The sequence below is a fragment of the Marinobacterium sp. xm-a-127 genome (assembly GCF_013283425.1).
Classification (GTDB): Bacteria; Pseudomonadota; Gammaproteobacteria; order Pseudomonadales; family Balneatricaceae; genus Marinobacterium_E.
In genome coordinates this window covers 230519-439417 of record NZ_WBYH01000002.1, presented here as the reverse complement: position 1 = coordinate 439417, position 208899 = coordinate 230519, and the positions used below count along the sequence as shown (strand labels likewise).

Genomic DNA, 208899 nt, shown 5'->3' with positions numbered 1-208899 from the left:
GGGGTTGAGGCGCTGCAAGCGTCGCGAAGCGATGACGAGCAACGCTCGGCACCTATTGTAGGTCATTGAGAGCTTCGTAAAGGATCTCTGCCAAATCCATCGCGGCCTTTGCAAGACCGCTCCAACGGTTTTAAAAAAGATCTCTGCCAACGTCAACAGCGGATGACAGGCTGAAGCCAGTCACCGTAGCTTCGTAGTGAATTAAGCACACCAGTGACAGGCTGAAGGCCAGTCACCGTAGCTTCGTAGTGAGTTAAGCACACCAGTGACAGGCTGAAGGCCAGTCACCGTAGCTTCGTAGTGAGTTAAGCACACCAGTGACAGGCTGAAGGCCAGTCACCGCAGCTTCGTAGCGAGTTAAGCACACCAGTGACTGGCTTTAGCCTGTCACCTGCTCTCTAATTACGCGCCCAACCTTCACGGCCTTCGCAAGACCGCTCCAACAGCTAACTACTACCCTTCAATCTGCGAACAGTGATCCCTCTGCTCTACTTCCGGTGTGAATATCACATAATCAGCTATCGCTTCATCCTGATAGCTGTCTGGTATGATTTCAAAGGGGTCTCTGCTGTCACCAACGGATAGCATCATGATCGATAAGCTATTCAGCTCATTATGAAAGGGGACGCCGGCATCTTTTCTGACATGCATGTTGCCTGCAATGTATAGATCGACTTTATCGGTGCTGTTCTCTTTAAGTACTCTGCCCATCTGTCGATCACGGGCTATTTGAACTCTTAACATGTTGCCCAGTTGTGATTTGGGTAGCTTACCGCAGTGGCCTTCATAGAGTATGTCGAGCATAAAGTTTTTGTAGAGTTCGTTAGGATGATCTATTGATTCGTCCATGTAGGCTTGCATCTGTTGTTGTCGAGTTAGGTCTGTGCCGAGTACTCTATTTGCTTTCGTTAAAGCAAAGTTCACGGGTGATTTATACCACTCCCAAGGCCAGCCCTTTTGCCAGTTGAGTTGTTCTGGATTCGACGGCTCCCCTAATGCGCTGTCTAGTGCAGTCTGTTGATCTGTATTAGCCATTTCAAAGGCAACATTACCGAGTATCTTCTTTTGGGATAGTAGCTCTAGTATCTCTGTTTGAAGTTCGTGATGAATATCCGTTTCATGATTTTCACCCAGCAATATCCAATCTATCTCACTCATATGATCCAGTAATTGCTGTTGGGTTATAAAGCGCTGGTTAGTGTTGTCCCATATTTTTCCAACAATGGGATTATTACTTTTTATATCAGTTTGCCACTCAGCTGCTGATACGGCTGATATGCCAAACAGAATTGAAATAGAAACAGCTTTTAACAGGTTCATCTTGTCCGTGTCTTTTTGTTGATACTCGTTTTCACTCTACGCATTTGATCCTATCTTGGTGCTTTTCAGATGCAAGCGCGTGTCTATGGTGGCATACTCGTAAACAACTGTTTTTGTAAATGCTAACCCGTCTGGGAACACTATTTGTGGAAAATCTGATCGATGAAGGGGTCGAAACCCTTCCTTTAAAGACCTTTACAGAGAAAGCCTACTTAGATTACTCAATGTACGTCATTCTTGACCGTGCATTGCCTCATCTAGGCGATGGTATGAAGCCAGTACAACGCCGTATTGTTTATGCAATGTCTGAGCTTGGACTAAAGGCGAGCGCCAAATTTAAAAAGTCAGCACGTACGGTAGGTGACGTTTTAGGTAAGTTTCATCCGCACGGTGATTCGGCCTGTTATGAGGCTATGGTGCTTATGGCACAGCCTTTCAGTTATCGCTATCCGCTTGTAGATGGTCAAGGCAACTGGGGTTCTGCTGACGACCCTAAATCTTTCGCAGCAATGCGATACACTGAAGCGCGACTCTCTAAATATGCCGAGGTGTTGTTAAAAGAGTTAGGTCAAGGAACGGTTGAATGGGTACCTAACTTTGATGGCACGATGGATGAGCCTGAGGTTCTGCCAGCGCGTCTACCTAACGTACTCTTGAATGGTTCTACGGGTATCGCCGTTGGTATGGCGACTGATATTCTTCCCCATAACCTTCGCGAAGTCGCTCGGGCTTGTACTTATCTGCTCGACAATCCTGATGCCAGTGTTGCGCGTCTTTGTCAGAAAGTAAAAGGCCCTGATTTCCCAACCGCTGCTGAGATCATTACACCGACGGCTGATCTTAAAAAGATCTATGAGACCGGTCGTGGTTCTGTAAAAGCACGTGCTATTTATGAAATTGAGGATGGTGACGTTGTCATTACGGCTCTTCCATATCAGGTATCTGGTGCTAAGGTGCTTGAACAGATTGCAGCTCAAATGCAGCAGAAAAAATTGCCAATGGTTAGCGATTTGCGTGATGAGTCAGACCATGAGAATCCGACTCGGTTCGTGATTGTGCCACGCTCAAATCGTATCGATATTGAGCAGTTGATGGCTCACCTGTTTGCAACCACCGATCTAGAGCGAAGCTACCGAGTTAACTTCAACATGATCGGCATTGACGGCCGTCCACAGGTTAAAGATCTTCGTCAGATCTTAACGGAGTGGCTTACTTGGCGTACCCAGGTTGTTCGACGCCGTCTCGAATTCCGTTTGCAGAAAGTATTAGATCGACTGCATATCCTCGATGGTTTGATCATTGCTTATCTTAATATCGATGAAGTGATCGCAATCATCCGCAACGAGGATGAGCCTAAAACGGTTATGATGGAGCGCTTCGGTCTAACGGATGTCCAAGCTAACGCCATCCTCGATCTCAAACTTCGTCATTTGGCGAAACTGGAAGAGTTTCAGATCCGTGCAGAGCAGTCTGAGTTAGATGAAGAGCGTAAAAAACTTGAATCTATTCTTGGTTCTGATGAGTTGATGCGTAATCTCATTAAAGAGGAGATTGAACAGGCTGCTGAAGAGTTTGGCGATGATCGCCGCTCTCCTCTGGTTGAGCGTGAAGAGTCTCAAGCGTTCAGTGATAAAGATCTGCTTACCTCTGATCCTGTTACCGTCGTCCTCTCTAAACAGGGGTGGATCCGTGCTGCTAAAGGGCATGACATTGATCCGGCTACTCTGAATTACAAAGCGAGTGATGGTTATAAACTCTCGATTGCTGGACGCATGAACCAGCCGACGATCCTGCTAGACAGTATGGGGCGCAGTTATACATTAGAGACTCATAACCTGCCTTCAGCTCGGGGGCAAGGCGAGCCTGTTACCGGTAGCATTAGTCTGCAAAAGGGTGCTTCGATAGAGGCACTAACCGCGGGTAAAGAGAGTGATAAGGTTCTTCTCTCTTCAGATGCTGGTTATGGCTTTGTCACGTCGATAGGTGATATGACCAGTAAGACGAAAAACGGTAAAGCGGTACTGACGCTACCCAAAGGGGCCAATATCGTAGCGCCTGCTTCCATTTCTGATAGCGAAAATGGTTTGATCGCTGCCGTAACTTCTGAAGGGCGTCTACTGGTGTTCCCAGTCTCTGAGCTGCCTGTATTGGGACGAGGTAAAGGTAATAAGATCATTAACATCCCGTCGGCAAGGGCTCAAGCTCGTGAAGAGTTGATGGTTGCTGTGGCTGTTCTTAATGAAGATCAGGAACTTCTGGTTCATGCGGGTAAGCAGTACCTTAAAATGACCAAAGCCGATCTAGAACACTACCGTGGAGAGCGCGGTCGTCGAGGCAATAAACTGCCAAGGGGCTATCAGCGAGTGAGCCATCTATCGGTAGAGTAATGACTACCTAAATATCAAAAGGGAGCCGCTGGCTCCCTTTTTTGTTGAATCAATAATGTGCGGTTTATGAAGATTACTGTGCTGCCTGCTGTGCCAGTTTTGCCAGAAGATAACGCCCCTGTTTTTCTAACAGATCTTGATAGCTTTTACTCAACGATAGGATCAGCACCTTGTCCTCATCTTCGCGTTTGATCTCAGCGGTTGATAGAACACCGCTTTTTAGATCGGGTGCCTCTGAGAGTGCTGTATGGCTAATCAATCGATCTGTTTTGGTTGAGCGAGTTAAGAAGCGGGCTTCGTCGGCCATTCTATCCTGACGACCCTGTTGACCTCTTACAATTGCGGTGTGGACGTTCAGTATCGGCTCCTGCTGATCTGAACGACTTCTATTGTACGAACGGGCAAGTTGGGCAAATAGCATGGCTGCACAAGCCGCATTAACGCCATGCTCGTCATCCTCGCTGGCATTATCAAACTGAATCAGTATGTCTTCGCCAAGTGCGGAGACCTCGCCTTCGTAAATATTGGCAACGGAGTTCGCCAGTGTTCGGTAAGTGCGTTTGATCTGTAACTGCTCTTCATTGGAGATCAGCGCCGAGTGGGGGCTGGTAAAGTCGATAAGGACAACGTAGGCCGCTTCACTGGCTGGTGTTAGCAGATCAAGCTCCTGTTCAATGGTGTATAGATCGAGCTGTTCTTCATTGATGATAGGCAGTTTGCGCGCCAGTTTTTTTGGAGGCTCTTGGCGCTCTGGCGTTGTATCAAACATCAACGTTTCAAAGCTGGGCTCTTCACGCTCTTGTTCGGGCTCTTTTGATAGAGGCTTGAAGGGCGGTACGCTCGGTTCACGTCTCTCTGGTTTTAGAAGTTCAACCAGATCGATCTCATCCTTCTTGGTCTCATCGACCTGCATTTTGACGATTGGCGGTTCAATGTCGGTAGGTTCATTGGCCTCTACCACTGTCGTATTTTCGCTAGGTTCCCAAGGCTTACCTGACGAGCTGTTTTCAAACATCGGATCATCGTACGCGGATCCGAAATTGCCTATATCATCGATATCTACTTTAGTGTCCGCTTCAGACTCGATAGTCGATTTAATCTCTGTTTCCGCCTCGGGTTGAGGGTGGATATCTTGGGAGTTGATCTCAGTATCCTGGTCTTGATCGTTTAGCTGTGGCTCTTGTTCAAGTAGCTCTTCTGCCTCAACACCGTCTTCATAAACCTCTTCATCACTGTCGTCGATTGTTTCCTGAGCTTCCGCTGAGTCTGTGATTTGATCGTCAAAATGTTGCTCAATCTGTTCGATATAAGCCACTTCCTCTTCAAGAAGTTTGCTCTGACGGCGATAGATAAACAGTGATAACAGAAAAGCGATAATAGCGCCGCTGCTGATCAGTCCCGTTTGATAATTGAGTTGTTGCTGAACGGGGGTCGGGTCGATCCACACCTCTAATCGAGCAATGGTTTCGTTATTAGGTGCGATGGATTTAGCTGTGTGGACCCCCTCTTGCTTGCCAGCTGCAGCAAGTCGCATGGTCTGGCTATCAGTGATTTGAATGCCTGCTACGAAAGGGTCGTCTGCAATCTGGTTGGTGACAAAGTTAAGGCTGACCAAATCCTTAGAGAGAATCAGAGGTGCAACCAGAATAGAGGCGCTGTTACTCCAGATTTTGGCCTGCTTGAGTGCTTCGTTTTCTGCGGCATTTTTTGCCAACAGATAGGAGCCAACCAGAGTCGAAGAGAAGAACAAAACCAGAGCGATGGCTGCAGCAAAGGCTGGGCGCTGGTACCAACGTAGGTAACCTTTATATTGTTCGCCGTCTTGTTCAAGCATGCCTTTGTTTCCAGTACACAAAATAAGAGTTTCATAATACCAGTCTGTCTTCGACCGATCGACCAGTTGGTTCCTAAAATTTGTAACTATTTCATAAGCATTAAAAACGATTTTTGCTGGCGTAATTTCTTGTTATTAGTGGGTTCTTTATCGCTCTCACGCTATACTATCCCCCTTAAAAAATTGATCGGTAAAGACCTGATGAATGTAGCGGATTACATGCAGACGCTTGGTGCGAATGCGCGCGAAGCTTCACGTGTCGTGGCACGTGCGAATACAGAACAGAAAAACAGCGCATTGCTTACAATGGCACAACTTATTGATGCCGATCGCGATGCGATCACTCAAGCTAATCAGAAAGACCTCGACGCTGGCAAAGCTCGTGGGCTTGATGATGCGATGCTGGATCGTCTTGCGCTGACTCCAGAGCGTATCGACGGCATGATCGAAGGTCTTCGTCAGGTGGCGGCACTACCAGACCCGGTCGGTGATGTTTCTGATATGCGTTTTCTGCCATCCGGAATTCAGCTAGGTAAAATGCGTGTTCCTTTAGGCGTGATAGGTATCATCTATGAGTCACGCCCGAATGTTACTATGGAGGCTGCCAGTCTTTGTCTGAAGTCGGGTAACGCTACGATTCTTCGCGGAGGCTCTGAGGCGATTCACTCTAATCAGGCGATTGCTCAATCGATTATGGCGGGCCTCAAACAGGCTGGTTTGCCTGAAACGGCTGTCCAAGTGGTGGAAACGACCGATCGTGAAGCCGTTGGTCAGTTGATTACGATGCCAGAGTATGTGGATGTGATCGTTCCTCGTGGCGGCAAGGGGTTGATCGAGCGTATCTCGAACGATGCACGCGTGCCTGTTATTAAACACCTTGACGGTATTTGTCATGTCTATATTGATGCAGAGGCTGACCTAGCTAAGGCTGTCAACATTGCGATTAATGCCAAGACCCATCGCTACGGTACCTGTAACACCATGGAGACACTGCTGGTTCATGAATCGGTTGCTGATGAGGTTCTTAAAGAGCTAGCTGTAGCCTACGCTGAGGCGGGTGTAGAACTTCGTGGATGTGACAAGACATGTGCCATTATTCAAGCCAATGCAGCGACTGAAGAGGATTGGGCGACGGAGTACTTGGCGCCAATACTATCTATCAAAATTGTTGAGGGTATTGATCGTGCAATTGAGCACATCAATCACTACGGCTCTCACCATACCGACGCGATCATTACTGAAAACTACACACTATCGCGTCAATTTTTGCGTGAGGTCGATTCCAGCTCTGTCATGATCAACGCCTCTACTCGCTTTGCCGATGGCTTTGAATACGGCCTGGGTGCTGAAATTGGTATATCTACGGACAAAATTCACGCTCGTGGGCCGGTCGGTCTAGAGGGGCTGACCTCTCAGAAATACATTGTTTACGGAGAAGGGCAGGTTCGTAAGTAATGCAAAAGCCTCCTTTGGTTCTTTTTGGTGGTACTTTTGATCCTATTCACTATGGGCATCTCAGAACTGCGCTAGAACTTCAGGAGGTGCTCAACGTGCCTCAGATTAATCTGGTCCCCACCGGTGATCCAGTCCATAAAGCATCAACCGGCGGCTCAGCCGTGCAGCGGTTTGAGATGGTTCGGCTAGCAGTAGAATCGGAGCCTGCACTGGTTGCTGATGATTGTGAATTGATTAGTGATGAGCCTTGCTACACCATCAACACGTTGATGAAAAAACGTGCCGAAGTGGGTGAGGATTTGCCAATTATATTGGTGATGGGGATGGACTCTCTGCTGGGCATTAAGAGTTGGTCCCATTGGCAGCAGCTAACGGATTTCGGCCACTTGTTGATCGTTGCTAGACCCGGATATGAGCCTGAGTTTGATTCAGAGCTTCAGTGCTTTATTGATCAGCATAAGGTTGAGGATCTGGAAGCGTTAAGCCTTCGTCCTTCAGGTCATCTGGTGATGCATCAGTTGACTCCGATGAATGTCTCAGCGACCCAAGTAAGAAAGATTATTAAGCGGGGCTCAAACCCTAGATTTTTAATTCCAGACGGCGTTTGGAATTTTATTAAAAATGAGCGTCTCTATGACGCCAATGAAAGGTAATTTAATTTACATGCAAGATGATCAATTGATCGCCCTAGTGCAAGATGCGCTTGAGGGAATGAAAGCAAAGGATATCAACCTAATCGATGTGCGTGGCCGCTCCACTGTTACTGACTACATGATGGTTGCAAGTGGTACCTCTAAGCGTCAAGTAGCAGCCGCTGCTCAAGAGGTGATCGACAAGGTGAAAGAGCAGGGTCTTTTGCCTATGGGTATTGAAGGTCAAACTGTCGGTGACTGGGTATTGGTCGATCTTGGGAGCATCATTGTGCACGTGATGATGCCAGATGCTCGTGATTTCTATGACATTGAACGCCTCTGGTCAGTAGGCGAAGCCTAAGCCTTATGCGTATACGGTTGCTTGCAGTCGGCACTAAGATGCCAAAATGGGTCACGGACGGTTACCAAGAGTACTGCAAGCGTCTTCCCTCTGATTTTCAGCTAGAACTGGTTGAATTACAGCCTGGTCATCGTGGCAAAGGGGCTGATATCCAACGGGCTATGCGCTCTGAAGGTGACGCCATGTTGGCGGCCATTCCTAAAGGTGATCGAGTGATCGCTCTCTGTGTTGATGGCAAGAACTGGTCGACCGAGAAGCTTGCTGAACAGGCTGAAAATTGGCGGATGGAAGGAAATAATATAACGCTTTTGGTGGGTGGTCCCGATGGTCTTGATCCTAGGTGTATCGCGGCTGCCGATCAGAAGTGGTCTCTATCGGCGCTGACTTTACCGCACCCATTGGTTCGCATTATTCTTGCTGAGCAGATATATCGAGCCTGGACCTTACTTCAAGGTCACCCTTACCATAAGTGAGTTAGATGGATCAGAGACGATTTAACGACTACCAAAAAGAGAATCGGTTCTTTGTTAACCGAGCAGTCGTCGCGTTTCTTTTCGTTTTAGTGCTGATGGCCATCCTGGTCAGTCGCATCTACTTCTTGCAGGTCGTTGAGCACGATCGATTCTCTCTGTTATCAGAAAATAATCGCATTAAACTTCAGCCAGTCGCCCCAAGACGAGGCCTAATTTACGATCGTAATGGCGAACTGTTGGCTGAAAACCGCCCTAGCTTCAGTTTGACGCTCCTTAAAGAGGAGGTTGATGATGTGGACTCGCTGTTGGAGGATGTCGCCTCACTGGTTGAGCTCTCTACAGCTGAAATAGAGGGGTTTAAAAAGCGTCTTAAGCACCGTCGTCGTCCTCACTCCACCGTCCCTCTCAAATCTCGCTTAACCGAAGAGGAGATCGCTAAGCTCTCAGTGAACTTCTATCGTCTACCGGGGCTACAGATCGAAGCTGATCTTGTTCGTTACTATCCTCACCCAGATTCATTGGTGCATGCCATTGGCTATGTCGGGCGTGTTAATGAGCGTGAACTCAAAACCTTAGACCCTAATAACTATGCTGCAACACACTATATTGGCAAGCTTGGGGTTGAGAAATATTACGAGCCACTACTGCATGGTCAAGTCGGCTTGCAACGTGTTGAAACCAATGTGCGCGGCCGAGTCATGCGTGTCTTGGAGCAAGAGGACCCAACTCCAGGTTTAGATATCCAGTTAAGCCTTGATCTAAAGCTGCAGCAGTTTACAGCGAAACTGTTGGAGGGTAAGCGAGCCGCGGTTGTAGCGATTGAACCCCAAACGGGTGAAATCTTGTCGTTGGTGAGCAACCCTTCCTACGACCCCAATGAGTTTGTAACGGGTATTTCGTTCGACAACTATAATGCGCTTCGCGATGATAAAGACCAGCCTCTTTATAATCGGGCTATCCGTGGAGCTTACCCACCGGGATCAACGCTAAAGCCCTTCACGGCGCTTGCGTCGGTCGACTCTAAATCGGTGCCGATTGATCACAAAGTGTGGGATCCCGGTTTCTATCAACTCTCTGAAAATGGTCGGAAGTGGCGAGACTGGAAGAAATCAGGTCATGGTCGAGTCGATCTGAATCACGCATTGGCTGAGTCTTGTGATGTCTGGTTTTATGATACCGCGTCTAAAACACCGATTGATGTTTACAGTGACTATTTAGGGCGTTTCGGTTTTGGACAGGTCACCAGTCTGGATCTGCCTGAGGCGGGCCGAGCACTTCTTCCTTCAAATGAGTGGAAGAAGCGTCGCGAGAAACAGCCTTGGTACCCTGGTGATTCACTCAACCTAAGTATTGGGCAGGGGTATATGATAGCTACGCCACTTCAGCTAGCGACAGCCACAGCCGTGTTAGCCAATCGCGGTAAGTGGGTACGTCCGCAAATGATCAAGAGCTTCATCGCTGAAAATGATCTAACGGCGGAACAGGCAGAGATTATCCAACAGCTACAACAGAAGCCGACACTACCCGATGTTGAACTCAATCACCCCGAGTACTTTGAAAAGGTTATTGAGGGTATGGTGAATGTGGTGAATGCTCCCTACGGTACGGCTCGCAAAGCCGGTGCAGGAACGCCTTATACCATGGCGGGCAAAACAGGTACGGCCCAGGTGGTCGGCATTGCTCAGGATGCCGAATATGACTCAGAAGCTCTACTAGAACGTCAGCGGGACCACGCACTCTTTGTTGCCTTTGCACCGGCTGATGATCCTAAAATTGCTGTGGCGGTAGTCGTCGAAAACGGCGAGGGTGGTTCTAGGGCTGCTGCACCGGTCGCGCGTGAAGTGATTGATGCTTGGTTACTGGGCGATTACACCAGTGAGTTGGGGGATGATTAATGTCTAAAGATTTCCACCGCTCCGTCTCGCCAGACCAATCTGGACTTCGCAAGCAGCGCTCGTTGTGGAGTTATACACACCTGGATTTACCCTTGCTTCTATTATTGCTGGCGCTCTGTGTAGCAGGGCTGGTCATTCTTTACAGTGCATCAGGGCAAGATTGGGCCTATGTTGAGCGTCAGGCCATCCGCATGGCTGCAGGTTTTGCTGCGTTGATTTTTCTCGCGCAAGTCCCCCCTAGGGTGATTATGAGGGTAGGACCCTGGCTCTATCTGCTAGGTGTGGCGTTGTTGGTTGGCGTTATTTTGTTTGGGGTTGGTGCTAAAGGTGCTCAGCGTTGGTTGGCTCTGCCCGGTTTTCGTTTTCAGCCATCAGAGTTAATGAAACTGGTTCTACCTATTGTGGTCGCGGGTTACATCGCTCGCTACACTCTGCCGCCCAACTTTAAAGCGATCATTGTGAGTGTGATCTTAATTGCGATCCCATTTGCACTGATTATGAAGCAACCGGATCTTGGTACTTCGTTGCTGATTGGCGCCTCAGGTGTATTTATTTTGCTCTTTTCGGGAATCTACTGGCGCTGGATCTTTCTGAGTGCAGGGATTGTAGCGGCTTCACTGCCTGGGCTCTGGATGATCATGAAGGATTATCAGAAACAGAGGGTGCTGACCTTTTTAGATCCAGAGAGCGATCCTCTTGGCTCAGGCTGGAACATCATACAGTCGAAGACGGCTATCGGTTCGGGTGGCCTCTCAGGTAAAGGCTTCTTGAGTGGTACTCAGTCTCAACTGGACTTTCTTCCTGAATCTCATACCGACTTTATTATTGCAGTAATCGGTGAAGAGCTGGGAATGAAAGGGGTGTTGGTACTACTCGCACTTTACCTTTTAATTGTAGGTCGTGGCTTAATGATTGCTGTTAAGGCACCTGACAGTTTTTCCCGTATGCTAGCAGCAAGTATCACGCTAACATTCTTTGTCTATGTTTTTGTGAATATTGGCATGGTCAGTGGGATTCTGCCGGTCGTAGGGGTCCCTTTGCCAATGGTGAGCTATGGTGGAACTTCTATCGTGACGTTGATGATAGGTTTCGGAATTCTGATGTCGATTCATACCCATAAATCGATGTTGCGACGCTAGAATAATAAGATGACTGCTTGGAGATAAGCATGCTTAAACGTGTTAAAACGATGGTGTTAGCGAGTTGTTTAGCGGTATCAACAGCTTCTTTTGCCGGTTATGAGGCTCATCCACGAGCTCAGATATTGATTGATGATCTGAAGGCTGACGGTTTCGAAGAGAGCTACATTCGTGATGTGTTAGGTCGAGCAAAGTATCAACAGAGCATTATTGATGCGATCAGCCGTCCAGCAGAACGTCGCCTAAATTGGGGTGAGTACCGAGCAATTTTTATTGAGCAGCGTCGCATCAACCAAGCCATTCAGTTCTGGAAAGAGCACAAAGAGACGCTGTTAAAGGCTGAAGAAATTTACGGCGTTCCGCCTGAGATTATTTTAGCGATCATGGGTGTGGAGACACGCTTTGGGCGTATCACAGGCAACTATCGAGTATTGGATGCGCTGGCGACCTTGGGTTTTGACTACCCTAAACGTGCCGACTTCTTCCTAGGGCAGTTGGGTGATTACTTTCGCCTAGCGCGCCAAGAGGGTGTTGAGCCTGGTGTTTTGAAAGGCTCCTATGCTGGCGCTATGGGGTATGGTCAATTCATCCCTTCTAGCTTCTTAGCTTATGCCGTCGATTTTGACGGCGATCAGCAGCGCGATATTTGGGGTAACCCTGTTGATGCGATTGGCAGTGTGGCTAACTACTTTGCTCGTCATGGCTGGCGTGCGGGTGAGCCCATTGTCAGTGACGTCCTTTTGAATGGCAGTGTTGATTCAGAGTGGTTTAACAAGAGTCTTAAACCAGAGCTTACACTGGGTGAGTGGCGGCAACGTGGAGTGATTGCAAAGGGTGAGCTAGCAGACGATCAACTTGCAACACTGATGCGTATGAGCAGCGATCAAGGTGATCAATATCTTCTTGGACTGCATAACTTCTATGTCATCACTCGCTACAATCACAGTCGTCTCTATGCCAACGCGGTACGTGAATTGAGCGAAGCTATTCGTCTTGAGATCAACAAGGGTTAACGGGTGACAAGGTTCACGCTGAAAGCAATCGTAGCTCTATTCGCCCTGGCTCTGGTGGGTTGTAGTTCTACGCCTACCTACGATCGTGAAACGGCAGGCGGTCGATATAAAGTTCGAAAAGATTTTGCTCCTGATAATCCACCGGATGTATCCAATGTAGCCGATGCTGTTCCTGTCGACATACCCTACAGTCGTGGGGGTAATCGTTCGACCTACGAGGTCTGGGGTAAAAGCTATAATGTGCTCCCTTCGCATATTGGTTATCGAGCAGAGGGTGTCGCCTCTTGGTACGGCCTGAAGTTTCATGGTCACAAAACCTCTAACGGTGAGATCTACGATATCTATAAGATGTCTGCTGCACATAAGAGTCTGCCCATTCCTAGCTTTGCAAAAGTGACTAATCTGGATAACGGTAAGTCGGTTGTTGTTCGCGTTAACGATCGCGGCCCCTTCCATGAAAATCGTTTGATCGATCTGAGTTACTCAGCTGCGGCGCGTTTGGACATTTTGAAGCAGGGTACCGGTCGAGTTAGGGTCGAAGCCATTGATGCTCGTAATCTTGCTGATACCACTGAAACAGTAGAAGAAACGCCTCAATCTGTTGCGTCTCTTAAACAGCCAAAACCTGACGAGACCGGTGCGTTCCTTCAAGTAGGATCCTATGGAAAAGAGAGCTCGGCTCTGTCGGTTCAACGTCGACTTTCAGCGATGGATGGCGTCCAAGCCGTCATTAAGAGAGTTCGCCAGGGTGATGCAGAGTTTCATCGTGTGCTCGTTGGGCCGCTGACTGACACACTGTCAATTGACTCAATGGTGCAAAGTTTGGAGTCGATGGGCTATTCATCACCATTGCTGATAAAATCCCCCTAAACTGTTTTAACCTATTTAAAAGTTGTAAAGATGCTCTCAAAAATGCGTTCTCTAATTTTTCTGTTTGTTGCGATTGCGACGGTTCAAATTCAGGCAGCCGTTCTGCCTCCACCACCTCAATTAGCGGCAACAGCTTACGTCTTAATGGATGCCTCGACGGGTGACATCATTGCTGAGTCAGGTGCAGATGGTCAGTTTGCACCAGCTAGTTTGACTAAGATGATGACCAGCTACATTGTTGAGCACGAAGTGTCTGAGGGTAACATCAGCTTTAACGACCTGGTTCCAATTAGTGTCAAAGCTTGGAAAACGGAAGGGTCACGGATGTTTGTTCGCGAAGGGACTCAAGTTCGTTTAGAGGATCTGCTTCGTGGTGTCATCATTCAGTCAGGGAACGATGCGTCGGTTGCTTTGGCTGAGTATGTGGCCGGGAGTGAAGAGGCTTTTGCTGATTTGATGAACCAGCATGCTGAGCGTTTGGGGCTAACCAATACTCACTTTAAAAATGCGACCGGTTTGCCTGCTGAGGGTCACTACTCTTCACCACGCGATCTAGCGCTGATTGGTCGTGCGTTGATTCAGGATTTTCCTGAACAGTACGCCATCTACAAAGAGAAGTACTTTACCTACAACGATATCAAACAACCTAACCGTAATCGCCTGTTGTGGCGCGATCCAACGGTTGATGGCATCAAGACGGGCCATACGGAAGAGGCGGGTTACTGTCTAGTATCCTCTGCTGTGCGTGATGATATGCGTCTGATCTCTGTGGTTCTAGGAACGACGTCTGATCAAGCTCGTGCCCAAGAGAGTCAAAAGCTGTTGGCTTACGGCTTTCGTTTCTTCAGAAACTATCCTCTTTACAAAGCGGGGCAAGAGCTCAACAAGCCTAAAGTGTGGAAGGGTATGACTGATTCAGTCTCTCTCGGCTTGGGTGGTGATCTGTCGTTAACCATTCCTCGCGGCAGCGAGAATCAGTTAGCTGCTACCTTAGATCTTCCAGAGGTTATTGAAGCACCTTTGGCAGCGGGTGAAGTGGTAGGTCATCTTCTAGTGACCCTTGAGGGTGAAGAGGTTGCTCGTGAGCCGTTGCTTGCGCTTCAGTCGGTTGAAGAGGCTGGTTTCGTGAAAGCGATCTGGCACAGCATTGTTCTATTTTTCCAAGGGTTGTTCGGTTAGTCACTGATTGAGCCACCTTTCGTTCACTTTAGAGGTACCTATGAACGAACCTACACCTCCTAAAATTGAGTTTCCTTGTCCTGACTACAAAATCATGGTGGTTGGTGACAGTGCGCCGGACTATAGAGATTTCGTAGTTAATACCATGAAGCTTTACGACCCGGATTTGGATGAGTCTAAAGTTGAGATCAATGCCAGTAGTAAAGGACGCTTTACCTCAGTTCGTGTATTGATCACTGCAACCAGTGAAGAGCAGTTGGCGCAGATTCATACCGATCTGAAGGCGTCTGGTCGCGTCAAAATGGTGCTTTAGTGGTATCTAATCTACCTCTTATCGTTCGCTATTTAGGGCGTCAGCCCTATCTAGAAGCCTTTGATAGGATGCAGGCTTTCACTAATGAGCGGACGGCTGATACCGCGGATGAGCTTTGGGTGTTAGAGCATGAACCTGTCTTTACACAGGGGCAAGCTGGTAAAGCAGAGCACTTGTTGGGCACCGGGGATATTCCCGTCGTTCAAGTTGATCGAGGTGGTCAGGTTACCTACCACGGGCCGGGTCAGCTGGTGATCTATCTACTGCTTGATTTAAAACGTAATAAGTTGGGTGTTAGAGATCTGGTCACACTGATGGAGGATTCGGTTGTCTCCCTATTGGCTGACTATCGAGTCACAGCCGCTGCAAAACCAGAGGCGCCGGGTGTTTATGTCGAAGGAGACAAGATCTGTTCACTGGGGCTGCGCGTACGCAAGAGTCGTAGCTTTCATGGTTTAGCGCTCAATATCGATATGGATCTTGAGCCTTTCTTACGAATTAATCCCTGTGGCTATGCAGGGCTTCAGATGACACAGTTATCAAGGTTTGACCCTTCTGCGACTAAAGTAGAAAAGATTGGGGCTGAACTAGTACAATATCTGGCAAACGCAATTGGCTACACTGAGTGGCACACTATTCATGGATGGGATAGCGAATGAGTGAAGAGACAATCAAACCTAAGGGGGTAGCGGAGCAGGGAGTTAAGCTGCGCGGCGCTGAAAAGTTAGCGCGTATTCCCGTTAAGGTAATACCGACTGAAAAAGAGGATATGCCGCGTAAGCCTGATTGGCTTCGTGTCCGCATGGGCTCTAATGCCGAAGTTAAGCGCATCAAAGATACTCTGCGTAAGCATAAACTTGCGTCGGTCTGTGAAGAGGCGAGCTGTCCAAACCTAGGTGAGTGTTTTACTCATGGTACAGCGACCTTCATGATCATGGGCGATATCTGTACACGCCGTTGTCCATTCTGTGACGTTGCCCATGGCCGCCCTAATGCATTATCGCCAGACGAGCCTATTGAATTAGCAACAGCGATTGCGGATATGCGTCTTCGTTACGTGGTCATTACCTCTGTAGACCGAGACGACCTGCGTGACGGTGGCGCACAGCATTTTGCTGACTGTATTCGCGAAACCCGTGAACGTCTGCCCTCTATTGAAATAGAGACCCTGGTGCCTGACTTCCGTGGCCGCATGGATATCGCATTGGACATCCTTAAAGATACCCCACCCGATGTCTTTAACCACAACCTAGAAACAGTGCCTCGTCTCTACAAACAGGTTCGTCCAGGGGCTGATTATGCTTGGTCATTGGAACTACTAAAACGCTATAAGGCATTGCGTCCAGAAGTGCGAACTAAATCAGGTTTGATGGTCGGTGTCGGTGAGACAAACGAAGAGATTGTCGAGGTGATGAAGGATCTTCGCGCACATGACGTCAACATGATTACGATTGGGCAGTACCTACAACCAAGTCGTGATCACCTACCCGTTGATCGATTTGTGACGCCTGATGAGTTCGCAGAGTTTGAGGCGTTGGCAAAAGAGATGGGCTTCAGTCATGTTGCCAGTGGGCCTTTGGTCCGCTCATCCTACCACGCTGACCTACAAGCTAAAGGTGAAAAGGTAGGCTAAGTAACGCTACTGAGTGTTGGCGATAAGTGTCTTTGCTTGAGCCAGCATCACCTCTTTAATACTTTCATAGATGGTATTCTCCAGCATCTCTTCACGCGCCCAAAGATAGATATTTCTCGGTTGAGACAGCTCTCTTTTGAACTCTATCCGCTTAAACTCTTCAGAATCTTTAAATACTTGCATCGGCACGTTGGGCAATACCGCTAGATGCTTCCCTTTACGAAGAGTCTCCAATAGAAGATACCCCTCATTACGAAAGACAATCTGAGTACGTATTTTTGCCAGGCCAGACTCTTTAAGCAGTTCCATCACCTCACGTTCAAAAGGTGATCCGTGGCCAAGGCTTAACCAATTCGCTGAGGCTAAATCCTCAATCGTTAAATTCGATTTATCGGCTAAAGGGTGGTTTTTACTGCAGTAGATGGCGATCTCATCATTAAAGAGGAGCTGTCGGTCACAGCCAGGTATCATTTTGTCAGACGCAGAGGGTGCAATCGCAATATCCAGTTGATTATCGATGAGGTGATCAATGACCGCTGTTGGGCGAGAGACCTCGATTGTCAATGAAGCCTTAGGGTGACGCTCTAACAGTGAGTTCATGGCGTCTGGCATAATCGTTGCCGACAGCAGTGGACCAATGCCAATGCGAATCTCTTTGTCCAAACCAATTCTGTAACGCGATGCATGAAAACGCGCCGCCTCCATGCTTCGGTTGATCGTTCGACCCTCACGAGCCAAAGCGACTCCAACAGGAGTTCCTTTAACACCGTATCGACTTCGGCTGAACAGCTGTGTTCCGGCCTGCATCTCCAGTGTTGCCATGGTGCGAGTCAGGGTTGGCTGAGTAAGTGCTAAATGTTTAGCAGCTTCCGTCAAAGAGCCCTTCTCAAGGACCACCGATAGATAATAGAGGTGTTTTGGATCCATACGTTTTTTTTAATTTGGCTATTTAAAAATGCATTTTACACATTTATAGGCAATCTACTAGACTGGCTAAGTTCTAAAAATAATAACCCTTGGAGTTAAATGATGTTCAAGAACGCACTTCGTAAAACTGTCTTCGCGACTACCCTTGGCCTAGCAGCGTTTAATGCGCAGGCTGCTGATTGTCAGCATTCCGGTTCTTTCTAGTGCACTGATCGGTTTTGACAAATCAAAACTGAATATTTTCGAAATTGCACTGCGCATCAGCTGTGTCGTGTTGATGTTTGTTCCTGACGGTTACTGGGATCTAGTCGGTCTAGGTGGAGCGGTTCTTATCCTGCTTGCTCACCGTCGTATTCTTGGATTTAACAGCCTTATTAAGGAAGGTGGGGCACTATGACCAATATTATTTACATTGTTGCTGATGATCTGGGTTATGCAGATCTAGGCTGTTACGGTGGTCGTGAAGCACAGTTTGGCATGATCTCTCCAAACATCGATCGCTTGGCAGAAGAGGGGATGATCTTTACCGACGGTTATGCGAACTCTCCAGTCTGTTCTCCGACACGTTTTGCCTTGATGACGATGGCCTATCAGTATCGCTTACGCGGTGCATTGGAAGAGCCAATCAACAGTCGATCAAAGGGTGACCCTCGTTTAGGCTTACCACCAGAAATCCCAACCTTGCCTTCACAGCTAAAAAAGGCGGGTTACAACACGGGTCTTATAGGTAAATGGCACCTTGGCTATCCACCTCATTTCAGTCCACTTAGATCGGGTTATGATGAGTTCTACGGCATTATGGCGGGCGGTGTGGATTACTTTAGCCATGTCAGTGGCAAAGGTGATCATGATCTCTACATTGATGAAGAGGAGCACCATGAGCCAGGTTATTTGACGGATCTATTGTCAGAGCGTGCGGTTCAGTTTGTAAACCGTAAAGCAGATGATGCGAAAAACGGCAAACCCTTTTTCCTAAGTCTTCACTACACGGCACCACACTGGCCTTGGGAGACGCGTGACGACGAAGAGGTCTCTAAAAACATCACCAATCTGTTCCATCTTGATGGCGGTAACATTCATACTTATCAACGTATGATTCACCACATGGATGAGGGGATCGGAAACATCATGGCTGCGCTTGAAGAGCAGGGCCTAACAGAGGATACCCTGATCGTCTTTACCAGCGACAACGGTGGTGAGCGTTTCTCAGATAACTGGCCTTTGGTCGGCGGTAAAATGGACCTAACAGAGGGCGGTATTCGTGTCCCTTGGGTGGTTCGTTGGCCTAAGGGCATTAAGGCTGGCCAGAAAACGGCTCAGCACTGTATGACAATGGATTGGTCTTACACTCTGATGAAGATCGGTGGTGGCGAAGCGGACCCAAGCTACGCAACGGACGGGGTAGATTTGACCCCTGTTCTAACGGGGCAAGTTGAGAACTTTGAACGTCCTCTCTTCTGGCGTATGAATCACCGGGATCAACGTGCCTACCGTATGGGCGATTGGAAATACCTGAAAGTTGATGAGCATGAGTATCTATTCAATGTCGTCAATGATGCACGCGAACGTGCGAACCAAGCTAAGAACTATCCAGATAAACTGGCTGAGATGCGTCAAGTTTGGCTGGATTGGAACGATACCATTCCAAGCATCCCTGACGATGCTTCTGTTAGTTTAGGTTATGGTCGAGCAGATATGCCGCAGCGATAAGCTGCGGTTTTTAATTTAGGACAGTGTGATGGAACTCACTCTACTCAGTAGCCTGGATCCTTATGCGATTGTGGCTGGATTCTTTTTCTCGATGCTGATCTTTTTATCGGGTGTTGGTGCGGGAGTGTTGGTGGTTCCCTCCTTGATTGTTCTGTTTAACCTGGATCCAACATTGGCGGTTGCCAGTGGCTCATTCTTTGCCTTTTTAGCGAAGGTGCTGATGACGGTCGGTCATGCGAAGCAGGGTGGGGTTAACTGGACGGTTGGTCGAAAGTTTCTCTACCTATGCTTGCCGGTCACCATCCTCAGTGCCTTGAGCCTAACGCTCGTTTCGGATCCAGAGATGCGAGTGACTGTGGATCGTGTACTGATGCTACTCGTGCTTCTTGCTGGTGTGCTCTCACTCGCTTCTATGTTTACTAAACGGATAAAAGAGGTTTTAAGCCGACTCAGTCTCTCTTGGCTCAGTGGTATCACTGGTTTTTTGATGGGTCTGACAGGTGTGGGTGGTGGAGTCCTAGTAGTCCCAGCACTCTCTTCATCTGGCGGGCTCTCTGTGAAGTCTGCCGTAGCGACGTCGATTCCTGTGGGACTGATTTTATCACTGGCTGTCTCAATCACCTTCGGCAGCCGCGGTGTTATGGATTATGCACTGGTGGCCTCTTTAATGGTCGGCTGTGTGATCTCCTTACCCTTGGCGTCTAAGCTCTTTTCACGCTTTAGTGAAGAGTCAATTAAACATATTACGGGACTCTTTATTGGGCTGGCACTGGTCGGTTTGGTTGAAGCATTGTTAGAATCTTTGAATATGCTGTAAAAGTGACAAAAGTCCGCCAGAGAGTATTTAACCTCTGGCGTGATCCTTATCTAAGGAGTAAGACTGGCGTCGGTGTTCGTCTTAGAAGTGAGGTAGTGGTACTGCCAACCAGCATCTGGCGGATACGCGAGTGTCCGTAAGCGCCCATTACCAGCAGCTCTGAACCTGTCTTAGACTCATGCTCCAGAATAACCTCTTCTGCTTCACCTGCCGCTAATGTGGCATTCACATTAAAGCCAGCCTCCACTAGAACCTTTTCAGCGATCTCCAACTCCTGTTTAAAGTCGAATGTCGCTGGCCCTACCATTAATAGCTCACAATCAGCTTCTTTCAACAGTGGGCTTTTGGCAACCATATCCAGAGCTTTGCGAGCGGTTTTACTGCCGTCGTAAGCGATCATAAAACGCTTGGGTTCAACCAATGCTGTATCTGTAATCAGAATAGGGCGATGCAGTGCGCGAATGATCGGTTCGATATGAACCCCCATTGCATCACCATGCGCGCCTTTGCCTAACACGAGCAGACGAGTATCTGACTGCTCCTCTTCAAGGGTCTGCTGCAGATCGCCATGACGTTGTGAGGTTGAGGGTTTGAATGCGCGGTCTTGGTTGGCTCTGTCTAGAGCGGCATTCAACATGACACGCCCCTGTTCACGGGCAATGCGCCCACGCTGCTCATCAAGAGAGGCGAGCTCCTCTAGTAGAGACTCACGGGCACCGAGCCCGATGGTGCCACTGAGTTGACTCTTCTCTTCCGTTGGGAATTCACGTTTATCTAGAACGTGCAGAAGCTTAAGAGGTGCTTGAAGAACTCTGCTCGCCCAAGCGGCCGTGTCACACACGGCTTCTGAGCGTTCACCGATGCCATCAATGCAGGCTACAACGTGAGTCATAAATACTCCTTAGTGTCCCATCAGCTCATCGATCTGATCAGGTTTGTCGTGAACGGCGAATTTATCCACAATGGTTGCGCTCGCCTCGTTCAAACCAACGGTATCAACCGCAATGCCTTCACGACGGAATTTAAGAATCACCTTATCCAGTGCGCCGACGGCCGTTAAATCCCAGAAGTGTGCACGTGATAGATCAATGGTGACACGATCCGTGTCCTCTTTGAAATCAAACGCAGCGGTGAACTTATCACTTGAACTGAAGAATACCTGGCCGACAACACGATAGACACGATGATTTTCGCCCTCGCCATCCTCTTTGCCAATGTAGAGGAATTGACCAATTTTGTTGGCAAAGAATAGGGCCGCTAACAGCACACCCGCAAAGACGCCAAAGGCTAGGTTGTGAGTCGCCACAACGACAGCGACCGTCGTCAACATAACGATGTTGGTCGACATTGGATGTTTGCGTAGGTTAAAGATCGACTCCCAAGAGAAGGTACCAATCGAGACCATGATCATCACGGCCACCAGTGCTGCCATTGGAATCTGCGAGACCCACTCATCCAGGAAAACAACGAGTATCAGCAGTACAACACCTGCGATTAGGGTTGATAGGCGGGTTCTGCCGCCTGATTTCACGTTGATTACTGACTGGCCGATCATCGCACATCCTGCCATGCCACCAAACAGGCCTGCACCGATGTTGGCAAGGCCTTGGCCTTTACACTCACGGTTTTTATCACTTGACGTGTCAGTAAGATCATCAACGATGGTGGCGGTCATAAGAGACTCAAGAAGACCTACGACTGCAAGTGGCAGTGAGTAGGGGAGGATGATCCACAGTGTTTCTAGCGTCAGAGGTACATCGGGCCATAGGAAAATAGGGAGTGTGTCAGGCAGTTCACCCATATCGCCTACCGTACGAATATCCAGTCCAAGTGCCATTGAAACCGCGGTCAAAACAAGGATGCAGACCAGTGGTGATGGAATTTTAGTGGTTAGGTAGGGGAAGGTGTAGATAATCACCAAGCCTGCTGCTGTCATGGCATAGACGTGCCAAGTTACATCAATCAGCTCAGGTAACTGCGCCATAAAAATCAAGATCGCCAGAGCGTTTACAAACCCAGTCACTACCGAGCGGGATACAAAGCGCATCAACGAGCCTAGGCGAAGATAACCGGCACCAATCTGAATGACACCCGTTAATAGGGTTGCTGCCAGAAGGTACTCAAGACCGTGCTCTTTCACTAAGGTGACCATCAGCAGGGCCATGGCGCCCGTGGCTGCCGAGATCATGCCAGGGCGTCCACCGGCAAACGCGGTGATGACAGCGATACAGAAAGAGGCGTATAGGCCGACTTTAGGGTCAACGCCTGCAATGATCGAGAAGGCGATCGCTTCTGGAATCAAAGCCAAAGCAACAACCAAACCAGAGAGGATGTCGCCACGTACGTTAGAGAACCAGTTGTAGTGTAGTGATGGGCTCATTGGGACCTTCAGGGTATTAAAAAACGAAAGTCCACAATTTTATCAGCTTTCAAGCTCTTTGTGGGTGACTGGTTTTGAGTTATTGATCGGATTTGCTGGGGATGTAGTTCTGAAAAAAACTGATGTGAGTATTAAAGCCCCGAGAGAGTGCGAGCGCTCTTTTGTGGTTCATTGGCAGCTCACCGGCTAGAATAGCGCTGAATTCCTTCGTATCAAGACCGCATAACTCAGCAGCTTGCTCTGCAGTCATTCCGGTTGGTTTTAAGTAGAGCTCCTCAATAAGAGTTCCTAGCTGTGCGTTTGAATCGAGAATTAACATGGTAATGGATTAGTGAACATGAACGAGAGTCTAGTATACACCCTGATCTTAATTGGTGTGATAGCCATTGCACTGCTTGCCTGGTTTATTACCAAACAGTTGCGTGAACAGCGAGAGATAACGCGTCAGTTAGCCGAGCAAGAGGAGAAGTTGGCGGTAGAGGCAGCAGCCAATCGACGTTATCTAACAGAGAGCATTCGTATCATCTCTAATGCCATACTGCACGATGACAAGATCACTTTGACGGAAGGGTGCATGCGTCTAAAAGTGATGATTGATAATTATGACGCATCGCTGCATCAAGATCCTGACTACCAAGTGATTGAAGAGGTCTACGGTAAAACTTCCCATATTCCAATTCTTCAAGATTGGAAAGCGCTGGATAAACAGTCACAGCGAAAATTTCAGATGGAGATGCTGAAAGTGGAGGCTGAATGCCAAGAGCGAATCCACGCGGCGGCTCAACGTCTGATCGATCATGAGATGCATCGGGTGCACTGATGTCCATCCTGCCAGTATTTATCTTTACCCTGCTGGCTACTCTACTGTTAGTCGCGGCACTGACCTTTGGCAGAACACCCAGTTATCGTCCAACAAGAGTATCGGTGATCAATCTACTTGAGCGTGTGCTCTCTGGAGAAGCCAAAGTGACCGAGTGGGATCTCTTTCTAGGCTTGCCAATACAGTCAGATCCACTACTTGAAGAGGCTAGGATTGATTGCCTCAAGATACATGAAGGGCTTGATGGCGAACAAAAAGCGAGTGAAGGTCTCGCCAACTATCTATATGATCGAAAAGGTCGAGAACGCATTGCAGAGGTTCTCGAACGGTTAAAAAAAGCGATAAAAAAAGAGCCCACAATACGAGAGTTTTAGGAGCCAAGCGTGCTGAACTACCCCAAAACTAAACTGCCTTCTGTCGGTGAAACCATCTTCACAACAATGTCTGCGTTAGCGGCTGAAAAGCAGGCAATCAACCTGTCACAGGGCTTTCCAGATTACCTGGGCCCACAGAAATTACTTGACGGTGTTGGTCGTGCGATTACATCAGGCAACAATCAATACGCCCCTTTGGCCGGTGTTCCCAAACTGCTGGAACAGATTAAACTCAAAGTTAAAAACTATTATGGTCGTGATTTGGATGTAACCAATGAAGTGACGGTAACGCCAGGTGCAACAGAGGCGATCTACTCAGCTATTACCTCTGTGATTCAGCCCGGTGATGAGGTGATCGTCTTTGATCCCGCCTATGATAGCTATCAGCCTGCCATTGAGATTAATGGTGGAGTACCGGTTCACATTAAGCTACTGCCGCCCGCTTTTTCGGTGCAGTGGGATGAGGTAAGAGAAGCCATTACCTCTAAAACCCGTATGATCATCATTAATACGCCGCATAACCCTACAGGGTCTATTTGGCAGCGATCCGATTTGGATGCGCTGGCTGATATTGTCAGAGGCACCGACATTTTGATCATCAGCGATGAGGTTTACGAGCATCTGGTCTATGACCGCCAAGTGCACCACAGTGTCAATACACACTCTGAGCTGATTGAGCGTTCGTTCATTGTCTCCTCGTTCGGTAAAACCTATCACGTCACAGGCTGGCGCACTGGGTATTGTGTTGCGCCTGCACCATTAACCAAAGAGCTGCGCAAAGTTCACCAGTACGTCACATTCACAAGCCACACCCCGATTCAACATGCGATAGCGGACTTTATGGTTGAAGAGCCAGACTACCCACGAACACTGCCGGGTTTCTTTACTCAAAAACGCGATCGATTGGCTAATGGGCTGCAAAACAGCCGTTTCAAACTGCTCAACTCGAGTGGTACCTATTTTCAGTTGGTTGATTACACAGCGATCAGCGATGAGCCTGATGATCAATTCGTACTGCGTTTGATTGATGAGGTGGGTGTCGCAGCGATTCCTCTTTCGCCGTTCTACTCAAACGGTGAGCAGACAGGTTGTATCCGTCTCTGCTTCGCCAAAGCGGATGACACCCTTGATAAAGCGATTGAACGCCTATGTCGAATTTAACGCTGAGCTATCTTCAGATCGATCTTGCTTGGGAGGACTCTCAGGCCAACCGCAAGGCTATCGAAAAGCAAGTGTTGGCTTTGGATAGCTGCGATATTGTCGTTCTGCCTGAGATGTTTTTAACAGGTTTTACCATGTCACCTGAAACCTGTGCAGAGCCGATTGATGGCAAGAACTTACAATGGTTGATTGGACTCGCGTCTCAAAGCGGGAAAGCTCTGGCAGGCAGTCTCTCCGTCTCTGTGGCAGGGGAGTATCGAAATCGCTTCCTCTTTATCACCCCTGAGGGGCGTGTCGCTAAATACGACAAACGCCATCTGTTCACTATGGGTGATGAACCAAATCACTACACGGCCGGTGAAGAGCGCGTCATTATTCACTACAAAGGGTGGCGAGTTATGCCGTTGGTCTGTTATGACCTTCGATTCCCAGTATGGTCAAGAAATTGTGATGAGTATGATCTGCTTCTCTATGTGGCTAACTGGCCGGCTGCTAGAAGAGTCGCGTGGCGCTCTCTGCTTCAGGCGCGAGCCGTGGAAAACCTAGCCTATGTAGTTGGGGTCAATCGAGTTGGTACCGACGGAAATGGACTAGAATATGCTGGCGACAGTCGGGTGATCTCGTTTGATGGTGAGCTATTAAAGGAGAGTGAGCCTTTTCAAGCCACGATCGAATCTGTTTCGCTGAATAAAGACGACCTTATGGATTATAGATCTCGTTTCCCGGCGGCGGCCGATCGTGATGCGTTTACGTTGAGCGGTGTTAAGCGCCGAATCGTTGAGCTTTAACGAAGTTTAAGCGGTCGCATGCAACGATATTCAGGTAACCCCTCTTTGGTGGGTACAATTGCACTGAGGCGGAGCGCACTCTCAAGATGACCCTCTAACTCCTTAGGGAGTGGGTCTTCAAATGGGTCAAATGTCTGAAAGTAATCGATTAAAGGATTTCTAAAGAAATAGAGTGCGGATTCAGCGGTAATTTTGTCGCACAGTGCTTTTGCTTTTCGCGTGCTTCGGGAATCATCAAACGCACCCTTAAGGCGTGCCTCAACGATTAAAATAATATCGGTCTCAGGAGAAGATGAGAGGTAAGCACGCATGCCAATCTGCTCGTCTCGGGTATTAAGAAGATCCGCTATGTTTGGGATTAACTGCTTATCTAGATCAAGGTTGAGTCTGTAAAATCCCATATCAATCAGTGTGACCGGTCTTTCGGCAAGTTGGTAGAAGGCTCTAGCAGAATCATCGGCTTTGAGAGCGCCGCTGGCCAATAACACGGCTGAGATAATGAGGGCTTTTAGAGAGTAGGTGTTCAATTCATATTCCTGATCAAAATTTAGCCTATTTTATTCATTGAACAGGAATAAAAAAAGAGGCCCTAAGGCCTCTTTAGAATATTTATCAGCTCACTCTGTCAATTAGAGTTCACCCTCAACCGTTGTAAGTCCATGAATGGTCCAATCTTGGTAGCCACCACGGTAGTAGTAGATCAGTTCTGCTGGGTAGCCTTCACGAATCATAGCACGAATACCGCTTGGGCTTTGTGGACAGGTGCTTGAGTTACAGAAAGCGTAGATCTTAGTGGTAACGTCTGCACAGCTCCAACCCTCACCCTCTTTCTCACAACCGAATTGATCCATGTTCATGGCAACTTCAGTGTATGGAATGTTGATAGATCCGGGGATGGTACCTAGTTGAAGAACGTGATCTTTCATACGCATATCAACGATCATGTTGTTCTCTTTACCAATCGCTTCGATCACATCGATCTCACCAACGGGCGTTACACCTTCTGCAGGAACCATGGGTTGTAGGTAACCTTTAATCAACGCAGGTGGAGTTTTAACTCGAGTGATCTCCATTGGGCCGTCTTCAAGTTCAACGGTATAAGCGTTCATTTTGTCCCATAGCTGGATGTGTTCGTCGCTGGCGATTGCAGTTAATGTGGTACCTGCAAATACCGCAGCGGTTGCGATGCTTAAAAGCTTTTTCATCATCTTTCCTCAGTGTTAATAGCGACCCTTACTATTTATAACCATAAATAAGAGCCTTATTACCATTATCCTCTTCTGCTTTGAAAAAGTCTTATTAATTTTGAACCTCTGCTATTATTCTTTGATCGAACACATACACCTGCAGGGCTTAGCATGAAAAAACTGACACCACTCTCTTTAGCCGTACTTTTGATGACAGTCTCAAGCTCTTCAATGGCAGAGATGTCCGTTGACCACAGTAAAATGACTCAACAGGATCATGAGATGATGATGAAACATCTCGGCATGGCTGAAGAGGAGGCCATGCCTGTCGTCAATGACCAGAGAGAACTCGTGTTGTTCCCTGAAGCTGAATACCATCTTACTTTGCAGAATATGCGAGACCACCTGAGAGGGGTTAACCTAGCCCTAATGAATCTGGCCTCTGGAGACTATGTTCAGGCTGCAGAAGCGATTGAGCAGCATCTTGGTTTTGGCAACAGTCACGGCGCCAATGGTCTGCATTCAGCTCGAGAGTATATGCCTCCTGGTATGCAGATGTTGGGTCACGGGATGCACACGAAAGCTAACGCGTTAGCGACGACGCTCAGGGATGCAGAGATTACCGAAGAGAGTCAGGAGATTTTTTTGAAAATGGCCGATCTTACATCGCAGTGTGTTGCCTGCCACGATGCGTATCGGTTGGGCGCCGAGTAGAACCTATAGCTAGTTTGCAGCGTTTGAGCTAACAGGTGATAGCACACCACCCACATCAACCGCCCCTATTGCAACGTTTACTATGGCGTTAGTGCCAACATCAGCAAGTATCTGCTCTTCTTTGAGAGGATTCTTGCCGCAACTCTCCAACATGTTGGATGCATTTTTGCGATCGACATAGTCCAAGGCTGCGTTGGCCCCGATGATGATGGGTGCCAATCCAACGGTCGCTACTGTCAAAATGGGCGTTGCTATATTACGTCCCCATTTCAACTTCTCATGCTCAGTGACCGTAGACATAGATGATTCACACTGGGCAGTGACTACATCACCATTGATACGAAGCTTATGAGCTGTGTCGTAACTCACGCTTGAGCATCCGCTTACCAGCAGTGTTGAGCAGATTAAAGAGGTTGCGATGATTCTCATTAGAGTTTGCTTTTGTACCATTAATGAACATTGTGACACTTATCTATATAGAGATAGGTTTTCCTGAAAAGTTCCCTAAGTTATTAATTTATTTTAAAAGTGACTCAATATTTACACCCTTTCGTATTCTGCTTTAATACACTCAATGTACCTAATTAATCTTAGGAGTTTGTTTATGCGTCTATCTATCTGCCCTCTAGCATTTACAGTCTGGTTATCGATGCTCGCTTCCGTCGCTTATGCTCAACGAGTCCCTGATCTTGAGCGTGAACAACGGATGGTGGATGAGATTGTTGATGTCATCTTTGATGGCGACCCTATAGAACTCAGTGACGGTGATCGGGAGTTTCTGGCCATCTTTATGGAGGCTGACGAGCCAAAAGGGACAGTAATCATCGCTCATGGGCGTGGTTATCACGCCGACTGGGAGAGTGTTGTAAACCCTTTACGAGTGGGATTGGTTGAAGCGGGCTGGAATACGCTCAGTATTCAACTTCCGGTGCTGGAAAAGAGCGCTAAATATTTTGACTACGTCGATATCTTTGATGCAGCTGCTCCTCGTTTCCAGGCTGCGACTGAGTTTGCGGGAGAGCAGGGTGGTAAAGTTGTTCTGCTTGCTCACAGTTGTGGTTCACACATGGCGCAACGCTGGATTAAGAACCAACCTGAATCCAGTTTAGCCTCCTTTGATGCCTATGTCGGAATCGGCATGGGAGCCACCGACTATAAACAGCCGATGGTCGAACCTTTTCAGCTCGATAAAATGCCAATGCCAGTCTTAGACCTTTATGGTAGTGAGGATTTCCCGGCTGTTATCAGAAAAGCGCCTGAACGTCTGGCTATGCTGGAAAAAGCAGGTAATCCAAAGTCAGCACAGTTGGTTGTTGAAGGGGCAGAGCACTACTTCAAGACTCATAAATCGGAACTGGTCGAGACTGTTTCAGAGTGGCTTGGGAAACTTTAATCCTTAGGATTTAAATCTTCCATCAGTTTTCTGCGCATTGCAGTTGCCTCTTTAAGAAGTTGTAACTGGCGTTGGCACTCGCGGCATTTGTGGCACATCATCAAGTGAGTCACTAACCAACTTCTGTTACCAAAAGCTAAGTCGGTATCCAGAGCTTGGGACATTAATTCGGTCGCGTGTTTACACGATGTAATACTGTTCATGCTCGCGCTCCTTGATCTTGAAACCAGCTCTTCTCAAGGCAGCTTCTTAGCTTCAATCTCGCTCTGTGAAGCAGTGTCCAACAGTTTGCTTCACTGATCGACAGTGACTCGCAAATCACACCAGTCTCTAGACCTAACAGTTCTCGCATTGAGAAAATTCGAGCGCTGTTGGCCGGTAACTGATAGACGCAAATATCAAATATCTGCCAAAAGTGATCATTCTCCAGACCTGCTTCTGGATTAGCCCATTTGTTGGGCTCTTTGTTGGGTGCCCAGTGCTGTTTGTTGTCAAAAAGTTCAGAGTTTGGGTCTGGCATATCGACGTATTCAAAAGGCACTATTCGTTTTTTATCCCGATAGGCGTCCAGCAATTTATATCGCAGGATGCTAAATACCCAAGTTTCAAACTTGGAACTTCCTTTAAATTGCTCTTTTTTATGCCATGCCGCCGTTAACGTCTCTTGAACAACGTCCTCTGCATCATCAGCGCCATTCAGATGCATGTTTGCGAAGGCGAGTAGCTTTGGACGAATCGCTGACAGTTTTGATTCTACCGAGTCGCTCTGTTCAACCTCTTTCTCTATTACGTCATTCATGATCACTAATAACCTTGTGCCCTTATCAACAGTGTAGGCGTTTTTTTAGCCAATAATCGATACTTATGTAACGTCCACTCCCGGTAAACATTAAAACCAGAAGCATAATGAAGTAGGTGGCAGCAAATTCTATGCCATTGTTTAAGATCACAAATCGCCCATTCTCAGTGAGCCAATCATAATGACCATAGGTTTCAAGTAACTCCCTACCTTTAATCAGTTGTTCACTCGCTGCAATGACACGCTCATTGGCTAACCAACTAGAGGCGTCCGAAATAGCTAGCCAACCATTTGGCCAATGGACAGTCCATGCAGCGACTAGCATTGTGACCATCAAAGGGATAGTGAACAGACGAGTAGCGAAGCCTAAGATGAGCGCAACTCCTCCAAAAAACTCCGCTCCCCCGGCTAAGGCGGCCATCAAAGTGGGCATGGGTAATCCAAGCCCCCACTCGCTGTTTGCAAACCAAGCAACGGTCTGATCAAAATGGTTGAGTTTATTCCATCCAGCCTGCAACAGAATGGGTGCAAGATAGGCTCGTAGAAGTAGGGGAGCTAGCCAATCGCCGTGCTGAATGAAGTTAATGGTTTTATTATGATATTTAACGAGACAACTAACGTTCATATGATGAATCCTTCGTTTGATGCAGTGCGCCAGCGACCGAACCTGATTGATACCATTGAATGGTTTGATCAACACCGAATTGTTTAAATGATTCTGTACAGTCAGTGCCTAACTGGAGTGCTAAATTTTCTAATTGCTGCTCTAGAGTTTGTTCTGACTCAATCAGCGATTGAAACAGTAGTGCTGAACTAGCGGTTAATAGATCGAAGCAGATCTGCTCATTCCAACTTCGATAGATGAGAAGATGAGTCGTCTCTCTATAGGGTTCAAAACCAGGCCGCATTAAATGCACTGGGTATTGATAAACCGCGAGCTGAGAGACTGGTGATACAGTAATAATTGAATCGAGCTGGGGCGTTGTGCCTTTTTTTATCTGAGTGATCTCTCCATCGAGCTTCAATTCAAGCCACTCGTAATGCATCAACTCAATCAGATGTGTTGGAAAGTCACTACTCTCTTTGTCGATGAAGGAGAGGAACTCAGTCGAAATGTCTGTGAATAGTGGTGAGTGGCTGTGATGATGAGTCAAAAATTGCTGGATTGAGCTCTGCCACAGCTGTTCACTCAAAAGGCTCTTAGTCACCGGGAAAGCGGTGCTGATGAAAGCATGGATATTATTTAAAAAGAGCTCTTGATAGATCGTCATTCTGATCGAATCATACCGATGCTTTTGATCTGGGTTTCTGATCGCTTGTCCAAACTCAACGACTGAATCGCGGTACTGGCTAGGCGGCTGCATAGTCATGTGACACCTCTCGTTGAAGAGTGCGAATGATCTCGGTCTCTTTAAGCAGGTCGACCATAGGTGGGATGTTGAAATCTCGCTCTAACAGAGTTGAGTGAGCACCATGTTGCCGGTAGGTCTGCTTTAACAACGCCCATACAGGATCCGCTACAGGGGCGCCATGAGTGTCGATTAAAAGATCTGGCTGCTCGACGTAGTGTCCTGCAACATGAATGTATTCGATCCTATCAGTCGGAAGTGTCTCGATGAACCGGTAAGGGTCATATCCGTGGTTAATACTGTTCACATAAAGATTATTCACATCCAGCAGTAAACGACAGTCTGATTCAGCAAGAATCGCTTTTAGGAACTCCAACTCCGTCATGTCGATCAGCGACGGTGAATAGTATGAGACATTCTCTATGGCGATTGGGCGATTCAGAATATCGCTGGTCTGCCTAATACGCTGAGATATCCACTTAACGCCCTCTTCGGTAAACGGAACAGGCATAAGATCATAGAGATGTCCTTGGTCAGAGCAAGCGCTGAGGTGTTCACTGAAATGTTCGATGTTATGCAGGTCTAAAAAAGCTTTTACCTGTTTGAGAAATGCGGTATCCAGTGAGTTTATTCCACCCAGCGATAGAGAGAGTCCGTGTGCTCTGAATGCGTAAGCTTCTGTAAACGCTCTGAACTCTCTTCGTAAGGAAGGACTAACGTGAAGCCAGTTCTCTGGAGCGACTTCAAAGTAGTTAATTGGATACTCTGTCTGTGGGTTTAGCTCGGTGATATGTTCTCTGCGAAAGCCTAACCCAACCTCTGCACTCGCACTGTTTGAATCGTGTTGTAACATGGTCAATTACTCCGTCAGTCACTTAAAAGGGACCTTTGCTGTGGTGCATTAGGCCCCATAGCTATTAGCCTGTAGAGCCACATTTCCCTTCGCCGCACTTGGCTTCAGTGGACTTTTTATCAGAACCACACTTGCCCTCACCACACTTTGCTTCCTGTTTCATTTTGTGTTCACACTCTTTACTCATGTCGTCACAAAGTGCTTTTTTCGCTTTGTTTTCCCCACATTTTCCCTCGCCACATTTAGCCTCGGCGTGAGAGCTTGCAACCTGCATATAACCTTGTGGCAGCGTTTGGCTTGAGAATGGATTGGTTTGAGCGGCGTTAACGGACATCGCTGTAGTGAGCAACAGAGCCGAAGAGGTCAGACCTAGAAGTTGTGAATGTTTCATAATGATCTCCAAAAATAGGTATTGAACGTTTTGTTCAGTACTTAGTCGTGAGACTTTGGAGATCCTTACACATTTTTTTAGTTGCGGTAGAGAGTCTTAATTAGATGGTAGCCAAAACGGGTTTTGATAGGACCATGAACCTTTAGAATAGGGCGTTTAAAGACCACATCATCGAAGGCTTTGACCATATCGCCACGATGAAACTCACCGAGGCTGCCACCTTTCTTACCTGATGGGCAGATAGAGTGTTTTTTAGCGAGTTGATCGAACTTCTTACCCTTTTTAAGCTCAGCTAAAATCGCCAAAGCTTCCTCTTTGGTCTTTACCAAAATGTGTACTGCAGATGCGGTGGCCATAGTCTCTCTCGAATGGTTATGTTGTGAATTCTATCAGATCTACTCTAGCGCTTCTGCTAAGGTGGCGGTAAAACTTAACTGGTTCGGTAGAGGTGTTAGGTCAGATCGAGAGACGGTTTTTAACGGTTGGAACTGCAGATCCGCCAACACGATTTCACAGCCATCCTGAATTCGACGTTCAATGAAACCTTCCAACGCCGACAGTCCGCCGGCATCCAGTATCGATACACCATCTAGGTATAAGATGATTTTTTGTTTTCCTTGGCTTAGGTGCTCTAGTTGGTCAAAGACTCGGTCAGCGGCGGCAAAGAAAAGCGGTCCGTTGATTTTGTAGACGGCGGTTCTTTCAGAGAGCGGCTTAGGGACATGTTTACGCACGCCACTGATATCTTTTACTTGAGTCATCTGTGCTATGTCTCGCATGAAGAGCAGTGCCGCTAGCACGACGCCCGCGCAAATGGCGATCACCATGTCAAAGATGACGGTCAGCGAGAAGCAGCTAAACAGAACCAAAACATCACCCAAATTGGCCTGTCGTACTAACTTAATCGCTTTTGGCGCTTCACTCATGTTCCAAGCAACCAGAAGGAGCATTGCGGCCATGGTTGCCATAGGAATCTTCGCTAACCAAGGAGCGAGCAATAGGATAGCTGCCAGTACGACCAGCGAGTGTATGATGGCGGCAATTGGGGAGACCGCACCAACTCGATAGTTAGTAGCCGATCGAGCCAGTGCAGCGGTTGCTGTGATACCACCAAACCAAGGCGTTACCAGGTTGCCGATCCCTTGACCCAGTAGCTCACCGTTGGAGTGATGTCGTTTTTGACTCATGCTATCCAGTACAACCGCGCAGAGCAGTGACTCAATGGCGCCTAACATCGCGATTGAGAACGCGGCAGGCAGTAGTTCAATGACCAGCGATAAGTTCCAATCAAGAGGGATGCCGTCAGGGCCTGGTTGCTGCCAAGGCCATCTGAGGCTGGGTAAAACAGGAGGTATGCCTGCTCCAGAGGTGCCATCAGGTAATAGATAGTGAAAGCGGGTGCCAATGGTCTCTATCTCGTTAAAGCCCCATAGAAAAGCCGCTAAGGTTCCGACAATGGCCGCTGGAAGATAGGTTGGGATAGGCGTCTTAAGTTTTGGCCACATGATCAATGAGGCCAGTGTCACCAATCCGACAACGAGCTCCCCGGTGTGAATGGCAGGAAGGTGGGCAAACAGGGTGACAAGCTTGGCAAAGAAGAACTCAGGCATCTCAGTAATATGAAGGCCTAAGAAATCATTGAGTTGCAGCACTGCGATAACGACGGCGATGCCACTGGTGAAGCCGAGAGTCACCGGTTCGGGTATGTACTCAATTAATCGACCCAACCTTGCGAAAGCAAGCGTGAGCATAATGAAACCGGCCAGAAGCGTTGCCAGTAGAAGTCCATTCAAGCCGTAACTTTGAGCAACTGGATAGAGTATGACTACGAATGCAGCCGTTGGGCCTGAAACGCTGTATCTAGAACCACCGGTTAAAGGGATCAAGATACCGGCAATGATCGCTGTATAGAGACCGAACTGTGGAGGTACACCGCTGGCAATGGCGAGTGCCATAGAGAGCGGGATTGCGATGATCCCGACGGTTAAACCGGCGAGTAGATCTTTAATGAAATGATCAAAACGGTACCCCTCTTTAAAGACTTCACGCAGTGCAGTGAAAGGGAGTACTGAATTCAAACGTGATCGATGTGGCATGTCAGTGAGGACCGTATAGATCGTGTAAGATCCTCACAATTTATAAGGTTTTGAGTGAACTAGCTATCGTCTTTTAGTCGTTGCTGCTGTCAACACAGGTGTCACAGTGCTCTTTGAAAATACCAACTTTTACCAGCACCGAGTGGAACCAACAGCCGGCACACCATCCTGCAGCAGCTTCAAGCCACATGAAGGTTAGACAGAGAGGAATGGTCACTAGAGGTGTCCAGCGAGGCATCCAGTTTTGAGTGGTTGTCAGCAGTTCACTTCCTGTGAGGCTGTTTACAAATTCGGCAACCGGTACCGGGTTGAAGAACAGAAGGCAGGCGGCAACCAGTGCGGTACCAATCTTCCAAGCAAACTTCTTAGGCTGGTATGGGCGGTAGACCGGTTTGTGGTGACGGTTCATAGCACCGGCAATCCAAAACAGGGGGCAGAGCCAGGCTGTGCGTTTGCTTTGGCTTAGCACCATCTCCCAAAGGACATAGAGTAATAGATAAGTTTGTGGGGTCCAGTCGTAGACCTGTCGAACGACTTCGGCGGAGTAGATGATCTGCCCAGCCATATTGGTCTCCCAAGTATCCTCGAGTGTACTGGGATCAACGATGAATGCTGACCCATTGATCGTGTTGTAGAAGATAACAAGAATAGAAACCGGAACTAGGAATAGAAAAGCGGCACGAGTTCTAACAACATTGTCGTTGACCATGTCGTAACTCATTGGGTGAAACAGTGGGTTTCTCATCAGTGATCCTCTATTGTTTTTATATTAACTGTTTCTAATGATAGGCTAGAGACAAGCGTTAATAATAGATGCTGCTTAGGTTAAGTTTTTCTTAACTAGTTTGGTTATAGATCTCTTGGTTATTTATTAACTTTGCTAATATAAGCGGCTCTCCAGCAGGATTATTGGATGGCTAAGTTTCAAATCATCGTCGGTACCGTTTATGGTTCTACTATTGAATTGGCTGATGAGTGTCAGGATTTTCTGACCGCTCATGGGCATCAGTGTGAATGGTTAGATACACCCGAGCTCTCTGATCTTGATCCGTCAGCTTACCTGCTGATTATGACGGCATCGACGGGCATGGGAGACATTCCAGACGGTTTGATGCCCCTCTACTGTGACCTTTTAGATGAAGAGCCCGATTTAACGCATCAGCGCTTTGCATTGGTAGGGTTAGGGGATTCAAGTTATGACTATTTCAATGGGGCGGCCAAACGACTGTTTGAAGTGTTTACGAATCTGAAAGCTCAATCGCTGGTCGAGCCGCTCTATGTTGATGCCAATGAAGATCCTGAGCCGGCAGAACCTGTTATGCGTTGGCTAGCGAGCTGGATCGATCCGTCGGAAGGTTAGATTGATTCTCGGTTGCTTAACGCGAAGACGTTTTGGCACTGAGTGCTCCCAACACTCTTGAACGCCTGTGTTCATGATCAGCAGAGAACCGTGGCTGAGCTCAAAGTCGACGTTCTCTTTTCTACTCTTTAAATCTCGAAATCGAAAGGTGCGAGTGCTTCCAAGTGATAGTGACGCAATGACAGGCTGTTCGCCCAGTTCTGGCTCGTTATCACTGTGCCACCCCATACTGTCGTGCCCATCTCGATAGAGGTTACAAAGCACGGCATTAAATGAGTGGTTGGCCGTTGACTCGATTTTGTCTTTAATGGATTCGATAATGTTCGGAAAGCCGCTACCCTCCATCGTCAGATTAGAGTAACGATAACGAACCCCTTTTGATGCTACAAAACACTGGAGTCTTGGAATAGAGTGGCTTTTTCCATAGAGGGTAATACTCTCTTGGCACCACTCTAAAGTGTTTGTGAGCTCCGTGAGCAGTTCATCTGCTTCACAAGCAGTCAGAAAATCCTCGATCAGTTCAACGTTTAAACGACTCTTCATTACAGTTGTTCGAGATAGCTCAACAATTGCGCTGCGATGATCGATGTCAGATCTAATGAGTTCGTCTCATGAACAATGCTGTTGCAGGTGTGAATATCGGCAATATCTTTCAATAGTGCATGTGCATCCTTAGCAAAAATGCCGTGTACCCCGATGATCAATGGTTTGCCCATCTCTGCTGACTCCAGATGTTCGATGGTGGCCAGCATGGTTCTGCCACTGGAGATAATGTCATCGACTAATACAGGACGATATCCTTTGTATTGAGCCAGTTCAGGCTCCGTAATAGAGACATCGTAATCACCAGATCGCTCTTTCAACAGGATCTGATAAGGGCGATTGGATGCGTTGGCGATGGCGGCAACCCATTGTTCACTCTCTTCATCTGGGCCGATCAACAATAAGTTATCGGTTTGAGTTTTTAGGAACTCGGTAATCACCGTTTGTGCCGTGCAGACCATACCGTTGAGTGTGTATACCGCGTCCAATGTTGGATAGCGGTGTAGGTGTGGATCGACCGTAATGAGTGCATCAAAGGCGAGGGATAGATGCTTAGCAAAGTGCTTAGAGGTGATCGACTCGCCAGTATGAAAACGTTTGTCTTGGCGCATATACGGAAGATAGGGTGTGATTAGGCAGATATGGCGAGCGCCTAGTTCTCGCGCGTTTTCGGCAAAACTCAGTAGTGGAAAAAGTTTCTCATTGGGTTGGTAGAGGTCACAGAAAATAACCACGTTAGATTGTGCTACGTCGGTATCCACCCTAAGAAACGTCTCCCCATCAGGGAAGTGACGGATTTCAAATTGACCTGGTGAGAGACCGGTCGCTTCAGCAAGTTTATCCGGAATAGGGTGGCTTGGAGATAGATTAAATAGAATGGAGTTTTTCATAAGTCACCTATTCACCAAAGGTTAAAATTTGCAGGTGTGATTGCAGATAGTCAACCGCATAGTTGAGCTCGCCGATGTGTTCTGCATGAATCGTAAGCATGGGTTGTCCGCGTTTAATCTGATCGCCAACTTTAACATGTAGATCAACCCCCGCCGCTGCATCAGCTGGCGCTCCGGCCAACTTGGCGACTTTGGCTAGGATACGATTATCAACGGTCGCTAAAGAGCAGTCTTTTTCAGCCAGCATCTCATAACGATAGTGGGCTATCGGCGGTTCTTTCATAGTGCCTTGTGCTTCACAGATAGCAACAAACTTGTCCCAAGCTTTCCCCGTAGTCACCAACTCCCTAGCCAGCTTTTCACCTTCGCCCGGTGTTACTTTGCCGCTTAGATCGAGCATTGCTCCGGCTAGGTAGACCGCTCGATTTAACAGATCTTGAGGCGCCTGCTCATCACACTTTAACACTCTGACAATGTCGCGTGCTTCAAGCGCCGGGCCAATTCCCTCACCGACCGGTTGAGTTCCGTCTGTTTTAACAATGGCTAAAGTGACACCTAAGTTATCAGCCACCCGTTTAAAACTGTTTGCTAGCTTATCGGCGGCTTCATCATCTCTAACCTTAGCGGTAGGGCCTACTGGAATGTCGATCAAAACGTGGGTCGCGCCTGCGGCTACTTTTTTTGATAAAACAGAGGCGATCAGCTGCCCTTCACTATCGATATCGAGTGCGCGTTCTACTTGAATGAGAAGATCGTCAGCAGGACTCAGTCTTACTGACCCTCCCCAAGCAAGGCAGCCACCCTCGGAGTGTACGACCTCTCGCATCTGATCTAACGTAAGGCTGACATCTGTGAGCGTCTCCATGGTGTCAGCCGTACCGGCCGGCGAGGTGATTGCCCGTGAAGAGGTCTTAGGAATAGTTAATCCTGCAGCGGTTAATATTGAGACCACAATGGGTGTGGTGCGGTTACCGGGTAAGCCGCCGACACAGTGTTTATCCAGGACCTGTTCCAACCCCCAGTCGATGGTGCTTCCGGCATTAATCATCGCGCGAGTCAGTGAGGTGATCTCTTCATCATCTAGCTTGTCATCACCACAGGCCGTAATAAAGGCGGCTAGGTAAACATCAGCATAACGTTCATCAACGATGTCATTGATAATTTCGCTAAACTGCTCTTCATTCAATTTATGGCCATAGACCTTTGCTCGAACATGCGACAGAGAGTGCACAGGCCTTGGGTGAGACAGCCATATGGACTCATGTCCTATCAGTTTAAGTTTTTCCCAAGCAGATTCAGATAAGCCAATTTCGCCCTCGTCGATCAGGTCTCCTGTTACGATGTTAAGGGTGGCGATCATGTGATTTTGCTCAGTAGAGACCAGAACGCGCGTTAAGCTATTAAATCCTTCAGATTTGCAGACAGAGCTATCAGAACGAAGATAGATGTTGGGTTCGTGGTGTGTATCAATCCCTAAACGGCGTGCCCTTAAAGGGTTCATTTTCTCTGGAAACATAAGTCACTCTTATACTAAGACTCAATTCAGTCTACTTAAAAACTGAATACTTTCCACAAGAGTTCAAACAGTAATGATGTTTCTACTGTTATGGATCAAATGGCGCTGTTAAAATGATAAATCAATCTTGAGAGTGTATTAATGAGCGAATTACCTGAACAGCCTCTATTTGTCTCCCCATCCCTTGCATCTAAGTATGGTGTGGATGGTGCTCTGCTGTTGGGTCTAATTGAACAGTATCGTCTGATGGTAAGGGCGGATGAATTAACTCTCTCATTTTCGTCGTTGCAGGCGCGCTGTCCTTTCTGGAATGATGCACAGTTGCTTGAGCATCTCTACACACTGGCATCCGAATCTCTATTTGGTCTACAAGTGTCGGGTGACCAACTGCTGATTAGTTTTGAAAAGGGTGCTTCGCACTCCGTTGCCATGCCTGCAACGAAACAAGCCCCGATAGCCAGCCAACCGACAGCTGCTCGACCTCAAACTCATCGTTTGCCAAACTCTAGACAGAATGTGCCGCCAAGCTTCGGTGGAGGTTGGCGTCGATCAACTAATGAGTTGGACGAAATTTTTGAAGCGGCTGAACAGAAACGCAAACTTCAAATTCGTATGGATGTCTCTTGGAGGCCTGATCAGAGTTTCTATCAATTGCTTCAGCAGCACGGCATCGAAGCTCAATTTGCGGAGTCGCATCTTGACGAATTCACACTCTACTATCTGGATAAACTTGATCACCAGAGCGTTTGGAACCAGAAATTCCTAGCCTGGGTAAAACGCGCCGTTCGCGATCAAGAGAGTCGTTCGGCTAAAGCTGAACGTTTTAACGAATCTTCACAGGCCGGTGGGCAGCATGAAAAAAGTCGACGAGATACTCGGGAAAACCGAAAACGGGTTACCGCAGCCGTCATGGACCTCAAAAACCTCGACTGGTAATCGTGCACTCAGCACGCCGGAATATGAGGCGCCACAACGCGAGCTGATCAGCCAAGAGACCAAAGCGATGGTCAACATGGTGTTTGCTCGTTTTATGGCGATCTATGGCCATAAATTCAAAAGTGCTTTTGAAACCGAGCAGGAGATTATGATTGCCAAACGTGAGTGGGCAATGAGCATCTCTGGCTATGGTGAAAATGAACTGGTAGCGGCTATTAATCGTTGTAAAGAGACGTTGGCTTGGATGCCATCCATCTCAGAGTTCCTCAACATGCTAAAAGAGGTTGGAGCAGACTTTGGCCTTCCCAGTAGTTATGAGGCTTACCAAGAGGCTTGTCGATACGCGGGCGATCATCTTCATGATTGGTCTCACCCTGCTGTATATGAGGCTGCCAAGCAGACCGGTTGGTATGAGATTCGAGGGGAATCAGAAGCCAATATCTACCCGCGTTTTCGATACTATTACGATATGATCTCAAAGCGTGTGCGTGCTGGTGAGACGATTGATCAACCGGTGCCTGTTGCGATTGAAGACAAAAGCGAAGTGACGCATGCAACCACCATGCTCGAGTTTGCTAAAACTCATCAGATCGATGAGGCTGAAGCCTGCAAACTGCTCTATTACTTGACCCTGCCTGAGGGCTCCAATGTGCGCTCGCGACAGTACCAGCAGAGTCTAGCAACAGCTCAAGATCGTGGTTGGACGCTGCCCACTACTCAATAGCCAGATCCAAAAGAACTATTTTCTCCCAAGAAAGCGTTTAAGGTGCTTCGATACTTTCGAGGCATTTTGATCGCTGATTAGTTGGTCAAACAGCTTACTCCACCCCAGAATCGATACCGAAAAGAGAAAGCCTAGTTTCACATCATCAAACACAATGGCAACCAGGGTCATCGTGATCATTGTGGCAATGACCGAGACGATAAACACCTCTAACTGGCGAGGTCTAAAAAACTTCCAATAGATGAAGAAAGCGACCCCTGCGATAATGATGAAAAAGTGCATCGGTTACTCCTTAATCTCTGGCTCGAGTTGCTCTTTGAGCTGCTTGATCAGGTTCGCAGGCAGATCCTTTACTGTCAAAGTTTCACTGTTTGGATCGAAAGAGATCGATTTTCCAAGCGATTCATTGCTGAAGCTGATCGATACCTCACGCGTTCTACCCGTATAGCGAACGTATTTTTTCAGACTGGCGCGATCGGGAATGAACTGCTCTTTAAGTTCTGGGGCTTCAGAAGCGATGTATTGATCAAACCCAACCTCTTGGTCGCTTTCAACCGAGGCGGTTAGGTCACGATAACTAACGGACTCACCCGCTTTGGATTGCTCTATACAGAACTCGGCAACCTCTTTCTGATAACGTTTACCAGCCTCTTCCGGCATATTGGCGCTGTAGTCACGAACCACCTCCATGAAGCGCTCTGTGTCAGCTTGGGTATCCACCGTATCGAAGAAGCCAATAAACTCTCCCAAAGCTCGAGTGGCAGAGCGGTCACCAAAACCGAAGCCTAAGGTTAGGTAGCGACTGGCGCTAGGGTCAAACAGGCGCTTTAGATCGATGCAGCAACAGAGCCCCATTTTTGAAAACTCAATCTGTTCTGATTCAATCAGCTCATTGCTCTCATCAAAACACCAACCATCGGTCTGTTTTAATTGCGCTATCCAGAGTTCGTGTAGGTCAGTTTCATCTTGCTCGATGAACGCCCAGTAACCATCAGTCTCTAAATCCTCAGTCTCAAACATCACCGCTAACAACTCGATCACTTTGGAGCTGAATTGAGTTAGGTCTAGACCCTTCTCTTGCCAGTTCAGCAGTAGTCCTTTGAAGCTCGTTGCTTCATCCGCAAAGCGGCCATATCGCTTGGTGGCCCTGCGGGTGAAGACCTGATCGATTTCGTTTAGCAGTTTTCGGGCATTCAGTTCTGACCCTATAGGTTGCTCTTTCAGGTGAAATGACTGATCGCCAGTCTGACGAGTTAATCGGTGAGCGATAGCGCGAACACTGTTCATTGCAAGAGCCTATTGTGGTTGGCGAAAGTGTGGGCCGAACATTAGATCGGTTGCCTGTTTCAGTGCATCGGACACCGAGGATGAGCGAAGCGCTTGAACCATCAATACTCGATGAACAGGCAGGTACATTAGGTCTGCCAGGATGCGACTGAAGGCGTTCTGCCCAGCATCACACTGGGCTAACGCTTCTAAAAACAGAGTTAGAAGTGTTGGCTCGAGCAGCGCGTTTTCACAACGGGTAGCGATCGCAGCGAGCAACTCAGCACTCTGTGCTGCTCTGCTATTAAGAACAGCTTCAATCGCCTGATGCGTATGACTTTCTGTTTTAGCACTTGAGAGCGCACGGACAAGAAGCGAGATGAGCACTGGGTCTCTGTTTTCGTTTAATGCCTCTGTTAGCTGCTGCAACAGCATTTTGGATAGATCGCTGCTAGGCTTTGCGTGCTCAAGCAACCCAAGAACCTGTGCGTGTAAGCCTTCTGGAAGCTGATTGAGTGCGTTCACAAGAGTGGCTTCATTACCGGACTGTTCAAGTCTTACAACAAAATCAGCCAAGCCCTGAAGTGACAAGTTCTCCCAGCCTGTATCAAGGTTGGGTTGGCTGATAAACTGCTGCACAGGCTCATAATAGGCAGATGCTGCTTGCTGGTTATCTAGAGCCGCTTTCGCATGAAACAGTGCCATCTTTTCATCGATTGGTTTAAACGCGAAAGGATTCTCCTTTAGGCTGTCTTCTGTCGGAACACCGTCGATACTGGATTGAACGTTTTGCAGGAGGCGATTGACGATATCATCACGAACAGCGCTGAGCAGAAACCCTTGCTCATCGAGCGGTAACTTTAAAAACCAGACGGCATTCTCATCTGCAGACTCAGGATTCCAAAGTAGGAGAGCTATCCAGGCGTGCTGCAGATAGGGAGTAGGGTAAGGGGTGGCTTGAGTCTCGATGCGTTCAAACTCGTCAGCACTGAATGCCCTGATGCGACGGCCGAGATCGTAGATACGCATCGCGGTTCCGGCCTGTTTGAATAGTGCGGTTAAGGTTACCTGTTGATCGCTCATCGCTGACTCCATTTTCTGAGCGCGCGATTTTACCATGTCGGCGAGCGAATCACAGGTTGCCGAGAAGAATCCTCTCTTCTGCCTGCTCAATTTCACGTGGAGAACCGTTCAGAATCAATGTATCGCCTTCATTAAGTAGAAGAGTACCCGATGGATTGTCGATCTGCTCACCCTGTTGAATCAGTGAGCTGATCTCTAATTCTAGGTCGAGGGCGTCCAAGGTTTTGCCACAAGCATAAGCGTTTTCAGAGAGAGTAACCGCGTGCTTTTGAATCACTCGGCTTGGGTCTAAATCCGCTTTTAGGGATTGTCCGCCATGCACGAAACCATGCAATATCCGATAGCGTTGTGATCTAACGGTACGAATCCGCTCTTTGATGATATCGGCGGGTACATCCAGCAGTGTGAGGACGTGAGAGACCAACATTAGGCTACCCTCAAGCGCCTCCGGCACCACCTCTGCTGCGCCGTATATCTGAAACTGCTCTAAGTGATAATCATCCTGGGTTCGAACGAGTACTGGGATGTCACCGAATTCACGTTTAATTTGTTTTAATGTCTCAAGGCTAGACTTGGGGTTAGGCAGCGTCAGAATAATAAGACGGGCCTTCGCAGCGCCCAAGCCTCGCATGATATCGACCCGTTTGGCATCGCCGTAATAGGCGGGCTCACCGGCTGAAGAGGCCTCTTTAATACGAACCGGATCAGGATCAATGGCTACGTATTGAATCCCCATCTGTTTCAGAAAACGAGCCACAATCTGCCCAACACGACCGTAGCCACAAATGATGACATGGTCGGCTAGATCGTGATGTTGGCTGGCGGCAGTGGCATGCTGATGTTCTGGAACAGACTCAGCGCTGTTTGCGGTTGGGAAAAAGCGTTCTGCAATCCAATCGGCTTTATCTAACAGGATAGGTGTAATGACCATCGAAATGATAATGGTGGAGACTAAAACAGCGTTTAGGTCACTGTCGATCACATGATAGGTCAAAGCAACCGCGAGTAGGGCAAAGCCAAATTCACCGCCCTGAGCCAGGCTGATGCCTGCTTTTAAGGAGGTGTTTGCGTTATTGCCGAACAGACGACCTAGCAGCAAAATAACGACGGTTTTTGCCGTGACCAACATCAGAGTCGTTAAAATAACCCAGTGGATATTTTCAACCAGTGCAGACAGATCAAGCTGCATACCCACAGTGACGAAGAAGAGTCCTAGCAACACATCTCTGAATGGGCGAATGTCATTCTCAAGTTGATGCTTAAAATGACTCTCGCCCAACATCATGCCCGCTAAGAAGCCACCTAAAGCCATTGATAGGCCGGCTGCGTGAGTAATCCAAGCCGCTGTCATAGCGGTGACTAGTGCAACTAGAACAAAAAGCTCATCCGAGCGCTCACGTGCAACCTCATTAAACAGTGCGGGAAGAATTTTGTGCCCAAGAATGAGAAGGAGTAGGAGTAATCCAGCGCCTTGCAGTAGAGGCCAGATTATGGATTCGCTACTTTCAGCGGTGCTGGTTCCAAGCGCAGGGACTAAGATCAGAAAGACGACAGCGGCAATGTCTTGAAATAGTAGAATCCCAAAGGATAGTTGCCCATGCGGTTGGCCTAGCTGCTGGAGTCGGATGAGCTCCTTGGTCACGATGGCCGTTGAAGATAAAGCTAATGCACCGGCGAGAACAATGGATGGTGCCAACTCCATCCCCATGAGTAGTGATAAGCCGATGAAAATAGCGGAAGTGGTAATTACTTGGGCTGAACCTAAGCCGAGAACGGTCTTGCGCATGGCAATCATTTTCGGCAACGAGAACTCTAGACCCAGCATGAAAAGGAGGAATACAACGCCTAGCTCTGAAAGCAGCGCCATCTGATCGGGGTGCGCAACTTGAAGTGCAAACGGGCCAATCAGGGCGCCCATAGCTAGGTAGGCGAGAATGGCGGGTAGTTTCAAGCGTCTAAACAGGGTGGTGGCTACAACGGCACCAATAAAAATAAGCAGTATCTGTTCAAATAGACCGTAGCTTTCAGCCATTACTATCCCCGCTGAGTGCTCTATCGAGTTGTTGAATCTGAGCGATTAAGTGCGTGTTCTCTTTACGACTCTTCAGTGCCTCTTCGGCATAAGGGTGAATAGCACTGGAGTCGGGAAGAGGAATGTTTGTTTTTAAAAGGGCTTCAAGCCTAGGGATCAAAATCCACTGCAACCACTGAGTAAACTTAAGCGTGTCGATGCAAAAGGGTTGTTGACTGTTTAACGCTTCCTGGGTTGGTGGCGATGCTTCCCAGAGTGATAAACGCACCATCTCATCTCTGATCGCTTCGATCGATCGTGTAACGGCTTGAGCTTTACTCATCGTTGTGTTCGCACTTTGTGATCGCGGCTTTAATGCCGTTGAGTCGTTTAAAGCTGATCTCTTGCGCAGTGCTTAGGAAGTCCAGCATAAAGTCTGACTCTTTCTGCTCTTCGCGGATAGCCGCATAGAGTGTGCACCACAAACCCTCTTCACCTAATGACTTGGCATTGATGAACTGCTTTTCAAGGTACTCGTGCAGTGCCCAGTTTGGCAGTGCAGCCACGCCTCGACCACTAGCAACCAGCTGCACCATCATAACGGTTAACTCCGCCGTGCGAATTTCTTGAGGTTCGATACCTGCAGGATCTAAAAATCGTGTGAACAGATCCAAACGGTTTTGATCGACGGGGTAGGTGATCAAAGTCTCTTCCGATAGATCCGACGGCTCAATCTGCTTTTTAGCGTTGAGTCGGTGTTGGCGGCTTAGCGCTAGCATCGATTCGTAGCTGAACAGTGGAACGTAGTGAATGCCGTTTCTTGGCTCTGGGTCTGAAGTGATAACAAGGTCGATATCACCACGAGCCAGCGCTGGCAGTGGCTGGAATGTAAAGCCGGTTGAGAGATCCATCTCAACTTCAGGCCAATTTTTGCGGAATGAGTCGATGGTTGGCATGAGCCAATCAAAACAGCTATGACACTCAATACAGATATTCAAACGACCGACTTCACCACCCGCTAAGCGAGCAATATCGCGCTCTGCTGTTCGGATCATCGGTAGAATGTCATCCGCCAACGATAGGATGCGTTGACCCGCAGAGGTAAAACGAATCGGTTTGGTTTTGCGGATGAACAGCGAGCAGTTTAGGCGCTCTTCGAGATCTTTGATTTGGTGTGAGAGGGCCGATTGGGTTAAGTGAACCCGCTCTGCAGCTTCGACAAGGCTACCGGCATCTCTTAATGCCACAAGAGTTTTAAGATGTCGAAGATCGATCATGGCTGACTCCGGCTAATTGCATTGAGGCCAGTATAGACCATAACAAGTAAGCAGCCCATGGACTGCTTACTCAAGGGTTAAATGCCTACTAGAAGGAACTCCAGAAGTGCTTTTTGGGCGTGTAGGCGGTTTTCTGCTTCTTGGAATGCAACGCAACGCGGGTCGTCCATCATTTCGTCGCTGACCTCTTCACCACGGTGAGCAGGGAGACAGTGCATGAATAGAGCATCCGGTTTAGCGAGATCCATCAATGCGGTATTTACTTGGAATCCATCAAAACGCTTCAGGCGAAGGGCCTCTTCTTCCTCCTGTCCCATTGATGCCCAAACATCGGTGACAACCAGGTCGCTATCTTTAACGGCCTCTTTAGGATCATGAGTAATTGTGACGCGACCCGGGTTTGCGGCAAGTAGCTCTGCATCTGGCTCAAAACCTTTAGGGCAAGCGACGTTTAAATGGAAGTCAAACTGGCGAGCTGCATTGATGTAGCTGCTGCACATGTTATTGCCATCGCCAACCCATGCCACGGTCTTATCTTTAATGGATCCGCGGATCTCTTGATAGGTCTGCATGTCGGCAAGTAGCTGACAGGGGTGGAACTCATCGGTTAGCGCGTTGATAACCGGAACCTTTGAGTTGGCTGCAAAGGTTTCAACTAACTCGTGGCTAAAGGTACGAATCATCACCACATCAACCATGCTAGAGATGACTCGAGCGCTGTCTTCAATCGGCTCGCCGCGTCCTAGTTGGGTGTCGCGAGGGGATAGGAACATCGCATGACCACCAAACTGTGCCATCCCTGCTTCGAAGGAGACACGCGTTCGCGTAGACGACTTTTCAAAGATCATCGCCATAACGCGATTCTTGAGTGGCTCGTAGATCTCTCCCGCATTGCGCATGCGTTTAAGTTCAATCGCACGATTGATCAGTTTGTTAAGCTCTTCAGGAGTTAGGTCTAGAAGAGTTAAAAAGTGTCTTGTTCCCATAAAAATTAAAACGTCAGCCACAAATATGACTGACGATACCCTAAATAAAGTTAGTTTTGATTACTTTGCAAGTAGCTGATGAACTAGCTCAGATACAGTCTCTATCAGTTGCTCTGCTTCGGACTCAGAGATGATTAGAGGTGGTAGCAATCGAATAACCTTACCTCCTCCATTCACATTGAGCAATAGCTGATTGTCAGAGGCAAGTTTAGCTAAGCCAGTAATGTCAGTCTTGAACTGACAACCGATCATCAACCCTTTGCCTCGTACCTCAACAAATTCCTCAAGGTCGGCAAAGCGAGCGGCCAAACCATCACGAATTTGTTGGCCGCGAGCCATCGCGTTGGCCATCAACTCTTCATCTTGGATGGTGTTGTAAACCGCAAGGGCCGCCGCACATACCAATGGGTTACCACCATAAGTTGAACCGTGGTTACCAGGGCCGAATACATGGTTGCCATGATGTGCAACCAAGCAGGCACCAATAGGTACTCCGTTACCAAGACCTTTTGCTGTGGTCAATACGTCTGGCTTTACACCTTCATGTTGGAACGCAAAATACTTGCCAGTACGGCCATTGCCTGTTTGAACCTCATCCAGCATGAGCAGCCATTCATTCTCATCACAAATGTCACGCAAGGCTTTTAGGTAGCCGTCGGTAGGGACATGTACGCCACCTTCACCCTGAACAGGCTCTACAAGAATCGCCACAATGCTGCGGTTGTTTGATGCGACCTTCTTAATCGCTTCAATATCATCGTATGGGACGCGCACGAATCCACTCAGTAGCGGTTCGAACCCTGCTTGAATGGTGCGATTTCCCGTGGCTGACAGCGTCGCCATGGTGCGGCCGTGAAAACTCTGTTCCATCACAATAATTGACGGGTTAGTGATGCCGCGGTCGTTACCGTATTTACGTGCAATCTTGATTGCCGCCTCATTCGATTCCGCACCGGAGTTGCAGAAGTAGACAGCCTCCATATTGGTCTCGGTACATAACTTTTCGCCCAGCTGCTGTTGCAGTGAGATCTCGTACAGGTTGGAGGTGTGAATCAGTTTAGCGGCTTGTTCGCTGAGCGCTTGAGTGACGGCAGGGTGAGCGTGACCAAGACCAGTGACGGCTATGCCAGAGAGTGCATCCAGATAGCGTCGCCCCTCAGTGTCGAACAACCAAACGCCTTCACCGTGAGTGAAAGCAACAGGTAACCGAGCGTAGGTGGGCATTACAGGGGTCATGGTCATTGAAAGTGTTCTCCGTAAAACGCAAAAAGACAGCCGTGGCTGTCGCTGGAGAGTAATATTATTTTGTGCTTACAAAATAAGCAATCTTAGAGAGGATATAACCGAGTTTTTTACTCAGATTTACTGTATAGTGCGCCCATTCGTTCAATGAGATTTAAGAGGTGAGTTAATGAGCACTTTAGAGACAATTAAAGAACAGATCGAAAGCAATGCCATTCTTCTTTACATGAAAGGCACACCTCGCTTTCCTCAGTGTGGTTTTTCATCACGTGCATCTGAAGCGTTGATGTCATGTAACGAACGTTTTGCTTTCGTAAACATTCTTGAGAATCCAGATATTCGTGCAGAGCTACCCAAGTACGCTAACTGGCCGACCTTCCCTCAGTTGTGGGTTAATGGTGAGCTAGTCGGCGGGTGTGACATTATCTGTGATATGGCAGCGAGCGGTGAACTACAGACATTGGTCTCTGAAGCGGCTAAATCTGAAGAGGGTGACAGCGCTGAGGGTTAATCCCCGCTGACGCTTGTTAGTCCTGCTCGCTCTCTTCTCTGAGGGCGAGCATCATGTCCCATCCCCCCATCTCTTTCCACTGATTCACAATCATGCAAAACAGTTCGGCCGTTTTCTCTGTGTCGTAGAGAGCAGAGTGCGCCTGTTTGTTGTCGAAGCTAATTCCAGCGAGATCGCAGGCCTTTGCCAACACCGTATGGCCATAAGCCAGACCTGCTAGTGTGGCGGTATCAAAGGTGGAGAATGGGTGAAAGGGATTACGCTTGATGTCACAGCGATCGGCTGCATTGCAGACAAAGCTGTGATCGAAGTGAGCGTTGTGGCCAACCAGAATGGCTCGTTTGCAGTCATGTGCTTTAACCGCTTTGCGGATAGGCTTGAAGATCTTCTCCATCGCCATGAGTTCAGGCTCTGCTTCACGATCCGGTGACCAAGGATCGATGCCGGTAAAATCCAATGCCGATTGTTCTAGATTTGCCCCTTCGAAAGGCTCCACCTGTGCTTCAATCGACTGATCTACGATCAGGTAACCCTCTTCATCCATGGTCAGTGTGACCGCTGCAATCTCTAAGAGAGCATCGGTTTGAGCATTGAATCCAGCTGTTTCAACATCAACAACAACGGGAAGATAACCACGGAAACGGTCTGCCATTGGGTGACGCTGTTTCGAATTTGGCACAGTAGATCCTTACTCTTCGATGGGGTTTTGTGGAGTTTAACAAATCCAATGGATAAGGGCAGAGTTAAAACTCAGATCTACTGATATTTATTTAAATGTTCGCTATAATTCCCGCCCATAAATTTCAGTGCTGTCTGATTCATGAGTTCAGTGCGCCGTATTAACCTCTGCCCTGATCGGGCGAGCATGGAGTTGGAGTCGTCAATGTCCGACATTAAAAAAGTCGTTTTAGCTTATTCTGGTGGTTTGGATACCTCTGTAATCGTTCGTTGGTTACAAGATGAATACAATGCCGAAGTTGTAACCTTTACTGCTGATATTGGTCAGGGTGAAGAGGTTGAGCCAGCGCGAGCTAAAGCCGAAGCGTTGGGCGTCAAGGAGATCTACATCGAAGATCTTCGTGAAGAGTTTGTTCGTGATTACGTATTCCCAATGTTCCGCGCGAACACCATTTACGAAGGCGAATACCTACTGGGTACGTCGATCGCTCGTCCACTCATCGCTAAGCGTCTGGTTGAGATCGCCAACGAGACAGGTGCCGATGCGATTTCACACGGTGCGACCGGTAAAGGTAATGATCAGGTACGTTTCGAATTGGGTGCCTACGCACTGAAACCGGGCGTGCACGTTATTGCACCTTGGCGTGAGTGGGATCTTAACTCGCGCGAGAAGTTAATGGCTTACTGTGAAACTCACAACATCCCAGTCGATTTCTCTAACAAAAAGAAAAAGTCACCTTACTCTATGGATGCGAACCTGCTTCACATCTCATACGAAGGCGGCATTCTTGAAGATCCTTGGGCAGAAGCTGAAGCCGATATGTGGCGTTGGTCTGTTTCTCCAGAGGAGGCTCCAGATCAGCCAACTTACCTTGAATTGACCTACCGTCAGGGTGACATTGTTGCGATCAACGGTGAAGAGATGTCTCCAGCTACCGTATTGACTTACCTTAACAAGGTGGGCGGCGAAAACGGTATCGGCCGTCTTGATATCGTAGAGAACCGCTTTGTAGGTATGAAGTCACGTGGTTGTTACGAAACACCGGGCGGAACCATCATGCTTCCTGCACACCGTGCGATTGAATCGATTACACTGGATCGTGAAACGGCTCACCTAAAAGATGAGCTGATGCCACGTTACGCTAAGACAATCTACAACGGTTTCTGGTGGTCAGAAGAGCGCAAGATGCTTCAAACGATGATCGACGAGAGCCAGAAGTACGTGAACGGTGAAGTCCGTGTCAAACTGTACAAAGGTAACGTGACGGTTGTTGGTCGTCGCTCTGAAGAGAGTCTGTTTGACGAGAGCATTGCAACCTTTGAAGATGATGCAGGTTCCTACGATCAGAAAGACGCTGCAGGCTTCATTAAGTTGAATGCCCTTCGTATGCGTATCGCAGCTAGCAAAGGTCGTAAGTTCGACTGATCGTCAACTAGCCTAGGTTGCTAAATCGAAGCCCGAATCATCGATTGATGACTCGGGTTTTTTGTTTTTTTAGTGATCTCAGTAGCTCTGTTATGAGTTCAATCAATTGCATCAGGTAGATGTGATCGATAAAATTGTTTCTAGATAGTTATTGAACCTAAAGGGTTGTTACTACAACCCTTTTTTATTGGATTTTCAGCGGATGAAAACACACAAAATTCTTCAAGCTCCGATCCCAATGCGCTGGGTCGGTCCGATGAAACTGTCAGGTCATCTGATTGAAGAGAAGTTGAGTGTTCCTCTAGCCACTTACGAAACCCCTCTATGGCCATCCGTTGGCCGTGGTGCACGTATCTCTACACTCTGTGAAGAGGGGATTAAAGTCAGTGTGATTGATGAGCGTATGACTCGCTCGATTTTGCTTGAAGCGGAAGATGCTTATGCAGCGCACCAAGCGATCCAGTCTCTAAAAGCACGAATGGATGACCTCAATGAGGTAGTGGCTAAATCGAGCCGTTTCGCCAAGTTAATTGATATCAATTCACAGGTGGTTGGTAACCTTATTTACCTGCGCCTTGAGTTTACGACAGGTGATGCCTCTGGTCACAATATGGTGACTAACGCCGCTGATCATCTGATTCCTTGGATTTTGACAGAGTATCCACACCTTCAGTACAGCTCCATATCGGGTAACTACTGCTCCGATAAAAAGGCAACCGCTGTTAATGGTATTCTTGGTCGTGGAAAGTATGTGGTTTGTGAAATCCTGATTCCACGAGATATTGTTGAGCGCCGCCTTCACTCTACGCCGGAAAAAATTGTTGATCTGAACATCAAGAAAAACCTGATCGGCACAATGATCGCTGGTGGTTTGCGCAGTGCTAATGCGCACTACGCCAATATGCTGCTCGCCTTTTACTTGGCAACAGGGCAGGATGCGGCCAACATCATTGAAGGCTCACAAGGTGTGGTTCACGCAGAGGTTCGCAACGGCGATCTTTACTTCAGCTGTACGCTACCAAACTTAATCGTCGGCAGTGTCGGTAACGGCAAAGGAATCGACTTTGTAGAAGAGAATCTAGAACGCCTTGGCTGTCGAGATGATCGTGAGCCGGGTGCTAATGCTCGTCGATTAGCTGCAATCTGTGGTGCGACGGTTCTGTGTGGTGAGCTGTCTCTGATTGCTGCGCAGACTAACCCAGGTGAGCTGATGCAGTCGCACCTTCAGATGGAACGCAAATGAGTCAGTTGACCAACGATCGGAAGATTGAGCACATCAATGCGATTCTGCAGGATGCCGAGACCGATCGTGATGCGCGCTACTTCGATCGTATCAAGTTAACGCACAGGGCGTTGCCAGAGCTCGATTTCGAAAAGATCGATCCGTCCATTAAATTGTTGGGTAAATCGCTAAGCTTCCCCATGCTCATTTCATCGATGACCGGTGGCGATCATGAGTTGATCCGGACCATTAACCGTAATCTGGCTGAAGCAGCCGAGCGTTGTGGCGTGGCGATGGCGGTGGGTTCGCAGCGAGTGATGTTCAGTGACCATTCGGCTAGGAGTAGTTTTGATCTTCGAACGGTTGCTCCCAATGCGCTATTGATCGGCAATGTTGGTGCTGTGCAGCTCAATTATGGTTTTTCACTGGAGCAGTGTCAGGCTGCGGTCGACCTACTGAAAGCCGATGCTCTCTATCTTCACTTGAACCCTTTGCAGGAAGCCATTCAGCCTGAGGGTGACCGTAATTTCGAGAATCTAGCGGATCAGATCCAGCAGATTGTCGAGGGTTTGTCCGTTCCAGTCTGGTTAAAAGAGGTGGGTTCTGGCCTGTCGGCCGCCGATGTGGAGCTTGGTTACCGAGCAGGCGTTCGTTATTTCGATGTGGCAGGCAGCGGCGGAACCTCTTGGAGTCGAATCGAACATCATCGTCGTGATCAGGATGACCTTGGGTTACTATTCCAAGATTGGGGATTACCGACACCAGTGGCGTTAGATCAATGTCAGTCTTGGCAAGATAAGAGCACGTTAATTGCCAGTGGTGGTCTACGTAATGGGATTGATCTAGCTAAGTCTGTTATACTCGGCGCCTCGTTGGGGGGATTTGCAGCGCCTCTACTGCAACCCGCAATGCAATCGGCTGATGCGGTTGTCGACGTAGTTGAACGTATCAAACGTGAATATGTAACGGCACTGTTTCTTTTAGGTGTGCCTAGTACGACAGCGCTTAAGGGTCAGCGAGCGCTTATCATCGAACAGTTTTAAGGATTTGATCAAAGTATGTCCGTAGGTATCGACGAAATCAGCTTCTATACATCGAGCTACTACCTCGATTTGCGCACGCTGGCTGAACGTCAAGGCACTGATCCGAACAAGTATTACGATGGTATCGGTCAAGAGAAGATGGCGATGGCGGCGCATGATGAGGATATCGTTACGCTTGCGGCGAACGCTGCGCTTCCTATTGTTGAACGCATTGGAACCGATGCAATCTCAACGATTCTGTTTGCCACTGAGACCGGTATTGATCAATCCAAAGCGGCGGGTGTCTATGTACATCGTTTGTTGGGGTTGAACAGTCGCTGTCGTGTGGTTGAGCTTAAACACGCTTGTTACAGTGCAACAGCGGCCGTTCAAATGGCCTGTGCACTGGTTGCTCGTAACCCAAGTAAACAGGTGCTTGTGATCGCGTCTGATGTGGCCCGTTACGACCTGGACTCTCCAGGTGAAGCCACCCAAGGTTGTGGTGCGGTTGCAATGTTGATCAAAGCAAACCCGAGAGTTCTAGAGATTGAACCAGAATCGGGCACTCACACTGAAGATGTGATGGATTTTTGGCGTCCCAACTACCGTACAACGGCGCTGGTCGATGGCAAATACTCGACCAAAATTTACCTCACATCTTTGAAACGTAGCTGGGAAAACTTCTGTGAAGAGAGTTCCGTTCGCTACGGTGATATCGACTATTTCTGCTACCACTTACCCTTTGGCAAGATGGCACAGAAAGCTCACTCACAGTTGGCCCGTGTCAATAAAACGGGTCAATCTCCGGAAGAGCTTGCTGCTCAGATTGAACCAACACTTATCTACAACCGTTTGATTGGTAACTGTTACACAGCGTCAATGTATATCGGGCTCTGTTCCCTCCTTGAGCAACTTAACGAAGATTTAACCGATAAACGTATCGGACTGTTCAGTTATGGTTCGGGTTCGGTCAGTGAGTTCTTCACCGCTAAGGTGGTGGCGGGCTACCAATCGGCTTTGAATACAGGCCGCCACGCTGAGCTGCTAAACGATCGAACTGAATTGAGCTACGAAGAGTATCTCACCCTTTATCGATACCCTGATCCACGTGATGGTGGGCAGCATGTGATTGCACCCGATACACAGGGCCGCTTCCGCTTGGCGGCGATTAGCGATCATAAACGTGAGTACGTAGAACGTTAGTCATGTCGGTTGCAAGTGCTCCCGGAAAAATTATTTTAAGTGGTGAGCACTCCGTTGTGTACGGTGCTCCAGCTCTAGCATTCTCGGTTAAACAGCGTTTGACCGTTAACTTTACTCCCGATCTTCTGCCTCGACTTAGCTGGTTTACTCCAGACAGAGCACATGAGATGGCTCTGGAAAAGTTTTCTACTCTTCGTCATAAATTGGATGCGGCGTTTGATGGCTACCTTCGAGGTGAGCGCTCCATCAGCGAGATCTTCTCTCGACCGGCAGAATTGATTTTCTACACCGTTGATGTGGCCCGTATCCTAGGTAACCTTGAACGCATTCCCCGCGGTAAATTTGATATTCAATCGGACATTCCGGTGGGTGCCGGTATGGGCTCGTCTGCCGCTCTGCTCGCTGCACTTTTGAAGCTGTTCTCCAAACATGAAGATCTACCCACTTTGATTGAGCAAGTTCGACACTGCGAACGCTTACAGCATGGTCGCGGCAGTTTGATTGATGCGGCTACAGTAACCATGGGTGGTTTGGTCAAGGTGGAGCAGGATCAAGCGAATCGATTGGGTCTGTTGCCTGATATGTTTAATAACGACTGGTACTGGATATTTACTGGAACTCCTGCAACAAGTACCGGAGTCTGTGTCGAGCGTGTTCGCAGCCAGTTTGAGCAGTCGGATATATGGAGTGAGTTTGCTGCTGTGACGCATCGTATCGAGACGGCTCAAACCGATCTCGATCAGCTCTCCTTAGCAATCCAAGATAATCACCGCCTTTTAAACCGTATTGGGGTGGTGCCCGCTCGAGTCGCCGCATTAGTTGAGCAGATAGAGAGGTTAGGTGGGGTGGCTAAAATCGCAGGTGCTGGTGCGGTATCCGGTGATGCCGGTGGGCTTGTGTTGGCGTATATGCCTAATCAAACACCGGATGCTTTGAAGTTACCGGCTTTGATGCGCTGGGGACGAGTTGAATCGGATGGTCAGGGTGTCAGTCTCGGAGAGGATGTATGATCTGTTTTTCGGCGCCTGGTAATTTGATGTTAATGGGCGAGCATGCCATCTTGCATGGTCAACCTGCCATTGCATTGGCCGTTGGTAATAGGCTGTCAGTCACCTTGATCCCGCGAGTGGATGAGGTCGTCACTATTGAGTCGGAACTGGGTCGTTATCAGAGCGCTTTGAGTGAGTTGTCAGATGATTCAACGTTCAGCTTTATGGTCGCTGCAATTCAGCTGTGTCAATCCAAGCTAACACAGGGTTTTGATTTAACAGTCTCCAGTGAGTTTTCAGATCAAGTTGGCCTGGGTTCCTCGGCCGCTGTCACCGCTTCAACCATTGCCTGCCTGTTAAACTTCTGTGGTAAGCCGGTTACCAATGATCAGGTTTTTAAGTTGGCTCTTGAGGCCGTTCACAGTGTTCAAGGCGGTCGTGGTTCGGGCACCGATTTAGCCGCTTCAATTTGGGGCGGTATGATCGCCTACGAAATGAACGGTGCCAAGGTGCGTCCACTGAAAGGCACCCCTGATATTGATCTCTTCTACGTCGGGTACAAGATGAAAACGCCTGAGGTGATTGCGTTGGTTAATCAGCGAGCTGACGCCGATCCCGCTATTTACGCCTCAATCTATCAATTAATGGGGCAGGTGACTCGCGCAGCAGAACAAGCGATAGAGTCACAAGAGTGGAACCGGCTAGGGCAATTGATGGATCAATACTCAGGGCTAATGGATGCGCTAGGCGTGTGTGATGCTAATTTAGCAGACCTGCAATTTAGAATGCGTCAGCAGTCTGGTGTTCTGGGTGCTAAGATTTCAGGATCTGGTTTGGGTGACTCTGTTATCTCGTTAGGTTTGACCAATCCTTCAGAGATCCCTTATCAACATCTGCCCGTCTCGATACACAGTGTAGGTCTCAAACAGGAGTGAATGTGATGACTAAGCAAGAAGTACTGACTAAAGTGCTGCCCGAGTTGGGGGCTGTTTCTGCTTCATCGGAACACTTTGCTCCCAGTAACATCGCTCTGTGTAAGTACTGGGGTAAGCGTGATGCTGAGCTAAATTTGCCGATCAACCCCTCCCTCTCTGTCTCACTGAATGATTTGGGCTCTAGAACTCGAGTAACGCCGATTGATCAGCCGATTGATGAGGTATGGTTAAACGGCCAACAGATGCACCAGGATTCACAGTTTGCACGTCGTGTCAGTCGGTTCATCGATCTTTTTCGTGGTAACAAGTCACTCGCGTTCAGAGTGGAGACTCGAAATAACATTCCTACCGCGGCAGGCCTCGCTTCCTCTGCCTCTGGTTTTGCGGCTCTGACGTTGGCGATGAACGATGCACTATCACTTCATCTATCCAATGAAGCGCTATCCATGATTGCGCGTATGGGGAGCGGCAGTGCCTGTCGATCCATCTTTAATGGATTTGTAGAGTGGCACATGGGGCACCGTGAAGATGGCTTGGACAGTCATGCACACCCGATTGATGCGACCTGGGATGATCTTCGAATCGGTCTGGTCAAAGTAGATATCGGCGAAAAGTCCGTTGATAGCCGATCTGGGATGCAGCGCACCAAGGAGACCTCCCACCTTTATAACAGTTGGCCCGCTCAAGCGAATGCCGATCTGTCGAAGCTGCATCAGGCGATATCAGATAAGGACTTTACCCTGTTGGGTTCTACGGCAGAGCATAACGCTATGTCTATGCATGCCACGTTTGCTTCCAGCTGGCCACCGCTTGTCTATTGGCAACCTGAGTCTTTACAGGCGATGCATAAGGTGTGGCACCTTCGTGAGCAGGGGTTGGAGGTCTATTTCACCATGGATGCGGGGCCTAACTTGAAGCTGCTTTTCCAGAAAGAGTCCTTAAGTGATCTATTGGCTCACTTCCCTGAACTAGAGGTAGTCACCCCTTTCGGTGTCTAACGCGGTTATGCCAATCACTGGCTTCCCTCTTACTCGAACTCAGCGAGATGGTTCGCAGGGCATTGAATACACCTTTTGGTTGACTGGGGTGGAGGGGGCTCATGCGGTTACCGTCACACATGCAGAAGCGGTCTGTTTTGTTTTCGCTATTGATCAAGCTGCCATTGAGTCCTGTCTGAAAGATATATCGGGTTGGACGCTGCGTCATTTACAACTGAAATCCCTCTCTTTAAAACCGGTCATGGGTCTCTACTGCCAAAGCCTAAAAGTTTACTGGGAAGTGTTAAAACGACTCGATGCGGAACAAATTGCTCTCATGGAAGAGGATATCAGGCCGGTTGATCGCTACTTGATGGAACGGTTTATTCGCACTGGGGCCGTTCAGGTCGAAACTGTTAAAGGGGTTGAGTTACGCCCCTATGATTTTACACCTGATTTAAAACTACTCTCGTTAGATATTGAAACCACGTTAAATGCCAATCAATTGCTCTCTATAGGTTTGCAGCAGGGCGATCAGAGTCTTGTGCTATTTAATGGTGAGGCACCCGAACTAGCCTGGTGTGAGGGCTGCTCGGATGAGCGAACTCTGCTTCAACGCTTTGTCGAGATAGTGGCAGATTGGGATCCTGATTTGATCGTCGGCTGGAATTTGATTGGCTTTGATCTGCGCGTGCTAGCACGGCGAGCTAAGGCTAATCGAGTTGGACTCAAACTTGGACGTGATAGCAGTGAGATGCACGTCGATGTTGGTCAAAATGGTCGTTGGTTCAGTCGCATTGCTGGTCGTGTTGCTATCGACGGCATCGAGACTTTAAAAGGGGCTACTTGGCAATTTGATAGCTTCAGCCTAGAGAGTGTCGCTCAGGCACTGCTGGGGCGTGGTAAAGCGATTGATAATCCTTACGATCGTGGTGAGAAGATACAGCAACTCTTTAGAGAGGATAAACAAGCATTAGCGAACTATAACATTGAAGATTGTCGATTGGTGTTAGAGATCTTCAAAAAAGCGGAGTTGCTTGAGTATCTGATCGAACGCTCTCGTCTTACTGGTTTGGCGTTGGACAAAGTGGGTGGTTCCCAAGCGGCATTCGATAATCTCTATCTACCTAAGTTGCATCGCGCAGGCTATGTAGCACCTCCTTATGCTTCAGGTCGCAGTGACCTCTCTGTGCCTGGTGGGTTTGTCATGGAGTCTAAACCCGGTCTCTATCGTGATGTTTTAGTGTTCGATTTTAAGAGCCTCTATCCCAGTATCATTCGTACCTTCTCAGTGGATCCTTTAGCACTCGCTCTGGCGGGTGAGGCCTCAAAGGCGTCATTAGTACCCGGTTTCTTTGGTGCGCAGTTCAATGCCGATGTGGCGATTCTCCCTGCGATCATTGAAGAGCTCTGGTTAGCCCGAGATCGAGCCAAGGCGCAAGGTAACTCTGCGTTATCACAGGCGATCAAGATACAGATGAATGCCTGCTACGGGGTGTTAGGGTCCAATGTGTGTCGCTTCTATGATCAGAACCTATCGGGAGCGATTACGTTGAGAGGCCATGAACTCCTGCAAAAAACCGCGCAATGGTTTGAGTCTGAACAGGGCCATCAGGTGATTTATGGCGATACCGATTCAGTCTTTGTCTGGTTGGGCGATGACTGCCAACAGAGTGATGTCGCACAGTACGGTGCTGAATTAGCAGATCAAGCCAACCACTGGCTGCAAGAGCACCTTAGACAGCAATACGGTGTAGAGAGTGCACTTGAGCTGCAATATGAGACTCATTTCAAACGCTTTTTGATGCCAACCATGCGTCACTCTGAGAAGGGCACTAAGAAACGCTATGCGGGTCTTAAGAGATCGGGTGGTGAGGATCAATTGGTCTTTAAAGGGTTGGAGACGGTTCGGTCCGATTGGACACCCTTGGCCAAAAAATTCCAGACAGAGTTGTTGTCCAGAATATTCAATGACGAGTCTTGGCGTGATCTGGTCGTCGAAACCACAGAGCAACTACTCAGCGGTAATGCAGATCATCAATTGACCTATCGTCGTCGACTAAGACGACCTCTAGATGCCTATCAGGCCAGTAATCCACCGCATGTGAAAGCGGCTAAAAAAATGCAGTCATACCTAGAGAGGCAGGGTTTAAACGTGCGTTTAGGGCGAGGCGACCCTATTGAGTACGTCATGACAGTGAACGGTCCAGAACCAACCATCTGTCGTAAATCAATCATTGACTATCAACACTATGTCTCTAAACAGTTAGAGCCGGTCGCTGACACAGTATTACCCTTTCTTGGTGCCAGCTTTAATGATCTGATAGATAAACAGAGAGCGCTTTTCTAGAGAGGTTTTGTGTGAATAAGGTTCCGAGTACACAGCGTAAAATGGCCCGTTTTTCTGCGCATATGACCTGGATTCTTATTCTGGTGATGCTTACCTATGGCTTTAACGCCTATCTTGAACAGCGCGATCATCCCAATGCACAACTATCTTTGGCAAACGGCACCGATCAGGTTCGCCTGATTGCCGATCGAAAAGGGCAGTATCGAGCACCCGGTACGATCAATGGATACCCTGTCTCTTTTGTGGTTGATACCGGTGCGACCTATGTGTCACTTTCAGATGCTCTGGCCGATGAGCTCTCGTTACCCCGTGAGGGCAAAAGCTTTGCGATAACCGCCAATGGTCGAGTGCCCGTCGATTTAACGCAGTTGGAGGAGGTTAGCTTGGGTGGGCTCTCCATGGCTAACGTACCCGCAATGATTGTACCTGAGCTGGACAGTCAGATTGTTCTGTTAGGGATGAGTTTTCTAAAACACCTCGACTTTGTTCAAAGCGAGGGAAAGCTGGAGCTTCGTGTTCCTTAAGAGGTAATGCTCTTTTGGCTGATTTCGGTTCTTATCTGACGTCGGCTCACGAAGCAAGAATACCGCTTCTTTGGGGGATCACTACGCAGTATTCATCGGGCTTAACCCATGCTGCGATCCGGTCAATGGGCTGCTCATACAGTTATAACGATTACCTGTATGAAACAGCAAAAGCACAAATTCATGATGCTGAATTGATTCAACGCATCGGCGAGTTCGAATCGGGTTGTTACAGCGTGGCGCGTGAGCAGCTAACCACGATACCAGTTGATCGCTCTGCGCTGAATAAGCTTTGGGATGTTGATTGGTTAGGCTCGAAAACTTTTCTCCAAACGCCCGGTACGTTCTATCAATCGCCCGAGGCCTATCTCCATAATCAAGAGGCCTATGGATTCATCCGGGATGAAAGAAATCATCAGCCTGATAAGCAAGAACCCATTGAACGCGGTACTAACCCGTATTGCTCAGAGGTCTGGAACGGTGCTTGAGGTTCAGGGCATTAACACAGACGCCGTCACTCGAGCAGGGCAAAGTTCCTATGTGCCGAGACACAGTTATACCAAGATCAAGGCTTCAGTGTCAGTAATATAATGAATAACGTCATTGGCATGGCAGAGAATGTCGTGGCAGCGGTGGGTGCTAGCACTCAAGCCATAGAGGCCGCTCAGCTTATGACAGCCAATAAAGCCGTAAAGGTCTTCATACCGATGATTATTGCTTTGATTCAGGCTGTGATTGTCATTGCGACACCCATCGTGTTGGTGTTTACGTCTTATCGTTTTAAGGCATTTTTTACGATGGCAGGCATGTGGTTCACGTTGGAGTTCATGCACGCGATTTTAGGGCTGGGTAATCTATTCCAGCACCGTCTGGCCTTATTGACGTCCACCGATGCAAGTGAGGCCTCTGCATTGGAAACGGTCATCAGTGTCATGCTCTCCTATGGCATCATTCTGATTCTTCCCATTATTTGGTTAATGATTATGACAGGCGTTGGATTAGCATTGGCGAAAGGGTTTCAGTCAGTAGGGGGGTCACCCAGATCAGGTATGTCGGGTAACCCTGTTAGTCCGACTTCAGGCACTCTTGGCAGTTCATCAACGCGTGTACCTGGTTCAATGGGTGGTAGTTCAGGAGAGGTTGGTAAAAATGGATGATGAATAATGATCTACAAATCTCGCTAATGAGATCTTCATACTCTTTTACCAAAAGTTAGGATTTTGAGAGTCGTTCCCTAATGGGTCTTTTTGGTCCTGAGAGTGATAGGTGGGATTGGAAGTTACCTGAATCGCTCTGGCACTGAATATTAGTCCGAACAGTCCCGCGAGGAGGGACACTAATCCAATCACGAGCATACCAGTACGCAGGAATATCCATCTATAGACCGTGAATGTTTTAGCACGCCTATGAAGTGTCAGTAGTTTTGAACGCATCAATACAATGAGTAACGGTGTAGCGATGACTATGAATTCATCGAATATGTTCCAGTCTATCGTGCTTGTGTTTGCAAAAAGCGCGTTATGTAAAAAACTCCCTGTCAAAATGGTCAGCCAGATTGATGTGATAGATGTAATCCACTTTTGCTTAGTCATATGATCTCCTTGCTTTGAGTTTAGTACAAAAAAAGATGGCCGCTCGAGAGCAGCCTAATTGATTTACTAAACACCAAGGGTGGAGGGCTCCTTAGTGAGCAAGATACTCTCACTACTCTTTGAACTTACAAGTCAAAAGCTCGATAAAAAACTGTTTTTTGAGTTTGAGGACGGCCGTCGTGACGATGGCGTGCATCGACAAATCTTTAATCATTACTGCGAGATTGCAGCGGGTAAGTTTGAGCTGGAGCTCGGATCTATTGCAGGTATTCCCCTTTACGATGGGGAAGATGAGAGTCACCCAGCAGTTGAGAAGCTGTCAACTCAGATAGTTGAAGCTGATGGCGTGATCTTTTTTAGCCCCGAGTATAATTTTTCGATACCCGGTGGGCTCAAGAACGCCATTGATTGGCTGTCGCGCTGCAAACCTCAGCCCTTTGCAGGCAAGCCGGCCACAATCATTGGTGCGAGCCCCGGTAACCAAGGCACGGCCCGGATGCAGTATCACCTGCGTCAGGTGGGCGTCTACTTGGACCTTCACTTTATGAATAAACCTGAGGTAATGATTGCTGGTGTGAATCAGAAAGTGCAGGCTGGGAAAATCGTAGATCAACCCACTATCGAGTTTTTGCAGCGTCACGCGAGCGTATTCAAATCCTTTGTCGAGCGCCATGCGTACTCACGTCAAGACGTCTAGGAGTGGATGATGGCTGAGAAACAGAAAAACGTGTTGGGAGAGGCGTTGGAGCAGTGCGGTTGCGACCCAATGACCGGTTACTTTCGTGACGGCTGCTGCAATACCGATGCCTATGATCGTGGTTCACACACCGTTTGTGCGATTCTTACCGACGAGTTTCTGCAGTTCTCATTGAGTCGCGGTAATGACCTGATTACCCCTCGGCCGGAGTATGACTTCCCGGGTCTAAAGGCTGGCGACTCATGGTGCCTGTGTGCCTCGCGATGGCTTGAGGCGGAGGCTTTCCACTGTGCGCCGCCGGTAAAGCTTAGCTCCACAAATATCGCTGCGTTGGAACGAGTCGATCTAGAGATGCTCAAGCGATATTCGCATGAGCAGCTGCACTAGCCAGAGCATGGCGCTTTTTAAGGTGAGACGGTCACTTCCACAGAGATGTCGTCTCCCTCTCCAAAGCCCTCCTTGGTGCGAACGGGTGCCTTGAGTGGGAGGATAAACGAGCCCGACTTCTTATCGGGAAAAATAGAGGTTTTCCAGCAGCTGGAGCCTATCTGTACCTGAACCGGAATGCTGCCAAAGCCCCGTCTTAACGGAAAAAAGAAGCGAATCTGCTCGGCGGTCTCGATGGGCAGGGTGACGAAGAACCAAGAGGCTTTCTCCGACTCCCAGCGCCAGACTTCGCCAGTGAATCCAAAGCTATGTGCCTCGTGCGATGAGCTCGTTTGCATCTCAGTCCGCCCTTGTCTTTGCAACCTAGTTAAACGAGTAGGTAAGGGCCGCTGCAGTTGGGTTGTATAAGCCCGTCATCTGCGGTGCCAAGTTTGCCAGCGTCTGTTGGCGGTTTCCTGGGGCAGGGTGGGTACTTAGAAACTCGGGCGGAGCACCTTTGCTATTAGCGCCCATCTTCTGCCAGAGGGTGGCAGCAGCGTTCGGGTTGTAACCGGCGCGCGCAGCCAACTCCATGCCAAGACGATCGGCTTCAAGCTCGCCGGTCCGACTGTTGGGCAGCTTAATCGCGACTGCAGCGGCCAAAGGCGCACCTGTAAGCGCAAGATCGCGGTATTCACTGTTCTCGGTTGCAACACTCAGTGCCAACATCCCAAGTTGAGTCGCCATCGCCACAGACATACGCTCCGCCGTGTGATTGGCCAAGGCATGGGAGACCTCATGCCCAATCACCTGAGCCAGTTCATCATCGGTTGGATTTAGCTTCTCAATTAAGCCGGTGTAAATGGCCATGCGACCGCCTGCCATACACCAGGCGTTTACAGTCTCTGGGTCATCAATAACGCTGATGCTCCAATCCCAGTTACGGGTGTTGGGAAAGCGCTCGATCGCTTGATAGACAATACGCCCCGCGATCGTCTGTACGCGCTTAACCACCTCTGCATCAGTGTCTACTTTGCCTTCATCTTTGAGCGGGGCCAACATCTGGGTATAAGCCGCTTTGGAGGCGTTGATAGCCTGCGAGGGTGAGACCAGCATCAGCTGGCTGCGACCGGTGGGGCTGGTACCGCACGCGCTGAGCATCGCAGCTAGCGTGAGTGTTAAGCCAAGCTTGGAAAATTTTGTCATTGAAGGGCTCTCGGGCGAACTTAATTCTAGCGAATGTTATACCACCAGTAACACCTCTGTCTGCGCCGGATCCTGCTCAAAGCGCATACTGACCTGTTGCTGCTGTTCGCTACTCATACGATTGAATAGAAAGTCGCGCGTATTGCCGGGGTGGCCCTCGAGGTAGAGCTGGCTGGTGAGCAGCTCAAACCCTTGGTCAATCACTTTCACGTGGATATGCGGGGTGCGGCCCGGGTAGGGCACAGGCTTGATGGTTCTGAACGTAAAGCGCCCTTCAGCATCGGTACGGGCGCGGCCAAACCCTTGAAAGCCAGCGTCGCGTGGTTCGGCGCGGCGATCCGCCGTATGCAGGTAGCGACCCGTCGCGTCACATTGCCAGATCTCTACGATCGCATTGGCGATGGCATCCCCATCGCTATCTACGAGTTTACCGTTCAGCTGAATTACTTCACCGCCGGCGGCTTTTACCGCACCCTCGATCTTTACCAGATCGTTGTCGACATCATCGAAGCGCATCGAAGAGGTGGGGTAGAAAGGTCCCTCCATTGCCGAAGGGGTTGGAGCAAGCGCATTGGCCACGGGAGCCAACGGGAGCAGTGCTGCGGCAGTTAGTAGGGAGCGGCGTTTAACATTGATTTTCGACATCTTAAAACCTCCTGTCGCTGAGTCCTATTGGTACGTAGGATTGGGCAGATGAAGTTTAGTTTAGCCCGCTATCGCAACGTTACCTATATTGATACTGAGAGTTTTTGATACTGGGCGTTACGGAGCGGTTGAGATGAAGAAGGGACTGTTGGTAGGTTTTTATGTACAGATTATTGCAATACCCCTGCTGGCCTCCTGGTACTTCGTAGGTCATCCACGCATTTTCTGGCAAGAGCTGGGTTCAGTAATGGCTATCCTTGCGTTCGCGATGATTCTCTCTGAATTTGTTCTGTCTGGCCCGGTTAAATCTTTCTCGCGCAAGGTTGGCATGGATGCAACGATGAGGTTTCATCGTATCATTGGCTGGTGTGCGCTGATCGCTGCTCTGCTTCATCCCTTTCTTTACGAATCAACCCCAACAACAGGCCCTTGGCCGTGGGACAGCACGCGTCAATTTGCAGTGGCCACTGACTTTGCCGCGATCTCAACAGGTGTGATCGCTTTTATATTGCTACCTGTGCTTGTTGTGTTGGCAGTCTGGCGCTCGTTGCTGGACTATCGCTATGAAACCTGGAGACGGCTGCATGGTTTGATTGCAGCGACCTTGGTTGGACTGCTGCTACACCATACCTTGACTGCGGGGCGCTATGCTGCGCACGAAACTGTAGCGCTGCTATGGCAAGTCATGGCGCTGACTGCGCTTCTGACGCTAGTGTACCGCTATCTGATTTCGCCCATTCAACAACTGGGCAAACCCTGGAAGGTGAGTCGGGTGGAAAGGTTGTCAGAGAAACAGTGGCGCTTGAGTTTGCTGCCGGATGGGCATCCGAGGATGGATTACAAAGCCGGGCAGTTCGCCTGGCTGAAGCTCGGTCATTCAAGTTTCTCAATCAGCGAGAACCCCTTCTCTATCGCGTCGGCACCCGCAGAGGGGCCTGAGATCTGTTTTGTTATCAAAGAGCTCGGTGAAACCAAGGTGGGTACGCGTGCTTACCTGGATGGCCCTTATGGTAGTTTGATCGTCGATGGCCGCTCGGAACCCGGTGTTGCTCTGATTGCAGGTGGTGTGGGTGTGGCACCGATGCTTGGAATACTTCAGCAACTCAAACAAACCGATGATCCGCGTTCGTATCGCCTGATATACGCTAACCGGACTGAGGATCAGATTGTCTGTCGTGACGAGCTGGCTGATGACACCCCAATACTTTTGCTGTCAGAGCCAACTGAGGGTTGGCAGGGTGAGGTCGGTTTTATCGATCAGAAGCGTATCGATCAGAGCTTTTCGATCGCTGAGTTCTACACTTGGCTCTTCGTTATTTGCGGGCCTGGACCGATGATGGATCAGGTGTATCAGGCACTCAGAGAGAGGGGTGTCTCTGAGGATCGTATTATGCTGGAGCGGTTTAACTACGACTGACACTCATATTGTTTTTTCTGTCAAGAGTGGCTCTTCTACCCATTTTTCGCGCCTGTGTGTCATATTTTTAATGAGCCATTCTTGAACATTTAACTCATCCAAAATGTTGATTTTAATAAAGTTATTCGTCTATTTCGCCATCTGTGACAATAGTGTCACGTCTATCGTTGACGCTATTTGCCATACCTGACATAATTGTCATAAGTGTGTCAATTTGTAATTTGACATAGTTTTGACCAATTTAGGGTAACGATGGCACGATGATCCTTGACCAAAGGCAGGTCCTGATCAAAGAAGATTTCGAGTCCGCATCGACTGTGTACGATGTGGCCGAAATGCGTGAGCTGCTCGCACGAGCAGGGGCCAGCTATACCCTATTGGATGGCTCCTCTCTCAGTCCGATTCCGTTTGTAGAGGGGCGACAAAACGGACCCAATCTAGAACTGCTTTTACCCGATGGCACCATTGTCATAATCCGTGAATTCTTCGCTGACATGGGCACGCCTTATAGCACTCAGACAATGCTGGCCAGTTTCGGACCCGAGACTGCGGTCTACTTCCCCGATTACGTTCCCGGCCTGATGCAATCCTCTTACGGTGGTTTGTCAGGTGCGATCCCAATGTTTGGAACTGCCGCACCAGCGGCTGCTGCGGGTGGTATCAGTCCTGCGATGATGGCGATGGGTGCTGCGGCGCCCGCTGCTGCCCTCCTTGCCCCTACGCCGCAGGGTGGCGATATCAATGTAATGACCAGTGTTGGTGGCGTCGGTGGAACGGTTGTAACGACACCACAACCGTCTATCAAATCAGTCTCCGTTAAATTGGCAGAAGATAAACTCTCTGATGGTGAGGTTATTGGGCCAAATTCAGATATTTCTGCAACGACTGTCACAGTAACTTCCTTGAATCTTGAAGAAGGCGACGAGATCAGGCTACGTCTCTTCCGTGTCGGAGATGACGAGGCTGTCTACACTGCTATTCAGCCTGTCGATTCAGACGGCAACGTTACCTTCGAAATTGATCAAAGTGTTTTGCAAGCATTGGATGACGACCACTATAAGTTCGTAGCTTATTTGGCAGACGATGAAAGTATTAGTAAGAAGGTGACATTTAGCGTTGATTCAACACCGCCTGAGTTCAACGCGCCGGATGAGTTCAGCTTTGCAGAGGGTATTGTTGAATACTTGACCCATGAGTTAGCCGATACCGGCGACACGATCGGTATAGCAGTGGCGCAGGATCTCAGTGACGTTGAGTACTCTCTTAAGGAAAGTGTCGATGCGTCGTTATTCACCATTGAATCTGACGGGAAGCTGAAGTTTAAATCGCAGCCATTTTTTGATAACCCGCTTGATGAGGGCGGAGATAACATATATAAAATTACGGTTGAAGCGACTGACTCTGCAGGCAATCAAAGTTCTAAAGATATAAAGATTAATATTACTCGAACGCCTGAGGAACCTCCGGCTGGAAGTCCAACTATTGACACTATTTCGGGTTTGGAAAATGGCTTTGTCAACATTGCGAGCTATGCAGTTAATGGTTTCCCTACCTTAACAGGAACGACGCCCCGGCTTGAGGATAATCAACGTCTTGAGATTATCGTCGCTGACGAAAGAGATAGCGAGAACTCCGCGACTTTTGTCGTCGAAGAGACTCTATCCGATGACGGAGGCTACGTATGGAGTCTCGACCTAGATGACCTTGCTTCGCAGCCTAAGACTGGCGAATTAACGTTATCGGATAAAAATAGTTACACCGCGGTAGCCAGAATTATATCAGTTGCTGATGGTCAAGAGTTTTCTGTCAGTGAGTCTTCCCAGAGAACTTTTAGTGTCGATACAACTAATCCTACCGTGAAGCTGTGGTTGGATACTGAAGAGGTACTGACACAAAAATTATTAGACACATTAGAGGAGTCTGGTGACCCGCTTACGGTCAATATCAAGTTTTCTGAGAGACTTGATGGGTGGCCAGATACCCCTGACTTTAACTATATAGCCTCCTTGCTTGATTTCGAGGGACTGACCCTAGTTGATAACGAAAATTTTTCGGTATCTCAGGACGGCCTGAAATTCAACGTTGGTTTTACGCTAGATCCAGATCGTCAGTTGCCTGGGAAAGCCACAGTGTCTAAAGACGCTGACGGTAACGAAACTGTTCTGGTAGATCCGGCAGGTAACAGACTGTTAATCAGCCTATTTCAGCCCGAGATCGACACGCTTGCACCATCAAAATTATCACTGGATTTGATCGAGGACACTGGAGAGTACGACGACGATAGCTTAACCAACGAATCTCTGCGTGTATCCGGTCTCGAGAGGGATGCTACCCTCAACTATACGCACACGACCAGCGAAGGGATCGAAGTAGTTGATACAGTCACAGGTGGTTGGAATCAAGGCGCCGATGGCACCTATTATCACGATTTAAAATTGCCAGACGATGAATATTTAGTCGACTCAATTAGCGTGTGGCAAACAGATACAAATGAAAACATTGGAAACAAGACAACGCTGGAAACGGCTTTTACCCTAGACACACTGGGTCCGCAAATCAGTGGTTTAACGGTAGGTAATAATACCCAACTTGCCGTTGATGGGGAGTTGGTTGGTGAACCCGTTAATGAGGAGCCGCGTGGTCTTCAAATAACAGTTAACCTGGGAACCCAACCCTACACTGATATTTGGTTGTACGAAGATCTACTCAACGTCGACGAAAACTATTCCCGTATTCTGTTGAGTAATGTTAATCCAGCATCCTCTACCGCGATACTTACATCAGCGTTCCAAGAGAAAAATGGCGATGGGACTCCATTAGGCCCAGTGGTTTTGACTTTTGAGCTCGAAGTCGGTGCAAAAATACTAGACCCTGCTAAACCGGTTTCTCTTGAACTAGACAACGAAAATATCCCAGCTATTTTCTTGGACTTTAGTGATGCTGCTTGGCTAACGGATACGGCAGGCAATACACCTGAAGGGTTTCCTATTTTGGGAGATGTCGTGCCTGTAGACTTTCTACCTGGTAATAATCTTCGCCCATCAATTACTGGCTTCAGCCACACCGAAGCAGTGAACACAGATACACAATTCACTGTAACAACCTTTGGGTCCGCGGGTAAAACCGTAAAGCTAACCATCGAATCGATAGAAACTTCAACACCGTACGCCCCTGAAGATCCTTACGCCACGGTTGGAACAAACGGCGAGGCGAACTTTAATTTATCAGATTTTAAGCTGCCATCTTCCGGTGAGTTCAAGTTTACGGCCGAACTCTTCAATTCTAAGGAAGATGCTACTGCTCTCGATACTCTGGCAACTGCCGAAGGCAAATCGATCATCATTGATGAGCTCCCACCTTCGGCGCCGGATTTTACTGCGCAAGCCGGCACTGACATCAGCGAAGGTGGAATAGCGCAGCTAAAAGAGGAGACGGTTTACTCTGATGCTCTTTACAGCCTTAAGACATCCCCAGCGGATGAGACTGTTAGGTTTCAAATTGATCCGAGCAACACTGGCAAGGATCTTTTTGAAGTTTTTGAACAGAAAGGAGCCAGCTACATCAGGCTGAAAGCAGACTTCGATTACGAAACACTTTTTAGTGGGAACGTAGATCCGAGTCAGCAGGTAACCGTGGGTGTCATAGCAACAGATGCTGCCGGTAACTCCTCAAACTCTACTCAGCTTACATTTGATCTAATCAACCTGGATGAAACCCCTCCTGTCTTCGAGTTGGATGACACCATTGATGCTGTAAATGTTGATTTCGCTACTGAGCTTGCGGTTGGTGATTCTGTTTATCGTGTAGCTGTGTCAGACGTATTCGAAACGACAGATCGATCCGTTCTTGCCGGAGTTACCTTTGCCCTCAAAGGCGAGGGGAAGGACGAGTTCTCGGTTATTTTGAACGAGAGTGGCGAGGCGGAGATATCGGTAAATCTGGCTCTCTCGAAGAATAGCTATAACTTGAGTCTGATCGCTATAGGTGCCGACGGTGCCGAATCCGACGGGCTCCCTATCAATCTCTCTTATAACCCGCCTGATGGGGTGCCACCTAATTTCAAAGGGGTATTTGCACAGGGTGAAACGGATCTTCGTGGTGATGACTACAAAGCTGAGGAACGTCTCCTGCTTGGCGAGGTGGACGAAAACTTGCATGGAGGCAATCTGCCATTTTGGACGATATTCACAGACGATGAATTTGCGAATCTCGAGGTGATAAATGGTACGCCAGAGGGCGAGAGTTATTTTACTCTGGAACAACTTGCGAGCGACAAACAGGGCTGGAGGCTCTCACTAAATGGTAACTATCCGCTGGACTATGAAACGCTCCACGGGGTGCTCAACTTTTCGATTAAAGCGACTGATGTCGAGGGTAACTCAAGTCAAAAAATCTTCTCGTTAAATGTTAAGGATGATGGGCAAAATCCGGTCTTCCAAAACCAAAACCAAACAATTACTACAACGGAAGTGTTCGCTGACACCGAGCTTAACACTGCGGTTGAGCTAGCGACTCAATCGAGCGGGGGGGTGATTGAGTACTCCTTGTTAGCGACTGCCGACTCAAGTTTCTTCGATTTCGATTCTGGTACAGGCAAACTTACAGCAACAACAGATTTGATTTATGAAAGTGGCATAACTTCTTATGATCTTACCTTGCTTGCCGACTATCAGGGTGAGACTTCCACCGCTGATATCACAGTTAACGTTAATGACTCCTCTAATGGCCCTGATATCATTAGATTTTCATGGGATAACGACTATTCACCAAATGATCCGGTAAACCCAACGGATAAAATTAATTTTAAGGTTACCTTCAGTGCGCCGGTTAGCGCTCCGAACCTGCAAACGGGGTACCTAGTGCTACAGTTTGTTGATGAAACTGGAAAAACCTATCTCCAAACAGTCCCGTTTGATGGAGTAGCCCAGCCTACAGACGATGGAACATCTTTGGTATTCAGCGTATACCCGCCTTATGCAGTTTCTAAAGGTGAAGTTTTCTTAAGAGAGATTCAGCCTAACGGCCAGCTGCTCGCTGATTTGATACCGAAGCCAATTAAATTGGAATATGGCACGGACGAGGAGAGTGACGACTGGGTTTTCGATACTGAAATGCCCCAGATCGAAAGCGTTGTGATTTCTAAAGGTGCTAAAACTCTCACGCTTCAGTTGACGCATGAGGTGGAGTTCCCGCAGGGCGCTGTGGAGAGTTATGTACTGAAAAAACAAGGCGACGATACTACGATCGCTAACTACAAAAGTTTTACGGGAACTGAACTGGTTTTTGAGTTCAATGAAGGTGCAGTTCCGGAAACAAGCGAAGAGGTTCAGCTACTTGATCTAACCTTTTTGATAAATGCGAATCGGGCAGATAACCTGTACGTTACAGTTGATCAGAGCGTTAGAACAGGCTCGATATCTATTACCGCTGGCGAATTCATCACCGACTCCCTAATTGTCAAAGCCTACACCTTGGACGGCGAACTCCTCGGCAAGACCGACTTCAACCCACTCAACGGCGCAATCGACTATGTCGACCTGATGCCAGCTAGCTACAGCGGCCCTGCAATCATCAATATTCTGGACGGCTCAGCAGAACTTGATTACCTCGATGAGTTCAGCGGTGAGCTAATAGACTACGGCCAGACCACGGCGGGATTTGGTCTACGCGCACTTATCAATTACGAAGATTCAGTAGCGCTTGAACCGATCAGCGTGACGCCACTGACAGAGCTGGCGCTGCGTTTAGCAGAGGCAAATAGCGCTCTGGATCTAGACGCTGCTTACGATCAGGCGATGGCACAGCTGTATGGGCTGTTTAGCCTCACTGACACCCGCGGCCAAATCACAGTTACAACAGCGGATGGATTTGATACAGCTGACGGAATCTCTGCTGCAGAGAACCAAGGCCTGGTATTGGCGGCCCTTTCTACGCTGGATAACCTCACAGGTGGAATCAATTCAACGCTTGATCTGCTAGACCCGGCGAGCGGTTTAGATCAATACGAGCTCGACCCGTTAATTGCCGACGCTATTCAAGCCGTCGCCGCAAGCGAAAATCCATACGTGCAACAGATTGTCCCAGAGCTGACTCAGGTACTGGAGCAGTTCTATGACTATCACCCGATGGTGATTGCACCGCTCACCGCCCTCGAAGGGATTGAACCGAATGCCGATCTACTGGACCTCTCAGCTTATCTCGCGGACGAGTCCGATTTCGAGATGGTGATCGATGGCGAAATCCAGGAACTGAGCACAACTGACGATGCGGTCGCAGTGGCTCAGCCTGCAACACCAGATTCAATTTTGAATAACACACAGGTCGTTACACCCGCTGGTGTCGACCACATTGACGCTGAAACGGATGTAAATATCTATGGTTAACTCAAATTATATGGCATCAATCCATGCCAAACGCTTCATTAGACTGCTTACGTTAGTCGCTCTGTTACTGGTTATAGGGCTGAATGTCGCTTTGGCGAATGAGGGGTTAAAACTCAATATATTTCCGTCCATCGGTAAGCCGGTCTATGGCGTCGCCGAGTTTGGTTCATCTGTTACTGACCCAGTTAGCGTCACTGTGGCATCAGAAGCGGAGTACCAAAAAGCTGGCTACACCCGACCTGCGTTTTTCAATACCGCGAACGTGCGCAAGCTAGGCGTCAATCGCTACCTTGTTACCACGTCAACCCCAGTCGATAGTGCTAATTTCACGTTGATACTGGATGTGCAATTCAAAGAGTTTCGTCGCGTCTATCCTGTAGAGTTGTCGCTTCAGTCAGGGCAGGTGGCTGCAAACTTCGCGCCGGCTAAAGAGTACGATCAGCCCGCTAAAACCGCGGTAAGAGCCGTATCAAAACCGATCGTGGCAGCTGTAGCACCTGCTGCGCAGTCATCTTCAGTGACGACTCCAGCGGCACAGCCGGCGCCGCTCGTTCAGCCGATGCAACCAGCGGCGATCTACTCCACGCCCGCTCCACAACCACAGATTTTTTACCCGCCGATGCAGTCGAGCAGCCAACCAGTCTCCAATGGCACTGAGCAGTTCCCGTTCTATATTGTCGTTATCGCACTGGCGGTGCTACTTCTGTTAGCGATGTTTGTTGTCGTGCTGTTTATGCACAAGAACTCAGACTCGCGTCATTATCCGGTGCAGCACGACCAGCATTCTATGATGAGCGACCTGCTAAAGGCGTTGCCGTCACTGATGGGCCAAAACCAGCACCCCCAGCAGGCACAGGCTCAAGCGGCGGCAGTGCATATGCCGCAACCTTGGCACCCTCTAGAGGCAAGCCCGCAACAACCCAGCCCACAACAGCCGCATTGGGATGACCCAGAGCCAGCTCCAGTGCGCCCAGCACCTCAGCGCCCAGCAATACCTGCGAGGGCAGAACAGGCGCAGGCTAGTCCAACTAAAGAGCCCCAGGCCCCAGCAGTACAGCGCGCGCCTGCACCCCGTCCAGCCAGATCAACAGCACCGCCAGCGCCGCCGCAGCCAGCTAATCCGGCTAAACCCGCAGGCCCTGTGAATCCAGCTACGCCGCGAGCTCAGGCGCCGACGACTCAGCCTGCCCCAGCGCCGGCACGACCCCCGGCACAGCCAAGCGCGCCGGTTCAGCAACAACCAGAAAAAGCAGCCAAGCCTGCAGTTGCCGGCGCCGACAAGAGCGAGAAGCTGCAGTTAGCCATTGTCTACATGAATATGGGTGATGAAGTGATGGCTCGTATGCTGCTCGAAGAGATCGGCCGTGATGGTTCGGAGGCAGAAAAAGCCGAAGCAAAAGCCATTCTGGCAAAAATGAATAACCCCAGTGATCGACCGATCATTGCGGACAAGAACGATAAGATCGAGTGAGGCCTGAGCAGTGATTACTAAAGAACTAACCATGGCCCTGCTGGCGAACAGTGGCGCAACTTATGATGTCGGAGCTCTGGATAAGGCCTTTGAGGACCTCCAGGAGCTGACAAACTTTACGCCCTTCGAGACATTGCAGTTTGTAGTGAAGCGCCTAGGTCTTAACGACCTGAACGTGGCACATACCTCGACGTCTCAACTACAAGATAGCAATCTCCCTGGGATTATCTTCCATGACGGACAGTGGAAGATTATTGAGAAGAGCGACACGCTCTATCGCATTACAGATCAGGTTACCCTTGATGAAGTTGAGCTTGAACCCGAGCAGTTGCCGGTTACGGTCGTCACGTGGCTAGAGCGCAGACAGACCAGTTATGAGAGCGCGCCTGAACAGAAGGTTATAACGACTAAAGGCCTAATCTTTGAGAACTTCAAAGAGCATCCAGTTTGGCTGGTTAACATTGCTATAGCGACCGTTATCGTCAATCTGTTTGCTGTAGTTTCGTCGCTTTTTGCGATGCAGGTGTATGACCGTGTCGTGCCGACCTTGGCGATGGAGACACTGACCTCGTTGGTGGCTGGCGTATCGATCATCTACATGGTCGACTGGCTACTCAAAATCACCCGCTCCAAGATTGTCGATCACAACTCGTCGTTTATCGATAAGAAAATCTCAGCGGATATCTACAAGCGCCTACTCAATGTCCAGCTTGATAAATTGCCGAATCAGGTCGGTACACTGACGGCCCAGATCAATGGCCTTGAGTCGGTACGTCAGTTCTTCTCCTCGACGATTGTCTTCTCGCTGGTTGATATGCCGTTTGCACTGATGTTCCTCGGTGTTATCTACCTTATCGGTGGACAGATCGCCTTTGTTTACGGCGCATTTTTGGTGGTCAGCATCATCATGGCACTGATTGCACAGAAGCGCTGCAAGGACCTAGCGGCAAACCTAGTGATGCGCTCGAACGAGAAGCTAGGTGTCTTGGTCGATAGTATTCGCGGGCGCGAAACAATTCGGAGCGTTGGCTCCTACCAGATGTTTGAGCATGAGTGGAATGAGATCAACGACTCAATCTCCGAGTACAGCCTCAAGCAGAAGCGTATCTCCACCAACGCGACCACTACATCCCAAACGATGGGGCAGCTCTCCTACGTAATTGCGATCGTTATCGGCGTTTACTTGATCGGTCAGGGTGAGATGACTATGGGTGGCATGATCGCCTGTTCCATTTTAGGCGGCCGAGTGCTGGGCCCAGTAGGCCAGGCGGTAGGTCATCTGGTGCAGTATGAGAGCGTGGCGCAGTCGATGAAGATGATCGACGCATTCTGGGCTATCCCAGAACAGCGTAATCAGGGCGTCGACTATGTCTATCCGGATGTTCGCCCAGCTCGCATCTCCGTGCAAAATCTGGAGTTTCAGTACTCGGAAGAGGGGCAGAAGATCCTAAATGTAGAGCGTTTGGAGGTGAAGCAGGGCGAGCGAATCGCGCTCCTTGGGAGTATCGGCTCAGGTAAATCTACTCTTCTAAAAGTGCTGGCCGGTCTTTACAAACCCAGTGCCGGACGCATTCGTTTGGGTGATGCCGACCTTTGGGAACTCGACCCAGAGTACATCGCTAAGAATCTGGCGTACCTGCCGCAAACCCCAGAACTATTCAAAGGTACTTTGAAGAGCAATCTCACTCTGGGTCGTCCAATCGGCGACACCAAAATTCTCAGTGTGGTCAACCTTCTAGGTCTTAACGCTATCGCTGATCAGAGCGAGAAAGGCCTAGACCTTGAGATTGCCGAGGGCGGTGTTGGTCTCTCCGGCGGGCAGAAACAACTGGTGGCTATTGCACGGATGTTTGTAGGCAACTCCAGCGTCTGGGTGCTTGATGAGCCTACTGCGTCACTCGATCCAAATACTCAAGCGGCGGTCGTTGAGGCGATCAAAGTTCGGATGCGTCCGACCGATATTCTGCTCTTCGCTACACACAATCCTAAATTGGCGATGGATCTGGCCACCCGAGTTATTGTGATGAATAACGGTCAGATCGCGAATGACGCGCCCGCATCTGCGGTACAACTGCGCCCAAAGAGCGCTAGGGCGGTAAGCAATGGCTAAGACTAAAGAGATTTACAGCGGAACAGCCGTTGTATGGATTGTTTTCGCTGCTTTCACAGGCTTTATCGCCTGGTCCTACTATTTCGAGTTGGACCAGTTTGTTCGGGCACAGGCAAAAGTGTTTTCTCAGAGCCGTGTGCAGGTGATTCAGTCTGTGGATGGCGGTGTTCTTGATGCGCTGTATGTAAAAGAGGGTGACTTCGTTGAAACGGGGCAGATTCTCGCAAAGATTAACTCCAAACGTTTTGAAGCCTCAAGTAACGAGATCCAAGCCCGTGTGTACGCTTTGCGAGCCAAAATCGCACGCTTAACTGCCGAGATATCTGATGAAGAACCGCAGTTTGAGCCGGAGCTCGTTAAAGGAGCTGCTGAAATCGTTGATATCGAACGCACACTCTACGAGAGCCGCAAAGCGAGTCTTCGCAATGATGTCAGCGCATTGCGCGACAACCTGCGCCTAGCTAAACGCGAAAAAGGGATTGTTGATCAGCTTAAGGCCACCGGTGATGTGGATCAGATGGAGGTGCTTACCGCGGAAAAAGCGGTCATCGACGCTGAAGCAAAACTGCGCAGCCGCATAAATGAATACCGTGAGAAAGCCAGTACCGAACTAGCTGAAGCGCGCGATGAACTCTCGCAGTCGAGCCAAGTGCTGAACCAGCGCACCGATATGGTAGAGAGCTCAGATGTAGTGGCTCAGATTCCAGGTTATGTGAAGAACATCAACGTCACGACCATGGGTGCAGTCCTCAAAGCGGGCGAAGAGTTGATGGAGATTATCCCTAAAGATGATCAGCTACTTCTCGAGGCGAAAGTAGCGCCCAAAGACATTGCTGACTTGTCATTGAACCAAATGGCAACTTTGCGTCTTGACCCTTTTGACTCAAGCATTTACGGGACAATTGAAGCAAACGTCAAGTTCATTTCGGGCGACACAGTTGTCGAAGATGGGAGCCGCCCAGGGCAGGAGCAAACCTTCTATATCGTCCACCTGATGATGCCTGCAAACCCCGTATTTACATCGATTGGAAAAGAGGTCGAGCTGATCCCGGGTATGACCGGTCAGGTTGACATTAAGACCGGTAACCGGTCAGTCCTGACATACCTGCTCAAGCCCGTTGTCAAGACATTGAATCAGTCATTTGGTGAAAAATAGGAGTTTGACAGATGCGACAAACAAGAATATTTTTGCCACATATGACAAATATTACATTAGGAGTAGTGTGCCATGGCTGCCAGTGAAGCGTTCAAGCTGTTGATTGAAAACCTACAGCGTTCATCCCGTTTGGATGCAAACGTTCTAATCAACGGTGAGGTAGGAACGGGTCGCCGACAGTGTGCGCTCTCTATTCATAAGGCGAGTCGCAGGGCTGATGGCCGGTTTGTAACGGTCAACTGCACTGCACTGAACGATAGCCGTTTTGGTATCGAATTGTTCGGCATGCAGAACTCCGCTTTTGAGATGGTGCGCAAAGGTGCCGTATTCTTGGCAGAAGAGGGCACACTCTATCTGCACGAGGTGGCAGAGCTAACACTGGATATGCAGGCACAGTTGGTACGCTATCTGGAGAGCGGTGTATTTACGCCGGTTGGCTCGAATGATGTGATCGCATCCAACGTGCGTCTTGTCTGTTCAACGTCCGCTAACCTAACCGCACTTGTTGAAGCGGGTCGTTTCAGAAACGATCTGTATCACATGCTCGCCCAGATGGTGATTAATACGCCGACACTGAACGAGCGTATTGCGGATATCGATCTGCTCTCGGCAAATATCCTGCGTGAAATTGCGCCGGGTCAGCCCTACCAGTTGGATCGTTCGGCCTACAACCGCCTGCTTTCGCACAGCTTCACCGGTAACCTGATTGAGCTGCGCAACATCCTGCTGCGAGCTATTTCGCAGTCCACGAGTTATGTCATCAATGAGAGTGTGATGCAGTTCGCGATTACCGGCGGCTCAGTGTTCAGCCAGAGCCAAGACTTGCAGGATCGCACGTTCAGCATTGAATCGACTATGGCGGATAACGCCGATGATCCAATGGCTCTTGAACGACCGACTGAGGCACATACCCTGACCACTCAAGATGCAAGTTCTGCTCCGGTAGTAGAGCCGGCTGAGCTTAACGATGCTCGTCGTAAAGGGCGTTGGTCGGGTGCGCCAGAGGCTCAGGTTGATACCGATACCGTGGATTCAAAGCTGCAGGAGTTTTCTGCAACCAATCAGTCTCTTGACGACCTGAGCACAGCTGATCAGGGCAGTTCGCCTGCACCTCAGGCACGCCCACAACCTCAGCCTGCGGTTGGTTCGCCAGTCTCATCAACAGCGCCATCAGCTCAAAGCGCACAGCGAGAAAACCTTTCGCTAAAGGAGCGCGAACTCCTGTTTATCGAGGAGCTGCTAGTGAAGCATGGCGGTGATAAGCAGGCGGTTGCAAACGAGCTCGGATGCACGGTTCGCACGCTGTATCGCAAGATAGAAAAAATCAAAGCTAAGTCTAGATAAGTAATTTAAACATCTGATTTAAAAGAATTTAATGATTTTGCTTGTATAGCAGGGTCAGGGCGCTAGGAGCGCAAGGAGAGTACAATGGCGACAGTAGATATTTCAAGCTTCACAGGAACTGTTTGGGACAATACCACAGAGAGTGGCGAACTCCTTATTACAGCGGTATTTGGCGCAGGAACTGTTATTGATAAAAGCTTGCTGTCGAGCACTGCTGCCTCCCCTTATCTTTATCTAAACAATGCGCAGGAAGCTCAGTTGGACATAGTCAGGACAAACGCTGCTGCGCCCAATGAGCTGGTCTTTTCTTACACGGTATTCGAAGATCACCGCTCTATTGATCCTCTTGTGGTTCAGGGGTTTTATCTGGATGGAGCTACTCTGCAAGACTCCGATGGAGAACGACTCTCAACACTCATCAATACTGCGAATAACCAGATCCTAGTCGGCGGCAGCCGGGCGAAAGTTACTAACCCACAGATTACAGACGACGACCTTCAGTCTCCAACCGTTGATAACGTCCACGTTGTCAGTGGTAACTACCGAGAAAATCAGACCGTTTTGTTCACGGTCGAATTTGACGAATCGGTTTTTGTCACAATTGGTAACGCTGGTAGTTTGCCGCAGCTAACCTTTGTCAGTGACGGAGAACCACTCAACGACGTTTACGCGATCTACAACAATATAGGCTCTGGTACTCGCAGGCTCCAATTTGAATTACAGGTGACAGCTGACGTTAACGTAGCTGATCTGCAACTCGGAAGCTTGCTAACAAATGGTGCGGTTATCGAGGATACCTCGGGCAATATGGCTATCCTTGGGTTGCCTGATTTGCCGGCGGCCACGAATGTATCCCTTGGACCTCAAGGTAGTTCAATTGACGCTCCCGAGGTGCTAGCCGACATCACGATTGAAAGCATTCGGTATTTAGGTAGCACAGCGAGCCAGTTTTTAGCTGGCGATATTGTTGACCTAACAGTTCGAACTACCGGCAAAGTAGATATTGATGAAAGTCAGGGAACGCCGTCGCTTGTTCTCAGAAATGGCGGTTTCGCGACATACCTGAGCGGCTCGGGGAGCGATACGCTGACGTTTCGTTATGTAGTTCAGCCGAGTGATCGCGACACAGCTGAGCTAACGGTTTTAGGTGTTGCAGAGAACGATGCGGTATTTACCGGTGTTGCTGGTCAAAGCGTCGATTTACGTTTGGACTCAACAAATAATCTTCCCGCGTTTGAGACAGTGCAGATTAATGCTCGGGCTCCATACATCACTGCGATCTACTCAAACGATGGCCAGTATTCGGTTGGCGATCATATCGAATTTCAAGTGCATTTTTCCGAGGCCATAGAGAATCATGGTTCGGGACAGCCAAGCTTAGGCTTAAGCAATGGGTCAATCGCTGAGTTTACCAGGGCTGTAAATGGCAAAGTATTCTATTTCACCTACACAGCTCAGGAGGGCGATACTGATTCTGCCGATCTTGATGTGCTCTCTTTCAACCCTGAAGGTGCTGAATTTAGATCATTCACGGATAGCAGTGATCGGGTTTCACTTGGCTTAGGAAACATTGCATCCATTGCGTCTGAGTATGACATCCAAGTTGACGTGACCCGTCCTGTTGGCGAGATTAGATTTGATAGTAATCAGGTCACTGCCGGGGAAACGGTTGGTGTTACTGTAACGTTCGATGAACCAGTTACGAACCCGCGCGCTGCAATTGCCGTGGAGTTTGGAACCCTTAGTAATCTTGTCAATGCTGCTGAGTTAGACGGAACTCGCAGTACAACGTGGAAGGGTGTTTTCACACCGACTTTGGATTTAGAGATCACTGACGCTCGGTTGACTCTAGATAATAGTCGTGTGTCCGATGCTGCCGGCAATGCGGGTGCGGGTCTAAGTACATCGAATGCTCTCTCAATTGACACGCTAGGCCCAATTGCCAGCTTCCAACAGGAAATTTTGTCGGCTACTCGACGGTTGATCTCGATCGACTTTGCTGAAGAGGTCGCAGGTTTTGATGAGTCAGATATCGTTTTTGACTCAGCCAGCAAAAGCAGGATAGTCACGAGCGGCTTCACAACGGTGGAGCCAGGAAGGGTCTACACGATTGAGGTAGAGTCAACAGTCGCCGAGCCTGTCGGTGATTTGGCGTTCTCCATCGCTAAGAATCGCATCTCTGATAACGTTGGAAACCTCAACACAGAGAGTGAGGACATCGTTTTTTCAAAACCCTGGGATGTTATACCGCCTGCAATCAGTTCGATAACTCCTGTAACTGACGTAGATCCAACTTATGGACTTGAGTTTAAGGCGGGCGAAACCCTTTATATTGATGTTGAATTCACTGAAACAGTGAACCTCGATAACAGCGCAGGCGAACCGTTTCTTGCGTTGAGTAACGGGCAAACTGCTGAATACTACAGCGGCAGTGAAACTGATTCGGGCACACTCAGATTCAAATACACAGTAGAGCTTGGTGAAAGGGTAGACGCTTTAAACGTTACTGCTTTTGTCCGAAACAATTCCCTTGTAACCGACGATTCGGGTAACGAAGCGAAAACAACAATTCTTCCCGGTGCGAATCTAGCGGATTGGGGGGCCGTAGAGCTCGACAGTACAGCGCCGACTATCGTCACGATATCAGCGGGAGAAGATAAACTCTATCTAAAAGATCAATCAGTTGAGCTAACAGTACAGTTCAGTGAAGACGTTTTCATTGATGGGACCTACGGGTCACCGATTCTGGCACTCAGCAACGGTGCAGTAGCTGAGTACGTCTCAGGTGATGGTATATCAACAGGCAGTGGCACAAGTTTTCTGAATTTCCGATATACCGTCGCATCAAACGATTTTGACTCGCAGGATCTTGACGTACATGCACTGATTGCGAATGGTTCTATTCTGACAGACAGCGCAGGAAACGAGATTAATCCTAAGATCCTCAGTGAGAATAGCCGTCTTAGCTATCGGTCGGACGTGGTCATAGATGCGGCAGTCCCGTACTTCAGCACTACCTCAGTCACCGCAGGCCATTACAAGGCAGGTGACGTAATTGATATCGTTCTGGGATGGAACAAACCCGTTGAGATGCATATCTCGAGCGGCGATGATCCGGAGCTGAAACTTTCTAATGGCGAAATAGCTGTATTTAATCCTCAGGCTTCAAGCGCCAATCGTTTAGCTTTCACCTATGTTGTTAAGTCGACGGATGCAGAGTCTGGTGGGCTGACGTTTGAGTTACGGGCTGACAACGTGGCTTTCAAGGGTGTCGTTGCCGGCGAAACAGCCGATCTGACTTTGCCAAACGGTGGTGCACTCGAAGATAAGGATGGCAACTCGGTGCAGATTGATCTGACACCACCGACTGTCGAAAGCCTAACTGTGCTTGATAACGATGGAAGCTCGGACCTCAGCGCTGGAGAGACGGCTACTGTTTCGATCACCTTTGATAAAGCAGTGAAAGAGGTACGCCCGGAATTCTTTGCGATTGACGCGGGTGCGCTAAGTCACTTCGAAACTGCCGATAGTGTCACTTGGACAGCGATATACACCCCAAATAGGGGCAGTCAGTCGGGAGAACGAGAAATTGCTTTCGATAGTACGAAAGTCTCTGACCTTGCAGGTAATTTTGGTCAGGATGAGCCGACCGTAACAAACTTCACCGTCGATACATTGCGCCCAACCGTTGAGATAACCTCAGATGTTACGGGTGTTGCAGGCGGAGAAATTAACTTTGTAATCAGGTTCTCCGAACCTGTTAGCGATTTCGATCAGAGTAAAGTCAGTCTGAACGCGGGTGCAGGGACAATCGATAAATTTTACCCGACTGAATTTGATGAGAGCGGATTGCCAATTGAGTTCAACGTTCTTGTCGTACCGACTGCAGACAGTAACGATGCTATAAGCATCAGGGTGATGGAGAACGTAGCCAAAGATAGTGCCGGAAACTACAACCGCGCGTCGGACGTTTTTGTTCAACGGGTGGATACAACTATTCCCGTCATAGAATCGATTTACGTCGATGGCGGTGCCTACAAGCTAGGGGACACTGTAACCTTTAGTGTGCGTTTTTCTGAAGAGGCTTTTCTGAGAGGAGACGGTGAAAACTTATTCTTGCACACAAACAATGTTGGTACCGCAAAATATACATCGGGAGCGGGTACTGACACTTGGAACTTCGAGTATATCGTTAGTGAAGATACAGTCCCCGGTCAGTTAACGCTGAACAACCTAGTTGATGAGACGAAAAGTATCATCGACATTGCTGGAAACGCCGCGAATCCGATCATCAGTGATGACATCAGAGACGCGCTCCCTCGGGTTATTATCGACACAACCGGTCCTAAGGTAGATACCTTTAGCGTAGTTGAGTCAACTTATAACGCCTCTGAGGCGAACCCCGATCAGATCGGTAAGTACAACACCGACGATGCAGTCTGGATCAAGATGCGAGCAGATGAATGGCTCACGGTTGATACGAGCGCCGGTCGTCCGACGCTAGAACTCTCGAATGGAGGTGAGGCGGTCTACGTTTCAGGTAGTCACTCTAATACCTTGCTCTTCCGGTACGACGTGCGCGAAAGTGATAGCTCTAGCGATGCACTTAGCGTTAACTCTGTTCGAATGAACGGAGCTGCCATCATTGACCATGCCGGTAATTTGCTCAATGGCTCGCAGCTATTAACCCACGAGGTACTAACAGGCTCTGGTAGTGCGGTAAAAGTCGATACCGATGCTCCGATTGTTGAGACGGTCAGCATCGTTGAGACGACTGCAACGAATGACACCGGTGCGCAGTTAGACGCAGCCAACGATGGTTACTACAAAGCCGGAACGACAATCGCTTTTGAAGTAGCTTTCGACACAGAGGTATTCGTAGATCTAGCCGGTGCGGTGGCTGGTGGTCCTGTTTTGGCCCTGAGCAATGGTCAACTTGCCTACTACATTGAAGGAGATGGAACAGACACCCTTCGATTTGAATACACCGTCGCTGAGGGGGATATCAACAGCGATGATCTAGAGGTTCTCGGTCTGGCAGAGCAGGGCGCTGCGCTGACTGATGATGCTGGTAACCCCGCACTTGTTGAGATGGTCAGCGATAAGCGTAACTACACCACGGCGGTGGTGGATACTCAAGCGCCGGAACTTATTGCTGCCACCGACAGCTTCACTGCCAATGATGACGGTGTGGATGTGGTTAAGACGCTAGAGACCGTCAGCTTCACCTTTGAATTCTCAGAGGTGATTGATTGGATTCTTGCGACAGACCAGAGTATTGATCCATCAGACACTGCTGCAATTGCACAGCTGGTGGCTGATAACGAAGCTGAGATTTTGGATCTCTTCTCGATCGAACTTATACCAGCCAACAATGCCGTCGCGCCTCGTGCATATGAAGATGGCAATGGTGAATTGGTTGCGATGCCCGCGCCAACACCGGCAGGTGCGGGCTGGAATGCTGGTTTAGTTGCAGATAACTTCCGCTTTGAGCTCAATGAACAGGGTGAAATGGATCTGACGCGTTTCAGTGTAGACGTGCAGATTCCCGATCTGACCTATGCCGATCTGAAGGTAAGCATCGCTAGTGATGCCTTAGGCGATTTTGCTCAGAACCTCTCTGAGTCAGATCTCAGTCACACTCAGCGTGTCGATACTCAGTCATTCGAGCTTAATCCATCGATCGTGCTCGGTTTCGTCGTTAACTCCGACGCTCAGATTGATCTGCTAGACAAAGCGGGTAATTCGCTTCTCGAAGAAGGGGTTGTAATTAATATCGACCCGGCAACGGGTAAAGCAAGCATCGTAGTCTCGCCAAGCGAAACCTACCCTGCGGGCTATCGTGGACCTGTGATTCTTGAAGTTCGCGACGAGAATTCTGATCCTGATTACATCGACGAGTACACAGGTGAAGCGAAAGACCTGGATACCGTTATTCGTGCGATGTTCAATGTCACAGGGCCGGGTGCGGTCGACGTGACCGTATCGCCGCTGACCGAGTTGGCCGTTGCAAAATTCTTGGAGGGTAATGACGGTTCATATGTCGGCCTTGATGAAGCCACAGTGAACCAATACAACGAAGGTATCGGCTCGATATTTGGTCTAGGAGACATCACTGCGACTACACCAGTGGTAACTAACGCGGCTGATGTAGAGGTGGCAACAGGTCTTGACCTACCACAACCGGGCGAGGCCGATGTGTCGGCCGAGGCCATTAAGTATGGCCAGGTTCTCGCGATGCTCTCGGCGCGGGACTATCAGAACGAGACAGCCCCAGAAGATCCCGAAGATCAGGGCCCGACTGACTCAGTAGCACGCACAATATGGGAACTCTCTAACGCTATTGTTCTATTGGACGGTCAATCAGAGTTTGCCATTACGCAGGCGGGTGCTGATCTTCTGGTTCAAGCCCTCGAGGCGTCATCAAGCATCGAGTCACTTGATTCCGTTGGCGTAAACCGCGATCTGATGGATCTTGCCTACATGGACGCCGCTGCAGCCTCAGGCTTTGGTCTGAACTTAGCGGAAGCCGAGACAGCAACGCTGCCGATTAAAGGTGCTCAACTTGGTGACACTGTCTTTGTGCGCTGGGGTAACATCGTTGGCGGTGATCATGACGGTGAGGCCAATATCTTTAAGGTGGTAATCGATGTCTCTCATATCGCTGAAGATGGCTCGATCTCGGTGCCTGTGCCGATGGAGATCATTAAGCTACAAGGCGATGCCGACAGTATCCCTGTAAGCTTCGCAATAGCCGCAAGCGAAACACAGGTATGGCAAGAGGCGGACTTCAGTGCCCCAATTCTAGTAGCAGTCGACATTGTGCCGCCAGTTGCTGCGGTAAGCGCACCAACGTTCGACGCTCCCCTGCTTGTGAACGGCTCGATTGAGGGTATTCGCCCAGGCGACAAGCTCAATGTGCTGCTGAACAACTCAGCGGACGATAGCTTTAAATACTCTTTGGATACCAGCTTCTTAGAGATTATAGATGGCGTTGTCTCAATTAAAGAGGGCAAAGTACCCCCATCTGGCTTCTCTGTCGATGTGAGCGCAATCACATACAACTCAGCTGATGGAACGCTATCCTTTGCGTGGTCACTTGATCTTACCCAAGCAATAGCGGTTTCTCATTCGATTGATAGTGAAGGCAATAAGCTGCCTACCTTTGTGGTTGATGACCCTCGTGCTGTCTTCGAAGTACAAGCCAGCACTGCTGACCTGGTAGGTAACCCCGCAGAGAGCTCGTCGCGCAATGAGTTTATTATTGGCAGTGTCGATAATATTCTGCCTGCAACTGCCGCTACTGAGCGCGCTGTCATGAATGAGCTTCTTGACAGGCTCTCAGGTCGCTATGGCGATACCGCTGTGGATACCCGCGATAAAATTATCACGCTAGCTGAAGCGGTTAAGAATCTCTCTGCGCTGCAGGCAGGTACAGCGGTTACTATGGTTCAGGAAAAGCAGATATTAACTGTCCAAATACCTCCAGTTACCGGTACCTTTGAGTCCATGACTGTTGCCATCAACATTGGCGGCGATGAGCTGACGCTCGATCTCACCGAATATTTCGACCATGAACAACAGAGTCCAACGGGTCAAATTTCAGTAGCTGATATTGTAGACGCAATCAAGGATCAGCCGGGCTATGCCGATAAGAACTACACTGTTGCGCTGAGTGCCGACGGCAATAGCGTTGAGATTAGCTACAAAGCTTTTGGGCCTCAGCCAGAATCGAGCGCAGTTGCAACGCTAACCCAGACACTTCCTGCTGCTCAGATCGATTCAACCATCGATGTGGCCGGCGATATCGCTAATTTTGCGGTTCAAAGCATTGCGGTGGATGGTGTCGCTGATGAAAATGGCTTTGCCGTTTCCCCAGGACAAGTCCGTCTGGAGTTCGGTGATGTTGTACTTACGGTAGATGTGTCCGAGGTCGACCTCATCACTGATCTGCTTGCGCAATTGCAGGCAGCGGACGCCTACGCCGATCTACCATTTGCCCTCACTTTGGCTGAATCAGGCGATAGTCTGGTTGCAACTTGGGAGCGAGTCGGTGAGGTGACAGACACACTCAGTTTGAACCGCGATTATGTGCAGGTAACAACCTCTGATTTGGCAACTTTTACGAGTTCGCCAGAGGGAGTCTCAGGTATCACCACAGCGCAGCTTGAGGCGCTGGATATCCAAAATGTCGACGACACTCAAATGGGCGCGATCAACCGCGTACTCGCTGATCAGTTGGCTAATACGCTGGGTCAGGCAACGATTGTATTCACAGAGTCTGCTTTGGTGGCTGGGGAGTCTTCTGTCGTGACGATCAGCTTCCCAGAGCGCGTGGGGCAGTTGCCAGACGACATACTGGAACTGGTAGGCGGTAACTTCACTGCTGCCGAGGGTGCGCCAATCTGGAGCAGCACCGACGGCATTAACTGGACAGCAACCTTCACGGCAAGCAGTACCATCGTCAGCACCTCGCTGAGATACGAGAAGGTACTTGATAGCGAAGGCGCTGAAGTGCTCGATAGTGAGGGTCATCCAAAACTACAGGTGGTCACAGACACTAGAAACACCCCTCCATATGCCAAACTGGGTGCAAACGACCTAATGACGGTTGCTGTAGTCGAAGCGCTGGTGAACAAAGTCACCACCGCATCGGCGTTGATCCACGCATACTCGTCGGCTGCTGATGCGGCAGAACCGGGTCTAGAGGCTTTTGCTGATATCGGTTTGGCTGAAGTGCGTGCCGATAATCTCAGCGCGGTACTGGATTCCTTGGCGCGCGTGCGCGATGGATTTGAAGTTGCGGGTGACCTCTTTACCCAGATCGAAACCCTGGTGGATAGCTACAACGCGATATTCGATACGGTCTATGCCGAAACCGAACAACCGACCCCTGTCGATCTGATTGAAGATCTGAACAACATTGGTGTCAGCAACCTCAGCAGTAATGCTGGGCGTGCTGAAGACCAGACCACGCTGTTGCAGGGTGCCCTGCGTGAGGTGGCAGCTGCGAAAGCTGACGTCACCAACGAAGATAGTTCGGTGACAACGGCTGCAGAGCAACAGGCTGATATGATCAACTCCGTAGCGAAGCTCGAGAGCTTTGTGAGCAGCGTTGAGAAAGTCCTCGCCCGTGCTAACGGTGAAACTGTGGATATTGACGGCACAGCTACTCCTTTGGCTGTTAGCGATACAGATCTTACCGCGCTGGGCTTTGGTGACCTGTTACAGGATGAGTCCGCCAATAGTCGCCTGAGCGCCTTGCAGAAAGTCCTGCTGGACCAGTCTGAGGGCGAGGACAGCGATGCCATCGTTAACTACGCGGATCTCAAAGCGGTACTTAACACTGCTTCGGATGCCTTCGATGCGATCGTGGGCCTCACGGCCACTGCGCAAGATGACAGCTACGTTGATGCTGATGCGCGTGCAGCGGCAGTCACTGCAGCCCTGGCTGAGGTGGATGCCGACAGCTTCCAGAACATGGGTATCGACGGTGTGACCGATGTGAATATCGGGGCGATGACCGGCGATGATATGGCGGCGGCCGTCAAAGACGCGCTAGCTAATACTCCTAATGACATTGTTAGCCTTGAAACGGTTCAGACACTTGTAGACAGCTACACCGCTATTTTAGCGACAGCGCAGTCCGGTATACCAAGCTTTGATGAGGCTGATCTCGTCAACATTGGCATTGAACTGACATCGACCACCGGTGCTGATTCCGCTCAGGTTGCGATTTTGCAAGACTTTCTAGCTACACTTTCGCTCAGCGATGTTGCGCGTCTTGATGAACTACAGGCTGAGGTTGACCTTGTCGACCGCGTTCTGACACGTGCTGCCGGTGACACTGACATTCAGTTGACCGACGCTGAGTACGTAGATTTGGATATTCAAGGTGCTACCGCAGATAACCTGCCAGCCCTTCAGAAGGTGCTCAGCGATCTTGGGTCGGTGGATTCCGTTTCAACCCTGGCGAATCTGCAGAGCAAACTGAACACCACTGTTCAAGCTTTCGCCGACATCACGGAGATTGCCGGGCAGAGCAGTGCGGACACCTCTGCGCTCACTGCAACAACCTTTGCCAACATGGGTATCGATGCGCTAGACGACACGCGCCTGGCAGTGACCTTGTCAGCACTGAAGAACACTAGCAATGCAACAACCCTTGCTAACGTGCAGGCCGCTGTTGATGCGATTAATAGCCTATTGGATATCGCAGACAGCGATACAGGTGCAGTTTCAGCGCAAATGCTGACCGCCATCGGTTTGACGCCGGTTGCCGATCAAACCGCGCAAACAGTGCAGCTTACCCTAGTGGGTGATCTTCTCGCGGCGGCGGATGAGTCGGACTTTGCAAGCGTTGCTGATATTAACGAACTGTTGTCACTTACCACGGCACTGTTCGCAAATGTTGATGGTGATGCAGGTATTGCCCAGAGTGATCTTGAAGATCTGGGTGTTAGCGGTATCACTGCAAACAACCTCTCCACGCTGCAGGCTGTACTTAAGCAGCAGACGGACCTGAGTGCTGTCGCTGATCTGTCATCACTGCAGAGCTTGATGGAGACTGCCATTAGCACTCACGCACAGCTGATTGCTGTAGCTGGCGATGTAAATGCTGATACCAGTGCGATGGATGCGCAGACCTTTGTAGATGCGGGTCTGGATGTAACTGCAGGCCGCGAGGATGCAGTGCTCTCAGCCCTGAAATCAACCAATGAGACGCTGACCACGGGCGAGTCAATCCAAGCTGTTTTCAATAGCATGAAGACCATTCTGGATGTTGCAGCAACCGACACTGGCGGAATCGCTGCAACTGATCTGACCAAAATTGGTGTGACCCTGCGTGCTGATACTGCGCAGGCCGATCTGCAAGCCGACCTCGTCAGCGAGATTATTGCGGGTCTGGATGAAACTGATGTGTCCACTGTGGCACAGATCGCTGCACTCACCGCAGTAACGGATCGTTTGATCGGCACGGTCAATGACGAGACGGATGTCACATTGTCAGAAACCGATACAGCGTTGCTTGGCTTGAGCATCGATGCATCCAACTTGAGACTGTTCAACGAAGCCCTAGGCGCGGAAACGGATTTAAGCAATGTTGAAGATCTGTCTGAGATTGCGGCAATTGCGTCATCTGTATTGACGGCTCAGACAACCGCGTTAGCGAAGATTTCAGCCTACATTGATGACAATGGCAACGCACAGCCGACCGTCGATGATCTACGCGAGGCGGGTCTTGAACTTAGCGATGGATCCCGCATCACAGAACAGCTTATGCCCGCTCTGTTGCAGCAACTAAATACCGCGTCAGGTTCTTACACTAGCTTCGCCGATATCCAAGGTCTGATCACCGATGGCTCTGCTCAGCTATTAGCCCTAGCTGCCATCGCTGAATACGCACAAGCCGATGGTGTCGATGTCGCTGCACCGTCGCTAACGCAGTATCAAGCGGCAGGTATCACTGACTTTGGCACAACGCCTGTAACACTCGAAGAGCGTCATGTTGCCGTAGCGAACGAAATTCTGGCGCACAGCTCAATTGGTACGGACAGCGGTGAAGATCTGGCAACGCTCACTGAGTCAGCGGTTCAGAGCCTTGTAGATCTGGTGGCTGAGCCACTGCCGACGGTCGCTAGCATCGACTCTATTAGCACAGATACGTCTGATGCTGATAATGCGGGTGGTTCTGCGACTGACTTCATCACTTCGCATACCGGCGCTCAAACGATCTCTGCAACGCTGAGTGCTGAACTCAAGGCTTGGCAGTTGGCCGAGTACCGTATTGATGACGGTGCCTGGACTCAGATCGCTGATACCTTTATTACCGGCACCGCTATCTCATTCGGTTCGACTGCCTTCAGCGCAGATGCGACCTATACACTCGAAATCCGTGTGAAAGATCTGTCTGGCGAGGCTAGCGCAGCAGCCACACAGGATATAGTGGTTGATACCACAAATCCGACTGCTCCTGCCGTCGTCATACCAGTGGTGATTAGCGATGATGCTGCAAGTGTCGTAGAAGCCACCGCTCCTGAAGGTGTCATTACCGTTCAAGGCGGGCAGGGTGAAACGCTCGAAGTAACCCTAACAAGTGATGCATCTAGCAGCACTTCGGTTACGAAGACACTGTCAGCCAATGATGGCAGCGCGCAGAAGTTGGTATTGACGGCTGGGGATGTAAACAACCTTGGCACAGGCACGATAACAGTATCGGTGACGTCCACCGACCTGGCCGGCAACCAAACTACCAGCTCTGATATTGCAAGCTTTAGCTTGGATGCCGATCGTCCTAACCAGCCGACCCTATCTAGAGACGGCAATGTGCTCACGATCGTTGGTGAAGACTACGCAACCGTGGTGCTGATGGACGGTTCAACCGACATTACCGATAGTTTTGACATCATTGAAAGTCCTGCAGGTACCTACACCGCGACGGCGATTACCGATGCATTCGATGGTACCGAAAACCTCTCCATTACTGCTGCACTTACGGATGCGGCGGGTAACCTAGGTTACGCATCCACCGCTCTGGCGGGTACCGGAATTCTGGATACCACAGCACCTGATGCCCCAGTTCTGACCGCAGTAGTGAATTCAGGTGATGCCTCATATGATGAGGGCTTTACAGTCACTGAGAATGCCGATGTCGTTGTGAAGGTTGATGGTACAGCACTGACCGATACCGAGCTTGCTACATACTTTACGAAGTTGACAGCAAACAACACTGATACTTACACCGCGGTAAATGCGAAGTTTGCAGGTACTGAGACTATCTCGGTGACAGCCGGATTCACTGATAGCTTCAACAATACTACCGATGTGACGGTTGCATTGCAGGAGGTGAAACCTGTAACACCAACTCAGACGATAACCTTTGATAGTCTTGATTATACCGTCACAGAGAGCGTTTCCGGTGAGATCGCGCTTTCAGATGTCCGCACGAGTACAGATCCTGCAATTGTATTTTATGACTTTGAGGATTTCGGGGATGGAACTTATACCATCAGCGATTCGACCGGGGTAATTGCTACATTTGAGGGAGCATGGAGCGGAAATGATCGTAATACCAATATTCACAATGATATAAACCGATACGTATGGGACGCTGGCTACCGCGCAAGTCAGAATAGTTATAACTCGATTACTAATCTGTACGTTGCAGACCGAGACGGCGCAGACATGTCCACCACAGGTTTCAAAATTGAACTAGGTGGCGTAATTAGCACCGATTTCTCCGAGAGTGATTTCATTGTAAACCAGACTTCTGGTTTGACCGTGAAGGCGACTCTGAGCGCCGAACTAGCTGCCGGCCACAAGCTTATGTACTTCAATGGTGCAGGTGAGTGGGTCGACATAAGCTCTAGCGTGTCAGGTACGTCTGTCTCTTACCTCGACCCAACGCTCACCCAGTCAGCGGCGATCACACTGAAGATCCGTAATGCCCTGGGTGAAGAGACGGTACCAACCGGGAAACCTGTTGTGATTGATACAGTCGTTCCAGATGCGCCAAGTCTTGCGGTTAATGGAGCTGTTTCTGGTGCATTGACTGAAACTGAGATCACGTCGTTGAATGCAACTGAGGGTCTCTATAACGTCTCTGCGGAAGAGGGCACAGAGATCACTCTAACCTTCACTAATGGTTCCAACGAAGTTGAGAAAACGCTGACAGCAACTGGCGGAGGTCAATTTGTACAGTTGTCCTCTGCAGATTTGACGCAGCTAACCGACGGTAGGATCACCGTATCTGTAGTAGCGACAGATGATGCAGGCAACGTAAGTACTGCAGCAACTTCCAGCTTTGTGTTGGATACCACACCTCCTGCTACCACCGATGCGGCGCTGACAAGCGATTCAGGTACTGCGAATGACAGCCTTACAAATAGTGCGGCTATCACTGCGCCTACCAATGCTGAGACGCAGGCGGTAGTTGAATACCGTGTGCTTGATGCTGACAACTCCGATGCTGTCGTGACGGATTGGTCGACTAGCTACATAGCGCCGACAACTGATGGTAACTACAAAGTAGAAGTACGTCAGACCGACGAAGCGGGCAACATTTCTACAGTTCAGACAATCACGTTTGAATATGATTCAACGATCCCAATGCCTGATGCGCTTATCACCACCGACAGCGGTAGCAGCGCGACAGATGGCATAACCGATACGGCGGGCATTACAGCACCCACAAATACAGGTTCGGATACACTGCAGTACCGCATTTTGAATGCAGCTGATGACAGTGTTGTCTCTGACTGGGCTGGTACCTACACTGCGCCAACCACAAATGGCAGCTATAAGGTTGAGGTGAAGCACACTGACGCTGCGGGTAATACCGCGACGCAAATGATTAATCTGACGCTAGATACTGCAGTTGACCTGTCGGTGAGCGTAGCTCCAGGAACCTACGGCGTGGGTGACTCGGTGGCAATTACTCTTACATCCGCGAGCGGCGAAACTGGAATTACGTTCTCAGCAGCCAAGTTCAATGGTGTAACGCTAGAAGGTGTTACGGACAACGGTAATGGTACCTATTCAGCTACCTACATCGTCTCGGCAGGCGATACCGAAGTGGCAGCTGGTGGCGATGTTACGGTGGACTTCCAATTCACTGATGTGGCTGGGAACTCAGATAGCCTAACTAGTGTGACGCTATCCAATAACGTTGCAATTACGCCGGCTGCGCTCGCGCTGGAGGCCTTTGAAGAGTTTGTTACACCTCCCGTACCGTCGACATTTGATATGGGTAGTTTGGGCAATCTTATCTTGCCAGTGACCGTTGATGGTGGGCGAGTCTATTACTTGCTCGACCGAAACGGGGATAACGCTGTTGGAAGATCTAATGATGGTTTGACCTTGGCTGAAGCACAGAACATTTTCAAAGAAGACGTCAATGGAAATGTTAACCCTGACCCAAGCTCAGGTCCGAATGTGACCTACCGCTATGCGACGATTAATGGTGCTCGTTTTGCGCTAGCAATTAGGGGAGGTACTGGTACCGATATTTCAGTTGATACGACTGACTTGAACACGTCGGTTTCTGGAAATGAGGATAATCCAGCTTTTGACGGCGGTCTGTACGCAATTGTCGACGCTTTCAACGGTTTGCCAAACGCATGGACTAGTGCTGGCTTAACCGATTATGTAGTGTCGGAACGATACTCAGGAGAGCAGTATTATCAATCATCTCCGTCCGTACCAAATGCTGGCAAGGACATTATCGATAGCGCCGGTGTTTGGGGAGTACAATCCCTCAACATTATTATTGAGGCGTTAAATCCTACGGCTATGTCGACGGTTCGGTTACCCGCGTTCACTGGATATCTCGCTCTTGGCATAGACACCTACAACGACGGATCTTCTGATCTGCCTTTGACGCAAGAGCTTGTTTCTCTTGCGAATGAGATTGTCAGTGGGATAACCGGAACGCTTAGTGCATCGGCTATTCAGGCAGCGCTCGATGCGGCACACGCCAAATTGACAGCGATGCAGGTAGTTTTGGATTACATCGACGATCAGGGCAGTGCTGCACCGGATGCCGATGATTACAACGCCATAGGCTTGGGCCGTACTGTCGCTGTCTCTGAAGTTGCTGCGCTAAACGCCGCGGCAGTGTCAGCCGGCGTTAATGCCGCAGATACGCCGGCGGAATTAGCCGCTCTTCTGCCAGTTCCATCGGTTACGATCGATGCGATTTCGGATGACACCTCAGCATATCCGCCTATGGCAGATTTAGCTGTTGCAGTTAGTACTGACCCCAATCGACAGCAAGGGGACGTATTAATTGATATTAGCTCGGTACAGGTTGGTGACTACTTAACATTGGAGTTAAATGGAGCCACTTACACCTCTGATTTTGCGGTACCGGCTCCGGGTGATTCGATCTATACTCTGCAATATCAGATTTTGCAGACCTTCAGAGGAGGAAATCCCGAGCCCGCAGCGTTAACTACGTGGAAAGCTGCAGTAGGGATAGATGAATTCTACAGTTCCGGTAGTGAGATATTGGTTCGCCCAACTGCGACAGATATTGACGTTTCTGCTCTTAATGTCAAAGCCGGAATACCGTCCACTCCAGACTTCATCACCAGCGACGACGACGGTCTAACCATCACCGCGACACTTGATGCCGCGCTGGCAACGGGCCAGCGTCTTGAGTTCTCAACTAACGGTACAGACTGGACTGATATCAGCGATTCAGTAACAGGTACTGCAGTTAGCTACGATGCCTCAAGTTTAACGTCTACAGCGACAGTACAGATGCGGGTTGTGAATTCAGCCGGAACGGCGGGAACTGTGGATTCGCAGTTAATTACCATCGACACGGCTGTAGCTACACCAAACGCAACTTTGGCTGTTGACAGTACCAACGGTGTCTCCGGCAATGATTCAGATGCAGTAACTAACTCTGGCGCTATTACTGCACCAGCAAATGCAGAATCAGGCGCTATTGTTGAATATCGAGTGCAGAAGGATGCGGGGGCGTTCAGTTCGTGGAGTGAAACCTACACCGCTCCGGCAACCGACGGTTCGGCCGATGGAGCTTATGTTGTTGAGGTTCGACAGACTGATGTTGCCGGGAATGTCTCTGCCAGTCAGAGCCTTACTTTCACGCTGGATACCACAGCACCCACGACGGCTGTCACTGCGATAACTATCAGTGATGACTCGGGGGTACAAGGCGATTTCATCACCAATGATGTAGATGGCCTCACAATCAGTGCGACACTCTCGGCAGCCTTGGCTACTGGTGAAATTCTAGAGTACTGGAATGGTGCTGCATGGAGCCAGGTCGCCGCAACTGCTATCAGTTCTACTGCTGTGAGCTTTAGCGATGCGAATCTCAACAGTGATACCACTGTGAAGTTCCGGGTGTCTGACGCGGCGGGTAACACTGGAGCCGAATTCACTCAGGCAATAACTTTTGATACGACGGCTCCTGTAACTGCTCCGTTGAGCATTACAGATGTCGATTTGTACTCCACTGGTGGTACCGTTCGAGTCAATTTGGATACGAGCAGCACGAGTGCCGGTGACTACGTGCAACTTGATAGTGCCGACGGTGCTCAGACCATTACGGCCAGCGTTGCAATGAGTGGCGTGAACGTTGTCGGGACAATGAAGGAGTATCTAACCTACGACGATGCATCGCCAGATGTGACTACTTATACGCTAAACTCATCGCATAACTTGAAGCTAATTGAAGCTCATCTCGTGCACGATGCATTTTATGCTGTGGATACAGATGGTGATGGCATCATCACTGCGGCAGATCAGATGACCGATACAGCCTTTGCCGCGGCAGGATACAGAGAACCTATATCGGGTCTATATCTTGATGAGTATTTTGGTTCTAACGATCTAATAAACCTCATAAATGCAAACGAGTTTTTGCAGAATACAGCCATCACTTATCACTGCGCGCGCTACTACGATAATGCGGCTCGTGGTACCTTGGATAATCCACAGGCCTATTTCATACAGTGGGACGGCTCATCGTGGAGCGAGGTGTTGCTACCCGCAAGCACGCCGGCTGTTGTGATTACTCAACCTAGTCAAACGATCAACGATTACGCGTCCGATGTGTCAGTTAGTGGTGCGCCGTCATTGGTCGGTGGTAACACCTATGAGTATGACGTCTCTTATCCAATGTTCGATAGCAGCACCTCGTTCAGCTTATTGCAGGGTGGTGTAGATAGTGGAATCACTATCACCGTGATCGGAACTCCGGGCTCATCCGGCGCGAAGATCAGCTTTACCGTGCCAGTAGATCAAACTGAGCCGCTTACCCTGACGAACAACCTTGTGACGTTGGATCGCGAGAGCTCGGTGGATGAGATCTCCGTTAGTGCCTTAACAACAATAGAATTGACAGCCAATGACATCACAAATGGGTATGTTGATATCGACCTGACTTCGTCTGATCTCGCAGGACAGAGTGGGGCGGTTACTCTGCTTGCAAGCATCGCTGACGTGGCGGGTAACAAGGGTTCGGCTGCACACCAATCTTTCAATTTGGTACCTGAACCGCTTGAACTAGATGTTACGTTGATCTCGGACACGCCGATAATGGTGAGTGCCTCAGTTAGCGTGGTCAGTAACGGCATTGATACAGTTGACTTGTCGGACGGTGATATCCTGAGGGTGAGTTATACAGATGCAGGTGGCACATCGGGAGTCGTAACCTTCCCGCTTAGTGGCGCCACTGGAAACAATAGCATGGTTGGAAAGTTGGCAGATGCCATAAATGGCTTCACTGATTTTTCACCCGCCATTTCCAGTAGCAGGTATATAACGCTGAGTAACGGTCTAGGAGCGGTGACGATCGACAGCGCTGAAGTGATTACATTCGATGATAATCATATATCGTCCCAAACAATTGAGTCAGCAATTGTATCGATTGCCAATGCTCCTGACGGTTTCTACAACAAGCAGATTGAATACTCTCTTGACGGAGGCTCTAGTTGGACCTCTTCGAGTATTTCGAACTCGGGCTACCTCTCCGACAACAGGCCGTGGCAGATGATAACCTTTGCCTCTGCGTTGACTGACGGTGCCAGCCTGAAGATTCGAGTCAGAAACGATGCGACCAGTGAGTACAGCACGACTATTGTTGTTGACACAACGAATCCTAACCTTGTCATGGCTGCTCAATCTGTGAGTAATGCTAGTGATGATGTTGTTGTCCAGTCAGATGAGAAAGGCTTTGTCTATCTAATCAACGACAATAACGACGATGCAATCTCGACCTTTGCTGATATAGTCGCGTTGGCAGATGACAAAGTTAACCGGGTCGCCATTACGTCGACTAACACAGATACCAATCTGTCTACCGAAGGCCTGGCGGCTGGTACATATTACGCTTATGCAATGGATGAAGCGGGTAATCTTTCAGCCACTAGCAGTAACGCTGTAACTGTGACTGACGCATCTCCTACGGACACGGCAGATGCAGTATTCAAGGAAATAATAACCGGTACGAATACTGTATATAACGGAACTAACGCCGCCGTTGATGACAGTGGTGTTAACGCGGACGCTACCCCTGATATCGTCATTAAGCTTGTCGATATAGCCGAAGGCGATTCGCTTGAGTTAGTCGTCGACGGTGTGGTTGTGTCGACCCACGCAGTAACCGGAAGCGACATTACCAGTGGTGAAGTCACGTTTGCCGGTGTCGATGTGGCTGGCAACGATGCATCGTCAGATCGATCTGTCTCGCTTGGGCTTAAGGTGACGCACATCACAGAAACCCAACAGGTTGATACCTGGGAGTTCAACTGGTAATTCAGTTATCCGTGAATCCAACAGCCGCCCCTCGGGGCGGTTTTTTATGCCCTAAAGTAGTTCCCCGCATATCTACCCCATGTCATACATAGTCGAGTGTGACAAAAAATACCTGACATGTTTGACATCAGTGACAAATTGTCAGTATAATGACAAACCTGGTTGGATTGGTGTCACTAGTTGTCACTATTAGCCAGAGGCGAATGAAGTTAAACGAAGAGCAAATCTAGGGGTAGAGATGACTTTTCTTTCAGGTTTCAGCGTGCCATCAGCGCGCTACAATTCCGGATCCGTTGTGCCTATCAGCGCAACGTTCAGTGACAGTGTCACAGTGTCAAACGGCGCTGTGCCTTTTCTTTCGTTGTCTAACGGCGCGATTGCGACATACGCCGGTCAAACCGACGACGCCACACTGACATTCAACTACTTTGTATCGGATACTGACAACGCTACCCTGTCTCTGTCAGTCACCGGTTTTGCTTTAAATGGCGCATCAGTTCTCGCCGCTGATGGTTCTGTCGCTGCTACCACTGTCACTTCAGGTGTTAACAGCCAGATCGTTTCTACTGCCAATGCTGGTGCTGCTGTCACTATTGAAACCTCATTGCAGGATATTGCTGACGATCTCGTGTCACCTCGCGTCGCTTCTGTAGATCTTGTCAGCGGCAACTACCGGCCTGGCGATAAAGTCACCCTAACGGTTGTGTTTGATGAAGCGGTGGGCGTAACGCCCGGCGCCAAGCTGCCAACCCTGACGCTGATGAGCAACGGCGAAGTACTTGATGATGTCATCGCCTCCTACGAGTCAGGTTCAGGCACGAAGAAGCTCAACTTTACCTTTACGGTCACTGACACCATGGATGTCGCTGACCTGCAGCTCGGTGAGCTGCTCTCGAACGGTTCATTCCTCGCCGATGCTTCTGGCAATGCGGCGATTTTGTCACTGCCTGAACTGCCCAGCGCAACCTCTGTGTCACTGGGCGATCAGACCGTCTACGTTGAAGAGGTGGTTGACCTCGCCGATGTGAAGATTGAGTCGATCCGTTACCTCGATAATGACACCGAAGCCTTTAAAGTGGGCGAAGTGCTCAGCTTTAGCGTGCGCATGACCGGTGTAGTCAATGTGGATACCACTGAAGGTGTGCCCACGCTGGTGCTGAGTAACGGTGGGTTTGCCCGTTACACCGGCGGTTCTGACAGCAACACTTTGACCTTTAGCTACATTGTCGGTGCCAGCGATCGCAACACCGATGACCTACGTGTTCTTGGTCTGGCTGAGAACGATGCAGTCTTCAACGGCAGCCTGGGCCAGGACGTGGATGTGCGTATCACCTCTGCGAACAACCTGAGCACCTTCAACGATGTGGCGATTAACGCCCAAAGTCCGTTTATTACCCGTATCGACAGTGCCAGCCAGGTGGTGAGCCTGGGCGAGAGCGTTGAGTTTATTGTCAACTTCTCTGAAGCAGTCGATCTGGAAGGCGATGCGCCTTCACTGTCACTGAACAACGGTGCCACGGCTGAGTATGTCAGCGGTGCGCCGTCTAAACAGTTGTTGTTCCGTTACACCGCCCAAGAGGGTGATGCGAATGCTCAAGACCTTGATGTTCTGAGCTTTGATGCACCTAACAGCACCCTGATCTCCCTGTCAGGCACCGGCGAAGCGTCAGTGTCACTGTCACAGATCACCACAGTGGCTGCCAAGTACGATATTAGTTTTGATGGTGAGCGCCCAGAAGGTGTGATCACCTTTGATAGCGACGCCTTGATTGCCGGTGAAACCTCCGGTGTCACTGTTACCTTCGCAGAATCTGTCACCAACCCCCGTGACGCGATCAGTGTCAGCAACGGTACGCTGTCACCGCTGGTACCGGTGGAAGGTACTGCCATTCCACGCACGGTGTGGAAGGGTGTGTTTACCCCGATCCTGAAGATCGAAGCCGATGAGACGACGCTGGTGCTGGATAACAGCCTGGTGGCTGACAATGCTGGCAATACCGGTACGGGGCTGAGTGTCTCTAACCCAATCTCCATTGATACTTTGGGTCCTGTCGCAGAGCTCAGCTCTAGCGTGCTCTACAACGGTCACCGCCTGATCACCATCGATTTTGGTGAGCAGGTCACTGACTTTGATGTGAACGACATCGTTGTGACCAACGGCATCAAAGTGACCAGTGGTTTTACCGAAGTCACACCGGGGCAGGTCTACACCCTTGAGGTGGCGCCCACCGCGGCAGCACAGGATAACCCAACAGGTGATGTGACTGTCACACTGCGCAAAGGCACGATGACCGACAGCCTGGGTAACCTTAACGCAGAGCAGTCGATTGCGCGTCCTTGGGATATCCGTGCGCCTGAAATTACCCGTATCAATGCCGAGAGCGGTTCCTACACCGCCGGCGATACCATCGCGATTGCTGTTACCTACGATGAGATCGTCAATGTTGATGCCGTGAACGGCACACCGTTCCTTGCCCTGAACAACGGCCAGGTGGCTGAGTATGTGCGCGGTAGCGAGAGCAACACGCTGGTGTTTGAGTACACCGTGGTACAGAACGATCAGGTCGATGCGCTCAATGTGCAGGCACTGGTGAAAGACGGTGCCAACATTACTGACAATGCGGGTAACGACGCTAAGACTTACATCACTCCCGGTGCCAACCTCTCCAACCATGCAGTGGTTGAAATTGATGGCGTTGCGCCAACGATTGTCACCATCTCTGCGGCAGAGGACGCGCTGTACCTAGCAGGTGACAGCGTTGAACTGACAGTTCAGTTCAGCGAGAACGTCTACATCGACTTCACCAACGGTTCACCGATTCTGGCACTGAGTAACGGTGCGGTCGCTGAGTATGTCGATGGTGACGGTTCAAGCTTCCTGAACTTCCGCTACACCGTTCAGCCAAATGACTTCGATACCACCGATCTAGATGTACATGCACTGATCACTAACGGCTCGGTGTTTAAGGACATCTCCGGCAACGAAGCCAATATGGCGATCCTGAGCGACAACAGCCGTCTGGCGTACCGCTCGGATGTGGTGGTGGATGCTGCGACACCGTACATCAACACCATCTCTGCCAACGCCGGTCACTACAACGAAGGCGAGATCATTGATATCGCCCTGGGTTGGAACAAACCGGTTGAGATGAACGATGCGCTGGGTACCCCAGAGCTGAAACTGAGCAATGGCGAAATCGCCACCTACAACGCCGCAGCCTCTACACCAACACGCCTAGTCTTCAGCTATGCCGTTAAAGCGACTGATTTTGAGTCGGACGCACTGGCGATTGCTGAACTGCGCACCAATTACGCGACTTTCAACGGCGTTGTTGCTGGTGAATCTGCTGACCTGACCCTGCCAAACGGCGGTGCGATCGCGCAGGCTGAAGGCGGCATCTTTATCGATCTGACGCTACCAGAAGTAGAGTCTATCAGCGTTCTCGACGAGAACGGTTCTGCAGATCTGAGCGCGGGTGAAGCGGCAACGCTTACCATCGAATTTAATGGGGCGATCAAAGAGCTGCGCCCAGAGTTCTTCAACATCGAGAACGGCGCGCTGAGTAACCTCAGCAGTGAAGATGGCGTGACCTGGACAGGCACGTTCACTCCGCTGAAAGACACGCAAGCCGGTGAGCAGACTCTGAGTCTGGATCTCACCAAAGTTTCTGATTTGGCAGGCAACTTTGGCCTCGGTCAGTCACAAGATGCTAACTACACCTTGGATAGCGCTTACCCAACCGTGACCATCCGCTCGGATGCGGACGGCATCGTTAATGGCGATGTGCGCATGGTGGTGAACTTCTCTGAGTCGGTGCAGGACTTTGACCTGAGCAAGCTCAGCGTCGAAGGCGGTAGCATTGATCAGTTAAGCCTGGAGACACCGGATAACTCGGGTCGTCCTGAAGGCGAATATAGCTTTGTTGTAACCCCAGACCGTAATAGCACCCAGCCGATTAAAGTGCGCGTGATGGATGGCGTTGTCACTGATGAGGCCGGCAACCCCAACAAAGCGTCGGATGTTCTGCTCCAGCCAGTCGATACGGTAAAAGCGAAGATCGAAGGTATCCACGCTGAGGCCGGAGCCTATGCGGTGGGTGATACCGTTCAGTTGACGGTTAAATTCAGTGAATCGCTCGACTTCGAATCGGCGCCAGAACATGCCCCTTCACTCTTTTTAAACAACGGTAAACAGGCTGTTTACCTGAGCGGTGCGGGCACAGACACCTGGACCTTCAACTACGAATTTAGTGAGCCTGCGGCCTCTGCAAACCCTCTGCAGGTGCTGGCGTTCCTCGAAAATGATGCAAAACTCGTCGATGTTGCCCACAACCGTGCCAACGTCAGCCTGAACAGCACAAACCGCCTGCAGGAGACTGTCATCGTTGATGGTATCGAACCTCAGGCTGTTAGTTTTAGCGCAGTAGCGGGTAGTTACGGAATCGAAAATGTCGTTTGGATTCAGATGGAGACCAGCGAATGGGTCAACGTTGATACTGCGTCTGGCCGCCCAACCCTCGAATTGGCCAACGGTGGCGTAGCCACCTACGTGTCAGGTTCCGCATCCAATACGCTACTGTTCCGCTACGAAGTCGAAATGACCGATCACTCAGTTGATGCCCTCGAAGTTAGCGGCATCAACATGAACGGCGGTTTGATCTCTGATGCAGCGGGCAACGCCGTTGCTGCTTTTGGATCAGACCTACTGATCAATGCAGATGCGTCACCGGTTGCGGTAGACACCAACGCACCGACCTTGCAGCTGGTTAATCTGGTTGAAGATGCTGGCTCAGAAAACGATGTCCTCAACGATGGCTACTACGGCATCGATACGGTCGTTGCGTTTGATATCCAGTTTGATGAAGCGCTGCTAGTCGATACCAGCGCCGGTGAACCAGTACTTTCGCTGAGTAACGGTCAAACGGCAGCGTATATCGCTGAGCGCTCTGATCTTGCTAACGGCATCATGCGTTTTGAGTACCGTGTTGCTGAGGAGCACATCAATAAAGATTACCTGCGCGTACTGGGCATGGCCGAGCAGGGTGCTCAGATCACTGATCTGGCGGGTAATGACGCTGTGGTTGATATCGATCCGAGCGCGCTGAACTACTCAACGCTGTCGATCGATACCAAACGATTCAATCTAGAACTCACTGACGATCAGCCAGAGATTGCAGCGATTCCGGGTGAGCCGATCACCGTTACGCTAACCTTTGATGAGCCTCCATCAGCCTTTGATGAATCGGTTTTATTCATCAAACCGGCTGATGGCTCCGAAGTTTTGGATGAACAGAACCTCATTCAGCCTGCACCCTTCGATCTTTTTGATACTCACTCCATCGTTGTAGAGGGCAGCCTGACTCAGGTTGATGAGCGCACCTACACCATTCAACTCTCTACCAACAACAACTTCCGCGGTGAGCTCGAGATCAGTGTCGCTGCTGAGGCTGTCGCTGACCGCTCAGGTAACCCGCTGACTCAAGCGGCTGTGCTGGTTCAGCCGGTTGATACGATCACCACGGCCTTCCAAATTACGCCAGTGGCGGGTCCTTTTATTGGCTCGGATGCGAGTGTGCATCTATTTACTGATACCGGTATTGAACTGACCGACGGTCAGGACTACCGCGTTGATTATGAGACCGACGCCGCTGACGGTCAGGTGTTGATCACACTGTTGAACGGTTACCGCGGCCCTATGCTGGTCGAGGTGCGTGACAACTCTTCTGTTTCAACCGACTACATCAACGAGTTTACCAAGCAGTCGACTAGCCTAGATACTTCGCTGCGCGCCATGCTCAGTGTTGATGAAGCAGCACCTGAATCCAAGCCCATCACTGTGATTGTCTCGCCTCTGACAGAGCTGGCCGTGCGTAAAGCCGGGTATGTTGAGGGTGAAATACCCAGCTTGTTGTCTGCAGAACAGCTCGACTACAACGTCAAGATCGCTGCGTTGTTTGGCCTTGAAGGCATTGATATTACCCGCACTCGCGTCACGACAACGCTGGATAAGCAGTTCGACGAGAACGACGGTCTCTCTGCTGGCGAAGCCTACGGTGAAGCACTGGCAGCACTCGCCGTAAAAGATACCGATACCGGCTCTGCTCGCGCAACCATCGAGATGTTAGTGGACGGTATTGTTGAAAACACCGACAACCAAACACTGGAATTCACACCGCTGGCAGCACTGGAGATCGACCAGGCGGCCAATGCCGTTGACCTGATGCAGGATGTGGAAGCCTCAGGTCAGGAGTTTACTGCAGACGATCTAGAGAAAGCGCAAGCGCTGCGTGCTGTTTTACGCACCGCAGCTGATGTTGAGCCGTTCGTAACCATCGAACAGCTTGAGCTGATCGGCGTTCAGGGTGTCAGCGAAAACACCCTTAGCTTGGCACACCGCCTGCTGACTCAGACCGCCGATGACGGTTCGGATGTGGACAGCATCGCCAAAATCGATGCACTGCTCTCTAGTGCTCTGGCTGCACTGGATACGATCACCATCGCCGCTGAACAGAACACCGCTGCAGACGATGTGACGCACGCGCACTATGTAGCGCTGGGTTTCCCAGACTTTTCACCGGTATTTGAGCAGGCATTTGCCAAAGTATTGGATCAAACCGGTATCGGTGCCGCTCAGGTGGGTGATATTACGCTGTTTGAAGCGATGCTTGGCAGCTATCAAAACCTGATTAGCTTTGTGGTTGATCCACAGTCAGTGGATCTAGAGCCAACTCTTGCCGATTACGAGCGCCTTGGCATCACCGGTATCGACAATGACGATATGGTGACCGTACTTAATGGCGGCCTGAGCACCAACACCGAGCTCTCTTATGCGGTGATGGATATCAACGAGCTGCAGTTCTTGGTAGACGACTTTAACGGCTCGATGGATGCAATCCGCCTCTACAGCGAAGATCCAATCGCCAATGCTGATCAGATCCCAACGCTTGAGACATACCAGAAACTGCGTCTTGCCAACATGGACGAGGCGCTCGTTGATAGCATCAACTCCGTGCTGGCTGATAGCGATATCGTGATTACAGCGGACGGTGTGCGTAACGAAACGCAGACCATTATCAACGCGTATAACAGCCTTCTAAGCTTCAATGCTCAGGACGCTGATGCAGTTGCTCCTGCGACTGAAGATTATGCCGTTCTGGGCGTAAAACAGCTCACCGATGATCGTGCAGTTAACTTTGCAACATCGCTGCTCATCAATAAAACCGTCGATCAGATCGACTCAACGGCAGAGCTTGAAGCGATTGCCGATGCGATCAACGCACTGCTCTACACCGTCGATCTTGAAGATGCCTCAACAGCGGCGACTGATGAAAATGCGATTACCGTCGAGCAGTTGAGCTTACTAAATCAAACCGTCACTCAGGCACAGCTTGCCTCTGTACGCGCCTTTATGGCAACCAAGGCCGATACTGATGTGGCCGAACTCACTGAGCTGACTCATCTAGTTGATGCTGTTGTTACCGCAGCAGATCGCATTAAATCCTTCTCTGAAGATCCAGTCGCAGCGTCGGATGTAATCAACGGTGGTCTGGGTGAACCGACTGAGCTTGATTACGAAGTCGTACTCGCAGGCACCGGTACTACCATCTCAGCGCTAGGCGCAATGAACGAGATCCTGGCTGACAGTGATGTGGTCGTTGGTGAGACTGATCTTCAGACTGAGCTGAACTCACTCGTCTCTATTTACAACGTGCTGTACGGCATGGCGGATGGCGGTGAAGTTAACGAAGTTGATGCGCTATCACTGACCGATTATGACACTCTGGGTATCAACGATCTTGATACGACGGACAGTAACGACCTAACGACAAGCTTCCTGAACTCTCTAATGGATGTTCAGAGCAGCGAAGGTATTGATACAGCCGCTGAGCTGCAAGCCCTTAGCAACGCCGTAATCGCTTTGCGCGAGACCGTTGTAAACGGAACTAATACAGAAACTGGCATCACCGTTGATCAGTTGATCCTACTTGGCTTAACTGATGCAACAGAGGCGAACCTGACGGCACTGCAGACCGTAATCGCACGTGATGCGGTTGAGAGCTACAACAACTTTGCAACATTGGCTGATCTTCAATCCGTAGCAACCAACGTCTTTACTGCGCTGAACACGCTAAGCGCGCACACTGCATTGGATGCTGACGCTGCGAATAACCCTACCGAAGCGGTATACGCACAGGCAGGTGTTGCAGGTGTGACTGAAGATAACCTACTGGCAGTTAACGCACAGGTTCGTCTAGCGGCGACATCAGAAGATAAAGACTCGCTTGAAGAGCTAACCGCACTGGTTGAAGCTGCAGATGCTGCAATCGAGTACATCCGTACCACCGTTGCCCCAGAGATCCGTGCTGTTATCGAACTGGCAGATGGTGAGACAGGTCTCACCCTAGACGAGCAACTTGCTGCTTACAGCGCAGCAGGCGTCACTGATGTCACGGAGGATAACCTGCTTGCAGTCAATGCACAGGTGCGCCTGGTGGTTGACATTGCTGGCAAAGACAGTGTCAGTGAGCTGCAAAACCTTGTCACACTGGCTGACGAAGCGCTTGTCTACCTGACAACCGTTGCCGTTGAAACCGATTATGAAAACATTACACAAGAGGCTCAGCTAGCAGCATACAGTGCTGCCGGTGTTCTGGGTGTGACAGCAGACAACCTTCTCGCTGTAAACGCTCAGATGCGTGTTACAGAGAACCAAGCGACAGTGGCTGAAGTTCAAGCGACTGTTACAACTGCAGATGCCGCACTCGCGAAGATCGAAGCGCACGCCGAAGGTGATGATGCACTTGCAATCACCGATTACGAAGCGGTAGGCGTTCTGACGGTTACCGACGAAAATCTATTGGCAGTCAATGCACAGGTTGTCCGTGCTGAAGATCTAGCAGCAGACTCGGTTGAAGAGATCGGCGGTCTAGTTGATGCGGCGAACAATGCATTGGCGTTCATCCTGAGCGACATCGCACCGCTGACGTCTACAGAAACACTAGATGCTACAGCACAAATCGAAGCCTACAACGCTGCGGGCATCACCGGTGTTACAGAAGATAACCTGCTGGCCGTAAATGCTCAGATCCGCAAGCAGCTTGCTGCGGATAGCAACGCAACAGACAATCTCGATACCGTAGCGGATATCCAGGCTAAGGTGACTGCCGCGAATGATACGATCGCATACCTAGACAGCACAGTTGCGCTTGAAGAGGACTACCTAAACCTTACTCAGGCACAGCAGGTCACTGCTTACCATGAAGCGGGTGTTCTAAGCGTCACAGCTGACAATGTTCTAGCGGTCAACGCGCAGATGCGTCTAGAGACGACAGCCGAGAACAAAGACGCTGTTGCAGAGATCGAAACCATCGTTGGCCTAGCGAACGATGCAATTACATACCTTAGCACTACAGTTGCGCCTGAACTGAACGTAGAGATAATCACGCTTTCAGATCAGTTGGCAGCATATGGCGCAGCAGGCATCACAGGCGTATCTGAAGATAACCTTCTTGCCGTTAACGCACAGAATCGTCTAGTAACAGATGGTACGCTGAAAGATAACGTCGATGAGCTACAAGCGCTTGTGACTAATGCAAACGATGCGATCACTTACCTAGCAACTGTTGCAGATGAAACTGCAGCACCAGAGACTATCGCTGAGGGTGAAACAGGTATCACACTGGCAGACCAGCTAGCCGCATACAGTGCAGCGGGTATCCAAGGTATCACTGTAGAGAATCTACTCGCGGTTAACGCACAGTTCCGTGTGGCAACCGATAAAGCGACTGTGAACCAGATTCAAACGATCGTAACGCAGGCGAATACTGAACTTTCACAGATCGAAGAGTTCGCAGCAGATACAGAAACGGTACTAGCTGAGACTGACTACTCGGATGTGGGTGTGACCGGAGTATCTGAAGATAACTTGCTTGCTGTAAACGCGCAGGTACTTCTTGCTGTAGATGGTGATGCAGATTCTGTCTCTGAAATCCAAGATATCGTGACCGATGCAAATGATGCATTGGCTTACATCTTGAGCGACATCGCACCGCTGACGTCTACAGAAACACTAGATGCTACAGCACAAATCGAAGCCTACAACGCTGCGGGCATCACCGGTGTTACAGAAGATAACCTGCTGGCCGTAAATGCTCAGATCCGCAAGCAGCTTGCTGCGGATAGCAACGCAACAGACAATCTCGATACCGTAGCGGATATCCAGGCTAAGGTGACTGCCGCGAATGATACGATCGCATACCTAGACAGCACAGTTGCGCTTGAAGAGGACTACCTAAACCTTACTCAGGCACAGCAGGTCACTGCTTACCATGAAGCGGGTGTTCTAAGCGTCACAGCTGACAATGTTCTAGCGGTCAACGCGCAGATGCGTCTAGAGACGACAGCCGAGAACAAAGACGCTGTTGCAGAGATCGAAACCATCGTTGGCCTAGCGAACGATGCAATTACATACCTTAGCACTACAGTTGCGCCTGAACTGAACGTAGAGATAATCACGCTTTCAGATCAGTTGGCAGCATATGGCGCAGCAGGCATCACAGGCGTATCTGAAGATAACCTTCTTGCCGTTAACGCACAGAATCGTCTAGTAACAGATGGTACGCTGAAAGATAACGTCGATGAGCTACAAGCGCTTGTGACTGATGCAAACGATGCGATCACTTACCTAGCAACTGTTGCAGATGAAACTGCAGCACCAGAGACTATCGCTGAGGGTGAAACAGGTATCACACTGGCAGACCAGCTAGCCGCATACAGTGCAGCGGGTATCCAAGGTATCACTGTAGAGAATCTACTCGCGGTTAACGCACAGTTCCGTGTGGCAACCGATAAAGCGACTGTGAACCAGATTCAAACGATCGTAACGCAGGCGAATACTGAACTTTCACAGATCGAAGAGTTCGCAGCAGATACAGAAACGGTACTAGCTGAGACTGACTACTCGGATGTGGGTGTGACCGGAGTATCTGAAGATAACTTGCTTGCTGTAAACGCGCAGGTACTTCTTGCTGTAGATGGTGATGCAGATTCTGTCTCTGAAATCCAAGATATCGTGACCGATGCAAATGATGCATTGGCTTACATCTTGAGCGACATCGCACCGCTTACGTCTACAGAAACACTAGATGCTACAGCACAAATCGAAGCCTACAACGCTGCGGGCATCACCGGTGTTACAGAAGATAACCTGTTGGCAGTTAACGCTCAGATCCGTAAGCAGCTGACAGCAGATGTTGAACTAGACGCACCAACGGAAAACTTAAACTCAGTTCTTGAGCTTCAGGCTAAAGTCACTTCAGCAAACGATGCCATCGCTTACCTTGAATCTGATGTCCAAGTTGAAACCTACGCCCTTGATGATCTCTCAGGTGGTGAAGCCGCTCTTACAACGACAGAGCAGCTAGCAGCCTATGCAGATGCTGGTGTGCTTAACGTGACAGTCGATAATCTATTGGCCGTTAACGCGCAGATGCGTCTTGAGACCACCACAGGTAATAAAGACTCTGTCGCTGACATTCAAACCATCGTTGGTCTGGCTAATGATGCCATAGCGCTGATTGAAACCTTCAACAACTCAGACGGCGCAACCGATCTGGGTAATGGCAACACTGCACTGAGCACCGACGATTACGCGGCGGCAGGTATTCTAAACGTGACTGCAGATAACCTAGTGGCAGTGAATGCGGTGATCCTAGGTTCTGCGACAGGCGAAACCACTACGGTTGGTGATATCCAGACGATCGTGAATAACGGTATTCAAGCCCAGCTTGATGCCATGGCGAAGATCTCCGATTACGCCGATGCCTATGTTGTAGGCACTGAAACGACAGCGGGCGATGCGTCAACCAAAGCGGTTCAGACTATCGATCCGGGTGTATTGGCAGCGGCTGATGGCTATACGCTTCACCTAGGTACTGTAACGCTTGAGACAGGTGCTTTTGCCTCTGCGCCAACCGTTGCAGAGATGATCACAGCTTTCCAAGCAGATTCAGCCTACACACTCGCGCCGTTCACTATTGCTGATAACGGCAGTGGTCTGCTTGAGATCACCTTCAAAAACTTCGGTGTTCATAGCAACATGGGTGAACTGCACACAGCACGCCCAACACTGGAAGATTTTGTCACAGCGGGTGTAACGGGTCTTACTGAGAAACAGCTGTACGCAGCCGTTGACTTAGTAGAACAGAAAGCACCTGATCAGGTTGATCAGCTAGCTGAAATTCAGACGGTTGCGACGAACGCAGCGACCGTTCAGGCCAACAACTTGAATGTGGTGCTGAACTACGCCATCGATAGCGCAAACACTAAACCAACTGTAATGACCTACAAACTTGCAGGTCTGACTGCAGTAACCGAACTGACGCTTCCAGCCATCAACAAGTTGATTGCACTGGAAGACAGCAACACTGTTTACGACTTCGATACAGCGGCAGCTATCGTTAACGCAGGTGTACAGGCGTACACGGATGCACTGCTGAAGATTGCGAACCACGCAAACGAGCTAGCGGATGCTCCAGTACCAACACTGGACGATTACGAAACAGCTGGTATCACAGGCCTAATCGCCGATGATATCGATATGATCAACGCGCTGATCATTCAGCGTGAAGCGGACGATGATGGCATCGCGACCACCTCATCAGGCATCCAGAGTGTTGTAAACGCAGGTCTTGCTGCTGTATTCAAACTTCGCGATGCAGCGGAAGGTAATACAGCGGTTGATAACCTCACGGAAGATGACTACACAGCAGTAGGTATAGACGCTGCTGACATTCCAGATGTAGCTGCACTGAACAGCTCACTTGATAGTCAGCCAGTAAATGGCGTGATTGCACGTAACTTCTCGACGCTATCAAGTGTCGTTGCAGCGGTTAAAAAGCTCGTCGAGATTGCTGATGGTACCGATGGTAACGCAACGGATGTGATGACTGCGGATGACCTAATCGCCATGGGTCTAACAGGCCTGGAAGCGACAACCGGTGAGTCGGCTAAACAGAGCGCCGCGATCGCGATCTTCAACGATCTGGTGGATACCAAAGCAAACGCGGATGTTGGTACCGTTGCCGAGACGCAGGCGCTTTACAACGCAGTACAGGCAGCCCTTCGCACCGCGATGGGTGAAACACCTAAGATCACCAAGGAACAGCTGAAACTACTCGGTTTTGATGTTGATAACGCCGATAGCAACGTGCTTACGGATGTTACCGACGACAACCTAACAGCGATTCAGCAGGTACTTGTTAATCTTGCGATCGATACAGACTTCAGTGCGCTGACAGATCTCGCTTCACTAAAAACGCTAGTTAACGATGCAATCGCAGCAATGAATGCGATTTCAACAGCGGCGGGCAGCAATGATGCCTCAGCGATTGTTGATGTCACCACCCTGAATGATATGGGTGTGACTGATGTGACGGACTACGCTGCGATCAACAGCGTACTTGAACTGGCGAGCACCACAACAGCGAAAGTATCGAACTACGGTCAGATTAAAGCGATCGTCGATAGCTACAATCTAATTCTGAAAATGGCCAATGATGGCACCGTTGAAGCTGAAGCTCAGGATTACGACAACATTGGTATCACCGGTGTAACTTCAGCGGATGAAGTCGCTCTTGTTAACAGCTACATCATCGCTAAGAACGACAGCACTCGTGTTAATACGGTGACCGATCTTCAGAACCAGGCAACCGCACTAACAACGATGTTAACACTGGCTGAAGAGAGCGATGTCGTTGGTATCGATAATGCAACAGCGACAGCGCTAACACTTACCGACCTAGAATATCTGGGCTTTACCACCGCACCTGCAACACCAGCGGTATCGGGCACAGAGATTAGTGCAGTTAACCTAGACTCAATCCGTCTAGCAATTGCCAACACCGCAGATGATCACTCAGATATCCTAGATTTCACCGCTCTTGAAACGCTGATCAACGATACAGCGACTTCGGCGAACGTGATTAAGGCATACGCCGCAGCAAATGATGGTGCTAACGCACCAACTGCTGCTGATTTCGCCGCTATTGGTGTGGCTGGAGTAACCGATGCGAACGTAGCTGCGATCAACTCGTCACTCTCCACCAGCGGTGTGCTCGATAGCATCGCAAGCAGCGTCGCAACCGACACACAAGACATCGTCGATGCCTGGGCTAAAGTCGAAACGCTCGCCGATGGAGGCGTAGATAGTGTTGATGTCGCGCAACAGACAGTAGACATAATTCCTGAAACAAATACCCCATCAGGTACGGCAACATCGATTACTCAAAATGGCTTTACCATATCGACAGAAAGTGTGTTCGGCAGTACCTGGGCACTTAATGAGGCATTTGATAATGACCTCGGGTCAGGTTATGCAAATGCCGATGGCGATCCTACTAATGTCCTTATTATTGATGCGGATAAGGCGTATCAACTCTCTGGATATACGCTTAAATCTACAAATGCCGGATACCCTAAATCTTGGACACTTGAAGGTTCAAACGATAGTTTGACGTGGACTATTCTAGATACGCAGACTGACTCGCAAGAAACTCAGAACACGAGCCACACATATCTTTTTCCAAGTGCAACAACAGATGCATACCAGCAGTACAGGTTCAACGTGACCGCTACAGGAAACGGTAACGAACTAGAGTTATTAAACTTCGAACTGTTGATAGATGAGGTCAGTTACACGGTTTACAACAGTGATGATGACTTAGACGGTTTTGTTGGTATTGACGATGATATTCAGTTAGCGACGGCAAGCGACTTTGCAGCGTTAGGCATAACTGGGTTGTCTAATGCGGCGGCCTCATTTTTGAGTCATCTGATTGACGAGCGTAACCTCACGGATGTCGGTGATATTGCGGCATTACAGTCGTTGGCTGATGCCGTTGAAGCGCTCTTGGCGACCAACACTGTCGATGATGGTTCATCCACTGCGGCCGGGGGTGATGTCACGCGGGCGCAACTTAATCTGCTTGGCTTGAGCCTTGTTGATGATACGAACTATGCCGGTGTCATCACGTATTTAAAGGGCAATGGTGATCTTAACTACGCAACCGTTGATCATTTTGCGAAGGTCAAAGCTGACATTGTTGCCAACCTAGACAACCTCTCGGAGATTGAGAAGGCCGCGGAACTCAATACCGCGACCACCAGTTACCCGACGTTAGCCCAATGGGACACGATTAACGGCCTGGATGCCTCGACCGCTGATGATGTGACGTCGTCTAATCTTGCTGCAATCAACTCGCTGCTCAATACGACGGAGGTGACGGGAGCAACGGTCAGTAACACGGCGACATTGCGCACGCTGATTACGTTGTACAAGAGTGTTCTGACGGCGGCGACCTCAGGCGGCGCGGCGGCAGCGTTAACGCAGTCGGAGTATGAGTCGATTGGTGTGACAGGTTTTAGCACGACCACAGCGCGTGCTGCAGCCGAGGTAACTGTACTCAACGAGGTGATCTCGAGCTTTACGGATAACACTCGGGTTGATCGTATTAATGAGGTGGTGGGTATCCGCAAAGCGGTGACGGCTCTGATCGATACCGTTGAAGGCAAAACGCCCGCGATTACCAAAGCTCAGCTGGGCTTATTGGGCTTTGATCTCGACAACGCCGATGCTGACGTGGCAACACCCTCGGTAACTGACGATAACCTTAGCGCAATTCAGAAGGTCCTGAAAGATACAGGTATTGGCACCGATTACGATACCGTCGATACGCTTGCCAAAGTCCAGGCGCTGGTTGACGGTGCTGTGAACGCCCTAGAAGCAGTTAAAGCAGAAGCGGACGCGAATGATTCAGATTCAGTGACCGTCGCTCAACTTGAAGCGATGGGTGTTGAGGGTGCTGATGATTCTGGAACAGCCAGTGATAACATTGCGCTGATCAATAGCATCCTAGATAGCGCTGTTGCATCAAGCGAAGTCAACACACTGGAAAAGGTTCAGAAGCTTGTTGATATCGCAGCCAAAGTTGTTGCGCTGGCTGGGGATGCCTCTGCAGCCAAACTAACACAGGCAGAAATTGCGCTGATTGGTATCAATGATATGGACACCGATGCTGAAGTTGCGCTTCTGAACGATCTAATCGTGGCGGATACTACTGCTCAGGCAACCGTAGCTGAAATTCAAACATTCGCAGATGTGGCATCTAAAGTGTTGGTGAACGCCGCGCTTGAAACAACAGCAACCTTTGATGACACCAATGCGCTGACAGCTACTGAGCTTGAAACTCTCGGTTTCACTAACGATACAAATTCACCGCGCACGCTGACCGCTAATGGTGCAGCGAGCGACTCTGTAAATGCAGAGAACCTAGGCTTAATCCGCCTAGCGATTGCCAATACAGCGAACGATTATTCAGGCGTAAACCGCCTCACCAAACTGACCACACTTGTTACAGACGTTGCCACCGCAGCCAACAAACTTGTGAACTTTGCTGAATCTGTTCCTACCCCTACAGATGCTGCACTGATCCCAACCGTTGCTGACTTCGAAGCGATTTTTGTAACAGGTGTGGACAGCACTAATTTGGCATCTGTACTGGATGTCTTAGCGCAGTCTAGCGTCACAGTATCTAGCGACATTCAGGCTAAGGTTCAGGCGGTTGTTAATAGCTACAACCTTATTCTGACAGCTGCTGATGCGACCGATAACGACACATCAACAATTGCTGAAACGGATTACACCAACCTGGATGTAACGCTCAGCGATGATGCCGTGATCAAAACAGCTCAGATCAGTATTCTGGGGGACATTATCGATATTCAATCGAATGACGATGTCGATACAGTCACTGAGCTACAAACTATCGCGGATAACATCAAAGCGGTGCTGGATACAGCGGTACTTGCCGATGGAACAGATCCGGCTACCAACGGTGTTACCTTTGAACAGCTGAACGGCCTAGGAATCAGTGGCGCTACTGCCGATAACATCGCAGCGATCCGTATCGCGCTGATGAACAAAGGCAGCGATACCAACCTGAGCTCTATTGATAGTTATGACGAACTGAAGTCGTTGGTAAACAACGTGATCAACGCACTCGAAATCTTAGCGAACTACGCTGCTGATGAAGTGGCCGCAGAGCAGATTCCAGATGTAGATACATACAACTACGCGACCTTCCTAGAAGTCACCGGCGATAACTTTGAGGCGGTACAGCGTGAGCTGATTGCGGCTGAGCGTGATGATGCCGATACCACCGCCAAGTTGCAGGCGGTTGTGGATGCGGGCTTGGCGGTTCAGAAAGCTGCGCTTGAGAAGATCGTGGCCTACAGCACTCCGGTTGCCAGTGGCACGGTCGTGGATGCAGGCGATAGCACAATCAACGCAAATGGTAGCCTCAACGATGCCACCCCGCGCCACCTGAGCATGGATCTGACGGGGCTATTGGCCACCGACAGCTTCACCCTGCGTGTTGGCAGTGACACCTTGGTCACTGAAGCTCTAGCAACGGCTGATGCAGCGACCTTGGTTGCGGCCCTAGAGAGCGTAACGGGTTATGATGATCTAGCCTTTAGTGTGCGTGCTGATGGCGAGGTGCTGCACATTGAGTGGAAAGACTGGGGTGCCTATGGCGCTGCAGCCACATTGCGTGCCGCACAACCGAGCCTAGATGACTATCTCCTATCGGGTGCCCAGTTCCGCACTAGTAACGGCATTGATGCCGACAACCTCTATGCGGTGAACAAGGTCGTTGAAGGAAGCACCTTCACGGCAGTGACTACGAGTAACGTTGCCACGGTCGTGGGTGAACTTGAGACTGAGCTGGAAACAGCAGGGCAGGGCTTGGATGCCCAAACCGCGGCATTGGCAATCATCGAAGCCTACGCCGATGGCGGTTCAACCGCACCCACAGTGGAAGATTACACGCTGGCGCAGGTGACGGGCGTTACTGAAGACAATCTGGTGGCGGTTAATACCCAGCTTAAAGCGCTGAATACCAATATCACGACTACGCATACCGTCAGTGACATTGAAGTCGCGGTTGCCTCGGCCAATACCAAATTGGCAGCCTTTGAAGCGAATACACCAGCCGATCCGCAGGTAGGCTTTACGGTGGCGGAATACGCCGCGGTCGGCCTTGCCACAGGCATCAGCGATGATGTGGCCAACGGCATCGATAACCTGAAAGCCGTCAATGCCCAGGTGGCCTTGGCCGCTGAGGGTGATGCCAACCGGGTGCTCGACCTAAACTACTTACTGGCTAAAGCCGATGCCGCCATTGCCGCTATCGAGGCCTACAACAACGGCACCTTGGGTCGCGAGCTCACCGTCGATGACTACGCCGCCGCAGGTATCACCGGCGTCACACCAACAACACTCTATGCCGTCAACAACGAAGTGAAGTTCGATAGTGCGCTCGTCCTTAACAGCGTCAGCGAAATACAGGCGGTTGTGGATCCCGGTCTGGTAGCGGCTTCGGATGCCCTAACGTACACACTAGCCATTGCTGCCGACGCACAAAGCTTTAGTGAGCTTTCCAGCACGACATCGTCCTTCGTGCCCCAGATCGATAATAACAGCGATCAAGACGCTGCAGGTATCGTTGAGACTTTTTTCAATTGGCACGAACCTAATAATTATGACGCTTATAAGGCCTTTGATAGCAGCACAGGTACAGGCGACAGCAATGGTGCTCACAGTGAAGGCGCTTTGAATGGGTCCAACTCAGCCATTTTGGGTTGGAAGGATCCCGCAACAACACCCACAAATCTTGGCGCATTCCAATCCGTAACGGTTATCGCACGTGCTGGCCTGGGTGGTCGCGTGCCGGGTGAATTCGCTGTTGAGGGATACAATCCCGATACCTCGAACTGGGAACCGATTGGGAGCTTCACCAACACAACCCAAGGCGGTTTTTCCGTTACGAGAGAACAGCTCTTAAACAAACCCTATGACGCCTACGACTTTCCAGAGGAAAAGCTTTACTCAGGGTTCCGCTTGGTTATCGATACAACGGCCAACCAAGAAAATTCTGGGTCTGATGGTTACATTAATATTAACCAGCTTACGTTTAATACCAAGACCCCGATTGATAATAGCTACGTTACTGCCTCTTTAGAGGACCTAAATACCGCCGGCTTACTAGGCGTATCAACTGATAACTATGCAGCGGTCGTAGAGCAAATTGCACGTACCCAGCCAACTGATGCAGCTGGCTTACAGGCGGCAGTGGGTTTGGCTGACGCTGCGATACAGTTACTAACCGATTATGAAGACGGTGACACAGCCTTAACGGTGGATGACTTTGTGGCTGCCGGCCTTGAAGGAGTTGACACCTATAACCTTGAGTTTGTTGTTGCGCGTTTGGAAGCCCAGACCGATGCGGCGTTGAAAGACACCTGCAGTGAGTTGCAATCCATTGTGACCAGCGGTGTAAGTGATTACCGCGGTGAGCTTGATACGCGGATTAATACTTTCGCCAATGATCCGATCACTGTTTTCACTGCCGAAAGCGGTGGTGATGACAACGCGCTATTTGATAATACTGTCCTTGCCGCCTCAACCGATTTGATCAGTGGCGTATCAGCTACGACCGGTCTGGTTGACGGCATAACAAATCAAGACAGCGGCGAAGTGCTGAGCAGCGAGATCACGCTAGGCGCCGAAGCCAGCGGCAATACACGTTTGCGCTTTGAGAGTTTAAAAGCGGCATTCAACAGCGATGTAGTGGCGACCCTGCCTGAAGAGTTCGTGGTGAAGGGACGCCTCGACTACACCGCCGACGCCTCTATTTGGTATGACCTGGCAACGTTCACACGATCTACAGTCGATCTCATGCCGGCAGGTGCCACCACCAATACGGTAGATGGCGTGACGTCTTCTTCTTCTAATGATGCGGGTTTCTACTATCGTGCCTACGATGCGCTAGACGATGTCGTCGCTACGGCTAGTAACAATCAAAACTCTTGGGCTGTTACCCAAGATGGTGTCGAGTGGTGGCAAGTTGATTTGCCCAGCGAAAAACTGGTTACTGAGTTCTCCATTACCGGCGTAGCAATGCCCGCGCGTGGTCCGGGTGCTTTTGTACTCCAAGGTTTTGATGGTGCAAATTGGGTCGATCTTGATGTGGGTGGGCAGAATTTAGCGACACCCACCAATATGTCGGAGCTGATTGATCAAAGCGGCAGCTTTGAGCTGCAAAGCGGTAGCAGTCAGTACATCGATGTACCTGACATCACCATGGATGGTGATTTCACCATGCAATTCTGGGTTAATCTGGAAGGAACAACACCTGATGAATGGTCCCGAATTTTTGACTTTGGCTTAGGTGAGAATAACACCAATGTTTTGCTTGCATTTGATGGCAGCAATGGTCTGAGATTTACCACAAATATTAGTGGTGGTACGCAGGCACGTGTTTACACTCAAGCAGGTGTTTTACCTAACACCGGGTGGCATCAAGTTACAGTCAGTTTGGAAGACGATAAAACACCCCACATTTATATCGACGGTACCGAGATCGCGACCGTTAATCAAAGCACTGGTGCAGGTCTGACGGCGGGACAGCTGCACACCTTCTCTAACACCACACTGACAAGCAATTTCATTGGCAAATCGAATTGGCCAAATGGTTACCCCACCATGAAAGTGGGTGAGGTACGTATTTGGGATAAGGCGCTCACGCAAAGCGAGATCGATGCAAGCTTGCTGTCGCCGTTGAATGGTGATGAGGCGGGTCTTGAATATTACCTAAAGGCCTATGACGGCACGCTTGAAAACCATGCCACAAACTCCAGCATGGGGTCTGCTACACCCATTAATGGATCTCAATATTTAAGTGAGTACTCGGATACCCAGACGTTAACGGGTACTGAATCGCTGATTGCGCAAAATGGTGCAGTGGATTTTAACAACGGCGCCATAGACTTAGGTGATATTACCTTGGGTGGCGCTGTAACGTTGCAGGCTTGGGTAAACCTAGATGGCAACACGCAATCAGCTATGTCGCGGATTTTTGATTTAGGGAACGGTGCGGCCAACTCCAATCTCATTTTAGGCTTTAACACAAACAATAAGCTTTACATGAGTGCCTTTGATGGCTCGACTTCGTCAACGAGCACAAGTCCCTCAAGTATCCCTAATAGCGGCTGGCAACACATAACTTTCAGCATCTCGGATGCTGGTGCAGCTACGGTCTATTTAAACGGTGAGGTGTTCCATACCTTTGCTACCCAAGTACCTGACCAAACGACTCGTACCAGTAACTTTATTGGCGACTCAAACTGGTCCCAAGACCCTGCGTTTGACGGCTACATTGGCGAGGCAGCTGTTTGGAACCGTGAGCTTACACAGCAAGAAGTTCAGGCCAGTATGTTGGCGGCACCCACACTGACTGATAGTGATTTGGTCGCCTATCTGCCGCTCTATGAGGGTGAAATCTACAATGCTGTTGCGGGTAGTGACGTCGTAACCGCTAACTCCGGAGCACAATTTACATCTGCCACACGTGACTGGGATCCGCGCGAGACCAAGACCTTTGTGGTTGATGAGCCCGGATTGTACTCGAGCTACCGCATTTCCATCCCCAACGATCAGTCACACGACACCCATGTGGGCTTTGATGAAATATCGATGACGGCCTACGACGTGACGTTCAACGCGGCGCCTGCATCCGTTTTTTCAGCCAATAACACGCTCGCCAAAGACCTTGCCTATGACGCGCTGACTGTCAGTGCCTCTGCCGCGGCGTCGGGTGACGCTGCCATGGCTGAACTTAATCTCATTGTCGATCGGGTGACGGCGTCGGAAGGCTTTAGTGTGAGTGACCTCACGGCGCTCAATATCCAGAATGTGGACGCAGATCTGTTACTGGGTTATCAGCAGCGCTTACTTACCACATTCTCAACTGACTACGTCGCCGGTGGTGAACTTCAAGCCATCGTCGACGAGGTGAACACCGCTAGCCAGACAATCATCACGGCTATTGCAACCAATCAGACCGCGTCATTGACGCTCACTGATTTACAGCAGGCGGGTATTCAGGGCGTTGCCGATGCGGCCACGGCGGCTGCGGTAGTGCAAAAGCTTGCGCAACTCACAAGTGTTACGCAGACAGCGCAAATGCAGCACGCGGCTGACGAGATTGCAGTGGTGTTCGATAAGGTTAAGGCCTTTGTCGATGCAGGTATTAGCCAGCCGACCAATGCCGAGCTGGAACTTCTGGGTCTATCAACCTACGAGGCGACTGATTACGCGTCATTAATCAGCACGTTAGACGATCTGAGCGCTGGCGCTATTACCTCCATGGCGGATCTTGAAACGCAACTGCTGGTTGCGGAGCAACTCAAAGCCACGGCCTTGGCAAGGCTCCACGTGGTCTCTGATGCGGCACTCAATACGGGTGATTTCGTCCCCGATCTCGATGCGGCGGGTAATGAGGCCTATGTATTCGGAGCGAGTGTGCGGACAACCTACGACTCAAGAGGTGCGGTTAACGCGTTTGATGATAATACAAGCACACTTTACCACTCGGATACAAACGGTTGGTCTGCAGATCAGTGGGTGGCGTTTGTTGATCCAACAGGTTTGCTTGCGGGTATTCCCACTGCTATTGAATGGGTTGGCAGATCGAGTTTTGGAGCGCGTATCCCCAATAACTTCCTCTTTGAAGGCACAAATGACGGCGGAGCGACCTGGGAAATCATCGAGCGCTTCGATAACGACACCCTGACGTCTGGTGAGCTGTCATTTGCGGTTGCTATTCAAAACCGAGGTCAGAGTTACAGTGGTTTCCGGCTCTATTCAGAAGATTTAATGAGTAGTGCGAGCGAGACGAACAGTCTCAATTTGACCGAACTCCGCTTCATCGTAAAGCAGACCGCGACAGTTGAAGCGTATGCGCTTGCCGGCATTAACGGCGTGACTGAGGCTAATCTGGATTACGTGAGTGCTTACCTGCGCACTGCGGGTGCGGCCGATACTGTCACGCCAACACTGACCACTTTGCAGACACGCGTATCAGACGCTGAGGCGCGGGTTGCCAAACTCGAGGCCTGGCAAGGTGGAGACGCAAGCGCCGCATGGACCCGCGCCGACCTCGTCGCTTTTGGCTTTGAGGATTGGATTGCCGAAGATGATATTAATCTCAATGGCTTGTTAGCGATATTGGGTGATAGCGACACCGGATCGAGCTATGCTGAAGTCGTGTCCGTGTTGGGCACTGCAGCTGCAGCGTTTCATGCACAGATTGCGCGATTTGAAGCGCACTTGTCGGCAGGTGGTGTCGATACTGCGGCCACAGAAGTAGATTTCGTTCCTGACTACGACCTCAGTAATGAGGCGAAGGCAGGACTGGTCTTCGATGCGACGGGTCCACTTTATGGAAACAATGGTTCTGACTACACGAAATATGCAACTACCTGGGGCGCAAACAATGTCTTTGATAAACAGTATTCAACGTCTGCTACCACTACCGGAGTAGGCTGGCATAGCGGTGCTGGAAAACCCGAATTCATCGGTTGGCGAAGCGAGGATTTATCGAGCGCGCAGGTACTCACCCGTGTTGTATTTGATGCAAGAGCAACTTATGGCGCGAGAGTTCCCAACCAGTTTGATCTACTGGGTTGGACGGGCAGTGACTGGGAGCTGATTAGAGAAAATCTCACAAATACAGCAAGCGACAGTGGCAGTGGTGTGAGCATTGATATTGATTATGACGTAAACAATCCTGCAAAAGCGTATACAGGGTTCGCCATCCGTATTGATAGTTCTAACGATGCCGATGGCTGGATTAACCTAGACGAACTTTTGTTCTACACCAAGCCGGCAACATTTGACGTTAACGAGACGCAACTTGCCGCACTGGGCTTTGAGGGACTGTCGTCTGCTCAAGCCGCTATTTTTAGTGATCTCGTAGAAAAAGCGAGTGGTGCAGCCCTGACCACTACCATGGAGCGCTACGCTTACCTGCAAACTGTTCACACGAACCTTGCGCAGCTTGAGGCTTATTTTGATCAAGCCTCACTGTTTGCCGCAGGTGATGACAGTCAGAAACTGACGCTGTCCGAATATCAAGCATTTGCGGTTCTGCTGGCTGACCTAGACATAGATTTTGAAGCGCCGATCGACGCATCGGTAGCGGCAGCTATCGATGTGGCACTGCGTGATACAGGTAATCTAGTTGACGTAAGCCATGCCTTGCGGGTTATGGAAGTGGCCGTCGGGAGATACTTCGACGCCGCAGCGAAGGCTTCTGATTATCTTGATCGCAACGCATACAGTGTCGGCGTTGAGGGCAGCGAAGCTAACTTCCTTGACGCGCCGTTAACAGCTGACGGGCAGGGCGCTGTAGCTACTGCTTCTTACAACTCTACGACATACGTCTACACAGCATTCGATGGCGAAAAGGCGATAGATGACACCGCTGATGCACGTGGCTGGTTCTCCGAGGATAATGCTGGTTTCGCTGTACTGAGTTTGGGCGGTGATTCACGTGGTTGGGATCAGTCTAAGCCGGCAGAGATTCTAAAAGAGGTAAGAATTTGGCCAAACTCATCTAACGCTAACTGGCGCAATGGTGCGCCGGAAGAATTTAACGTGTGGGGCTACAATCCAGAGAGTGATGAGTGGGAGTTAGTCGCCTATTTGCAAGGTCCAAACACTTTGCAGTGGCCAATGAGTTTCAATATTGAATCTAGTACGCCATATAACGGTTTCAGACTGGAAATGCTCGATCATATTGGTGATCTGTCCGAATACGATCAGGTAGATTTTGGCGTATCGGAGGTGGAGTACATAACTCAGAGCGTTGCCACCACGTTAACGCTTTCGGACTACAGGGACCTCGGTTTCGGCAACATAACAGATACAGCCGTACAAGCGATGAACGTTCGTTTGGCATCAGAGATAAAACCAGCGGTAATCAGTCACGCGACGTTGAAGCCGATAGTTGATGATGTGTTGGCACACGAAGCGGCGCTCCAATCAATGATTCGGCACGAAAGTGCCGTAACAGACCCAAGCGTTTACGCGGACGCGGGTCTTGTTGGTGTGAACGCGAACAATATCGACCGAATTAATACGCTACTCCTGAATGACCCACGCGGAGCAGCGCTGCGCTTATCAGAGATTCAAGAGCTCATTGATCATCAGAACCATCAGTTTGAAGCGCTGTTTGATTTTGTTAACGCGATCTCAGCCGACACTGACAACTATCAAAAAGCGCTAGCGGACGGCACATTTGTTGAAAATAATATGACGGCCTCTAGCCCGTTAGTAGACGGGTTTGTGTTTGCTAAATCTTGGTGGGGTCCGGGTTGGGATGCCCATTATGAAATCTTTGATGGTACTGAAAGCGGCGCCGGAAATGGATATGCCAGTGATTACAATGTTGCCGACGTGTATGCGGGGGAGCCGGAGGGCATAATTGGCATCTACGATATCTATCAGTTGATCGGTCCTCGCGTGTTAGACAGCGTGAGCATTAATTTACGTACTACCGGGGAAATAACGACAGGCTTCTGGATACAAGGCTATAACGCCACATGGCAGCGATGGGAGAACATTCATTACAGTGACGCTCATAGTACGAATGCGGGAACGCAAACTATTGATGTAGATAGTGATAAGGCTTACAGCGGATTCCGTCTCTATCTACAAGCGCCCGACGATGGTATCACCGTTATCAATGAGTTGTGGTTCAACACCAAGGGCGCGGACCTTTTCGACGAGGCGGGAATTCAGGGCATAAATGCTTACAACGCGGCCTTTATCTCGGCGGCGCTGGTCACCGCGCAGGCGAGCGACGCTACCTTGTTTAGTTCCAATACGGCGTTGCAGCAGGCCGTGGATGCGGCGCGAGAGGATTTCCTAATTAGTGAAATCAATCGCGTTGTTAACAACAACAACGAAACCCTAACTGCTGATTTCTACTTGGAGCTTGGCTTTAACGACATTGGCGAGGTTAGCCGCTCTTATCTTGACCAGCAGTGGCGAGACGCGGCGACCAGCAGCGATTTAACGGATATCGCTGCCATGACCGCCTTCGTATCACAGCAGGTACTCCAGCCCAGTGCATTGATGAACCTGTTGTCTGAAAAAGCCGAATTCGGTGCTGATCGATCGCTCGCTATGGCTCTTACTACTGTTGGAAATCTAAGGGAGTATGTGCCAAGGCTCAGTGGTGATGTTAGTGGTGTTATTGAAAACAACCCATATCAGGCGGCGTCCTATCCCGCATGGCGTCTCTTTGATGATAGCGGCGCTACATACTTTGCAGACGATGGGAGTTTAACTTCCAGCAATCCACTTCTATTAGGGTATCAGGGTGACGTCACGAGATGGACGCGTATTCAATCTTTCAGCTACGAATACCGTGAGGAGTCAGGATCAACTGACCGCACGCCGAGAGACTTTACGCTACAAGGTCTTGATCCGCTTACGGGATCATGGGTAGATATCCAAACCTACTTCAATACATCTACTAGTAGCGACAAAACATTTTCAGTTGATTCCGATGTTGCGCGTCAAGCATTTGTTGGGTACCGCCTCAACATAACGAGTGCAAACAGCAGTCACAGTAGCTCAAAAGTAAATTTAGACGAGCTTCAATTCAACGTATATGACGTTGTGGTCGACAGTAGTTTGTTCACCGCGCTGGAGTTGCCTATGGTTACGGCGGAGACCAGTGGTGATATTTTGTTGGCGCTGCTCGAACACCCAACACTTGATCTAACAGATCGCACAGCTGTTTTAGCTGAGGCTCGCGCCCAAGCGATTAGCCTGGGTATCGAGCAATATGCTCTGAAAGCTGGCGCCAATGTGGAGGCACCTACCGCTGCTGAATTGGTAGAGGCCGGGTTCACTGATGTTAATGGCGCAAATCTGTTTGCTGTACTGGAAGCTCTTGCATCGAGCCAGGCCGATGGACTGTCGGTAACTGACGCGGTGGCTGCTGGCGTTCAGGCACAGATCAATGCGTTTACCGACCTCACTGAAAACTTCGACGGCACGAGCCAAATTTTCCAAGGTGAGGGTGCCCTGTTCGTGCCCACTAACGGTACCGGTGGTAATTTTAGCGTAACGAGCCAGTGGGACAACTCAACCCACAAGGTTGCCAATGCATTCGACCGAAACACATCGACGTACTGGGCCAATAATCACGCCTTATCACAAGCTAATCCAGAGCAAGTCTCTTGGGTAAGCAATGACCCCAACTATCGGGGCATTGTTCGACAGATAGAACTCGATGTTCGTGATGCTTTCCCAAGTCGTTTACCTGCTGCTTTCGACCTTGAAGGCTGGAATGCGACTAGTGGGCAGTGGGAGTTTATTCAGTCCTTTACGGATAACACGCTCAGCAGCATTGAGCGCTTCGCAGTGGCCAGTAATAAGGCTTACTCAGGTTTTAGGTTGTCTATATCGGCTTCCCAAAAGACCGACAATAGCGACAACTCTAATATCAATCTAGACGAGATACGGTTTGTGGTTGAGCCCATTTCGAGCGCAACCGACTTTGATTACGACTCGACCGCTCCGACCTTGCTGACCTATCAGCAGGCTGGTATTGAGGGTGTGACGATCAGCAATATCGATCGCATCAACGCAGGCGTTAAAGCGGCAATAGATGCTGGTATTACACTTGATTATGATGCGGTAGCGGAGATCGTCTTTACAGAGAGCTGGATACTGTCGGTTGCTGACAATAATCCATCCGTTGCAAGTGATCCCACATTGTTTGCAGCATTGGAATCTGCTGTTGAGGATCTCTATGCTTTGGACGGGTTCGCAACTAAGGTTGAATACGATTCCCAAAAGGCAACTGGCGTTGAGTTGACTGCCGATGAATTATCTTTGCTCGCAGGACAAGCTCTAAACGAGTCTCAAGCACAAGATGCACTAGCGGAGCTTATTGCCTCAGATCATCAAGTGAAGTCTCAACAAACCCTACGACAAATGTTGCAGCACGAAGCGTATGTAACAGATTTAATCGTAAGAGATCAGTACGAGAACGAGCTCGGTGAGCCTGTCCTAGGAGACACAATTGAAGCAATTATTGCTCTGGATGAAGGTTTGGAAGAAGGCGATATTGTAGAGCTAATCATCGATGGTGTTGTGGTCGAGACAAGGTCGCTCAAGGAAGAAGAGATTACGGCCCATCAGACGAAAGTAAGCGTGCAAATTTCTGATCTGTACAACGCACAAAATTTGGACGAGCAACTAGATTTGGTAGTGAGGACAGTGCAGACCGAGACGAATACCAGTGATGACTCAGGTATTTGGCAATATAACTGGCAGTAAATGACCGTTCGGCTCATCTCTGCCATCTGCATTGTAGAAGAGAAGTCGTTTGCCCAGGGACTTTAAGGTCCGATAATTAGTTGAGACTATTCTGTCAATTTGTTATTGACACTTATGACATAAATTGTTTTCATGCACGATGGATGTATGTCTAATTTGTCACGGTTGTGACATTTAGGCCCAATTAATTGTCGAAGCTAAGCTTCGCAAGGGGAAACAAAATGGCTACGGTAATCTCTCAATTCAATGCAAGTCGTCTCTCAACCGGGGTCGGCGAGACGGTCTATATCACGGCTGGGTTTAGTGACACTGTCACGCTCAACGCGTCAGGAGGCAGCGCACCATTCCTGGCGCTGTCAAACGGTGCGAATGCCCAACTGGATGTCGCACGCTCTGCGTTGGCGGGAGATGATGCCCTGGTGTTTGCGTACACCGTGGCGCCGAATGACTTTTCGATTACCGGATTGACCGTCAATGGTCTCTTCTTGGATGGTGCGTCGTTGACAGACAGCGTTGGAGAAGCCGTTGTCACGAAGGTGACATCGGGTGTCAATGAGTCAATTTATGTGTCAGGCAATAACGAAGTAGCCATCGTTAGCCAGACCATCACCTCTGATGATCTTGTTTCCCCCCGCGTAGCCTCTGTAGATGTTGTCAGTGGTAACTACCTGCCTGGCGATAAAGTCACTCTAACCGTTGTGTTTGATGAAGCGGTGGGTGTGACACCGGGTGCCAAGCTGCCAACCCTGACGTTGATGAGCAACGGCGAAGTGCTGGATGATGTCATCGCCTCGTACGAGTCTGGTTCAGGCACGAAGAAGCTCAACTTTACCTTTACGGTCACTGACACCATGGATGTCGCTGACCTGCAGCTCGGTGAGCTGCTCGCGAACGGTTCATTCCTCGCCGATGCCTCTGGCAATGCGGCGATTTTGACACTGCCTGAACTGCCCAGCGCAACCTCTGTGTCATTGGGCGATCAGACCGTCTACGTAGAAGAGGTGGTTAACCTCGCCGATGTGAAGATCGAGTCGATCCGTTACCTCGATAATGACACCGAAGCCTTTAAAGTGGGCGAAGTGCTCAGCTTTAGCGTGCGGATGACCGGTGTGGTTAATGTTGATACTTCTGAAGGTGTACCCACACTGGTGCTGAGTAACGGTGGTTTCGCCCGTTACACCGGCGGTTCTGACAGCAACACACTAACCTTTAGCTACATCGTCGGTGCCAGCGATCGCAACACCGATGACCTACGTGTTCTTGGTCTGGCTGAGAACGATGCCGTCTTCAACGGCAGCCTGGGCCAGGACGTGGATGTACGTATCACCTCTGCGAACAACCTCAGCACCTTCAACGATGTGGCGATTAACGCCCAAAGTCCGTTTATTACCCGTATCGACAGTGCTAGCCAGGTGGTGAGCCTGGGCGAGAGCGTTGAGTTTATTGTCAACTTCTCTGAAGCGGTTGATCTGGAAGGCGATGCGCCTTCATTGTCACTGAGCAACGGTGCCACCGCAGAGTATGTCAGCGGTGCGCCGTCTAAACAGCTGCTGTTCCGTTACACCGCCCAAGAGGGTGATGCCAATGCTCAAGACCTCGACGTTCTGAGCTTTGATGCACCTAACAGCACACTGATTTCACTGTCAGGCACCGGCGAAGCGTCAGTGTCACTGTCACAGATCACCACAGTGGCGGCTAAATACGATATTACCTTTGACGGTGAGCGCCCAGAAGGTGTGATCACCTTTGATAGCGACGCCTTGATTGCCGGTGAGACCTCGGGTGTCACAGTGACCTTCGCTGAGTCTGTCACCAACCCTCGTGATGCCATCATTGTCAGCAACGGTACGCTGTCACCGCTGGTACCGGTGGAAGGCACAGTCATTCCGCGTACGGTGTGGAAGGGTGTGTTTACCCCAACGCTGAAGATCCAAGCCGATGACACCACCTTGGTGCTGGATAACAGCCTAGTGACTGACAATGCTGGCAATACCGGTACGGGTCTGAGTGTCTCTAACCCAATCTCCATCGATACCCTGGGTCCTGTCGCAGAGCTTAGCTCTAGCGTGCTCTACAACGGTAACCGTCTGATCACCATCGATTTTGGTGAGCAGGTCACTGACTTCGATGTGAACGACATTGTCGTGACTAACGGCATTAAAGTGACCAGTGGCTTTACTGAAGTTCAAGCCGGTCAGGTCTACACCCTGGAAGTCGCTCCCACCGCGGCAGCACAGGATAACCCTACCGGCGATGTGACTGTCACGCTGCGCAAAGGCACGATGACCGATAGCCTGGGTAACCTCAATGCAGAGCAGTCGATTGCGCGCCCTTGGGATATCCGTGCACCTGAAATCACAAAAATTAATGCTGCCAGCGGTTCATACACTGCCGGCGATACCATCGCGATTGCCGTCACATATGACGAAGTGGTGAACGTTGATGCCGTCAACGGCACACCCTTCCTTGCCCTAAACAACGGCCAGGTGGCTGAGTACGTTCGCGGAAGTGAGTCCAACACACTGGTGTTTGAGTACACCGTGGTACAGAACGATCAGGTCGATGCGCTGAATGTGCAGGCACTGGTTAAAGACGGTGCCAACATTACCGACAATGCGGGTAACGACGCAAAAACATACATCACGCCGGGTGCCAACCTCTCGAACCATGCAGTGGTTGAAATTGATGGCGTTGCGCCAACGATTGTCACCATCTCTGCGGTTGAAGATGCACTTTACTTGGCGGGTGATAGCGTAGAACTGACCGTTCAGTTCAGCGAAAACGTCTACATCGACTTTACCAACGGTTCACCGATCCTTGCACTGAGCAACGGTGCGGTTGCTGAGTATGTGGATGGCGATGGTTCAAGCTTCCTGAACTTCCGCTACACCGTTCAGCCAAATGACTTTGATACAACCGATCTGGATGTACATGCTCTGATCACTAACGGATCGGTGTTCAGGGACATCTCCGGCAACGAAGCCAATATGGCGATCCTGAGTGATAACAGCCGATTGGCGTACCGCTCGGATGTGGTGGTTGATGCAGCGACACCTTACATCAAAACCATCTCTGCCAATGCCGGTCACTACAACGAAGGCGAGATCATCGATATCGCCCTGGGTTGGAACAAGCCGGTTGAGATGAACGATGCGCTGGGTACCCCAGAGCTGAAACTAAGCAATGGCGAAATCGCCACCTACAACGCCGCAGCCTCTACACCAACACGCCTAGTCTTCAGCTATGCCGTTCAAGCGACTGATTTTGAGTCGGACGCACTGGCGATTGCTGAACTGCGCACCAACTACGCCACCTTCAACGGCGTTGTTGCTGGTGAATCTGCGGATCTGACCCTGCCAAATGGCGGTGCGATTGCGCAGGCTGAGGGTGGGATCTTTATCGATCTGACGCTACCAGAAGTAGAGTCTATCAGCGTTCTCGACGAGAACGGTTCCGCAGATCTGAGTGCAGGCGAAGCTGCAACGCTGACAATTACGTTCAACGGTGCAGTGAAAGAGCTGCGCCCAGAGTTCTTCAATGTAGAAAACGGTTCAATCGGCGAGTTTGAAACAACTGACAACGTCACTTGGACTGCCGTATTCACGCCACTCAAAGATACTCAAGCCGGTGAACAATCTCTCAGCTTGAATCTCAATCTGGTCTCAGACCTAGCCGGTAACTTCGGCGAAGGCGATTCGCCAGCGGCTAGCTACACCTTGGATAGCGCTTACCCAACCGTGACCATCCGCTCGGATGCGGACGGCATCGTTAATGGCGATGTGCGCATGGTGGTGAACTTCTCTGAATCGGTACAGGATTTTGACCTGACTAAACTGTCAGTCGAAGGCGGTACCATTGATCAGTTAAGCCTGGAGACCCCCGATAACTCGGGTCGTCCTGAAGGCGAATACAGCTTTGTTGTGACCCCCGATCGCAATAGCACGCAGCCGATTAAAGTGCGCGTGATGGATGGCGTTGTCACTGATGAGGCCGGCAACCCCAACAAAGCGTCGGATGTTCTGCTACAGCCAGTCGATACGGTAAAAGCCAAGATCGAAGGTATCCATGCAGAGGCCGGTGCCTATGCGGTGGGTGATACCGTTCAGTTGACCGTGAAGTTTACTGAAGAAGTGGCACTCGAGGACCGTCCGGACGATCCGGATAGCCCGCGTCTGCCGACCCTTTTCCTCAATAATGGTGAGCTCGCGACGTATGTCTCAGGTTCAGGTTCTGATGAGTGGGTGTTCGAATACACCTACAGCGCAGACCACGCGGAAGGTCACCCACTGCAGGTGATCACCTTCCTTGAGAATGACAAACTGGTGGTGGATGAGGCCGGTAATCGCGCTAACACCATCTTAGGTTCGAATAACCGTCTGCAGGAATCGGTAGTCGTAGATGGTACCGAGCCCGTGGTACTGGGCTTTAGCTCAGTCGAAGCGACCTACAACAGCACCGAAGCGTCTGAAAATGGCATGTACAACATCGGTGATGTGATCTGGATTAAATTGACCGCTTCAGAGTGGCTCAATGTGGATACCACCGAAGGGCGTCCAACGTTACTGCTCGAAAACGGCGGCACCGCGACCTACGTATCGGGTACCGGTTCGAACACACTGCTGTTCCGCTACGACGTGCAGGATGATGATCTGTCGACAGACTCATTGACGGTTGCGTCGGTCAGCTTCAATGACGGGCTAATTACTGATGCTGCGGGCAACGCACTGGTCGCCGATAGCTTCAACAATGCGATTGTTGCAGGCCATGTGAAACCTCAGGTTGAAGTGGATACCGATGCACCGATTGTTGAGACGGTTAGCATTGTTGAGACAGTAGCTATTAACGATACTGGCGCCACTGTTGACGCAACCAACGACGGTTACTACAGCGCCGGCACCACCATCGCCTTCGAAGTGAAATTTGATGATGTGATCAATGTCGATACCTCTGAAGCGATCGATGGCAGTCCAGTACTGGCACTGAGCAACGGTCAGCTCGCCACCTATGTGGAGGGCGATGGCACCGATACGCTGCGCTTTGAGTACACCGTATCCGCAGACGATATCAATACCACCGATCTTGAAGTCCTGGGTCTTGCCGAGCAGGGCGCCGTACTCACCGATGATGCAGGTAACCCTGCACTCGTTGAGATGGTCACTGACCGTCGCAACTACACTACGGCGGTGGTGGATACCCATGGCCCAGAGTCTCTAGGTACGAGTGATAGCTTTACCGAAAACGCGGATGGTGAGGACATTGTTCGCACCCTCGAGACGCTCAGCTACACCTTCGAATTTAACGAGATGATGGATCTGCTGCTGGCCACTGTTGCGGGCGTTGATCCAAGCATTGATCCAGCGGATACCGCCACCATTGAGCAGATCGTGGCGGACAATCAGGCGGAGATCCTGAGCTACTTCAGTGTCACCCTCGAAGAGGTTGATCCTGCTATTCACGTGCGTGTGGATGGCGATGGCGATCTGCTGTCAGACGTAAATGACGGTCTAGTGGCGACTAACTTCCGCTTCGAGAGCAACGAAGATGGCACGCTGGATCTGACCAAGTTTACTGTCGATGTGACAACCCCAGACCGTACTTATGCCGATCTGCACGTGGGGCTGAACACCGAGAAGTTCGTTGACTTCGCGCAGAACGAGCCGATGGATGCGACCATTGTGGCGACTCAGCGCGTGGATACTCAGTCATTCGATCTGACTGCGATTCCTGTGGCGGGTCTATTCATAACCGATACTTCAACCGTACGAGTATTGGATGCCAATGGCGAAGAACTCGTCGCTCAGGTCATCCTGAATCCAGAAACCGGACAAGCCTCGGTTCGGGTGTCACCGAATGAAGCCTACCCAGGTGGCTACCGTGGTCCAGTGTTAGTGGAAGTTATTGATAGCGATCCTGACGCAGACTACATAGACGAATTCACTGGTCAGGGCGTCTCGCTGGCGAAAGAGGGTGAAACCGTTGCTATGCGCGCGATGTTCAACATCGTTGAGCCAGGCGAAGTGACTGTAACCGTATCACCGGTTACTGAGCTAGCTGTGAAAAAACTGCAAGAGACCATGGCCTCCGAGAGTGTTAGCACTTTTGATGTGGCCAAGGTAAATGAATATAACAGTGGTATCGGCCGAATCTTTGGCATAGACGATATCGTTAAAACTGCGGCGACCGTGGTTAACTCAGCGACTGTTGAAGCTCAGACCGGTGTTGATGTCACGGACTTTAATGCTACTGACGGTATTGATGCGTCTGAGAAGTACGGCCAGGTGCTGGCGATGCTGTCTGCGCGTGACAGCGCCACAGGTTCACTCACCAACACGATCACTGACCTTGCGGCTGACATTAAAGTTGCCAGCCTGGGCAAGAGCACCGCGATTGCAATTACACAGTCCGGCGCTGACAAACTGGCGGATACGCTCAAGTCGATTGAGACTGCAGCGGTTACTGCAGATCCTGAAGTTGTTGATCAGAGCGTAGAGCTTAATGATTCAGGCGTTAACACGGGCCTTATCGATGTCTCCTACATCGAGTCCGCAGCGGGTAACAGCTACGGTATTAACCTCGATGAAGCGAAAGAGACGCGCGTGCCGGTTAAAGGCGCAGCTGAAGGTGATACCGTGTTTGTTCAGTGGGGTGTTAACACCGCGACTGGCGAACCGAATCTAATCGAATACGTTGTCACAGCTGACGACGTCGCAGAAGATGGAGCAGTTACTGTTCCTGTCAGTATCGATGCTATTGCGCTGCAGATGGACTCGAAAGAGGTACCCATCCGCACGGCAGTGATCAAACCGGATGCGGTTGATATCGAGGGTAACCCGGTTACAGCGCCGAGTGAATCTGACTTCACGGCACCGGTATTGTTACAGGTCGATATCATTCCACCTGAAACGACGGTTGAGGCTCCAACTGCCGAGACTCCATTTGAGGTGTCCGGTGCCATTGAGGGTCTTAACGCGGGTGATGACTTCTTCATCCTGATCAACAACAGTGCTGACGAGCGCTTCAAGTACAAGGTCGAAAGCACATTCTTGGGCGATGAAGATGCCGAGCTCCCAGCGGGCTTGAGCCTTGAGAACATCGTCTACGACGAGATCGGCGATACTTGGGCGTTTGACTGGTCGTTTGACCTGACTCAGGCGATCTCCGTCGCTGAATTGGCTGCTGCTGAAGCGGACCCAGATTACACGCCGGTACCTACTTTCTCTGAAGAGAGCGAGACAGCGGTCTTCCAGGTCGATGCAGCAACTTCAGACTTGGTGGGTAACGCCGCCGAAGATAATTCACGCAACGAGTTCATCATCGGTACCGCGAGCGATCTAGTTGATAGCGACACCGAAGTCACCTTTATGGATCAGGTGCTCGATCGCCTGACTGAGCGCTATGAAGATGAGGCAGTCGATACGCGCTCTGAAATTCAGACCATTGCGAATGCCGTTAACAATCTGGAGGCGATTGCCGCTTTTGATGCGGCGGCTCTTTCAGGCAGTTTAGTAGCCGAACGCCAGAGTTTAGTGCTATCCGCAGACGGTTCCGTTGCTCCTGGTCAGTTTGCGCTGAACCTTGGCGGTGACGCCGTTGACGTTGATCTGTCAGGTGTCGCGAACCCAAGCGTATTGGACATTGTCGATGCGATCCGTGCTGAGTCCGGTTACGCCGATAAGAACTACACCGTCGCGCTGAGCGCTGATGGTAATAGCGTTGAAATTAGCTACAAAGCCTTTGGCCCACAGCCAGAGTCGAGTGCTATTTCAACACTGACTGAGACACTTTCTGCCGCTCCGATCGATTCAACCATCGATGTGGCCGGTGATATCGCTAATTTTGCGGTTCAAAGCATTGCGGTGGACGGTGCCGCTGTCGAAAACGGCTTTGCCGTTTCCCCAGGACAAATCCGTCTATCGTTTGGTGGTGTCAACCTTGATCTGACCGCTGCTGAAGGCGATCTGATTACTGATCTACTGGCCGATGCGCAAGCCGCTCCGGCGTATGCAGACCTGCCATTTACCCTAGCGGTTAATGATGCCGGTGATAGTTTGGTAGCCACCTGGAAGCAGGTCGGTACGATCAGCGACACCCTGTCCCTGAACCGTGACTATGAACAGACCACTGAGACCTCAGTGGACGCGACCAGCAGCACCGATGGTGATGCGGGTATCAGCACGGCAGAGTTGCAGTCACTCGATATCCAGAATGTCGATGACTCTAAACTGCGCGCGATTAACAAAGCACTGGCTGAGAACCTGGCGCAGATTAAATCTGAGCCGAGCATCACCTTTGCTGACCAGACACTGGCTGCCGGTGATGACACTACCGTTACGCTGAGCTTCCCAACTCGTGTGGGACAGGTGCCCGATGATGTCCTGGCCCTGGTGGGTGGTGACCTGAGCACGGAAGGGGTAGAGGGTGCACCGATCTGGAGTACTGTTGACGGTATTAACTGGACAGCCACCTTTACTGCCAGCAGTGCGATCAACAACACTTCACTGCGCTACGAGCCGGTGCTCGATGAGGACGGCGTGCAGGTGCTGGATGCCAATGGCGATCCTAAACTGGCGGTGATTCCAACCGTCGATGCCGATGGAAACCCAACCGGTGAGTATGAATCGATCGGTCTCAACGATCTGCGTCAGGTATCACTGGTGGAAGCACTGGTGAACCGTGTGACCGATGCGTCGGATACGGTGAAAGCCTTTGCCAGCGAGCAGGGTGATACCCCTGCGGCATTGCCGTCGGTGCAGGACTTCGCTGATATGTCAGTAGAAGGCGTGGCCGATGACAACCTCAGCGCGGTACAAGATGCCCTGAGCACCGTACGTGATCGCTTTGAGGGCGAGGGTGACCTCTTTACCCAGATCGAAACCGTTGTGGATAGCTACAACGCGGTATTCGATACCGTGTATGCCGAAACAGAACAACCGACCCCTGTCGATCTGATTGAAGATCTAAACAACATTGGTGTTAGTAACCTGAGCAGCGATGCTGCGCGTGCTGAAGACCAGACCACGCTGTTGCAGGGCGCCCTGCGTGAAGTTGCCGCAGCTAAAACAGATATTACTGACGGTGCGACTGCAGCCGAACAACAAGCAGACATGATCAACTCGGTAGCGAAGCTCGAGAGCTTTGTGACTAGCGTTGAGAACGTCCTTGCCCGTGCCAACGGTGAAACCGTGGATGTCGACGGCACAGCTACGCCTGTGGCTGTTAGCGATGCAGACCTGACTGCGCTGGGCTTTGGAGACCTGTTACAGGATGAGTCCGCCAATAGTCGACTGAGCGCCTTGCAGAAAGTCCTGCTGGATCAGTCTGAAGGCGAGGGCAGCGACGCCATCGTTAACTACGCGGATCTGAAAGCGGTTCTTAACACTGCTTCGGATGCCTTCGATGCGATCGTGGGTCTCACTGCAACTGCTCAAGATACAACCCATGCAGATGCCGATGCGCGTGCAGCGGCAGTTACTGCAGCCTTGGCTGAGGTCGATGCCGACAGCTTCCAGAACATGGGTATCGATGGTGTGACCGATGTAAATATCGGGTCGATGACCGGCGATGAGATGGCAGCGGCCGTTAAAGACGCGCTGTCCAATACCCCGAATGACATTGTCAGCCTTGAAGCGATTCAAGCGGTGGTGGATAGCTACAGCGATATTTTGGCAACCGCACAGGATGATGCGGGCACCATTGAGGTGGTCGATCTGACTAACATTGGTGTCACGCTTGAAGCGGGTACCGAAGAGGCCGTGGCGGAACTAGCCAGCGGCATCATTGCGACCTTCGGTACGGCGGATGTGTCAAGCGTCAGCGACGTACAGGCGAAGATCGATGCGATCAACTCGGTGTTTGCGAATACCCTGCGTACGTCTGATACAGACACTGAGAACACTACAGTTGTGTCAAAAGACGAGCTACATACACTTGGCTTTGATGGCGCAACCGATGATAACCTGGATGCGATCCAGCGCGTGCTGAGCGATCAGAGCGATGAGTCTGACGTGAAGTCGTACGCGGATCTGAAACAGTTGATCGACAATGCTGTAAATGCGCATGCCGATATTCTTGCAGCGGCAACAACTGATGATCTGACCGATATCGACACCACCGACTACACCAACATGGGTATCGACGGTGTTAGCGGCGACCTATCTGATGGTGATGACACCAACGACGGTAACCTCGCAGCAATCAACGATGCGTTGATCAATACCGATAACAGCCTCACTACTGCCGAAAGCGTGCAAGAGGTAGTAGACAGCTACAACACCATCCTTGAGACCGCGACCAACGACAGCGGCACCATTGACGTGGCCGATCTGACTAATATCGGTGTCGAGCTAGAAGCTGGCACTGAAGCGGCTGTGGCAGAACTCACCTCTGGCGTGATTGCGAGTCTGGGTTACTCAGAAGTTGATACTGTGGCAGAGACGCAGGACATCGTGGATGCGATCGATGCGGTGTTTGCTAACACGCTGCGCACTTCAGACGATGATGCGACACACACTACGGTTGTCTCTAAAGAGCAGCTGCATACGCTGGGCTTTGTTGGTGCGACCGATGACAACCTGGATGCCATCCAGCGCGTATTGAGCGATCAGACCGATGAGTCTGATGTGAAAGACTACGCAGCCCTAAAACAGCTGATCGATGATGCGATCGCTGCGCATAGCGATATCTTGAACGCGGCATCCACCGATGATCTGACCGGTATCGACACCACTGATTACACCAACATGGGTATCGATGGCGTTGATTCGGATAACCTCAGCTCGATCAACGATGCGCTGATCAATACAACGAATACACTGAACACTGCCGCCTCAACCCAAGAGGTGGTGGATAGCTACAACCACATTCTGGATCTGCGTGCCGGTGATGCTAACGGTGGAAACTCCGCGATCACGCTGGATGCGACTGACTTTACTGATCTGGGTGTGACGCTGAAAGCGGATAACGCGAATCAGGCTGAACAGCTGGCTTACCTGCAAGAGATCGTCGCAAGTGATCTGGGCAGCGGTGATGTCACGACGGTTTCGGGTCTGCAGGCGCTGGCTAACGCCACCTCTGATCTGATCGATCTGATCCAGGGCAACAGCCCCGATAGCGATGGCACTGAGGGTCTGACTATTGAGCAGTGGGCACTCTTGGGTGTGACGGCGGCTGATGCAGAAGAGGTGGCGATGCTGAATGCTCGCTTGGCTCTGACCGCGGATGATCTGTCTGATGTCACGAACCTGGCGACTGATCTTGCGGCACGCGCGGACGAGTCACGCAACGCGCTGGCCAAGATCGAAGCCTATGCCAACGCTGATGGTGCGTCGGACTTCGACCAAGACACCGTGCTGGCAACGTCCGATGTCGATGATGTGCCAACCGTACAGGATTACAGCTTTATCGGTGTAGTCGACTACGATGCGGGCAACAGTACGCGCGTTGCCATCGATGCGACCAATATCGCGACCATCAATGAACTCTTTGCCGCAGCTCTTGTGGGTGCCGATGATGGCGATGAGCCTGCGTCGACCCGCACTGAAGTACAGGCGGTCATCGATGGCGCAGCGGATCGCTTAGGCGCGTTTGCGAAGATCCTCGCCTACGCTGAAGCCAATGTGCTGACGCCGGCAGATAGCTCGCTGATCCCAACCGCAGCCGACTTCGCGCTCTGTGGCGCCACCGGTGTGGCCGACGACAACAACATTCCAGCGCTGCTGACTAAGTTGGCAGCGATGGGTTCTAGCAGCAACGGTCTAGCGGTGGATACCACCCCAGAACTGCAGGCCTTCGTGAAACAGGTGGCGATCGAGAAGATCAAAGCCTGGACCGATAGCGATGGCGGCAACGGTGCTGATCCGATCCTGCAGGATTACCTCAACGCTGATCTGGTGAGCTACGACGATAGCGCGATCACTGAAGCGATGGTGCCTGCACTGAACGAACTCTTTGCCGGTAGCCTAACCGCTGCAGGCGATGCCGATGACCAAGCTGAACAGCAGCAGGTTATCGATGGTGCAGCGGCCATGCTCGCCGCGATGGCGAAGATCGCCAACTACGCTGAAGCAGATGGCGCGATCGACCTTGATGGCGATGCCGATACCGGCGATGCCAACGGTTACGATCACCTCACCGTCGCTGACTTTGAAGCGGCGGGTATCAGCGGTGTAGCTGACGGAACTGACCTCTCTGTAGGGACAGGTACGTCTGCATCAGCCAATGGTTACAACAACCTCGAGGCTGTACTGAATAAACTGGCTGACAGCGGTATTAAGTACCTCAATGCTGACACACTTGAAGAGGTGCAGGCATTGGTCGCGAATGTTGCGGCTGAGAAGATCGCTTACTACGCCGATCAAGATGGTCAGTGGCCAGCGGTTAGCGAGAGCTACACGCTCTACACCGATGCACGCGCAACGGGTGGCGGTGATGCGTTCTTCTTTACCGGTATGGGCGAAGCGCCCACATTGGATCTGAAGCCGGGTACTTACAGCTTCGATCTGTCACAGGCTTCGATGGCCGGTACCGATCTGGCCTTCAGCATCAACGCTGATGGCTCTGGCGGTCTGCCAGCCGGTGTTACCTTGGTTACCACGGGCACCGCTGGTCAAGCGGGTGCCTCTGCCGTACTGACCGTGCCACAGGGCTATGAAGGTACGCTGCACTACATTGATGCTAACTCAATGGTCACTGGCGGTAGCGCCGTTGCTGAGAAGCTCTACTTTGCTCCTGAGGTGCAGGACTACACCAACGCAGGCCTTGTCGATCCAAACGACAATGCGATCACAGCGCAGCACCTGCCGTTCGTGAACGCGATCTTTGCCAAAGATACCGTTGGTCACACTGACGATGCAGCTAACAACCTATTCGATGCCGATGACGCCACCAGCCAACAGGCGGCGATCGACGCTTACGGCGCCAATATGCTGTCGCTGATGAAGTTCGTCGACTACATGCTGACCGAAAATGGCGTGGTTAAAGCGGACTTCAGCCTAGCTGACTTCACCAATGCAGGGCTATTGCGTGTCGATGGCAGCAGCATGAGCGGCGTACTGGATCGTCTGCCGGGTTATGAAACCTCAGATACCTTGGACCGCGATGCACTGAACTCGGTCGATAAGATCCAGGCGTTTATCTCACGTGCGATCATCGCTGAATACAACGATGATCCTGCCAACAATCAGGCGCCAGTGGGTGCAGACTATGTGGCAGCGGGTATCAACGGTGCTGATGACGATAACGCAGCGGCGATGAACTACCAGGTAGCGACCAATGGTAGCTACGCTGACACCATCGTTGATATCGAAGCGCTGGTGACCCCAGCCAATGACGCGATCAACAAACTGGCAACTTTCGATCTCGATCATATTGATCCGATCAGCAACGACAGCCAGATCGTTATCGGTCGCAGCCATGATGGCAGCAACTTTGTCGCACAGACCCTGACACTGGCGGACTTCGGTGATTACGCCGATCCAAGCAGCGATGCGCTGGCGTCAATCAAAATTACTGCGCTGCCTGCAGCGGGAACGCTTGAGCTTGATGGTACAGTAGTATCTCAAAATGACAGCATCAGTGTGGCTGACATTAACGATGGCAAACTGACTTACACACCAGCGAGTACCAATGCGGCGACCTCACTCGACTTTGCAGTCATTGATGCTGATGGCAACGAGAGCGCTGACGACTACACCTTGTCGATCGACCGCGAGGACTTTAGCCCTGCGGTGGGTATTGCCAACTCAGGTCTGGTACAGGCGGATACCGGCGTCTACAGCGGTGGTCTGTACGTTAACGATGCGCTAACTGGCTTTGAAAGTATGAGCAGCCTGCGTGTGGTGATCACCGCCACAGGTGGCGATGTGAAGATCGGTAACCTGAGTGGGGCTACTCAAATTCAAATTGGCTTCGATTACGCGACAACCGGCGGCGATGAGATCTGTATTGAAGGTACACAGGCACAGATCAATGCGGCACTGAAAACCTTGCAGACCAAGATCACCAGCGGTAACGAGAAGGTCGATATCTCGATTGATGTTCAGCCGGGTGGCATGGTTTACAACCCTGAGAATGACCATTTCTATGAGTACGTCGCGAGCTCAGGTATCACCTGGGATAACGCTAAAGCGGCGGCTGAAGGTCGAACATTCGAGGGTATGACAGGGTATCTGGCCACTCCAACTAGTGCGAATGAAAATGCGTTTATCGCGTCAAAAGTGAGTGCGCAAGCCTGGATTGGCGCCAGTGACGTGGCTAGTGAGGGCGTTTGGAAGTGGATGACCGGTCCTGAGGCTGGGACTCAATTTTGGCAAGGCGCCTCAGGCGGTTCAGCAGTCAATGGCGAGTACGCGAACTGGGCGAGTGGTGAACCGAACGATTCAGGTGGCGAGGACCATGCACACTACCTGAGCAGTGGGATGTGGAACGATTTCCGCTTTAACAATAGCTCAATTCAGGGCTACATGGTTGAATACGGCGGTATGCCAAACGACGTCCCGACCGTTAAAGCAGGTGTTAAAACACTGACCGTTTATGCCACCGAAGCACTCGGCAACGTCTCTATGACCGTTTCAGACTTCGAGCAAGCGGGCGTAACCGGCGTGACGACTGACAATCTAGCCTCTATCAACCAGGTGTTGAGTGGTAAGTCAGCAGCAGACGTAGATACCAACCCAGAGCTGCAGTCTGTGGTGAATGGTGTCATCTCCGCGATCGCGAAGATCGAAGATTTCAATAACGGCGCTAATGGTGTCACAACACTTGATGTGGCTGACTATGAAGCTGCGGGTATCGTGGGCGTTGCAGCCGGCAACAAAGATGCGTTTAACAGCGCTATCCAGGCTCTGAACACGGGTGGCGCGAACACGACCGCTGAAATTCAGGCTGCCGTGGCACAGGTGCGTATTGAAACCTATGCCGATGCGACTGACGCCACTGGCCTGGAAGTACCTACAGTTGCGGATTACCACGCGCTGGGCATCTATGCCGTAGATGCATCTAACCTTGCGTGGGTGAATAGCTTCGCCCTTGATGCAGCATCGGACCTTGCAGACAACACCGCTGAGATCGAGCTACTGGTACAAGAAGCGCTTGAGATGAAACCGTACTTCGATGCGGTCGCTAAGATCAGTGCTTACGCTGACTCTGACGGTAATGGCACGGTACCGACACTTGAAGATTACGTGGCGGCACAAGTTAAGGGTGTCAACGAGTACAACCTCGGCATGGCGAACGCACTCTTTGCTGATAGCGCAGTGGGTACTGGCGACACAACGCTGGCAGGCACTCAGTCTGAGCAGCAGTCGGTGATTAACGCCGCATCCACAGAGCTCTCGTCTTACGCGAAGATTGTCTCTTACGCAGCCAATAATGCTGGCGAAATTCCAACGGCGACTGACTACAGCAATATTGGCCTGGCAGCATTCCCGTCCGAGTATGTGGCTAAACTCAATGCGCTACTTCTCACTCAGCCAATTGGCCGTGCCGAAGTAGATGAGCTGTCTGAGATCGAGGCCTTGGCGTCTCGCATCAAGATTACCGAATACGCTAACGCCAATGGTTTTGCCATTGATGGTACAACCGACCTGGCTGGCGACTTCGTACCTTCTATTACCGATTACGAAAATCTGGGGATTACTCAGATATTCAACGGTACTCAGATGGTCGATATCGATGCCAATAACCTCGAGCAGGTCAACGACGTGATGCGTATGCGCTACGTTGGTGACGGCGCTCGTGTCGATGTGATCGACAACGCTACCGATGCTGCGAGCAACGAAACCAACCTGGCGTACGCAAATACTGTTGATACTGCAGCAGAGATTGAGGATGCCATCCGTCTAGCGATGGGTGAGACGGTCGATTCTGGCAACAGCAGTTTCGGCTTGCGTGCGGCGGCACTCGATAAGATCGCTGCATTCGCAGAAACGGTCAGCAACCTTGCTGATCAAGCGGCTTACGATGCCTATGTGGCTGACAGCGGTAATGCTGCCAGCATTCCATCAGCCGATGACTACAACAATGCCGGTGTACTAGGTATTACCAACAGTACCGCCGAAATCAATGAATCGCTCGCAGCAGCAATTAACACCAAACTCTTTACTGGTGGTGCCAACGGCACGGTGAACACGGTCGTTGAATTGCAGCCGTTTGTCGATTCTGCTAATGAGATCGTCAACAAAATTGGCGCTTGGGCTGAGCCTGACTTGTCTGGAATTATGGGCACGGTTCAGAACTTTATCTCTCTAATACCTGAATTTGAAAACGCAGGCTTTGATACTGTCTCGGGTAATGATATCAATGGTTGGACAACCTATATCGGAGAGGTGAACCTTGGTGTAACTGTTTTGGCAGGTTTTGTGTCACCTGTGGAGTCGAATGTTGGGGCAGATACAACTGCGATAGGTAAAAATGGCACTAACTACCTGACTGATTTGCCTTATGACTGGAACCAAGACGGTCCTGCGACGGTAAGCGTTGTAGATGATCCGGATGCCTCGGGTCGCGGTAATGTCTTGTCAGTAGATACTGGTGTACAGTCCTTGGGTACCAGCTTGGTTAGAAGCGGCTATGTAGGCTCGACACAATACACGACGGGCACGAACGGAAATTATCCTTACGGAATTATTCACGGCCCAGCGATCTACAGTAATGAAGCAATTGAGCTTACTGCAGGTGCGACAATATCGGTAGATTGGAAGGCGACTGCTGCAGGTGATGCCGCGGACGTTTTGGGTTATTTGGTGAACGTTAACGATGGTTCAACTATCAAGCTGCTTGATTACACCAGCCCGAACGATACGACTGAAACATCTTGGCAAACCAAAACTGTTACTGTTCCTGCTGATGCAACTGGTAGCTACAAGTTTGTGTTTGTTGGTGGTTCTTTCGACTACTCTGGAGGCCAAGGCGTAGGCGCAGAATTCCTTATTGATAACATTGATGTTCGTTACATCACCTCACCCTACGAATTTAATGGCCTGGTAAATTCAAACGGTGCAGATGATTGGCAGGCAGCACAGGCGCTATTCGATAAGCTGGCTTACAGTGATAACTCGGATGCACTTGTATATTCATCATCAGTAGATCCAAGCCAGGATAACCCGCTGCAGGTGGGTTGGTATGACATGGGTGATATGGGTGTTGAGCCATCAGTACTCGATCACTTCATAATTCATGCAGCGAACACTACGGGTGATTACAGCAAACTGCCTGCTGATTTCGATATTATGGGTTGGGATAACAACGCTGGTGAATGGGAAGTTATTAAGACCTTCAGCAGTGATCTGACCTCAGCGACGCAAACAACCGTAGGTAGCCTGTCTGCTGCCGAAATACAGCAGATTGTATTGCCCGCACTTAAAGCAAACACGATCTACGACCTGAATGTGGGCGGCGTTACGCTATCGATCACATCAGATACTGATCCGACCGTTGCTGAAATAGCTGCGGCGTTCAATAGCGCGGCGACTTCTGCCTCAGCGGCCTTTACGGTAACTGAGTCAGCGTCTGGAACAGGCTTAGATATCACATGGACAGCAGCAGGTGTCGTTACAGATACCGCACGCTTCATGATGTCTGCTGATAACTACGAAGCTTCAAATGGATCATCACTGACATTTGATGTTTCAGATGTCGACGCCAAGGCTTATACGGGCTTTAAGATCAATGTTCGAGAGGCCTTCGGTGGTGCTGGCATTGAGATGACCGAGCTAGAGTTGAAGGCTGCGGCGATAGACTATGCGGATCTTCCGTCTGGTTCTGAACCCACTTATCAGGACTATAACGCCATCGGCTTCACCGAGGTGGATGCTAATAATGTTGCCGATATCAACGCACTGGTCTTTGCCAAAGAGAGCGCGGCCGATGTGTCTACCTTGCCGCAGATCAAGCCGGTCATTGATACCTACTTGGATGCCATGGGCCGCATTGAGGCTTTCGCGAATGGCGATGGTGCAGCCGACACAGATGGCGATTTCACTGCTGATACAGGTGAAACAGGCGTACCGACCGTAGCGGATTATCAGGCTATTGGTATGCGCTTCGTTGTGAACAGCGATGGCCTCAATGTGCCAATCTCAAACGACAATATAGCAGCCATCAATGAGGTCATCGCTGGTGCGAGCTACGGCGACGATTCTGGCGATACCGCCATCACAACAGCTGCCGAACTGCGTGCCGTATTGAATTCAGGTGCTATTGCTGCTCGCTTAGCTGCGATTGCAAAAATCTCTGAGTTGGCGACGGTTATCCCTAACAGTGTTACCCTCGCAGACGACACGACTACACCAACTGTGGGCAATACTGATACGGTAAATCTGACGCTCACGGGTCCTTATGGGGCAGCCCAAGTTCTGACGGCAACGATGACCTCTGAGAGTGGCTGGGGTGGCATAGCTGCCGAGCTATCGGCAGACCTTGGTGCCAACTCAGGTTTTGTCATCACTGCTGCAGCAACCGGAGGTCTTACGATTACCCGGGCTGACGGCGCAACCTTCAGTGTTGCTGTCAACGACGGTACAGGCGATTGGTCGCTCAGTGACGGTAATTCGAACACGTTGAGTCTGTCCTCAGGCACGGCTGCGGGTATTGTTACGGTCAACGGCGATGGGTCGGCTCCGTCAGTAGCGGACTTCACTGCTGCTGGTGTCACAACTGTAAGCATTGCGAATATTGCTGAAGTTGTTGAATACATAGTTGCTGGTAGTGCTGATAGTGAGTTTGATACATCGAAGGAGATCAGCTCAGTTGTCACTGCACTTGATGCATTAAAACTCATTACTGATTACGCCGAAGCAGACGGCACAGGTACCGCACCAGATGCGAATGACTTCGCCTCTATAGGTGTTTCCAGCTATGACTCTGCCGGTACGGCTAAAACTATTGATGCTAGCAACATTGACGCGATCAGAGAGTTACTCAAAGAGACGTCAGTGGGTACGCAGGGATCGGATACTTATACTCTGACTGACGCAGCCAGCATTCAGTCAATGCTTAATTCTGCATCGATTGTCGCGAGGCTGGATGCCATCGCTAAGATCGCGGCCTATGCCGAGGATAGTATTACTAACGCAATCCCAGATGTGGCGGATTATGCAGCCTTGGGTATTACTTTGGATAGCAATGCGCTTAATTCTGCTAATGCTAGCATTGAAGTAGCGACCGCTGCGACGGCAGATACCTTGGCTGAAATCAGTGCGTTGATGCCGGCAGTCCCCTACATCGGAATGATCGGGAGTTTTGTTGACCCTAGCGAGACCGTAACGTTGAACGTTGGCGACAGCATTGAGTTCGTTGTCATGACTACAACACCGCTTGATCACACTGCAGGTGGTGTTGTGCAAGCAACACTAGACAACGGTGCGACTGTTTTGATGCGTCCCGAATACGACCAAGAATTCGGTAGGACAGCTCTATTTGGCGTTTACACAGTAGCGGTAGGTGATGGCACATCTACTGATCTTGATATTACTGGGTTTAGTGCTGTTAACGGACAATCACTCCCTGTCTCAAGTAATGGCACGCCGTTGGAGCTCGCTATTCCAGCAGGGGTTGCATCTCTTGCAAGCCGATTTGATATCGTTGTAACTGACTACGAGCCACCAAGAATTGAATCGCTCAGTTTCGCTTCAGATACAGGTCTGTTTAATGACGACCTTGTGACTGCAACGGCGTATCAAAGCGACACAACGAACGGCGCGCTCACGGGTAGCTTCAGCCCTGTATTGGACGCTGCGAATAAATTCGTAGCCATAAGTACAGTTTTCGACGGGCAGACGGTTTACGATGCTGACTCGAGTTTTAAGAACTCTCTAAGCGCGTTGGATAATGGAGATGATCAGCTTTTCTCGGATCCGCTGTTAGGGCAGTGGTTGTCCGACAGTAGCAGTTTTCAGATTGTTGTAGACAACGAGAATGCAACTATTGCTGACGGGACATATAGTCTGACATTCAGTGTTGGATCGGGTACGTCTCAAACTCTGTCCTACACTTCTTCTAGTGGCACTGTTGGCGACTTATTGGATGGTCTATTCGTAACCAATAATACGTTGAATACAGTCGGGTTTGAGACTACTCGTGGAAGTAGTGGCTTTAATGTTCAGCGCTTCTCTGGTGAAGACTTTACCGTGAGCCTGTCTCAAGACTTGCTTAATTTGGGGGTTTTGAAACAACGTGAGTTTGTTCAAAACACTGGTGAAGTTGACACACTGATTACTGGTTCAGTCTCGGTAACTAATGGAGCAACGGACTACAATGCGTCATTTACCACAGAGGTCAAACAAGGGGCATTGGCGACTGTGACCCAACATGGCGACGGCAGCAACCCGGAAATTCAAACAGTCAACTTCCAGGTTGACATTGGGGGGGATGGACGACGCCAGTTTACGGGGGACCTTCGTTTTGGTTCCACTATTGTGGAGCTGGCATGGGGATTCAATTCTACAAGCACAGATAGCGATATTGTCTCCGCGTTGCAAGGTTCACTGGATACAGCTTTTGGTGCTAACAATCCAGATCGACCTACGTTGACACTTGGGTCAATAGGGGCTGCTGATTCGAACGGTCATGCTTTGGTTGATATGACATTTACTTGGAATCATAACAGTAATGCAAACGTCGGCTATCAGCTGCTAGTTGACGATGGTAGATCAGAAGTGGTCGTTGAACAGAGCTTTGATTTCACCCTTGATCAAACTGCTGCTAATTCACCAGTTCTTAGTGGTGCGAGTTCAAATGCTTTGACAGCCAGCGAAGGCACAAGTATCGATATTACCGGCGTTGAAACCGGCGAATATCTGTACTTCATTGAGGCGAATGCATATGCAGGGCTCACTGATGTTTCAACAAACTCAGACCAACACATGCAAGACATATTTGCGCTTTCTTCAGAGAAGTGGACGCGTGTTCTAGTGGGTGAAAACGTCACGACAACTGATACGGTAAGCTTTACAGTGGATGGATTAATGGACGGTAGTTATAAGCTAGTTGCGATGGATCTGGCGGGTAATTTCAGTGCTGTATCGTCAGATACATTAACTGTCACTGGAAGCTCCGCTGTGAATACTGACCTTGATGTTGCTATGAACGCCATTACTGACACTAGTGATGGTGACGGCTCAACCGTCGAGCTATTGCTCGATATCAACGAAGCTGTCGCTGGTGATACTGTCGAGATATGGATCGATGGTGTTAAGGTTGACGAGCATGAATTGACAGCAGCAGAAGTGACCGTTGGATCAGCAAGCGTTGCTATTGATGTCGATGCTAACGGCGCTGATACAGGTACATTGAATGATGTTAATGTACAGATTGCAGTTCGACACGGTAGTTTTGATACACAAACTGAAACAGAGGACTCGACTGTTAATTACACTTGGAGTTGATGAGAAAAGACGGAGCTCTCGGATTAAAAGCCCACCTGAAAAGGTGGGCTTTTTTATTTATATCAATGACTTGATGGTAGTAATGGCGTTTTGATTACCGCGTGACAATCTGTCAAAATAATCTGTGACATATTTGACACAAATGACAAAAAGGAGTATTTTTTGTCACAATCGTGTCAATTTATATTGACTCAGTTAAACCCGCTTCGGCGGCCTAAACCGAGTGTTGGATATGTTTTTTAGAACTGTTTTGTCAGGTGTAACAGCGTCGCTGCTTTTGGTTGGTGCAACCCATGTCTCGGCGCAGACAATGGATGAGTTGCTCGCCGAACTGCGTTCATGCTCGCCGGAGCTGATTTCGAGAGATGCAGCGGTGAGTGTTGCTGCCGGTAATGTCGAGGCGGAAAAAGCTAAACGTCTGCCCAGTTTCTCGCTCTCCGCTAACGGCAAATACTTGGCTGACAGCTCCAATGACAACAGTTTGGATGCGTCAGCGCGCTACACGCTGATGTCTTTTGGTAAGTTTGAAGCGAACGAGGCTTTTGCCGAGCGTAAGTTGCAGGTTGAGCAGCTAAATAGCTATGAGACGGGTCTGCAGAAACTTGCAGAGCTGCTGCAACGCAAGTCCAGTTTCAACCGACTCTCGAACGATATATCTACGCTACAAACCATCGTCGGTATGCAGCAAGAGGTGTTAGATAGGGTAGAGCGTCGCTCCAACGTGGCACTCTCATCTGAGAGCGATAAGAATGCGGTGTTCTCCAAGGTTTGGCAGAACAAAAACCGAATCAATGAGAATCGTCTGCAGCAGCAGTTGGTAAAAACTGAACTGGATCTGCTGGCCTGCACCGAGAATCTGCAGCTGCTAACGCTGGATGTACTGCCCATGGAAGACGGGCTGGCAGACCCGTTGACGCAAGAGTTTGTAAACAGCTCTATCGCCGCGCTGGACGCTCGTTTAGAGAGCAAAGTAGCTGAGCTGGAAGCCAATAAACTGTCGCTACGACCCGACGTGGATCTCGTTGGGTCAGTACCTGTTGATGATACTGCCAAGGACAATTCCAGCCTCGGTATTGAGATGAATGTCTCATACGGCAACATGGGGCGGGTAGAAGCCGCACGTGCTGTGGCGTTGGAAGCGGAAGTGGAGGCGTTGCGCTTTGAACGTGAGGTGAGTAACGCACGTCGTATCCGCAACCTTGTAAGCCTAGAGCAGCGTATTATGGCGTTGCGTGACGAGGTCATCCCGAATCAGCAACTCGCGATTGATACCGTCGGCATGAAACTCGCCTCAAAAGAGCGTCTTTTCAAAGCGGGGCGTGTCTCCCTGTTTGAGTTGCTATCGGCCTATGATGAGCTGCTAAGCGCCCAGCTCGATCTCAATAAATTCCAAGCAGAGCTGCAGCAGGCGCAGATTGATCGTGCCAGCTCGCTGGACTTCATCTACCGCTAGGGTCTGATATGAAGCGCCTCTCTGCTCGCCTCAACCTTCTGCTAGCACTGCTGTTTTCAGCAGTGCCAAGTGCTGTGTGGGCACTGGAGCAGGGCTTTGCCGTAGAGGCGAACTCAGAGGTGCGTCTGAGTGTGAATGGCGAAACGCTGAGCGTTGAGCAACTCTCTGATATGTTCTCGATTGAGCGCGTCGGTGACTTTGATAAATATCTTGCCCTGGAGGGAGCCTTTAATGGCTCTGAAGTGCTCGAACTCCAGGCCTTTGCAGTTGACGCCGCCGGTAACCGATCTGCAGAGCCGTCTCGATTAGAGTTAGCCTCGCTAGACACCACAGCTCCGGAAGCGCCTGAAATCGCACAGATCGCAAACAACTTCTCTGAACGATACACCAACGGTTTTGAACTGCCGGCTGGTTCAGTACCGATTCTCAGTGTTAATGGACTTCTGGTTGAGCAGCAGCACCATAGCGATTGGTTTGAGATTACTCAGGGTGCTGAAGTAGAGCAGTATGTCGCGCGTCCGGGGCTGTTTGATGGCACCGAAGTGGTTGAAGTTGCAGCCTATCAAGTAGACACAATGGGCAATGAGAGCCCAGTCTCTGAGACGCTGACGTTGCTACCCATCGATACGCTATCGCCGGGTGCCCCCAGAATTTTGACGCTTGATCAACTGCTGGCTGAATCGGCGCCGGCTTTTGAATCGGAGCCGCTAGAGATCGTGGTTAGTGCCGATTTGCCGGTGCAGAAGCCGGTTGTTTCCGCTCAATCTGTTATTGCTGAGTCCGTGACAGAAGATGCTGTTGATCTTGCCCCACAGCTTAAGTCAGAAAAACAGTCTGTAATCGCGAAGATGCCACAGCCTGAAGCTGACACAGCTGAGGATCTGCAAGTGGTTGAATCGGCACCTGCTGGCGCGCCAACCAAGCAACTTGACGAACTCGAAGATATCGACGCGCTGGTCGCTCGAATTCTTGATGAGGCGCCAAAAGTTCAGAGCGAAGCCGCTCCAGCAGAGCCTATCGAACTGAATACTCAGGTGCACAAAGCACAGTTGACGGTGACTGCTGTAAGCGCAGTGAAACAGGCTGTTGACCTACCTGTTGAAGCCTTTCAGGCACAAGAGGGGAGGGGAGAGTCTGCAAGTGAAAATCTAGAGCTTATCGACGCCTCCACGACGATTCTGCCCGAGGCTAGGCTTGCAGCACCTGCAGAAACGCAGAACGAGCTCTCGATAACAACCCATACTCCACCAAGCGGTATCAGCCTTATTCAATCCGAGGTGCCCGGCGAAATGTTAGCCGCGACTAACGGCATCGATCCGTTTGAGGTATTGAACGTTCCATATACACCGCCTGAGGTTGATTTAAAGCCCAAACTACCGCCACTTAAACCTGCGCCGATAACTCGGGTGTTCGATCTTCGCACAGCTGACGATACCCAGCGCTTAATCGACTGGATGCGGCTTGAATCAGATGAAATCAGTTGCCCGATATTAGAGACGGCCGACGGTGGAACGCTTGACGAGATTCTTAGTTGCCTCGATCGTTTGGGTTACCCGCAAGCGCAGACGGTTGAGTTACCAGACGGAATACGGATCGATACCGGACAGAAGATGCGCATTGAATCGGTCGGCATCCATCAAGTGCTGGATGCCGAGATTGCGTTGAGTCCTGATTTTCTTGCTGACCTTAACGGTAAACCCCTCAGTAAAGCCGAGCATGTTAAGGCGATAGATCGCCTTGACTATCTCGGTTTTGTGCGTGACGGATCATTTGATTATTACGCGCGCATTCCGGGTGTCTACGATGCGGAAGTCGTCGGTGAGGCGGGGGAGAGCGACCTCAGCGTTGGGGCAAGTTTAACAACAGGCGGTAAGCTTTTTGGGGCGCTCGACGGGCGCCATTTTTTCGATTACCAAGGCTTACGCTACCTCGACTACCGAGTTGGCAGTAATATCGACGGGCAGTATGAGATTGATCTGGCCGTCCCTGTCTATTACAACCTGAACAACCAGCTTGATTTGGAGTTTAGTACCCGCCCACAAGAGTTCCGCTTTTTCGATTCACGAGCGACAGAGCTCAGTTCGCGATGGCGTGATTTTTCAGGTGGAGATGGCCTACATCTGACTGAGATAAAAGTTAGTGGCGAGGTCCATCAGACAGAGGTTAAATCGCAAGCAGCATCGGCAGGGCAATCTCTGGCCGACCAGATGCTGCTCAGCGCAAAAGCACTTTTTGAAGCGCGGCCCGGTTGGACTGAGGGTGACGGACTAACACTGTCTATCGGGCTCGCCCAGAATTTGGATCGCGGTTCCGGATACGGGCGTACGGATATCGACTACGACACCGGATCTATCCCGCTTGCTGATACTGGCCTAGCACTGAAGGCGCGAGTAGGGGCTTCGGCGATTAGCGGTGATATGGCTTCAGTGCCTCTGAGTCAGCGTCTCTATTTAGGGGGCGCTGATTCTGTACGTGGGGTGACCGCCTCATATCTGGGCGGGGAGACAAATCTAGCGTCGAGCGGCGGCTCTACGCGGGTTGTTTCGCAAGTTGAGCTCTCCAAACCGGTTACCCTCTTCGACCAGCAAGTTGACTTAGGCGTGCATCTGGACGCGGGCAGTGTAAGTGGTGGAAATCTATCGCGTGACCGTTCAGCAATCTCTGCAGGCTTATTCGGGCGGGTTAATATCAGTGAGGATACTTCGGTCTATGCTCATCTCAGTCGAGCGAACGTTGATCAGAACGAGCGCTCAGCTTTTGGGCTCGCAATTGTTAAAAAGTTCTAACCTCGCGGCTGTACAATTTCACTTCGGTCAAAATACTTTAGTGGTTCTTGAACGCTCTCTCGCTCATCCTTTGTCCCCCTGAAAACCTGAACTACCTCTACATACTCCAGTCGGTTATAGCTTACTCGCATGGCGAGTTTAGCGTAGGCATCGAAGGGGTTTAGCGCGGGCACATCATACTGAAATTTGCGTGCCTCTTTGCTCGGGGAGAGGGTGAATACATCAATCGAGAAGGACTTCGAGCGTGCCAGTTTTCTGCGCTGCTCGTTACTCTCTGGGAAGAGTTGTCGCTCTATCTCGTGCTGCGATTCCGCGCGTAGATGACCGGTGGCGACTAACGCGCTCACAAAGCCATTTAGCTCCCAGCGCCAATTCTGATCATCAAGTGAACGGGGACACTTATCCAACAGAGATCGAAGGATTTCAGACGATTCAACCCTAAGGTGTTGTCGGATCAATTTGACGATAGCAATCGGTGAAATCATGTAGCCCCCAGACGCACTACCTCCAGATTAGTACAGATTTTTAAAAAGCGCGTTGTGGTAATTACACGTTGATATTTTTCATGGGGTTGGGTCACACTATGGCCCTATCAATGAAGGATTGAGCCCACATGACCCAAGCTATAAAGATACTCGCTGTTGATGACGATGAACTCATCCTAAACTATATCAAGAGTACACTCTCTCCAAACTATCAAGTGATTACGACGCCTAGCGCTCACCAAGCGTTTGAGATGATCATCCGCTTCCGGCCAGATCTGCTCATTACGGACATTGTTATGGATGAGTTAGATGGACTTGCTCTTTCGTCCTTAGTTCGAGTGGCGCGGGGCAGCTCAGATATCCCTATCATTGTCTTGTCAGCGCATGACAATGACGAGATTCGTGCTGAGCTTGCTGAGAACGAGATCAATCTCTTCCTGCAGAAGCCTTGCCGTGCATCTGAGCTGCTTGAGTCTGTGAAAGCGCTTATAGAGGGATGAGCCTTTGAGTGCCGCTAAGTCTCCGCCAAGATCACAGATTACAAGCTACTTATACAAACATCCCTATCTCTTTGTACTGTTAATCGTCGCTGCCTCTATTGCTCTGTCTGTAGCACTCACCCTGCTGGTAGGTGTCGATATCGGCACAAAAACAATACTGTTGCCCGCGATCATTTCGTCGCTAGTAGGCGGGGTTTCTGTTGGATACTCGAGGAAATATATTGAGAAAACTGCACTTTTGTCGTCTCAAGTTGAACTTCTTGACCGGGTAGCGGACTCCCTTAATTTCGCGGTCGATATCATCAAGAATCCAAATGATTCAGCGGAGGTTCTCGGAGATCAGGTTCATCGTTTCCTCGGCGAGCCGGCAGAGTCGCAACTGACCTTTGCGGATTTGGTTGATCGTATTCACCCGAATGACATAGAGGCTTTTACTGTCCGGAATGAAGAGTTTTTCAACTCTGAGCTTCAGGAAGACGGAGTGTTAACGGACGAGTTGGAGTGTCGTATTCGTCGTGTCGACGGTGAGTACAGATGTACACGTATCAACCGTGTGTTGACTGTTCGGGTTGACACACGATTTTGTTACGTTCAGTACTCCGACATTGAGGAACTGAGGCAACGGGCAGCCGAACTTGAAAAGCTGGCCCACGATCGAGCAGATAACCTTGTAACCGTTAGCCACGAGATTCGAACACCGCTCAACGCAATTCTAGGGCTAACGGATCTGATGTTGGCTACACGGCTCACCAAAACACAACAAGAGTACCTCTCGAAGATATCGGGTGCGGCCGACACGCTGGAGTCATTAGTGCGCAACCTGCTGGACTTGCGTCGTTTAGAGAGTGGGCAGTTGCATGTAGAGCCGGAACCCGAGCTAGTTGAAAACTTGCTGGACAACTTTGTGGCGCTGCATCAACCGGTTGCTGAGAACAGCGGACTGCGATTTATGGTCGACTTTTCTCCCATGCTTCCGCGAAAAATCGAGATAGATGCCCAGCTTTTAGGCCAGATCGTCAATAACCTGCTGCGCAATGCGGTAAAGTTTACCGACGAGGGCTTGGTAATGCTCTCTGCCGGCTTCAAAAAGAGCTCAGCCTCTCAAGGAGACCTGGTTATCGAGGTAAGTGATACGGGTGTAGGTATAAAACCCTCGCGTCACGAATCTATTTTCGAGCAGTTTGAACGCGGCGGTGCTGGTAATACAACTGAGGGGGCTGGGCTTGGTTTGGCACTTGTAAAGAGACTCTGTAAGTTGATGGACGGGGAGGTAAGGCTGCAATCTGAATTGGGAGTAGGATCTAAATTCAGTATCAGCATCCCAGTTAAAGTCAGCTATGCCGAACCGATCGTGGATAAAGCTTATCTAAAGTCGATCAAGCGTGTGACGGTGTTATTGGTTGAGCGACGTGGGCTCGCCGCAGATCACATAAAAGCGGTGCTCAAACCTTGGGTTGCAGACGTGCAGGTTGTAGTTGACCTTGATGAAGCGACGGGTGCCCTGGCAAAGCAAGCATTTGATGTGGTTCTCTTTGGACATGTTCTCGGATTGGACCAGTTGGAGCAGTTTATCAACGATCTACAAAGGCAGTTTGGGAATAGGCTGCGTCTGGTTGCGATTTCCAAGCTCGAAGGCTTGAATCCCCGCTTATTCAGTCTAGTAACGGGTGTTGTTGTAGCCCCGTTCAGTCTAAAACAGTTCGCCTGTATTTTGGGCGATACGAGACAGGCTGGCCCACTTGTAGCAGAATGTCATGCCAATCTGGCTGCTGAGGTCAGTTCACTTATTTTGCTGAGAGATCTACGCATCCTTGTGGCTGAGGATAACGAGATCAATCAGCAAGTGATTAGCGAACATTTGCGTCAGCGCGGTGCAGAGGTCACTTTAGTTGGCGATGGTAAGCAAGCAATTGACGCGCTGACTCGCAGCGATTACGACCTTATATTGATGGATATCGAAATGCCTGTGCTCGATGGCTTTGAGGCGACTGAGCGCATCAAAGCAGAGCCGGGTTGGAAAAACATCCCCATTATCCCCGTATCTGCTGGAGTAACTGCCTCGCAGAAAGAGCGGGCCACCAGCGTTGGTATGCAAGGCTTTGTGGGTAAGCCCTACAAAATCGATGAGCTTCTGAGGGCTATTGAAACTGTGATGGTGGACAAAGATTTTGCACCGGTGCAGGCAGATTTGGGCTTTGAAGATGATTCAAACCTCTCTTCTCCTGAATCTAAGGTGTTCGAATTCGCTGAATTCGATTTCGAAGAGGCGCGAGATTACTGGCCGACGTCCGAATCACTAATCTCTAACTTACAACTCTTTATCGAGAAGTACCCTGTTGCTAATGATTTGTTTGATGGCGTGAGTGATGAAGAGTCTGGCAAGCTCGCACACACGTTGAAGGGTGCCGCCGGCTTTCTTGGTATGGCGCGCTACTCAAACCGGCTGAATGAACTGAGCTTGGCCTTCAAAAACGGATCTGCCACTGCTGACATGGTTTCGGATGTTAGGGCACAGCATAAGCGAGTTCTTTCAGAGGTTGAGTCGTTTTTGTCCATGCTTGAGTAGGCATTCGTGACTTTTGCTGTATGTGGTTAGCGACGTTGGCACAAAAGTACGCGAGATCCTCGCTTTTGGCATAAACTGTGCTAAGTTTGTCATATGTCCCTGAAATAGGGCGGCTTAACATGAAATATTGGGGGTTTTCATGTCAACTCAGTCATCACTCGATTACGTAGCAGTTCTTTCTAAAGTTGCTCAGACACCTGACCGAGTCCTCTTGTTGGGCGATCTCGGATCAGGACAAGCCGTAGCAGCCTTTACCCTACACCGCGGCAGCGCTCGCAAAGATCAAGCCTTTGAAGTCATCCGCTGTACTGGACTCACTGAAGAACAGTTTGCTGCAGAGCTCTGCGGTGTTGCCGATCGCTCTGGCGACATTGTTCGTTTGGGTGCTCTGGCAAAATCTGACGGTGGTACCCTTTGTTTGATCGGCGTGGACGATCTTTCCCAGCAGTCTCAAGCTGTGTTGGTACGCGCGCTGGAAGAGTCGACTTATTACCCTGTCGGGGGGGCGCAGCCTGAATTTTTTGACACGCGTATTGTTACCGCACCAACACACAACTTGCGTGCCAAGATCGAGAGTGGGCAGTTTCGCATGGATCTGTACCACCTCCTTAACGAGCAGATTATTCACATTCCAAGTCTTAATGACCGTCGCTCTGAGATGGCTACACTAGTTAGCCATCTGCTCTCAGAACTCGGTGCTGCTGGTCGTATGCTGAGCAGTGATGCGATCGAGCTTCTCAAAGCGCACAAATTTACTGGAGGTTTCCGTGAACTGCGCAACATCCTGAAGCGCGCAACTAGCTGGTTTGATGATGCAGAAATTGATGCAAACATGCTGAGTTACGTCATGTTTGATGGCAAGGATGAGAGCGCTGCGCGCACTGTCTCATCCAATGACTTCCGTCGTGAGCGTGTCGTTAAAAGCATCGAACCGACTGCCAACGCTGAACCGATCTCGGCCAGGCCTGTACCACCGCCTGCTACTGGATCACTGAGCTTGAAAGAGCAGGAGCGTCAGTACTGGGAGGGCTTGATGCACCAGGTGCAGGGCAATAAGCAGAAAGCTGCTGACATCGCCGGCATTAGTCTTCGGACGCTCTACCGTCGATTGGAGTCTGCGGGGCTTTAATTCATAGGGGTTAGACCCCGTTTTTCGCTAAACCAATTTCTTAGAAGCCGAATTAAGCGGATATTGAAGGTAATAAGGCTCTATAAATAGTTTTAAAGGTAATTAGGGGGATTACAAGTACCTTAGCCGCACACACTAAGCTAGCAAGAACGATAATAAAACTGCAAATAAAAATTGGAAGAAAGACTTTCCCGAGACCTCATAACAAGATTACCAACGCGGTGCCCGCTATAACGACATTAATGCCCGCAATGTGCCGACTCCAGTAGATCACACCTTCCGTCCGCTTTAGGGAAATCTCTCCGGTTGCGAAAGAGCTGCTATGTGCGCCTTGCAGCTCTCAGAAAAATGGCAGCTAATGTCCGGAATTTGCGCAGTCGTTCCCAAATTTATCGAGATCACTTGTTCACGCGGTTCCAGGGGTTAAAGCACGTTCTTCAATTCCGAGCAGCTAAATGCCAATCCCGATACTTGAAGTCATTTGTTTCGCTTCGTTCGTTAGCTGGGCTAACGTCCGCTTCTGAGGATTTTTTCAGTAGCCTTTGGGTCGCTGTTTACACTTTGCAACTATTCGTTGTTTTAGGATAGGGTCTGGAATGTGCCGGTTTCAGCCTTTTATTTAATGAAAAAATTTACTACTGAATCAGTGTCTAGTCTTACCAAAGAAAGCATAGCGAGCAGCTAATTCGCTAGGTTAATTACTTCTGCTTGGTTTCTGAGTCATTCTGATAGTAGCTATCTTCATAGTACCTCCCCTTGATGGCTAGTACCTTTTCTAACCAGCGGTTGTAGTGTTTCCATATGAAGAAACCAGGTGTCATTACCACCATGATAGCGACCATTAAGCCTGCGCCTTTATGAGATTCTGGGAACTGTTCTGTAATCAGACTGAATAGTGATAGTCGCTCAGCGACTAGGTACCAACAGCCCAAGCCAATCAGGCCAACGGCTATTCCAATGTGGTGAAGTTTTTTACTGTCGAGCATGTTTTTCAGAACCCCAAAGATAAGCTGTGCTGAGAATAGAGGTTTCAAGGGCGATTTTAAATGTTAATCGCGAAATACTCCCTGAATTAGGTTCACTCAAGCGGTCAGAATTGTTAACTTATGCTTCAATTCATTATCCAGGAAATCGCCAGTCGATGTTCAATCCCTTTTCTCTTTTTGTTGGCTGGCGCTACACCCGAGCAAACCGCTCGAACTACTTCATATCCTTTATCAGTTTAGTTTCTACGCTCGGACTGATGCTCGGTGTGGCCGCATTGATTCTAGTACTGAGTGTCATGAACGGCTTTGATCGTGAGTTGAAAGAGCGGATACTTGGTATGGTTCCACAGGCTACTATCAATGGTTACAACGCTCCGTTAGATAAATGGCAACCACTACGTGAAACGCTTTTGACTGCGTCTGACGTCGAGGGGGTGGCACCCTTTGTTCAGGCACAAGGGATGCTGACCGCCTCCGGTCGTGTCCAGCCTGTATTGGTATCGGGTATTGATCCAAAACTGGAAGAGAGTGTTTCGATAGCCGCCGGTCAGATGACTCTTGGTGACCTGAACTCACTTGAAGCTGGGAAATATCAGATTGTTTTGGGGGAGCTTCTTGCTAAGTTTTTAGGCGTATCGGTCGGTGATAAGGTCAATCTGGTTTTGCCTGAAGCGTCAGTGAGTGTGGCCGGTGTTATTCCGCGTTTAAAACGCTTTACTGTGTCCGGTATTTTCTCAGTCGGTGCTGAGTTAGATGCCAATTTTGCTTTTGTTCACCTTCAGGATGCAGCCCGCTTGAAACGAATTAAGGGTGACGCCGTTGAAGGGCTTAGGATTAAATTCAATGACCTGTTCAGTGCGCCTACACGAGTCTATGAACTTGCCCGAGAGTTGAACCATCCAGTCTACACCTCTGACTGGACTCGAACTCATGGCAATCTATTTCAAGCGATTCAGCTAGAGAAACGAATGATCGGACTGCTTCTGTTTCTGATCGTCTTTGTTGCCGGCTTTAACATCGTCTCGACGCTGGTTATGGTCGTTACCGATAAGCGCTCCGACATCGCAATATTGCGCACTCTGGGCGCGAAGCCAGGGATGATATTGAGGATCTTTATGATTCAAGGATCCCTTATAGGGTTGCTAGGGACTCTGCTTGGAGCCATTTTAGGCATTATTTTAGCGCTGACTGTCTCTGATCTGGTGGCTTGGATAGAGTCGGTGTTAGGTATTCAATTCCTCTCTTCGGAGGTCTACTTCATCAGCTATCTACCCTCTGAGCTTCAATTAGGGGATGTCTCGCTGGTGATTGGTGTGACTCTTGCGATGAGCTTCCTAGCCACGCTCTATCCTGCTTGGCGCGCGGCTAAGGTTGAACCTGCGGAGGCGCTTCGATATGAGTAATGTCTTGGTTGCAAACCAGCTATGCCGCTCTTTTGATGAAGCGGAGCGTCAATTGATCATCATTAATGATCTGAACCTGTCTGTAGCTGCCGGTGAGCGTCTGGCCATCATCGGCTCCTCGGGTAGTGGTAAGAGTACGTTGCTCAACCTATTGGCGGGGCTGGATACACCAACCGCTGGTGAGGTGGTTATCGCAGGTGAATCGATTGGTCGGCTTTCCGAGCATCGCCGCGCTGAACTGCGTAACTCGCAACTCGGTTTTGTGTTTCAGTTTCACCACCTGCTGCCGGAGTTTTCTGCGTTAGAGAACATTGCCATACCTCAACTGTTGGCGGGGGTATCTGTTGATGCCGCTCAGAAGCGTGCAGCTTATCTTCTTGATCAGGTAGGTCTCTCATCACGTGCTCAACATAAACCCGCCAAGTTGAGTGGGGGAGAGCGCCAACGCGTCGCGATTGCCCGTGCTTTGGCAAACACACCCGCCTGTGTTTTGATGGATGAACCTACCGGTAATCTTGATCCTCATACCGCCGAAGATGTTGAGCAGCATCTACTGAGACTCAATCAGGAGCAGGGCGTGGCACAGATTGTCGTCACTCATGATCATGCGTTGGCAAAACGGATGGATCGTGTGCTTGAATTGAAAGAGGGGCGTTTAGTCGAGACTAGTGTTTGCTAGCACGAGCCTTTAGTAAACGTTTCTGCCAACGGCGTCGCACTTGCCAAATCCACAAGCGGTTGATGGCTATATAACTGATCCCAGACAATAGCAATCCACAGATAAGAGAGCCCGTCAGCAGGGGCCACCAGATCGTTGCGAGCTCTGAGTGGATGGTGTGTAACTCCCAACTGATGTTGACCGGCGGCGTTCCTAAAATCCAAGCCCCAATTTTATAGGTCGTATAAAAAATAGGTGGCATGGTGATAGGGTTGGTTAACCAAACTAGCCCGATCGAAATGGGTAGGTTTGAGCCAATCCAGAGTGCCAAGAAAGCGGCGACAAGCATCTGACCAGGAATGGGAAGAAAAGCACAGAAAATACCCACCAAGAACGCTTTAGCGGCGGACTTTCGAGTCAAATGGAATAGGTCTGGGTTGTGCAGATGTTCACCAAGCCATTTAAGATGCTTATGACTTTTTAAAGCATCCTGTTTCGGCATGTAACGCTTTAACAGCTTACGTGGCATCCCTGAACAACCTATGAAATTATTTGGAAGTCAGATTATGCCCTTCGATTATTAATAAACCAACCTGCTATTACTGAAACTTCTGCTAGATTGAATAAATAATTTGGCTTGGATCAAGGATGATCAGTTTTCTCTTAGCAGTGCTCGGGCACGCCTATCTACCCTCTATCAGTTGGGGATCCTATTTTCTTATTATCTTAACCCTGGGAACGGTTGGCCTGTGGTGGGGCTCTCCTACACTTAGATCTCATCTGCTGTTTGCTCTAATAGGTTTTGTGGTGGCCCAGTGGCACGCAGTCGATGGGCTCTCTAAAACCTTACCAAAAAGCGTTGAGCCAGAAGAGTTTGAGATTGAAGGGACAGTCATCAACTTACAGCCTCAGGCTTCAGGGGGCTTTCAATCGCTGCTTTTGGATATAGAGAGTGCACCTGTTCAATTGATGAAAATCGAGCGTGTGCGGCTTGGGCTATACGACTCTGAGGTGAGAATAGCGGCTGGCGATCACATCAAAGTGCTGGCTAAAGTGGGTCCGCTGAATGCCTACCAAAATGAGTTCAGTCCGGATCGACTCAAAAAAGAGTTTGCACAGGGGATTGGTGGGTCAGGGTATATCAAACAGCTGATACAATATGAGCAGAACAGTTCCATTCGGCAAGGGGTACATGATTGGCTAAATCATAATATGAGTCAGTCAACATCCGCTCTGATGTCCGCCCTTGTTTTGGGATACAGGGGGGATCTGGATGACAGTCAGTGGGAGCTTCTTAGGGTCAGTGGTACCGTCCATTTGGCGGTTGTTAGCGGATTACATCTAGGGGTGATGTGTCTAACAGGCCTTCTATTGGGTAGGTTGGTTGTGGTGTCGATCCAGTACTTGGGTGTTAGTCCTACCTCGATAATACAAACCCTCCCCGTTTTATGTGCTATCAGTTTAGCCTCTTTTTATCTCTGGTTTGGTGGCTTTGGTGTGCCGCTTCAGAGAGCTTGGATCATGGCGATCTGCTTGTTGCTGCCACAGTTGTTTGCACGGCGAATAGACTCCATGAAACGGCTCAAAATTGCACTTTTTTTGGTTCTGGTTTATGAGCCTCTATCGATTTTAGAGATTGGCTTTTGGCTCTCGTTCAGTCTGGTAGGGTTGTTGATTCAGTTCGCCAATTGGCGCAATGGCCACTCCATGCTGAGGCAGATCTTCTCAGTACAGCTTTTTTTAACTCTATCAATGTTGCCAATTCTGCTCTTTGGCTTAGGACAGTTTAACTTGGGCGGTGCACTGTCCAACCTTTGGGCGATCCCTTATGTCTCACTCTTTGTTGCACTGTTACCCCTAACGCTAGCGCTGGTTGGAATCTTTGAGCCGATCTTGGCGTTCTATGAAATTTGGGCTTCAGGGTTTTGGCATGGACTCTCTTTCCATTCGCTAGTTGGTTTGCATGCTCAGTGGCAAACTCCCGCGATATTTGGACTCTTCGTAAGTTTGCTTGCTCTGATTTTGCTGTTTCTACCTGGACGTCTCAAAGTGTTGAGTCTACTGCTTCTGCTGCCGTTACTCACTCCCAAACAGAATCGGCCCGATGCGAGTGAGTATGTCGTTCGTCTGCTGGATGTCGGTCAGGGGCTATCGATCTTGATTGAAACTCGAGAGGGAGTGACGGTCTATGATTTAGCGGCTAAAAGTCGAAGCGGTTGGATCGCAGCTCAAGCTACTCTGTTTCCAACTCTCAGGGCTCTAGGCTACAGAGAGTTAGATCTGATTGTTAGCCATTCAGACGTTGATCACAGTGGAGGCTTAGAGAGAACGTTAGAGCAGTTTTCAGTGAACCGATTCTATTCAGGCCAGCCCTTTTTAATGGGAGGCACTGCCTGTGCATCACAAAACTGGAAAAAGGGGGAGGTTAGTTTTCAGCTCTATGCCCTAAAGAACCAGCAATCCGATAATGATCAAAGTTGTGTTCTGTACATCGAAAATGGTCGTTGCTCAATATTGATTGCAGGAGATATGTCCAGCCGTGCAGAAATCGAGTTGCTCAATCAGCAGCGATTATCCCCTGTGACTTGGTTGGTCTTATCCCACCACGGTAGCCATAGCTCTTCCTCAGGTGTCTGGTTGGATCAACTTTTGCCGGAGGCTGCGATCGCATCGCGAGGCAAACACAATCGTTTTGGGCATCCTAATGAGTCAGTAAAACAGCGATTGGCCGATCGAGGCATCACCCTTTTGGATACAGCGGAGCAGGGTGAAATAGTATTAACAGCGACCCAAGATCAGTGTCTAAGTGACTCTTTTGCAAACTTATATCCCCGTTATTGGCGAACTCATTAATGCTGCGATACTATGGGATTTTTATAGGCCGTCTAGGCTGGTCAATCTGTCTTTTTGAGGTTTTTCGTTGTTAGAGTTAATTTCCGCTGGTGGTTGGTTGATGCTACCGATTTTAGCCTGTTCAATTCTTGCACTTGCTATCACGGTTGAGCGTTTGATGGCCTTAAGGGCTGATAGGATTTTACCACCGGGTCTGCTAGCCGATGTCTGGGGGCTCTATAAAGGTGGGCAGCTAACTAATGATCGTCTCAAAGAGATCAGAGAGGCGAGTGCATTAGGATCACTGATTGTCGCTGGATTGAGTAACGCAGGCTCCGGTCGCGATGTGATGAAAGAGTCCATTACCGATGCGGCCAGTGACGCCATTCATCAGATGGAGAGATTTTTAAACAGTCTAGGAACTGTTGCGGTCATTACCCCTCTGTTGGGTCTGTTAGGGACTGTGATCGGCATGATTAAAGTCTTCTCCCAGATCATGATTTCCGGCACGGGTAACGCTAACCTTTTGGCCGGAGGTATCTCCGAGGCCCTGATCACAACAGCAGCCGGTTTGACAGTTGCCATCCCTGCGTTGGTAGCGCACCGCTTCTTGCAACGTCGTGTATCGACGCTGGTGTTGGCAATGGAGCAGGAGTCGGTCAAGTTGGTCGATATTATCCATGGTGATCGCAAAGTGGATCTTAAATAGGGCGCTCTGTGAATTTTCCAAGACCTCAATCGGAAGAGATATCCATCAACCTAACCCCATTGATTGATGTGGTCTTCCTGCTGCTGATCTTTTTTATGGTGTCGACCACCTTTACTAAAGAGACCCAGCTTAAAGTGGACCTCCCTCAAGCAACGACAGACCAGATGGCTCAGGTCGATATGCTTGAGATCATCATCAAGGCCGATGGTAGCTTCGCAATCAACGATAAAGCATTGGTCAATGCGCAGCCTAAAACTCTTAGGGCGGCAGTGATAAAAGAGAGTGGTGGTGATCTTACAACCCCTCTAAAGATTTCCGCCGATGCATCGACTCCTCACCAAGCGGTCATTACCGCCATGGATGTAGCAGCAAACTTAGGGTTTTCTCAATTGAGTCTTACGACCAGAGAGATCGACTAAGTTGATTGAGAATGCTTGGTATCAGAAAGCAGGCTGGCTAGTTCTACTGCGTCCCTTATCACTGCTCTATCGTTTCATCTCTAAACGCCGCCGTGTGCGTCTGACCGAGCAGGCGGTCACAATGGATGTGCCGGTTGTCGTGGTCGGTAATATCAGTGTCGGTGGTACCGGTAAAACTCCCCTCTTAATCTATTTGGTAACCCTAGCAAAATCCTTGGGGTTCAACCCCGGTGTGGTCAGTCGTGGATACGGTGGTCAGGCAACAAGTTATCCTATGCAAGTGTCTGACCAGACCTCGCCAGAGTTGGTGGGGGATGAGCCGCAGATGATCTTCGAGAAGACAGGCGTGCCTGTCGTCGTTGATCCGAATCGAGTCTCTGCATGCCAGCATCTTCTTGACCAACACTCGGTCGATATCATCTTCAGTGATGATGGTCTGCAGCATTATCTAATGGGACGCCAGTTCGAAATTGCGGTGATCGACTCTGTGCGAGGGTTAGGTAACCAACAGTTGATGCCGGAAGGGCCTTTAAGAGAAGAGCTGTCGCGCTTAAATGAAGTTGATCTGGTTGTGTTGAATGGTGAAGGCCCTTTTAGCTATCCAGGTGCGCTTACCTATCGTCTAAGCCCTACTGCGTTTAGACATCTAGCATCGGGTGAACAAAAATCGCTTCAGATCGATCAATTTGGTAGCAAAACAGTCTATGCATTAGCGGGTATCGGTAACCCTTCACGGTTTTTTGATACCCTAATGGGGCTGGGCTTAGAGCTTAAAACCATCCCTTTAAGGGATCACGCACCGATTACTCAAGAGCTGCTCGATCAATACCGCTCATTGCCATTGGTGATGACCGATAAAGATGCAGTAAAATGTCACTCTATCGCCCCAGATAATTGTTGGGCGCTTTCAGTAGAGGCGGAATTTGCACCCAAAGAGGCGGAGCACTTGGCCCAATTACTGAAACGTGTTGTTAACCCTAACGGAGAATAAAATGGATCCTAAACTTCTCGATATCCTTGTTTGCCCTGTCAGCAAAGCCCCTTTGGAGTGGGATAAGGAGAGTGATGAGTTAGTCTGTCGCACCAGTGGTTTAGCTTATCCTATCCGTGATGGCATTCCGGTGATGCTTGAGAGCGAAGCTCGCACTCTAAGCAGCGAAGAGCGTCTTCCGGAGTAGCCTTAATGAGTTTCACTGTCGTTATTCCGGCGCGCTATGCATCTACCCGTTTTCCAGGTAAGCCTTTGGTTGAGCTGGCCGGTAAAACGATGGTGCAACACGTCTATGAACGGTCACTGGAGAGTGGTGCTAGCCGTGTCATCGTCGCAACCGATGACCCAAGAATTGAGTCGGTAGCCAAAGGCTTTGGTGCTGAGGTCTGTATGACCTCGGCGGATCACCCTTCAGGCACCGATAGACTTCAAGAGGTCGTTAATAAAATTGGTTTGGCGGATCATGAAATTGTCGTCAATGTTCAGGGTGATGAGCCTCTAATTCCAGCAAAGTTGATCGATCAAGTTGCGGATAACCTTGCGGCACATCAAGATGCAGGCATCTCAACATTAGCAGAACCTATCGAGACGAAAACCGACCTTTTGAATCCTAATGTGGTCAAAGTTGTGACGGACATTCGCGGCATGGCGCTCTATTTTTCGCGAGCTCCGATCGCTTGGCCGCGAGATAGGATGGCCAATGATGAGCTACCTGAAACTCTGCCTTCTCTATTTGCTTGGCGCCGTCATATTGGTATCTACGCCTACCGTGTAGGATTTCTTAATGCTTATGTTCAATGGTCACCTGCACCCATTGAAAAGACAGAATCCCTTGAGCAATTGCGTGCTCTATTCAATGGTGTTTCGATTCATGTAGCCAACGCCGTCGAGGCTCCACCAGCGGGCGTTGATACTCCTGAGGACCTTGAAAGACTTAAACGGATAATGGAAGGCCAGTAGGTTATTTGACTTAGTAAGGGTGGTGTTTGCAATGATTAGAGTGTTGTTTGTCTGTTTAGGTAATATTTGCCGCTCCCCATCAGCTGACGCTATTTTTCGTAAAAATTTGGATGATCACCCTTGGTTAGCCAATCGAGTTGAAGTCGATTCAGCGGGAACCGCTGCATGGCATGTGGGCAACCCGCCAGACCCACGCTCTGTCAAAGTGGGGGCTGAGCGTGGATACGATTTAACGCCTTTGCGTGCAAGGCAAGCGACACCTGCTGACTTTGAACGCTTTGACTACATCCTGGCAATGGATGAGACCAATCTGGATAACTTGCAGGCCATTGCGCCGAATCACTACTCTGGCCACCTGAGCCTGTTTCTCGATTTTGCAGGGAAGAGTGGGGCAGAAGTACCAGACCCCTATTATGGTGAGGGTGACTCAGGTTTTCATGAGGTGGTTGATCTGATTGAAGCGGCATCCGATGGCTTAATCAAGCAGTTAGAGGTGAGACTCGCCTAATGCTCACCATACACTCCTGGCATGATTTAACGGCGTTCAACACTTTGGCGATGCCGGCTAAAGCTCAATTTTTTGCTGAGTTATCTGACTTAAATGACCTTCCTGAACTTCTAGATTTTATTGCTCAGCAGGATCTTCCCACTCTGTGGATAGGCGGTGGCAGTAACCTGGTGTTGGCAGATAAAGTGCCGGGTTGCGTTGTTCATATTGCAACGAAAGGCATTGAGATACTATCAGACTCAGAAGAGTCGGTTTTAATTAAAGTGGCCGCTGGAGAGAGCTGGCATAGCCTAGTGACTCACTGTCTGGAAAATGAGTGGTATGGTCTAGAGAATCTTGCACTGATTCCTGGTTCGGTCGGTGCATCTCCTGTGCAAAACATCGGAGCCTATGGTGTTGAAGTAGCGGATCTGATCGATCAGGTAGAGGTGTTTGATACGCTATCCAACACCTTTGACGTCATGCAGAAAGCGGATTGTCAGTTCGCCTACCGTGACTCGCTGTTCAAGCGAAACCCTGGCCGTTTCATTATCACTTCAGTGCGATTCAATCTCTCAAAACAATTTGAAGCTAAATGTTCCTATGCGGCACTTCAGGGTTGGTTAGATGCCCAAGGGATTAAAGAGCTGAGCGCTCAAGCGATTTTTGACGCAGTGGTCGCTGTGCGCCAATCTAAACTGCCGAATCCTGAAGTGCTCCCTAATGCGGGTAGTTTCTTTAAGAATCCTGTTGTCTCAAACGACTGCTTTGAGGGTTTACGGCAAATCTATCCAGAGATTCCCAACTACCCAGATGCTTCTGGAGTAAAGCTTGCTGCGGGTTGGTTAATCGATCAGTGCGGTTGGAAAGGTCTCTATCGTGAACGAGTGGGTGTTCATAAAGATCAGGCACTCGTGATCGTGAATCATGCGGGTGGGTCGCGTCAGGATATTGATGAGCTAGCCGATGATATTAAACAGAGCGTGTTTAATCGGTTCTCGGTTCGCCTAGAGCAAGAGCCGATCGCCTATCCCTAGCCTGAGCAGAAATTAAAACCAAAAAAAAGCAGCCCATTGGCTGCTTTTCTATTGGAAGTGCGCTGTTATTCAGCCGCTTCTGCTTGACGACGCTTCAATCGAGGATCGTTTGCAGCGCGACGGCGGCGACGAGGTTTTGCTTCCTCTTCGCTCGCTTCTGCTTCAGCAGGTGCTTCTTCAACAGTCTCTTCAGTAGCAGTAGGTTCTTCAGTTGCTTCTGCTGCAGGCTCTTCATTGGCTGAAGGTTCTTCATTAGCTGAAGGCTCTTCATCAGCTGAAGGTTCTTCATTCGCTGAAGGCTCTTCATTCGCTGAGGGCTCTACAGCAGGAGTCAGATCCAACTCAACCTGTGTCTCAGTGACTGTTTCAGCCGTAGCTTCAACTTCAGTTACTGTGTTTTCAGTTGACTCTTCTACAACGACTTCCGGCTCTTGTTCAACAACCGGTGTATTTTCTGCAGACTCTTCAGCAGTAGCTTCGGTAGTCACTTCAGTAGCTTGGCTCTCTGTTTCAGTAGCCGCGGCTTGCTCTGCTGTTGCTTCTGACACTTCGTTAGCTGCTGGCGCTTCAGTAGTGGTCGCTGTTTCAGATGCTTTTGGAGCTTCAGTTGAGGCTTCCGCAGCAACTTCTTCTGAAACGGCTTCTAGCGGTGCATTGAGCAACTCCTCTGGGATAGGGTTGCTACGCTCAGCACTGCGCTCTTCATTGGCGCGACGACGACGGCCACGGTTTTTACTGCGTGGTGGCAGTTCCGTTTCGCTGTTGTTGCTAGAGTTGAACTCTTCATTGCCGTTTTCTGAACGACGATCACGACCACCGCGACGGCGACGGCGTGAACGGCCAGAGCGCTGATCGTCATTCGATGAACTTTTTTCGTTATCACCGATGGTCGGCAGGTTGTTCTCCGTCTCAACCGTAATGACTTCGTCCGAATCACGACGCTCACGACGATCGTTACGGCGATTGTTACCACGGCGACGATCGTTCCGATTGTTGTTGCGTCGACGATTGTTGCGGTTGCCATCGCGGTCAGAACCTTTATTGTCATCACGGCGAGTGCTCTTTTTATCGTCCTCCTTGGCAGAGTCGGATAGACCAAACAGACCTTTAATCGCTGCAATGATACGCTCGCCCAATGACTTGTTAGCGACAGGCTTGCGACTAGTCTGCTGACGTTTCTGTTGGCGAGCTGGCTCCGCTTTTGGTTCAGAGCTTTGGCTCTTAGGTGCTGGTGGCGCAGATGAGTTAAGAACCCCCTGCACAGCCGCTTGCTCACGCGGAACGACCGGTAGTGGTTTGTCGGTAGGATCTTCGACTGGCTGTTCTGGTTGCAGCGTGTAGCTCGCATCATTCACCGTAGTGATGGTGTGATCATCGCGCAAACGAACCACTTCGTAGTGTGGTGTTTCCATATTTGGATTAGGGACCACAACGATTCGCACATTTTGACGCAATTCAACAGCGTGCACTTGATGACGCTTCTCGTTAAGTAGGAAGGTCGCTACGCTGACTGGAAGAATCGCGCGAATTTGAGAGGTGCGATCTTTAGACGCTTCCTCTTCAAGAATACGCAGAATAGAGAGTGCCAGTGACTCAATATCACGAATATAGCCTTGACCATTACAGCGAGGGCAGACGTGACCACGACTCTCTGCCAGCGATGGGCGCAGGCGTTGACGTGACATCTCTAGAAGACCAAAGCGTGAGATGCGACCCATCTGAACACGTGCGCGGTCTAGCTTGAGTGCATCGTTAAGGCGTTTTTCAACTTCGCGCTGGTTTTTGATTGGCGTCATATCGATGAAGTCTATAACCACTAGACCACCCATGTCGCGAAGACGGAGCTGGCGAGCAATCTCATCAGCCGCTTCAAGGTTGGTGTTCAGAGCAGTCTCTTCAATATCGCCGCCCTTTGTCGCGCGAGCGGAGTTGATATCGATTGAAACCAGAGCTTCTGTCGGGTCGATAACAATCGAACCGCCAGAAGGGAGTTTTACTTCACGCTCAAATGCTGATTCGATCTGTGTCTCGATCTGGAATCGGTTGAACAGTGGTACAGACTCTTTGTAAAGCTTGATACGATTTTCGTAAGTTGGCATTACCTGACGAACGAACAGCTGTGCTTGTTCAAACACTTTCGGCTCGTCGATCAGCACTTCGCCTATGTCATCGCGTAGATAGTCGCGAATGGCACGAATAACGACGTTGCTCTCTTGATAGATCAAGAATGGAGCTGGGCGATCATCAACTTCAGTAATCGCAGTCCAAACCGTAGCAAGGTAGTTAAGATCCCACTGCAGCTCTTCAGTCGAACGACCAATGCCGGCGGTGCGAACGATGACGCCCATGCCTTTAGGAATGTCCAGGCCGTTCATAGCCGCTTTAAGTTCAGAGCGTTCATCACCTTCAATGCGGCGCGAAATACCACCTGCACGAGGGTTGTTAGGCATTAGAACCATGTAACGACCGGCAAGGCTAATAAAGGTTGTCAGAGCGGCACCTTTATTGCCGCGCTCCTCTTTATCCACCTGGACGATGACTTCGGTACCCTCTTTGACAAGATCTTTGATGCTTGGACGCTGGCCGCGTTCAGGCGATGAAACAAAGTACTCTTTAGCGATCTCTTTTAGGGGTAGGAAACCGTGACGTTCGGCACCGTAATCGACAAATGCAGCTTCAAGGCTGGCTTCTACACGGCTGATACGGCCTTTGTAGATGTTTGCCTTCTTCTGCACGCGGGAGTTGGATTCAATATCCAAATCGAACATGCGCTGTCCATCGACAAGCGCAACACGCAACTCTTCTTGTTGAGTCGCGTTGATTAACATGCGTTTCATTTTGACGTTCTCTTAACGCAACGCATCTTTGACGGGCAACAAACCTGTGTCCTGGCTTTATAGAAGCAATAGCTAATCTCCAGTACGCTCTGCACCGGATAATTAGGTTATCTTCAGCGATGGAGGAAACATCAACCAATATCGTTATCGATTCTAGCTGTGGCTGCTGCTCTGCCCAATTTACTCAACGTGGAGTGGGAGGCTGCAGGTTCCTGGTTGATGTGCGTCTCCATCCTTCAGCCGAGGGCTGTTGTTCAGCACTCGTGAAAAATACGTCGCTATTTATAAATTTCTTCAGCCATTACATGGCTATTCAAGCTGGGTAACTACCGCCACATTGTGAGTGAATCACTGTTCGCTCTAGTGGGGTGTGAATAAAAATGAAGCCTTCTTCATCCAGCAGCGGTAGAATATAGCAACTTACTGGTTTTTCAGCAATTTATTTTACCCACACATCATGCCTTCAAATCCCCCTAAGTCCGGCTTTTTGAATAAAGTTCAGTTTGTTGATATCGATGCCGATCAAGCGGGTCAACGTATCGACAACTTCTTGCGAACCTTTCTTAAAGGGGCGCCAAAAACGCTGATCTACAGGCTGTTGCGCAAGGGTGAGATTCGAGTTAACAAAAAACGCACCAAACCTGATTATAAGCTTCAAGCGATGGATCAAATACGCATCGCTCCGATTCGCCTTCCAGAAAAAGGGGAGAGTGCCCCTGTCAGTGATCAGTTACTCGAATTGCTAGAACGTTCAGTGGTCTATGAGACTGACTCTCTGCTGATCATCAATAAACCCTCGGGCATAGCGGTGCATGGTGGTAGCGGCGTCTCTTTAGGGCTGATTGAGGCGGTTAGAAAATTGCGCCCAGATGCGCGTTTTTTAGAGCTGATTCACCGAATCGATCGTGACACCTCGGGTTGCATCATGATTGCTAAAAAACGCTCGATGTTGCGTTACATGCACGATGCGTTTAGGGAGCGTCGCGTGCATAAGATCTATCAGGCACTGGTTGTGGGTCGTTGGGATGCTAAGCACAAACAGATCAATGCACCCCTGCTGCGAGATGAGCACCGATCAGGTGAACGAACCGTTCGTGTCTCCCTTGAGGGTAAACCATCGGTTACAAATTTTTCAGTGCTGCGTCGATTTGGTGATGTTGCAACGCTGGTGGAAGCTCGACCTAAAACCGGTCGTACTCACCAGATTAGAGTGCACACCCAATATACGGGTCATCCGATTGTGGGTGATGTTAAGTACACGTCAGATGAGAACAACGCTGAATTTAAAAAGCTGGGTTTTAAACGATTGATGCTTCATGCCGCCGGCCTCAGGTTCACTCTGCCTGATGGCGAAGAATTAGAAGTGCGTGCTCCATTAGATGATAGTTTGTTAAGATTGTTGGACAATTTATAGTTCGTTGCAGTTGAACGATAAGGTAAAGATGAGCGAGTTGGATCTTAAAGTAGTTGAGTTAGCAGAAGAATTGTTGGCCGAAGGTCAATTGCCGACGGATGTTGTAATTTCTGAACGACTGGGTCTCTCCAGGGACGAGGCTAATGCGGCATTAAGTCATTGGGCGCAGAGCTTGAGTTATGCTCGTCTGCCAGAGGTGCGTGCCAGTGCAAAGTTACACAACTCGGTACCTGACTCACTGAACAAAGGCATTGAGCAGATTTGGGATCTTGCGCTGCAAGAGGCGATGGCCGAGCTGCGAGTCGAGTTGCAGAGTGAACGAGCGGGTGATGAAGAGGATCGCAAGGCGACCCGCGACATGGTTCGTGATGCGGAGGCGCTTTATCGTGATTTGGAAGTAAAGTACCGCGCACAAACTCAGCAGATGGATAAGAGTGAACAGGCTCTTCGAGCGATTGAAGCTGAAATGGGTGTGCTTAAAGCGAACATTGCCAGTGAGATCAATCAGCGTAAAAAGGCTGAACAGGTTCGTACTAACCTAGAGACCGAATTGAGCCAACTTCGTAAAATGCACGAAGATGCCAAAAAAACCTTTGATGCACGTATCAAAGCGGAGCAGCAGCAAGCGTTGGAGAACGTTACCCGTGCTGAGGTTGAAGCTCGTCACTATCGTAATGCGCTTGAAAAGCTTCGTGATGAGGGCACTCGAACAGAGTCAGAGCTGACGCGTTCAGTTCATGAAAACCAGGCTCAGATAGCGAAGAAAGATGCACGTCTTGAGATGCAAGAGAAGACCATCAGCGATCTGGAGCGTGATCTGAACGAACTAAAAGAGAACATGACATCGGCCAGTCGTGATATCTCGAATATCAACTCTAAGCTGCTGCGTGAAACTAACGCCAACCGCCGTTTGGAAGCACAGATCAAAGAGCGCGATGATCAGGTTCGTGTACTTAATCAGAAGTTGACGGTCGCAGCAACGGAAGCTGCAAAGCGCGAAAGCGTGCTTCGTCAGCAGCTCAAAGAGAAAGATGAATCGCTGACGCGCGCTACCGCTCGAGTGAACTCACTGGAGAAGCGTATTACTCAGCAGGAAGATCAGATTCGCCGACTCAATGCTCGCCTTTAGTCGTGTATAAGGATATAGCCTTTTGCTTTAGCTTATTCTCTAGTGTTATATTTGGCTTATTAATAGATATCAACGCCGACTAAGGGCGATTGGCTAATAATTGGCTAATAATTGGCTATAAATTGGAGCAATAGATGAAACTTCAGCAGCTGCGTTACATTTGGGAAGTCTCTAAACACGACCTCAATGTCTCTGCTACGGCACAAAGCCTATACACATCGCAACCAGGTATCTCTAAGCAGATCCGTCTACTAGAAGATGAACTGGGTGTTGAAGTGTTCGCTCGTAGTGGTAAGCACCTGACGCGCGTTACACCTGCTGGTAAAGCGATTCTTGAGATCTCAGGAGAGATTCTCCAGAAAGTGGACTCTATTCGCCAGATTGCTCAAGAGTTCAGCGATGAGCGTAAAGGCAGCCTATCGGTAGCCACCACTCACACACAGGCACGTTACGCTCTGCCTCCTGTGATTAATGAATTCATCAAAATGTATCCTGAAGTTGCGCTTCATATGCACCAGGGTACACCTACTCAAATTTCTGAGATGGCCGCCGATGGTACTGTCGATTTCGCGATTGCGACGGAAGCGATGGGCAGCTACTCAGATCTAATTATGATGCCTTGCTACAGCTGGAACCGTTCAGTGGTCGTACCTAAAGATCACCCGCTTGCGCAAGGTGGCGAGTTAACTCTAGAGAAGTTAGCTTCTTATCCAATTGTTACCTATACCTTTGGTTTCACCGGTCGTGGCAAGTTGGATGAAGCGTTTAAAGAGCAGGGTCTCGATCCTAAAGTGGTTTTCACTGCGGTGGATTCGGACGTTATCAAAACCTACGTTCGCCTAGGGTTAGGTGTAGGGATCATCGCCAGCATGGCGGTTGATCAGCAGCTAGATCAGGATCTGGTTGCTATCGATGCATCCCATCTGTTTGAACCCTCTATTACTCGAATCGGTTTCCGTCGCGGTACCTTCCTACGCGGTTACATGTTCGACTTCATTCAGAAGTTTGCTCCACACATTACTCACGACGTTCTTGAAAAAGTTCAAGCCTGTAGCGGTCGTGCTGAAGTGGATGAGTTGTTCCAAGATATTCAGATCCCTTCGATGTAGGGCCAAAGGTCTAATGACCGTCTAATATCGTCGTCTTTCGTTTGAAAGGCGGCGACTAAATCGCTAGAGTAGCCCCTTAATTTTTAAAGGAGAGCCTAGCGTGGAACTAGCATGTCTTGATCTTGAAGGGGTCCTAATCCCTGAAATCTGGATCGCATTTGCCGAAGAGACTGGTATCGAGGAGTTAAAGGCAACGACTCGTGATATCCCTGATTACGATGTGTTGATGAAGCAGCGTCTCCGTATTCTTGATGAGCACGGTTTAACCCTTCCTCAGATCCAAGAGACCATTGCTAAACTGAGCCCACTTCCAGGCGCTAAAGAGTTCACGGATTGGTTGCGTGAGCGTTTCCAGTTGGTGATTCTTTCCGATACCTTCTATGAATTTGCGGCACCGTTGATGGCTCAATTGGGTTACCCAACGCTGCTTTGTCACCGACTTGAGACAGACGAAAACGGTCGTATTACCGACTACACACTTCGTCAGCGCGACCCTAAGCGTCAATCAGTGCGTGCTTTCCAACTGCTTAATTACCGTGTTATCGCTGCAGGTGACTCTTACAACGACACGACTATGTTGGCTCAAGCTGAGCAGGGCATTCTTTTCCATGCTCCGCAGAACGTCATCGAAGAGTTCCCGCAATTCCCAGCGGTACACACCTACGAAGACCTTAAGAAAGAGTTTCTAGCGGCAAGTAACCGCAATCTTTCACTATAAACCTGTCCTATTAGGGGTGGCATTAGCTGCCCCTACTTATCCTGAGTAGTGCTTACCATGAGTCGACTATCAGACAGTCAATGTCATTCAGACACTCTAGCCCATGCAGGTTATCAGCACGCTTATCGCATCTATCGTCCCCCAGAATCTGAGGGTGGTCGCCGACTGCTGTTAATTCACGGCGCTGGTGTGGCGGGTCGATATACTTGGGAAGCGATGCAGCACTTTCTAGAAGGCTGGGGTGAAATCCTTGTGCCTGATTTACGAGGTGCTGGGGATACTGTCAGTAATGATGGAGTAGAGCACCCCTTCAGTGTCAATGATCTGGTGTCGGATATGACTCACCTGGTGGATCATTTAGGCTGGCATGAGTTCGATCTGGCAGGCTACTCCCTTGGGGGCTTGGTATCACTGTTGTTAAAACAGAACCTTAGACAACGGGTGCGCAAACAGTTCCTGCTTGAGAGTGCGTTGCTTGATCGTCATGATTGGGCAGAGACTGTCTCCATTCGTCAATCCTTCTCTGTCGCCGCTAAGAGCCTACGTGATTCAGAGAGTGATGAAGGGATTCGGACCTTTCTAGATACCATTTCGCCCAATCGTAAGGTGAGCGAAGCGGTTGAAAGAATGACGTTGCAGCGTTTGGGGGAGCGCCGACTGGGTTTTGCTAACGCTCTAGACGCCGTTACCAATGCGGCCCTGTTCATCGATCGGGAGAGGCTGCTAGCAGCTCAAGGGGATGTCAGCAGTTTTATCGGTGGGTTGAGTGTCGAGCCGATGCATCAACTGCATCAGCACCTGTCAGACAGTATGCGTAATTGGCACTACCATTTTGTGGCAGGGACAGATCACTCCCTACCTTATCAAAAGCCTCGTCAGATCGCCCGTATCATGAATGATGAGTTAAAGCGCTATTTAAAAGGCTACTGAATTGCTAAAAATCCATTGATTAGCATCTGAACAGCGATCGAGATCAATATCATACCCATCAGACGTTCTATCGCTTTCAAGCCACGTTTGCCGAGTATTCTATAGAGTGATTGTCCTGCGATTAAAATAATAGCGGTCGCCACCCAGCTGATCAGAAGGGCGATTAACCAGTCTATACTGCGACTCGGTTCGCTCTCTGCTAAAAGTACCAGAGTGGCCAGTATTGAAGGGCCTGCGATCATTGGCGTAGCCAAGGGGACCACTAGCGGTTCGCTATCATCCTCATCATCGCCCATAACGCCACCACGGGATGGGAAGATCATTCGGATTGCAATAATCAGTAGTACTAAACCGCCAGAGATAGAGACCGCCTCTTTAGAGAGCGATAACAGTTTTAACAGTGCCGAGCCGCTGTATAAGAAGATCAGCATTAGGATTAAGGCGATCACTAACTCCCTGAGTAGTACCTTGATACGTCTGGCGGGGTCGACCTTTTTAAGAATGGATAACACCACAGGGATATTGCCCAACGGATCCATGATTAAGAAGAGCATCAATGCTGCAGCGTAGGTATCCATATTTCACTCCTGCTTATATCCGACTGATCAGTCGAGATAACAAAATTGTCGACAATGTTAGCCTTTTGGTTGATTGTCAGCCTATATAAAGCGGGTTATTCTACATTGCACAATCAGATTGTCGACAATATTTATGACCATTGAACCGCTTTACGCTTCAGAATCACAACAGAGTAGCACGCTTGCAGACCGAGTGTGTCATGAAATTATTACTGCGATTGTGAAGGGTGAAATTCCAGCGGGCGCTAAAATTTCTGAACCAGAACTGGCTAAAACCTACGGTATTTCGCGAGGCCCACTTCGTGAAGCGATACGTCGTTTAGAGGGGCTGCGTCTGGTTGAGCGAAAGCCTCATATTGGCGCGCGTGTTGTTCAGTTAAGTGTCAAAGAGCTGTTGGAAATCTATCGCGTTCGTGAAGCGCTAGAGGGTATGGCGTGCCGTTTAGCCGCGACCGTTATGCCGCAAGAGGAGATCAACCAGCTTCGTGCTCTGCTAGATCAGCATCAGTCAGGTATCGAAGAGCAAGAGGGACAGGCCTACTTTCAGAAAGAGGGCGATCTCGATTTTCACTACCGAATTGTGATGGCGTCTGGTAACTCAAAACTTCAAGAGTTATTAGCGGCCGATCTATACCACTTGGTGCGAATGTATCGTTTCCAATTCAGTCTTTCCAGTTCTCGTCCCACCATGGCTTTACGTGAGCACCATCAAATATTGGATGCCATTGAAGCGCGTGATGAAGAGCTGGCCGAACTTTTAATGCGTCGTCACATCAGTGCATCAAGACGCAATATCGAATCTAAATTAAATCAACCCTAAGGAGAGATAGAGATGACTCAGTCGATGTCCCCAGGCGCTAAGTTCCGTAAGGCACTAGCCGATAACAAGCCACTTCAAGTTGTGGGTACTTTCAACGCATACAACGCAATGATGGCAACACGTGTTGGTCACCAAGCGATCTATCTCTCTGGTGGTGGTATTGCAAACGCCTCTTACGGCCTACCTGATCTAGGTATGACCTCATTGAACGATGTGATGGAAGATGTACGTCGTGTAACAGCAGCCTGTGATACGCCTCTGATGGTTGATATCGATACAGGTTGGGGTGGTGCATTCAACATCGCACGTACGGTTAAAGAGATGATTCGTGGTGGCGCAGCGGCGTGTCACCTTGAAGACCAGGTTGCTCAGAAGCGTTGTGGTCACCGTCCAAACAAAGAGATCGTCTCTCTAGAAGAGATGGTTGATCGTGTTAAAGCGGCCGTTGATGCTAAAACAGACGATGACTTCTTTATCATTGCCCGTACCGATGCATTCCAGATGGAAGGTCTTAACGCAGCCGTTGAACGTGCACAAGCCTGTTTAGAAGCGGGTGCTGACGGTATCTTCGCTGAAGCGGTTCATACGCTTGAAGACTATAAAGCCTTCTCTCAGGGTATTAACGGTGGACACCTACTTGCGAACATCACTGAATTTGGTGCGACACCTCTATTCAATAAAGAGGAGTTGGCAGAGAACGGTTGTACGATGGTTCTTTACCCACTGTCTGGTTTCCGTGCAGCAAACAAAGCCTCTTTGAACGTTTACGAAGCGCTACTGCGTGATGGCGATCAGAAAGCCGTTGTGGATACGATGCAGACTCGCATGGATCTTTACGATTTCTTGAACTACCACGACTTTGAACAGAAGCTAGATGCTCTGTTCCAAGAAGGTAAAAACAAGTAACTAATCCCTAACTCTCGGATCTGTTGTTCTGTCGCAGGTCCATGTCATTCAAGGAGAAAGAGATGGCTGAAGCAAAAAAATTAAGTGGTGCAGGTCTGCGTGGTCAATCTGCGGGTGAAACGGCACTCTGTACGGTTGGTAAATCGGGCGCTGGTCTTACTTACCGCGGCTACGATATTAAAGAGTTGGCTGACAATGCGCAGTTTGAGGAGGTTGCCTACCTTCTTCTATACGGCAAACTGCCTAACCAAGCGGAACTGGATGCTTATAAAGCACGTCTGAAAGGCATGCGCGCACTTCCAGCAGCGCTTAAAACGGTTCTAGAGAACATCCCTAAAAATGCTCATCCAATGGATGTGATGCGTACCGGTGTCTCTATGTTGGGTAACCTTGAGACAGAGATGGACTTTAGCGAACAGCACGATCACATCGATCGCATGCTGGCGGTATTCCCTGGCATCATCAACTACTGGTACAACTTTGCTCACAAAGGCATCCGAGTTGAGACAGAGACAGACGCAGACTCTATTGCAGAGCAGTTCCTATGGACGCTTCACAATAAAAAACCAGAGCCGCTGCACGTCGATGTTATGCACGCCTCTTTGATCCTTTACGCAGAGCATGAGTTCAATGCCTCAACCTTTACGGCTCGTGTCTGTGCGTCAACGCTGTCTGACATTCACAGCTGTGTGACCGGTGCCATCGGTTCACTGCGTGGTCCTTTGCATGGCGGCGCTAACGAAGCGGCGATGGCGATGATCGAAAACTGGAAATCTGCTGACGAAGCAGAGGAAGCGATCATGGGTATGTTGGCTCGTAAAGATAAGATCATGGGCTTTGGTCACGCGATCTACCGCGAGTCAGATCCACGTAACGCGATCATCAAAGAGTGGTCTGAAAAACTCTCTAAACAGGTAGGTGATACGCACCTTTACGCTGTCTCTGAGCGTGTTGAAGCGGTCATGTGGCGTGAGAAGAAACTCTTCTGTAACGCGGACTTCTTCCACGCATCGGCTTACCACTTCATGGGTATCCCTACTGAACTGTTCACGCCGATCTTTGTCTGTTCGCGCGTAGCGGGTTGGACTGCTCACGTCATCGAACAGCGTGCAAACAACCGTATTATCCGTCCTTCTGCAGACTACACTGGCCCTGAGTCGGCTGAGTGGGTTGCGATTGAAGACCGTGCCTAATTAAGAGTAGGAACTTGAAATGATGAATACTCAATACCGTAAATCTTTAACTGGCACGACGCTCGACTACTTCGATACTCGTGCAGCGGTTGAAGCAATTGAAGCTGGCGCTTATGCGAAGCTTCCCTACACATCGCGTGTATTGGCAGAACAGTTGGTTCGCCGTTGTGAGCCGGACGCTCTAACTGATTCGCTAAAACAGCTAATCGAGCGTAAGCGTGACCTCGATTTCCCTTGGTACCCAGCGCGTGTTGTCTGTCATGACATTCTTGGTCAAACAGCACTGGTTGACCTAGCAGGTCTGCGTGATGCGATTGCGGATCAGGGTGGTGACCCATCTAAGGTTAACCCTGTCGTGCCAACTCAGCTGATTGTTGACCACTCGTTGGCAGTAGAGGCACCAGGCTTTGATCCAGAAGCGTTCGATAAGAACCGTGCGATTGAAGATCGTCGTAACGAAGACCGTTTCCACTTTATCGACTGGACCAAGACTGCGTTTGAAAACGTTGATGTAATTCCAGCCGGTAACGGCATCATGCACCAGATCAACCTTGAGAAGATGTCTCCGGTTATTCAGGCGCGTGATGGGGTTGCCTACCCTGATACCTGTGTCGGTACTGACTCGCACACGCCTCACGTTGATGCACTGGGTGTTATCGCGATCGGTGTCGGTGGTCTTGAAGCTGAAACTGTTATGCTGGGTCACCCATCAATGATGCGTCTTCCAGACATCGTGGGTGTGAAGCTAACGGGTAAACGTAATCCAGGAATCACTGCGACTGATATCGTATTGGCTCTGACTGAGTTCCTACGTCAGGAGCGTGTCGTTGGTGCATACCTTGAGTTCTTCGGCGAAGGCGCTGATTCACTATCGATTGGTGACCGTGCGACTATCTCGAACATGACTCCAGAGTTTGGTGCAACGGCTGCGATGTTCTACATCGATGGCCAGACGATCGACTACCTAAAACTGACCGGTCGTGAACCAGAGCAGGTTGCACTGGTTGAGCAGTACGCTAAAGAGACTGGCCTATGGGCGACCGATCTTGTTACGGCTGAATACGAGCGAGTTCTTGAGTTTGATCTATCGACTGTTGTGCGCAATATGGCTGGTCCATCAAACCCACACCGTCGTCTACCAACTTCGGATCTAACCAATCGCGGTATCGCTGACGAAGCGAAATTGGCTGTTGCGAAAGCGGAAGAGGCTGATGGCCTGCTACCAGATGGCGCAGTGATCATCGCAGCGATCACTTCATGTACCAATACATCAAACCCCCGCAACGTTGTTGCTGCAGGTCTTGTTGCTAAACGTGCTAACGAGCTTGGCCTTGTGCGCAAGCCTTGGGTTAAATCGTCATTTGCTCCAGGTTCAAAAGTTGCAAAACTTTACCTAGAAGAGGCGGGTCTTCTTCCAGAACTTGAGAAGATGGGCTTCGGTATCGTGGCATACGCTTGTACAACCTGTAACGGTATGTCGGGTGCGCTTGATCCTGTGATTCAGCAAGAGATTATTGATCGTGACCTCTACGCGACAGCTGTACTATCGGGTAACCGTAACTTCGACGGCCGTATCCACCCATACGCTAAGCAGGCATTCCTAGCATCACCACCACTTGTCGTTGCTTACGCGATTGCCGGTACGATGCGTTTTGATATCGAAAACGATGTATTGGGTACGGATACCAACGGTAACCCAGTAACGCTTAAAGATATCTGGCCATCAGATGAAGAGATCGATGCGATTGTCGCTAAGGCCGTTAAGCCAGAGCAGTTCCAGCAGATCTACATCCCTATGTTTGACCTAGGTGAAGCTGAGAAAGCGCCAAGCCCACTTTACGACTGGCGTGAAATGTCGACCTACATTCGTCGCCCTCCATACTGGGAAGGTGCGTTGGCAGGTGAGCGTACGCTAAAAGGTATGCTTCCATTGGCAGTGTTAGGTGACAACATCACAACTGACCACCTATCGCCATCGAATGCGATTCTTGCGTCGTCTGCAGCGGGTGAATACCTTGCTAAGATGGGTCTTCCAGAAGAGGACTTCAACTCATACGCAACTCACCGTGGTGACCACCTAACAGCACAGCGCGCAACCTTCGCTAACCCGAAACTGTTGAATGAGATGTGTCGTGATGAGAACGGCGAGATCATTCAGGGTTCTCTAGCTCGTCTAGAACCTCAGGGTGAACAGATGCGCATGTGGGAAGTGATTGAGACTTACATGGAGCGCAAGCAGAACCTAATCATCGTTGCTGGCGCTGACTACGGTCAGGGCTCATCACGTGACTGGGCGGCTAAAGGTGTTCGCCTAGCGGGTGTTGAAGCGATCGTTGCTGAAGGTTTCGAGCGTATTCACCGTACTAACCTAGTCGGTATGGGCGTACTACCTCTTCAATTCAAAGAGGGCGAAACACGTCATACTTACGGTATTGATGGTACTGAGTCGTACGATGTGGAAGGTGAGATCGCGCCACGTGCAGATCTAACGCTGATCATCAATCGTCGTAACGGTGAACAGGTTCGCGTACCAGTGACCTGTCGTCTTGATACGGCTGCAGAAGTTCGTGTCTATAAAGCTGGTGGTGTGTTGCAACGCTTTGCTCAAGATTTTCTTGAGGGCAATGCATAAGCAATTGGCTAACTACAAGGGGTCGCATCGCGGCCCTTTTTTAAATTAAGGGAGATGTTTGAAATGGCATTTGTTCCTCAAATTCAGGTTCGCGCTACCTACATGCGTGGCGGTACATCTAAGGGTGTTTTCTTCAATCTGAAGGATTTACCAGATGCGTGTCAGGTTCCAGGTGAAGCGCGCGATAAGTTGTTAATGCGTGTCATTGGTAGCCCAGATCCATACGGTGCTCAAATTGATGGTATGGGTGGTGCGACTTCATCGACATCGAAGACGGTTATCGTCTCAAAAAGCACCATGCCAGATCATGATGTTGACTACCTTTTTGGTCAGGTCGCGATCGATCGTCCATTTATGGATTGGTCAGGTAACTGCGGTAACCTATCGGCGGCTATTGGCCCTTTTGCTATTCATGAAGGGCTAATCGACCCAGCTAAGATTCCTGAAAACGGCATCTGCGAAGTCAAAATTTGGCAGGCCAACATCAAGAAGACCATCATCGGTAAAGTCCAGATCACTAATGGTCAGGTACAAGAGACAGGTGACTTCGAGCTTGATGGTGTCACTTTCCCCGCAGCTGAGATTGAAGTGTCGTTCATGGATCCAGCCGATGGCGAAGGTTCTATGTTCCCAACAGGTAATCTTGTCGATGATCTTGAAGTTCCTGGTGTGGGTACTTTTAAAGCGACAATGATCAACTCAGGTATCCCAACCATCTTCCTCAATGCAGAAGAGATTGGTTACCAAGGTACTGAGCTTCGTGAAGCGATCAATAATGATCCTGAAGCGCTAGCGCGTTTTGAAACCATGCGTGCCCACGGTGCGCTAAAGATGGGTCTAATCACGGATCTTAAAGAGGCTGAGACGCGTCAACATACCCCTAAAATTGCTTTTGTCTCACCACCAAAGAACTACACAGCGTCTAGTGGTAAAGAGATCACAACGGATGATGTAGATGTTCTAGTTCGTGCACTGTCTATGGGTAAACTTCATCACGCGATGATGGGTACAGCGGCAGTTGCTATCGCAACGGCAGCAGCAGTACCGGGTACGCTGGTTAACCTCGCTGCCGGTGGCGGAGAGCGCGATGCCGTTCGCTTTGGTCACCCATCGGGTACCTTGCGTGTCGGTGCAAAAGCGGAAGAGGTGAATGGTGAGTGGACTGCTAAAGCCGCCATCATGAGCCGAAGTGCGCGTCTTCTAATGACGGGTTCTGTGCATGTTCCAGGGGATACCTTTTAGTCTCTGGAAAATGCTGAAAGTGCCGATGTCAGGCTGAAGGCCTGGCACGGTAACTGCGTAGTGGGTTAGTACCCAGGTGACAGGCCTTCAGCCTGTCATCCGCCCTTTCTTCATTCACCACTAAACAAGTGAATTTCACTCCGCAAAACCGCATTGAATTGATCCTTTCCATAGGTTTAACGTATTGTTTGTAACGAATAATGTTAATAATCAAATCACGGGATCTTTCGATCATGCCACTTCAACTTAGCGACACCTCTCTTCTTATCTCTAAAGCATTTATTAATGGTCAGTGGGTAGACTCACATTCCGGCGATACATTTGCCGTGATCAATCCCGCTACTGGAGAGTTACTTGCTGAAGTCCCCGATATGGATGAGGTTGATACTCAACGAGCGATCGACGCGGCCGATGCTGCTTGGGCCGATTGGAAAACCCTTCCATGCAAACAGAAAGCTAATCTTATTCGTCGTTGGTTTGATTTGGTCATGGAGAATCAGGAAGATCTAGCGCGTTTGATGACAGCAGAACAGGGTAAGCCTCTTGCAGAAGCGCGTGGTGAGGTCGCTTACGGCGCGAGCTACATCGAGTGGTTCGCTGAAGAGGCCAAGCGTGTTTATGGTGATACCATTCCTGCAGCTACGGGTGATAAGCGTTTAGTTGTTATCAAGCAGCCAGTCGGTGTAGTGGGTGCAATCACTCCTTGGAACTTCCCGAATGCCATGATTGCGCGCAAGATTGCACCAGCGCTAGCAGCGGGATGTCCAGTGGTTGCTAAACCGGCAGAAGATACACCGCTTTCATCTCTCGCACTGGCAGAACTTGCAGCACGAGCAGGTATCCCTACGGGTCTTATCAACATTGTGACAAGCTCGAGAGCTAAAGCGGCTGCCGTAGGCAGTGCGCTTACGAGTTCAGATAAAGTTCGTAAAATTTCCTTCACTGGTTCGACGCAGGTCGGCAAGATTCTAATGAAACAAGCCGCCGACAGCGTCAAAAAAGTCAGTATGGAGCTGGGAGGAAATGCCCCCTTCGTCGTTTTTGATGATGCTGATTTGGATGCGGCTATCGATGGTGTGATTGCATCTAAGTATCGAAACACTGGCCAAACTTGTGTCTGCGCCAACCGTATCATTGTCCAAAGCGGTATCTATGAGTCTTTCCTTCAAAAGCTCGCTGAGCGTGTTTCAGCCTTTAAAGTGGGTAACGGTCTTGAAGTGGACGACGCTGTTCAAGGTCCTCTGATCAACCAAGCTGCGGTCGACAAGGTTGAACGACACATCAAAGACGCGGTAGAGAAGGGGGCTCGGATTGTATTAGGTGGAAAGCCCCATGCACTGGGTGGCACCTTCTTTGAGCCGACCATACTGGCTGACATCACAACCGATATGTGTGTGACTTACGAAGAGACCTTTGGTCCTGTGGCACCTATCTACAAGTTTGAAACAGAAGAGGAGGCCATCGCACTGGCAAATGACACAGAATTCGGCTTGGCAGCCTATTTCTACAGTCGCGATATTGGCCGTGTCTGGCGTGTTGCTGAAGCACTGGATGTTGGGATTGTGGGCATCAATGAAGGGATTATCTCTTCAGAAATGGCACCCTTTGGTGGGGTTAAACAGAGTGGCCAAGGTCGAGAAGGGTCTAAGTACGGTCTGGATGACTACCTAGAGATTAAATACCTCTGTATGGGTGGCATATAATTATGCCCACTAAAAGCCCTCTTGTCAGAGGGCTTTTTCTTTTACAGTTTCCAGCTAGGATCTTTCTGATCGATCAAACGGATCAACGCCGGCCACTCAGGGTGTCTAACTTTTGCATTGGCTTGAGCTTCGCCGCCTTCGAACTGATGACGAGTTTTTCGAATGATCTCTTCATCAATTGGGTTCAGGTTGCCTGCTGCCATAGCAGCCAATTGCACCTCTGCATTTCTAATGAAAGCAAAGTGTCTTACAAAGGCCCAGGTACAAGTTGGGCCTGCTGTGAGAAGACCGTGGTTCTTGAGAACAAGCGTGTGGTTGGTTTCACCCATTGCCGCCGCTAGTCGCGGCCCCTCAGAGCCATCCAGAACGATCCCTTCAAAGTCATGATAGCCAGTGCGTTCGAAGAACTGACAACCCTCTTGCGTAACAGGAATTAATGGTGAATCCAGCGCGCACAGTGACTGCGAAACTGGCTCGTGTGTATGTAATATACAGTGCAGATCAGGGCGGGCTTTATGAATCGTTGAGTGAATGGTGTAGCCTGCTTTGTTGACGTTCCACTCACTTTCAGAAAGGGCGTTACCATCAATATCGATCTTAATCAGGTCTGATGCGCGCATTTCATCATAACGAACCCCGAACGGGTTGATTAAAAACTCATCAGTTCCAGGAATACGCAGGCTGATATGGTTGTAGACAATGAATGTCCAGCCAAAGTGATCAACCATTCTGTAGGTCGCTGCGAGTTGAAGGCGGGCTTGCCATTCAGTGTCACTCATTCCTTCAGGTGCATCGGGTAGATCTACCTGAAATCTTGGATCGTTACTCATGTTCTGTCCTTTTATTTATTCGGTGTCGAGCGTTTCAATATTTTTAATCAATTTGTGAAGGGTCCCAACAAATTGAACTAATTCACTCTCATCAATCTCTTTTACGACTCTCTCATGACGATCAAGCACCACGTCCAAGAAGCGTTGATGTAGTGCCCAACCCTTTTCACTAAGTGACCAGCGTTTTTGCTTGCCTTTGGGTGTGGCTGTTTCACCAATGAGCAGATTTTGTGAGTCCAGTTTAGCCATGGCTCGACTGGCCGCTGCCTTATCTATGCTGATCAGGGAGCAGACTTCAGCTGCCTTTTGGTTTGGCTGATAAGCCAGAGATGCGAGAACCCGCATCTCAACTGAGCCCAAACCAAATTGCGATAGGTACTGGCTTGATGAGTAGCTTGTCAGCCTATTGGCGATCACAGAGATAAGGTGTTGAAGGTATCGATCATAGTCGAGAACTTCATGCCCCTCTCTGTGTCGAATAATGTCCAATTTATCTGACATTAACTTTCAAACGCAGCCTGAGGTTTTTCGCCCATGACTGTTGTGCGATGCAGTTCACGACGGAACCCATCGTAATCATTAAACGCGCGGTGAAGACAGATGCGGTTGTCCCAAATGGCGACAGTATCCTCTTCCCAGCGTAAACGACAACAGAAGAACTCTTGCGTTGCGTGCTCGTGTAGGAATTTAAGCAGAGGTTCTGACTCGCGGCGCTCCATTCCCTCGATATTGACTGAGTAGACACCATCAACATAGAGTGACACTTGACCAGATTCTGGATGCTTGCGAACCATCGGATGGAAGTTTCCGCGCATCATCGCGTCGATATCAATTTCTAACTCGATATCGGTCATTGAAGTCATATTCTTTGTCTGTTCAACCACTTTTTTCATCGAGCCTATAACGCGGTCAGCAGCCATATGAACCTTTAGCGGCGCTAGCATCTTTTTCATGCCAGCAGACAGGCTCTCATACGCCATCACTGAGTTGTACCAGATGGTATCACCACCATAGGGTGGAATTTCGATGCCGTGAAGTACACTGATTGATGGTGGTCTTTCTAGAAAGGCTGAATCGGTATGGTGACCACCGCCAAAGATGATTTTAGATTTGGTATCAGCCTCTTTGATAACAGGTTGTACATCTGGGAAGCCAGGAAGACCTGTGGTGTAAGCATCGGTACCTAACTCGCCAAAGCGCTTTGTAAACTCCAACTGATCAGCAGGGGAGAGGTTCTGCTTACGCAAGAAGATCATCTTGTGGTGCCAGAGTGCCTCTTTGAGCTCCTCAAAGGCTTCGTCATCAAGATCTTTTAACTGAACATCCAGTACCTCAGCACCCATTGATGAAGCCAGTGGTAGTGTTTTGATCTGTTTACCTTGATATGGATGGTTTTTGTAAGGCTGATCGTCATGAATTAGATCGGTATCCATTGAACTCATTGCTTCTCTCCGATGGTGTTATTTATTGTGAAATGAACAATAGATCCAAAAAGTTGATATGTCAACTTTTTGGTTTTTACAGAATGAGGGCAGATAAAAGTGATCTCTTTTTTTGTGCATTGCGAAAGCTAAATTTAATTCCCCGCAGGATCCGCTATAATCCGCATCTGATTTCAAGATAGAGGCTTTGAATAATGTCGACTCAGGCACTTATTTCGCAGTTACAAACCATTGTTGGTAAGAAGTACGCAATAACCGAATCTGATCGTGTGGCGCCTTACGCTACCGGTTTTCGTCTGGGTGGTGGTAGTGCATTAGCTGTCGTTCGTCCTGGAACCTTGGTTGAGGTTTGGCACTGTCTGCAAGCCTGTGTCAAAGCGGATGTGATCGTCATTATGCAGGCCGCGAATACCGGTTTGACCGGTGGCTCTACCCCTAATGGTGACGATTACGATCGTCCTATCGTGATCATCAGTACCATGCGCATCGACTCTATTCACCTGATTGATCAGGGCAAACAGATTGTGGGTCTTGCGGGTTCTACGCTTTTTGGTCTGGAAGATCGCCTGCGTCCATACGGTCGTGAGCCTCACTCTGTCATCGGTTCCTCATGTATTGGTGCGTCTATTGTCGGTGGTATCTGTAACAACTCTGGCGGTGCGTTAGTTCAGCGTGGTCCTGCTTACACAGAGATGTCTATCTTTGCTCAGATCAATGCCGACGGTGAGTTGGAGTTGGTGAACAATCTAGGAATCAACTTGGGTGATACACCTGAGGAGATGCTCGAAAATCTTCAGTACGAGCGTTATCGCGCTGATGATGTCCAGTACCCAGATCTGCTGGGTTCCGATAACGAGTACAACGATCGTATTCGTGATATTGATGCTGAGACACCCTCTCGCTACAACAATGATGGTCGTCGTCTGCACGAAGCGTCTGGTTGTGCCGGTAAATTGGCCGTCTTTGCTGTGCGTATGGATACCTTCGAGATTCCAAAGAAACAGCAGGTGTTCTACGTTGGTACTAATGACCCTGCGGTTATGGAGCAGATGCGTCGCGATATCTTGTCGACCTTTAAGAATCTGCCTATCGCCGGTGAGTACATTCACCGTACCTGTTATGACGTCTCTAAGAAGTACGGTAAAGATTCGTTCATCGTGATCGACAAACTCGGTGCTTCCTACATGCCTAAGATGTTCGCGATTAAACGCACGGTTGATCGTTGGACCAATAAGCTAGGCTTTTTACCGAAAAACTTCTCGGACAAGATGCTGCAGTGGATGAGCTACCTATGGCCAAATCATCTGCCGGCTAGCATGGAAGAGTATCGTGATCGCTTTGAACACCACTGGATTCTCGAAACAGGCAATGAGTGTGTCGATGAGATGCGCGCTTACCTCAATGAGTTCTTTAAAACGAATGAGGGTGAGTATTTCGAGTGTACTGAGCGCGAAGCAGAGCAGGCGATTCTGCACCGTTTTGTCGCGGGTGGTGCGATTGGACGTAACAAGATCATGGAAGGCGACAAACTAGGTGCGGTTATGACCATCGATGTGGCCTTCCCGCGTAATGAGCGCGACTGGTTTGAAACGCTGCCACAAGAGCTAGCGGATCAAATTGCCGTTAAGGTCTACTATGGTCACTTCTTCTGTCACGTCATGCACCAGAACTACATCATGAAGCCCGGTGTTGATGCCAAAGCGGTTAAGAACCAGATTTTGGATACCTTTGATGCGCGTGGTGCTGAATACCCAGCGGAACATAACGTTGGTCATGAATACGCTGCGAAAGAGGCGCTTAAAGAGTTCTACCGCAGTCTGGATCCAACCAATGGATTCAACGCAGGTATTGGTCAAACCAGTAAGTTGAAGTACTGGGGTGAGTCATCCTGTGGTTGTGGCAGCGATCATCACTGATCCGTTGAATTGAAAAAGGGAAGCCTAATGGCTTCCCTTTTTTGTATCCGATCGATGCTTATCGAGTTTTTAGAATCTCAGCAAGCTGATCATTCATCTCAATCAGTGAGCTTTCGGTCGTCTCCCAGTTGATACAGGCATCCGTCACCGAGACACCGTATTTCAATTCATTGAGATCTGAAGGGATCGACTGGTTGCCCTCATTAATGTGCGACTCGATCATAAGACCGATGATTGAGCGGTTACCCTGAACAATCTGATGCATTGCATCCTTAGCCACTAGCGGCTGGCGGTTGTGATCTTTGTTTGAGTTAGCGTGGCTACAGTCGATCATAATGTTCTGTGGCAGCTTCGCTTTCTCTAGTGCTTGTTCTGTTAGGTTGACGCTGACGGTGTCGTAGTTGGCACGTCCCGCACCACCACGAAGTACGACATGACTGTATTGGTTACCACGAGTACGGACAATGGATACCTGACCCTCTGAGTTGATTCCCAAAAAGCTGTGAGGGTGGCTGACCGATTGCATCGCATTAATAGCAACATCTAAGCTACCGTCAGTACCATTTTTGAAGCCAACGGCGCCGGATAGACCTGAGGACATTTCACGGTGAGTTTGTGATTCAGTGGTACGCGCCCCAATGGCTGACCAAGTAATAAGATCCTGCATGTATTGTGGTGAGATTGGATCCAATGCTTCAGTCGCCAGAGGAAGGCCCATCTCGGCCAGATCAAGCAGCAACTTACGACCAATACGAAGTCCCTCTTCAATCTCAAAGCTGTCGTTCATATGAGGGTCGTTGATCAACCCTTTCCAACCGACGGTGGTACGTGGTTTTTCAAAGTAGACTCGCATTACTAGGTAGAGTGAATCTTTCACCTGCTCTTGCAGCTTCAATAGGCGACGACCATATTCGATCGCAGCTTCTGGATCGTGAATAGAGCAAGGGCCTACCACGATGAACAGGCGCTTATCTTCGCGCTTAAGAATCTGTTTGATGGTGTTGCGGCCGGCCATCACGCTCGCGGCAGCTTTATCAGACAGAGGTAACTCTTTTTTAAGCTGATTGGGTGTGACCAGTGGGTCATTTGATTCGACGTTTAAATCGTCAATACGAGTATCGGTCATGGGTTAAATCCGAATAATCCTTTGAAAGAAGAGCGTTTGTAACACAGTCAATGGTCTGGTTTAAGGGCTCTGTCAGTATAAAATACGAATTTTAGTGATCTATGACCGACAAAACGGAATAATAGCTCTAACTGTGTAATTTAAATCTTCGTTATTGCGATAGATAAGTTTTAATGCGAGGACTTTGTGCGTTCTATCAAATTCACACTCAGCCTGTTAATGGCGTTCATATTGTCACTGTCAGGCGCCAATGCGTCTCTGTTTGGTGGTAACAGTGATGAGCCGTTAGAGGTTGAACAGGCGTTTAAATTCAGTGCTCAGCAACTGGATGCTAACCGCTTTCTATTGGTATGGGATATTGAGCCTCGTTACTACCTCTACCAAGATCGAATCGAGTTAACCCTTCCAGAAGGGGTTAGCCAAGTTAGCCGATCCGATTCCGCGACTGATACTAAAGAGGATCCTGTCTTTGGTGTTGTAGAGGTCTTTCATGATCGCGCTGAGGTGACCGTTGAGCTGGCGCGTCAAACCGCTGCATCGGCTGAGGGTCAATTTGATGTCAGCTACCAAGGTTGCTGGGAAGGGGGAATCTGTTATCCACCGGTGACTGGTGTGGTTGCCTACACTGGTCTATCGGAGGCTTTACAGGCTACAAAAACAGCTTCAGCTGACGCAACTACGACAGAGATTGTCAGTGAGCAGGATCAGTTCTTACAAACCCTATCAGGTAGCTCCTCTTGGACTTTGATTGGCGTCTTCTTTTTAGCGGGTTTGGCTCTGTCGTTGACGCCCTGTGTATTTCCGATGATTCCCATTCTGTCGGGCATTATTGCCGGTCATGGTCACAACACTAATGCTAAGCATGGATTAGCCCTGTCGATCATCTATGTGCTGGCTATGGCGGTGACCTACACAATCGCTGGGGTGCTGGCAGGAGTGTTTGGAGCGAATCTGCAAGCGGCACTTCAGGCTCCTGCAGTAATTGCTCTCTTCAGTCTTCTGTTTGTGCTGTTGGCAGGCTCTATGTTTGGCTTTTACGAGCTGCAGATGCCGTCCTCTGTTCAAACCTGGTTGAGTCGCAATTCTGATAAACAGAAAGGTGGCAGTTATGTTGGTGTGGCTGTTATGGGCTTCCTCTCTGCACTGATTGTGGGTCCCTGTATGGCTGCTCCGTTGGCGGGCGCTTTGATCTATATTGGTCAAACGGGTGATCCTGTTATTGGCGGGTTAGCACTATTCTCACTGTCGATTGGTATGGGTATTCCTCTGATATTGATCGGCACCTCTGCAGCCAAGTACATGCCACGTGCGGGTCTTTGGATGGAGAGTGTCAAAGCCGGTTTTGGTGTCGTTCTTCTTTTGATGGCGGTTTGGATGTTAGATCGCATCGTGCCGGTTGAGGTGACGATGGGATTGGTCGCGCTGATCCTAATCATCACCTCTGTCTTTATGGGTGTCTTTGAAAGTCACGCCTCGGAAGTTCATGGTGTTAAGAAGATCGCCAAAGGGGTAGGGGTTATCCTGCTCGTTTACGGTGCCTCTTTAACCCTAGGGCTTCTGTCCGGTGGTAAGAGTTTGATCTACCCATTGAAAGGCCTCGTATCGACAAGTGAAGCCACGACTGCAGCGAAGATTGAGTTTGTAACCGTGACCAATCCAACCGATTTAGACGCTCAATTGAGCCTGGCTAAATCGAGAGGACAGGCTGTTTTACTGGATTACTACGCGGATTGGTGTGTCTCCTGTAAGGAGCTCGATTACGTCACTTTCGCTGACTCAGCCGTTCAGAACAGGATGGCGCAAATGTTGCTGGTAAAAGTAGATGTGACGGCTAATGATGAAGCGTCGAAGCAGCTTACAAAGCGCTATGAAGTACTTGGTCCGCCAACGCTTATCTTTTATGATGGACTTGGTCAGTATCGAAAAGAGTTAACTCTGGTGGGTGTACCCTCGCCAGAACAGTTTTTACAAATGAGCAATCAACTTTAAGCAATAACTGAGCTTAGGCAAGACAATTGTCCTGCTCTTTGGAGTGATGAAAATGAAAAAAAGTACTCTGTTTGCAGCCCTTCTGTTGACCCCTGTCGTAGCACTTGCTGCCGACGCGGATAACGGCAAGGAGCTTTATGATGAAACCTATTTTGAGCGAGAGATTAACGGCGAAATGCGTGATGATGTGACCTGCGCAACCTGTCACGAACCTGCCTTTTACACTCGTTCAGACCGTATGGCTTCCAGCTATAAAAATCTTGAACAGGCCTGGGTTCAGGGCTGTAACGACAAGATGAATGTCGGCTGGTTCCCGGAAGAGGTTGCCGATGTTACGGCTTACCTCAACAAGACCTACTACAAGTTCCCACAAGAGTAGTCATTAATTTTAGTTGCTAAAGAGCCAGCAAATAGCTGGCTCTTCTGTTTCTAGCTATCTATCGAATGAACTCTCTACTGATCTCTTTAAACTTAGGATGATCGGCACGCTTTAACCACTCAAACATCACCATCTCTTTTGAAACCAGGGTCACTTGGTTTTGTTGAATTCGCTTAAGAGCCAGCACTTTATCCTCGGCCTTTCGTGAACTGACAGCGTCTTCGACCACAAAAACCTGAAATCCCATTTCACTAAGTTCTAAGACTGTTTGAAGAACACAGACATGTGTCTCCATGCCTGCAATGATGATCTGTTTGCGCTCCCACTGATTCAACGCGGTTTTTATCTGTGGTTCACTTACGCATGAAAAGCTCTGTTTTTCGAACCGCTCAGCCTTACCTTCAAGAAGCGATAGTAGCGACTCTTCAGTGGCTCCAAGACCTTGTGGATACTGTTCAGAGTAGGCGATGGGTATCTCAAGAAGTTGCGCCACCTCAACCAGTGCGACGGTATTAGCGAGGGTCTGTTCTGGTGATTGCACAGCCGGTAGCAACCTCCCCTGAACATCAATTACGAATAGCGTGCAGTTATCTCTGTCGATCAGTGCCATACTGGTTAACCTTTATAGAGTTCGGGCCAATATTGTTCGACGACAGGCGAGTCTTCAGCGTAGGTGTGGCAGCTGTTGAGTTGCGCGGAAACCGGTGATTCAGCCGTGCTTTTTGCTAATCGATGGCGCTCTTGAAAGGTGACTTGTATGGCCGTTGTCGCTACTGGACCTAATAGCTCAACCAGGTGTGTACAGCCTTGAATGCCGCCAAACAGATCTCTCACCTTTTTGGTAAAGCCGGGTCTAATCGACTCTCCCTCTAACTGTTTATATACCGGTGCGATACCTGGACACATTGTGTAGGGGGTGGCATCCATCGTGGTTTCAACGGCGTGTATGTTCAGATCAAGATCAACAGTCAGGCGGATCGCCATATCGTGCAGTGGGTCGCCCGCTTTTAAGATAAATTCACTTAATGGCATCTCATCAGCTTTGGTATCGACGAGATGGCCTTCAATATCCCAAAGCCCATCTTCACGCTGATAGCCAGTGCAGGTGACCTGTCGTGTATGGCGATGCGTCCTCGCAGCCGGTGTGGGTAGTGGCATGATAGGCTCCTAAACAATGCGTCGATTGAGATTAGCATCGGCCATGATGCGTGTACTGATCTCTTCAATCGAGAAGTTGGTGGTATTGATCGATTGCATATTGTTCTGGCGGAAATAGCGCTCAGCCGTGCGAGTCTCAAGATCGCATTGGTCGAGTGACGAGTATCGGCTGTTTGGGCGTCTCTCATTACGAATCGCGGCAAGCTGGAACGGATCGATGGTCAATCCATACAGCTTTTCACGGTGCTGCTTAAGAATATCGGGTAGATCTTCACCGCCCATATCCTCTTCGGTCAGTGGGTAGTTGGCGGCGCGAATACCGTACTGCAGTGCCATGTAGAGGCAGGTGGGTGTTTTACCGCAACGGGAGACACCTACTAGGATAATGTCAGCCTCTTTGTACTGCTGAGTTCTGGCGCCGTCATCGTTATCCAACGCAAAGTTAACCGAATCGATACGGGCCTTGTAGCGATCAATTTGGTTAATCGCGTGTGATTTACCAACCGTGTAGGTCGATGCGGTATCGAGCTCGGATTCAAGCGGTTTTAAAAAGGTCGAGAAGATGTCGATGTTGTAGGACTCAGCATCAGCGATCATTGCGCGGTACTCTGCATTAACAAAGGTATCGAACACAATTGGACGATGTCCGTCTTGTTTGCCTGTTTCGTTAATGCGTTGAATAACGGCTTCGACCTTTTCGGGTGTATCGATGTAGGGAAGGGTGATCTCTTCAAACTCTACCGACTCAAATTGGCTAAGCAGACTGTTACCAAGAACTTCAGCTGTGATGCCGGTTCCGTCCGATATAAAGAAAGCGGTGCGCTTCATTTTGGATACTCAATTCGACTAAATTCAATGCCCTATACTAGAGTTTTTGTAGCGAAATTACATTTTTAAAAGGGGGTTTTATTTCTCTTTTCTTCCTCTAGTATGGCGTGTATTGGGTAGTAAATACTCAGTTTAACGACCAAAGTTTAGGAGATAGTGCTTTGACAGAATACGTGATTCGTCTTGATCAGGCGCGCATGACCGATGTGGAAAAAGTAGGTGGTAAGAATGCCTCTCTTGGTGAAATGATCAGTCAATTGAGTGAAGCCGGTGTGCGTGTACCGGGTGGCTTTGCCACGACTGCCGAAGCGTATCGAGAGTTCCTAGCCTATGGTGGTTTGGCGGATCGTATTAATGCACGTCTTGATGAGCTGGATGCAGATGATACGCGTGCATTGGCGGAAACTGGCGGTCAGATTCGTCAGTGGATTATGGATGCGGATTTTCAACCTGAATTGGATGCTGCGATCGAAACAGCTTACGCAGAGATGTTGGATGGCCAAGCTGAGATCAGTGTCGCAGTGCGCTCATCGGCGACTGCAGAAGATTTGCCAGATGCCTCTTTTGCTGGCCAGCAAGAGACCTTCCTAAATATTAAAGGCCTAGATAATGTTAAACACGCGATCAAAGAGGTGTTTGCTTCCCTATATAACGATCGCGCCATCTCTTACCGAGTTCACAAAGGATTTACTCACGCTGAAGTAGCGCTATCTGCGGGTATTCAACGCATGGTTCGCAGTGAGACCGGCGCATCGGGCGTTCTCTTCTCATTGGACACAGAATCAGGTTTCCAGCACGTTGTCTTCATCACCGCCGCGTACGGTTTGGGCGAAACCGTTGTTCAGGGCGCAGTTAACCCTGATGAGTTCTACGTCTACAAACCCACTCTAAAGCAGAACGCTCCTGCGATTCTTCGTCGTACCATGGGCTCTAAAGCGATCAAGATGATCTACACGGATGAGCACAGTGCGGGTAAGGCGGTAGAGACGGTCGATGTCTCTTATGCGGATCGCAACCGTTTCTGTGTGACGGATGAAGAGGTAGAAGAGTTGGCGCGCATTGCCGTCATCATTGAGAACCACTACGGCCGTCCAATGGATGTCGAGTGGGCTCGTGATGGGGATGATGGTCAGCTTTACATCGTTCAGGCTCGTCCAGAAACGGTTCGCAGTCAGACACAAAAAACCGTGATCGAACGCTACCTGATGAAAGAGAAGGGTCAGGTCCTCGTTGAAGGTCGTTCGATTGGTCACCGAATTGGCGCCGGTGTTGTTCGTCTTGTTAAGTCACTTGATGAGATGCACACCGTTCAGGATGGTGATGTGTTGGTAACGGATATGACCGACCCAGATTGGGAGCCGGTTATGAAACGTGCATCAGCGATCGTAACGAACCGTGGTGGTCGTACCTGTCACGCGGCGATCATTGCACGTGAGTTAGGTATTCCTGCTATCGTGGGCTGTGGTGATGCAACCTCTGCACTGACTGACGGCCAAGAGGTGACTGTTAGCTGTGCAGAAGGTGATACAGGCTACGTCTACGCGGGTTGTCTAGACTTTGAACACACTACAAACAATGTTGAACAGATGCCATCGCTGCCGTTCGACATTATGATGAACGTGGGTAACCCAGACCGTGCCTTTGACTTCCAATCACTGCCGAATGCTGGTGTTGGTCTGGCGCGTTTAGAGTTCATTATCAACCGAATGATTGGTGTTCACCCGAAAGCGTTGATTAATCTAGAGGAGCAACCACGTGATGTGCGTCAGGTTATTGAACGCCGCATCGCAGGTTACAAATCGCCTGTTGATTTCTACGTTGATAAATTGACTGAGGGTATCTCAACGCTTGCGGCCGCTTTCTACCCTAAGAAAGTGATCGTTCGTATGTCGGACTTCAAATCCAATGAGTACGGTCACCTGATCGGTGGTCAATCGTTCGAACCGCATGAAGAGAACCCAATGCTTGGTTTCCGTGGTGCTGCTCGCTACATCTCTGAAGACTTCCGTGACTGTTTTGAGCTGGAGTGTCGTGCATTGAAACGTGTCCGTGATGAGATGCGTCTAACCAATGTTGAGATCATGGTGCCATTCGTACGCACACCAGGCGAGGCAAAACAGGTCGTAGATCTGTTGGCGGAGAATGGACTTCAGCGCGGACAGAACGGTCTTAAGTTGATCATGATGTGTGAAATCCCATCCAACGCACTACTCGCTGACCAGTTCCTTGAGTACTTTGACGGCTTCTCAATTGGTTCGAACGACCTGACTCAGCTGACACTCGGCTTGGACCGTGATTCGGGTCTTATCGCGCATCTGTTCGATGAGCGAAACGAAGCGGTTAAGCGTCTTCTTGAGATGGCGATTACCGCCTGTAAGGCGCAGGGTAAATATGTGGGTATCTGTGGACAAGGACCTTCGGACCACCCTGATCTTGCCCGTTGGTTGATGCAGCAGGGTATCGACAGTGTGTCACTCAACCCTGATTCAGTCATGGATACCTGGTTCTACTTGGCGAATGACAAAGCCTAAAAGAGGCTAAATCCTTAAAAACGGTCAGGATTCACTCCCTGGCCGTTTTTCGTTCTGGCCTAACCGGTTATCATAGGGTTTTTAATATTGGGAGAGAGGCGTGTTTGAACTCGGTAAGCGCAATCAATTAACGGTGTTGCGAGAGAGTCCATACGGTGTCTATTTAGAGACAGGTGATGGTGGCGGCATACTGCTCCCTCGAAGTGAAGTGCCTGAAGGTACTAAGCCTGGCGATAAGCTGCGTGTGTTTGTCTACCTTGACTCCCAAGATCAAGAGATCGCGACCTTGGCGCATCCCAAAGCGGAAGTGGGTCAATTCGCTCGACTGCGTGTTAAAGAGACCACGCCGATAGGTGCTTTCCTGGATTGGGGACTATCTAAAGATCTGCTGCTGCCTTTCTCAGAGCAGCAGCGTGATGTGACGGAAGGTCTGTGGGTGAATGTCTTCATCTACATTGATAACTCGAACCGTATCGCGGCCTCAATGAAAACGGATCGTTATCTTGAGTCCAACCCAACCGACCTAAACAAAGAGATGCTGGTTGAAATGCTGCCCTGGCGTATGACTGACTTAGGCATGCTCTGCATCATCAATGATCGCTATGAAGGCCTTATCCATCGTCAAGACCTCACTCAGCATTTGAAATTGGGTCAGCGTCTGACGGGCTATGTTAAGCAGGTTCGTGAGGATGGACAGATTGACCTTATGCTGACGCCACCTGGTTATAAACGAGTCGGGTCTGTTGCCGATAAGCTGTTGGCTGAGTTGGAGGCGAACAGCGGCTTCTGTCCACTGGGTGATAAGAGTCCGCCTGAAGCGATTAATGCCCGTTTTGGTTGCAGTAAAAAAGCCTACAAAATGGCGATTGGTCAGCTGTTGAAAGAGGGCAAGATCCAAATTGAAGCGGATGGCCTTCGTCTAAAATCTTAAAATCTATCAGGAGAAATCGATGGAAGATCTACTACCCGAACTGTGCGATCGCTATGAAGATGATGTGCGCATTCTTGAACCGATGTTTGGTAACTTTGGCGGTCGTGAACGCTTTAGCGGAAAGATCGTGACGATCAAAGCGTTTGAAGATAACTCCTTGGTTCGTGAACAAGTTGCGCTACCTGGTGAAGGTCGAGTGCTGGTAGTTGATAGCGGTGGCTCTATGCGTCGCGCGATGTTGGGTGACATGCTGGCTGAGAAAGCAGTCAAGAATGGCTGGTCGGGTATTGTTATCTACGGCTGTATCCGTGACGTGAATGCCATTGGTGATCTTGACCTAGGTGTTCAAGCGTTGGGCTGCCACCCGTTGAAGACCGAGAAAAAAGGGGCGGGCGAATTAAATGTCACGCTTCGTTTTGGCGGTGTTGATTTCATTCCGGGTGAATATCTCTACGCTGATAACAACGGTCTGCTGGTTAGCGAAAAAGAGTTAACGATTGATTGAAAATTAACCAGCATAGGTCTATTATCCACAGCCCGTTCTTAGTTGAGCGGCTGTAATTTTTTCTATTTTATAAGTTGTTGTTTTTAAACAGATTTAAAATTTTTTCAAAAAAAGTTACAGATTCACGGAACTAAAAGACTTCACAGAGGGTCTACTGTTCTACAAGCAGGGCATTTTTTAAGCCCTATTTGGTAAATCACCAGCTTGAAAGCCTCTAAATGAGCAGTTATTACTGCTGACCGCAGCCTGGAACTCCCCCTTTATCCGGCCTGCGGTTTTTTATTGCCTTAAAGAACCTTGTCGTAGCGTGCTTTAAGAATCATTACACGTTCAATGTAGCGCTCTGTCTCGGGATAGGGTGGTATGCCTTGGTAACGTTTCACAGCCGTTGGCCCTGCGTTGTAGGCTGCTAGGGCCAATTTTGTGTCACCAAACTGCTCTAGCTGCTCTTTTAGGTATTGGCTCCCGGCAAAGATGTTCGCGCTAGGATCCTGTCGGTTCTCGACACCTAGGGAGAGTGCTGTCTTTTTCATTAGCTGCATCAAACCCATTGCCCCTTGTGAAGAGAGCGCGTTGCTTTTGAATGCCGACTCCGCATGAATCACGGCGCGAATAAGAGATTCGTCAACCTTGACTTGGTTGGCGGTGATTTGTGTAATGCTGCGAAAGTCTCGAGTGTTTAGAGGCACAGTGTGCCAATCGATTGATGGGTTTGACCGGCAGGCATAACAGTCAAATTTGAGTATTTCATAATGAGTGGTCTGTTTAGGGCGTCGATCGCTGAACGAGAGCACGCCTGACTCGTTGCGAAATTTATAGATGGTCTGCGAACTCTCACTTTTCGCAGAGGTGCTGTAGACTGAGCTGACTATCAGCAGTGTCGACAGCAGTGTTAGACGCTTGTTTAAATACATAATGCTCAAACTTTGAGGTTTACGTGAAGTATAGGCTACTTATTTTCGATTGGGATGGAACTTTAATCGATTCTCAAGCGCGTATCGTATCCAGTTTTCAGGGCGCTACGCGTGAGCTAGGTCTAAGAATCCCCAGTGATGAGTCAGTGCGAGATATTATTGGCCTTGGCTTGCCAGAGGCTATTCTTAAAGTCATGCCTGAATGTGATGCCGCAACGCGAGAGCTCATTCGGCAGGGTTACAGTAAACACTATCTAGAGGTTGATCAGACACCCACGGCGCTATTTGACGGTGCATTTGATGGACTGGGGCTACTCAAACAGCATGGCTATCGACTCTCGGTCGCGACTGGAAAAAGCCGCCGTGGTTTGGATCGCGTCCTGTCTGATACAGAGTTGGCGGGCCATTTTGAACTGACCAAGTGTGCTGATGAGACGGCATCCAAGCCAGATCCTTTGATGCTGCATGAGATCCTAGAAGAGACAGGTTTGGATGCTAGCGAAGTCCTTATGATTGGTGACACCAGTTATGATTTGGAGATGGCGCGCAGTGCGGGTATTGATCGAGTGGCTATGAGCTATGGGGTGCATGAGGTGGATGATCTGCATGCCTTTGAACCGTTGCAGGTGTTTGATCATTTTAATGAGTTAGTGGATTGGTTAAGGAGTTAATGTGGAACACAATCCTTGGGGTGAAAAGCCTAGTGATTCAAAAGAGAGTATTGAGCAGGCTAGTGGAACGGTTGTGCAAACTAATGAGAAGAGTGATCAGCCTGCTGTAGACAGTACCGATTCAAAAAGCTGGCGCTTGCTTGAAAAGCTGGTTGATAACGTCAACCGTGAGCAGCGCCGATCTCGCCGTTGGGGCATCTTCTTCAAGTCTCTGACCTTTATCTATCTGTTTGGTATCGCAGGCTTTTTTCTGTGGAGTGAGAAGTTCGCCTCCATTGAGGAGATCTCTAAGCCACATGTGGCAGTGGTTCAAGTGCGTGGCGTTATTTCAGACAGCAGCGAAGCCAGTGCTGATCTGTTGATCACCTCTCTGCGCGATGCGTTTGAGGCATCTGACAGTCTCGGTGTTATTGTGCGTATTAACAGCCCGGGTGGTAGTCCTGTTCAAGCCGGTTACGTCTATGATGAGATTGTTCGACTCCGTGCACTCTATCCTGATAAGGCGGTGATGGCCGTTATTACCGATATTGGCGCCAGTGGCGGTTATTACCTAGCCAGTGCCGCGGACGCTATCTATGCGGATAAAGCCAGCCTGGTAGGTTCAATTGGGGTCATTTCAAGTGGATTTGGTTTTGTCGATTTGATGGAGAAGCTAGGGGTTGAACGCCGTGCTCTTACCGCAGGCGACAGCAAAGCACTGCTAGACCCTTTCCAGCCGCTCTCGGATCAACAGAAGCGCTTTTGGCAATCTGTGTTGGATACTACTCACCAACAGTTTATTGACGCTGTGAAGCAGGGTAGGGGTGATCGTCTTGCTGATAACCCTGAGCTGTTCTCTGGACTAATCTGGACAGGTGAACAGGCCGTTGAATTGGGTTTGATTGATGGGTTAGGCAGTGCTAGCTCTGTTGCTCGCGAACAGTTTAATACCGATCATCTAATTGATTACAGCTACCGTCCAAACGCGGTTGAACGCTTGGCAGAGCGTCTAGGTGTTGGGGTGGCCAGTCAGGTTATGAACACTCTCGGTATAACGAGCTCTATCCAGTTCAAATAGATCGCTAATAGCGTCTATTTTAGAAGCGGGTTGATGCCCGCTTCTAGTAATAGATGGTTTAACCCAATCAGTGGCAGGCCAATTAGAGTATTAGGGTCTCTGCTCTCAATCGACTCAAACAGAGTGATACCTAACCCCTCGCATTTAAAACTGCCTGCGCAGTCCAGCGGTTGCTCGCGATCAATGTAAGCTGTGATCTCTGCGTCTGACAGTTCTCTAAAGGTCACGACAACCTCTTCTAGATACTCTCTAGTCTCCTCAGTTTGGCTGTTGAAAAGCGCCAAAGAGGTTAGAAAGCTGACACGCCGACCGCTGCACAAAGAGAGCTGGGTAATCGCTCTCTCTTTGGTTAAAGGTTTGCCAAGAATCAGCTGGTCAAGCGTAGCCAGTTGATCAGACCCTATAATCCAGTGTGCAGGGAACTCTTTAGCTAACGCCTTGGCTTTCAGTTGGGCTAAACGAGCCGCACAAGCCTCTGGAGACTCGCCGGCTATTGGCGTCTCATCGATGTCGGGAGAGGCGTGTTCAAACTCATTTAAAATGCGAGACAGTAGTTCGCGGCGATATTTTGAGCTTGAGGCTAAAACGATCGGTAATTGGTGGCTTTTCATCGATATTCCGCTGCGATTTTGTGCAGATTGGGCTTTTGTTAGCTAAAGAGGCTCTAACCTAACAAATATCCTCAATTAATGGCATATATTCCTTTACAGTTGGGCTTCAGATCCCTAGAATTGCGCGCTTATGTCGAACGGCCCTCTTCCGAAAAAAGTCGACCCTCGGAAACTTGCCGAGCGGGAAGCAGTTTTAACAGGCACTATTGCACTGCAATCTATGCCTCAGCTCTGCTCCTTGCTGGTCAGTCCCTGTGGTGATGTCAATGTAGAACTGGCTTTTGCCCTTGATGAGCAGAAGCTAAGAACTGTGACCGGACAAGCGAACGTTGAAGTTCAGCAACAGTGTCAACGTTGCTTGGAGCCAGTGACATTGCAATTGGAAGCAGAGTTCAGTTTAGCCGTTGTGTTAAACGAAGAGCAGGCCAAGAATTTGCCCCGTTACTATGATCCTCTACTGTTAGAGGATGATGTAAATCTTGCAGATTTGGTCGGAGAAGAGTTGATACTGAGTTTACCAGCCGTCTGTTATCATGATGACTGTTCAGTAAAAATGTCCTTCGGCGAAGATGAGATACCTGCGGAGCAGATTGAAAAACCGAATCCATTTAGTGTGCTAGCGAGCCTTAAGAAGTAGCGCTAGTAAAGTAAGATCCAGGAGTAAAAACCATGGCAGTACAGCAGAACAAAAAGTCTCGTTCACGTCGCGATATGCGCCGTTCACACGATGCACTTAGCAACCCAACTCTTTCAGTTGAACAGACTACTGGTGAGACTCACCGTCGTCACCACATGACAGCTGACGGTTTCTACCGCGGTCGTCAGGTTGTTGCAAAAGGCGACGAGTAAGTCTTAGCCGTGCAACACAGTTATTGCATCGCTGTTGATGCAATGGGCGGGGACTTCGGTCCCCGTATTACTGTTGAGGCCTCCCTCGCAGTTCTTAAAGATCACCCTGATCTATCGATTACCCTTGTGGGTGATCAAGAGCAGATCGCTCCCTATCTTCCTAAAGACGCTAATTCACAGTTAAGCCTTGTGCATGCTTCATCGGTTATTACGGCCGATATGAGGGTAATTTCCGCTCTGCGTGAAGGCTCGGACAGCTCAATGCAGTTAGCTCTGGATCAGCTCGCATCAGGTTCGGCCTGTGCCGTTGTGAGTGCTGGCAATACGGGGGCTTTGATGGCCCTTGCGAGACGCACCTTGGGAATGATTCAGGGGATCGATCGTCCCGCTATCTCTGCAGCTATGCCGACCTTGAAAGGCGAGTGTCAGGTCGTCGATTTGGGCGCTAACTTAGACTCATCCCCAGAGATGCTAAAGCAGTTTGCTGTGTTGGGGCGCGCTTTGGTGCGGGTTACAACAGGTAGAGATCCAAAAATTGGTCTGCTTAACGTAGGCTCTGAAGAGACCAAGGGCAACGAGACGCTTCGTGAAGCGAGTGCTCAGATAGCGGAACTTCCAGAGGTGAACTACATCGGCTTTGTTGAAGGCGCTGATCTGTTTGTTGGTGAAGCGGATTTGATCGTCTGTGATGGTCTGGTCGGTAACGTGGCCCTAAAGAGTAGCGAAGGGGTCGCTAAGCTGCTAGCTCATCGACTGCGCCAGGTGTTTGCAGGTTCACTCTACAGTAAAGTCATCGCATGGCTGGCTAGCCCAATGCTGACAGCCCTGACTAAATCGCTCGATTCAGGTCAAAGAAATGGTGCACTGTTTTTAGGTTTGAATGGTCTGGTCGTTAAAAGTCATGGTGCTGCGAACGCTAATGACTTTAAGGCGGCTTTAGAAAACACTCTGAATATGCTTAAAGCCGATCTGCCTAACCAGTTGGCGGATCAGGTTGCTCAGGATCTAAACAGTTCCCCTTAAGGGTTCAGATATTCCTCATATGATGTAAACTCCGCATTAGGAATTTTTATGGAGTTAATCTCCGACAGTTAATCGAGGACAACATGTCTCAATCACTTGCATTGGTCTTCCCAGGCCAAGGTTCACAATCACTCGGTATGTTGAGTGATCTAGCTGCACAGCACTCTATTATCACGGATACGTTTAAAGAGGCTTCTGAAGCCTTAGGTCAGGATCTTTGGGCTATTGCTCAAGAGGGGCCTGAAGCGGTTCTTAATAGCACTGAGAATACACAACCCGTTCTGCTGACTTCGAGTGTCGCTCTGTGGCGTTTATGGCAACAGCAGGGTGGTGAAGCACCCTCGGTTGTCGCAGGTCACTCACTGGGTGAATACTCCGCGCTAGTTTGTGCTGGTGCTATCTCCTTGGCTGACGGTGTGCGTCTGGTTCGCCTTCGTGGCGAGTTGATGCAGGCTGCGGTTCCTGCTGGTACTGGGGCGATGGCGGCAATTCTTGGTCTTGATGACGCGGCTGTTGTGGCTGCTTGTGAGCAAGCCGCTCAAGGTGCAGTGGTCTCTGCTGTTAACTTTAACTGCCCAGGTCAGGTCGTAATTGCCGGTGAGAAAGCAGCGGTTGAGCGTGGTGTGGAAGCTTGTAAAGAGGCGGGTGCTAAACGTGCAGTAGAGCTACCTGTATCGGTGCCTTCTCACTGTGCTTTGATGCAGCCAGCAGCTGAGAAGTTGGCTGAAGCATTGGCAAAGATTGAGATTACACTGCCAGCGATTAAACTCATTCACAACGTCAATGCATCGACCTGTGAAGATGTTGCTGAATTGCGTGATCTGTTGGTGCAGCAGCTGTACAGTCCAGTGCGTTGGACTGAGAGCGTACAAGCAATGTTAGCACTGGGTGTTGATCGCACCGTTGAGTGTGGTCCAGGTAAAGTTCTGTCGGGTCTGAATAAGAAAGTCGATCGCGCATTAACCGTTTTGAATATTGGTGATTCTGCGGGTCTAGATAAAGCCCTAGAAGCACAAAATAGCTAAGGATTAAAAGATGAGTTTAGAAAATAAAGTTGCGCTAGTAACAGGTGCTACCCGCGGTATCGGTAAAGCGATCGCAGAGAATCTCGCTGCACAGGGCGCTACCGTTCTTGGAACAGCAACGAGTGAAGGTGGTGCTAGTGCAATCACTGAATACTTAGCTGCAGCCGGTAATGCGGGTAAAGGTTATGTACTAAACGTCTCTGATAAAGAGTCGGTTGATGCGGTACTGGCACAGATCCAAGAGGAGTTCGGTGCGGTTACCATTCTGGTCAACAATGCTGGTATTACTAAAGACAACCTGATGATGCGTATGAAGGATGATGAGTGGGATTCTGTGCTGAATACCAATCTTTCGTCAGTCTACCGCATGGTTAAAGGTGTTCTACGCGGCATGACAAAAGCGCGCTGGGGTCGTGTGGTCAGCGTCAGCTCTGTTGTGGCCTCTATGGGTAACGCGGGTCAAGCAAACTACGCAGCAGCTAAAGCAGGTATGGAAGGTTTCTCACGTGCATTGGCTCGTGAATTAGGTAGTCGTAACGTGACGGTCAACTGTGTTGCGCCTGGTTTCATCGATACCGATATGACGGCTGATCTACCTGAAGCACATAAAGAGATGCTGCAGTCTCAGATATCACTGTCACGTCTAGGTAAGCCTGAAGAGATCGCAGCAGTCGTTGGTTTCTTATGCAGCGAATCTGGCGGTTATGTGACCGGTGAAACGATCCAGGTCAACGGTGGTATGTACATGGGTTAAAACCCCCGTTTAGGTGTGGTTTTTTACCGTATAAAAGGTTGTAATTTCCATCAGATAGCGGATAATTGCACCCAGTTAACAATTGTTGCTTATCTTTTATGTAAGCAGCGGTTTTCTAAAATTCCCAAAGTGTCAGTATAGATACAGTGGGCGTTGAAACATTATAGGAATCGATATGAGCAATATTGAAGATCGCGTTAAGAAAATTATCGCCGAGCAACTTGGTGTTAAAGAAGAAGAAGTGACTAACGAAGCTTCTTTCGTAGAAGACCTCGGTGCTGATTCACTTGACACTGTTGAACTAGTAATGGCTCTTGAAGAGGAATTCGAAACTGAAATTCCTGATGAAGAAGCTGAGAAAATCACTACAGTTCAGCTAGCAATCGACTACGTTAACGCTAACCAGTAATCGGTTCTACGTACGTTCGAAAAGCCGCACCTGCCTAGAGTAGTTGCGGCTTTTCTTTTATTAGCCCATCGGAGAGTTTTAGATGTCGCGCAATCGAGTTGTAGTCACAGGTCTTGGTCTATTAACACCTGTTGGTCAAACGGTCGATGACACTTGGTCAAATATTCTTGCGGGAAAGAGTGGTGCAGGCCCAATTGAGCATTTTGATGCTTCGGCTTTCAGCACACGTTTCTCATCATCTGTTAAAGATTTTCAACTAGAGCCTTACCTCAACCCTAAAGAGGCTCGTAAGATGGATCTGTTCATTCAATACGGCATGGTGGCTGCTATTCAAGCAGTTGAAGATTCCGGTATTGAAGTCTCAGAAGAGAATGCACCACGCATTGGTTGTGCCATTGGCTCCGGCATCGGTGGTCTACCAATGATTGAAAACACACACGACATACTGAATAAGTCAGGCCCTCGTCGAGTCTCTCCATTTTTCGTTCCTGGCAGTATCATCAATATGATCGCCGGTAACCTAGCCATTAAATATGGCTTCCGTGGACCGAATATTGCGATCACAACCGCCTGTACAACCGGTACCCACAACATTGGTCATGCGATGCGTATGATTCAATACGGTGATGCTGATGTGATGATCGCAGGTGGCTCTGAGATGGCGACAACGCCACTTGGTTTGGGTGGTTTTGCCGCTGCGCGTGCCTTGTCGAGTCGTAACGACGATCCACAAGCAGCAAGTCGTCCATGGGATCGTGATCGTGATGGGTTTGTGCTGGGTGATGGTGCCGGAATGTTGGTACTTGAGTCCTATGAGCATGCTAAAGCGCGTGGTGCGAAGATCTACTGTGAGTTGAGTGGCTTTGGTATGAGTGATGACGCCTACCACATGACTTCACCACCAGAGGATGGTGCCGGTGCTGCTCTGTCGATGACTAATGCGATTAAAGATTCCGGTCTGAACGTCGATCAAATCAACTACATCAATGCACACGGCACATCGACTCCGGCGGGTGATATTGCGGAATCCAATGCGGCTAAAGCGGTATTGGGAAGCGCTGCTTCAGATGTCCGTATGAGCTCGACTAAATCTATGATAGGTCACCTATTAGGGGCTGCAGGTGCTGTCGAAGCAGCCTTCTGTGTGCTGGCTCTTCGTGATCAAGTAGCGCCGCCTACGATCAACTTGGATAACCCAAGTGAAGGCTGTGACCTTAACTATGTGGCTCACACGGCCCAAGAGGCGAAGCTATTTGCCGCTATGTCCAACTCATTTGGCTTTGGTGGTACCAACGGTACACTCGTCTTTAACAAGATCTAGCGACCGTTGAGTCGGGTGCCTATCGGCCCCGACTCATACTGATTGCTAATACTCATTGGGTTTAGGTTTGTTAAAACGAACAGTCATAGTATTTGTTGCTTTTTTTATGGTGCTTGCCTCTGTTGGGTGGAGCCAATATCAGTCCGTTCTTGATCTTCCTAAACAGCGTCTAGCGCTCCAGCAACCAACCACCTTGACGGTTCCTACTGGCTATACGGCCTCACGCTTGGTTCAAGAGCTATCCGATCGTCACTGGTTGGATGAGCCGTTCAAACTTAAGTTACTGTTTAAGCTTCAGCCAGAACTCACCAAGTTGCGCAGCGGCGAGTATGAGGTAAGGGTGGGTGATACCCTAGAGACCCTGCTTGATCGTCTCATATCGGGTCGATCTGTGCAGTATCGAGTGACCCTTATTGAGGGGGCAACCGTTAAAGAGATGCTGGCCTCTCTTGCAGACAATGAACTGCTTGAGAAAACATTGAGTGCTACGGATGCCGCCAGTTTGTCGACTGAACTGGGCCTCAATGTCGATTCATCTGAAGGCCTATTTTTAGCCGAGACCTACTATTTTGAGCGGGGTACAACGGACAAAGAACTGCTGCTTCGTGCACACAGAATGCTTAATGATGTGTTAGATAAGCATTGGCAGAGTCGTGATATAACATTGCCGCTTGAGAGTTCCTACGAAGCCCTTATTCTGGCATCTATCATCGAGAAAGAGACGGGTTTGAGTAGTGAGCGGGGGCAGATCTCGGGTGTCTTCATTCGTCGTCTGAATCGGGGTATGCGACTGCAGACCGATCCAACCGTGATCTATGGCTTAGGTGAGCGTTATCAGGGCAATCTGACACGTAAGCATTTAAAAGAGTCGACACCCTATAACACTTATAGAATTCCAGCGCTCCCTCCTACGCCAATTGCATTGGTAGGGGAGGATGCGATTGTCGCAGCGCTTAATCCTGAGCCTGGTAAGGCGCTCTATTTTGTCGCCAAAGGTGACGGTTCGCACCAGTTTTCAGATACACTAGAGCAACACAATCGCGCCGTAAGAGAGTATCAATTGAAACGTCGCAAAGATTATCGTTCTACACCAGAGGCCAACTAATGCAAGGCAAGTTCATTACACTCGAAGGTGGTGAAGGGGTCGGTAAAACGACCAACTTAGACTACATTCAAGACTGTCTCGAATCGTCCGGTATCGATCTGGTCGTGACACGTGAACCGGGTGGAACTGAATTGGCTGAACAGGTTCGTGAGCTGCTTTTGACCCCGCGATCTGAATCGATGTCCGAGATGACAGAACTCCTTCTTGTCTTTGCTGCTCGAGCACAGCATGTTGAGACCCTCATTAAACCCGCTTTGGCTGCAGGTAAATGGGTGCTTTGTGATCGTTTTATCGATGCGACTCATGCTTATCAGGGTGGTGGCCGAGCGATGAATCAAACGACTATTGATCAGCTAGAGTCGTTGGTGTTGTCCGATCTTCAACCCGACTTAACCCTACTGCTAGACCTACCGGTTGAGGTAGGTATGAGCCGTGCGCGTGCACGAGCTGCGCTCGATCGCTTCGAACAAGAGGAGATGAGCTTCTTTGGTCGGGTACGCGATCGTTACCTAGAGCGTGCAGCGGCTTCAAACGGACGCATTCGAATTATTGATGCAGAGCCTTCCATTCCTCAGGTTCAAGCCCAAATTGCGGCGGTGCTGCGTGAGTTTGGAGTTGCCTTGTGAGCATTCTTCCTTGGCAGGCAGAGTATTGGCAGCGTATTGATCAGTTGATCGCTGATAATAAGTTACCTCATGCGCTGTTATTGGCTGGGCATAAAGGGGTGGGTAAACGTGCCTTTGCTGAGCACCTCGCTAAACGCTTGCTCTGTAATAACCCTAGGGGTTCAGAACCCTGTGGTCAATGTAAAACCTGTGAGCTGATTCAGCACGAGACGCATCCGGACCTGCTTCACCTCTCACCTGAAGAGGCTGGTAAGGTGATTAAAGTTGATCAGGTGCGCGAAACCATTGATCGCTTACACGGCACTGCGCAGCAGGGTGGTTATCGCGTCTTGATCATCGACCCTGCAGAAGAGATGAATATCTCTGCGGCCAATGCTCTGTTGAAAACCCTCGAAGAGCCTGGCAATAACACACTCATCCTGTTGATTGCTCACCAGTTAGGTCAGGTGATGCCGACCATTCGTAGTCGTTGTCAAAGAGTTGAATTTAGTCTGCCTGAAGCTGGTTTAGCGACTGATTGGCTGGCCGAAAAGCTTCAGCTACCTCCTGAAAAAGCCAAAGGTTACTTGGGGTTAGCGCAAGGAGCTCCATTAACAGCTTACGAATGGAAGTCCGGTGGTGCGATTGATCTTCGTGCCAATTTTTTGGGTGGCTTGGCCGATCTGTTGCGTGCTCGAGTCAGCCCAGTCGCCTTGGCAGAGAAATACCAAAAAGAGGATCTGCGTCTGCCTCTAATTTGGTGGCAATCTCTGTTGGGTGATATTGTAAGAATTCAGATTGCGCAGGATGAACAGCCTCGCATCAATTTGGATATGCGTAAGATGGTGGATTCAGTTGCAAAACAGGCGAATGCAAGCCGTGTACTGAAACTCTATGAGTCAGTTCAAGTTGAATTAAACGCGATCCAACGCCACCTAAACCCCAATAAGCAGCTACTATTAGAGAAACTGTTTTTTGATTGGAAAGAGTTGAGTGTTAAGTAATGGTTGAGACAGTTAAATCAGAAAATCACGGCATCCTCGGACTCGTTATACATAC

The 208899-nt window shown here is 49.7% G+C and carries 141 protein-coding genes (1 of these 141 running past the window's edge); 93 read left to right on the top strand and 48 right to left on the bottom strand.

The window, feature by feature from the left end; genetic code table 11:
• Positions 1–453 precede the first annotated feature (453 nt).
• Positions 454–1320: a ChaN family lipoprotein gene (locus XMA127_RS05900; protein WP_173489064.1), complete on the bottom strand. Its 867-nt coding sequence runs from the start codon at positions 1318–1320 to the stop codon at positions 454–456.
• A gap of 146 nt (positions 1321–1466) precedes the next feature.
• Here XMA127_RS05900 and parC point away from each other — a divergent pair, with 146 nt between their 5' ends.
• The gene (parC, locus tag XMA127_RS05895; protein ID WP_371731451.1) at positions 1467–3707 is read left to right on the top strand and encodes a DNA topoisomerase IV subunit A; all 2241 of its coding nucleotides are present in this window, start codon (positions 1467–1469) and stop codon (positions 3705–3707) included.
• Positions 3708–3780: 73 nt separating this feature from the next.
• Here the strand turns inward: parC and XMA127_RS05890 are convergent, their stop codons facing one another.
• Positions 3781–5541 (bottom strand): hypothetical protein, encoded by a 1761-nt coding sequence (locus XMA127_RS05890; RefSeq protein WP_173499046.1) that lies wholly within the window; start codon positions 5539–5541, stop codon positions 3781–3783.
• 201 nt (positions 5542–5742) lie between these two features.
• Between XMA127_RS05890 and XMA127_RS05885 the strand changes: the two genes are divergently transcribed.
• Genes XMA127_RS05885 through lipA form a run of 12 tightly spaced genes read left to right on the top strand, consistent with a single transcriptional unit; the run spans position 5743 to position 16504 of the window.
• Complete coding sequence (locus XMA127_RS05885) at positions 5743–6996, top strand: glutamate-5-semialdehyde dehydrogenase (protein ID WP_173499045.1); 1254 nt, start codon at positions 5743–5745, stop codon at positions 6994–6996.
• The gene (nadD, locus tag XMA127_RS05880) at positions 6996–7649 is read left to right on the top strand and encodes a nicotinate-nucleotide adenylyltransferase (protein ID WP_173499044.1); all 654 of its coding nucleotides are present in this window, start codon (positions 6996–6998) and stop codon (positions 7647–7649) included. Before XMA127_RS05885 ends, nadD begins: the two co-directional genes overlap by 1 nt.
• A complete protein-coding gene (rsfS, locus tag XMA127_RS05875; protein ID WP_371731514.1) occupies positions 7630–7989 on the top strand; it encodes a ribosome silencing factor in 360 nt (119 codons plus the stop codon). The genes nadD and rsfS overlap by 20 nt, the downstream gene beginning before the upstream one ends.
• A 5-nt stretch (positions 7990–7994) precedes the next feature.
• Positions 7995–8462, top strand: a complete 468-nt coding sequence (gene rlmH / locus XMA127_RS05870) for a 23S rRNA (pseudouridine(1915)-N(3))-methyltransferase RlmH (protein ID WP_173482032.1) — start codon at positions 7995–7997, stop codon at positions 8460–8462.
• A gap of 5 nt (positions 8463–8467) precedes the next feature.
• Positions 8468–10357 (top strand): penicillin-binding protein 2, encoded by a 1890-nt coding sequence (gene mrdA / locus XMA127_RS05865; protein WP_173499043.1) that lies wholly within the window; start codon positions 8468–8470, stop codon positions 10355–10357.
• Positions 10357–11496: a rod shape-determining protein RodA gene (gene rodA / locus XMA127_RS05860; protein ID WP_173499042.1), complete on the top strand. Its 1140-nt coding sequence runs from the start codon at positions 10357–10359 to the stop codon at positions 11494–11496. Before mrdA ends, rodA begins: the two co-directional genes overlap by 1 nt.
• 29 nt (positions 11497–11525) lie before the next feature.
• On the top strand, positions 11526–12509 hold the full coding sequence (gene mltB, locus XMA127_RS05855; RefSeq protein ID WP_173499041.1) for a lytic murein transglycosylase B: 984 nt from the start codon (positions 11526–11528) through the stop codon (positions 12507–12509).
• 3 nt (positions 12510–12512) lie between these two features.
• Positions 12513–13379: a septal ring lytic transglycosylase RlpA family protein gene (locus tag XMA127_RS05850; RefSeq protein ID WP_371731513.1), complete on the top strand. Its 867-nt coding sequence runs from the start codon at positions 12513–12515 to the stop codon at positions 13377–13379.
• 42 nt (positions 13380–13421) lie between these two features.
• Positions 13422–14558 carry a D-alanyl-D-alanine carboxypeptidase family protein gene (locus XMA127_RS05845; protein ID WP_254449939.1) on the top strand — a complete coding sequence of 379 codons (1137 nt, stop codon included), beginning with the start codon at positions 13422–13424 and terminating at the stop codon, positions 14556–14558.
• Between the two features lie 40 nt (positions 14559–14598).
• Positions 14599–14871: a YbeD family protein gene (locus XMA127_RS05840; protein ID WP_173499039.1), complete on the top strand. Its 273-nt coding sequence runs from the start codon at positions 14599–14601 to the stop codon at positions 14869–14871.
• Positions 14871–15530 carry a lipoyl(octanoyl) transferase LipB gene (gene lipB / locus XMA127_RS05835; protein ID WP_173499038.1) on the top strand — a complete coding sequence of 220 codons (660 nt, stop codon included), beginning with the start codon at positions 14871–14873 and terminating at the stop codon, positions 15528–15530. Before XMA127_RS05840 ends, lipB begins: the two co-directional genes overlap by 1 nt.
• Entirely contained in the window at positions 15527–16504 is a 978-nt protein-coding gene (lipA, locus tag XMA127_RS05830) for a lipoyl synthase (protein WP_173499037.1), read from the top strand. Before lipB ends, lipA begins: the two co-directional genes overlap by 4 nt.
• A 6-nt stretch (positions 16505–16510) precedes the next feature.
• On the opposite strand, the gene XMA127_RS05825 is transcribed toward lipA, so the two are convergent.
• Positions 16511–17431: a LysR family transcriptional regulator gene (locus XMA127_RS05825; protein WP_173499036.1), complete on the bottom strand. Its 921-nt coding sequence runs from the start codon at positions 17429–17431 to the stop codon at positions 16511–16513.
• A gap of 163 nt (positions 17432–17594) precedes the next feature.
• Here XMA127_RS05825 and XMA127_RS05820 point away from each other — a divergent pair, with 163 nt between their 5' ends.
• The 3 genes from XMA127_RS05820 to XMA127_RS05810 are packed head-to-tail and all read left to right on the top strand — an operon-like array spanning position 17595 to position 19958.
• Entirely contained in the window at positions 17595–17828 is a 234-nt protein-coding gene (locus XMA127_RS05820) for a hypothetical protein (protein ID WP_173499035.1), read from the top strand.
• Positions 17825–19141: a sulfatase gene (locus tag XMA127_RS05815; protein ID WP_173499034.1), complete on the top strand. Its 1317-nt coding sequence runs from the start codon at positions 17825–17827 to the stop codon at positions 19139–19141. The genes XMA127_RS05820 and XMA127_RS05815 overlap by 4 nt, the downstream gene beginning before the upstream one ends.
• Before the next feature lie 28 nt (positions 19142–19169).
• Entirely contained in the window at positions 19170–19958 is a 789-nt protein-coding gene (locus XMA127_RS05810) for a sulfite exporter TauE/SafE family protein (RefSeq protein WP_173499033.1), read from the top strand.
• Positions 19959–20004: 46 nt separating this feature from the next.
• Here XMA127_RS05810 and XMA127_RS05805 read toward each other — a convergent pair whose 3' ends face one another.
• The 3 genes from XMA127_RS05805 to XMA127_RS05795 form a co-directional block, all read right to left on the bottom strand.
• Positions 20005–20850 (bottom strand): universal stress protein, encoded by an 846-nt coding sequence (locus XMA127_RS05805; RefSeq protein ID WP_173499032.1) that lies wholly within the window; start codon positions 20848–20850, stop codon positions 20005–20007.
• Positions 20851–20859: 9 nt separating this feature from the next.
• A complete protein-coding gene (locus XMA127_RS05800) occupies positions 20860–22338 on the bottom strand; it encodes a SulP family inorganic anion transporter (protein WP_173482016.1) in 1479 nt (492 codons plus the stop codon).
• A 79-nt stretch (positions 22339–22417) separates the two neighbouring features.
• Positions 22418–22657, bottom strand: a complete 240-nt coding sequence (locus XMA127_RS05795; protein ID WP_173482015.1) for a hypothetical protein — start codon at positions 22655–22657, stop codon at positions 22418–22420.
• Between the two features lie 18 nt (positions 22658–22675).
• On the opposite strand from XMA127_RS05795, the gene XMA127_RS05790 reads away from it, so the two are divergent.
• Genes XMA127_RS05790 through XMA127_RS05775 form a run of 4 tightly spaced genes read left to right on the top strand, consistent with a single transcriptional unit; the run spans position 22676 to position 25481 of the window.
• Entirely contained in the window at positions 22676–23158 is a 483-nt protein-coding gene (locus XMA127_RS05790) for a DUF2489 domain-containing protein (protein ID WP_173483252.1), read from the top strand.
• On the top strand, positions 23158–23532 hold the full coding sequence (locus tag XMA127_RS05785; protein WP_173499031.1) for a hypothetical protein: 375 nt from the start codon (positions 23158–23160) through the stop codon (positions 23530–23532). The genes XMA127_RS05790 and XMA127_RS05785 overlap by 1 nt, the downstream gene beginning before the upstream one ends.
• A 9-nt stretch (positions 23533–23541) precedes the next feature.
• Positions 23542–24693: a methionine aminotransferase gene (locus XMA127_RS05780; protein WP_371731512.1), complete on the top strand. Its 1152-nt coding sequence runs from the start codon at positions 23542–23544 to the stop codon at positions 24691–24693.
• Positions 24681–25481, top strand: coding sequence for an amidohydrolase (locus tag XMA127_RS05775; RefSeq protein ID WP_173499030.1), 801 nt, complete (start codon positions 24681–24683; stop codon positions 25479–25481). Before XMA127_RS05780 ends, XMA127_RS05775 begins: the two co-directional genes overlap by 13 nt.
• Here XMA127_RS05775 and XMA127_RS05770 read toward each other — a convergent pair.
• Both XMA127_RS05770 and XMA127_RS05765 read right to left on the bottom strand, forming a co-directional pair.
• Complete coding sequence (locus tag XMA127_RS05770; RefSeq protein WP_173499029.1) at positions 25478–26008, bottom strand: hypothetical protein; 531 nt, start codon at positions 26006–26008, stop codon at positions 25478–25480. The two genes, XMA127_RS05775 and XMA127_RS05770, sit on opposite strands and share 4 nt — an antisense overlap.
• A gap of 102 nt (positions 26009–26110) precedes the next feature.
• A complete protein-coding gene (locus XMA127_RS05765) occupies positions 26111–26686 on the bottom strand; it encodes a rhodanese-like domain-containing protein (protein WP_173499028.1) in 576 nt (191 codons plus the stop codon).
• A gap of 153 nt (positions 26687–26839) precedes the next feature.
• Between XMA127_RS05765 and XMA127_RS05760 the strand changes: the two genes are divergently transcribed.
• A complete protein-coding gene (locus XMA127_RS05760) occupies positions 26840–27382 on the top strand; it encodes a hypothetical protein (RefSeq protein ID WP_173499027.1) in 543 nt (180 codons plus the stop codon).
• 9 nt (positions 27383–27391) lie between these two features.
• Here XMA127_RS05760 and XMA127_RS05755 read toward each other — a convergent pair whose 3' ends face one another.
• A complete protein-coding gene (locus XMA127_RS05755) occupies positions 27392–27751 on the bottom strand; it encodes a hypothetical protein (RefSeq protein WP_173499026.1) in 360 nt (119 codons plus the stop codon).
• Between the two features lie 235 nt (positions 27752–27986).
• Between XMA127_RS05755 and XMA127_RS05750 the strand changes: the two genes are divergently transcribed.
• On the top strand, positions 27987–28775 hold the full coding sequence (locus XMA127_RS05750; protein ID WP_173499025.1) for a DUF3530 family protein: 789 nt from the start codon (positions 27987–27989) through the stop codon (positions 28773–28775).
• On the opposite strand, the gene XMA127_RS05745 is transcribed toward XMA127_RS05750, so the two are convergent.
• The 9 genes from XMA127_RS05745 to XMA127_RS05705 form a co-directional block, all read right to left on the bottom strand.
• A complete protein-coding gene (locus XMA127_RS05745; protein WP_173499024.1) occupies positions 28772–28978 on the bottom strand; it encodes a zf-HC2 domain-containing protein in 207 nt (68 codons plus the stop codon). The genes XMA127_RS05750 and XMA127_RS05745 overlap by 4 nt on opposite strands.
• A complete protein-coding gene (locus XMA127_RS05740) occupies positions 28975–29574 on the bottom strand; it encodes a sigma-70 family RNA polymerase sigma factor (RefSeq protein WP_173499023.1) in 600 nt (199 codons plus the stop codon). Before XMA127_RS05740 ends, XMA127_RS05745 begins: the two co-directional genes overlap by 4 nt.
• A 25-nt stretch (positions 29575–29599) precedes the next feature.
• Positions 29600–30199, bottom strand: coding sequence for a DoxX family protein (locus XMA127_RS05735; RefSeq protein WP_173499022.1), 600 nt, complete (start codon positions 30197–30199; stop codon positions 29600–29602).
• Positions 30189–30938: a DUF2063 domain-containing protein gene (locus tag XMA127_RS05730; RefSeq protein WP_173499021.1), complete on the bottom strand. Its 750-nt coding sequence runs from the start codon at positions 30936–30938 to the stop codon at positions 30189–30191. The genes XMA127_RS05735 and XMA127_RS05730 overlap by 11 nt, the downstream gene beginning before the upstream one ends.
• Positions 30925–31776, bottom strand: coding sequence for a DUF692 domain-containing protein (locus tag XMA127_RS05725; protein ID WP_173499020.1), 852 nt, complete (start codon positions 31774–31776; stop codon positions 30925–30927). Before XMA127_RS05725 ends, XMA127_RS05730 begins: the two co-directional genes overlap by 14 nt.
• Positions 31777–31840: 64 nt before the next feature.
• The gene (locus XMA127_RS05720) at positions 31841–32167 is read right to left on the bottom strand and encodes a hypothetical protein (RefSeq protein WP_173499019.1); all 327 of its coding nucleotides are present in this window, start codon (positions 32165–32167) and stop codon (positions 31841–31843) included.
• Between the two features lie 77 nt (positions 32168–32244).
• The gene (ppiC, locus tag XMA127_RS05715; RefSeq protein ID WP_173482006.1) at positions 32245–32523 is read right to left on the bottom strand and encodes a peptidylprolyl isomerase PpiC; all 279 of its coding nucleotides are present in this window, start codon (positions 32521–32523) and stop codon (positions 32245–32247) included.
• A gap of 39 nt (positions 32524–32562) precedes the next feature.
• Complete coding sequence (dauA, locus tag XMA127_RS05710; RefSeq protein WP_173499018.1) at positions 32563–34263, bottom strand: C4-dicarboxylic acid transporter DauA; 1701 nt, start codon at positions 34261–34263, stop codon at positions 32563–32565.
• 73 nt (positions 34264–34336) lie between these two features.
• Positions 34337–35008: a DUF4395 family protein gene (locus XMA127_RS05705; RefSeq protein ID WP_173483244.1), complete on the bottom strand. Its 672-nt coding sequence runs from the start codon at positions 35006–35008 to the stop codon at positions 34337–34339.
• A 168-nt stretch (positions 35009–35176) separates the two neighbouring features.
• Between XMA127_RS05705 and XMA127_RS05700 the strand changes: the two genes are divergently transcribed.
• The gene (locus XMA127_RS05700) at positions 35177–35623 is read left to right on the top strand and encodes a flavodoxin domain-containing protein (RefSeq protein WP_173499017.1); all 447 of its coding nucleotides are present in this window, start codon (positions 35177–35179) and stop codon (positions 35621–35623) included.
• Here XMA127_RS05700 and XMA127_RS05695 read toward each other — a convergent pair.
• The 3 genes from XMA127_RS05695 to XMA127_RS05685 are packed head-to-tail and all read right to left on the bottom strand — an operon-like array spanning position 35591 to position 38572.
• Positions 35591–36166: an alpha-ketoglutarate-dependent dioxygenase AlkB gene (locus XMA127_RS05695; protein ID WP_173499016.1), complete on the bottom strand. Its 576-nt coding sequence runs from the start codon at positions 36164–36166 to the stop codon at positions 35591–35593. The two genes, XMA127_RS05700 and XMA127_RS05695, sit on opposite strands and share 33 nt — an antisense overlap.
• Positions 36166–37056, bottom strand: a complete 891-nt coding sequence (locus tag XMA127_RS05690; RefSeq protein ID WP_173499015.1) for a ribose-phosphate diphosphokinase — start codon at positions 37054–37056, stop codon at positions 36166–36168. Before XMA127_RS05690 ends, XMA127_RS05695 begins: the two co-directional genes overlap by 1 nt.
• 7 nt (positions 37057–37063) lie before the next feature.
• Entirely contained in the window at positions 37064–38572 is a 1509-nt protein-coding gene (locus XMA127_RS05685) for a thymidine phosphorylase family protein (protein WP_173499014.1), read from the bottom strand.
• 141 nt (positions 38573–38713) lie between these two features.
• Between XMA127_RS05685 and XMA127_RS05680 the strand changes: the two genes are divergently transcribed.
• Both XMA127_RS05680 and XMA127_RS05675 read left to right on the top strand, forming a co-directional pair.
• Positions 38714–39508, top strand: a complete 795-nt coding sequence (locus XMA127_RS05680) for a DnaT-like ssDNA-binding domain-containing protein (RefSeq protein ID WP_173499013.1) — start codon at positions 38714–38716, stop codon at positions 39506–39508.
• Positions 39426–40232, top strand: coding sequence for a replication protein P (locus XMA127_RS05675; protein WP_254449940.1), 807 nt, complete (start codon positions 39426–39428; stop codon positions 40230–40232). The genes XMA127_RS05680 and XMA127_RS05675 overlap by 83 nt, the downstream gene beginning before the upstream one ends.
• A gap of 15 nt (positions 40233–40247) precedes the next feature.
• Here XMA127_RS05675 and XMA127_RS05670 read toward each other — a convergent pair whose 3' ends face one another.
• From XMA127_RS05670 to XMA127_RS05635, 8 genes are all read right to left on the bottom strand, one after another.
• Entirely contained in the window at positions 40248–40514 is a 267-nt protein-coding gene (locus XMA127_RS05670; protein ID WP_173499012.1) for a hypothetical protein, read from the bottom strand.
• 3 nt (positions 40515–40517) lie between these two features.
• Complete coding sequence (locus XMA127_RS05665) at positions 40518–41519, bottom strand: nucleoid-associated protein (RefSeq protein WP_173499011.1); 1002 nt, start codon at positions 41517–41519, stop codon at positions 40518–40520.
• Positions 41520–41528: 9 nt separating this feature from the next.
• Positions 41529–42581, bottom strand: coding sequence for a DUF3549 family protein (locus XMA127_RS05660; protein WP_173499010.1), 1053 nt, complete (start codon positions 42579–42581; stop codon positions 41529–41531).
• 49 nt (positions 42582–42630) lie between these two features.
• Complete coding sequence (locus XMA127_RS05655; protein WP_173499009.1) at positions 42631–44613, bottom strand: monovalent cation:proton antiporter family protein; 1983 nt, start codon at positions 44611–44613, stop codon at positions 42631–42633.
• Positions 44606–44935 (bottom strand): YqcC family protein, encoded by a 330-nt coding sequence (locus XMA127_RS05650; protein ID WP_173499008.1) that lies wholly within the window; start codon positions 44933–44935, stop codon positions 44606–44608. Before XMA127_RS05650 ends, XMA127_RS05655 begins: the two co-directional genes overlap by 8 nt.
• Positions 44928–45869 (bottom strand): LysR family transcriptional regulator, encoded by a 942-nt coding sequence (locus XMA127_RS05645; protein ID WP_173499007.1) that lies wholly within the window; start codon positions 45867–45869, stop codon positions 44928–44930. Before XMA127_RS05645 ends, XMA127_RS05650 begins: the two co-directional genes overlap by 8 nt.
• Before the next feature lie 77 nt (positions 45870–45946).
• Positions 45947–46855 carry an ornithine carbamoyltransferase gene (argF, locus tag XMA127_RS05640; RefSeq protein WP_173481991.1) on the bottom strand — a complete coding sequence of 303 codons (909 nt, stop codon included), beginning with the start codon at positions 46853–46855 and terminating at the stop codon, positions 45947–45949.
• A gap of 60 nt (positions 46856–46915) precedes the next feature.
• Positions 46916–48097, bottom strand: coding sequence for an aspartate aminotransferase family protein (locus tag XMA127_RS05635; protein WP_217362035.1), 1182 nt, complete (start codon positions 48095–48097; stop codon positions 46916–46918).
• Between the two features lie 169 nt (positions 48098–48266).
• On the opposite strand from XMA127_RS05635, the gene grxD reads away from it, so the two are divergent.
• The gene (gene grxD / locus XMA127_RS05630) at positions 48267–48608 is read left to right on the top strand and encodes a Grx4 family monothiol glutaredoxin (protein ID WP_173481990.1); all 342 of its coding nucleotides are present in this window, start codon (positions 48267–48269) and stop codon (positions 48606–48608) included.
• Between the two features lie 16 nt (positions 48609–48624).
• Here grxD and rnt read toward each other — a convergent pair whose 3' ends face one another.
• On the bottom strand, positions 48625–49260 hold the full coding sequence (rnt, locus tag XMA127_RS05625) for a ribonuclease T (RefSeq protein WP_173482040.1): 636 nt from the start codon (positions 49258–49260) through the stop codon (positions 48625–48627).
• A 231-nt stretch (positions 49261–49491) separates the two neighbouring features.
• Between rnt and XMA127_RS05620 the strand changes: the two genes are divergently transcribed.
• The 11 genes from XMA127_RS05620 (at position 49492) to XMA127_RS05570 (ending at position 61091) form a co-directional block, all read left to right on the top strand.
• Positions 49492–50712, top strand: coding sequence for an argininosuccinate synthase (locus tag XMA127_RS05620; protein ID WP_173481989.1), 1221 nt, complete (start codon positions 49492–49494; stop codon positions 50710–50712).
• 202 nt (positions 50713–50914) lie between these two features.
• Entirely contained in the window at positions 50915–51955 is a 1041-nt protein-coding gene (locus XMA127_RS05615; RefSeq protein ID WP_173481988.1) for a hydroxymethylglutaryl-CoA reductase, read from the top strand.
• The gene (fni, locus tag XMA127_RS05610; RefSeq protein ID WP_173499006.1) at positions 51952–52977 is read left to right on the top strand and encodes a type 2 isopentenyl-diphosphate Delta-isomerase; all 1026 of its coding nucleotides are present in this window, start codon (positions 51952–51954) and stop codon (positions 52975–52977) included. Before XMA127_RS05615 ends, fni begins: the two co-directional genes overlap by 4 nt.
• Positions 52978–52992: 15 nt before the next feature.
• Entirely contained in the window at positions 52993–54159 is a 1167-nt protein-coding gene (locus XMA127_RS05605; RefSeq protein ID WP_173499005.1) for a hydroxymethylglutaryl-CoA synthase, read from the top strand.
• Positions 54160–54161: 2 nt separating this feature from the next.
• Complete coding sequence (locus XMA127_RS05600) at positions 54162–55169, top strand: mevalonate kinase (protein ID WP_173499004.1); 1008 nt, start codon at positions 54162–54164, stop codon at positions 55167–55169.
• Positions 55166–56083, top strand: coding sequence for a mevalonate kinase (gene mvk / locus XMA127_RS05595; RefSeq protein ID WP_173499003.1), 918 nt, complete (start codon positions 55166–55168; stop codon positions 56081–56083). The genes XMA127_RS05600 and mvk overlap by 4 nt, the downstream gene beginning before the upstream one ends.
• Before the next feature lie 5 nt (positions 56084–56088).
• Positions 56089–57081: a diphosphomevalonate decarboxylase gene (gene mvaD / locus XMA127_RS05590; protein WP_173499002.1), complete on the top strand. Its 993-nt coding sequence runs from the start codon at positions 56089–56091 to the stop codon at positions 57079–57081.
• Entirely contained in the window at positions 57074–59410 is a 2337-nt protein-coding gene (locus XMA127_RS05585) for a DNA polymerase II (protein ID WP_371731511.1), read from the top strand. Before mvaD ends, XMA127_RS05585 begins: the two co-directional genes overlap by 8 nt.
• 11 nt (positions 59411–59421) lie before the next feature.
• Complete coding sequence (locus XMA127_RS05580; protein ID WP_173481982.1) at positions 59422–59934, top strand: retropepsin-like aspartic protease; 513 nt, start codon at positions 59422–59424, stop codon at positions 59932–59934.
• 14 nt (positions 59935–59948) lie between these two features.
• A complete protein-coding gene (locus tag XMA127_RS05575) occupies positions 59949–60422 on the top strand; it encodes a hypothetical protein (protein WP_173481981.1) in 474 nt (157 codons plus the stop codon).
• 102 nt (positions 60423–60524) lie between these two features.
• On the top strand, positions 60525–61091 hold the full coding sequence (locus XMA127_RS05570) for a hypothetical protein (protein WP_173481980.1): 567 nt from the start codon (positions 60525–60527) through the stop codon (positions 61089–61091).
• A 45-nt stretch (positions 61092–61136) separates the two neighbouring features.
• On the opposite strand, the gene XMA127_RS05565 is transcribed toward XMA127_RS05570, so the two are convergent.
• On the bottom strand, positions 61137–61526 hold the full coding sequence (locus XMA127_RS05565) for a hypothetical protein (protein WP_173499001.1): 390 nt from the start codon (positions 61524–61526) through the stop codon (positions 61137–61139).
• Positions 61527–61620: 94 nt separating this feature from the next.
• Here XMA127_RS05565 and XMA127_RS05560 point away from each other — a divergent pair, with 94 nt between their 5' ends.
• Entirely contained in the window at positions 61621–62223 is a 603-nt protein-coding gene (locus XMA127_RS05560; RefSeq protein WP_371731447.1) for an NADPH-dependent FMN reductase, read from the top strand.
• 9 nt (positions 62224–62232) lie between these two features.
• Entirely contained in the window at positions 62233–62610 is a 378-nt protein-coding gene (locus XMA127_RS05555) for a DUF2237 family protein (protein ID WP_217362034.1), read from the top strand.
• A gap of 17 nt (positions 62611–62627) precedes the next feature.
• Here the strand turns inward: XMA127_RS05555 and XMA127_RS05550 are convergent, their stop codons facing one another.
• The 3 genes from XMA127_RS05550 to XMA127_RS05540 are packed head-to-tail and all read right to left on the bottom strand — an operon-like array spanning position 62628 to position 64440.
• Positions 62628–62948, bottom strand: a complete 321-nt coding sequence (locus XMA127_RS05550) for a DUF1905 domain-containing protein (RefSeq protein ID WP_173481977.1) — start codon at positions 62946–62948, stop codon at positions 62628–62630.
• 25 nt (positions 62949–62973) lie between these two features.
• Positions 62974–63795, bottom strand: a complete 822-nt coding sequence (locus XMA127_RS05545) for a M48 family metallopeptidase (RefSeq protein WP_173499000.1) — start codon at positions 63793–63795, stop codon at positions 62974–62976.
• Between the two features lie 36 nt (positions 63796–63831).
• Positions 63832–64440, bottom strand: a complete 609-nt coding sequence (locus tag XMA127_RS05540; RefSeq protein WP_173498999.1) for a protocatechuate 3,4-dioxygenase — start codon at positions 64438–64440, stop codon at positions 63832–63834.
• A gap of 133 nt (positions 64441–64573) precedes the next feature.
• Here XMA127_RS05540 and XMA127_RS05535 point away from each other — a divergent pair, with 133 nt between their 5' ends.
• The 11 genes from XMA127_RS05535 (at position 64574) to XMA127_RS05485 (ending at position 151488) form a co-directional block, all read left to right on the top strand.
• Positions 64574–65857 carry a ferric reductase-like transmembrane domain-containing protein gene (locus tag XMA127_RS05535; RefSeq protein WP_173498998.1) on the top strand — a complete coding sequence of 428 codons (1284 nt, stop codon included), beginning with the start codon at positions 64574–64576 and terminating at the stop codon, positions 65855–65857.
• Between the two features lie 260 nt (positions 65858–66117).
• Entirely contained in the window at positions 66118–72240 is a 6123-nt protein-coding gene (locus XMA127_RS05530) for a cadherin repeat domain-containing protein (protein WP_173498997.1), read from the top strand.
• The gene (locus XMA127_RS05525) at positions 72233–73711 is read left to right on the top strand and encodes a FimV/HubP family polar landmark protein (protein ID WP_173498996.1); all 1479 of its coding nucleotides are present in this window, start codon (positions 72233–72235) and stop codon (positions 73709–73711) included. Before XMA127_RS05530 ends, XMA127_RS05525 begins: the two co-directional genes overlap by 8 nt.
• Positions 73712–73721: 10 nt before the next feature.
• On the top strand, positions 73722–75821 hold the full coding sequence (locus XMA127_RS05520) for an ATP-binding cassette domain-containing protein (RefSeq protein ID WP_173498995.1): 2100 nt from the start codon (positions 73722–73724) through the stop codon (positions 75819–75821).
• Entirely contained in the window at positions 75814–76977 is a 1164-nt protein-coding gene (locus XMA127_RS05515; RefSeq protein WP_173498994.1) for an HlyD family efflux transporter periplasmic adaptor subunit, read from the top strand. Before XMA127_RS05520 ends, XMA127_RS05515 begins: the two co-directional genes overlap by 8 nt.
• Positions 76978–77049: 72 nt before the next feature.
• Entirely contained in the window at positions 77050–78321 is a 1272-nt protein-coding gene (locus tag XMA127_RS05510; RefSeq protein ID WP_173498993.1) for a sigma 54-interacting transcriptional regulator, read from the top strand.
• Positions 78322–78405: 84 nt separating this feature from the next.
• A complete protein-coding gene (locus XMA127_RS05505) occupies positions 78406–97611 on the top strand; it encodes an Ig-like domain-containing protein (protein WP_173498992.1) in 19206 nt (6401 codons plus the stop codon).
• Positions 97612–97849: 238 nt separating this feature from the next.
• On the top strand, positions 97850–125869 hold the full coding sequence (locus XMA127_RS05500; protein ID WP_173498991.1) for an Ig-like domain-containing protein: 28020 nt from the start codon (positions 97850–97852) through the stop codon (positions 125867–125869).
• Positions 125870–126090: 221 nt separating this feature from the next.
• Positions 126091–147249, top strand: a complete 21159-nt coding sequence (locus XMA127_RS05495) for an Ig-like domain-containing protein (protein WP_173498990.1) — start codon at positions 126091–126093, stop codon at positions 147247–147249.
• A 232-nt stretch (positions 147250–147481) separates the two neighbouring features.
• Entirely contained in the window at positions 147482–148702 is a 1221-nt protein-coding gene (locus tag XMA127_RS05490) for a TolC family protein (RefSeq protein WP_173481649.1), read from the top strand.
• An 8-nt stretch (positions 148703–148710) separates the two neighbouring features.
• Complete coding sequence (locus XMA127_RS05485) at positions 148711–151488, top strand: BamA/TamA family outer membrane protein (protein WP_173498989.1); 2778 nt, start codon at positions 148711–148713, stop codon at positions 151486–151488.
• Here XMA127_RS05485 and XMA127_RS05480 read toward each other — a convergent pair.
• Positions 151485–151973 (bottom strand): hypothetical protein, encoded by a 489-nt coding sequence (locus tag XMA127_RS05480; RefSeq protein ID WP_173481647.1) that lies wholly within the window; start codon positions 151971–151973, stop codon positions 151485–151487. The two genes, XMA127_RS05485 and XMA127_RS05480, sit on opposite strands and share 4 nt — an antisense overlap.
• Positions 151974–152101: 128 nt before the next feature.
• Here XMA127_RS05480 and XMA127_RS05475 point away from each other — a divergent pair, with 128 nt between their 5' ends.
• From XMA127_RS05475 to XMA127_RS05465, 3 genes are all read left to right on the top strand, one after another.
• On the top strand, positions 152102–152473 hold the full coding sequence (locus XMA127_RS05475) for a response regulator (RefSeq protein ID WP_173481646.1): 372 nt from the start codon (positions 152102–152104) through the stop codon (positions 152471–152473).
• 4 nt (positions 152474–152477) lie between these two features.
• Positions 152478–155039 (top strand): response regulator, encoded by a 2562-nt coding sequence (locus XMA127_RS05470; protein ID WP_173481645.1) that lies wholly within the window; start codon positions 152478–152480, stop codon positions 155037–155039.
• 139 nt (positions 155040–155178) lie between these two features.
• Entirely contained in the window at positions 155179–156168 is a 990-nt protein-coding gene (locus XMA127_RS05465; protein WP_173498988.1) for a sigma-54 dependent transcriptional regulator, read from the top strand.
• A 698-nt stretch (positions 156169–156866) separates the two neighbouring features.
• Here XMA127_RS05465 and XMA127_RS05460 read toward each other — a convergent pair.
• The gene (locus XMA127_RS05460) at positions 156867–157154 is read right to left on the bottom strand and encodes a hypothetical protein (RefSeq protein ID WP_173481482.1); all 288 of its coding nucleotides are present in this window, start codon (positions 157152–157154) and stop codon (positions 156867–156869) included.
• A gap of 155 nt (positions 157155–157309) precedes the next feature.
• On the opposite strand from XMA127_RS05460, the gene XMA127_RS05455 reads away from it, so the two are divergent.
• The gene (locus XMA127_RS05455) at positions 157310–158557 is read left to right on the top strand and encodes a lipoprotein-releasing ABC transporter permease subunit (protein WP_173481642.1); all 1248 of its coding nucleotides are present in this window, start codon (positions 157310–157312) and stop codon (positions 158555–158557) included.
• Complete coding sequence (locus XMA127_RS05450) at positions 158550–159236, top strand: ABC transporter ATP-binding protein (protein WP_173481641.1); 687 nt, start codon at positions 158550–158552, stop codon at positions 159234–159236. The genes XMA127_RS05455 and XMA127_RS05450 overlap by 8 nt, the downstream gene beginning before the upstream one ends.
• On the opposite strand, the gene XMA127_RS05445 is transcribed toward XMA127_RS05450, so the two are convergent.
• A complete protein-coding gene (locus XMA127_RS05445) occupies positions 159223–159744 on the bottom strand; it encodes a DUF2062 domain-containing protein (RefSeq protein ID WP_173481640.1) in 522 nt (173 codons plus the stop codon). The genes XMA127_RS05450 and XMA127_RS05445 overlap by 14 nt on opposite strands.
• Positions 159745–159863: 119 nt before the next feature.
• Between XMA127_RS05445 and XMA127_RS05440 the strand changes: the two genes are divergently transcribed.
• The 8 genes from XMA127_RS05440 (at position 159864) to murB (ending at position 166650) form a co-directional block, all read left to right on the top strand.
• Entirely contained in the window at positions 159864–162068 is a 2205-nt protein-coding gene (locus tag XMA127_RS05440; protein WP_254449926.1) for a DNA internalization-related competence protein ComEC/Rec2, read from the top strand.
• Between the two features lie 67 nt (positions 162069–162135).
• Entirely contained in the window at positions 162136–162756 is a 621-nt protein-coding gene (locus XMA127_RS05435) for a MotA/TolQ/ExbB proton channel family protein (RefSeq protein WP_173498986.1), read from the top strand.
• An 8-nt stretch (positions 162757–162764) separates the two neighbouring features.
• On the top strand, positions 162765–163175 hold the full coding sequence (locus XMA127_RS05430) for a biopolymer transporter ExbD (RefSeq protein WP_173498985.1): 411 nt from the start codon (positions 162765–162767) through the stop codon (positions 163173–163175).
• 1 nt (position 163176) lies between these two features.
• Entirely contained in the window at positions 163177–164166 is a 990-nt protein-coding gene (gene lpxK / locus XMA127_RS05425) for a tetraacyldisaccharide 4'-kinase (protein WP_173481636.1), read from the top strand.
• Between the two features lies 1 nt (position 164167).
• Positions 164168–164353 (top strand): Trm112 family protein, encoded by a 186-nt coding sequence (locus tag XMA127_RS05420; protein WP_173481635.1) that lies wholly within the window; start codon positions 164168–164170, stop codon positions 164351–164353.
• Positions 164354–164358: 5 nt separating this feature from the next.
• Positions 164359–165126 (top strand): 3-deoxy-manno-octulosonate cytidylyltransferase, encoded by a 768-nt coding sequence (kdsB, locus tag XMA127_RS05415; RefSeq protein WP_173481634.1) that lies wholly within the window; start codon positions 164359–164361, stop codon positions 165124–165126.
• 31 nt (positions 165127–165157) lie between these two features.
• Complete coding sequence (locus XMA127_RS05410; RefSeq protein WP_173498984.1) at positions 165158–165634, top strand: low molecular weight protein-tyrosine-phosphatase; 477 nt, start codon at positions 165158–165160, stop codon at positions 165632–165634.
• Positions 165634–166650 carry a UDP-N-acetylmuramate dehydrogenase gene (gene murB / locus XMA127_RS05405; protein WP_173498983.1) on the top strand — a complete coding sequence of 339 codons (1017 nt, stop codon included), beginning with the start codon at positions 165634–165636 and terminating at the stop codon, positions 166648–166650. Before XMA127_RS05410 ends, murB begins: the two co-directional genes overlap by 1 nt.
• Positions 166651–166715: 65 nt before the next feature.
• On the opposite strand, the gene rne is transcribed toward murB, so the two are convergent.
• Positions 166716–169487, bottom strand: a complete 2772-nt coding sequence (gene rne, locus XMA127_RS05400) for a ribonuclease E (RefSeq protein ID WP_173498982.1) — start codon at positions 169485–169487, stop codon at positions 166716–166718.
• Positions 169488–169974: 487 nt separating this feature from the next.
• Here rne and rluC point away from each other — a divergent pair, with 487 nt between their 5' ends.
• The 5 genes from rluC to XMA127_RS05375 all read left to right on the top strand — a co-directional run bounded on the left by rluC (position 169975) and on the right by XMA127_RS05375 (position 174787).
• Positions 169975–170901, top strand: a complete 927-nt coding sequence (rluC, locus tag XMA127_RS05395) for a 23S rRNA pseudouridine(955/2504/2580) synthase RluC (protein WP_254443612.1) — start codon at positions 169975–169977, stop codon at positions 170899–170901.
• 28 nt (positions 170902–170929) lie between these two features.
• The gene (locus XMA127_RS05390) at positions 170930–172030 is read left to right on the top strand and encodes a DNA-binding protein (protein ID WP_173498981.1); all 1101 of its coding nucleotides are present in this window, start codon (positions 170930–170932) and stop codon (positions 172028–172030) included.
• 134 nt (positions 172031–172164) lie between these two features.
• Positions 172165–173139, top strand: coding sequence for an HTH-type transcriptional regulator CysB (gene cysB, locus XMA127_RS05385; protein WP_173481628.1), 975 nt, complete (start codon positions 172165–172167; stop codon positions 173137–173139).
• A gap of 100 nt (positions 173140–173239) precedes the next feature.
• Positions 173240–173857 carry a bifunctional phosphoserine phosphatase/homoserine phosphotransferase ThrH gene (gene thrH, locus XMA127_RS05380; protein ID WP_173481627.1) on the top strand — a complete coding sequence of 206 codons (618 nt, stop codon included), beginning with the start codon at positions 173240–173242 and terminating at the stop codon, positions 173855–173857.
• A gap of 57 nt (positions 173858–173914) precedes the next feature.
• Complete coding sequence (locus XMA127_RS05375) at positions 173915–174787, top strand: alpha/beta fold hydrolase (protein WP_173498980.1); 873 nt, start codon at positions 173915–173917, stop codon at positions 174785–174787.
• Here the strand turns inward: XMA127_RS05375 and XMA127_RS05370 are convergent.
• A complete protein-coding gene (locus XMA127_RS05370) occupies positions 174781–175365 on the bottom strand; it encodes a MarC family protein (protein ID WP_173483207.1) in 585 nt (194 codons plus the stop codon). The two genes, XMA127_RS05375 and XMA127_RS05370, sit on opposite strands and share 7 nt — an antisense overlap.
• Before the next feature lie 133 nt (positions 175366–175498).
• Here XMA127_RS05370 and XMA127_RS05365 point away from each other — a divergent pair, with 133 nt between their 5' ends.
• From XMA127_RS05365 to XMA127_RS05340, 6 genes are all read left to right on the top strand, one after another.
• Positions 175499–176185, top strand: coding sequence for a GntR family transcriptional regulator (locus XMA127_RS05365; protein ID WP_173481624.1), 687 nt, complete (start codon positions 175499–175501; stop codon positions 176183–176185).
• A 12-nt stretch (positions 176186–176197) separates the two neighbouring features.
• Positions 176198–177091, top strand: coding sequence for a methylisocitrate lyase (prpB, locus tag XMA127_RS05360; RefSeq protein ID WP_173481623.1), 894 nt, complete (start codon positions 176198–176200; stop codon positions 177089–177091).
• Positions 177092–177153: 62 nt separating this feature from the next.
• A complete protein-coding gene (gene prpC / locus XMA127_RS05355) occupies positions 177154–178284 on the top strand; it encodes a 2-methylcitrate synthase (protein WP_173481622.1) in 1131 nt (376 codons plus the stop codon).
• A 22-nt stretch (positions 178285–178306) separates the two neighbouring features.
• A complete protein-coding gene (acnD, locus tag XMA127_RS05350) occupies positions 178307–180916 on the top strand; it encodes a Fe/S-dependent 2-methylisocitrate dehydratase AcnD (protein WP_173499052.1) in 2610 nt (869 codons plus the stop codon).
• 63 nt (positions 180917–180979) lie between these two features.
• Positions 180980–182158, top strand: a complete 1179-nt coding sequence (gene prpF, locus XMA127_RS05345; RefSeq protein WP_173481621.1) for a 2-methylaconitate cis-trans isomerase PrpF — start codon at positions 180980–180982, stop codon at positions 182156–182158.
• A gap of 233 nt (positions 182159–182391) precedes the next feature.
• Positions 182392–183861: an NAD-dependent succinate-semialdehyde dehydrogenase gene (locus XMA127_RS05340; protein ID WP_173489103.1), complete on the top strand. Its 1470-nt coding sequence runs from the start codon at positions 182392–182394 to the stop codon at positions 183859–183861.
• A gap of 41 nt (positions 183862–183902) precedes the next feature.
• Here the strand turns inward: XMA127_RS05340 and XMA127_RS05335 are convergent, their stop codons facing one another.
• The 3 genes from XMA127_RS05335 to XMA127_RS05325 are packed head-to-tail and all read right to left on the bottom strand — an operon-like array spanning position 183903 to position 186133.
• Complete coding sequence (locus XMA127_RS05335) at positions 183903–184691, bottom strand: class II aldolase/adducin family protein (protein WP_173483206.1); 789 nt, start codon at positions 184689–184691, stop codon at positions 183903–183905.
• A gap of 15 nt (positions 184692–184706) precedes the next feature.
• Positions 184707–185192, bottom strand: a complete 486-nt coding sequence (locus tag XMA127_RS05330) for a MarR family winged helix-turn-helix transcriptional regulator (RefSeq protein ID WP_173481618.1) — start codon at positions 185190–185192, stop codon at positions 184707–184709.
• Positions 185192–186133: a TauD/TfdA family dioxygenase gene (locus XMA127_RS05325; protein WP_173481617.1), complete on the bottom strand. Its 942-nt coding sequence runs from the start codon at positions 186131–186133 to the stop codon at positions 185192–185194. The genes XMA127_RS05330 and XMA127_RS05325 overlap by 1 nt, the downstream gene beginning before the upstream one ends.
• Before the next feature lie 194 nt (positions 186134–186327).
• On the opposite strand from XMA127_RS05325, the gene dld reads away from it, so the two are divergent.
• Positions 186328–188049 carry a D-lactate dehydrogenase gene (dld, locus tag XMA127_RS05320; protein WP_173481616.1) on the top strand — a complete coding sequence of 574 codons (1722 nt, stop codon included), beginning with the start codon at positions 186328–186330 and terminating at the stop codon, positions 188047–188049.
• Between the two features lie 58 nt (positions 188050–188107).
• Here the strand turns inward: dld and XMA127_RS05315 are convergent, their stop codons facing one another.
• Entirely contained in the window at positions 188108–189175 is a 1068-nt protein-coding gene (locus XMA127_RS05315) for a 3-deoxy-7-phosphoheptulonate synthase (RefSeq protein WP_173484299.1), read from the bottom strand.
• Between the two features lie 186 nt (positions 189176–189361).
• Here XMA127_RS05315 and dsbD point away from each other — a divergent pair, with 186 nt between their 5' ends.
• A complete protein-coding gene (gene dsbD / locus XMA127_RS05310) occupies positions 189362–191164 on the top strand; it encodes a protein-disulfide reductase DsbD (RefSeq protein WP_371731510.1) in 1803 nt (600 codons plus the stop codon).
• A 52-nt stretch (positions 191165–191216) separates the two neighbouring features.
• Positions 191217–191543, top strand: coding sequence for a hypothetical protein (locus XMA127_RS05305; RefSeq protein WP_173481614.1), 327 nt, complete (start codon positions 191217–191219; stop codon positions 191541–191543).
• 58 nt (positions 191544–191601) lie between these two features.
• Here XMA127_RS05305 and XMA127_RS05300 read toward each other — a convergent pair whose 3' ends face one another.
• Genes XMA127_RS05300 through XMA127_RS05290 form a run of 3 tightly spaced genes read right to left on the bottom strand, consistent with a single transcriptional unit; the run spans position 191602 to position 193529 of the window.
• Positions 191602–192153: a hydrolase gene (locus tag XMA127_RS05300; protein ID WP_173483203.1), complete on the bottom strand. Its 552-nt coding sequence runs from the start codon at positions 192151–192153 to the stop codon at positions 191602–191604.
• 5 nt (positions 192154–192158) lie between these two features.
• Positions 192159–192701, bottom strand: coding sequence for a DUF2889 domain-containing protein (locus XMA127_RS05295; protein ID WP_173481612.1), 543 nt, complete (start codon positions 192699–192701; stop codon positions 192159–192161).
• A gap of 9 nt (positions 192702–192710) precedes the next feature.
• Positions 192711–193529, bottom strand: a complete 819-nt coding sequence (locus XMA127_RS05290) for a pyruvate, water dikinase regulatory protein (RefSeq protein ID WP_173481611.1) — start codon at positions 193527–193529, stop codon at positions 192711–192713.
• Positions 193530–193690: 161 nt separating this feature from the next.
• On the opposite strand from XMA127_RS05290, the gene ppsA reads away from it, so the two are divergent.
• From ppsA to rraA, 3 genes are all read left to right on the top strand, one after another.
• On the top strand, positions 193691–196060 hold the full coding sequence (gene ppsA, locus XMA127_RS05285; RefSeq protein WP_173484298.1) for a phosphoenolpyruvate synthase: 2370 nt from the start codon (positions 193691–193693) through the stop codon (positions 196058–196060).
• A gap of 100 nt (positions 196061–196160) precedes the next feature.
• A complete protein-coding gene (locus XMA127_RS12055) occupies positions 196161–196991 on the top strand; it encodes a S1-like domain-containing RNA-binding protein (protein WP_173481610.1) in 831 nt (276 codons plus the stop codon).
• A 19-nt stretch (positions 196992–197010) separates the two neighbouring features.
• Positions 197011–197496 carry a ribonuclease E activity regulator RraA gene (rraA, locus tag XMA127_RS05275; RefSeq protein WP_173481609.1) on the top strand — a complete coding sequence of 162 codons (486 nt, stop codon included), beginning with the start codon at positions 197011–197013 and terminating at the stop codon, positions 197494–197496.
• Between the two features lie 287 nt (positions 197497–197783).
• Here the strand turns inward: rraA and XMA127_RS05270 are convergent, their stop codons facing one another.
• The gene (locus tag XMA127_RS05270) at positions 197784–198410 is read right to left on the bottom strand and encodes a lytic transglycosylase domain-containing protein (protein ID WP_173498979.1); all 627 of its coding nucleotides are present in this window, start codon (positions 198408–198410) and stop codon (positions 197784–197786) included.
• A 23-nt stretch (positions 198411–198433) separates the two neighbouring features.
• Here XMA127_RS05270 and XMA127_RS05265 point away from each other — a divergent pair, with 23 nt between their 5' ends.
• Positions 198434–199081 carry an HAD-IA family hydrolase gene (locus XMA127_RS05265; protein ID WP_173481607.1) on the top strand — a complete coding sequence of 216 codons (648 nt, stop codon included), beginning with the start codon at positions 198434–198436 and terminating at the stop codon, positions 199079–199081.
• A 1-nt stretch (position 199082) separates the two neighbouring features.
• Complete coding sequence (locus tag XMA127_RS05260) at positions 199083–200138, top strand: S49 family peptidase (protein ID WP_173481606.1); 1056 nt, start codon at positions 199083–199085, stop codon at positions 200136–200138.
• A gap of 14 nt (positions 200139–200152) precedes the next feature.
• On the opposite strand, the gene XMA127_RS05255 is transcribed toward XMA127_RS05260, so the two are convergent.
• The gene (locus tag XMA127_RS05255) at positions 200153–200749 is read right to left on the bottom strand and encodes a nucleoside triphosphate pyrophosphatase (protein ID WP_173481605.1); all 597 of its coding nucleotides are present in this window, start codon (positions 200747–200749) and stop codon (positions 200153–200155) included.
• Positions 200750–200879: 130 nt separating this feature from the next.
• On the opposite strand from XMA127_RS05255, the gene XMA127_RS05250 reads away from it, so the two are divergent.
• The 11 genes from XMA127_RS05250 to XMA127_RS05200 all read left to right on the top strand — a co-directional run.
• Positions 200880–201386, top strand: coding sequence for a YceD family protein (locus XMA127_RS05250; RefSeq protein WP_173481604.1), 507 nt, complete (start codon positions 200880–200882; stop codon positions 201384–201386).
• A gap of 32 nt (positions 201387–201418) precedes the next feature.
• On the top strand, positions 201419–201598 hold the full coding sequence (gene rpmF, locus XMA127_RS05245; protein WP_173481603.1) for a 50S ribosomal protein L32: 180 nt from the start codon (positions 201419–201421) through the stop codon (positions 201596–201598).
• 9 nt (positions 201599–201607) lie between these two features.
• Positions 201608–202621, top strand: coding sequence for a phosphate acyltransferase PlsX (gene plsX / locus XMA127_RS05240; protein ID WP_173483199.1), 1014 nt, complete (start codon positions 201608–201610; stop codon positions 202619–202621).
• Positions 202622–202704: 83 nt separating this feature from the next.
• Positions 202705–203646 carry an ACP S-malonyltransferase gene (fabD, locus tag XMA127_RS05235; protein ID WP_173498144.1) on the top strand — a complete coding sequence of 314 codons (942 nt, stop codon included), beginning with the start codon at positions 202705–202707 and terminating at the stop codon, positions 203644–203646.
• Between the two features lie 10 nt (positions 203647–203656).
• Positions 203657–204400, top strand: coding sequence for a 3-oxoacyl-ACP reductase FabG (fabG, locus tag XMA127_RS05230; protein WP_173481600.1), 744 nt, complete (start codon positions 203657–203659; stop codon positions 204398–204400).
• A gap of 175 nt (positions 204401–204575) precedes the next feature.
• Positions 204576–204809, top strand: a complete 234-nt coding sequence (gene acpP, locus XMA127_RS05225; protein ID WP_173481599.1) for an acyl carrier protein — start codon at positions 204576–204578, stop codon at positions 204807–204809.
• Positions 204810–204891: 82 nt separating this feature from the next.
• A complete protein-coding gene (gene fabF / locus XMA127_RS05220; protein ID WP_173481598.1) occupies positions 204892–206130 on the top strand; it encodes a beta-ketoacyl-ACP synthase II in 1239 nt (412 codons plus the stop codon).
• A gap of 67 nt (positions 206131–206197) precedes the next feature.
• Positions 206198–207235: an endolytic transglycosylase MltG gene (gene mltG / locus XMA127_RS05215; RefSeq protein WP_173481597.1), complete on the top strand. Its 1038-nt coding sequence runs from the start codon at positions 206198–206200 to the stop codon at positions 207233–207235.
• Entirely contained in the window at positions 207235–207861 is a 627-nt protein-coding gene (gene tmk, locus XMA127_RS05210) for a dTMP kinase (protein ID WP_173498978.1), read from the top strand. Before mltG ends, tmk begins: the two co-directional genes overlap by 1 nt.
• Complete coding sequence (locus XMA127_RS05205; protein ID WP_173498977.1) at positions 207858–208844, top strand: DNA polymerase III subunit delta'; 987 nt, start codon at positions 207858–207860, stop codon at positions 208842–208844. Before tmk ends, XMA127_RS05205 begins: the two co-directional genes overlap by 4 nt.
• Positions 208844–208899 carry the 5' end (the start) of a PilZ domain-containing protein gene (locus XMA127_RS05200; RefSeq protein ID WP_173481594.1) on the top strand. The gene runs 298 nt beyond the window's last position, so the window shows 56 of its 354 coding nt (coding positions 1–56); it begins with the start codon at positions 208844–208846; its stop codon lies beyond the right edge, outside the window. Before XMA127_RS05205 ends, XMA127_RS05200 begins: the two co-directional genes overlap by 1 nt.

What these genes read in the sequence shown, in the direction of transcription:
- XMA127_RS05900 (WP_173489064.1), bottom strand. Translation starts at nt 1,320, where the DNA reads ATGAACCTGTTAAAAGCTGTTTCTATTTCAATTCTGTTTGGCATATCA.
- XMA127_RS05890 (WP_173499046.1), bottom strand. Translation starts at nt 5,541, where the DNA reads ATGCTTGAACAAGACGGCGAACAATATAAAGGTTACCTACGTTGGTAC.
- XMA127_RS05885 (WP_173499045.1), top strand. Translation starts at nt 5,743, where the DNA reads ATGAATGTAGCGGATTACATGCAGACGCTTGGTGCGAATGCGCGCGAA.
- nadD (WP_173499044.1), top strand. Translation starts at nt 6,996, where the DNA reads ATGCAAAAGCCTCCTTTGGTTCTTTTTGGTGGTACTTTTGATCCTATT.
- rsfS (WP_371731514.1), top strand. Translation starts at nt 7,630, where the DNA reads ATGACGCCAATGAAAGGTAATTTAATTTACATGCAAGATGATCAATTG.
- rlmH (WP_173482032.1), top strand. Translation starts at nt 7,995, where the DNA reads ATGCGTATACGGTTGCTTGCAGTCGGCACTAAGATGCCAAAATGGGTC.
- mrdA (WP_173499043.1), top strand. Translation starts at nt 8,468, where the DNA reads ATGGATCAGAGACGATTTAACGACTACCAAAAAGAGAATCGGTTCTTT.
- rodA (WP_173499042.1), top strand. Translation starts at nt 10,357, where the DNA reads ATGTCTAAAGATTTCCACCGCTCCGTCTCGCCAGACCAATCTGGACTT.
- mltB (WP_173499041.1), top strand. Translation starts at nt 11,526, where the DNA reads ATGCTTAAACGTGTTAAAACGATGGTGTTAGCGAGTTGTTTAGCGGTA.
- XMA127_RS05845 (WP_254449939.1), top strand. Translation starts at nt 13,422, where the DNA reads ATGCGTTCTCTAATTTTTCTGTTTGTTGCGATTGCGACGGTTCAAATT.
- XMA127_RS05840 (WP_173499039.1), top strand. Translation starts at nt 14,599, where the DNA reads ATGAACGAACCTACACCTCCTAAAATTGAGTTTCCTTGTCCTGACTAC.
- lipA (WP_173499037.1), top strand. Translation starts at nt 15,527, where the DNA reads ATGAGTGAAGAGACAATCAAACCTAAGGGGGTAGCGGAGCAGGGAGTT.
- XMA127_RS05825 (WP_173499036.1), bottom strand. Translation starts at nt 17,431, where the DNA reads ATGGATCCAAAACACCTCTATTATCTATCGGTGGTCCTTGAGAAGGGC.
- XMA127_RS05820 (WP_173499035.1), top strand. Translation starts at nt 17,595, where the DNA reads ATGCGCAGGCTGCTGATTGTCAGCATTCCGGTTCTTTCTAGTGCACTG.
- XMA127_RS05815 (WP_173499034.1), top strand. Translation starts at nt 17,825, where the DNA reads ATGACCAATATTATTTACATTGTTGCTGATGATCTGGGTTATGCAGAT.
- XMA127_RS05810 (WP_173499033.1), top strand. Translation starts at nt 19,170, where the DNA reads ATGGAACTCACTCTACTCAGTAGCCTGGATCCTTATGCGATTGTGGCT.
- XMA127_RS05805 (WP_173499032.1), bottom strand. Translation starts at nt 20,850, where the DNA reads ATGACTCACGTTGTAGCCTGCATTGATGGCATCGGTGAACGCTCAGAA.
- XMA127_RS05800 (WP_173482016.1), bottom strand. Translation starts at nt 22,338, where the DNA reads ATGAGCCCATCACTACACTACAACTGGTTCTCTAACGTACGTGGCGAC.
- XMA127_RS05795 (WP_173482015.1), bottom strand. Translation starts at nt 22,657, where the DNA reads ATGTTAATTCTCGATTCAAACGCACAGCTAGGAACTCTTATTGAGGAG.
- XMA127_RS05790 (WP_173483252.1), top strand. Translation starts at nt 22,676, where the DNA reads ATGAACGAGAGTCTAGTATACACCCTGATCTTAATTGGTGTGATAGCC.
- XMA127_RS05785 (WP_173499031.1), top strand. Translation starts at nt 23,158, where the DNA reads ATGTCCATCCTGCCAGTATTTATCTTTACCCTGCTGGCTACTCTACTG.
- XMA127_RS05775 (WP_173499030.1), top strand. Translation starts at nt 24,681, where the DNA reads ATGTCGAATTTAACGCTGAGCTATCTTCAGATCGATCTTGCTTGGGAG.
- XMA127_RS05765 (WP_173499028.1), bottom strand. Translation starts at nt 26,686, where the DNA reads ATGAAAAAGCTTTTAAGCATCGCAACCGCTGCGGTATTTGCAGGTACC.
- XMA127_RS05760 (WP_173499027.1), top strand. Translation starts at nt 26,840, where the DNA reads ATGAAAAAACTGACACCACTCTCTTTAGCCGTACTTTTGATGACAGTC.
- XMA127_RS05750 (WP_173499025.1), top strand. Translation starts at nt 27,987, where the DNA reads ATGCGTCTATCTATCTGCCCTCTAGCATTTACAGTCTGGTTATCGATG.
- XMA127_RS05745 (WP_173499024.1), bottom strand. Translation starts at nt 28,978, where the DNA reads ATGAACAGTATTACATCGTGTAAACACGCGACCGAATTAATGTCCCAA.
- XMA127_RS05740 (WP_173499023.1), bottom strand. Translation starts at nt 29,574, where the DNA reads ATGAATGACGTAATAGAGAAAGAGGTTGAACAGAGCGACTCGGTAGAA.
- XMA127_RS05735 (WP_173499022.1), bottom strand. Translation starts at nt 30,199, where the DNA reads ATGAACGTTAGTTGTCTCGTTAAATATCATAATAAAACCATTAACTTC.
- XMA127_RS05730 (WP_173499021.1), bottom strand. Translation starts at nt 30,938, where the DNA reads ATGCAGCCGCCTAGCCAGTACCGCGATTCAGTCGTTGAGTTTGGACAA.
- XMA127_RS05725 (WP_173499020.1), bottom strand. Translation starts at nt 31,776, where the DNA reads ATGTTACAACACGATTCAAACAGTGCGAGTGCAGAGGTTGGGTTAGGC.
- XMA127_RS05720 (WP_173499019.1), bottom strand. Translation starts at nt 32,167, where the DNA reads ATGAAACATTCACAACTTCTAGGTCTGACCTCTTCGGCTCTGTTGCTC.
- ppiC (WP_173482006.1), bottom strand. Translation starts at nt 32,523, where the DNA reads ATGGCCACCGCATCTGCAGTACACATTTTGGTAAAGACCAAAGAGGAA.
- dauA (WP_173499018.1), bottom strand. Translation starts at nt 34,263, where the DNA reads ATGCCACATCGATCACGTTTGAATTCAGTACTCCCTTTCACTGCACTG.
- XMA127_RS05705 (WP_173483244.1), bottom strand. Translation starts at nt 35,008, where the DNA reads ATGAGAAACCCACTGTTTCACCCAATGAGTTACGACATGGTCAACGAC.
- XMA127_RS05700 (WP_173499017.1), top strand. Translation starts at nt 35,177, where the DNA reads ATGGCTAAGTTTCAAATCATCGTCGGTACCGTTTATGGTTCTACTATT.
- XMA127_RS05695 (WP_173499016.1), bottom strand. Translation starts at nt 36,166, where the DNA reads ATGAAGAGTCGTTTAAACGTTGAACTGATCGAGGATTTTCTGACTGCT.
- XMA127_RS05690 (WP_173499015.1), bottom strand. Translation starts at nt 37,056, where the DNA reads ATGAAAAACTCCATTCTATTTAATCTATCTCCAAGCCACCCTATTCCG.
- XMA127_RS05685 (WP_173499014.1), bottom strand. Translation starts at nt 38,572, where the DNA reads ATGTTTCCAGAGAAAATGAACCCTTTAAGGGCACGCCGTTTAGGGATT.
- XMA127_RS05680 (WP_173499013.1), top strand. Translation starts at nt 38,714, where the DNA reads ATGAGCGAATTACCTGAACAGCCTCTATTTGTCTCCCCATCCCTTGCA.
- XMA127_RS05675 (WP_254449940.1), top strand. Translation starts at nt 39,426, where the DNA reads ATGAAAAAAGTCGACGAGATACTCGGGAAAACCGAAAACGGGTTACCG.
- XMA127_RS05670 (WP_173499012.1), bottom strand. Translation starts at nt 40,514, where the DNA reads ATGCACTTTTTCATCATTATCGCAGGGGTCGCTTTCTTCATCTATTGG.
- XMA127_RS05665 (WP_173499011.1), bottom strand. Translation starts at nt 41,519, where the DNA reads ATGAACAGTGTTCGCGCTATCGCTCACCGATTAACTCGTCAGACTGGC.
- XMA127_RS05660 (WP_173499010.1), bottom strand. Translation starts at nt 42,581, where the DNA reads ATGAGCGATCAACAGGTAACCTTAACCGCACTATTCAAACAGGCCGGA.
- XMA127_RS05655 (WP_173499009.1), bottom strand. Translation starts at nt 44,613, where the DNA reads ATGGCTGAAAGCTACGGTCTATTTGAACAGATACTGCTTATTTTTATT.
- XMA127_RS05650 (WP_173499008.1), bottom strand. Translation starts at nt 44,935, where the DNA reads ATGAGTAAAGCTCAAGCCGTTACACGATCGATCGAAGCGATCAGAGAT.
- XMA127_RS05645 (WP_173499007.1), bottom strand. Translation starts at nt 45,869, where the DNA reads ATGATCGATCTTCGACATCTTAAAACTCTTGTGGCATTAAGAGATGCC.
- argF (WP_173481991.1), bottom strand. Translation starts at nt 46,855, where the DNA reads ATGGGAACAAGACACTTTTTAACTCTTCTAGACCTAACTCCTGAAGAG.
- XMA127_RS05635 (WP_217362035.1), bottom strand. Translation starts at nt 48,097, where the DNA reads ATGACCATGACCCCTGTAATGCCCACCTACGCTCGGTTACCTGTTGCT.
- grxD (WP_173481990.1), top strand. Translation starts at nt 48,267, where the DNA reads ATGAGCACTTTAGAGACAATTAAAGAACAGATCGAAAGCAATGCCATT.
- rnt (WP_173482040.1), bottom strand. Translation starts at nt 49,260, where the DNA reads ATGGCAGACCGTTTCCGTGGTTATCTTCCCGTTGTTGTTGATGTTGAA.
- XMA127_RS05620 (WP_173481989.1), top strand. Translation starts at nt 49,492, where the DNA reads ATGTCCGACATTAAAAAAGTCGTTTTAGCTTATTCTGGTGGTTTGGAT.
- XMA127_RS05615 (WP_173481988.1), top strand. Translation starts at nt 50,915, where the DNA reads ATGAAAACACACAAAATTCTTCAAGCTCCGATCCCAATGCGCTGGGTC.
- fni (WP_173499006.1), top strand. Translation starts at nt 51,952, where the DNA reads ATGAGTCAGTTGACCAACGATCGGAAGATTGAGCACATCAATGCGATT.
- XMA127_RS05605 (WP_173499005.1), top strand. Translation starts at nt 52,993, where the DNA reads ATGTCCGTAGGTATCGACGAAATCAGCTTCTATACATCGAGCTACTAC.
- XMA127_RS05600 (WP_173499004.1), top strand. Translation starts at nt 54,162, where the DNA reads ATGTCGGTTGCAAGTGCTCCCGGAAAAATTATTTTAAGTGGTGAGCAC.
- mvk (WP_173499003.1), top strand. Translation starts at nt 55,166, where the DNA reads ATGATCTGTTTTTCGGCGCCTGGTAATTTGATGTTAATGGGCGAGCAT.
- mvaD (WP_173499002.1), top strand. Translation starts at nt 56,089, where the DNA reads ATGACTAAGCAAGAAGTACTGACTAAAGTGCTGCCCGAGTTGGGGGCT.
- XMA127_RS05570 (WP_173481980.1), top strand. Translation starts at nt 60,525, where the DNA reads ATGAATAACGTCATTGGCATGGCAGAGAATGTCGTGGCAGCGGTGGGT.
- XMA127_RS05565 (WP_173499001.1), bottom strand. Translation starts at nt 61,526, where the DNA reads ATGACTAAGCAAAAGTGGATTACATCTATCACATCAATCTGGCTGACC.
- XMA127_RS05555 (WP_217362034.1), top strand. Translation starts at nt 62,233, where the DNA reads ATGGCTGAGAAACAGAAAAACGTGTTGGGAGAGGCGTTGGAGCAGTGC.
- XMA127_RS05550 (WP_173481977.1), bottom strand. Translation starts at nt 62,948, where the DNA reads ATGCAAACGAGCTCATCGCACGAGGCACATAGCTTTGGATTCACTGGC.
- XMA127_RS05545 (WP_173499000.1), bottom strand. Translation starts at nt 63,795, where the DNA reads ATGACAAAATTTTCCAAGCTTGGCTTAACACTCACGCTAGCTGCGATG.
- XMA127_RS05540 (WP_173498999.1), bottom strand. Translation starts at nt 64,440, where the DNA reads ATGTCGAAAATCAATGTTAAACGCCGCTCCCTACTAACTGCCGCAGCA.
- XMA127_RS05535 (WP_173498998.1), top strand. Translation starts at nt 64,574, where the DNA reads ATGAAGAAGGGACTGTTGGTAGGTTTTTATGTACAGATTATTGCAATA.
- XMA127_RS05530 (WP_173498997.1), top strand. Translation starts at nt 66,118, where the DNA reads ATGATCCTTGACCAAAGGCAGGTCCTGATCAAAGAAGATTTCGAGTCC.
- XMA127_RS05525 (WP_173498996.1), top strand. Translation starts at nt 72,233, where the DNA reads ATGGTTAACTCAAATTATATGGCATCAATCCATGCCAAACGCTTCATT.
- XMA127_RS05515 (WP_173498994.1), top strand. Translation starts at nt 75,814, where the DNA reads ATGGCTAAGACTAAAGAGATTTACAGCGGAACAGCCGTTGTATGGATT.
- XMA127_RS05510 (WP_173498993.1), top strand. Translation starts at nt 77,050, where the DNA reads ATGGCTGCCAGTGAAGCGTTCAAGCTGTTGATTGAAAACCTACAGCGT.
- XMA127_RS05505 (WP_173498992.1), top strand. Translation starts at nt 78,406, where the DNA reads ATGGCGACAGTAGATATTTCAAGCTTCACAGGAACTGTTTGGGACAAT.
- XMA127_RS05500 (WP_173498991.1), top strand. Translation starts at nt 97,850, where the DNA reads ATGACTTTTCTTTCAGGTTTCAGCGTGCCATCAGCGCGCTACAATTCC.
- XMA127_RS05495 (WP_173498990.1), top strand. Translation starts at nt 126,091, where the DNA reads ATGGCTACGGTAATCTCTCAATTCAATGCAAGTCGTCTCTCAACCGGG.
- XMA127_RS05490 (WP_173481649.1), top strand. Translation starts at nt 147,482, where the DNA reads ATGTTTTTTAGAACTGTTTTGTCAGGTGTAACAGCGTCGCTGCTTTTG.
- XMA127_RS05485 (WP_173498989.1), top strand. Translation starts at nt 148,711, where the DNA reads ATGAAGCGCCTCTCTGCTCGCCTCAACCTTCTGCTAGCACTGCTGTTT.
- XMA127_RS05480 (WP_173481647.1), bottom strand. Translation starts at nt 151,973, where the DNA reads ATGATTTCACCGATTGCTATCGTCAAATTGATCCGACAACACCTTAGG.
- XMA127_RS05475 (WP_173481646.1), top strand. Translation starts at nt 152,102, where the DNA reads ATGACCCAAGCTATAAAGATACTCGCTGTTGATGACGATGAACTCATC.
- XMA127_RS05465 (WP_173498988.1), top strand. Translation starts at nt 155,179, where the DNA reads ATGTCAACTCAGTCATCACTCGATTACGTAGCAGTTCTTTCTAAAGTT.
- XMA127_RS05460 (WP_173481482.1), bottom strand. Translation starts at nt 157,154, where the DNA reads ATGCTCGACAGTAAAAAACTTCACCACATTGGAATAGCCGTTGGCCTG.
- XMA127_RS05455 (WP_173481642.1), top strand. Translation starts at nt 157,310, where the DNA reads ATGTTCAATCCCTTTTCTCTTTTTGTTGGCTGGCGCTACACCCGAGCA.
- XMA127_RS05450 (WP_173481641.1), top strand. Translation starts at nt 158,550, where the DNA reads ATGAGTAATGTCTTGGTTGCAAACCAGCTATGCCGCTCTTTTGATGAA.
- XMA127_RS05445 (WP_173481640.1), bottom strand. Translation starts at nt 159,744, where the DNA reads ATGCCACGTAAGCTGTTAAAGCGTTACATGCCGAAACAGGATGCTTTA.
- XMA127_RS05440 (WP_254449926.1), top strand. Translation starts at nt 159,864, where the DNA reads ATGATCAGTTTTCTCTTAGCAGTGCTCGGGCACGCCTATCTACCCTCT.
- XMA127_RS05420 (WP_173481635.1), top strand. Translation starts at nt 164,168, where the DNA reads ATGGATCCTAAACTTCTCGATATCCTTGTTTGCCCTGTCAGCAAAGCC.
- kdsB (WP_173481634.1), top strand. Translation starts at nt 164,359, where the DNA reads ATGAGTTTCACTGTCGTTATTCCGGCGCGCTATGCATCTACCCGTTTT.
- XMA127_RS05410 (WP_173498984.1), top strand. Translation starts at nt 165,158, where the DNA reads ATGATTAGAGTGTTGTTTGTCTGTTTAGGTAATATTTGCCGCTCCCCA.
- murB (WP_173498983.1), top strand. Translation starts at nt 165,634, where the DNA reads ATGCTCACCATACACTCCTGGCATGATTTAACGGCGTTCAACACTTTG.
- rne (WP_173498982.1), bottom strand. Translation starts at nt 169,487, where the DNA reads ATGAAACGCATGTTAATCAACGCGACTCAACAAGAAGAGTTGCGTGTT.
- XMA127_RS05390 (WP_173498981.1), top strand. Translation starts at nt 170,930, where the DNA reads ATGAGCGAGTTGGATCTTAAAGTAGTTGAGTTAGCAGAAGAATTGTTG.
- cysB (WP_173481628.1), top strand. Translation starts at nt 172,165, where the DNA reads ATGAAACTTCAGCAGCTGCGTTACATTTGGGAAGTCTCTAAACACGAC.
- XMA127_RS05375 (WP_173498980.1), top strand. Translation starts at nt 173,915, where the DNA reads ATGAGTCGACTATCAGACAGTCAATGTCATTCAGACACTCTAGCCCAT.
- XMA127_RS05370 (WP_173483207.1), bottom strand. Translation starts at nt 175,365, where the DNA reads ATGGATACCTACGCTGCAGCATTGATGCTCTTCTTAATCATGGATCCG.
- XMA127_RS05365 (WP_173481624.1), top strand. Translation starts at nt 175,499, where the DNA reads ATGACCATTGAACCGCTTTACGCTTCAGAATCACAACAGAGTAGCACG.
- prpB (WP_173481623.1), top strand. Translation starts at nt 176,198, where the DNA reads ATGACTCAGTCGATGTCCCCAGGCGCTAAGTTCCGTAAGGCACTAGCC.
- prpC (WP_173481622.1), top strand. Translation starts at nt 177,154, where the DNA reads ATGGCTGAAGCAAAAAAATTAAGTGGTGCAGGTCTGCGTGGTCAATCT.
- acnD (WP_173499052.1), top strand. Translation starts at nt 178,307, where the DNA reads ATGAATACTCAATACCGTAAATCTTTAACTGGCACGACGCTCGACTAC.
- prpF (WP_173481621.1), top strand. Translation starts at nt 180,980, where the DNA reads ATGGCATTTGTTCCTCAAATTCAGGTTCGCGCTACCTACATGCGTGGC.
- XMA127_RS05340 (WP_173489103.1), top strand. Translation starts at nt 182,392, where the DNA reads ATGCCACTTCAACTTAGCGACACCTCTCTTCTTATCTCTAAAGCATTT.
- XMA127_RS05335 (WP_173483206.1), bottom strand. Translation starts at nt 184,691, where the DNA reads ATGAGTAACGATCCAAGATTTCAGGTAGATCTACCCGATGCACCTGAA.
- XMA127_RS05330 (WP_173481618.1), bottom strand. Translation starts at nt 185,192, where the DNA reads ATGTCAGATAAATTGGACATTATTCGACACAGAGAGGGGCATGAAGTT.
- XMA127_RS05325 (WP_173481617.1), bottom strand. Translation starts at nt 186,133, where the DNA reads ATGAGTTCAATGGATACCGATCTAATTCATGACGATCAGCCTTACAAA.
- dld (WP_173481616.1), top strand. Translation starts at nt 186,328, where the DNA reads ATGTCGACTCAGGCACTTATTTCGCAGTTACAAACCATTGTTGGTAAG.
- XMA127_RS05315 (WP_173484299.1), bottom strand. Translation starts at nt 189,175, where the DNA reads ATGACCGATACTCGTATTGACGATTTAAACGTCGAATCAAATGACCCA.
- XMA127_RS05305 (WP_173481614.1), top strand. Translation starts at nt 191,217, where the DNA reads ATGAAAAAAAGTACTCTGTTTGCAGCCCTTCTGTTGACCCCTGTCGTA.
- XMA127_RS05300 (WP_173483203.1), bottom strand. Translation starts at nt 192,153, where the DNA reads ATGGCACTGATCGACAGAGATAACTGCACGCTATTCGTAATTGATGTT.
- XMA127_RS05295 (WP_173481612.1), bottom strand. Translation starts at nt 192,701, where the DNA reads ATGCCACTACCCACACCGGCTGCGAGGACGCATCGCCATACACGACAG.
- XMA127_RS05290 (WP_173481611.1), bottom strand. Translation starts at nt 193,529, where the DNA reads ATGAAGCGCACCGCTTTCTTTATATCGGACGGAACCGGCATCACAGCT.
- rraA (WP_173481609.1), top strand. Translation starts at nt 197,011, where the DNA reads ATGGAAGATCTACTACCCGAACTGTGCGATCGCTATGAAGATGATGTG.
- XMA127_RS05270 (WP_173498979.1), bottom strand. Translation starts at nt 198,410, where the DNA reads ATGTATTTAAACAAGCGTCTAACACTGCTGTCGACACTGCTGATAGTC.
- XMA127_RS05255 (WP_173481605.1), bottom strand. Translation starts at nt 200,749, where the DNA reads ATGAAAAGCCACCAATTACCGATCGTTTTAGCCTCAAGCTCAAAATAT.
- XMA127_RS05250 (WP_173481604.1), top strand. Translation starts at nt 200,880, where the DNA reads ATGTCGAACGGCCCTCTTCCGAAAAAAGTCGACCCTCGGAAACTTGCC.
- rpmF (WP_173481603.1), top strand. Translation starts at nt 201,419, where the DNA reads ATGGCAGTACAGCAGAACAAAAAGTCTCGTTCACGTCGCGATATGCGC.
- fabD (WP_173498144.1), top strand. Translation starts at nt 202,705, where the DNA reads ATGTCTCAATCACTTGCATTGGTCTTCCCAGGCCAAGGTTCACAATCA.
- fabG (WP_173481600.1), top strand. Translation starts at nt 203,657, where the DNA reads ATGAGTTTAGAAAATAAAGTTGCGCTAGTAACAGGTGCTACCCGCGGT.
- acpP (WP_173481599.1), top strand. Translation starts at nt 204,576, where the DNA reads ATGAGCAATATTGAAGATCGCGTTAAGAAAATTATCGCCGAGCAACTT.
- fabF (WP_173481598.1), top strand. Translation starts at nt 204,892, where the DNA reads ATGTCGCGCAATCGAGTTGTAGTCACAGGTCTTGGTCTATTAACACCT.
- tmk (WP_173498978.1), top strand. Translation starts at nt 207,235, where the DNA reads ATGCAAGGCAAGTTCATTACACTCGAAGGTGGTGAAGGGGTCGGTAAA.